This is a genomic window from Caballeronia zhejiangensis, assembly GCF_000698575.1.
GTDB classification, from domain to species: Bacteria; Pseudomonadota; Gammaproteobacteria; order Burkholderiales; family Burkholderiaceae; genus Caballeronia; species Caballeronia zhejiangensis.
Genome location: NZ_JFHD01000007.1, coordinates 1 through 229282 on the forward strand (window position 1 = coordinate 1; position 229282 = coordinate 229282).

The window sequence follows — 229282 nt, forward strand, 5'->3', positions numbered from 1 at the left end:
CGACGCCTCGTCCGCGACCACCGGCAGGCGCTCCAGTTCATGCACGGCGAGACGCGTCGCGGCAAGGCGGCACGGCTCGCCCGGCAGCGCGAACGCCGGCGCGCCGTGCTCCATGCGCTGCAAGGCATCGCCGATGCTGACGCCCGACTGCGCCACCGGCGACGCCCCGATCAACGTCCCGAGCGACGCCCGGTCCAGCATGCCGACGAGCACGCCTTCGCGCACCACCGGATACGCCCGATGCACCTGTTGCGGCCCGAAATGCTTCGCGAGCACGTCGGAAAGCGGCGTGGCGGCGTCGATCGTCAGCACGTCGCGCGTCATGACTTCATCGACGTGATGGCGCTCCAGCGGATCCACGCCGTATTCGCGATAGATGTGATAACCGCGCCGCGCGATCTTCTCGGTCATGATCGAGCGCTTCATGACGACGGTCGCGAAGCCGTGCGCGACGAGCGTCGCGGCGAGCAGCGGCAGGAGCGCGTTCGCATCGTGCGTGAGGCCGAAGGCGAAGACGATCGCGGTGAGCGGCGCGCCCAGCGTCGCGCCGAGCGTCGCGGCCATGCACACGAGCGGCCAGAGCGCGGTGTCGTGGCCGGGCAGGATCGCGCCGAGCGCGGTGCCGAGGCCCGCGCCGAGCATCAATAGCGGCGCGAGCACGCCGCCCGAGGTGCCCGAAGCCAGCGCGACGACCCAGATGATCGCCTTCACGGCGAGAATCGACAGCGCCACCTGAATCGCGATGTGCTGATGCAGCAGATCGCCGATCACGTCGTAGCCCACGCCGAGCGCGCGCGGCTCGAGATATCCGCCGATACCGACGATCACCGCGCCGAGCGCCGGCCACCACATCCAGTGAATCGGCAGCTTGTGGAACAGGTCTTCGAGCTTGTAGAGCGCAGCCGACAGCCCCGACGCCAGCGCGCCCGACAACAGCCCGGCCACGAGGCACGAAAGCAGCGAAATCATGTGCGGCGGCGGCGTTTGGAGCGGAAAGAGCGCGCCCGTACCGAACACCGCCGCGCGCGCGAAGCCCGCGACCGCGCAAGCGAGCGCGACCGGCAGAAAGCTGCGCGGCCGCCATTCGAACAGCAGCAGTTCGACCGCGAGCAGCACCGCCGCGACCGGCGTGCCGAACACGGCCGTCATGCCCGCCGCCGCGCCCGCGACCAGGAGCGTCTTGCGCTCCGCGGCGGTCACGTCGATGCATTGCGCGATCAGCGAGCCGAGCGCGCCGCCCGTCATGATGATCGGGCCTTCCGCGCCGAACGGCCCGCCGCTGCCGATCACGATCCCCGACGACAGCGGCTTCAGGATCGCCACCTTCGGCGACATGCGGCTCTTGCCGAACAGGATCGCCTCGATCGCCTCCGGAATGCCGTGTCCGCGAATCTTGTCCGAGCCGAAGCGCGCCATCATGCCGACGATCAGTCCGCCGATCACCGGAATGCCGATCACCCACGGCCCGAGCGTATTGAGCGCGGGCGAGTTGTCCTCGAGCGAAAGCGCGCCGAAGAAAAACAGGTTCGTGAACAGATGGATGAGCGCAAGGAGTACGACGGCCGCGAGCGTGGCGATGCCGCCGATGACGGCGGCGAGTCCGCATATCTTCAGCAGCCGGTCGTTGACCGAAAAGTCACGTTTGTGATGGTCCATGAAGGCGCTCCAGGAATTCAGAAATCGATCTGCGGCACGCGGAACGCGCCATCGAGAGACTTGATCTCCGCGCGATGCAGCGCGGCGAGGCGCGTGAGCACTTCTTCGCCGCGCGCTTCGAGATGCACCCGCACCTGACGGCGATCCTCTTCGCTCTGCGCGCGTCGCACGAGCCCGGCCGCCTCGCAGCGCGTGACGAGCGCCACCACGCCGTGATGATGCGATTGCAGCCGCTCCGCGAGTTCGCCGACCGTTGCCCATTCGCGCCCCGGATAGCCCTTGATGTGCAGGAGCAGCAGATATTGCAGCGGCGTGATGCCTTCGTTCTGCGCGGCCTGCTCGGAGAAGCGCTCGAAGCGCCGCATCTGATAGCGGAATTCGGACAGTTGCTCGAAGTCCGGCTTGTCGAGTTTGCGCGGAGTGTTCATCGGATTTCAGTGGACGCGCTCAGGCGGTCTTGCGCTCGCCCGCGAACGATTGTCGATAGAGGCCGGAGATCAGATCGGCTTCGGTGATCATGCCCGCGAGCTGATCGTGCGCGCCGACCACCGGAATGTGGTGATGCCCCAAGTGCGCGAACATCGGCACCAGATCGGCGATGGCGGTGCTCGTCTTCACGGTGCAGACGTCGGTTGTCATCAGCGAGGCGACGAGCGGCGGCGTCGTCGACGGGCCGCGCATCAGCCGCTCGATCGCCTGCTGCGCGCGTTGCCCGATGCCGTCGCGGCGCACCGGCGCCAGGTCCGCGCGCGTGACGATGCCGCACACGCGGCGCGTCGCGTCGATTACCGGCAGCGCCTTCACCTGATGCCTGTCGATGAGCGCGAGCGCCGCCTGCGCGCTCGTCTCGGGCGTCACGGAGACGATCGCGCGCGACATGATGTCGGCGCACGTGAACTCCGTGAACCGGCGCGCGTAGGCCTGCAACTGCGCTTCGCGAAGCAGCGCTTCGAGATCGTCCGGATCGACGTCGAGCAATTCGCTGCGGCGCGACAGCACGGCCTGCAGGTCGGCGCGCGTGAACGAGTCGGCGCCGGGCGGCGCGACCGCGGGTTTCGGCGCGGCGTGGCCGTGCGGATAGCGATGCCCGGTGAGCGCGTGAAATGCGATCGCCGACACGAGCAGCGCCGCCGACTGGATCGCCACCGGCGCGAACACGAAGCCATAGCCGAGCGCGTGAATCGACGGCCCGCCGAGCACGGCGGTCAGCGCGACCGCGCCCGAAGGCGGATGCACGCAGCGCAGCGCGAACATCGCGCAGATCGCGAGACAGATGGCGAGCGCGGCAGCGTCGACGGGATCGTGAACGAACATCGCGCAGCTGACGCCGACCGTCGCCGACACGATGTTCCCGCCGATGATCGACCACGGCTGCGCGAGCGGACTCGCGGGCACGGCGAAGAGCAGCACGGCGGACGCGCCCATCGGCGCGATGAGATACGGAATCGCGGATGCATCGCCGATCAGCAGATGCGCCAGCCCGCCCGTCAGCGCAATGCCGATCAGCGCGCCGAGCCCCGCGCGCAATCGCTCGGTCCAGCGCAGCGTGACCGGAGCGGGAAGAAAGCCTTGGAGCCAGCGAAGCAATGCGATACGCGTCACTTTTCAGCGTTCCGGGAAGAGTCAGTGGAAGGTCACACTGGCTGGCCGGATCGAGGGCGCGAAAAGCAAGCGTGCGACAATCGTAAAATTGTATCGCAATATGATACAAAATGTCGCGCGCTTCGATTCGTCCCAGGATTCGTCGCACTTTTGATCCGGTTGAACGGGCGTGCGCGGCCGCCATGTCCTCCTGTACGATGAGTTTTCCCTTGCGCGGCGCGGACACTTCGACATGGCACGTCGCAACATTTCCCGGATGGCGTGCTACATCGCGTTCGCGTGCGCGTGGCCGTGCGCGGCGGTCGCGGCGGACGAAGACCCGTCGACGATCGTCAGCGACGTTCATGAGTTCGTCGTCGCGAGCGACGGCTCGCTCACCGAAGACGACATCACCGTGCTGCGCGCGAACACGTCGGCGGGCGTCGACGAAATCGCGCAGCGCTACGTCTGGTATGACAAGAGCGTGTCGAAGGTGGAGATCGTCGAGGCCTATTCGATCGATGCGAGCGGCGCGCGCCACGACGTCTCGCCGGATCAGATCCGCGACGTTCAGGAGCCGCGCTCGGCGGGCGCGCCGACGTTTCAGGACGCGAAACTGCGCGCGGTGATCTTTCCGGCGATGGGCATCCGCTCGACCGTGCATCTGCGTTTTCGCAAGAGCCAGGCGGCGGCGGTCATTCCCGGGCAATTCAACTATTACGTCGATCCGGGGCAGCGGCCCGTCGTGCAGCAGACGCTCGTCTTCGATCTGCCCGCCGACAAGCCGCTTTATGCCGATGCGCGCGGCTATGTCGCCGAGCCGCCCGTCACGGCGAACGGGCGCACGCGTTACGCGTTCACGTACCGGCACGATCGTTTCGCGCGCATCGAAAGCGGCTCCGTGGGCTATGCGCAATACGGCGATCGGCTGATGGTCACGACCTTTCCCGATTACGCGAGCTTCGCGAAGGCCTACCGCGACGCCGCCGCCGATCCGGGCGCGACCGATCCCGCAATCCGCGCGCTCGCGCAATCGCTCACGCAAAACGCCGCCGACGACCGCGCCAAAGCCAAAACGCTCTACGACTGGGTGCGTCACCATATCCGCTACGTCGCGATGTTCATCGGGCAGAGTCCGGCCGTGCCGCATCGCGTGACGGACGTGCTCGCGAATCGCTACGGCGATTGCAAGGATCACGTCGCGCTCTACGGCGCGCTGCTCGATGCCGTCGGCATTCGCAACGAGCCCGCGCTCATCGGGCTCGGTTCGGTCTATACGCTGCCGTCGGTGCCCGGTTACGGATCGGGCGCGATCAACCACATCGTCACCTGGCTGCCGGATCTGAACGTGTTCGCGGACAGCACGGCGGCGAGCGTCGAATTCGGCTTTCTGCCGCTCGCCGACATGGACCGGCCCGCGCTGCTCGTGAATACCGGCGCGCTGGCCCGCACGCCCGCGACGCAGCCGCTCGCGCGCACGGCACGGCTGCAGATCGAGGTCGCGGACAAGGGCGAGGCGAATTTCGCCTACTGGGTCGAGGACGCGGGATGGAGCGCGGAAATCGAGCGGATCAACCTGCGTCTCGCGAATGCGCAACGGCGCGACCAGATCGCGGCGGACCGGCTCCGTTACACGAATCTGCGCGGCGCGGGGGCGTTGACGACGAGCGACGTCGATGCAACCGGCGGCCCGTTCGCGACGACGCTGCGCGGCACGCTCGACGACATCGTCTGGCCGACGGGCACGACGGCATTGCCCGCGCTGTCGAGCCTGTCGGGCGGCATCGCGACGGCGGTGCGCAACTGGCTCGCCGAGCGCACGCGCACGCAGCCGTATCTGTGCATCGGCGGCACGTTCGACGAAACCGCGCAGATCACGCTGCCGAAGACGACGCACGTCGCCGAAGTGCCCGACGATCTCGATCTGACAAGCGATGTTTTTCGTTATCGCGCGCGCTATGTGTTCGATCCGTCGACCAACGTGATCCAGATATCGCGCACGCTCGACGCCCGCTTCGGCAGGCAAGTCTGCACGCCCGACGATTTTCGGGCGGCGCTGCCGCTGCTCAAGAAAATCGAGCGGGACACGCAGGCGCAGATCATCCTGAAAGCGCTGGGCGGATGAACCTCACTCCATGTCCCGCGCGACGCGAAAGCCGTTCTGCGATTGCCGCACGCTCGAGCTGTACTTGAAGCGCGTCGCCGACTGCATGTAGGCCGCGCCTTCGCGCCACGAGCCGCCGCGAATCACGCGCACGCTGCACGACGGATCGTCCCAGGCGCGGCCATCGGCGGGCGCGTTCTTGTAGGAACTGTGCCAGCAGTCGGCGACCCATTCCCAGACGCTGCCGTTCATGTCGTAGAGGCCGTACGGGTTCGCGGCGAACGATCCGACCGGCGTCGGCGCTTCGGGCTTGTACGGATCGCCGCAATCCTTGCAGTCGGCGGTGCCTTTTTTCATCTGATCGCCCCACCAGTACGTCGATTGCGTGCCGCCGCGCGCGGCGTATTCCCATTCCGCTTCCGTCGGCAAGCGATACGGCTTGCCGCCCACCTTGCTCAGCCATTTGACGTAGACCTGCGCGTCGTCCCAGCTCACGTTGCGCATCGGCGCGTTGCCGGGCGGCGTCGATTCGCCTTCGGGCGCGACGCGCGTGCATGCGCCCGCATCGGCGCAGGCGTTCCATTGCTCGACGGTGACTTCGTATTTGCCGATGGCGAACGCACGCCCGACCGACACGCGATGCGGCGGCTTCTCGGCGGGATCGTCGTTGTTGCTGCCCATCGTGAAGCTGCCCGCGGCGATCGGGATCAGCACAGGGCACGCCGGGCAATCCTTGATCTCGCCGCCGCTCGCCGTCTTGGCGGCCGGTTTGGTGGTCACGGCGGCGGGCGGCGCGGCAGGCGCTGCCGCCGTGCTCGGGCGCGGTTTTTCAGGCGCGGCAGCGGTAGCCGGCGCGGACGGCGCGGGCGTCGGCTTCGGCGCGGGTGCGGGTGCGGCCGGTGCGGCGGTCGCGGCAGGTGGCGCGGAAGCGGCGGGCTTTGCATTTCCGGCTGCGCGCAAACGCTCGATGCGCGCCTTCGCGAGCGCCGCGAATCGGCCGTTCGGATAAGCCTTCAAATAGGCTTCGTAATCGCTCGGATAGGTGCTGTCCTTGATCGAATCCCAGAACGTCAGTTCGTACTGCTCGTTGCTGTCTTTCGGCAGAATGCCGCGCGTGCGGACGATGCTGGCGGATTCGGCAGGCACGATGGCGGTCGCGTCCGCTATACGCATGTTCGACGTCGTATCGGCGATGGCGAAGCCGTCATCGAGCGTGGACGCGATCCACGGCCGCTGCGCGCCATGCGATGCCCGCGCGACATCCGATGCCGCCGCAGCGAACGCCGCCGGCGTCACCGATGACCGCGCGCCCAACGCGTGCAGCAACGCCGCGGTATAGCGCCCGTTGCGCGCGTCTTCGGATGCGGCATCGCCCGTCGCAGCCGCATACGCGACGAGCGTGCGCGGCGGCAGCGTCCACGTCCGCGCGCGCGTTGTCTCGAAGGGATCGGTGAGACACATGTCGAGCACGACGATGTTCGCCGCGTCCGGCCGCGCCCGCGTGATGCGCTCGACGATGTCCCGCGCGGAAATCGCATCGCGCACGAGCGTCGCGGGGCGTTGCTCGCGCGCGTCGAGCGGCACGAGCAACGCATCGCCGCCCGCCTGCAATCCGTGGCCGGCGAAATAGACGAGCGCCGTATCGTCGGGGCCGAGGCGCGCGGCGAACGCATCGAGTGCCTGGCGCATCGCGGCTTCGTCGAGATTCGTGCGGCGCGTGACGTCGAAACCGAGCGCGCTCAGCGCGATGCTCATGTCGTCGGCATCGCGCGATGCGCTCGCGAGCGGCTGATCGAGATAGTCGGCATTGCCGATCACGAGCGCGAGATGACGGGGCGCGTGTGCGATCGTCGAGATCGGGGAAGAGGGCGGCGCTGTGACCGATGCCGCGTTCGCTGATACGAGCGTCTGGCCGATCGTCAGGACAACGCTCGCGATAAGAAGAGTTCGCCACATGTTCACACCCTGTCCGTCCGGCTTTGAGTGGAGGGCATCGCACTGCATTCGCGTGCGATGCCAACGCTTCGGGTACGGCATCAACAACGATAGCACGCGCTCAGACGCCGCTTAATCCCCTGAAAGGAGGTATCCGTCATGAGGTTAATCAGGCCCCCCGCGTGACCGTATCTTTTTTAAACGTTACGTCCTAATCTAAAAACCAGCGACGCAGCATCAGGTAATCCGCATCGCGCTCGAGCACGAGCGTTCGTCCGTGCCCGGAGCGATTTCCCTGGCCCATCCGCGAGGCCTTTCAACGAGAGAGGCGTGCATAACATGCTGAGAAGAACCGTGCTTGGCGCGCTGGCTTCCCTGGCCGCATTGGCCGCCGATTCGTCGTTTTCCGCCGCGCGTGCCCGCACGCCCGCGCCGCCGAACGCCGAGGCGTACATCATCTGGCCGCCGGACGGGGCCGTGATCACGGGCGGCAAGCTATGGGTGCGCATGGGCTTGCGCAACATGGGCGTATGTCCGAAGGGCGTCGATCTGCCGAACGTGGGGCATCACCATCTGCTCGTCGATACCGATCTGCCGCCGCTCGATCAGGAGATCCCGTCCGATCGCAATCACCTGCATTACGGCGCGGGCGAAACCGATGCTCGCCTCGAATTGCCGCCGGGCAAGCACACCTTGCAGTTGCTGATGGGCGACTACAACCACGTTCCGCACGACCCGCCGGTGTATTCGAAGAAGATCACGATCATCGTGAAATGAGCTGTGCACTTGCCGAGGGCACATGACATGAACAAACGATCCGCTGATGCGCTCGCGCTGCCGCGTTCGCTCCTCGTCGCCGCCACGCTCGCGACGGCGTTCGCCGCGCCTCATGCACTCGCCGGGACGACGCCCGCGCCGGCCAACGCGTATGCGTACATCGGCTTTCCGAACGATGGCCAGACCGTGCCCGCGGGCAAGCCGTTCCGCGTCTGGTTCGGGCTGCGTTTCATGGGCGTCGCGCCGCGCGGCGTGAAGTTTCCGAACACGGGGCATCATCATTTGCTGATCGATGTGGACCTGCCGCCGATGGATCAGGAGATTCCATCGGATCGCAATCATCTGCACTACGGCGCCGGCGAGACCGAAACGATGATCGAACTGCCGCCGGGCAAGCACACGCTTCAGCTTTTGATGGGCGATGACAAGCACATACCGCATAACCCGCCCGTCTATTCCCGAAAGATCACGATCTACGTCAAGTAAGTCCGGGCGCCGCGTGATGCATCGAGCGGCGCCTTTCCCGATTGCTTTCATCCAACTCGTATCCGCGTGCGTATCGCGGAGGGGATCGTTCGTCCCCTGCAAATCGCACGGGTGTTGCCGGGCAACAGACAGTGAAGATCGGAAGTGTCGGGCGGGCAGCATCATCGGCTTAGAAGGACAGATGCAGCGTAAATCGGCGCAGCCCATATGCAGCGCGGCGCGCAGAGAAAAACGCATGACGCATGACGCGATTGGCACAGCCTGTGCATTGAATGGCGGCGAGCAGACAAGTTGCTCCGAGCCACCACCGAATGCGCGACGCGCACCCAAGGAGAGCGGAAATGAAGACGCTGACCATCAAGGACCTTCCCGTCACCGAAGATCTCGACACGCGTGCAATGTCGGCGGTGCGCGGCGGCTCCGCGGTCCTGTTTCCCGGCTTCATCTCGATGAACGGCACGACGCTCTCGATGCCGTTCAATCCGCAGCAGATCATCAATCAGACGCAGACGACGTTCAATCAGAACGGCAGCAACATCGCCTTCGCCGAAGCGCTGAAGTCGCAGTCGACAGTCACGCCGACGCAGAGCGCGAAGAACATCGCCAACGTGAACTTCGGCATCGCGGGCGATCTCGCATAAGCGAAACGTCGCGAGGAATGAACCGCATATCGGTGCGGTAAGCATCGAGGTAGTCGCAGCAAAGGCGGGGCGCGGGGAGCTTCGCCGTAACACCGCCCTCAGCATCGGGCGTAGTGGTTCGCGCGCGGGTCGCATCCGTCGCCGGACCGCGTCACGACGACGCGCGACGTGCCTCAAGAGCACGCGCGCGCAACGTGACTTAACCCGTATGGAGTCGCGGCGCGCCGTGTGATTTACTTGAATGACCGGACGGCCGGCGCCGTGCTTCTCACCCATGAAACTGACCGTCGGTGCGCGTTCACCGGGAGCGAGATCGTGCGAGCCTTGTTGCCATCGTTAGGGCTGGTTGCAGCCGCGCTGCTTTCGGGCTGCATCGACGTGACGCCGCCGACGTATCAGCGGCCCGACACGCCCGAGAAAACCGCCTTCACGAAGACCGACGCAGCGAAGGTCGCCGCATCCGACACGATCCGGCCCGACTGGTGGAAGCAGTTCAACGACCCGTATCTCGACTCGCTGGTTGAAAAGGCCATCAGCGGCAACTTCGACATCAAGGTGCTGGCCGCGCGCATCCAGGTGGCGGGCGCGCAGATCGGCGAGGCGCGCGCGGGCGCGTTGCCGTCGATGGATCTCGGCGCGGGCGCGAGCTTCGAGAAGACGACCGGCCAGCAGTTCTCGAAGCAGTACAACCTGGCGACGCAGGTGAGCTGGGACATCGATATCTGGGGCTCGGTGGAGAAGGGCGTGCAGGCGCAGAAAGCCGAATTCCGCGCGACCGAGGCCGACTGGCGCGCCGGTTATCTCGAACTCGTCGCACTCGTCTCGACGACGTACTTCCAGATTCTCCAGTTCGACGATCAGATCGATCAGCAGAAGCAGACCATCGCGACCAACCAGCAGATCCTGACGATCTTCGAAGGCATGCAGAAGAACGGCCTCGTGCCGAAGACGCAGGTGCTCACGCAGCGCGCCGAACTCAACCGGCTGACGCGCGAGTTGCTGGAGTTGCGCCGCTCGCGCGATCTCGCGAACAACGCGCTCTCGACGCTGATGGGCGTGCCGGCAGGCGAGTTCCGGATGCCCGACGGCAAGCTGCAAAAGCGCGTGCAGATTCCGCCGGTGCCGGAGGGATTGCCATCGCAGTTGCTCGCGCGTCGCCCCGATCTGATCGCGGCCGAATATCGCGTGCTCGAAGCGTATGACCTCGTCGGCCAGGCGAAGCTCGCGCAACTGCCGACCATCAACCTGACCGGACGCGCGGGCACTGCAAGCTTTCAACTGACCGATCTCCTGAAGATCTTCACGCTGAGTTTCGTGCCGAGCATCAATATCCCGATTCTCGATCCGTCCGTGCGCGCTCACGTCAAGACGACCGAGGCGCAGACGACGGTGGCCGAACAGCAATATCGCAGCACGGTGATGAACGCGTTCGAAGAAGTGGAGAACGCGCTGGTCAATCTCGATTCGCATACGAAGCAGCGCGTCGAGCTGCAACAGGAAGTGGATCAGTTGACGATCGTCGCCGCGCAGATCGACGCGCAACTGAAAGAGGGCGTGATCTCGCAGCTTCAGGTGTTCGAGACGGAGCGCACGCTGCTCGCGGCGCAACTCGCGCTGCTCGCGAACCATCAGCAAATTCTGTCGGACACGGTGACGCTTTATAAGGCGCTCGGCGGCGGCTGGCCGACCGTCGATGTGCAAAGCGCAAGCAAGGACGGATTGAAGTGAAGCACTCCATGAATAATGTGCACCAAATTAATAATATGAATTGCTAACGATCGTGCCGGATCGCTCATGGATGGCGTGATGCAGCGGTGCAGCACGATTGACTACGACGATGCGTGACTTAAACTCTCAACAGCCGCCGGCTGCAAATGACTTCGATTACGGCGCGGTCCAACTTGTCCATGCGCCCGACGTTGCCGGGCAATCCTCTGGCGCGTCGGCGGCAGCGGCTGGACGTACCTCGTGACATGGACATGGCTCAAGGCTTTTCCGTGGCGGATCCGCAGCCGAGCGTGGGCGAGGCGTTCGACGTCGTCCTGAAGCCCGCGCCGCATGGCGAGCTTGCGCGCGAGCTGGCGGAGAGACTCACGGAGATCCGTATCGACGAAAATCTCTTCGCTATCGGCCGCGCCGAAGCGCCGTTCGATACGAGTCCGCCCGAAGCCGTGGCGCAGCTCTCGCGCCGTCATGCGCGCATCTTCATCGAGCACGGGTTCGTCTATATCGCCGATCTCGCCAGCAAGAACGGCACGGCCGTAAATGGCACGCCCGTGCGCGAGACGCCCGCGCGCGTGCGAAGCGGCGATGTCATTTCGTTCGGCAGCAAGCTGTCGTATCGCGTGCAGTTCGCGCCGCGCGCGCGGCGTCTGAATGCGCCGAAACCAATCGGCCTCACGCTCACGCCGCAGCGCGACGATCTCGGTCTTCAGCCGATCGAACTCGCGCAGTTTCCGTTTCTCGTCAGCAAGACCGACGACACGTTTTCGCGTTATCGCGATGAGTATCCGCATCAGGTCAATTACGTGTCACGGCGCCACGCGCATGTGTTCATCAAGGGCGGCGCGCCGTTCGTCGAGGACCTCGGCAGCACCAATGGCACGTTCGTGAACGGCGAGCGGCTCGGCGCGTCGGCGGTCGAACTGAAGAACGGCGATACCGTCGCGTTCGGCGGAACGCACTTCGCGTACGTGGTGCATCTGCACGGCGACGAAAGCGAATCGACGCTCACGGAAATTGTCGCGCAGGTCGCCGCGCCATCGCACGACGACGAATCCGACAGCGACAAGACGACCTTCGTCGGCTCGGCGCATTCGTTTCTCGACATCTTCTGCGTCGATCAGGCCGCGGCGCGCGAGGATGAAGTCAACGAAGAGGCGCAGCCGACACCCGCCGAGGAAAAGCGCCCGGACGCGCGCGCCGCGAAGCGCAGCAAGTTCGGGCTCTTCGTGTCGGAGTTGCGCCGTGTGCTCGCGAACGACGATGCGCGCGCCGCGCGCCGCACGCGCATCATCGTGGCGTGCGTGCTGACGGCGCTCGTTGCAGTCGGCGCCGCGCTTTTCTATAGCGGTTCGAACGAGCGTGAGGCCAAATCGCTGATGGAGCACGGCGAGTACGCCGAGGCCGCGGCCGTCACGAACGATTATCTGAAGACGCATCCGAAGGACGCGCCGTTCACGTCGATGAACACCGAGGCCGTGCTCAAGTCGAACGTGCCGCGCTGGCTTGCTGCACTGAAAAAGGGCGATTTCGCGAACGCAGACGCGATCATCGCGCAGATGCGTTCGCTCAGCGAGCACAACGCAGACGTGCATTCGCTTATCGACGAACTCGAATGGATCGGCAAGCTGGAAAGCTTTGTGATGAGCCGTGGCGGCGCCGAAGCGCCGATCCGCATGTACGGCGACGAGCCGCGCATCGGCGCAATCCTGAAGCATTGGGAAGCGGACGCGGCGGGACATCAGCGCGATCTGGACCGCATCGCGGGCTATGTGCCCGAGTTCCGCGATCCGTATGCGCTCGCGCTGAGTCATCTGCGCAAGCTGCAAAGCGACGATTCGGTGTATCTCGCGGCCATCGAGAGGCTCGATGCCAGCATCGCGAAGAATCTCGGCCAGGACGATCCCGATGCGATCGGCGCGGCGTTGAAGGAATATGCGGACAAGTATCCGCGGCTCGCGGGTCTCGATCGCGTGCGCGCCGATCTCGATGCCTACGCGGGCTTGCGACGCAGCATCAACGGTGCGAGCCTCGCGCCGCTCGCGGGTTCGGTCAGCAAGGCCCATTTCTCGACGCCGCCGTTCCAGGAAAAATTTCGGCAGATGACCGCGAGCCAGTTGCCGCCGCCCGACGTGCTCGCGCAATACACGAGCGTCGCGGATGCATGGAATCGCGGACAGAGCGCGCAGGCGATCGACGCGCTGCAAAAGCTGCCTCAAGGCTCGTGGACGCAGACCGTGCAGAAGGAACTCGCGCACAAGAAAGCCGTGGCCGCGCAGTTCGCCGAGCTGCAAAAGGCGCGCGGCTCGAAGGGCTACGAAGACGCGCTGCTGTCGTTCTACGAGACGCTCGATCTCGAGAGCGACGCGTTCTACGCGAAAGCTGTCGCGCCTGAATTCACCGCGTTGAAGGACAGGGCGACGGCCCGCGCGCAAGCGTTGATGACGCAGGCGCAAACGTCGTGGCAGCAGTATCGGACGAACGGCGGCATCGGCGGATCGCAGCGGCTCGAATCGGGCGTCTCGGATGTGTTCCGGACGCAGGCACGGCTGCTGTCCGACGCGGAAGACGCGGCCACGCGCGGCATGCGTATTTTCCGGCAGGTTAAGGCGGACAGCGCGACGGCGAAGTGGACCGCGCTCGCCAATGAGATCAGCACCGAAGCGGATCTGCAACGGCGTTCGCTGCAGGATCTGCGGATGGTGCTCGAACCGGGGCTTCTCAATACCAAGCTGAGTCTGATCGGCGGAGGCACGAGCAGTGAAGAGAGACGCACACCTTAAGCCGCTGTCGGAGGCGCTAGGCGAACACGGCGCCGAAGGCATCGCGATTCTCACGGCGGAGCCCGCGCGGCTCACGCAGGGCCTTGTCTTCGCGATGGTGGCGCTCGTCGCGTCGGCGCTCGTGTGGTCGTTCGTCGGCCATGCGGACGTGATGGTGACGGCGCAAGGCACGCTCGCGCCGGAATCGGAAGTGCGGCGTTTCTATGCGCCGATCGACGGCGAGCTCGCCGATCTCTATATCGCCGAAGGGCAGCCCGTGCGCAAGGACGATGTCGTCGCGCGCCTGAATGCGCGCGGTGCGATCGAAGCGGCGACCAATGCGCTCGAAGCGCAGCTCAAGCTCGACGATGCCGAGCGCGAATGGAAGCAGTTCCCCGAAAAGAAGCTGCTGATGGAGCGCAAGATCGCCGCGCTCAAGGATCAGATGGATGTGGAAGAGCATCAACATCAGCAGCGCGTGGCCGAAGGCACGAGCAAGCTCGCGGAAGGTCAGAAGGCGCAGTTGCAGGAAGCGCGCAGCACGCTCGAAAACGCGCGCCGCGCCCGCGATGCCGCGAAGGTCGAACTCGACCGCTTTCAGCGTCTGCTCGCGTTGCCGGGCGGCGGCGGCATTGCGGAAGCGCAGGTCGATCAGAAACGCAATGCCTATCTCGAAGCGGACGGCGCGTATCGCGTCGAGCAATCGCGGCTCGCGGAACTCGACTTCCGTCTGAGTCACGATTTCACGCAGGCCAAGCGTCAACTGGAAACGAGCGGTCAGGAAGCGACGAGCCTGCGTCTGCAATACGAAGCCGCGATGCGCGAAGTCGCGAGCACCGAAGACAAGTTGCGTTTGCAACTACAGACCGCGCGCCTCGTCGCGGATGCGGCCGCGCGCATCAAGTTCGAGAACATCGACAAGGACAATTTCCTGTTGATTCTCGCGCCGGTGTCCGGCGTGGTGACGGACGTGACATCGACGCAGCCCGGCGACAAGATACAGGCGAACACGCCGCTCGGCGGCATCGCGCCGGCCAATGCGAAGCCGGTGCTCAAGATCGAGATCGCCGAGCACGACCGCGCGTTTCTGCGCGAAGGGCAGCGGGTGAAGCTCAAGTTCAATGCGTTTCCTTATCAGCGCTATGGCGTGATCGAGGGCACGCTCGCGTTCATTTCGCCCGCGACCAAGCCGAGCCCGACGAGCAAGCAACCCGTCTACGAAGGACGCGTGACGCTCGATCGCGATTCCTATCAGATCGCGGACACGAAGTATCCGCTGCGTTACGGCATGACGGCGACCGCTGAGATCGTCGTGCGCGAGCGGCGCCTCATCGATCTCGGGCTGGATCCGTTCCGCAATGTAGCGGGATAAATATGGGGGGTTACACGGGCGCCGCAACGCGAACATGATGCGCAATTCAACATGGAACCGAACGGAGAACGATATGACGGCGATTGTGCGTATCGACGACGAAGTGGTCGACGTCGGCGAATTCATCAGGTTATTGAAGTTGAATGGTCAGTTCGACAGTCTCATCGAGCAGCTCGTGCGCGACAAGCTCACGGTGCGCGCGGCGAAGAAGTCGGGTATCGCCGTGAGCGACGATGAAATCCAGAATCGCGCCGATCAGTTTCGGCGCATTCGCGGTCTGCATCGCGCGGCGGACATGAACAATTATCTCGATGCGCTGCATGTGAGCCTCGACGAGTTCGAGGTCTTCATCACCGACACGCTGTATCAGGAAAAGATGCTCGACAAGGTAGGCACGGCGCGCGAGATCGAAGAGTACTTCCAGCTCAACTCGCCGAAGTTCGACAGCATCGAAGTCAGTCATATCCTGCTCGACACCGAAGGCAGCGCGAAGGAAATGATCTCGTATCTGAACGACGATCCCGACAGCTTCGCCGACATGGCGCGCGAGCACTCGCTCGCCGACACGCGCGACGCGGGCGGCGTGATCGGCCGCGTGATGCGCGGACAGATGAAACCGGACGTCGAAGCGAAAGTCTTCAACGCGGAGGTCGGCGATCTGCTCGGGCCGTTCGTATCGGCGGACGGCGCATCGTATGAGATTTTCGCGGTGACGGCGAAGTATCCGGCGAAGCTCGACGAGGACGTGTCCGCGGAAATTCGCCGCCTGCTGCGCGAAGACTGGATGATGGCGCGTGCGCAGGAACACGTCATCGAAGCACGCTGATCGACCGGAACGCGACACGACATGGACGCTCCATCGAGCCTTGATTCGCCTGCCGACTTTCTTTCGTCGGTGGAGATTCTTTCGCCCTTCACGCGCGAGGAAATCGAGCAATTCGCGGCGCAAGCGGAGTCGCGGCGCTTCGGTTTCGGCGAGACCGTGTGCAACGCGGGCGATGCGGCCGATGGACTCTATATCGTGAAAGCGGGGTCCGTGCGTATCTTCACCGAAGAGCACGGCAAGGAAATCAGCATGGGGGTGAAGAAGGAGCGCGAGACCTTCGCGGATATCGCGATGCTGCGCGACTATCGCCATGAGTCGTCGGTGCGCTCCTCCGGCAAGACCGAGCTGCTGTTCATCCCGCGCACGGCGATCGACCCCGTCATCGCGAAGAATCCCGCCGCGCTCGCCTTCGTCACGAGCTATGTCGCCATTAACTCGGCGGGCGGCTTCGTCGCAAAGCTCTTCGATCTGCGCGGCAAGCTCGACAAGGCCGAACTCGAAGAATGCGTGCGCAGCGTCGGCGTGAAGCGTGTCGCGGAAGGCAAGGAGATTCTCAAGCAGGAGTCGCGCGACGACCGGCGTCTCTATGTCGTGCGGCAAGGCGAAGTGCGGATCGTGCGCGAAGAGGGCGGCGAGCGGCATGTGCTCGCGACGCTCGGTCCCGGCGAGATCTTCGGCGAGAAGGCCTGCGTGATGCGCCAGGAGCAGATGGCCTCCGCCATCGCGAGCACCGATACGCGCCTGCTCGTGATTCCCGAGAAGACCGTGCACTTCATCATCGAGCGAAACGTGAAGCTGCGCGAAGTGCTCGAAGAGCGCATCCGCTTCACCGAGCGCGAATTGCAGCGGCAGAAGAAGATTACCGAGCGCCGCAAGTTGCCCGCAATGCTCGATCTGCACACGAAGCCCGAACTAGGCGAGCGCGTCATCAAGCGCTTCGCGTGGATCGAGCAGGCGGAGGAGATGGATTGCGGCGCGGCCTGTCTCGCGATGATCTGCCGTCACTACGGCATCAACATGACGCTCGGCAAGCTGCGCGAACTGGCCAACGTCACGACATCCGGCGCGACGCTGGATTCACTCGCACGCGCCGGCGAATCGCTCGGCTTCACGACGCGCGGCGTGCAGTGCACGTTCGAATCGTTGCGCGGCTTCGAGATGCCGTTCATCGCGCATTGGGAGGGATACCACTACATCATCGTCTATGGCGTGTCGAGCGAGAACGTATGGGTCGCGGACCCGGCGATCGGCTTCAGGAAGATGACTGTCGGCGAGTTCGAGCGCGGCTGGAGCGGGACGTGTCTGCTTTTCACGCCGGGGCAGGATCTCACGCAAAAGGCCGTGTCGCGTTCGCCGTGGCTGCGTTTCGTCGGCTATCTGAAGCCGTACAAGAAGATCCTGCTGCATCTCTTTCTCGCGACCTTCGTCATTCAAGTGCTGGGCGTGATACCGCCGCTCATCATCCAGAACATTCTCGATGGCGTGATCGTGCATCAGAACGTGAACCTGCTTCATGTGCTGATCGCAGGGCTCATCATCGCGAGCCTGTTCACGCAGCTCATGACGACGATACGCGCGTATCTCGCGAACTTCATGGTCCGCAACATGGACTTCGCGATGATGTCGCAGTTCTTCAGGCACACGTTCTCGCTGCCGTTCGGCTTCTTCGCGAAGCGCAAGACCGGCGATGTGTTCGCGCGCTTCCAGGAGAATCACACGATTCGCGCGTTTCTCACCGAATCGACGGTATCGACCGTGCTGAACCTGCTGATGATCTTCATCTACTTCACGATCATGTTCCTCTACAACGTGAAGCTCACGTTGCTGCTGATCGCGTTCGTCATCCCGATGATGGTGCTCACGGTCGTCGCGACGCCGCGCATCAAGCAGAACGCGCGCGAAACGTTCTCAGCGGGAACGGATGCGCGTTCGTATCTGATGGAAGCACTCGGCGGCGTCGAAACGGTGAAGGGCATGGGTATCGAGCGCGCGGTGCGTCTCAAGTGGGAAAAGAAGTATGCGAAGTCGCTCGAAGTGCAATACAAGTCGCAGCGCTTCAATATCGTGGTGGGCTTGTGCAGCCAGTTGCTCAATGCGGCGACGACCATCGGCGTGTTATGGGTCGGCGCGAATCTCGTGCTTGCGCGCGAACTGACCATCGGGCAACTGATCGCGTTCAATGCCTACATGGGCAGCGTGCTCGCGCCGCTGATGGGTCTCATCAACTTGTGGAGCCTGCTGAACGATGCGGGCGTCGCGATGGAGCGGCTCGGCGACGTGCTCGATATCGAGCCGGAGCAGAAGCCCGAAGACATGCAGCAGCGCGTCATGCTGCCCGACCTGCAGGGCGATATCAGTTTCAACGGCGTGTACTTCCGTTATGGCGAAGGCGATGCGCCCTACGTGCTGGAGAACATCAGCTTCGATATCAAGCCGGGCGAGCTGATTGCGATCGTCGGGCGCAGCGGCTCCGGTAAAACGACGCTCGCGAAACTGCTCGTCGGTTTCTATGCGCCGAGCGAAGGCAAGATGACCGTCGATGGCTACGATATCAACGTCGTCGATAAAGGGTTCTTTCGCGCGCAGATCGGCTATGTGATGCAGAGCAACCTGCTGTTTTCGGGGACGATCGCGGAGAACATCGCGAGCGGCGATGAAGCGCCGGACAGAAGGCGTATCGAAGAAGTCGCGAAGATGGCCGACGCGCACGCGTTCATCGCGAAGATGCCGCTCGGTTATGAGCAGGTGGTCGGCGAGCGCGGCGTAGGGTTGTCGGGCGGACAGATTCAGCGCTTATGCATCGCGCGGGCGCTGTATCACGATCCACGTCTGCTCGTATTCGACGAAGCGACGTCCGCGCTCGATACGCAATCTGAAAGCAATATTCTCGGCAACATGCAGGAGATTTTGAAAGGGCGCACGGCGGTCATCATCGCGCACCGCCTTTCGACGATCATGCGCGCCGACAAGATTCTCGTGCTATACGAAGGCGGCATCGTCGAACAGGGCAAGCATGACGAACTCGTCGCGAGAAAGGGCATGTACTACCAACTCGTGCAAAAGCAACTGAGCGCAGCATGAAAATACTCGACCAACCGGAAAGCGATACCAGCGCGCCCGCGTCATCGGCGATTTCGTATGCGGGGCTCATCGAGAAGATCGAGATCTTGCGCTCGACGCTTCGATGGACCTCGCGGCTCGAGCGTCCCGAGATCGAAAAGCTGTTGCGGCAGGCGAGCACCCTGCGCGACGAAGTCATGCAACTGTCGCACAAGGAGCGCTTCGTGCAGGCGGCGGCCGCCGAACCGAAGCGCGATCTTCCGCCGGGCGCGCGGCGGCAGGCGCTGATCGAACGCAGCTTCGTATTCGAAGGCACGTTCGGCGATAACCCGAAGTTGCTGGAAGCGCTGGAAATCGCGGAAAAAGCCGCGCCGACGGACTTGCCGGTATTGATCGATGGCGAAAGCGGCACCGGCAAGGAATTGATGGCGAAGGTCATTCACGCGAACGGATCGCGTGCCGACAAGCCGTATATCTCGGTGAACTGCGGCGCGATTCCGGACAATCTGCTGGAGTCCGAACTATTCGGGCATCGCAAGGGCGCGTTCACCGGAGCGAGCAATGATCGCAAGGGAAAATTCGAAAGCGCACACACGGGCACGATCTTTCTCGATGAGATCGGCGAACTGCCTTTGCAGGGGCAGGTGAAGCTGTTGCGCGTACTGGAAGCGCATGAAATTCAGCGCGTGGGTTCGGACGAGCCCATCGCGGTGGATACGCGCATCGTCGCGGCAACCAATCGCAACTTGCGCAAGTTCTGCGACGAGGGGCGTTTTCGCGAGGATCTGTTTTATCGGCTGAGCGTCATTCATCTGACGCTGCCTGCTTTGCGTGAACGGCGCGATGAAATTCCGCTGCTGCTCGCGTATTTCGGCGACGAAGCGGCCGCGACATTGAAGCGCCGGCCGGTGAAGTTGTCGCCGCGGCTACGGGATTTTCTGCGCAACTATGACTATCCGGGGAACATCCGCGAGTTGCGGAACGTGGTGTACCGCCTCGCGTGTCTTGCGGGCGATATGGCCGACATCGATCATCTGCCGGTCGATATACGGCCGAAGTCATCGCTCTCGCTCGCAATGGGCGGGCCGGCGGCGAGCGGAAACGGCATCGCGACGGCGAGCTCGCTCGCGGAAGCGAAGCGCGTCGCCAGCGACGAAGCGGAGCGCGCGTTTCTCGAACGAGGCTTGCAGGAAACCGGCGGAACGGTGGCCGAGCTTGCGAGACGGTACGAGATGAACCGCTCGCATCTGCAGATGCTTTTGAAAAAGCACGGGCTGCATTCGAAGGAGTTTCGAGCGGCGGCGCAGAAGAACAAGGAGGCGGGCGGTTGAGCCGCCTTTAAATCGACGGATTCACCTGCGTCTTATCCGTCGCCATCAAATCGACCGCATGCGCGACGACCACTGAAATATTGTCGCGCCCGCCCCGCGCGAGCGCGATTTCCAGCAGCCTTTGCGCGGCGACATCGCAATTGCCCGGCGCGAGCTCGCTCATCATTTCGGCTTCGCTGACTTCGTTCGATAAACCGTCGCTGCATAGCAGGAACGTATCGCCGTCGTTCAGGGCGAGCGTGTTCTCGTCGAGTTCGAGCACATCGAGCGCGCCGACCGCGCGCGTGATCAGATGCTGCGCCGGATGATGCAGCGCTTCTTCCGCCGTGAGTTGCCCGCGCGCCTTCAGTTCCTCGACGTGGCTGTGATCGCGCGTGAGCTGCACGAGCCGTCCCTGGCGCAGCAGATAGATGCGGCTGTCGCCGGCCCATACATAACCGCACGCGCCATCGCGCGCAGCGAGCACGACGACCGTGCTGCCGATGCGCGACACCTGGCGCCGCGCCGCTTCCGCACGCAGCTTGTCGTTCACGTCGAGAAGACGCGCGCGGGCATCGGCGATGGTGCCCGCAAGATTGTTCGCCGGCGATACCTTCGCGAGGCTCTCGATCACCATCCGGCTCGCCAGATCGCCGACCGCGTGGCCGCCCATGCCATCGGCGACGGCCCACAGTCCGCGCTCGGGCGCATCGAGCAGCGCGTCTTCGTTGATCTGCCGGACGCAGCCGGTGTCGGTGCGGGCGGCGGATGTCCATCGAAACTCGGTGGTGAAGGTCACGGCAACCTCCGGAATGCTGGGTGACGCGGCGTCGGGCGGGCCTTGCGGACGATCCCGCTCATTGTGTACCAACGCGCGTCCGAAGCGAATCTTGATCTGCACCGCTTTAGCCCGCGCGATTCCCCGCGACCGAATTCGGGCTGACGGTAAGGGTCGCGCCGTTGCCCGTATTGCTGACCGCGACGTTCTGAAACTGATTGACCATCTGGCCGACCGTGATGTTCGTCACGTTATTGGTGATGTTGTTCGTGACCGCGTAGATGTTGTTGGTCACATCGACCAGCGTAATCGCGCCGGCTGCGGCCCCGCCGCCCGATGAACGCTCCACGAAAGGCGTGATCCAGCCGAACACCCACGGCGCACCGCCTCCGCCGCTGATGGCCGACATCGCCGCGTGATCCAGCACGCGGTCGTATTCGAGATCGCTGACGGTCAAGGCGCACATGTCGTTTCTCCGGGATGGCCTGTGAGCAGGACGCACGGATCAATGCAAGGCCCATGCCGACGCACGCCAAATGGCGGAGATTGCGTCCGAATCGCCGATGGGGCGGCGTTCTGGCGGCATCGGCGCAAACGAAATGGCAGGGTGCCGAATCGCATCCGTTGGATCGTCGCCAACAAGCGATGTTGGCGTCGCGCCGCATAACCAACACACGCGGCGCGCGTCCGATCGGCCCGCACGACGCGAATTCTGGTGCAGCAGGTCCAACAAACACGCAAGAAAACTGTTGGCCCATGAAAAACACAACGCCGTCGAAACACGCTCGCGATTCCGCAATAACCACACGTAATCAATGGCTTATCGAAACTGGCAAGGAAGATGCAAAAGGCTAGGCAACCCGGCGCCGAACAAACACCTGGCGCCAGCAAAGAAAAATCGGAGCCAGCCATGTCAACCAACCAGCAAATCGGACTGATCGAACAGCAAGCCGCCGCGAACGGCTTCTCGCTCGACGACGAACCCGCGCTCGGCACCGAACTCGTCACGCGCCGTTCCGGCTATGAACATCACGGCATCTACGCCGGCAACGGCATGGTTATCCACTATGCCGGTTTCGCGAAGTCGCTGCATCGCGGCCCGGTCGAGGAAGTCCCGGTCGAGCAGTTCGCCGCCGGTCATGAAGTCACGATCCGCCAGAACCCGGCCGCGAAGTTCGTCGGCATGGAAGCGGTGCGCCGCGCCCGCAGCCGCCTCGGCGAAGACAACTATCACCTGCTCACCAACAACTGCGAGCACTTCGTTACGTGGTGCCTCGACGGCCGCGCCCGCAGCCGTCAGGTGCAAGCGTGCTTCATCGATCCCCACGCGGCCGTCAGAGCCGTGGCGGGACTCTTCCGCGCCTATGTCGCCGCCGAACGCCGCCGCCGCATGAATGTGGCGCTCGCAGCCTGAACCTCACGTTTTGCCGATCGATTCCGAGGAGACCATCATGCAAACCACCGAAAACTCGCTGCACTGGGCCGTCGACAAATGGCTCGCCCCGACTGCCGCGCATCCGGCACGCGTCGTGCGTCTGTGCCGTTCGCATGTCACCGGCGCGCGCTACGTCTGCATCGAGGCCCAGCATCCGGGCGGCCCGCTCGCGATCATCTTCTTCCGCCATGACGACGGCACCTGGAACGTGTTTCCGCCGCAAGCGAAGCGTCCGTCGATGAGCGCGGCGCGCCTCGCCGCCTGAAGGCGCGTACGATCGGCCGGGACGCGTCGGGCGGCCCCGGCTTTGACACGGCAATCCCGCTGCCGCTACTCTAGGCGCATCGTCGCGGCCATTTGGATGAAGCCGCCGGTCGCACGGAAGCAGCAGGTCGTGGTAGTTTTGCGTCCGTGAACCAGATCGTACATTTTCGAGGTATTGCCGATGACCCAGCCCGACTCCTCTTCCTCCGCCCGCGCGACGCCCGATTCGAACCTCGGCGACAATCCGCTCGGCATCGCGGGGCTGGAGTTCGTCGAGTTTTCCAGCCCCGATCCTGCAGGGCTCGCCCGACTGTTCGAGACGCTCGGCTTCGTGCCCGTCGCGCAGCACATCAGCAAGGCGGTGACGCTCTTTCGCCAGCGCAGCATGAATTTTCTGTTGAACGCGGAGCCGGATTCGTTCGCGTCGCGCTTTGCCGAGTCGCATGGCGTCGGCATCGCGGCGATCGGCATTCGCGTGCTCGATGCGCAGGTCGCCCACGAGCGCGCGCTCGAATACGGCGCGTGGGATTTCGAGGGCGAAAAAATCGGCCCGAACGAGCTTGCGATTCCGGCGATTCAAGGCATCGGCGATTCCCATATCTATTTCGTCGATCACTGGCCGGGCAAGAACAGCGGCGAGACGTCGATCTACGACATCGACTTTCGTCCGATTCCCGGAGCACGCGCGGATCTCAACGGCACCGGCCTGCTCGAAGTCGACCACTTCACGCAGACGGTCGGCGCAGGCCGCATTCAGGAATGGCTCGATTTCTATCGGGAAGTGCTGCACTTCTCGGAGATTCATCAGGTGCATCCGGACTGGCACGTCTCGCAGGATTCCGCCGTCACGCTTTCGCCGTGCGGCGCGATCCGCATTCCGGTGTACGAGGAAGGCACCTATCGCACGGATCTGATGCAGCAATATCTGCCCGATCACGAAGGCGAGGGCGTGCAGCATATCGCGCTGGCATCGGCGGATATTTTCGCTTCCGTCGATGCATTGATGGCGCGCGGCGTGCGCTTCCTGCAGCCGCCGCCGCGCTATTACGACGAGATCGACGAGCGTCTGCCGGGCCACGGTCTCGACATCGGAAAGCTGCGCACGCGCGGCATTCTCGTCGACGGCGAGATTCTCGGAGACGGCACGCCGCAGCTTTTTCTGCAGACGTTCGTCGAGCGCAAGCCCGGCGACATGTTCTTCGAGATCGTCGAGCGGCGCGGGCATCACGGATTCGGCGAGGGCAATCTCGCCGCGATCGCGAAGGCGCGCGGCTGACGCGACTCATTGCACGACGACCGTCCCCGTCATGTGCGGATGCAGCGAACAGAAGTACTTGTACGTGCCCGGTTTGTCGAACACATGCGAGAAGCTGTCGCCGCTGTCGAGCGGATCGGACTTGAAGCTCTTTCCCTCGTCGGCGACGGTATGCAGCATGTCGTCGTGATTCACCCACGTCACCTTCGTACCGACGGGCACGGTAATCGTCGCCTGATTGAACGCGAAGTTGTCGATGGAAACGGTCGGCGCGTTCGCCAGCGCGACCTGTTGCGCGGGTTCTGCCGCGCACGCCGACGGAATCGCCACGCCGATGACGCCTTTCACGACCAGCGCAAGCGCGGCCTGGCGCAGCAGCTTGCCGGCGAGCGGGCGGAGATTGTCGGGCGAAACGTAGTGCGCAATCGTCGATGCGATCATGACTGCACCCCCGCGAGCGACGTATCGGTGACGGCAAGTTGCCCGCGTCCCGCGATATGCGTGACTTCGCGCAGGCCGAGCATCGTGCGCAATTGTTCGGATGGCACTTTCATCGGCCCCGGACCGGACGGTGCGCCCGGCGCGGGCTGCGGAAACGCCGTCGACATCGCCGAATAAAAGCGCATCTCTCCCTCCACTTTCTGCGCCACCTGATGGACGTGGCCGTTCAGCACCGTTACCGAGCCGAAGCGTTTCAAGAGCGCGAGCGCCTGCGCGCTGTCGTCGGTGCCCCATCCCCATTGCGGATACAACGCCCACAGCGGAATGTGCGCGAACACGACGATCGGCGTGCTGCTCGATTTGCCCTGCAGATCCGCCTTGAGCCACGCGAGCTGCGCATCGCCGAGAAAGCCGAGGCCGCCGCCCTTCAGGTCGATCACGTTGGTCAGGCCGATGAAATGCACGCCGCCCTGATCGAAGCTGTACCAGTGACGCGTGCTGCCTTTGCCGTATTGCCCGGAAAAGCGGTCGAAAAACGCGTTGCCTTCTTCGACCAGCACGTCGTGCTCGCCGGGCACGTAATGCACGTCCATGCCCGACTTGCCGATGATCTGCGTCGCCGTGTCGAATTGCGCAGGCTTCGACAGATGCGTGATGTCGCCCGTGTGGATCATGAACGCGGGGCGTCTTTCCATCGCGCTCACGCGGTTGATGGCTTCTTCGAGCGTGCTCGTCGGCTCCGTGTTCGGATCCTTGTTGAAGCCGATGTGACTGTCGCTGATCTGCACGAAGCTGAACGAGCCGGTCTGCTCGGCCGCTTCCACCGACGAGATCAGGCGCGAAACGGGCACGCCGCCGCTCACCGTCCAGATGACGCCGGCGCCCGCCCAGGCCATGCACGAAAGTGCGGTGCGGCGGCGCTTGCCGTGCTCGTCGAGTTCGTCGCGTTGCTGCGCGGGCGGCAGTGCGTTCGGGTCGGGTTTCATGATGGTTCCTTTGATGATGACGGCCGCGGTTCTTGTCGTTCGAATCGGTGAAGTCGGGCCCACGGCGGCTCGGTGCATGGGCGCGAAGCCGGCGATGCCCGTTGCGGCGGGCAGGATCGCGTTGGCATCCGTCCATCGAACCAGCGAATGCGGCGGGATATTCCCGCTATATTTTTTTGAGTCGCCGTTGCAAACGGGAATAAAGCGCCCGCGTGAGGAGTAACGGATGGGAAGGCGCGGAAAAGCGATGCCGCCGCGCCCGAACGAAGTTTTCCGAACGTGATTGTGGAAAGGAGACCCGCGCGATGTGGCCAGGCAGGTCGAAAGAAGACAGGTCCGGGCGCCGCGGCCAGGCGGACGCCGAGGCGGTCCACGCGCGCTTCGAAGCGACGGTGATGCCGCATCTGGACGCCGCGTACAACCTCGCGCGCTGGCTGTCGGGAAGCGCGAACGATGCCGACGATGTCGTGCAGGAAGCCTATCTGCGCGCGTTCCGTTTCTTCGGCGGATTCGAAGGCGGCGAGGAGGCGAACGCGCGTGCGTGGCTGCTCGCGATCGTGCGCAATACGTGGTTCACGGAGTGGCGGCGGCGCGTGCAACTCGCCGACGCGACGCCCTACGACGAGGAACTGGGCGGCGACGAAGCCTTGCCGGGATGGTCGGAGGAAGGCGCGGCCGATCCCGAAACGCTCGCCGTGCGCCGCGACGAAATTCATCTGGTGCATCGCGCGCTGGAGGCGCTGCCGATCGCCTTTCGCGAGGTGCTGGTGTTACGCGAACTCGAAGACATGAGCTACAAGGAAGTCGCATCCGTGACCGGCGTGCCGATCGGCACGGTGATGTCACGGCTCGCGCGCGGCCGCAAGATGCTGGCGGGGGCGGTGCGCGCGGCCCAGGGCGGGCAGGACAAGCCGAGCGTGCGCCTCGTGCGCCGCGCGGGACCGGGTCACGCAGAGGAGTCGGGAAATGGAAAATAACGACATTGCCTCGCTCGATGCGAGGCTTACCGATGGTTCGCTGTATCAGCGCGCGCCGGTGCATCTGCGCACGCAAGTGCTGGCGCGCGTGCGGGCTCAGGCCGAGGAAGAGGCGTGCAGGCGCGAGCCGGCGCGTCCGGCGAAACGCGGCTCGCGCAATCCGTTTGCCGCGCCGTGGCCGTTCTTCGGCGGCGCATTCGCGGGCGCGACGCTCTCGGCGCTCGTGCTCGGCACGATGCTGTGGTTCCAGGCGCTGCCGCTCGTCTCGTCCGTATCGACGGGCTCGCCCATCGCGCAGGAGATCGTGTCGAGCCATGTGCGCGCGCTGATCTCGGATCGTCCGATCGACGTGTTGTCCAGCGACAAGCACACGGTGAAGCCGTGGTTCAACGGCCGGATCGACTATGCGCCGCCGGTGATCGATCCCGCGGGTCCGGGCTTCGCGCTCGTCGGCGGACGGCTGGATTACATCGATCATCGGCCGGTGGCGGTCGTCGTGTATCGCTACCTGAAGCATCCGATCGACGTGTACGTATTTCCCGAGCGCAAGGGCGAAGCGAAGACGGAGCCGGTCGTCACGCAATCCGACGATGGTTACGCGCTCGCGCGCTGGAATCACGATGGCATGACGTTCTGGGCCGTCACCGATGCATCGGGCGCGGTGCTGCGTCAGTTCGCGCACGCGATCGAAACCGGTGCGCCGCGATAACAAGTGCATCGCGCAAACGCTGTCATCGCTGCGATAGCCTGAAGAGTGCGCAAGGTTACGCGCGGTCATCCTCCGGGATGCCGCGCGTTTTTTTCTTTGGCGTTACGCGTATACCCGCTGTTTTCTCCGTTTCGAAAGCCATGAAAACGCTTTGGGATGCTGTCTAAATTCGCATCTTTTCCGGGTTATGCCGGGCTTTGCACAGTTGCGATGCATTGGGTGTGGCCTAACGCTCGTGCTCTTCGGGTATGTCCGAATATGGTCATATCCTTACATTTTTCTAAACTCGCTCACAGTCTATGTAATCGATAACGCGGAATGCGTTTAAAAGGCATTGCGAAGTTCGCCGCGTTGCATGGGACTTTCAAATAACGAATCAGGCGACGGAGACACACATGAAGATGAAGCTCATTGCGAGCACGCTCGCGTTCGGCGTTTTCTCGTTGGCGCACGCGGCCGACCCGATCAAGATCGGCGTCGATGGTCCGTTCACGGGCGGTTCGTCTTCCATGGGTGTCAGCATGCGCGATGGCGTGCGTCTTGCCACCGCCGAGATCAACAAATCTGGCGGCGTGCTTGGGCGTCAGATCGTGCTGGTCGAGCGCGATGACGAAGCGAAGAACGAGCGCGGCGTGCAGATCGCGCAGGAGCTCATCAACAAGGAGAAGGTTGTCGCGGTTGTCGGCTATATCAACACGGGCGTAGCGCTCGCATCGCAGCGCTTCTTTCAGGAAGCGAAGATTCCGGTGTTCAACAATGTCGCGACCGGCACGGTGGTGACGAAGCAATTCGACGATCAGCCCGATAACTACGTGTTCCGCAACGCTGCCGCCGATCGCATTCAGGCACCGATGATCGTCGAGGAAGCGGTGACGAAGCGTGGCTTCAAGAAGGTCGCGATTCTCGCCGATTCGACCAACTACGGCCAGCTCGGCCGCGAGGATCTGGAAAAGGCGCTTGCCGCGAAAGGCGTGAAGCCCGTCGCCGTGGAGAAGTTCAACATCAAGGACGTCGACATGACGGCCCAGTTGCTGAAGGCGAAGGAGGCGGGTGCGGAAGCGGTGCTGACTTACGGCATCGGGCCCGAGCTTGCGCAGATCGCGAACGGCATGGCCAAGCTTGGATGGAAGGTGCCTTTGATCGGTAGCTGGACGCTTTCGATGGCCAATTACATCGACAATGCCGGCACTAACGGCGAAGGTGCGCGCATGCCGCAGACTTTCATTCAGGAAGCGAACACGCCGAAGCGCAAGGCCTTCATCGAGGCTTATCTGAAGGAATTCAAGCCGAAGAACGAGCGGATCGATTCGCCGGTTTCTGCTGCCCAAGGTTACGACTCGGTGTATTTGCTTGCTGCGGCCATCAAGCAGGCGGGGACGACGGATGGGCCGAAGGTCAAGGAAGCGCTCGAGAATTTGAACACTAAGGTCGAAGGTGTCGTGATGGTGTACGACAAGCCCTTTACGAAGGGCGATCACGAGGCTATTACGCCGAATGTGCCGGTTATCGGGGAGGTGAAGGGCGGGCGGGTGATCTATGCGTATGACGCCGATAAGAAAGGCGGCGGGACTCTGCGGTCCAAGCAGACCACTACTGCGTCGAATTGATTTTTTTATATCGCCGGATCCCGTATTCGTGTCGGTCTATTAGCGTTGCCCCTGTGCGGGGCGGCACCTACTTTCTTTGCTGCTGCAAAGAAAGTAGGCAAAGAAAGCAGCTTTTCAAGCCCGCGGTCACACGCAATTTGGGTAGTTCTCTCGTCCTCGATGGCACTCGCCTAAGTGTCGCCCTCAAAGGACCAATCGGGCTTGGATCGCGCACGGTCTGACGAGCTAGTTTCAGATGGCCGCTGGTTCAGCACGAAAGAGCTTCGGCACAGCGCTACGCGCTGCCGTTGGGTATGCAAGGGAAACCAAAGGGCGGCGATTGCAGTGAGATGGAGACGTTAGTAGAGAAGCACGCGCGGACCCGATTGACCGGTCGGCCGCGAAGCGGGCCGGAGCTATTTGGTGCTGAACCCGTTTGGCGTGTGGTGCGATGAGACGGACCGTGCGCGAGCCAAGCCCGATTAGGTGTTTGAGGGCACTCTTTAGGCAGCCCACGAAGGACGAGAGGACTACCCAAATTGCGTGTGACCGCGGGCGTATCAGAAGCTGCTTTCTTTGCTTACTTTCTTTGCAGCAGCAAAGAAAGTGAGTGCCGCCCCGCACAGGGGCAGTGCTAATAGACCGACGCGAGAGCGGGATCCGGCGACGACACCGAGCCGACACGAAAACGCGATCCAGCAAAACAGCATCACGCAAAAGCTATAGACCGAAGCGAAATCAGGAATCTCAAGAAGCGCAGACCTGCACAAGAAAAACCCCGACCATGATCCTCCTTCAACTCGTCTATAGCGGCATAGCACTCGGCATGATCTACGCCGTGATCGCGTTCGGCTATCAACTCACCTTCGCCACATCCGGCACGCTGAACTTCGGCCAGGGCGATGCCCTGATGCTCGGCGCGCTCGTCGGCCTCACGCTCGTATCCGCTGGCGTCAACTACTGGCTGATGATTCCGCTCGTGTGTCTCTTCGGCCTCACGCAGGGCGCGTTCGTCGAACGCATCGGCGTGCGGCCCGCCATCAAGATCAAGTCCGAGTTCGGCTGGATCATGTCGACGATCGCGCTCGGCATCATCTTCAAGAACGTCGCGGAAAACGTCTGGGGCCGCGACGATCTGCGCTTTCCTTCGCCCCTGCCCGAAGCGCCACTGAAGGTCTTCGGCGCAAACGTGCTGCCGATGGAATTGCTCGTCGTCGGCGGCGCGCTCGTGATGATGCTCGCGGTCGAGTTCTTCAACCGCAAGACGATCTTCGGCAAGGCCGTGGTCGCGACCGCGAACGATCGCGATGCAGCGTCGCTCATGGGCATCAACACCGGCCTCGTCATCACGTTTTCATATGCGCTTTCGTCGTTGACCGCTGCATTTGCAGGGGTTTTGATCGCGCCGCTGACATTGACCGGCGCGACGATGGGCGCGGTGCTCGGCCTCAAGGCGTTTGCCGTGGCGATCATCGGTGGCTTGTCGAGCGGCATGGGCATCATCGTCGGCGGGATGATCCTGGGCATCGCGGAGACGACGACCGGCTTCTATATCTCCACCGGCTACAAGGACGTGCCGGGACTCGTGCTGCTCTTGATCGTGCTCGCGGTCAAGCCCGCAGGTCTCTTCGGCAAGACGGCGATCAAGAAAGTCTGAGGCGGCGACGATGAAAGCAAAGAACTGGATCGCGGCGCTCGTCGGACTCGCCGCACTCGCAATTTTCCCGGTGGCGTCGGGCAATCCGTACTACATCCACCTCGTCGAAACCATCATGATCTACGCGATCCTGCTGTTCGGGCTCGATATCGTCGTGGGTTACACGGGGCAAGTGTCGCTCGGTCACGCGGGATTGTTCGGCGTGGGCGCATACACGGCGGGCGTGCTGTTCATCAAGCTCGGCATGCCGTTCTATCTGACCGCGCCGCTTTCGATTCTGATCACAGCCGGCTTCGGCGCGATCCTTGCATTGCCCGCGCTGCGCGTGTCCGGTCCGTATCTCGCGATGGTGACGCTCGCGTTCGGCACGATCATCCAGATTCTCATCAACGAGATGGATTTCCTCACCAACGGACCGATGGGTCTCAAGATCCCGAAGCCGATGTTCGCGGGACACAGGCTCGATGAGGTGCAGTACTACTGGCTCGTCGCGGCGCTGCTCGTCGTGTCGCTGATCGTCGTGCATCGCGTGCTGAAGTCGCATCTCGGGCGCGCATTCGAAGCGCTGCGAGACAGCCCGATCGCATCGGACTGCATGGGCGTGTCGGTGTATCGCTACAAGGTAATTGCATTCGTAATCAGTGCGGGATTCGCGGGCCTCGCGGGCTGCCTGTACTCGTATTCCGAGCAATACATTTCGCCTAACACCTATAACTTCGAACTGACCATCCTCTTCCTGCTCGCCATCATCATGGGCGGACGCAAGACGCGCACGGGCGCGATCATCGGTTCGACGGTGATCGTCATGTTACCCAAGCTGCTCGACGATATCTCCAACTTCCGCGTCGTCGCGACGGCGCTGGCGGTCGTCGTCGTCGCGGGCGCCGCGCTTGCGCTCGCGAAGAAGACCACGACGCCGCAGCGCGTTGCGGTGCCGATCGTCGGCACGGCGGGACTAGCGGTGTTTTCGTTCTGGATCGAGGCGCTCACCGACTGGCGTCTGACCATCTTCGGTCTGATGATCCTGCTCGTCGTTTATTACCTGCAGGATGGCATCGTCGGCTTCGTGCGCAAGACGCTGAACCTTGGCCGCGTGCGCGTGACGAAGGTCGATACCGATGAGCTCGCGAGCCATACGCGCCAGGACGATGCCGTCGCGGCGGTCGATACGGAAGGCGCGGATACGATCCTCGACGTGCGCGGCGTGCTGATGCAGTTCAGCGGCCTGAAGGCGTTGAACGATGTGAATCTCACTGTGAAGCGCGGCACGATCCACGGCCTCATCGGTCCCAACGGTTCCGGCAAGAGCACGATGATGAACGTGCTGACGGGCATCTATGTCCCGACTGCTGGCGCGATCGAATACGAGGGGCAATCGCTCGCGGGGCGTACGTCGTCGAAGATTGCGCTGTCGGGCATCGCTCGGACGTTTCAAAACGTGCAGCTCTTCGGCGAGATGACGGCTTTGGAGAATGTGCTCGTCGGCTTGCATCACACGTTCAGATCGAACATCGCGGATGTCGGCGTGATGAGTCCGCGATATCGGCGCGAAGAGCGCGCGGCGCGCGAGCGTGCGTTCAACATGCTTCGTTTTGTGGGCCTGGAGCATGTCGCCGGAGAGGAAGCGCGCAATCTGCCCTACGGCAAGCAGCGTCTGCTTGAAATCGCGCGTGCGTTGGCGCTCGATCCGCAATTGCTTCTGCTCGATGAACCCGCGGCCGGATTGACCGCGCCGGATATTCGCGAACTCGTCGCGATCATTCGCAAGGTGCGCAATCATGGCATCACGCTTGTGTTGATCGAGCATCATATGGATGTGGTGATGAGCGTTTGCGATACGGTTTCCGTGCTGGACTTCGGGCAGAAAATCGCCGAAGGGAAGCCTTCCGAGATTCAGGCTAATGAGAAGGTTATCGAGGCTTATTTGGGGGGGCAGGCGGCGCAGGTGGCTTAGGTTTTGTTTTCGCCGGATCCCGTTTTTTTAGTGGTCTATTAGCGTTGCCCCTGTGCGGGGCGGCACCTACTTTCTTTGCTGCTGCAAAGAAAGTAGGCAAAGAAAGCAGCTTTTCAAGCCCGCGGTCACACGCAATTTGGGTAGTTCTCTCGTCCTCGATGGCACTCGCCTAAGTGTCGCCCTCAAAGGACCAATCGGGCTTGGATCGCGCACGGTCTGACGAGCTAGTTTTAGATGGCCGCTGGTTCAGCACGAAAGAGCTTCGGCACAGCGCTACGCGCTGCCGCCGGGTCCGCAAGGGAAACCAACGTGAGGCAAGTGCAGTGAGATGGAGACGTTAGTAGAGAAGCACGCGCGGACCCGATTGACCGGTCGGCCGCGAAGCGGGCCGGAGCTATTTGGTGCTGAACCAGTTTGTTGTGTGGTGCGATGAGACAGACCGTGCGCGAGCCAAGCCCGATGGGGCCTATGAGGGCACTCTTTAGGCAGCCCACGAAGGACGAGAGGACTACCCAAATTGCGTGTGACCGCGGGCGTATCGGAAGCTGCTTTCTTTGCTTACTTTCTTTGCAGCAGCAAAGAAAGTGAGTGCCGCCCCGCACAGGGGCAGTGCTAATAGACCGACACGATCACAGGATTCCCCCAAAAGCCGAAAAAGAAAAATGCTGACGATAACAAACCTCCACGCCGGTTACGGCAAAGTCAAAGTCCTCCACGGCATCTCACTGAACGTGCCGAAGGCAAAAGTCGTCACGCTGATCGGCTCGAACGGCGCCGGCAAGACCACGACGATGCGCGCCATCTCCGGCATGATCAAGCCGACCGAAGGCGAAATCACAATGGGCGTCGGCAGCAACTCCAAGCGCATCGATTCGCTCGATTCGCACAAGATCGCGCGCCTCGGACTCGCGCATTCACCGGAAGGACGCCGCGTATTCGCGACCATGTCCGTCACCGATAACCTGCTGCTCGGCGCTTTTCCGCGTCTCACATGGTCGCGCCCGAAGGGCGATGTCAGCGCCGATCTCGAACGCGCGATCGAACTCTTTCCGCGTCTGAAAGAACGCCGCAATCAACTCGCCGGCACGCTATCGGGCGGCGAACAGCAGATGCTCGCCATGGCGCGCGCCATCATGCTCAATCCGGACCTCGTCCTGCTCGACGAACCGTCGATGGGTCTCGCGCCCATTCTCGTCGACGAAGTCTTTCGCATCATCGAGCGCCTCAAAGCGGACGGCGTCACGATGCTGCTAGTCGAACAGTTCGCAGCCGCAGCGCTCAATGTCGCGGATTACGGCTACGTGCTCGAAAACGGACGCGTCGCGACGCACGGCCCGGCAGAGCAGTTGCGCAACGATCCGTCGGTGAAGGCGGCCTACCTTGGCGCGAGTCACTGATTGCCGCACTGCGGCAGACGCAATCCGCTCTATCATGATCGGAGCGCGACCGCGCGCGTCCGACATCGTGAAAGGAGCTGCCATGATCAGCGGCAAGACCACTCTGATTGCTCACCTCGGCTACCCGACCGAAGCGTTCAAGGCGCCGATGATCTACAACCCCTGGTTCGACAAACAGGGCATCGATGCGGTCGTCGTGCCGATGGGCGTCAAACCCGACGATTACGTCGCGTTCCTGCCGCATCTGTTCAAGCTGACGAACATCCGCGGCGCGCTCGTCACCATGCCGCACAAGATCACGACCGTCGGCCTGATGGATGAAGTGAGTCCCACCGCGCGCATCGCCGGAGCCTGCAACGCAATCCTGAAGCGCGAAGACGGCAGGCTCGTCGGCGATCAGTTCGACGGCGCGGGCTTCGTGCGCGGCGTCGAGCGCAAGGGCCGCAAACTCGCGGGCACACGCGTGCTCGTGCTCGGCAGCGGCGGCGTCGGCTCGCCGATCGCGGCATCGCTCGCGGCGGCGGGCGTCGCGGAACTCGCTATCTTCGACACCAACACGGCGTCCGTCGAAGGGCTCGCCTCGCGCTTGCGCGAGCACTATCCGAACCTGATCGTCAGAACCGATACGAAAGATCCCGACGGCTTCGACGTCATCGTCAACGCGACACCGCTCGGCATGAAGGACACGGACCCGCTGCCGTTCGATATCGACCGCATCGCGCCAGGCACGTTCGTCGGCGAAGTGGTGATGAAGTCGGAATACACGCCGCTCCTGCGCGCCGCGAAAGACAAGGGCTGCGCCGTGCAGGTCGGCACGGACATGCTGTTCGAGATGATTCCGGCGTATCTGGAGTTCTTCGGCTACGGCACCGCCACTGCCGACGAGCTGCGCGCGGTCGCTCAGATCAAATACGCGTAACGAAGCCTGCGCGGACATAACCGCGCTTCGTTCCTATACTTTTATCGACACAGCAAGGCAGACGCTCATCCTCTGACAAATAGGCCGCCCGCATGCGCGGCTCGGAAAAGCAGGGAGGAATCATGGGATCGACTGCACCCGGCTTGCCGGCCGATGACAATCACGCGCCGAAGCCGCACGGCCATCCGGCATTGATGGGGCTCTCGCTCGCGGCGCTCGGCGTAGTCTACGGTGATATCGGCACGAGTCCGCTCTATACGCTCAAGACCGTGTTCGATCCCGCGGGCGGCCTGCCTTTGCAGCCGGCGAACGTGATCGGCATCGTGTCGCTGATCTTCTGGTCGCTCACCATCATCGTGTCGCTCAAGTACGTGACGCTGATCCTGCGCGCCAACAATCACGGCGAAGGCGGCATCATGGCGCTGCTCGCGCTCGCGGCATCGTCGGTGGAATCGAAGAAGCGGCTGAAGCATGTGCTGCTGCTCGTCGGCGTGATGGGCGCGGCGCTCTTTTACGGCGATGGCGTCATCACGCCCGCCATTTCCGTGCTGAGCGCAGTGGAAGGCCTCGAAGTGGCGGCGCCCGGCCTTCAGCCTTATGTCGTGCCCCTCACGCTCGTCGCGCTGGTCGCGCTGTTCGTGATGCAAAAGCACGGTACGTCGGGCATCGGCGCCGTCTTCGGGCCGGTGATGGTGCTGTGGTTCATCGTGCTGGCCGTGTCGGGGCTCATGAACATCAAGGATTCGCCGCATATCCTCGCGGCGCTCAATCCGCTCGAAGGACTCGAGTTCTGCATGCGGCATCGGTGGCTCGCATTCGTTGCGCTGGGCGCGGTCGTGCTTTCGCTCACGGGCGCCGAAGCGCTCTATGCCGACATGGGCCACTTCGGTTCGCGGCCGATCCGCCTGACATGGTTCGCGATCGTCTTCCCCGCGCTCGCGCTCAACTATCTCGGTCAGGGCGCGCTTCTTATCGCCGATCCCGCCGCGTTGCAGAATCCGTTCTACCGGCTCTTTCCATCGTGGATGCTGTATCCGATGGTCGTGCTCTCCACCATCGCGACCGTGATCGCATCGCAGGCCGTGATCTCGGGCACCTATTCGATGACCAAGCAGGCGATGCAGCTCGGCTTTCTGCCGCGCATGAGCGTCGTGTACACATCGGCGCGGGAGATCGGGCAGATCTATGTGCCGGGCATCAACTGGACGCTCCTGCTCGCAGTGGTCGCGGCCGTGCTCGGCTTCGGCTCGTCGACGGCGCTCGGCTCCGCATACGGCATCGCGGTCACGGGCACGATGCTCATCACCACGTTGCTGACGTTCTTCGTGATCCGCTATGCGTGGCGATACAACTGGGCACTATGTATCTTCGCCACCGCATTCTTCTTCGTGATCGACGCGATGTTCTTTTCGGCGAATTGCCTGAAGATTGCGGACGGCGGCTGGTTCCCGGTGGCGATCGGTCTCGTGATGTTCACGATCATGGCGACGTGGGGACGCGGTGCGCAGATGATGATTCAGGAAGCGCGCGCGCGTGCGGGCACGATGCCGCTCAAGCCGTTTCTCGCCAACCTGCTCGAACGTTCGCCGGCGCGCGTGGAAGGCACGGCGATCTTCATGTCGAACGATCCGAGCGGCGTGCCGCATTCGCTGCTGAACAACCTCATGCATAACCGCGTGCTGCACGAACACACGGTCTTTTTGACGGTCGCGACCGAGCCTGTGCCATGGGTCGACGAAGCGCGCCGCGTGTCGATCGAAACGCTCGGCAACGGCTGCTTCCAGGTGACGGTGAACTACGGTTTCAAGGACGAAGTCGATCTTCCCGCCGCGCTGGAAAAGTGCCGCGGGGCCGGGCTGAAATTCGATCGCGCGACGATCTCGTACTTCATGTCGCGCGCGACCGTCGTGCCGACGCCCGGCGCCGGCATGGCCTTATGGCGCGAACGGCTGTTCGCGATCATGTTGCACAATGTCGGCAACGTCGCGGCCTATTTGCGATTACCGGCCGATCGCGTGATCGAACTCGGCGCGCGCGTCGAGATATGACGGCGCAAGTCAGCGGATTTGCGTGCGTTCGACGCAAGCAGGCGGCGCGTATTCAAGCGAAACTCACGATAAGAAATGCGGCAGACAGGAGACGCCATGACCGCCAGCAACACGCCGACCCGCCATCCGTTTCCATCGACAGCGCGCCTCGTCGAACGCGGCAAGATCTCGTCCGCGCGCGAGGCCGTGCGGCTGATACGCTCGGGCGACACGATCGCGACGAGCGGTTTCGTCGGCATCGGCTTCGCGGAGGAAGTGGCGATCGCGCTCGAAGAACGCTTCGTCGAAGGCGACGATCCGATCGCGGACCTCACGCTCGTGTATGCGGCGGGCCAGGGCGATGGCCGCAGCAAAGGCCTCAATCATCTGGCGCGCGAAGGGCTCGTCAAGCGCGTGATCGGCGGGCACTGGGGACTCGTGCCGGGCCTTCAGAAGATGGCGATAGAGAATCGCATCGAAGCGTATAACTTGCCGCAAGGCGTGATCTCGCAGCTCTTTCGCGATATCGCCGCGCATCGGCCAGGGCAACTTTCGACGGTCGGGCTCGGCACCTTCGTCGATCCGCGCAACGGCGGCGGCAAGCTCAATGCGCGCACGACGGAAGATCTCGTGCGGCTCATGGAGATCGACGGCACGGACTATCTCTACTACAAGACCTTTCCGATCGACGTCGCCATCGTGCGCGGCACGACCGCCGATCTCAACGGCAACGTCACGATGGAAAAGGAAGCGCTGACGCTCGAAGCGTTGTCCATCGCGATGGCCGCGCGCAATTCGGGCGGCATCGTGATCGCGCAAGTCGAGCGGCTTGCGGAATCGAACACGCTCAACTCGCGCCAAGTGAAGATACCCGGCGTGATGGTCGACTGCGTCGTACTGGCAAAGCCCGACAATCACTGGCAGACCTTCGGCGAGCAATACAGCGCGGCGTTTTCGAGCGAATTGCGCGTGGCCGCGAGTTCGGTGCCGCCGATGTCGCTTACGGAACGCAAGATCATCGCGCGGCGAGCGGCGTTCGAATTGATGGCCAATAGCGTCGTGAATCTCGGCATCGGCATGCCGGAGGGCATCGCGAGCGTCGCGAACGAAGAGCAGGTGATCGATCTCTTCACGATGACGACGGAGCCGGGCGTGATCGGCGGCATTCCCGCGGGCGGCCTCAATTTCGGCGCGGCGACGAATACGCAGGCGATCATCGATCAGCCGTATCAGTTCGACTTCTACGATGGCGGCGGCCTCGACATCGCGTTCCTAGGTCTTGCGCAAGCGGACGGCGAAGGCAATCTCAACGTGAGCAAGTTCGGGCCGAAGCTCGCGGGCGCGGGCGGCTTCATCAATATCAGCCAGGCGGCGAAGAAGGTCGTGTTCGTCGGCACTTTCAATGCGGGCAAGCTCCATGTCGCGATCAACGAAGGCAAGCTCGAGATTCGCCGCGAAGGCGAATGCCGCAAGTTCGTCGATGCCGTCGAGCATCGCACGTTCAGCGGGCGTTATGCGGCGGAGCGCGGGCAGACCGTGATCTATATCACCGAGCGCTGCGTGTTCGAACTCACGGACAAGGGACTTGCGCTGACCGAGGTCGCACCGGGCGTCGATATCGAGCGAGACATCGTCGCGCAAATGGGTTTCGCGCCGATCATGGACACGCCGCCGCGTCTGATGGACGAACGCATCTTCCGCGATGCGCCAATGGGCTTGCGCAATATCCTGCTGAGGCTCGATCTCTCCGAACGCTTCAGCTACGACGCGGAGAAGAATCTCTTCTTCATCAACTTCGAAGGCCATGAAGTGAAGAGCCTGAGCGATGTCGAAGCGATTCGCCGCGAAGTCGAAAAGCAGTTAGCGGGCGTGACGACGAAGCCGCACGCGATCGTGAACTACGATAACTTTTCGATTCGCCCCGACATGCTCGACGCGTATTCGGAAATGGTCACGAAGCTCGTCGATGGACACTATGACCGCGTGACGCGCTATACGACGAGCGGCTTTCTAAGGCTGAAACTCGGCGACGCACTGAAACGTCGCGGCGTCGCGCCGTATATCTACGAAAGCCCTGAAGAAGCGCGCGAACACGAATCGAAACGCGCGTCGGAATGAAGCAAGGGCCGCGATTCGAGCGGCCCTTCGAATGTCATCCGCGAGCGGGGCGACGCGGCGCGGCTTCTCGCTGATTGCGCAGCCTGCTATGACGTATGCCGTAGCCGAAGTAAATGACGACGCCGATCGCCATCCAGACGATGAGCCGTATCCACGTATCGGCGGGCAGGCCGGACATCAGAAAGAGCGATGACAACGCGCCGAGCGGCGCGACCACATACACCGCGGGCGTCTTGAATGCGCGTTCGAGATTCGGCTGCGTGATGCGCAACACGAGCACGCCGATGCACACCACCATGAACGCGAACAGCGTGCCGATGCTCACGAGTTCACCGACGAGACCGATGGGCAACAGTCCCGCAAGAATCATCACGATGATGCCGGTGATGATGGTCGTGATATAGGGCGTGTGAAAGCGCGGGTGAATCTTCGATGCGAACGGTGGCAAGAGTCCGTCCTTCGCCATCGAATAGAAGATGCGCGGCTGCGACAGCAACAGCACGAGAATCACCGACGTCAGACCGAAAATCGCGCCCAGTTTCACGATGGGCGAAAGCCAGCGCATGCCGATCGCATCGACGCCGACTGCGATCGGGTCCGACACGTTCAGCTTGTCGTAAGACACGATGCCGGTGAGTACGTACGAAACGAGCACGTAGAGAATGGTGCAGATCGTGAGCGAACCGAGAAGGCCGATCGGCATGTCGCGTCGCGGATTGCGCGTCTCCTGCGCGACGCACGATACCGAATCGAAACCGATATAGGCAAAGAACACGACGGCCGCGCCACGCAACACGCCGCTCATGCCGAACACGCCCGACTCGCCGGTATTCGGCGGTATGAACGCGCCGGTCGGATTTTGCGCCGTGACCCAGTGGTTCGTATCGACATAGGCGATGCCCGCCGCGATGAACGCGAGCACGATCAGCACCTTGATGACGACGATGAAGCTGTTCACACGCGCCGACTCGCGTATGCCGATAACCAGAAGAATCGTGATGAGCCCGACGATCACCATCGCGGGCACGTTGAGGATCGCGCCGACATGACTCCAGCCGTGACCGGGATCGTAAGCGAAAGGCGCTTTCGCAAGCTGCTCGGGTATGTCGATGCCGATCGAATGCAGAAAGCTCACGACATAACCCGACCATCCGATCGCGACGGTCGTTGCGCCGACCGCGTATTCGAGTATCAGATCCCAGCCGATGAGCCACGCAATCAGTTCGCCCATCGTCGCATAAGCGTAGGTGTACGCGCTCCCCGATACGGGCACGGTGGAAGCCATCTCTGCATAACACAGGCCAGCGAGCGCACAAACGATTGCGCCGAGCACGAAAGAGATGATGATCGCGGGGCCGGCGTTGGTGGCGGCCGCGTGGCCCGTCAGCACGAAAATCCCCGCGCCGATGATGCAGCCGATGCCGAGCAACACGACATCGAGCGCGGTGAGCGAACGCTTCAGCGCGTGGCCGCCGTGTTCCTGAAGCACTTCCTCGCTTTCGGCCGCTTCGCTTTGCAACGCAGCAACGGACTTTCTTTGCATGACGGTCACGATCGCCTCCTTATGCGGCGGCAGCGTGGCCACGCCGGGTGGCGCGGCGAATTCTGTCGCCTGTTCGACTGCGCGATGATCCAGGTGCCTGCGGCCTTGCACTTGCACGTTCGGTCTGACGTATGTGTCTCGTGATAGCAGATTTCGCCGGCGAATTCGAGCGCGGCGCCGTGCGAAACGCGAGCAACGGACATTTACGAAATATGCTTATTCACGGCGTCGCGGGTACGGAGCAGGAAACGTGCCGCTGGCTATATCCGCCGTGGCTCGTGCGGCGCGACGCATGACCACACGACGCCAGCGGTCATCAATTGCCGATGCATCGCGCACTATAATCACATTCACGATTGCAATCCTTAACCCGGAAACCGTTCTTATGCATATGGAACGTTCACCGGCCTTTTCCTCACGTGGAGATTTGATATGGCTATACGCATTGGTGATGAAGCCCCCGATTTCACGGCAGAGACGACCGAAGGCACGATTCGCTTTCACGAGTGGATCGGCGACAAATGGGCAATCCTGTTCTCGCATCCGAAGGACTTCACGCCGGTTTGCACGACCGAGCTCGGTTATATGGCCAAGCTCAAGCCCGAGTTCGACAAGCGCAATACGAAGGTGATCGGCCTCTCGATCGACCCGGTGACGAATCACTCGCAGTGGGCGAAGGACATCGAGGAAACGCAGGGCACGGCGGTCAACTATCCGATGATCGGCGACGCGGATCTCAACGTCGCGAAGCTCTACGACATGATCCATCCGAACGCGAGCGGCGCGAATCCGCGCACGGCGAACGACAACGCGACGATCCGCGCGGTGTTCATCGTCGGTCCGGACAAGAAGGTGAAGGCCACGTTCACGTATCCGATGAGCGCGGGCCGCAACTTCGACGAAGTGCTGCGCCTGCTCGACGCGCTGCAACTGAACGCGAAGCACACGGTCGCGACGCCGGTGAACTGGAAGCCGGGCGACGACGTCATCATTCCGACGTCCGTCTCGGATGAAGACGCGAAGAAGAAGTATCCCGAAGGCTTCAAGACGCTGAAGCCCTATCTGCGCACGGTCGCGCAGCCGAAGTAAGACACGGCGCTTCCGGGCGTCTCAGGCGCCGGCCCGCGAAATGCGGACCGGCGCTTTTCATTTCGCTCAGTTATGCCCCGTGCGTCGCTCGGGCGACGTTTCGACTTCGCCGGGCCTGCGCAGCATCTTGTCCACTTCGCCCGCGTGCAGTTCCTCGACCTGGATCATCTGCCGCGCGTATTCCTCCAGCGCGACGGAACGGTCTTCGACGAGCGAGAGCAACTCGCGATATTGACCGAGCGCGACGTTTTCCGATTGCAGCGATTCGCGCAGGATCGTCGCGATGTCGAACGTGTGATTGTCGAGCAGCGGGCCTATCTCAAGCGACGGATACGCGCCGAGCGTCGTGATCCATTCGCCGGCCTGATGCGCGTGCAGCAGGGATTCATCGGCCTGTGCGCGCAGCCACGAGACGATGGGAATGCGTCCGAAGCCGAAGACGAGAAACGAATAGTGCGTGTAACGCACGACACCCGCCAGTTCGGATTCGAGAATCTTGTTCAGGACGCCGACGACCCTTTCCTTTTCGAGCTCTGCCATTCTTGCCTCCGTTTTTCAACGCCGCGCATGCACAGGCATGACTCATTGTAGTCACGCGCGCGGCGCATGCGAGGCGAAAGTGCGGCGTCCGGGCGCGCAAGATGCGCTCCCGGCGGGCCATGAAGGCGATGCGGGCGGCCTGCCCGCCGCTGCATCCGAATGGTGATTCAGAACCGGCTTCAGGCGATTTCTTCGATCCAGAGCGAGGCCGTGCGCGACAGCACTTGCGACATGGCCGCTCGCGCGCCGTCGCCGTCGGCGGTTTCGATCGCGCGCACGAGCCTGCCGTAATCGCCGAGCTGCGAATCGGGCACGCGCGGCAGCGCATGGGGCTGATTGCGCAGCGCCGCCTTCATGGTGCGGATGCCGACGCGCACGACGCTGCCCATCTGCCGTAGCACTTCATCGCCGCTTGCATCGACGATGGCGGCCTGCAGCGCCTCTTCGGCGGCGGACTGCAAGGGTTCGGACGGGCTCGCATGCAGGAGCCGCTGATAGGCCGCGTTGATGGCGATGCGCTGATGCCGGTTCGCACGCGTCGCGGCGAGCGCGGCGGCAGGCGGATCGACGAGCGCACGAAATTCCATCAGCCTGCGGATGCAGTCGGGATCGTGCAGCGCACGCATGCGCCACTCGGCGACTTCCGGGTCCATGATAAGCCATTCGCGTGCAGGCTTGATGCGCGTCCCCGTCTTGGGCCGCACGTCGAGCATGCGGCGCGAGATGAGAATGCTCAACGCCTCTCGCATGATGGTCCGGCTCACACCGTGCTTCTTCGAAAGAATGACTTGTGGCGGAAGCACGTTGTCCTGGTATTCGCCGCTCACGATGCCCGCGACGAGTTGATTCACCACGCGCTTGACGAGCGATGCTTCATATCCATGATTCATGTTTTTGTTCTCGTGATAACGCCCGCGCCTGCGGCTTCGAGCTGCTCGTCGCCGAGCGGCAAGGCCAGCGCTTGTCTAAGTTCACGGCGCCTCGGTGCGCCGCACGGTCGACCGCTCGCGTGATGCGCTTGCCCGGCACGCCGTGTATTTGGTCCCCCGGATTTGACTACTCGATGCGGCCTTGGCCGCACACCCCGCAGCGGTCGGCATTGTTTGGACAGCGTCGTCGATCCGCTGAAAGAAGCGTATTGTGCGTGGCCCGTTTTAACAATATGGTGAGCCGCGAATTCGACTGACTATGGTGCGTCCGACCACAAAATCGCGTGGACACGGGCAGATGCGCGAATCCATGCGAAGTCCGCAAGCGTTTGCGCAACATCCGTGACGTAACGGACAGTCCGCAGCCATGTGTTACCTTTTCGAGCCACAGTTCAACATCGCAACGGGAGAAGCGAAACATGAAAGTCGCCGTCATGGGTGCGGGCGCGGTCGGTTGTTATTACGGCGGCATGCTCGCGCGCGCGCGTCACGAGGTCGTGCTGATCGCGCGGCCGCAGCATGTCGAGGCGATCGAACGCGACGGCTTGCGGCTCGACACGCAGCATTTCGACGAACGGGTACACGTCGCCGCGAGCACCGATGCGAGCGCCGTGAAGGGCGCGCAACTCGTGCTCTTCTGCGTGAAGTCCACGGACACCGAAAGCGCCGCGAAGGCACTCGCGCCTTATCTCGAACACGATGCGCTGCTGCTGTCGCTGCAAAACGGCGTCGAGAATGCGGAGCGCCTGCGCGAACTGTTGCCGCAAGAGGCGGCGGCCGCTGTCGTGTACGTCGCGACGGAAATGGCGGGGCCGGGGCACGTGAAGCACAACGGACGCGGTGAACTCGTGATCGAGCCATCGACGAAGAGCGAAGGCGTTGCGCGTGCGCTCGTGGCGGCGGGCGTGCCGACCGAAATCTCCGACAACGTGCGCGGCGCGCTATGGGCGAAGCTCGTGCTGAATTGCGCCTACAACGCGCTGTCCGCGATCACGCAGTTGCCTTATGGAAAGCTCGTGCAGGGCGAGGGCATTACACGCACGATGCGCGATGTCGTCGACGAATGCCTTGCGGTCGCGAAAGCGGACAACGTGACGATTCCCGGCGATGTCGATGCCGCCGTGCGCCGTATCGCCGAGACGATGCCGAATCAGTTCTCGTCGACGGCGCAGGATCTCGCGCGCGGCAAGAAGAGCGAGATCGATCATCTGAACGGGCTGATCGTGCGGCGTGGCGAAGCGCTCGGCGTGCCGACGCCGGCGAATCGCGTGCTGCATGCGCTCGTCAAGGCAATCGAGAGCAAGGGTTCGTAGGCGCGTTTTAGACGGACGACGGTCGTTGCCGGGCACGGGCGATGCTGAGTATGAAGCACGCACAGAAATCACCGTGCGCAGGCCAACATACCGGAGGTTCACCATGAAATCGTTCGTCAAAGCCGTGGCCGTCGCCGCTGTAGTGGTGGCGCCGGCGCTTTCATTCGCGCAAACCGATTCGTCGCTTACGCGGGGTCAGGTGAAGGAAGATCTGAGGCAGGTCGAAGCAGCGGGCTACGATCCGTCGCGCTCGGACCAGACTTCGTATCCGTCGGATATCCAGCGCGCCGAGCGCCGCGCATCGGGGCAGAACAATGCCTATAACGCCGATATGAATTCCTACGGCGGCGCAACCAGCGGCCGCTCGGCTGCAGGCATGCGCGCGATGCCGCGGATGGACAACGACGGCACCAAGCCCCTTTATTTCGGTCATTGATGCTGCGAGGGGCCGGGTTCTGCGTGTTCGACGCAACGGCGTTACCATCGATTCTTCCGTTCGCTATGGTGCGTTCGTTCGCAGGAAGACACTCATGGATAAAGCCGTCAAGATTCCCGGTCCCGATCATCCGATCACGATCGAGCGCAGTCCGTCGCGCGTGCTGGTCAAAGCGGGCGGACGCGTGATCGCCGATACGACCGAAGCGCTTTCATTGCGCGAGGCATCGTATCCCGAGGTGCTATATGTGCCGCGCAAGGACGTGGACATGTCGCAACTCGAACGCACGTCGCACTCGACATACTGCCCTTACAAGGGTGAGTGCAGCTATTACAGTATCCCTTCAGGTGGACAAAAGTCGGCCAACGCGGTGTGGTCGTATGAGTCTCATGAGGCTGTTGCGTCGATAAAAGATCATCTCGCGTTCTATCGAGATCGCGTGGATTCGATCGAAACCCGCGAAGCGTAATGCTCAATCGAGAAACGATCTGGCGCGATGTTTGAGCATCGCGCTGAAGTCGTCCAGCCAGCCGATCGAAAGACGCCAGCTCTGCCAGTAAAGATCGACGTCGAAGCGCGCACCGGGCGACACTTCCACCAGGTCGCCGTTTTCGACGTGCTGCGCGACGAGCCGTTGCGGACACATTCCCCACGCCAGCCCCGACGTGCACGCGCGCACGAAGCCCTCGCCATGCGGCACGACATGCGCGGGCGGTTCGATCTCCGCGCGGCTCATGCGTTTGATGAAGCGCTTCTGCAATTCATCCTTTTCGTTGAAATTGACGCAGGGCGCGCGGCGCAACGCATCGCGCGTGAGGCCATCGGCGAAATAGCGCGCGAAGTACGCGGGCGAACATACCGCGCGATAGCGCATGCGTCCGAGCTTCATCGAACGCCAGCCGGGAACGGGCTCGGCTTGCGTGGTGATCGCGCCTTGCACATCGCCTTCGCGGATGCGTTGCGCCGTGTGATCCTGATCGTCGACGACGACATCGAGCAGCAGTTCACGTTCGATGCAAAAGTCCGCCGCGGCGTCGATGAACCATGTGCTCATGCTGTCGTCGTTCACCGCGATGCGCAATTTCGCGCGCCGCCCGCTCTGCGCGCCCGGTAAGGCTGGCATGTGCCCGCCGAGTTCGGCTTCGAGCAATTGCACGCGTTCGGTGTGGCGGCACAAGAGCGCGCCGGAAGCGGTTGCTTCGCATGGTTGGCCGCGCTTGACGAGCAGGGCGCCTCAGCGCTCTTCAAGGAGCTTCACGCGCTGCGAGACGGCCGAAGGCGTGACGTTCAGTTCGCGCGCCGCACGCTCGAAAGAACCGGTGCGCACGACGGCAAGCAGCGAATCGAGGAGAGCGTACTCGAGCATTAGCGTTCCTTAATCGGAATTAGAAAGTTTAGCTGTGTGAATGTACATCAGACGCGCAAACTAGAGCCTTCTTCCATTCCGATCAAGCGACGCGATGCAACCGAACCCGTTCAAACTCGAACGCTATTTCTCGCAGCACGAATTCACCGCGCGCCATCTGTTGTGCACTTCCGATCCCGAATCGATGTCGATCGGCGAACTGCTTGCATATGAACCGGACTCGATCGACGGTCTGCGCGATACCTGGCTCGGTTATACGGAATATCCCGGCGCACCCGCGCTGCGGCGCGAACTGGCGACGCTGTACGAGAACATCGATGCTGACGAGATCATCGTGCACACGGGCGCTCAGGAAGCGATCTATTCGTTCATGAACACGATGCTCGCGCCAGGCGATCACATGATCGTGCATATGCCGGGCTATCAGTCGCATTACACGGTGGCCGAGGCGCTGGGCGTGAGCGTTGCGCCGTGGAAGGCGCGGGAAGAAGCGGGCTGGTCGCTCGATCCGGCGGAGCTCGAAACGCTCGTCACGCCGGCCACACGCGCGCTCGTGATGTGCGTGCCGCACAATCCGACCGGTTATCTGCCGTCGCGCGACGTGTTCGATGCGATCGTCGCGTTCGCGCGCAAGCATGGACTATGGCTATTCAGCGACGAGGTGTATCGCGGGCTCGAACATGATCGCGCGGATCGTCTGCCCGCCGCATGCGATGTGTACGAGCGCGCGATTTCACTCGGTGCGCTCTCGAAGACGCACGGGCTCGCCGGCCTGCGCCTCGGCTGGATCGCGACGAAGAGCGCGCAAGTGCTCGAACGCATGAGCACGTTCAAGGACTATCTCACCATCAGCAACAGCGCGCCGAGCGAGTATCTGTCGGCGATTGCAGTGCGCCACACTGATGCGCTTATCGAACGCAATGTTTCGATGATCCGCGCGAATCTGGGCGTGCTAGACGCCTTCTTCGCGCGCCATGCGGATCGTTTCGAGTGGCATCGTCCGCGCGCGGGCACGATCGGTTTCGTGCGGTTGAAGCGCGAAGGCGCCGAGCGGTTCTGCGCAGAACTGCTCGAACGCACGGGCGTGCTCCTCTTGCCCTCGACGCTGGTCGATCACGGCGACGAGCATGTGCGCCTCGGTTTCGGCAGGCGCAACATGCCCGATGTGCTCGCGATCGTCGATGCCTATTTGGATGCGACCGTCACGAGCACCGCGTCCTGACGATAGGCGTCCGGAAACATCTGCTTCAGGTTCGCCACTTTCGGCAGATCGTTGATCGCGATATAAGGGCTTTCCGGATGCTCCGTCAGATAGTTCTGGTGATAGCCTTCGGCCGGATAGAAGCCCTTGTAGTCTTCGATCTTCGTGACGATCTTGCCGCCATACACATGCGCCTTGTCGAGCTGCGCGATATACGCATTGGCGATCTCGCGCTGCGCTGCGTTCGTCGGGAATACGGCCGAGCGATATTGCGTGCCGTGATCGGGGCCTTGATAGTTCAGTTGCGTCGGATTGTGCGCGACCGAAAAGAAGATCTGCAGCAGCTTGCCGTACGACACCTGCGCCGGGTCATACGTGATCCGCACCGATTCCGCATGACCGGTATCGCCTTCGCTCACGCGATCGTATTGCGCCGTGCCGGCCGCGCCGCCCGCATAGCCCGACAGCGCTTCCTTCACGCCGCGAACGTGCTGAAACACGCCTTGCACGCCCCAGAAGCAGCCGCCCGCGAATACGGCCGTTTCCGTATGCACGGCCGTCGCGCTTTCGTCATGCACGGGCGGCGGAATCTTCACGGCTTCCTCGCTCGAATGCGCGACGCGCTGCAGTGCGAACGCGCCCGCGAACAATACGGCCACGCTGACGGCCTTGAATGTCATGCTGTTGGTCCTGAACATGTCTGCTCCTCAAGAAGTCGCATTCAACCGAACGTGAAGGCATACGCTTCGACGCCGGGGTCGAGAAATTCGATGGTGAACGTGCGGTCGGCGACGGGGCCCGCCTGCCGCACCAACTGATAGAGGCGCTGTTCGGTCACGGTGCCGCTTCCGTCCGCCTGAATGTCGCTGCCATGCGATGCGCCCGGCGCCGCGCCATCGATGCTCACGCGAAAGCGCACCGGCTTGCCATCTTTCGACGGCCCGAGCACGAGATGCAGATCGCGCGCATGAAAGCGATACACGATGCGCCCCGTCGCGCCTTCGAGCGTCGCGTGCTCGGCGCCGACCTTCCACGCGCCCGCGAGTCCCCAGTCGTTGACGTCGAGGGCGTTGGGCGCGGCATAGTCGTGAATGCGATCCTGCGTTTCGCCGCCCGGCGACATGAACTGCTGCGCGCGTTCGTAACCGATATACGTTTCAGGCGAACGCATGTCCGCGTTGTCGGCCTGCATCATCGCGCCCTGACCGATGTCGTTATCGTCATGCTTCGCGCTCATCGCCATGGCAGGCGCGGCGCCGTGACCCGCTTCGGCAAGCAGTTGCTGAATCACCTGCTCGGAGTGCGCATAATCGCCTTCGCCGAAGTGGTGATAGCGGATATCCCCCTTGGCGTCGATGAAATAATGCGCCGGCCAGTACTGATTATTCAACGCGCGCCAGATCGCGAAGTTGTTGTCGATCGCAACGGGATAATCGATACCGAGATCGTGAACCGCCTTCTTCACGTTATCGACGTTGCGCTCGAATGCGAACTCCGGTGCATGCACGCCGATCACGACAAGCCCCTGATCGCGATACTTCTGCGCCCACGTCTTCACATACGGCAACGTGCGCAGGCAGTTGATGCACGAGTACGTCCATACATCGACGAGCACGACCTTGCCACGCAACGCTTCCTTTGTAAGCGGCGGCGAGTTGAGCCATTGCACCGCGCCATCGAGCGAAGGCAGCGTGCCTTCCACGGGCAGCGGCGCGGGGTTCGGCGACTTCGGCGGCTCGGTGCTCGCGCGCATCATCGCGGGTCCGTTGTTATCGACGTTCGCCGTGTTCGCGGACATCATCATCGCGCCCTGGTTCTTGTTCGAGAGCTTGTCGACGAGCTGTTGTTCGATGCCCGAGGTCGCGACCGTCGATACACGAGCGAGCACGCCGGTGTCCAGCCCGAGCCCGATCGCGACAACGCCGAGCAGCATCGCCCCGCCGATGCCGCGCCGCACCCATTCGCCTGCGCCGAGCGAGCGCTTCATCGCGGCGAACACGCGTCCGCCGATCAGCAAGGCAACCGCGAGCGAGGTCGCCGCGCCCGCTGCATACGCGAGCAGGAGCAGAGTCGTGCCGACGCTCGCGCCGTTGAGCGCCGCGCCCGTCAACACGAGTCCGAGGATCGGGCCTGCGCAGGGCGCCCACAGAAGACCGGTCGCGATGCCGAGCATGAACGATCCGACGAAGCTCGGCTTGCCGTCGCCGCGTTGCGCGAATGCGGTGAGACGATTGCCCGCGCTCACGAGCGGATGCATCACGCGCTCGGCGAGACTCGGCAACAGCAGTGTGAGGCCGAACACTGCGAGCAGGACGATGGCCGCCCAGCGACCGTTTTGATTGGCCTGCGTGACCCAGCCGCCACCGACGGCCGCGAGCGTCGCGACGACGGCGAAGGTCAGGCCCATGCCCGCGAGCAACGGCAAGCCGCTTTTCACGAACGGCTGATCCGCGCGCGAGAACACGAAGGGAAGCACCGGCAGGATGCACGGACTGAGAATCGTCAGCGCGCCGCCGAGATAGGCAAGAACGATGAGCAGCATGATGGTATCGGGTGGTCGAGGTTGATCGGAGTGCTGGCGCGATTCAGGCTGCGCCGGGCGTGAAGTTCATCGCGACGCCGTTCATGCAGTAGCGCAGGCCCGTGGGCTTCGGACCGTCGTCGAAGACGTGGCCCAGATGACCGCCGCAGCGCCGGCAATGCACTTCGGTACGCACGACGCCGAACGAGCCGTCGATGCGCGTCGCGACCGCATGATCGAGCGGCGCCCAGAAACTCGGCCAGCCGGTATGACTGTCGAACTTGGTGCGCGAGGAGAACACCGCCAGCTTGCAACCCGCGCAACTGAACGTGCCCGCGCGATGCTCGTCGTTGAGCGGGCTCGTATAAGGGCGTTCGGTGCCTTCGCGGCGTAATACGTCGAATTGCACCGGATCGAGTAGACGATGCCATTCATCGTCGCTATGGACGATTTCGAAGCTTTCCTGCGTCTTCGGATCGGCCGCGAGCGCGCGAAAGCGTCCGCCCAGTGCGAACGCTGCGGCGGCGGCCGCGGTGCCTGTGAGGAGAAAGCGGCGGCGGGTTTGCATGATGCGTGCCTCGTGTTCGAGTGGTGTAGCGGCATCGTATTCGCGCGCGCATCCCCGAGTCCTCACCGAAAGTTAAATTAAATGTGATACTTGGCCGCGCGCTTTTCTGCACAATGGCACAGACGCTCGTCCATTGTTCTGCGGATTGGGCGCGCGTGTTTTTCTCTGCCGATAACATTCCTCATGGATCATCCGAAACGCATTCTGATTGTCGAAGACGACATGCATATCGCCGATGTGCTGAGTCTCAACCTGCGCGACGAACGCTACGAAGTCGTGCATAGCGCCGATGGCGCCGAAGGGCTGCGCCTGCTCGAACAGGGCGGATGGGATGCGCTGATTCTGGATCTGATGCTGCCCGGCGTCGACGGCCTCGAAATCTGCCGGCGTGCGCGCGCGATGACACGCTATACGCCGATCATCATCACGAGCGCGCGTTCGAGCGAGGTGCATCGCATTCTCGGCCTCGAACTCGGCGCGGACGACTATCTTGCGAAGCCGTTCTCGGTGCTCGAACTCGTCGCGCGCGTGAAGGCGCTGCTGCGCCGCGTCGATGCGGTCGCGAAGGACTCGCGGCTGGAGACGGGGCGCATCGAAGTGGCGGGCATCGCGATCGATCCGCTCGCGCGCGAAGCATGGGTGGATGGCGCGCGCATCGAACTCACGCCGCGCGAGTTCGATCTGCTTTATCACTTCGCGCGTCATCCGGGCAAGGTGTTCTCGCGCATGGACCTGCTCAATGCGGTGTGGGGTTATCGGCATGAAGGTTATGAGCACACGGTCAATACGCATATCAATCGTTTGCGCGCGAAAGTAGAGAAAGATGCCGCCGATCCGAAGCGCATTCTCACGGTATGGGGCCACGGCTATAAGCTCGCGGCGCAATCGCCTGACGGCAAGGATGGCGCGTCGTGAAGCTCACCTTGTCGCAACGGCTCTTCGCGGTGTTCTGCGTGCTGTTGCTCGCGTGCTGCGGCGCATCGGCGTGGCTGCAGATTCGCGCGAGCGATCTGCGCGAGAAGGAAGTCATTCAGAGTCTTTCGCGCGGGCTTGCGGCGCATATCGCGCGTGACGGCGCGCTCGCCGATGCCAACGACATCGATGCGCCCGCCGTGCGCCGGCTCTTCAGTCAGTTGATGGTGGTGAACCCGAGCGTCGAAGTCTATCTGCTCGATAACACGGGGCGCGTGCGTGCCGACGATGCGCCGCCCGGACATCTCAAGCGCGATCATGTCGATCTCGCGCCGGTGCGGCAGTTCCTCGACGGCGCCGTGTTGCCGATTCTCGGTGACGATCCGCGCAGCGAGGGCAAGCGCAAAGTCTTCAGCGCAGCGCCGCTCGCCGCGCCCGGCAAGCCGCCGTTCGGCTATGTCTATGTCGTGCTGCTCGGCGAGGAGCACGATGCGCTGGCTGCGAAGGCATCGGCGAGCGCGGTGTTGCGCACCACGCTCGCGTCGATGGGCCTCGTCACATTGCTCGGGCTCGTCGCGGGCCTGGTTGCATTCGGGCTCGTTACGCGGCCGCTGCGCCGCCTCACCGAAGCAATGCGCAAGTTCGACGCGCGTGGCGCGCCAGCAGAACCGCCGGCGCTCGCGCGCATCGACACGCCCGATGCGCGGGCGAACGAACGCGACGAGATCGTCGTGCTCGAAAGCGCGTTCGCGCAGATGGCGGAACGCATCGGCGAGCAGTGGCGCGCGCTGGGTCAGCAGGATCGCGAGCGTCGCGAGATGGTCGCGAACATCTCGCACGATTTGCGCACGCCGCTGTCATCGCTGCATGGTTATCTCGAGACGCTGTCGCTCAAGTCCGACACGCTGCCGGATACCGATCGGCGTCGTTATCTGTCGATCGCGCTTGCACAGAGCGCGAAGGTGGGTCATCTCGCGCAGTCATTGTTCGAACTGGCGAAACTCGAACACGGCATGGTCGCGCCCGAAGCCGAGGCGTTCTCTCTCGCCGATCTGGTGCAGGACGTATTCGAAAAGTTTGAACTGCCCGCGCAATCGCGAGGCGTGCGCCTGAATGCCCAGATCGCGCCACGCTTGCCGAACGTAACGGCGGACCTCGGCATGATCGAGCGCGTGTTCACGAATCTGCTCGATAACGCGATCCGTCATACGCCTGCGCAAGGCGTCGTCGACGTGACACTTGCACTTGCGCGCGAACAATCTGACAGAGTGGAAGTCACGATCAGCGATACGGGTACGGGCATTCCGCCGGAAATGCGCAAGGCGCTTTTCATGCGTCCGTTCGCTTCGGGCGGCGCGCATCGCGGCGGGCTAGGGCTGCTTATCGTACAACGCATGCTGCAATTGCACGGCAGCCAGATTCGCCTGATCGATTCGAAAGACACGGGCACCACGTTTCACTTCGATCTGCCCGTCGCCTTTACGCAGACCGGCAATGGCGCGCCGCAAGTGCGCGGAGGGCGCGGTTAAAAAGAAGCCCGGCATTTCTGCCGGGCTGAATGGGATGGTCGTCGCCTGCGCCTGATCGCGCTGTTGGATTGCGCGTGCGGCGTTGCCCGGCCTGACCATCCGCGTGGACGTTTTCGTGAAAACCGAACGAAGCAAATTGCAGGGGCACTATCTTGCCCGTTTGATGACGTTTTAGTCTCTCAGACTTAAACCAATCTTAAGAAGTGTGCCGCGTGTGAAGTGCGCGTCGAGCGGCGCAGGTGAAACGGCGCGTAATCTGCGTGGCGTCTTTGCTTAAGCAAGTTATACGGTTTCTTTAGAGGCTCCTCTTCATTGCATTGCGAATTGATCGGCCGATATGGCCGCAGGCGACGATGGAAAAAAATGCCGAACGACAGCCGCGCGAAAGCGCGGAACGTTCTTTCATGTGGAATCTTTCCTTGGTTTCCTGCAATATGTTTGCTAGCATGTAATCGAGTCGCAGCCGCCGCGCATGGTTGCTGGTCAAAAGTTACGGCGCTGTGGCGTGGCAATCAATAAGACCCGCCGAGGTCAATATTAAGCGAAAGCGCACACAAGTCGCGCCGAGTCGCTCGTGTCAGAAGGTTCCCGCGAGTCCACTGCTGCATCATGCAGCGGTGCGGATTCGTGCGCAATGCTATATGTGCATTGTGAAAGGTCTAATAAGCATAGACGTTTATCGCATTTCGTGTTCTTCGCTATATGAGTTCTTTCTTTCAGCGTGGGAAATAGAAACATGCGAATTATTAAAACGTGCTCAACTGAATCTTCATAGACAGGTTTCTTCGACCTGGCCGCAGTGCATGACGCTTTCGGCGATGCGCGCAAGGCGATTTGGCGCAATGGCGAGCGTTGCGCATATCTTCTGGCGTTGCAGGTGATTTTCCAGGCAACCGCATGCCGTCTTCGAAATCCGAATGACGGTGGAATGTCACACTCATACGATCCGCGCACCTTGCGGGAGGAAACGTGGAAACGGAACTCAGTCAACGGCTTGCGAAAGTGTTATGGCGGTGTGCATCGCACGGACAAGTGCTGACCTATCAGCGCTTTCATGCGCTATGCGACAAGGGGGTGCCACTGCCGCAGCGTTATGCCGCGCTCGAATCCGCAATCAAGGCACTCGGGGATGTGCACGACATCGACTACGGCGTGCTCATGGCGCTCGACAGCGGCTTGCCCGGCGCCGAGTTTTTCCAGCGCTACCTGCGTCATCGTCACGGTGAATACGTGATGCAGATGGGTGACCCGAAATATCATCGACAGACGCTTGCACGCAAGCGCACGCTCGTCGCGCGCGAACGCGATCGCGTGTATGCACACGCCCGGATGGTCGAGGAGGAGCGGGCGAGACAGGCGGCATGATTTCGCCTCACGCTTCGACTTCTTTCGCGTCTTCGAGGCCAGCCTTCGCCAGCACCCAGTCACAGAAACATTTCACTTTTTCGACATCACGTTCGTTGGCGCGATAAGAGAGAAAGTGCGTCTCCCTTGCGAGCGGCGCGAACACACCCGCGCCCAACTCGATCAGATCGCCGCGCGCAAGCTCGCGCTCGGCGAGGCGCGTCGTTTCCAGCGCGACGCCCATGCCATCCACCGCCGCGGATATCGCGAGCGCCGCACGGTCGAACGAAGGCCGCGGCCCGCGTGGCATGTCGAGCCCATTGAGCTCGAACCAGCCGGGCCACGTCACACGGCTGAGTTGCGAGTCGATCAGCGTCATCCTCGCAATGTGCTCCGGCGCTGGCACGCCTTCCTGCAACAAGGACGGAGAACACATCGGGATGATGCGCTCCGTGCCCAGTGCGCGCGAGACGACACCGGCACGTTCGTGTGCGAAGCCATATGAAATGGCAACGTCGACTTCGCGCGCGCGTGCGAGATCGGCGGGCTCAGCGTCCGACGACAGACGTATCGTCACGTTCGGATGGGCCTGCATGAATTCGGGCAGACGCGGCCCGAGCCATTTCACGGCGAAGCTTGGCGCGCAATGAACGGCGAGCACTTGCGCGAGCGGATCGAGCGTGACTTCGGCGCATGCGGCTTCGATGACATCGAACACGCGTCCGAGACTTTCATGCAGGCGACGGCCTTCGGACGTCGTCTCCACGCGCCGGTTGCGCCGATGAAAGAGCGGCCTGCCGAAATACTGCTCGAGTTCCTTGACCTGATGACTGATCGCCGATTGCGTGAGATGAAGCTCGCTTGCGGCAAGCGTGAAGCTTTCCAGACGCGCGGCTGCTTCGAATGCGCGCAGGAGTACGAAGTTCGGAATGCGCCTCATGGAAACACCTTATGCATGAGAGCCTGTCATGGATGGATGAACAGGCATCGTTTGTCTTTCTGGTTTGAGGTGACGAACATGTGAGCGATCCAGACGCATGACATAACCAGGAGACAAAGCATGAGTTCCCACAGTCCGGTTGCGTATCTGACAGGCGATGAATCGTCGACGTATGCGAAGGTGACATGGCGTCTGCTGCCATTTCTCTTCGTGTGCTATCTGTGCGCGTATCTCGATCGCATCAACGTGAGCTTCGCGAAGTTGCAGATGCTCAACGATCTGCATTTCAGCGACGCCGTCTACGGTGCGGGCGCGGGCGTGTTTTTCGTCGGCTATCTGCTGTTCGAGGTGCCGAGCAATCTCATTCTGTTGCGCGTGGGCGCACGTCGCTGGATCGCGCGCATCATGGTGACGTGGGGCGTGATCTCTGCCGGCATGATGTTCGTCACGACGCCGACGAGCTTCTACATCATGCGCTTCATGCTCGGCGTGGCCGAAGCAGGCTTCATTCCGGCGATCCTGCTGTATCTCACGTACTGGTTTCCCGCTTCGCGCCGAAGCAAAGTAACCGCGCTCTTCATGACGGGCATTCCGATGTCCGGCGTCGTTGGCGGGCCGCTGTCCGGCTGGATCATGACGCATATGGGCGGCGCGCACGGCATCGCGGGATGGCAATGGCTCTTCCTGCTCGAAGGCCTTCCGACGGCCGTTCTGGGCGTGGTCGCGTACTTCTATCTCGACGACAAGGTCGCCGATGCAAAGTGGCTCAACGACTCGCAAAAAGCAATGCTCGAAGCCAATCTGCGCGACGAAGAGCCGGCGCATGCGCTGCATTCGGTAAAGGATGGATTGTTGCATCCGAAAGTACTGCTGCTGTCCGTGACGTACTTTTTCTTCACGATGGGGCTCTACGGCGTGAGCTTTTGGCTGCCGACGCTCGTCAAGGCGAGCGGCGTGACCGATCCGCTCGATATCGGCCTGCTCTCGGCGATTCCCTATGCAGCGGGCGCCATTGCAATGCTCGCGGTCGGCCATAGCTCGGACAAGCGTGGCGAGCGACGCTGGCATCTTGCGGGCGCGGGTTTCGTCGGCGCGCTCGGCCTTTTTATGAGCGTGATGTACGCGCACTCCACGTTCTTCGGCATGATCGGTCTCACGCTCGCGACGATGGGCGTGGTCACGACCATCTCGCAGTTCTGGGTTCTGCCGTCCGCGATTCTCAGCGGCGGCGCTGCGGCCGCGGGCCTTGCGCTTGCGAATTCCGTGGGCAGCATCTCGGGCGTCGTGAGTCCCTGGCTCATCGGCGTGATCCAGACGCAGTCGGGTTCGACGGGCAGCGGCGTGCTCGGTCTCGCGGCGAGTTGCGTGATCGGCAGCCTGCTCGTGTTCGCGGTGCCCGCCGCGCTCGTGAACAGCCGCCGTCGCAGCGACTGACTCGCGCACGCCAAGCGAAACGGCCCCTTGAAACAGGGGCTTTCGCCGTCGATGCAACTCGCAACCCGTGCGTGAGATCACGTTGCTTCCGATTCCCGTTCGCGTTGCTCGCTCAGCACGACGCCGAGCCGTTCGACGAGGTTTCTTCGCGCGTTGGCGGTATGCAGATCGGTAAGTTCGGCGGCACGGTGGCCGTTGCCTTCCGCGATGGCCGCCGCGATGGCAGCATGTTCGTCCCAGATCGATTTGCGTTGTCCCGATGCCTGCAGCACGGCGCCCATCACGCGGCGCAGATGAACCCAGTGCGTCTGCGCGGTCTCGGCGATCAACGGATTGCCCGATGCCACGTAGATCGCGTTATGAAAGGCCATGTCGGCATCGATCATCGCCTTGACATCGTCGCTCTTCGACGCGCGCCTGCCATTGGTGATGATCGCCTTGTCGATCTTCGCGCCGCGTTCGGCGGCGAGACGCGCAGCGAGCGAATCCAGCGCGCCGCGAATCTCATAGAGATGACTGATCCATGCGGGGTCGAGCGGCGTGACGAGGAGACCGCGTCCGGGCGCATCGACGACAAGACCGTCTTTCTTCAGCAGACGCAGCGCCTGCAGGACGGGTGAGCGCGAAACCGCAAGCTGTTCGGCGATCTCTTCCTGCGTGATGCGCGTGCCGGGCGCGAGCGAACCCGAACTGATGGCGTCGAGCAGAACTTTGTAGACCTCGTCGACATAGTCGGTGCGGGCCTGGAGCTTGAGAAGTTTGGCGGGCATGATTCGAGCGTAAGTTCTGGATACAGAATACGGCAAGGGTACAGCGGGCCGGCCTTACGCGTCAACGCAACGTTATCGCGTGCCTGTTTTCATTCACGTTTACCCATAGAGACAACGCCGATCCAAATCGCTAATCTTTGTATACAGAGTTCGGAGTTCGGAATGCAGAATTCAGGTCTCAGGCATCGATCGATTCAACCCCACTCGAAACAGGATTTCCCATGACCATCAAATCGGACAAGCTGGAAGGGCATCAGAGCAGCGGCGGCGCGGCCGCGACAGTCAAGAAGCTCGTGCCCTACGGCGGTTACTACGTGAACAAGGTGCCGGGCCACGATCCGGAACTGACGGAGACGGGCCCCGGGACGCCGATGGGTGAATACATGCGCGCCTTCTGGCATCCGGTCTGCATGTCGATGGAGCTGACCGACACGCCGCGCTTTCTGAAGATCCTCAACGAAGAACTGGTGGCATTCCGCGACGGCAGCGGGCGTGTGGGTCTGCTGCACGCGCATTGCGCGCATCGCGGCGCATCGCTCGAATACGGCGCGATTCAAGAGCGCGGCATCATGTGCTGTTATCACGGCATGGTGTTCGACGTGGACGGCGCGTGCCTGCATGTGCCGTTTCCGAAGGGCGAAGAGAAAGAGGCCGAAAAGTACGCGTGTTCCATTCGGCAGGGTGCGTATAAGGCAGTCGAGCGTCACGGTCTCGTGTTCGCTTACATGGGACCGCCGGAAAACGAGCCGCCGTTTCCGGAGTGGGAAGGCGACTACACCGTGATGCCCGGCGACGAACTCGTGCCCTACAGCAATTTCCAGCATTGCAACTGGTTGCAGGTTCAGGACAACGCCGCCGATAACTTTCATCCGACCGCATTGCATGCCGCGAAGAACGTGGTGAAAGGACAGTTCCAGGGCACGACGTTCGACGAAGTCGGCGCAGCGTCGATGGAAGTCGCGCCCGACATGCATTTTCAGCCGGTCCAACAAGGCCGCAGTCTCGCGTGCGCGGGCGCGCGCCGCGTGAACAAGGACCGCTTGTTCGTGCGCGTGCAGCATCAAGTGCTGCCAAATCTGAGCCTGCATGCCTATACATCGGAAGATGGTTCGAAGAAGAAGCTCTTCAGCCGCTTTCATATCATCCGATGGACGGTTCCGGTCGACGACCAAAACAGCAAGATGATCGGCTGGCGCGTCATGGGCCCCGGCATCGATACGCGCGGTATCGGCAAGAAGGAACTGGTGGGCTATGAGTCGATCGACTTCCTCGACGGCCAGGTCGCGATGCGTCGTCCCGAGCGCTTCGCCGAATACACGATCGAGGACATCGTGCCGATTCCGCCCAACCATCGCGAGCGTGCGAACTACAAGCTGGCGCAATACGCGCCCGGCGACTACGAAGCCATCATCAGCCAACGGCCAATCGCGGTGCATGCGCTCGAGAATCCGACCAAGTTCGACGCGGGCCTGTTCCTGTTCCGCAAGATGCTGCGCGACGCGTTGCGCGGTTCGAATCCGGCCGCGTCGGCGCAAAACTTCGCGGAATGGTTTCGTGAGAACGCGGGCGCGCCGAATAGCTTCTGCTCGGGCAATGTGTTCGAGATTCCCGAAGGCGAAACCGTCGAAGAAGAAGTCGTGCGCCGTCGCAAGGTGACGAGGCAGATCGTTGCGATCCTTGCGGAAAGCGAAAAGCTGAAGGGTGATGCACGTACCGCATTCGTACGCGAACGCTTCGAGGAACTCGAACTCGCGATGAAGCAATAAGCCGGCCGACGAGGGCGCACGGCGCTCTCGCGATGCGGGATCATCGATTCGAGGAAGTCGACCATGTCAACACAATCCATCTCGACCGACGCGCAGAGTCAGACCTTGAATCTGCTCGTGCGTCAGGTCCGCTTCGAAGGCCGAGGCATCAATTCATACGAACTCGTCGATCCCGACGGTGCGCCGTTGCCGCCTTTCACGGCGGGCGCGCATATCGACATTCATCTCGCGGGCGGCGTCGTGCGGCAGTATTCGATCAGCAATGCGCCACGCGAGCGGCATCGCTATGTGATCGCCGTATTGCGCGATGAACGCGGGCGCGGCGGTTCGAAGGCGCTTCACGAGCAATTGCGCGTGCAGGACATCGTGCGTGTAAGCCGGCCGCGCAATAACTTTCATCTCGTCGACGGCGCGCGCCGCGTGTTGCTGATCGCGGGCGGGATAGGCATCACACCATTGAAGGCGATGGCGCATGAACTCGACGATGCCGGTATCGAATACGAAATGCATTACTGCGCGAAAGATGCGGGCAGCGCAGCGTTCGCCGAGGAATTCGAGCTCATGCGCGCAAGCGGGCGTCTGCATTTTCATTTCGATGGCGGCGATCCATCGGCGGGCCTCGATATCGGGGACTTGCTGAATGCGCCCGGCGAAGGCGAGCACGTCTATTACTGCGGTCCAGGCGGCTTCATGCAAGCATGCGCGGATGCGGCGCGGCACTGGCCGTCCGGAACGGTGCATTTCGAGCACTTCAAGGCACCTGAGCGCAACGCTGGCGAGCAGGCCGCCAACGATGCGAACGACAGCTTCATCGTGCGTATCGCGAGCACAGGACAGGAAATCGAAGTGACGAAGGACGAGAGCATTGCCGATGCACTGGCGAGAGCGGGCGTGTTCATCGACACATCATGCTGCGCGGGCTTGTGCGGTACGTGCAAGGTGCGTTATCTCGAAGGAGACGTCGAGCACAACGACTGCATCATGAGCGAAGAAGAAAAGACCGACTATCTGACCGCGTGCGTGTCGCGTGCGACGAGCAAGGTACTCGTATTGGATCTCTGATAGAGAATCGATCTTCCAAAAAGTCATATAGGCAGGCGAGGGGACTCGTCTGCGGCCAATCTGACGTTATGCCGACGAACCTTGCATAAAGAAATGAGCGGTAGCTCACACAAGCTATGTCTTATGCGCCAATAGGTAGCTCATTCGCACCTATTCGCCGGTGCAACCCGTGTTACGAAGAGGACGCTTAATATAATCGTCTCAATACCTCGCGATCCCGTATTCGGCGGGACGTTGACGGCCAGGCATTGCAAGAACGGGACGACGAGTCATCGATCCTTGCGCGCCACCAAAGACGAGGACGAGATCGATATGAGACCGGTTGTATTCGGGAACCGATTCGGATGGCTGCACGCCGGAAGCGGCACGCGCGGCGTAGTGCTCTGCAATACCTATGGGCACGAATACGTGTGGACATATAGCGGCATGCGGCATCTCGCCGAAGCGCTGTCTGCGCGAGGCATATGGGTGCTGCGTTTCGACTATCGAGGCACGGGCGACTCGGCGGGCGCCGATCTCGCACCGGATCAATTCCATTCGTCTGTCGACGACGTCGACGCGGCCATCGAATGGCTGAAGACATCGACAGGCATAGAGCACGTCACGTTATGCGGCTTTCGCGTGGGCGCCGCGTTCGCGCTCGAGGCCGCATTGCGTCAACCGGTCGATGACCTCGTACTGCTCGCACCCGTTGCGAGTGGCCGCGTGTATATGCGCGAGTTGAGCATCGTGCGCAAGACATGGCTCGAACTGCTTGCACCGCCTTTGCGTGAGATGCAAAAGGACGACGCGCGGCTCAACGTCCTCGGCCAGGTTTATAGCGATGAATTCAAAGGCTCATTGCAGGCGATCGATCTCGTCGCGAGCGTAAGAGACGCTGCGGCGGCACCAGCGCGTCGCGCGTTGGTCATGAATATGAAGGCGGGCGGCACGGATCCATTGTGCGACGCGCTCATCGAAAAGGGCGTGGAAGCACAGGCGCGTCCGTTCGAAGATCTCACTGGCTTTCTTCAGGAAACTGCATTCAACGCATTGCCGCGCGCAGCGTTCGCCCAAGTCGTGGAATGGATCGCTGGCAAGGATTCATCAAACAGGCAAGCGCCGTCGTCGGCCGATGCCTTTGACTGGTCCGCTCTAAAGATAGACACACCCGAAGCTATCGAACGCCCAGTACGCATCGGCGACGAAAAGCTTTTCGGCATTTTGTGCGAGCCGCGCACGGGGGCCGCGCGAGGTCCGGTGTTTCTCATTGCGAATACATCGGCGAGTGCGCGCGTCGGCGACAGCCGGCTATCCGTTCGCATTGCACGCGAGCTTGCGCGGCGCGGCATCGCATCATTGCGTTTCGATGCGCGAGGCCGAGGCGACAGTCCGGCCGCGCCCGGCGCAGTGCAATCGGATACGGCGTTCGGCCGAATCTATAACCAGATCGCGACTGACGACACCGCGGCCGCCGCACGCTGGCTCGCGCGGCAGGGCTACAAGTCGATCTTTGCATTCGGCGTGTGCTCGGGCGCTTATCACGCGCTCAAGGCGGCGGTCGCCGAGAATGCGATCAACGGTGTCGTCACAGTCAATCTGCCGACGTTTAAAAGACCGGCGGACGTCGCGCCCGACGGCTTGCGTCAATCGACGCGCAATTCCATGGCGGGTTATGCATTCTCGATGCTCGATCCGCAGAAATGGAAAGCGATCCTGCGCGGCGAAAAGCAGTTGATGCGCGTATTGCGCTTCGTGCTCGGCTATATGGCGACGCGCGCGCGTTCGCGTATCGTCGATGTGTTGAGGCTCGACCGCCTGAGCAGCACGGCGCCGGAGCTCGCGACCGAACCGGGACCGATCATTCGTGCGCTCGATGCCAAAGGCGTAAAGACAGCGCTCGTCTATGGCGCGTACGATGCGGGCATGGATCTGATCGCCGCGCATTTCGGCAAGCAGGGCGCGCGACTGTCGCGCTATCCATCCGTGCGAATGGCGATCTTTTCGGACCTCGATCACGCCCTCTTCATGACGACCGGTTCGGCGCATGTGGTCGCGGTGTGCGAACGTATCGCGAAGGAAAACACATCGCCCGTTGCAGATCCGGTCTTTTCAGGCAGAGAACCCGTCGTCTTGTGATTGAAGCGAGCTTGCTTCGGCGCGTCGGTCATGCGTCAGGCGAGCTCGCCGTGACTTGAGTATCCTTCGCTATTGGAACGTGCCCATATCGGGCAGCGTCCAGTGGGGAACTCATGTCGGCGGACTTCGTCCGGCACATGCGCGCCGCGAGATCCGCTCAACACAACGCACAGGAGTCTGGCGATGTCGATTGAAAAGGTTCTATACCGTGCACATGCTCATGTCACTGGCGGGCGCGACGGCCGCGCGACCGTGCCCGAAAGCAATCTGGATCTCAAGCTGACAACCCCGAAAGAACTCGGCGGCGGTGGTGGCGATGGCACCAATCCCGAGCAACTCTTCGCCGCAGGGTATAGCGCGTGCTTTATCGGCGCGATCAAATTCGTCGCCGCTCGCGACAAGATCACGCTGCCGAAAGATGTCGCGGTGGATGGCAGCGTGGGCATCGGTCAAATCCAGAACGGTTTCGGCATCGAGGTCGAATTGAAGATCTCGCTACCGGGAATGGATCGCAGCGAGGCACAGGCGCTTGTAGACAAGGCGCATATCGTCTGTCCTTATTCGAATGCAACGCGCAATAATATCGACGTCAAATTGACGCTGGCATAAGCATGTCGAATGTTCGGGGGCCTTTCTCCTGAACGCTCGAATGCACGCGGAGGAAGCGATGCTGACATCTGGAATCGATCACGTAGGTCTCACTGTGCGCAATCTCGACGCAACGCGTGACTTTTTCGTTCAATGTCTCGGCTGGCAGATCGTCGGCGAGCGGTCCGAGTATCCCGCCGTATTCGTATCGGACGGAAAGCTGCTGGTTACGTTATGGCAGGTGAAGGATGAATCGGCGCCTATAGCATTCGATCGGCGAAAGAATATCGGGCTTCATCATCTCGCATTGCGCGCAACGGATGAAGCCGCACTCGCGACGATTCTCGAGCGCGTGTCGACATGGCCGGGAGTGGCAGTGGAATTCGCGCCGGAACTGCTAGGAGCCGGTCCAAAGCGCCACATGATGATTTACGAACCGGGCGGCATCAGGATCGAATTCGATTTCGATCCGCGTGTATAGATTGAAACTCCGGACCGCAAAGAAAACGGCGGAGTCGTGCACGAACTCCGCCGTTTGTGTGAATACAGTGTCAGGCAATCAGAAACGGCGTCCGATCTTTAACCGATGCGAGCCATGCGGGTGCGCGGCCACGACCGCTCCACGTTGCGCCGCTTTCCGGATCGCGATAGAGCGCGGGTTGAGGGCCGCGCGGTTGTCCCTTTGCTTTGCGCTTGACAGCAGCGCGCGTTTTTCCTTTAGCCTTGGTTCCCTGCGCGCTTGCTCCAACCGCAAACTTGCTACGGTCCTTTGCATTGGCGATCCAGCCCGGCGCGCGTCCGCGGCCGCTCCAGGTCGCACCGGTCTTTGGATCCCGATAGGCGACTGCGCCGGGCTTCTTCGCGGAAGCCGAACTGCCCGCCTTCTTGCGTGAACCGGAATAGCTTTCGATGTCCGAGATGGTCAATCCATGGCTCGACATCAGGTGATGAATCTTTTGCAGCGCATTCTCGGATTGTTTTGCAACGAGCGCATCCGCTTTCGCTTGAAGTGCTTCGATACGCGCCTGAATACTTTCTAGCGTTGACATGAGTTACCTCTAATAGATCGTCGATCGCACTATGCCATGCACATCCGCAATGCGCTAGAGGAGATTCGTGTAAATGCGTAGCAGTGGAAAGTCTAGAATATCGCTCCAGGACGGTAAGTGGTGAGACGCACATTGCAAATCCAGATTTCACTCCGGTTCGAATAAGAAATGGAAGTTGCTTTAGACATTTTCTTATCCGTTCGTGCGCGTCTCCATGTTGCGAAACATCAATCGTCAATTGCAGTAAGCGCTGATTCAACTTCCGCGATAGGTGCCGAAACTCCAAGGCGAACAAAGCAGCGGGACGTGATAGTGCTGCGTCGCATCGGCGAGCGTGAAGCGAACCGGCACGACGTCCGCGAATACATCGGGCGTCTTGAAGTAATCGGCGACCCAGAAGCGCAACTCGAAATTCCCCGCTCGCGCTTGCGCCGCCGGCAGGATCGGCGAGTCGGTGCGTCCGTCGCGATTGGTGCGCGTGCGCGCGAGCAGCGTGGGCGGCTCGCTGCCGATATCGAACAATTCGATCTGCATCCCGGCGGCGGGTTTGCCGAGTGCGACGTCGAGTACGTGCGTGGTAATGCCTGCGGCCATGATGTTTTCTCCTGATCTCGCGTTCGAGTACTTTCCGGCTCAACTGCCGCGGTAGTAGTTGTAGCTCCACGGTCCGAACAGCACCGGCAAATGAATGCGCTGATTGACGTCCGTGATGCGAAAGCGCAGCGGGATCTTCGAGAGAAACATCGGCTGCGGAAGATCCGCCTTGCGTGCGGCGAAGTATTCGTCCACATGCAGCAACAACTCATAAGTCCCCGCGCGATAGGTATCGCCGATCAGGAGGGGAGGCTCGCTGCGTCCGCTTGCAGCCAGCGTGATCGTCTGAAGGAACTTCGAACGCCCGTCGTCGATCGCAAACAGCTCGACGCGCATACCCGAAGCGGGCGTGCCATGCCATGTGTCCAGGCCGTGCATCGTGAGGCGTGGGCTCAGGCCATCCTGTTGCACCGGGCCGGTCGCCTGATTTGGCGCGGGTGCATCGGCGGACAGCGCCGTCTTCGCGATCAGCATGCTGCCGCCAAGTGCCACAGATTGCAGAGCAAAGCGACGGCGACTCACGTCGAATGCAGGGGATGATGTGTTCTTGTCGCGCATGTCAGGCCTCTTGTTTGTTGCCGAGCTTGCGGATGCCGACGATCACGAGCACCGCGGCCAGCACTTCGATTACGGCCACGAGGTACAGGCCGGTCGTCACCTTGCCCGTCGCGTTCTTGATGAGTCCCATCACATAGGGCGCGCCGAAGCCTGCGAGATTGGAGACGGAATTGATGAGCGCCACGCCGATTGCGGCCGCACTGCCAGCGAGATAGCGGTTGGGCAATTGCCAGAAAACGGGAATCGCGCTCATCGTGCCGATGAGCGATGCGGTCATCGCAAGCAGCGCGATCACCGGCGAGATCTTGTCGAAACCCATCAGCATCGCGAGCGCGGCCATCGATATGCCTCCGACGATTGCCGCACCGCTGAAGTGCCAGCGCACTTCATTGCTGCGATCCGAGTGCGCGCCGTTGATGATCATGCTCGCAGCACCGCACAAATAGGCGACCGCCGCGATCCAGCCGACCGCCATCGGCGTGCTGATGCCAACGTCCTTGATGACGGTGGGAATCCAGAAAGTGAGCGTCGAGTTCGCACACAGCAGGCAGAAGAAGATCGCGATCAGCAGCCACACCTTGCGGTTCTTGAAGAGCGAGCGCCAGTCGTGACCGCGTTCGCCCATCGCTGCGTTGTCGCGTTGCAGGGCATCGAGCACGACGCGCTTTTCATCATCGGAAAGCCAGCGCGCCTGCTCGGGCTTGTCGGTCATGTAGAAGTACGCGAACACACCGGCCAGCACCGACGGAATACCTTCGATGATGAAGAGCCACTGCCATCCGTGCATGCCGTGCACGCCGCCCATCGACGTCATGATCCAGCCGGCGAGAGGACCGCCGAGCACGCCCGCGATCGCAGAAGCCGACATGAACGTGCCGAAGGCGCGCGCACGCCGCTGCGACGGATACCAGTAAGTGAGGTAAAGAATGACGCCCGGATAAAACCCTGCTTCGAATGCGCCGAGCAGGAAGCGCAGGACATAAAACTGCGTGGGCGTGGTGACATGCGTTTGCAACATGCAGATGACGCCCCAGCATATCGTGATACGCATGATGGTCTTTTTCGCGCCGATCTTCTGCAGCAGCATGTTCGACGGCACTTCGAAGAGAAAGTAGCCGATGAAGAAGATGCCCGCGCCGAGACCGTATACGGCTTCGCTGAAATGCAGCGAGTCGAGCATCTGCAGCTTCGCGAAGCCGATGTTGACGCGATCCAGCCAAGCGAGCACCCACAGCACGCCGAGGAACGGCAGCAGGCGCCATGAAACCTTGCGATAGACGCTTGCTTCGGCGCTTTCGACCGCGCTCGCGAAAACCGGCATCTCCTGTTTGATGAGCGACATGGTTTCTCCTTTCCAGTCGGTTTGCGTCGCGCGGACACGGCCGTGCGCTCGGTTGGAAGCAAGTATAGAAACGGCCAAAAAATCGGGAACGGGGGACGAGCCAATAGGCCCCATAGCAACATGTATATGGGTTCGAAAGCCTTGTGCGATAGGGCTTTGCACGGTTTTTCGCCGCACTTTTCACGCCTTATGGATTACCCTAGCGCGCCTCGCATGAAGCGGTTCCCGCAGTGCCGGCTGGCAAAATAGCGGCGCAGCCACGCGAACAATAGAGACACCGAAATCATCATGAATCGCACCGACGATCCATTCGATACCTATCTGCTGCGCGTGCTGTGCACGCTGATCGGGGAACGCAGCGTGTCACGCACGGCCATTCGTATGAACCAGTCGCAGCCGGCCATCAGCTCGGCGCTCAAGCGTCTGCGCGCCATCTTCAACGATCCGCTGCTTACGCGCGAAAAGAACGCGATGGTGCCGACCGAACGCGCGATTCAGCTCGCGCAGAGCGCACAGGCCGCATTGAGTGCGCTCGATAACCTGCTCGTATCCGACGATCATTTCGATCCCGCGACAACCGAGCAAAGCTTTACCGTCGGAATGCCCGATTACCTGGCGCCCCCGTTTTTTGCGCATGTCGTGCGCGAATTCAGGCACGCTGCACCACGCGCGCGCCTCATTGCGGTACCGCTTTCGGCTTCATTCAATTACGAACAGGGGCTTTCCGAAGGCTCGCCCGATATCGTGATCGGCAACTGGCCCAATCCGCCCGAGCATCTTCATTTGTCGGTATTGCTGGAGGACGATGTCGTGTGCGTGGTCGCGCGCGATAGCGTCTATGCGCAATCAGGCAAGTTCGATGCCCAGGACTATCTGAGTGCATCGCATATCGTGCCCACGCCATATTCGCGCGATCAGCGCGGCGTCGTCGATACGGGACTCAGCACCATGCGCGTGCATCGCGATAACCGCGTGAGCTGCCCGTACTTCAATCTCGCGCCGAGCCTGATTCCGGGCACCGATCTTATTCTCACGACCGGCAGGCATTTCGCGAATTATCACGCGCAGCATCTTCCGCTCGTTGTGCTCGACGCCCCGATTGAGTTTCCATTCATGCGCTTTTATCAGTTGTGGCATCCGTCGCGGCATCGCTCGGCATCGCACGTCTGGCTGCGCGGCATGCTGACGGCGGCCGCTCAGGAATTGCGCGCGCTGCGCGACATGCATCGCGCATAGCGCTATCGTGTTCTGTTATGCGGTCAATAGGATCGGCTGTCTCGCCGCTCGCTCGCGCGGTTCCTATACTCGGCACGAATTGCCATCGACACGCCATAGGAGACGCGAGCATGTCACAGTCGATCAACCTGGAGCCGGTCAATTCGCTGGACCGCGCGGCATTCATTGGTGCATTCGCAAGCGTGTTCGAGCATTTTCCGCAAGCGGCGGAGGGCGCGTGGAGCGTGCGGCCGTTCGCATCCGCCAATGCCTTGCATGACGCGATGATGGATGTCATCCGCAATCTGGACGATAAAAGCCAGCGCGCATTTCTGAACCTGCATCCGTTGTTATCGGGCGCAAACATTCGCTCGGGAACGATGACGGCCGATTCCGATGCCGAACAAAAGAGCGCCGGGCTCGATGCCATGTCGATGGAACAGGAAGCGTCGCTCGATCGTCTCAACAGAGCTTATCTCGAGCGGCATGGCTTTCCATTCATCATCTGCGTGCGGCACTACACGCGCGAAGGCATCTTCAGCGCGCTCGAACGTCGCATTGGACGCAGCACGCAGCAGGAACTCGATGAGGCGCTCGCGCAAATCGCAGCGATCACGCGTGCGCGGCTGAATACGCGTCTTTCGGCGTTGAATTGATCAGTGTGCGCGAGCCTGAAAACGAATCAGGCTCGCGCACGCACTACCGCGCATCACATGCACGCGGCACGCGATGAAAGTTTCGATCGAAATAAATCAGGCTATCGCCGTCGTCGCGCACGCGGATCGCGGTGGTTTGCACGAACATCACCGAGTGCGATCCTACTTCCTTCGCCTCGACGATCGTGCCTTGCAGGCTGGCGAGCGCATCGCGCAACACCGGCACGCCGTTCGCGCCTTCGTCCCACACCGGTAACGAAAAGCGCTCGTCCATCGACAATTGCGTGAGACCGGCGAAGTGTCGCGCGATCTGTTCGAGATGACCCGGCAACACGTTCACGCACACATTGCGATTGTTCACGAATGCGGCATGCATGGCGCTCGACCTGTTGATGCAGACGAGCAGCGTAGGCGGCGCATCCGTGACCGAGCACACCGCGCTCGCGGTAATGCCGCAACGGCCATGCGTGCCTGTCGTCGTGATGACATTCACTGCTGCGCCCAGATGAGCCATGGCCTGGCGGAACAGCTTGCGCACCTGATCGATATCGGAAAGGTCGGGACGGGGCAGCGCGGACATGGGAGCGTCTCCTGTTCGTTTCATGTTCAGGTTGTGTATAGCAAATGGTCAATCAAGCGTACGCGCTGAACCGCACAAATAAAATCGGCACGTCCCGCCCGCTCGCCCGGCGTAGTTACCGAACGCACTAAAGCTTTTACCTATCTCGCGTCATCGAGGTAAAGAAAGGACTTTCGCGGCGAATTTCGGCTGGTTATCATTGGCGCATCAAAAAACAGACCCTGCGATGAGACAGCCGAATCCTCCGGCGCGCCTGGTCCCTGATGCGCGCATCGAAAGAGCAATCGCAATGAATTCTTCCGCTCCCATGGTCTATATCGTCGATGACGACAACGGCATGCGTACCTCGCTTGCATGGCTGCTCGATTCAGTCGGCGTGAAGTCGGAAGGGTTCGCCAATGCCGCCGATTTTCTGCGCGCATTCGATGTGAGTCGTCCCGCTTGTCTCGTGCTCGATGTACGGATGCCGGAGGCGAGCGGATTCGACGTGCAAGCCGAACTCAACCGCCGCGGTGCGACTTTGCCGATCATCTTCGTGAGCGGTCACGGCGACATTCCGATGTCCGTTCGCGCGCTTCAGCATGGCGCGATCGATTTCGTCGAGAAGCCCTATAACTCCCAGCAAATGCTCGATCGCGTGCAGCGCGCGATGAAGCTCGCGATGCAGCGTCACGCGAAAGACCAGCGGCAACGCGAGTTGCGCGAGCGCGTCGACTCGCTGACCGGGCGCGAGAAGGAGGTCTTGCGCGGCGTGATCGAGGGCAAAGCGAGCAAGCGCATCGCCGCCGATCTGCAGATCAGCGTCAAGACCGTCGACGTGCATCGCGCGAGCATCAAGGACAAGCTCGGAGCTGCGTCCATCGCGGCGCTCGTGCGCGATGTGCTCGAAGTATGGAGCCCATCCGGCGACGAGCGCGCATGATTCGAACTCGCTAACGCATGTAAAGGCCGCCGTTCACGTCCCAGCATGCACCGTTGGCGAAATACGCATCCGGTGATGCGAGCAGCACGGCCACGTCGGCGATGTAATCGGCCGAGCCGAGACGTCCCACGGGAATGCCGGCGATAACCTTGTCGAGTTTGTCGGCAGGCAGGCTCTCATGCACGATCGGAAGGTCAAGCGGACCAGGTGAGATCGCATTGACGGTCACGCCGCGCGCGGCCAGATCGCGCGCAAAAACCTTGGTCAATGTAATCGCACCGCCTTTGGCGGCCGCGTAATGCGCGCCGGTCGCCGAACCGCCGTTCTGTCCCGCCAGCGATGCGATATTGACGATGCGACCCGCGCCGCGATCCGCGAAATAGAGGCCGAATACCTGACAGCCGAAGAGCACGCTGCGCAGATTGATATCGATGACCTGATCGAACTGCTCTGCGGTAATCTCCATCACGGGCACGACTTTCGATGCACCCGCGTTGTTGACGAGCGCATCGATTCGGCCCCAGCGTTCATGCACGGCATCGCGTGCGTGTTCGAAGTCCGTCTTCGACGTCACATCCAGCCTGATGGCGAATGCGCTGCTCTGGTCCGCACTCAGCTCGCATGCGAGCGCTTGCGTTGCTTCAATTGCGATATCGGCCAGCGCAACCCTATAGCCTGCGGCATGAAAGCGGCGCGCGACCACGGCACCGAGGCCGCGCGCGGCACCCGTGATGAGCGCGATTCTCTTGGACATATTCGAGTTCCTTTTCTAATGGGCGAGAGCGGCCGCAATGTATGCGGCGACGGCGCAGAGCATTGCATCACGGTACCGACAATGCACGTCCGACACGCGCCTCGATCTTTCCATAACGCCACAGGTTGTATTCGCCGACGGGCGTCGTGCGATAGAGATTGCATACCGCGGCGGCCGTATCGAAGTCTGCTACGTCGGCCATGATGTAGAAGGTCCACGGCGCGCCATCGGATTGGCCGACGACGAGACGATCGTCGTCCATCACGCCCAGCACGCGCACGTTCTCCATCGCTTCGACAGCAGCGAGCATCTTGCCGTAGGCTTGCCATACTTCGCCGACCTTCTCGCGCGGCAAATCAAAAAAGTTCTGCGTTACGCCGCAGCAAAAGAGCACGCGCAAAGGCAGGTTTCGGTTATCGGTCATGAAGCGTTACTCCTGATGTTATGCGTTATGCGATGAATGGGGATCAAAGATAGCCGGGAATGGGCGGCACACCGACGAACACGGCACCCGCGCCGTCGTAGTTCCCTTCGCCGAGAAATGCGTGTTGCGTGACGACCATCGCGTCGCGCATCAGGCGTTGCAATGGATGCGTGCGATAGATCGCCATCGTGCCGCCTAGTCGATAGGCGCGATTCACGACATCGGCGCCCTCACGCGCAATCTGCGTTGCGCAGAGGCGTAGCAGGCTCACTTGTTCCGGCATAACTTCATTGCCCGCGAGAATCGATTGCCATACGCTGTCGGTCGATTCGTAGAAGAAGGCCCGTGCGCTGCGCAGTTGTGCTTCCGCTTTTGCAAGCTCGATCCGGTAATAGGCGCGGTCGGCGAGTTGCGGCGCGCCTGTCGTTGTCTTGCGGCCTCCGGCCATATGATTCGCGACATCGAGCGCTGCGCGCGCCAGACCGAGATTCACGACGGCGAGCACTTGCGCCGCATAAGCGATGGTCGGATAGCGATAGAGCGGTTCATCGACCGTTGATGGGCCACCTCGAACGAACGTCCAGTCTTCAGCAACGAACTGATCCGTCACGCGCAAATCGTGACTCCCGGTGCCCTGCATGCCGACGACGTTCCAGTTCTCGACGATCTCGACTTGCGCGGGGCGAAACACGGCCGTACGCGGCTTGCCTGGTGCTTCACCCGGCTTGCTGGTGCCGATGCCGACGCCGAGCCAGTCCGAGCCCTTGCAGCCGCTCGCGAACTTCCATGTGCCGCTCACGCGATAGCCGCCCGATGCTGGCTGTGCGTTCTGAACGGGGAAGAGGCCGCCCGCAAACACCTGGTCGGGACCGTCGGCGTAGATTGCAGCTTGCGTCGCAAGCGGCAACGCGGCGAGATAGAGATTCGCTGATCCAAAACTCGCGACCCATGCGGCGGAGCCGTCAGCGACAGCGATGCGCTCGATCATCTGCAGAAATTCTCCCGGCGCGCGCACGTCACCGCCGAATCGTTTTGGCGTGGCCGCACGATAGATACCTGCGCGCTTGAGTTTGTCGATGACATCGCGCGGTACGTGCGACACGCGGTCGAATTCATCGCGACGCCGGGCGATTTCGGCAATCACATCGTCGAGCGCTATCGCGTCGGGTTGACTGGACAGATCGTCGCGAAGGGCGGCTGCAATCGCGGATGCTGACATGGGGACATCTCCTTTTCGTTCGTATGGCGCATGAGATTGGGTTGAAGTGCTTTCGAGCCACACGCAGTAATGCCAGTCTAGGAATGCAAAAAGGCTGAAACAATTGGGAAGGCGAGCGTGCGATTCGGTGAAGCCTCCCGTCCGGCTAAAGAAATCTTTAGGGACGTGCGGGACGCGCCGATGCTATGGTTAGCGTTGCAACCATGTATCCCATGCGCCACGACATGAACTTCCCCACCGAAGACGATTTCCACCGCCTGCTCGATGCGCTGACGCAATGCGTGCTGCTACACGAGGCCGAAACGAAGGCCATCGTGTGGGCCAATCGCGCAGCATGCATCGCGCTGGGTTTTTCGGTGGAAGAATTGCTTCCGCTCAAGGCGCACGATATGACGCGCGACGACATCAGGTATCGTCGCGAAATTGCCGTGAATGCGATGGATCGCTCCATCACGGAAGGTCCGCAAAGTTATGAGTGGTGTTATCGCTCGCGCGCGGGCGTCGACATGCTGTCCGAGGCAATCGCGACATACGTACCGCTCACGGGACGCGAAGTTGTGATGGTGCAGTTTCGCGACATCAGCGCCGAAGATGCAATGCGGCAGAAATTGCGCCGTTATGAAACACGCTTGCGCGAATACATGCAGGATCTGGGTGAGGGCGTTGCAGTGCTGACGCCGCGCGGCAAGGTGAGTTTCATCAGCGAATCGGGACGACGCGTGCTCGGTGTCGCGAACGATGCGCCGCTCGGCGTCGCGCTCGACTATTGCACGAGAGCCGATCGCGACCGGCTCGTCACCCAGTTGCGCAGTGCGACGCGCCAACATTCGACGCCCGCGCAACGCTATGCGATCACGCGTCGTGACGGCGCGAAACGATGGCTGCGCATAACGTGCAGGCGCATCGATATCGAAGACGGCACACTGGTTCATTTCCGCGACATCAGCGATGAAGTGGCGATCGAGGAAGCCCGGCGAAGCGAAGCGCGGATGCTCGAATACGCGGGACGTTATAACGCTATGGGCGAAATGGCGACCGCGATCGCACACGAGTTGAGCCAGCCGCTCGCTGCCGTGCGCAACTTCATCGAAGGCGCGATTCAGCGGCTCGCGCAGCCAGATTCCATCGACAGCGCGATCTGGGGCCTGCGTGCAGCGGACCGGCAAGCAGAGCACGCGGCGCATATCATCAAGAGCGTGCGCGAGTTCATCGTGAAGCGGGAGCCTGCCGAAGCTCAGACCGATCTTCGCGACGTGCTCGCGGATGTCGCTTACTTCATCCAGTTGCGCGCGCGAGACGAAGGCGTGACGGTCAGGATCGAGCCATCGCACGAGCCGTTGCCGATACGTTGCGAGCGCGTGCTTATCGGTCAGGTGATCCTCAATCTGGCATTCAACGCAGTCGAAGCAATGAGCGGCATGAAACCGTCTGCCGGCACCGTCACGCTTGCCGCGATGATGAACGGAAAGACAGCCGAACTGCATGTGATCGACGACGGACCAGGCGTGCCCGATGATGCGCTCGAACGCCTGTTCGACGGCTTCTCGTCGTCGAAGGCGGGCGGCAACGGCATCGGCCTGTCGCTGTGCAAGAACATCGTGTCGCGTCACGAAGGACGGATCTGGGCGCAACGCGCGGCGGGCGGCGGACTGGAATGCTGCTTCGCGTTGCCCTTGTTGCACCATACGGATTGACACGACGTTGCGCGTTGAGTGAGCAACATGGATCACAAGCGCTCGGCATATCGAGGTGTCGGCGTTGCGCCGCTGGGCATGCTCTCATGCAGGCCCGGGCTATCGATCGTCACGCGCGCTTCACGCGTTTCGCGTTCGAGACTCGATCGGTATTGGCTGCATCCGACGAAAAGCAGCACGGCAGCAAGCCCGATCGCCACGGCATTGATGATGGCCATCGAGTGTCCAACCGCGAGCGGCGATCCGAATACCTTGTCGGTGATAAGCGCGACGAGCGTCGTGCCGAGACCCAGTCCGATGAGATTCGATACCAGCAGGAACATCGCGGATATCTGTGCGCGCATCTGGTTCGGCGCAAGTGCCTGCATGGCGGCGGCGGAAGTCGGCAACGGGAACGACGCGAAGAACATCGCCACGACGAGCCATGCGAGCGATGCGGCGAGGCTCGTCGTCTGAGTGAACGCGATCGCAGGAGCGAGCATGCATGCCGCGCCGATCCACGCTGCGCGCATCGGCGCATCGGTGTGTCCGCGACGCAGCAGCCAGTCGCTGAGCCAGCCGCCGCAGAATACGCCCGTCGTATTGGCGACGAGCATCACGATGCCGAGCATATAACCCGCTTCGACCGGCGAGAGAGCGAAACGGCGCATATAGAACGCAGGTGTCCAGCTCATCAGACAGTACAGGCCCATCGCATAGAACGAGAAGCCGACGTAGTGGCAGAAAAAGGTCTTGTGATGATTGGCGATGAAACGCAGCGCATCGCCCATCGCGACTCGCTTGACCTTGCCTGACCCGTCCTGCGCAAGTCCTTTGCGCGCGGGATCGCGTACCGTCAGCATGAAGACGAAGGCGACGAGAAGACCCGGCAATCCGACGATGAAGAACGTCAATTGCCATGCGCGTAGTTCGCCGACCAGCGGCAAGGCGAACACGCTCGCGTGCTTGAGCAATGCAATCACATAACCGCCGACAAGAAATGCAATGCCGCCGCCGATGAACGAGCCGAGCGAATAGATGCCGATTGCACGGCCCATCTTTTCCTTGGGAAAAAAATCCGCGAGCATCGAATAGGTTCCCGGCGATAGGGCGGCTTCACCCACGCCGACACTCATGCGCGAGACGAACATGTGAACGAAGCTCTGACTCAGGCCGCATGCCGCGGTCGCGACGCTCCACAGCGCAATGCCCGCAGCGATGATGCGAGGACGTGCGAAACGGTCCGCGAGGTACGCGATCGGCATGCCCATCACCGCGTAGAAAAGCGAGAACGCGAAGCCGTGCAAGAGACTGAACTGCGTATCGCTGAGATGCAGATCGCGCTTGATCGGCTCGATCATAAGCGCGAGCACCTGCCGGTCGATGAACGAGAACACATAAGCCAGCATGCAGATCACGACGACATACCACTCGTATGTATAGCGCTTGCTTTTGGGCTTCATGGTGGTTGGGAGGTGAGGTTCGGGTGTGAGGCAGTGTCGATGCGGAGGATATCGGCGTCAAATTCGCCGAAAAGGGATGCGATCATCAGTGAGGCAAATTTGAATCGACATCGGCGGCATTTATCGATAGATGCGCTTTTGACTGATTTGCCGTGTCGCGAGGTCAAAACGCAGACTTCTGATCTGCGAACCTTCTTGGGCGCACTATCAGGGTGCAATCCTTGCGAACTAGTTGTAAAAGTAATTACTGAACTTCGCGATAGCGCGTGATCGCCTACGCATGAGCGCATGTGTTTTTCAATCGTGCATTCCTAGGATTGCGCAACAGGCACTAGAGGAGAAGAATCGAAAAGCTTGACGCAAAAAAATTGAAAACCTATAAGCAGTCGCGTCGAGGCGACGCAAGCAGCAGGAGGAGGGCATGTACGCCAACTACGAAACCTTCGAGGACGCCGACCATCACGCGCATGCGCTGGCGGGGTGGGAGCAGCGCTATGACCAGGTGGGCGAGGGCGCATTCCGCAGCACGGTGAAGCAGGTTTCATTAGCGGGCGTTCAGGTCTTTCAGGAATCTGCGAACGTGCGTATCGTTCAGCGCGGGCAATTGCCGGCCGGATTCGTCACGTTCGGACTCGTGCTCGGCGGTGGCGCGCCGTTCTCGTTTCAGGGCGTGCGGGTCGACGAAAACGCGCTCGTCGTCGCGCCCGGCGACAAGGAATTTCTTCTGCATTCGCCGCCCGATATGTCGATGCTTGGCGTCGCCATCGATGCGCAATTGCTTGCTTCAGCGGCGGACGCGGCGGGCGTCGATGTGCAGGACGAAATCCTCAGCCGTCATGTGCTGAGCATTCCCGGCGCGGCCGGCGCGCGTGCGGGTAAGCGCATCATCGCGGCGGTCGAGACCGTGCTGGCGGACCGGAATCCGATTTTGTCCGATGATGGCGCGCATCGCTTCACACATACGGTCACGGAAAGCATCCTCGACCTCCTGACGTTTCATGTACCGACGCGCGAGGACCGGCTCACTTATGCGTGCCGCGCCGACGTCGTGCGGCGCGCACACGATCTCGTGCTTGCGCGTCCGGAGCAGCCGATATCGGTGCTGGATTTATGCGAAAAACTGCGCGTGAGCCGCCGCACCATTCAAAACAGCTTTCAATCCGTCACGCAGATGAACCCTGTAAGTTATCTGCGAGCCGTGCGCCTTGCTCAGGTGAGACGGCTTCTTACGACGACATCGCAAAGCGAAGTACCGGTTCGCGAGGCTGCAATGCGCTGGGGATTTTCCAACCTCGGCCACTTCGCGAGCGATTACAAAAGCCTGTTCGGCGAACTTCCCTCTCAAACGCCGCGCGCCCGCTGAACAGCGCTTCACGCATTCCTGGTTGCCGATAACAGGCCGCATTGTCGCGGCTTGATATCGGCATTCGTGCTTCGAAAATCTGCGCGAAAAGCCTCATCTCTGTCGGCTCCCTTTCGAATGCTCCATTTCGGCACGCACGCGCTGCCGGTTCCGAAGTGCTTCTTTTTATTGTCGTCTTTAGAGTCGTTTCGACGATAAACAAGGAGACGCACAGATGGAGATGAGACGGCTAGCCACCGCCATGGGGGCCTTACTGTATGGACTGCTTGCGTGTCAGCCGCACGCGGGCGCGGCCGAAAAGCCGGAAGAACTGACGGTTGCGAAGGTCCCGCCCTATAGCCCGCATCGCGTGTTCGTGACGGATGTGTCGTTTGCGAGCATGACCGATGCGCGCGTTCATGTCTTCGACGGCGACACGAAGCGCTTCCTCGGCGAGATCGATGCAGGCTTCGCTCCGGGCTTCACGATCTCCCCCGACCACAAGACGAGCTATGTCGCGACGACGTATTTCGCGCGCGGCAGCCATGGCGTACGCACCGATGTAGTCGAGATCATCGATAACACGACGCTCGAGGTGACCGATGAAATCGTGATCCCGGCCAAGCACGGTCAGACCGTGCCGACGCCTTACAGCACGATCCTCTCGGAAGACGGTAGCCGACTTTACGTGTCGAACATTACGCCGTCGACATCGGTCACGGTCATCGATACGGCCGCGAAGAAGGTTCTCGGAGAGATCGACACCGATGCTTGCGTGCTCGCGTATCCGAGCGGCAATGACCGCTTCTCGGCACTGTGCGAGAGCGGCAAGGCGCTCACCATCAAGCTCGATGCAAGCGGCAAGGAAGCGAGCCGCAAGGTCTCCGACGCGTTCATCGACGTCGATAAAGACCCGGCCTTCATCAACGCGGTGCGCGACGGCAACCAGTATCTCTTCACCACGTTCAACGGCAACGTGCGTACCGCCGATTTCTCCGGCGATGCACCGGTGTTCGGAACGTCGTGGTCCTTGCTGAACGATCAGGAACGCAAGGCAGGCTGGCGTCCGGGAGGCTTGCAGCAGACCGCGCTGAATGTGGGCACACATCGTCTTTACGTGGCCATGCACAAGGGCGCGGACGGTTCGCATAAAGAGCCGGGCACGGAGATCTGGGTCTACGACACGCAGAGCAAGAAGCGCGTAGCACGCTGGGATCTCGCGAAGCAGAAGATCGATCCGCTGCTCGCGATTCAGGTCAGCACCGATGACAAGCCGCTCTTCTACGGCCTCACGCCGACATCCGATCTCGTCGTGATGGACGCGACGACCGGCAAGCGCCAGCATGTCGAAAAGCAACTCGGCACGACGTCGACGTTGCTGCTCAACCCTTGAGGTGACGCGATGATCGATCCCGTCATTCTCATGGTGTGCATCGCAAGCGCGACGATCATCGCACTTGCGGGCACGGCGCCGAAGTGGCGCGAACCATCACGCTTTCGCGCTTCGCTCGAAGCGTTCGCCTTGCTGCCGTCGTTCGCAGTGACGCCGTTGTCGTTCGCGTTGCCTGCACTCGAAGCGGCTGGCGCGATCGGCGTCTTGTTCGCCGATACCCGCATGGTCAGCGCCATCGTGCTGGCCGCGCTTTTCGTGCTCTTCGGCGCGGCGCTCGCGATCAACGTGCTGCGCGGTCATACCGACATCGATTGTGGCTGCTCGGGCTTCGTCGCAGCAAGCTCATCGACGCGCACGCCTAAGTCGATCGGATGGTGGCACGTCGCGCGTGCTCTGATGCTCGCCGCGCTCGCGGCCGCCGCACTCATTCCCGCTACGAGCCGCGCGCTGATGTGGTTCGACTATCTGAGCGCAGGCGCCTGCACGCTTTTCGCCGTCGCCGCGTGGTTCACGCTCGACGTGCTGCTGGTCAATCTTCCCAAGCTCGATTCTCTGAGGAATTCATGATGCAAACCGCCCTGATAATTTCGGCCGCACTGTCGTGGGCCGCTTTGCTCGCGCTCGGCGCGATCTGTCTCGCACTTGTTCGCCAAGTCGGCATTCTCTATGAACGCATGATGCCCGCGGGCGCGCTCATGATCGACAAGGGACCGGCCGTCGGCGCGATCGCACCGGTGTTCGAACTCGGCGATATCGCCGGCCGCGCAGTGAAGGTCGGCGGCCTGTCGAACTCGAAGCGCAACACGCTCGTCTTCTTCCTTTCGCCGACGTGCCCCGTGTGCAAGAAGCTGCTGCCTTTGCTTCCGTCGATCCAGGCGCGCGAAGGTTCGGTCGACATCGTGCTCGCCAGCGATGGCGAATTCGAAGAGCACGCCGCGTTCTATCGCAAGTCCGGTCTTTCGCAATATCCGTATGTGCTGTCGCAGGAACTCGGCCTTTCTTATCAGATCGGCAAGCTGCCCTATGCCGTGCTGCTCGATGACGAAGGCAAGGTCCGCGCGAAAGGTCTCGTGAACACGCGTGAACATCTGGAAAGCCTGTTCGAAGCGAAGGAACTCGGTGTCGCGTCGCTGCAGGAATTCGTGCACGGCAAGCACGATGACCACGCGCATCACGGCCATCACGACCACGAAGCGCAAGTCGGGCAGCACGCCTGAAGACGCCGATAACTTTTCCATTCCTACAGGTGAGCGTCCATGAAATGGCTGGATTCATTCTTCGAACATAAGGCACGCGGCGTCGCGCAACGCAGTTCGCGGCGCAGCGCGATGGCGAAGCTCGGGAAAGTGCTGGTCGGATCGGCAATGGTGCCGCTGTTGCCGGTCGATCGCACCGCCTATGCAACGGAGCCGAAGAAGCCGGGTTCATCGGCGAGCGATGATCCGACGAGTTGCGACTACTGGAAGTATTGCGCGATCGACGGCTGGCTTTGCAGCTGCTGTGGCGGCACGTCGAGCAGTTGCCCGCCGGGCACGACGCCTTCGCCGATCACGTGGATCGGTACCTGCCGCAATCCGCACGACGGCTCGGATTACATCGTGTCGTACAACGACTGCTGCGGCAAGACGAGCTGCGGACGCTGCTTCTGCAATCGCAATGAACGCGAAAAGCCGCTTTACAAGCTATCGCTCAATAACGATATCAACTGGTGCATGGCGAACGGCAATTCGAATTACCACTGCTCGGTATCGGTCCTGTTGGGAGCGGCAACGCAATGAAGACTGCAACTGTTTTGATGGCGGCGTTGCTCGCCGGCGCAATGAGCTTTGCTTCGGGCGCTTTTGCACAGACAGTGCATTACCCGGGCGGCAAATCGACCTTCGATGGCAAATGCGCGGTCTGTCATCAGGCAGGCGGAAAAGGCATGGACGGACTTGCGCCGCCGCTCGTCGAATATCCCGGCAAATATGCGGGCTCTGCCGATGGCCGCGCGCAATTAGGGCACACCGTGCTCTATGGCATGTTCGGCCCGATCAAGGTCAAGGAGAAAAGCTATAACTTCAAGATGCCGAGCTTCGCATCGCTCTCCGATGAAGAGATCGCGGATGTGTTGAACTACGTCGTGTTCGATCTGAACGCGCAGCATGGTTCAGCGAAGCCTTTCGACGTCGCCGAAGTCAAGGCATGGCGCGCGGGCCCGCTCGATCAGACCGCCGTGCACCAGCGTCGCGAAGCAGTCGTGAAGGGCCTGGGGCTATGAAGCCGCGCGCGATGCTCGTCGCTGCGACGCTGGCCGCGCTGTCGACGACGGCGGCATCGCAGACGCAGGCGTACGACGCGGCGCGTGCGCGACAGGACTGGGTGCTCAATTGCATGGGATGCCACACCGCCGACGGCTCGGGCATTCCCGGCAAGGTGCCCGCATTGCGCAACTCGCTCGGTCATTTCGTCTCGCTTCCCGACGGCCGTCAGTTTGTGATGCGAGTACCGGGCGCTGCCAATTCCGCATTGAACGACGCAGAGCTCGCGAACGTCTTGAACTGGTTGCTCGCGACGATGAACGAGCAATCGCGGCCCGCATCGTTCAAGCCTTATACGGCGGAAGAAATTGCGGCGCATCGCAGACCCGCGCTCACCGATGTCGCGCGTATCCGCATGAAGCTCGTCAAGGAATTGCAGGAGAACGGCGTGAACGCCGTCCCGGAACATTACTAGGAGACAACCCGATGAATAACAGCCAGCATCCCGCGATGCTCGATTCCACGCGCGCATTCCTCGCATCGGCGAAAAAAATGCTCATCGATGGCGCATGGGTCGATAGCGCGAGCGGCGCGACACTCGATGTGATCGATCCCGCCGATGGAGAACTGCTCGCACGCGTGCCGAGCGCCGACGAAATCGATGTCGATCGCGCCGTGCAAGCCGCACGCCGCGCGTTCGATGACTCCGCATGGTCGCGCATGAAACCGACCGATCGCGAGCGTCTCTTGCTGCGCGTTGCCGATCTTATCGAAGCGAACGCGCGCGAGCTCGCGGAAATCGAATCGCTCGACAATGGCAAACCGGTCACGGTCGCCCACGGGCTCGATGTGTCGATGGCCGCGCAATGCTTCCGCTATATGGCCGGCTGGGCGACCAAGATCGAAGGCAGCACGCTGGAAGCATCGATTCCATATAGCCCGTCGAACGATTTCTTCGGCTATACGCGCAAGGAAGCGGTCGGCGTCGTCGGCGCAATCATTCCGTGGAATTTTCCGCTGCTGATGGCATCGTGGAAACTCGCGCCCGCGCTCGCGACTGGCTGCACCGTCGTGCTGAAGCCTGCGGAAGACACGCCGCTTTCCGCGTTGCGGCTCGCGATGCTGATCGAAGAGGCGGGCATCGAGAAGGGTGTCGTGAATGTCGTCACCGGCCTCGGCCACACGGCGGGCGCGGCGCTCGCGCGTCATCCGGGCATCGACAAGATCGCGTTCACGGGTTCCACGCCGACGGGTAAAGCTATCGGTCACGCGGCGCTCGATAACATGACGCGCATGTCGCTCGAACTCGGCGGCAAATCGCCGGTTATCGTGCTGCCGGATATCGATATCGATAAAGCGGCAGAAGGCGTCGCCAATGCGATCTTCTTCAACTCGGGACAAGTCTGCACTGCGGGCTCGCGCGTCTATGTGCACGAGAAAGTATTCGATCGCGTGATGGAGCGTGTCGCGGCGATCGCGCAATCCTTGCCGATGGGACCGGGCCTCGATGAATCGACGCAGATCGGCCCGCTGGTTTCCGCACGGCAAATGGATCGTGTGCTGAGCTATATCGAAGCGGGCCGCGATGAAGGCGCGCGTGCTATCGCGGGCGGTGCGCCCAAGGACGGCGCCGGTTTCTTCGTGAAGCCGACAGTGCTCGTCGATACCGATCATTCGATGAAGGTCGTGCGCGAAGAGATCTTCGGACCGGTGCTCGTCGCGATGCCGTTCAACGATATCGACAGCGTGGTCGCCAAGGCAAACGACACGCCTTATGGACTCGGCGCGAGCATCTGGTCGAACGATCTCTCGGCAATTCACAAGCTCGTGCCGCGCATCAAGGCGGGCACGGTATGGGTCAATTGCCACTCGCTGCTGGATAACGCGATGCCGTTCGGCGGATTCAAGCAGTCGGGTTTCGGGCGCGAGCTCGGACGCGCGGTGATCGACATGTACACAGAGACCAAGTCGGTGCTGATCAACTACGCGTGAGGACGCTTGCATGACAACTAAAACGATCGCGCGGCAACTTGTCTCGACAGCGGCGCTCGCCGTGTGCGCGAGCGCATCGGCGCAAAGCAATGTGACGCTGTATGGAACGGTGGATGCAGGGCTGACTTATACGACCAATCAGCAAGTCACCAATGCGGACGGGAGCGTCGGTTCGGGGCATAACTTCGCGTTGTCCGGCGGCAATCTCGTGCCTTCACGCTTCGGCTTGCTCGGTGTGGAAGATCTCGGCGGCGGCTTGCAAGCGAAATTCAACGTGGAGAACAGTTTCTATACGGGAACGGGAAGCCTGGTGCAGGGCGGGGCGCTATTCAACCGTCAGGCTTGGGTGGGCCTCGCGCACGAACAGTTCGGCACGTTGTCCCTCGGACGTCAATACGACTCGTATAGCGATTTCCTCGGGCCTTACGTATCGAGCAATTCGTGGGCGACGCTTTATGGTTCGCATATCGGCGACGTCGATAACCTTAACGAAGCGTTCAACTTCAACAACGCGATCAAATACACGAGCCCGGACTGGAACGGCTTTTCGGTGGGCGGCACTTATAGCCTCGGCGGCATTGCAGGCGACTTCGGGCAACGGCGCGGATATTCGTTCGCCGCGGCTTATACGCGTTTGCCCATCTCGATCAGCGCAGGTTATCTGAACCTGCACAATCCGCTCGATGCGGCTTTGGGCGGAGCAAACGGCTACATCGGCGATTTCGCGTGTTCGAATCCGTCGGCACTCTATTGTCAATTGCAGAACGCGGAAGCGTTGAAGGCGTATGGCGCGGGCGCATCTTATGCAATCGGGCCGGCGACTATCGCGCTGACTTATACGCATAGTCGTCTCGAGCATAGCCAGTACTTCGCCGATAGCGCTAATCCGCAGGGCCGCGACATCGCGTTCGATATCGGCGAAGTGAATCTGACTTATGCCGCGACGCCGTTCCTGCAACTCGGGCTTGCCTACATCTATAACAATGCGAAGCCGGACGGGGTTTCATCGACGCGTTTTCATCAAGTGAACGTCGGCGCGAACTATGCGCTGTCCAAGCGCACTGCGCTGTATGGCGTCGCGATCATGCAGAAGGCGGTCGGCGCGGGACTAGGCATCGATCCGGCGACGGGTGGACCGGCGAATTACGCGCAGATTCCCAATCTGCCGAATTCGAACAGCGATCGCCAGTTGTCCGTGACGCTCGGCATACGGCATAACTTTTAAGTATTTCCAGGGGCGTGCTTTGACCCGGCCGGAACGATTTCCCGCCGGGCTTTTTTTCTCGCGTTCAAGAGATACGCATGATTTCATGATCGTTGATTCGATCGCGACGAAAGTTATCGGCCGCTTCGAAGATCTGCTCGAATGGAAGCGCGCGAATGCTATCGTTGCTGTGGATATGCCGATCGGTCTTTCATCGAATGGCGTTCGGACGTGTGACACGCTCGCTCGAAAAATACTCGGACGTCCGCGCGCAAGCTCTGTCTTTACGCCGCCGATTCGCGCGGCTTTAGTCTCGTCGAGCTATGAAGAAGCGTGTGCGGTCAATCAGGCCGTCACCGGAAAACGAATCTCCATTCAGGCATTTCACCTTCGCAACAAGATTGCAGAAGTCGATGACATGCTGCGCACGCTCGCCGATGATGATGTGCGCGTCTTCGAAGTGCATCCCGGGTTGAGCTTCATGCATCTGCGAATGGAGCAGGGCGGTCCGGCGCACGGCCTGCGCGAAAGCAAGGCGATTGCATCGGGATTCGCATTGCGTCGCGCGTTGCTCGTGCGATGCTTCGGCGGCTCGATCGATACGGCGCTCGCGGCGCGCAAGCCCGCGCAAGCGTCGCTGGACGATGTGCTCGACGCATTCGCGGCGTTATGGACCGCGCGCCGAATCGTTTCGGCAACGACATTCCGTCTGCCCGACGACATCGAGTTCGATTCGGAAAGTCTTCCCATGGCCATTCATTGCTGATGTTGGCGGACGGTTTCGTCAAAAGAATTCGAAATACGACGGCGAGCACGGCGGTATAAAATTGAGACGTACTCGTATCGCGCTCGAATGCGCCCGCTGCCATGGAAACTCCGTCGGGCAAAGAAGCCTCCCGCAAGCGGATGACGCCACGCACGCTCAACGTGCTGACGGCGCTCATCGGACTTGCCACGCTCGCATTGGGCGTCGCCTGGTTGATCTATACGTGGATCGTCCATCTCGAAGTGCCGTACTTCGCGATTCCGCTCGTGCTGACGGTGCCGGTGATCGTCGCGGTGGCGTTCCGCAACTGCTGGGACTGACGCGCCTGGAATGAAAACGCACCGTGGCGATACGATCGCGACGGTGCGTCTGAATGTCGTTGGTAGGCTCGATTGGACTCGAACCAACGACCCCCACCATGTCAAGGTGGTGCTCTAACCAGCTGAGCTACGAGCCTACGGAAGCCGCGAATTATAGGGGAAAGTTTCGCGTTGTGGGGATTCTCAGGCGAAAATTTTTGATCGAGGATTTTTCGGACGTGAAGACCGCTCGACCGCAACTTCGCCGGTTTACATAACACAAATTATCAGCGTTTTGTTTGTAGGTCCCAAGTGAGAAACACCGCAGCCATACCGCGTGTCAGCCGCCGCGAGCCGCCGGTATCACCCGCACGGCCCGTAGCCAAACGATCATCAACTCCTTTTCAAACCCTGCCACGCTTCACCGTCCGGAAAGCGATGCCTGTCGAGCGACGCCGCTTTCATCTCGATGCTGTAGCCCGGTTTCTGCGGCGGCATGTATCGCCCATTGCGAATCACGACCGGATCGACAAAATGCTCGTGCAGATGATCGACATATTCGAGCACGCGATTCTCCAGCGACGCCGACACGCAAACATAGTCGAAGATCGAAATGTGCTGCACGTACTCACACAGCCCGACGCCGCCCGCATGCGGACACACCGGCACGCCGAACTTCGCCGCCATCAGCAGCACGACGATCACCTCGTTCAGCCCGCCAAGACGGCAACTGTCGATCTGACAGAAGTCGATCGCCTCGGCCTGCAATAGCTGCTTGAACATCACGCGGTTCTGGCAGTGCTCGCCCGTCGCGACGCCGATCAGCGGACTCAGGCGCTGGCGGATGGCCGCGTGCCCGAGCACATCGTCGGGACTCGTCGGCTCTTCGATCCACCATGGATTGAACTCCGCGAGACGTCGCATGTTGGTCACGGCTTCGTCGACGTCCCATACCTGATTGGCGTCCATCATCAGCTTCGATTTTTCGCTGATCTCTTCACGCAAGATGCGCGCGCGCCGCACGTCTTCCTCGATGTTTCCGCCGACCTTCTGCTTGAAATGCGTCCATCCTTGCGCGACGCCTTCACGCGCGAGCCGGCGGATCTTGTCGTCGTCGTAGCCAAGCCAGCCCGCCGACGTCGTATAGCCCGGATAACCTTGTTCGAGCATTTCCTTCACACGTTCGCCGCGCGTCTTTTCATGACGCTTCAGAATCGCGATAGCCTCATACGGCGTGATGGCGTCGGTCACGTAACGGAAGTCGAGGCAACGCACGAGCTCTTCCGGCGTCATGTCGACGAGCAGCTTCCACACCGGCTTGCCCTCCGACTTCGCCCACAGGTCCCATGCCGCGTTGACGACCGCCGCCGTCGCGAGATGGATCGCGCCCTTGTCCGGGCCGATCCACCGCAACTGGCTATCCGACGTGAATTCACGCCAGAACGCACCCATGTTCGCGGTGATGTCCGCGAGCTTCTTCCCTACGATTTGCGGCGCCAGCGCATTCACGGCCGCCACGCAGATCTCGTTGCCACGGCCGATCGTGAACGTCAGGCCGTGGCCCGTGTGCCCTACCGGTGAATCGGTTTCGAGCGTGACGTAGGTAGCGGAATAGTCCGGCGCCGCGTTCATCGCATCCGAGCCATCGAGCGAACGCGATGTGGGAAAGCGAATGTCCCTCACGGACAGCCTGGTGATCGTTGTCATATGAACGCCCTCCGAAAGCGTCGTCGACCAAGTCGAGTCTGCGATTTAACCGATGAAAAAGTCGCTACGTCCCAATCTTCGAACTAGGCATATGCACGCGTTGACAACGCCGTCGATGCTTTCTAGCATGCTAGCATCCATCTCGAAAATCAAGCGCCGGTGAACACGTCTCTCGATACAGTGACGACCGTCAGCACTCCCTATGATGCACTGCACAAGATCGGCAGCGGCGAACGCGGCAGCCTGACCGATGCAGTCGAGGCAGCGTTGCGGGAAGCTATCGTCACGCTGGCGCTGGAGCCTGGGATGATGATCGACAAACTGGCCGTCTGCGAGCGCATGGGCGTCTCGCGATTTCCGGTTTCCGCCGCGCTGGCCCGGCTCGAGCACGCAGGTCTTGTCGAAGTGTTGCCGCAGCGCGGCACGCGCGTGAAGCCCATCGCGCTCGAAGACATTCATCAGCATCTGTTCATTCGCAGCGCGCTCGAAGTCGAGACGGTGCGCGGCGTCGCCCGCATTCGCGAGGCCGCGACGCTCGACGCGCTCGCGCTCAATCTCGAACAGCAACGGATGATGCTGAAGACCGATCAGCGTCTCGCCTTCCATACGCTCGATCTCGCCTTCCACGAAATCCTGCTCGACGCGATCAACCTGCCGCGCGTGAAGGAGATCGTCGCCGTGTCGCGCAGCGCGCTCGATCGCGCGAGACAGCTTCTCGCGAGTCCGGAGCGCCTCGTCCATACGCTCGATGAACACGAACGCATCTTCGACGCCATTCGCAGCGGCGACGCCGACACTGCCGCGAAGGCGATGCACGATCATCTCGATCAGGTCGTCGCGGAATTGCGCCGTTCGGCGCAGGAACGGCCCGACCAGTTCGCGCCATAGCCGTTCGACGCACGTATGACAGGTCCAACGAAACCGAGCATTCATGCCACATCCATGACACCCCTCATCTCCGTCAATCAGTTGAGCAAGCGCTTTCCGGGCGTGCGCGCGCTGCATGAAGTGCGCTTCGACGTCATGCCGGGCGAGGTCCATGCGTTGATGGGCGAAAACGGCGCGGGCAAGTCCACGCTCATGAAGATTCTCGCGGGCGTGTACACGCGCGATTCCGGCGACATGTTCGTCGACGGCAAGCCGGTCGACTTCACGAGTCCACGCGAGGCGCAGGCATCGGGCATCGGCATCATTCATCAGGAACTGCAACTGATGAATCATCTGACGATCGCGCAGAACATCTTCATCGGCCGCGAGCCTCGCAAGCTCATGGGCTTGTTGCTCGACGAAGACAAGCTCAACGACGACGCCCGCGCGATTCTCGCTCGCATGCATGTGAATCTCGATCCGCGCACCGTCGTCGGCACGCTCACGGTCGCGAGCCAGCAGATGGTCGAGATCGCCAAGGCGCTGTCCTTCGAATCGCGGGTGCTCATCATGGACGAGCCGACTTCCGCGCTCAACGATGCGGAAATCGCCGAGCTGTTTCGCATCATCCGGCAATTGAAGGAGCGCGGTGTCGGCATCGTCTATATCTCGCACAAGATGGACGAGTTGAAGCAGATTTCCGATCGCGTGACCGTGATGCGCGACGGCGAATATGTCGCGACCGTGAACACGCATGAGACGAGCGTCGAGACGATCATCGGCATGATGGTCGGCAGAACGCTCACCGACCTCACGTCGTTTCTCGGCGGCGCGCATCAGGGCGAAGTGGCGCTCGAGGTGCGTCATCTGAACGCCGGGCCGCTGGTACGGGACGTCAGTTTCAAGTTGCATCGCGGTGAAATCCTCGGCTTCGCCGGCCTGATGGGCGCGGGTCGCACCGAAGTCGCGCGCGCGGTGTTCGGCGCGGACCCGGTGGAATCAGGAGAGATTTTCGTCAAAGGCGCGAAGGCCGCGATCAGAAAGCCGAGCGATGCGGTGAGGCGCGGCATCGGCTACCTGTCGGAAGACCGCAAGCGCTTCGGTCTCGCAACGGGCATGGACGTCGAATCGAACATCGTGATGTCGAACCTCGGCAAGTTTCTCGCGGGCCGCATGTTCCTGCGCCGCGCGAAGATTCGCAAGACGGCCGCGCATTTCATCAAGCTGCTCGCGATCCGCACGCCCTCGCCTACTCAGCCCGCGCGCCTGCTTTCGGGCGGCAATCAGCAGAAGATCGTCATCGCGAAGTGGCTCGAGCGCGATTGCGACGTGCTGTTCTTCGACGAGCCGACGCGCGGCATCGATGTCGGCGCGAAGAGCGAGATCTACAAGCTGTTGCGCGCGCTGGCGCAGGAAGGAAAGGCCATCGTGATGATTTCGTCGGAGCTTCCGGAAGTGCTGCGCATGAGCGATCGCATCGTCGTGATGTGCGAGGGGCGCATCACCGGAGAGCTGTCATCGGGCGAAGCGACGCAAGAGCGCATCATGCAGCTCGCGACGCGGCGCGAATCTTTGCAAGCGGCATAAGCCGGACTTTCGAACACACGAGGTCAACTCATGACACAACCCACGGATACCGCGCCGCTCACCAACGAACGACGCATTGGCGGCCTGCGCGCGCGCGTGTTTTCGCCTACTGCATTGCAGAAGCTGCTGGCGTTCGCGAGCCTCATCTTGCTGCTGGCGTTCTTCAGCTTCGCGTCGCCCGCGTTCATGCAGATGGACAACATCCTCGGCATCCTGCAGGCGACGGCGGTCAACGGCGTGCTCGCGATCGCGGCCACGTTCGTCATCATCACGGGCGGCATCGACTTGTCCGTCGGCACGTTGATGACCTTCACCGCAGTGATATGCGGCGTGTTCCTCACCTACTGGCATTTGCCGATGTGGATCGGCGTGATCGCCGCGATCGTCACCGGCGCGATATGCGGAACCATCTCGGGCACGCTGACCGCAAAGATGAAGATCCCGCCCTTCATCGCGACGCTCGGCATGATGATGCTGCTGAAGGGCTTGTCGCTCGTCGTCGCGTCCGACAAGCCGATCTACTTCACCGACACCGAAAACTTCTACATGATCTCGCAGGACTCGCTGATCGGTTATTTCCTGCCGAGCGTGCCGATTCCGAACGCGGTGCTGATCCTGTTCTTTCTCGCGATCGCGAGCGCCATCACGCTCAATCGCACCGCGCTCGGGCGCTATACGTTCGCGCTCGGCAGCAACGAGGAAGCGGTGCGTCTTTCGGGCGTGAACGTGGACCGATGGAAGATCGCCATCTACGGTCTGGGCGGCGCGATTTGCGGCATCGCCGGACTGCTTATCGCCTCGCGGCTGAATTCGGCGCAGCCCGCGCTCGGACAAGGCTACGAACTCGATGCGATCGCGGCGGTCGTCATCGGCGGCACGTCGCTATCGGGCGGCTCGGGAACGATACTCGGCACGATCATCGGCGCGTTCATCATGAGCGTGCTGACCAACGGCTTGCGCATCATGTCGGTCGCTCAGGAATGGCAGATCGTCGTGACCGGCCTCATCATCATTCTCGCGGTGTATGCGGACATTCTGCGGCGCAAGAAAGGCGGAGCGTGACAGGGAGCATCAAAGCTCGCACGGCGAGCACAAATCGATAACCTGACCTTTGGAGGAGATCCATCATGCTGAAAAGAAGAATCATCGGCGCACTGATCGGAGCGGGCGCGCTCGTCGGCGCAACGAGCGCCGCGTATGCGGACGAGCCGTATATTCCGCTGATATCGAAAGGCTTCCAGCATCAGTTCTGGCAAGCCGTGAAATCGGGCGCGGAACAGGCCGCGAAAGAGCAGAAAGCGCGCATCACGTTCGAAGGCCCCGAAACCGAAGCGATGGTCGACAAGCAAATCGACATGCTCTCCGCAGCGCTCGCGAAGAAGCCGCAGGCGATCGGCATCGCCGCGCTCGACAGCAAGGCCGCCGTTCCGCTGCTCAAGCGGGCGCAGAACCAGAAGATTCCGGTGATCGCATTCGACTCGGGCGTGGATAGCGACATTCCGCTCACCACCTGCGCCACCGACAATCTCGCCGCCGCCGCGCTCGCCGCCGACAAGATGGCCGAAGCCATCGGCAATGCGGGCGAAGTGGGCGTCATCGTTCACGATCAGACGAGCCGCACCGGCATCGACCGGCGCGACGGCTTCCTCAATCAGATGAAGTCCAAGCATCCGAACATCAAGATCGTATCGGTGCAGTATGGCGGCGGCGATCATCTGAAGTCGGCGGAGATCGCGAAGGCGATGATTCAGGCCAACCCGAACATCAAGGGCATCTTCGGCGCCAATGAAGGTTCGGCCGCGGGCGCGGCTATCGGCATCAAGGAATCGGGCAAGAAGCTCGTGCTGATTGGCTACGACTCGGGCAAGGAGCAGAAGGAAGACATCATGTCGGGCCTCATGGCGGGTGCGATCACGCAGAATCCGGTCGGCATCGGCAGGTGCGTCGTCGATTCGGCGATGAAGGCGCTCAAGGGCGAAAAGCTGCCGAAGAAGGTCGATACCGGCTTCTACTGGTACGACAAGTCCAACATGAACGATCCGAAGATCGCCGCCGTGCTGTACGACTGATCGGCAAAGGACGGGGTCGCGCCCGTCCTCTTCTCTTCATGCGATCACGTCCAGGGAACGTGCACGCGATCGAGATTCCTGTCGAGCTGATACGCCGCGCTGATGAGCGCGAGATGCGTCAGCGCCTGCGGAAAATTGCCGAGCGCCTCGCCGCTCGTCGCCACTTCCTCCGAGAAGAGCCCGAGATGATTCGCGTAGGCGAGCATCTTCTCGAACACGAGCCGGCCTTCGTCGACACGTCCGGCGCGCGCGAGCGCCTCCGCATACCAGAACGAGCACGCGGAGAAGCCGCCCTCGGTGCCGGGCAAGCCATCGAGCGTCGAGCCGCGCGTATAGCGGAAGATCAGCGGATCGACGCGCAACTCGCGGCCGATTGCATCGAGCGTGCCGATCCAGCGCGGATCTTTCGGGCCGATGAAGCGCACGAGCGGCATCATCAATGCAGAGGCGTCGAGCGTGTCGGAGCCGGGCGTCTGCACGAAACTCTCGATGTCGTCGTTCCAGAACTGTTCGTGAATGTCGCGATGGATTTCATCGCGCGTTTCGAACCAGCGCGCAAGCGCCGCGGGCAACGAGCGCTTTTCTGCAAGCCGCAGCGCGCGATCCACCGTCACCCAGCACATCAGACGCGAATGCAGCAATGCGCGCGTGCCGTTGCGAAACTCCCAGATGCCGTTGTCCGGCTCGCGCCAGTGTTCGACGACGTAATCGACTGTGCGCGTCACGTGACGCCAGCCATCGTAGGAGATGGCCGCGCCGTACTTGTTGTAGAGATAGACGGAATCGAGCAGCGCGCCGTAGACATCGAGCTGAACTTGTTCGCGCGCTCCGTTGCCGATCACGATCCGTCCCGGCACTTCGCCGACGAGACTCTTCAGCTCGCTTTCTTCGGGCGCGTCGGCGCCATCGACGGAATACATCACACGCAACTGGCCGTGCGCGCTGCAATCGCGGCTGCGCTCGGCGATCCACTTCATGAAGCGTTCCGCCTCGCCGGTGTAGCCGAGGCGCAGCAGCGCGTAGACGGAGAACGCGGCGTCGCGTATCCACGTGAAGCGATAATCCCAGCGGCGCGAACCGTCCTGCGCCTCGGGCAAGCCGAAGGTCGGCGCGGCGACGATCGCGCCGAATTCTTCCGAACTCAACATCTTCAAGGTCAACGCCGAGCGCAGCACGACTTCGCGATAGCGCCCGCGATACGTCGAACGCGACGACCATTCCTTCCAGTAATCGATGGTCTCGGTGAGGATCGAGTCGTGATTCGCGTCGATGTCGGCGAGCCCTTCGGCCTCGCCGAGCACGAAGCAGGCGCAAGCGCCTTCTTCCAAATTCAGCGTCGCGCATGCGCTCTGGCCGTCGATCGTAAGCGGCACATTCGAGCGCAGCCGCAACGACGGCGCACCGTCGTCGCGCATGAATTCGACGCCCTTCTCCACCGCATGGGCCGTGTGCTTCGCGCGCGCGTAATCGAAGCGCGGATCGCAGCGCACGTCGAGCGTCATGCGTCCGAAGACGAGCCGCACGATGCGCAGCACGCAGTTCGGCAACGCATCGGCGCGCGTCCCGTTCGATGCGACCGGCATCAGATCGAGCAGCTCGCACACGCCGTCGCCGGTCATGAAACGCGTGAGGAGCACGTTCGTTTCGGGCAGATACATCTGCTTGACGTTCGCGTTGGGCGCGCGCGGCGTGATGGCGAAAGCGCCGCCGCGATCGCCATCGAGCAGGGCGGCGAAGACCGTGGGCGAGTCGATGCGCGGGAAACACATGAAGTCGATCGCGCCGCAAAGCGACACGAGCGCCGCCGTCTTCATGTTGCCGATCATGCCGCGCCCGTCGACGGGCAGCGCGGCCGGTGGAATCTGCTCAGGATGGTGTCCCATCGCGAAGTGCTCCCGACGAGCGTGGAATGACATCGTCGGAAATCGAGCAAGTCATATTCCTGTCGAACGCGACCGCTACGATGCGTGCGACAAACGCTAGACAGTGCGAATCAGCGCGCGGCGGTCCGGTCGCCCGGTGCGGTCTCCGGATGCTTCGGCGCGTCGCCGAAAGCGGCCGCGCTCGCGGCGCCGTCTTGCGCGGCGAGCACGGAAGGCGTCGGCACGGGGGCATCCGCATGACGCGAACGGCCGAAGCTCGCGATATAGACCACAGCCGCCACGGCGACGCCCACCAGAACGGCCGCCACAGCCACGCCCGACGACTTTCGTCTCATTACTCCTCCCTTTCGGATACGATGACCCCGGCTCGCGGCCCGGTCCCGCGTCGATGGTATCAGCGCGAGGCGTGTCATCTGCGTGGGCCGCCGCGCACTGCCGCAAAAAAATCCCAAACAATCCGAGGACATTCCATGCACGCCGCTACGGCATTCAATCTGGTGCTCGTCTCCTTGATCGCCATCATCGCGCTCGAAGTGCTCGCCAAGCGCGTGCGCCTGCCGCCCGCGGCCGCACTGCTCGTCGGCGGCGTCGCGATGGCGTTCGTGCCGGGCCTGCCGCAATTCGAGCTCGACCCTGAGCTCGTGCTCGTCGTGTTCCTGCCGCCGCTCCTGATGTACGGCGCGTACTTCTTCGTGTGGGACGACTTCAAGCGGAACCTGAGCGGCATTCTGCTGCTCGCGATCGGCGCGGTCGCGTTCACGACGCTCGTCGTCGGCGTCGCGGTACATCTCGTCGTGCCGCAACTTCCCTGGGCCGCGTGCTTCGCGCTCGGCGCGGTCGTCTCGCCGCCCGACGCGGTCGCCGCCAAGGCCGTGCTGGAGCGCGTCGCGCTGCCGCGTCGGCTGATGGTGCTGCTCGAAGGCGAAAGCCTGCTCAACGACGCCGCCGGCCTCGTGCTCTTCCGCTTCGCGCTCGTGGCCGCGATGAGCGGCGTGTTCAGCGCGCCACGCGCCGTCGCGAGCTTCGCGGGGCTGGCGATCGGCGGCATCGTCGTCGGGATCGTCGCGGGCTTCATCGCGGTGAAGCTCATGCGCGCGCTCGAGGACGATTACCTCGTCATCACCACGTCGATGCTGACGTCGTGGGTCAGCTATATCGCGGGCGAGGAGCTCGGCGTATCGAGCGTCATCGCGACGGTCACGTGCGGCATGGTCGTCGGCTGGCACCAGCACGAAGTGTTCACGGCGGCGCAGCGCATGCGCGGCACGGCGTTCTGGCAGGTTGTCGTGTTCGTGCTGGAAGCGCTCGTGTTCGTGCTGATCGGACTGTCGCTGCGCGGCATCGCGGTGCGGCTCGGCGGCGTCGGCGATGCATTCTCTCTCCTCGGACCCGCGACGGCGGCGGTGATCGCGGTCGTGATCCTCTCGCGCTTTGTCTGGGTGTTCGGCGTCGAGGCGATGAAGTGGCTCGCGTGGACTGTCACCGGACGCAAGCGCGCGGACGCCGCAGGCGTTCCCGACTGGCGCGCGGCCACGGTCGTCAGTTGGGCCGGCATGCGCGGCGTGGTGACGCTTGCCGTCGCACTTTCGTTGCCCGAGACGATGCCCGGCCGCGATCTGATTGTGTTTGCCGGCTTCGCGGTGATTCTCGTCACCGTGCTCCTGCAGGGCGCAACAATCGGCCCGCTCATCGCGCTGTTGTCGCTCACGCGCGGTCACGAGCGCTCGTCACGCCATCTCAGCGAGCCGCAGGCGTGGGCGCGCATGGAGACCGCGCAACTGGCGGCGATCCAGCCACTGGTGCACGACGCCGATGGCAATGTGATCCATCCGCGACTGCTCGAGCAATACACGTATCGCGCGGGACTCACGAAGCGCTTCGAGGACATGGAGGAGTTCCCGACGGATGCCCGCCACGCGCACTACGACGTCGTGCTCGCCGCGATTGCCGCCGGGCGCACGGAGTTGCTGCTGATGCATCGCGCGGGGGAAATCCACGACGAGCTTCTGCATTCGCTGGAGCACGACCTCGATCTTCAGGAGATCATCGCGCTTCATGCGCGCGGTTGAGCAGGATCGCGCGCCCATGTTTCGTCGCACTGCATCCACGCATAGGCCGTGACGGTCGCGCGCGCGTTGTTCCTCAGGCGGATGAGCCACTCGCCCGCGGTCGCGCGGCGCACGCCGCTGCGCGTGGCGGTCGGCGCGAGCGCGACGAGGATCATGTGCCCTTCGCCGCGCGCGCCGCGCCCGAGATGCACGACGGTGCACACGGGATCGCCGCCGCGCGTAAACGTGCCGACGTTGCCGAGCCCGATCCATGCACTCGCGACGTCGTCGGGCGGCACGATCTGCACGTCGACGCCAGGCGTTCCATCACGGGTCGACAGCCAGATTTCCGCGAGACTCGGCGATTCGGAATGCGCGCGCACGCGCCAGCGCCACTCCGATTCCGCGCGCTCCGCGAGCGTCGATGCACCGCGACAGCGCGACAAGTCGACATTGCCGGACGGAAGCACGACCGAGCATGCACCGCTGTCCATCAGTTCGTCGAGCGCGCATTCGATGAGCGAACTGCCGTCCTGCTGCCACGCGACATTGCCGATATTCAGACTGACGAGCGCATGACACGCCGCACTGCCGATGTCCTGCGCGCGCTGCACGACATAGCGGACGGCGTCGAGTACTTCCGCATCGGGGCAAGGGCCGAACGCGTCGCGCATCGTGCGATAGCGTCGTTTGAGTTGCACGCCGATCATCGGCAAGGGCGCGTCGCAATCGGCTGTCGATTGCGTGCGCGACGGATCGTACATGCATGCGCCCGCCGCTTCCGCATGAAGGCGCGCGTCGCCCAGAAGCGCGTCCATCTGATGTTTGAGCAGCTCGCTTCCGTAACCGAGCCCGGCTGCGGAGTCGGCGGGATCGTTCTGATTCCAGAAGCATTGAAAGCGCGTGCGCGTTCCGTTTGCATCCTCGGAGAATCGCGGATGCGTGAACGCGATATCTTCATCGCACACGCCGACGATCGCATTGCCCAGCCCTTCGCGCATCGGTGCATGATCGGCAGGCACGCGTTCCGTACGCGCATCGACGTGCGTTGAAATCGCCAGCGCCTCCGTGAAGCGCTCGAACTTGCCCGCGAGATCGGTGTTCAGATGCGCGAAGAATTCGCGCGTCACGTGAGCCGTGCAGAAGCGCGTCGCTTCGAGCCCCGCGGGCGGATCGCGATAGAGCGCCGACATCCAGATCCAGCGTTGCCAGCCGTTACGCTCGATCGTCTGCGCGAACTGCTGCGCGGTCTCGCCGCCCTGCTTCATCTCGATGGCGATGGGAATTCGGCCGCGCGGCATGCCGCCGAGATCGCGATAGCGCGTCGCGTGCGCCCACACGATGTATGGATCGATCCGCGCGATGGGCTCGAACGCTTCGCTCACCGTGCCGATCTCCCAATGCGGGCTCATCTTCGCTCCTGTCGCCTGCATTCCGCCGACGATTGGTCGCCATGGCCGCGACGCGCGCGAATTTGTCGGTTGATTATTTCGGGACCCGAAAGAATTTAGACGTTGGCTAACGAATAACGTAGTCACTCGGACGACGAGAAGCAAGCGGAATTACGCGCGGGAACGCTCGCCTCGCGCTTGCCCTTCGCGCGCCTTGCAAGCAGGTTCAAACCTTCGACGAATCCCGCGAAGCCCATCGCCGCGTAGATGTAGCCCTTCGGCACGTGCGTGCCGAAACCCTCGGCGATCAGCGTCATCGCGATCACGAGCAGGAACGAGAGCGCGAGCGTCACGACCGTCGGATTGCGTTCGATGAAACGCGAGAGCGGTTGCGCGGCGAACAGCATTGTCGCGACGGCGAAGATGACGGCGATAAACATGATCGGCAGATGCTCGGTCATGCCGACCGCCGTAATGATGCTGTCGACGGAAAACACGAGATCGAGCAGCAGGATCTGGCCGATCGCAGCCCACGCCGTCATGCCGCCGACGCTCGACGCGACGCCGGGCACGACATCGTGCTCGCGTCCGACGTGATGACGCATCTCCGTGGTCGCCTTCCAGACGAGGAACAGGCCGCCCGCGAGCAGGATGATGTCGCGCCACGAGAACGCATGATCGAACATGGAGAACACCGGCGTGGTCAGTTGCGCGATCCACGCGACCGTGCCGAGCAGCGCGAGCCGCATGACGAGCGCGAGCATGATGCCGATGCGCTGCGTGCGCGCGCGTTGCGCCACGGGCAGCTTGTTGCTGAGAATCGAAATGAAGACGAGATTGTCGATGCCGAGCACGACTTCCATCACGATCAGCGTGACGAGCGCGGCCCAGACGGCGGGATCGGCGGCGAGCGAAAGGAGATATTCCATGAGTAACAGGGTTTTTGATTGAACGTATCGCGCCATGATCGGCTGAACTCGTACTCGAAAAAATCAGCGATAATCGAAGCCCTACTTCGGTTTTTTCGATGTATCGAAAAGGACGCACGGCACATGCTCAACTATCGTCATCTGCATTATTTCTGGGTTGTCGTGAAGGAAGGCGGATTCGCGCGCGCAGCGGAACGGCTCGACATGGCGGTTCAAACCATCAGCGCGCAAGTGCGTGAGCTGGAAAAATCGCTCGGGCATCAACTGCTCAAGCCGGAAGGCCGCGGCGTCACGATGACCGAAGCGGGACAGGTGGCCTTCGCGCGTGCGGAGGAAATCTTTCATATTGGGCAGTCGATTCAGGACGAAGTGCGCGAGGCGGCGAGCGGCGCGCTCGCGCGTCTCGCGGTCGGCCTGTCGGATGGCATTTCGAAGCTTGCTGCGCACGCGCTGCTCGCGCCAGTGCTCGGCAATCCGTCGCTGCGTCTTCTGTGTCACGAAGGCGAGACCGACGAACTGCTCGGCGAACTGGCGCTGCATCGGCTCGATCTCGTGCTCGCGAGCCACCCCGCGCCGCACAATCACAATCTGCGTCTCACGAGCGAGCGGCTGATCGCCTCGCCGGTCGACTGGTACGGGCCGGCTTCGATCGTGCGCAAGAGCGCGATCGATCGTTTCCCTGAAAGTCTCGCGTCGCTGCCCATTCTTTTGCCGACCGGCCATTCGTCGCTGCGGGCAAGGCTCGATCGATGGCTGGAGGCGCAAGGCATCGCGCCGCGCATCGTCGGCGAATTCGAGGACAGTGCGCTGATGGCCGTGTTCGGCGCGCGCGGCCTCGGGGTGTTTCCGCTCGCGGAATTCGGCGCGGGCGATGCGCCGCTGTTGCGCGGACTGCGCTGGCTCGGCCGCTCGCCGGACGTGAAAGAGGAAGTGCACGCGATCGTGTCGCGGCGCGGACGGCATCATCCGTTGACTCAGCAGGTGCTTGCGCGAGCCACGAGCTAACTTCGGTTTTTTCGAAGCTTAGGTTCCGTTCAGTCTGCTTTTTCGGATCGCGACCGGCCTTTACGCTGAATCCATGTTCAACGAGGAGGCGTCAATGAAAGTCCTGTTCAAGTCCCGCGACCCCGAAGCCATTGCGATGCACGAGCTTGCGAAAGCGCGCAGCGAATTCGTCTTTCGCCGTCTCGCGTGGCTGATCTCGAAGGCGACCGTCAGCTTGTCGGACATCAACGGGCCGCGCGGCGGCGTCGACAAGCGCTGTCAGGTGGAAGTGCAGTTGAATCGGGAAAACAAGGTCGTCGCGACGTCGATTGCGCGCGACTGGCGCGGAGCCATCGATCTGGCGCTGGGGCGCGCCGTGCGCTCGCTGGTGCGCCGGCGTCAGCACGTCAAGCCGACGCGCCGCGTGCGTGCGCGCAGCCTCGCCTGGCATTTCGCGGAGGAGCCGGCGCTGCAGGAAGCAGTCGATCCCCGCGTGCGCCTGATGAGAAAGATGGCCGGCGCGTAAGCCGCGATCACGCGGGTTTGCGGATCAGGAGCGGCGTGCGCGGCGCCGCATGTTCGATGGCTTCGAAGCCGCCTTCCGGCACCGAATCCATCGACATGAACAGCGCCCGCATCTCGGTGCTCAGGCCGTGAAAGTGACAGAGGAACGTGTTCCGGTCCGCGTAATACCAGGGCGTGTTCAGTTCGCGAAAGCTCACGAGTTCGGGCGAATCCATCTCGGGACACAGACCGTGCGCGATCAGTTGCTCCATGAACACATACTGGTCGCCCTGACTCGAAAACGTGTACTGGATGTCCTCGATCTCGCGCACTTTCGCCAGCACGGCGTCGAGCACGTTCGTATTCGCCTCGGTGTTGCGAAAGCCCATTACGCCCGAATTGAAACGCCAGCCGCAGATGTCCGCGGTCAGCACGCGTTCGCGCCCTTCGGTGAACTTCTCCAGTTTCACGCTCCGGTTCATCGCGATGATGTCCGCGTCCATCCAGAAAACCCATTCGTGCTGCGGCAGGTACTTGCTGAGAAGAAAAGGCTTGGCCCAGTTGCCGCACGCATCGCGGCCGAAATCGGCCGGCACTTCGCGATGCACGTAAAGCGTATAACCGTGCTGCTCGCAGTACGCACGCAGACTCGCTTCGCCGAAGCGCGCATAGCTCGCGATGTTGGGCGTATAGAGCATCACGACCGCGATCGGACGTCCCGGCTGATACACCGAAAGCGGCTCGTTCGAATCGCTCGACATCGGCGCTGCATCGTCGAAAAAGCGAAGATCGCCTGACGCGTGACACGCGCTCACATGCCGCGCGAACACCGCGCGCCACAGCGGCCCGTACTTGCTGTAAAGGCGCGGCGTGTAGACGATCGACACCGCGACGACTTCGCGGCCACGAATATCCGGATGCTGGCTCGCCCACATCGACGCGATCGGCACCACGCCGTTCAGGTCGTCCCAGTCGGGCACGGTCGGCAGGGCTTCGAGCAGTTCCTCTTCCGTGACGAACTTGCCGTATTCGAAGTATTTGCGGCATTGCGCGGCGAAGCCACGAATCATGCGCCGGTTCTCTTCATTGTTTCGCAGCACGAACATCTCGGTGTTAATGCCGAAATGCCCTTTCGTGACCAGGACGTCGCGGTCCGCCATGATCGGCTCGAAGTCGTGAAAGCGGAGGAACAACGCGTTTTCCGTGGCGAAAATGACGAGTTCGCCCTCTTCGGCCTCCCGCAGTACGTCGTTCAGCAACTGGTATTTGTAGAGCGTGCGCAATTCGAGCGAATCGACGCAGCCGGATATCGGCTCGAAACGATGCTTCGCGTTCGCGCGCCGGCAATATTCGATGTGATTGTCGAGCGATGATGTCGCGTTGCGATCGGAGAAACAGCTAACCAGAGTCACCATGGCGGTTCAACAGTCGGAAGACGGAAAGCGAGCAGATACGGACGACCCGCCCGGATGGAACATCCGAGCTTATCCGGCCCGTCTCGTGGATTTGTAAATTATTGCGTCAAATCAGCGGATTGCCCCTAGGAATAGGCCGATTCTCAGCATTTCTTGAGACGGGTCGACGGCGCGGTCAGCGATGCTATTGCGTGTGTTCTTGTCAATCCGCAGTAGGTGGTCGCGGCGGCGTTCGTGTGCGCGACGTCGAGTCTCGCGTCGTTCGGACATCTCGCGGGGAAACCGGCGCTCGCGTGGCTGTCGCTGAGTGCGCTCTTTGTGACGGGCACCGGCACGGGCGGCGCGATGCTCGGCGCGCCTGGTTGCCGCCGCGCATTTTTGAAGCGGTAGCCGGGCCGGTCGCGATCGCTGCGGTCAGCGTGTGCGCGCTCGTGGTGTATCGCGCGCGGCATCCGGCGACGCCGGACGGCGCCGCGGCGGCGACTTCGGGCGAGCCGCGCACGAGCGGCGCCTGAGCGACGGCATCAGCCCGACACCGCCACGCGCGGCGCGCGCATCGCGGATGCGCCGTCGAGTTCCGCCTTGCCGCATTCGAACGCGAAGTTCGCGGCGGCCTGCGCCGTCGCAAACGCGCGCATCGGCCCGATCGCGCGCCGCACGCCGCCCGGCCGCTCGATCAGAAGCGTCGCGACGAATTCTCCAGCCCGATGCTGGACGATGACCGAAAGCTCACAGCCTCGATATTCGATTGGGGTGGAGTCCATCGCTGACCTCGTTTGCCTGAATGCACTGGGAGAACTCAATCTACGCAAGGTCCGCGAAACGCGTAACCCCGCGTGTGAGTGGCTGCGAACGCATGCCGAGCGATTGTTCCGCGCAAACGTTTCACCTTGCCGTCGGTGGAAATAGGAATTAGTCAGAACTTTGCGGGAGTTTTCCTAAGTCTGTATCCTGCATCGGAACAGACCGCACGAAAGTTGCCGGAACCTTCCGAATCCGACCTCGCCGATGACAAGAACCCAGAACGAACGACATTGCAGAACGGCCCTTCGCGCGATCGCTTTCGCGCTACTCGGCATTGCGAGCAGCGCGGCTCACTCGCAGGAATTTTCGTTTCTGGCTGGCGCACTCCAGAGCAGCAGCCAGAACACGTATTCGTGGGAAGCGAATTATCGTGAAGGGCTCGGGCCTTACGCCGCCTGGAGCTTTTCCTGGCTCAATGAGGGCCATATTCCCGATCATCACCGTGACGGGCAGGCGCTGCAGTTATGGGGACGCCTGCCGCTCTGGAACGAGCGGCTGGAATTGTCGGCGGGCGCCGGGCCGTATCGCTATTTCGATACGAGCGAGGCGCAGTCGGGCGGCGAATACTCGAACACGCACGGCTGGGGCGCGATGTTCACGCTGCGCGCGGCGTATTACTTCGACAACCGCTGGATCGCGGAGATGAAGCTCAATCGCGTGCAGGCATTCGGCGGTCCCGACACGACCGCGCTGCTCTTCGGCATCGGCTATCAGCTCGACGCGCCCGAAGGACGCGGACCGCGCGCGCGCCCCGTGTCGCGCACGACCAACGTCACCAACAACGAAGTCACGGTGATGCTCGGCACGACGATCCTCAACAGTCCCGACTCGGAAACGAATCTGGCGGAGAGCATCGAATATCGGCGCGGATTGTGGCGTTACTTCGACTTCACCGCGTCGTATCTGCACGAAGGCGGCCACGTCCAGTCGCGCCGCGACGGCGTTGCCGCGCAACTCTGGGCGACGCGCGCGTTCTTGAATGACAAGCTGACGCTCGGCGTCGGCGCGGGGCCGTATCTGTCGATTACGCAGAACGACGATCTGGCGCAGAACCGCACCGGCGACGGACGCTTCTCCGGTCTCGTATCGGTGTCGGCGAGTTACCGCTTCTCGGATCGATGGCTCGCGCGCGTGACGTGGAATCGCATGGTCACGCGTTACGACCGCGATGCGGACATCATCGAAGCGGGCTTCGGCGTGCGTTTCTAGACTCGGAACTCAGAACAGCTCTTTCTGACCGGACATCAGCGCGGTGAAATCGTCGCGCAGGAAAGGCAGAATGCCGTCCGCGACCGGCTGAAGCTGCTTGCTGACGTAGTGCTCGTAGTCGATCGGCGCGTGGCGCGCTTCCACCGGTTCGGGACCGACCGCCGTCATCACATAGCTGATCCAGCCGCCGTTCTGATATTGCAGCGGGCGTCCGGCACGCGCGTTGTACTCATCGGCGATGCGCGCGGCGCGCACATGCGGCGGCACATTACGCTGATAGTCGCCGAGCGTGCGGCGCAGGCGCTTGCGATAGACGAGCAGTTCGTCCAGCTCGCCGCGCCGCGTGCGTCCGACGTAATCGCGCACGTAGTCCGCGTATGCCTCACCCTTGAATACGCGCAGGTAAAGCTCCTGCTGGAAGCGTTGCGCGAGCGGCGTCCAGTCGGTGCGCACCGTTTCGAGCCCTTTGTAGATGATTTCCTCGGTGCCGTCGGCGCGCGTCGTGAGGCCGGCGTAGCGCTTCTTGCTGCCCTCTTCCGTGCCGCGGATCGTCGGCATCAGAAAACGCGTGAAATGCGTTTCGAACTGCAATTCCAGCGCGCTGTCGAGCCCGAAGGTCTCGCGCAAATGCTCGCGCCAGTATTCGTTGACATGCGCGACGAGCGCGCGGCCGATGCGCCCCGCGTCTTCCTCGCTGCGCGCGCGCCTCAGCCAGACGAAAGTGGAATCCGTATCGCCGTAGATGACGCCGTAGCCGCGCGCTTCGATCAGCTCGCGCGTGCGATGCATGATTTCGTGACCGCGCATGGTGATCGACGACGCGAGACGCGGATCGAAAAAGCGGCAGCCGCTCGATCCGAGCACGCCGTAGAACGAATTCATGATGATCTTCAGCGCCTGCGACAGCGGCTTGTTGCGCTGACGCTTCGCCGCTTCGCGCGCTTCCCACACTTGCGCGACGATCGCGGGCAGACAGTGCGTGTCGCGTGAAAATCGCGCGCCGCGAAAGCCGGGAACCGTGGCGGTCTCGTCGGAAGCCGCCATGCCTTGCGCGAGCCCGGCCGGATCGATCAGAAACGTGCGGATGATCGACGGATACAGGCTCTTGTAATCGAGCACGAGCACGGAATCGTAGAGACCGGGACGCGAATCCATGACGAAGCCGCCGGGACTGGCTTCCTCGGGCACGTCGCCGAGATTCGGCGCGACATAGCCGAGCCGATGCATCCGCGGCATATACAGATGCGTGAACGCCGCGACCGATCCGCCGCTGCGATCCGCCTGCAAACCGGTGACGGTCGCGCGCTCCAGCAAAAACGGCAGCAGTTCGGTCTTGTCGAAAACTTTCGTGACGAGCTCGCAGTCGTTCAGGTTGTAACGCGCGAGCGCGGGCTTGTCTTCCTGAAAGCGCCGCTCGATCTCGTCCATGCGCGCGTACGGACTGTCGATGGCCTTGCCCTCGCCTAACAGCGATTGCGCGACGTACTCCAGGCTGAACGACGGAAAATTCCACGTCGCCGAACGCAGCGCCTCGATGCCGTCGATGACGAGCCTGCCCGCGATCGACACGAACCAGTGATTGCGCTTCATGCCGTGCTCGCGCCATTCGACCGTGCCGCCGTCGCGGCCGAGCGTAAGCGGCACGCCGTAGTCGTCGGCGTGCCGCTGGAGGATGCGCAAGTCGAACTGCACGACATTCCAGCCGATGATCGCGTCCGGATCGTGATGCGCGATCCACGCGTTGAAGCGGCGCAACATGTCGGCGCGGGTGTCGCAATAGTCGAGCGCGAAATCCGCTGGCTCGGCGGCGCCGGTCGGCGGTCCGAGCATGTACACCTGACGCGCGCCGCAGCCTTCGAGCGCGATCGAATAGAGATCGCCCTTCACGCTCGTTTCGATATCGAGCGACACGACGCTCAGCGACGGCCGGTAATCCGGCGCGGGCTTCAGTTCGCTGCAAATGTAACCGTCGCGCGGCGCGCCTTCGAACGACACCGGCGCCGTGATAAAGCGCTCCATCAGATAGCGCTCGTGCGGACGGATATCGGCCTCGAAGACATTGACGCCGGCGCTTCTCAGGTTCTTTTCGAGCGCGAGTAACTGACGATACTGCGGGCAGTAAAGCCCGAGCACCGGCTTTTGACGGAAGTCCTTGAGCGGCAGCTCGCGCAGATACGTGTCGCGCACGCCGGCGACGACAGGCTCCGCCTTCGCGCGATCTTCGGCGCGAATGAACGCGACGCTCGTCTGCGTCGCGATGCGGATCTTTCTCGGGCCGTCGTCGGTCGCGAGCCAGAAATCGACTTCCGTCCCTGCCGCGGTGTCGCGCCAGTGGCGAGTCAGCAGAAAACCCTGTTGTGCGGTAGCCAAGCCGTTATCTTCGAGAGCGCGTGCCATCGAAGCATTTTACTGGGCGGCAAAACAAAAAAGCCCGGCACGCCAATCGGCGCCGGGCTATGGATTCGGGAAAACGGACGAGAAGTAAAACGCGGTAGCGGCGAGCCGGACATCCACCATCCTCGCGGACAGTCCCCGGAAGGAACGCCGGCGGCCGCTACCGCCTAAGCAGCCTGTGCGACCAGGCTAGCTCGTTGCGGCTGTAACGCCGCTACTGCCGCTACGTTAGCGAGTACCGTGTGCTCCGCATGCTCCGGCACTTCGTTCTTCGACATCACTACCTCCAGCGCGGCTTCTTTGCTGGCCTGTTTCGCGGCCGCCGCTTTCTTGGTCTTCCCCGCGCGTGACGGCGGCTGGCAGGCCCCGCACACCACGTTGTTCTGCAAATCATGTTTGTGTGCGACAAACTTCCCGGTGCAGCGGCAGCAAGCCGTCATCTGCAGCATGCCCGCGTCGAAGAAGCGCACAAGAGTCCAGGCCCGCGTAAGATCGAGTACCGCCTCGGCGCCGCTATGGTTGCAGTGCTCGAGATACAGCCGATACCCCTTGGTCAACGCATCGAGATGCGAACAGCCGGCTTCGTTCTTCAGGAACGTATAGGTGTTATAGAAAAGCGATGCGTGGATATTGGCGAGCCACGTCATGTACCAGTCGGCCGAGAACGGCAGCATGCCCTTCGGCGGCGACACGCCCTTCACTTCGCGATACAGGCGGATCATGCGATCGCGCGAGAGCGTGAGTTCGCTCTCCAGCACTTGCATGCGCGCGCCGAGCTCGATCAGCGCGATGGCGCGGAACACTTCCTGGGCGTCTTCAGTGAGGCTCTTCTTCAGCATGGCTCGCTCCGTCATCACTTAAGCGAACTGTTCGGCCGGCTGGCCAGCCAGCAGGATTGCCGCGTGCGTCGGCGCGATGTCCGCGTTCTTCGCGGGCTGCACCAAGGCCGACAGCATCGTGTGATCGTTGAAGCGGAATGCGCAAAGCAGGTTATCCGACGACGCGAGCTTGACGACCTGTGCGAGCGTGAGCCCCGACAGCAGATCGGCGAGTTCCGCCGACAGACCGAGCCGGAACATGCCGATGGCGCGGTCTTCGCGCAGCAGACGCTGCGCGAGCATGATGTACGACAAATTGATTTCCCGGATCGATTCCAGCGTTTCGCGACCGTTCATGGTTGCAACTTCCAGTAAATCCCCGATTTCCCGCCGGCTTTTTGCCGATGTCTTTTTTGTGCCTCACCGGACTCGTTCTGCCCGGCTACGTACCGCGTAATCTTTGTTTCAGTGCGTTACATCTTGTAACAACCACTGTGAGACGGATTCTAAGAACTGTCTGAACCTAAAGCAAGAGTGTCTCAATAATATTTTGTTGCAAACAACACTTTAGGTCGGTAATTTTTTCGGTCTGGAGAATTTGACCGATTCTTTGATCCGGTGCGTATTTGTCTAACGTTTGCGAGGTCCGCCCGGCGCGGCTTCGTTTTTATCTTAATAATCGCCTTCCGCGCCATATAACGGGCATTTACGGGATTCCGTTGACGCCAAGACCCAGCTTTTATTCGCCATTCATCGGACGTGAAAGAGCAAAAAAATGCCGCGAAATCGGCGATTACCGATCCGCGGCAGGTTAGGTAATAGTTACTTGGTCGCAGTAACAGAGTTGTTACTGCCAGAAACATGGCCTTGTTACCGGCTTTGTAACGCCGTGGCGTTACTTTTGCGGGATGCCTTTGCGCCAGGCGCCCCAATGTGTAACAACCTCCTGTATGAATGGATTGCCCGTTCGATACAGGTTTTCGATGGCCGGCGCAAAGCCGCCCTGATCGGCGTAATTGAGCAGATTGTCCGAAGCGGCTTGCCCTTCGTACGGCCGGTCGAAGTCCGATCCGGCGCGCAGCACCGCCACGCGCGACAGATCCACCCGTTTCACGCTCGCCGCGCGCTTGAGCGCCTCGTACGTCGCGTTGTCTTCCTGTTGCGTCGTGCAATAGACACCGCGCCCGTCGGTCAGGAGGCGCGTCCACTCCCTCGCCCGCTCGCCGATATATTTGCCGGACCACCACGTATCGCCGGCGAGCGTGTCGCACTGGATCACGCGCGGCGGCTGGTTGGCCGGCGCGTAGTTGAATTTCGCGCGCGCGACTTTCGCCTGATCGCTGTCCGAGAGCGTGACGTTGCGCGAGATCGCGAAGGCCGCATCCGCAAGCGATGCATTGAGCGCGAACGCCTCCGTCCGATAGTCGAGCGGCGGTTTCTCGTACGGACTTTTCGTGTTGATGCCGAGGAAACCCGAAGGCCAGTCGGCGGGCTTCTCGCGCGCGTCGAGTTCCCATTGAATGCCGAAATCGACGAGATACTTCGCCCAGGCTGCCGAGCCGACCGTGCCCTGCTTCGGATCGATACCGGCGATGCCCGCGACGAGAAAATACGTGTGCCGCAGATTGAAGCGGTCGGAGAATGCCAGCGCCATCATCGACGCGGCCGCGTTGGTGTGACCCATGCCCGTCGTGATGACGCAGACATCGTCGCGATTGCAATTGACCTCGGGATAATCCGGCGACAGTCCCGGCACCTTGATCGCCTGCCACGGACCGAGCTTGTCGAGCCAGACCTGGCCCTCGGGGCCGAACATCGTGACGATCATCACTTTGACGTGGCGGCCGCCTTCGGGGCCGCTGTCATCGGATGGCTGGGCGAACGCGCAACCTGTCAGGGTCGCGAGGCCGGCGGCGAACAGTGACGCACAGGCGGTTTTTCTGAGCTTTATCGATCGTGACGCGCGGAGTTTTCTCATGGCGAGCGGATCCTCGTAAGGGTTCGACCTTCGAAAGAAGACCGCGCCCGGCCAGGGCGCGGTCAACCCGCACGATTATAGGAGCGCTAACCGAAAACTCAGGTGCCGCTTTGCGATGAGCGCGGCGGCGGCGCGTTCGACGCGACGTTCGCCGAACCCGCCGCCTCGCCCGTCGGATGCTGCGCGGCCTTCGACGGCTCGCCGCGCTGATCCGCGCCCGCCTCGTCCGCGTCCTGAACGCCTTCCGGGCCGCCTTCCTGATTGCCGCCGTTCACGATCACGAAGTTGCGCTGCGGATTCGCGATCTCGATGCCGCGCGCCGTGAACTCGTTGAGAATGCGCCGGTTGAACTCGCGCTGCACCGGCCAGCGCGCGCTGTCGCGGCACTGGATCTGGCCGGCGAGCGTGACGGTCGAGCCGTCGACGGCATCGACGCCCCAGAAACTGAAGTCGGAGAGAATGCCGTCGCGGAACGCTTCGTCGTCACGCAAGGCGGCGCCGATTTCCTTCAGCGTCGAAATGGCGAGATCGACGTCCTGACCGAGTGCGATCGAGACGCGCACCGCTGCATTGCCGATGCCGCGATTCGTGTTGTTCACCGTCGAGACCGAACTGAACGGCACGGTGTAGAGCGAGCCGTCGCCGCCGCGCAAGCGCACCGTGCGAATCGACAGATATTCGACCGTGCCCGACACGCCCGCGAGCGTCACCCAGTCGCCGACCTGCATCGCGTTTTCCATCAGCAGGAAGATGCCTGTGATGAGATCCTGCACGAGCTTCTGCGAGCCGAAGCCGAGCGCCACGCCGAAGATGCTCGCACTCGCGAGCAAGGGCGCGGTGTTCACGCCGAGTTCCGAAAGGCCCGTCAGCACGACGACCATCGCGATCACGATGAAAAGGCCGGTACGCATCATCGGCAGCAGCGTGCGCAGGCGCGCGGCGCGCAGACGCTCGCCGCTCGCGGTCCATTGTTCGAGCCGCCGTTCGACGACGATGTTCGCCGCTTCCCACACGAGCACGGCGAACACGGCCGCGATCACGATGGTGACGAGCGCCGACGCGAGCCGGTTGCCGACGCCGCCCGACGTGAAGAAATGCACGATATCGACGTGCCACACCTGCAGCAGCGCGACCACGGTGATGACGGAAATCAGCGCCTGCACGATACGCCGCAGCGCCGGGTAATAGCGATACGCGCGACGCCGCGCGATCGACTCGCCGGCGAGATCCTCTTCGTCGTTCTGATGGAAAACGCGGCCGAGCGCGCCGAACGCGACGATCGCGAGCACGCGCGCGCCGACCAGCACGAGCAAGGACACGCCGCCGAGATGAAACAGCGTGCGGTAGCCGTTCTGCACGTCGAGCGCCCACACGAACCACAGCGCGATCACGAAGAAGATCGCGACGCCCGCCCAGATATCGGCGAACCACGCGCCGACCAATCTCACCGAGCGGTTCGAACGCGCGCGCTGCCGGATGCGCTCCGCCACCGAATTGCGGCTCTGGAAGATCACGAATGCGATCATCAGATGCACGATCAGCAGCGTGACCTTCAGCACCGCGATGCGCGCATCGCCCGACAGGCCGATCGGTTCGCCGGCATTGGCGAGCGCGATGCCCGCGCCGGCGGTGCACACGATGCGCCGCACCCAACGATGCGTGTACGCGGCGGCGGCATCGCGCATCTGGATGAGGCGCAGTCCGGGCGCACGCGGCGCGACGAAAAAGCCGCTCACGATCACGACGGCGCGGCACGCCAGATAGACGTCGATGAGCGAGCCCGCGACGCGCGCCTCGGCCGTGTTGTCGTCGATGAGGATCGACATCAGCAACGTCACCACGCCGATGAACACGATCAGCGGAACCAGCGACAGCAAGCCGTACAGGAGCGCGCTCGGCAGGCGCTGCAACAGCGTCCAGTGACGCGCGGCGTGACGCTGGCCGCGCGCGGTGTCCGCCTTGCGCTCGGCGAGATGCATCGCGGTGGCGTCGCCGGTTTGCGCGGCGGCGTCTTCCGCGCGCTCGGCGGCGTGCTGTTCGCGCACGAGGTCGGGATCCTGCTCCTCAGCATCGGCGACGCCGCGTGCCGCGATCCGGGCGCGCGGGCGCTTCAGCAGGCGCAAGCACAAGAATTCGAGCAGCAACGCGGGAATCAGCGAGGCCAGCACGGTCCACATGACATGGCCGATGAGCGCGCGCCCCGCGTCGCTCGACGTACGGTCGCGCCACCACGAAATCACGGAGCCGAAATCGAGCAGCGCGACGGTCGAATGCCGCAGCCCCGCGCCGATCTCGACAAGCCAGTGCCCCGCCTGCCGCGACAATTGCGACGCGAGCCCATTCGCGGTCAACGAATGCGCGAGCACGCCCGATGCGCCCGATGCCGGCGCCGCGGACGATGCCGCCTGCGGCGCGCTCGCGGGCGCGGCCAGCGCGCCGGCCGCGGCGATCGCGCGCAACGTATCCGCGACTTGCGAACGGCGCGCGGGATCGTTGAGCACGGCAAGCGCATCGCGCGCCTGCTGCGGCGTCAGCGCGACCGCCGGCTGCGACGCGTGCTGCGCGGAAGCGGCTGCGGCGAACGAGGACTGGGAAAAGATCGGGAGAACGCTCGCCACGGCGACGAGCAGCACTGCAAGGAGCAATTTGCGCATGGGTCGGATGAAGATCACAGAATTTCAGGGACTCGATGCGGACGACGCGCACGCCATATGCTAGCGCGATGACGTCCGCGCGGCAGGAGCGGTCCCGGACGACCCTGAAAGCCGTAGCACGCCGCGCTCCTGGCCTGCCCTCGCCTCAGGCGGCCGTCGGCTCGCCGCGATCGCGTGCTACGTCGGGTTCGAAGAACACCCAGCGCACTTGCGGAAAGGCGCGCTGCAGATCGTCTTCGATGATGTTGATCGCATCGATCATCGCGCCGCCGCTGGCGTAATCGATCATTTCGGCCTGCACTGCCACCACGACGTGCTTGCCCCATTGCAGCGTAATGAGGCTGATGATGCGCGTGATTTCCGGGCGCGTGCGCAAGTGCGCGTCGATCGCCTTGCGTACTTCCGGGCTCGCCGATTCGCCGACGATCATCGACTTCACTTCACGCGCAACGAGAAACGCGATGATCATCAGCAGCACGCCGACGCCGATCGAGCCGGCGGCGTCGTAGGCCGGGTTGCCGGTGAGCATCGTCATGAGCACGGCGGCGAACGCGATCGCAAGGCCGAGCAGCGCCGCGACGTCCTCGCCGGCGACGACGAGCAATTCCGATTCGCGCGTTTCGCGAAACCATCGCCATAAGGTTTTGTTCGGCGCGCCCTTGCGGATTTCGCGGATCGCGCCCGCGAGCGAAAAGGCTTCGAGCACGACGGAGATGCCGAGAATCACGAGCGCGACGATCGGGTTCGACAACGGCTCGTGATGCATCAACCGATGCGCGCCCTCGTACACAGAGAACGCTCCGCCGACGAAGAACAGCAGCAGCGCGACGATGAGCGCGTAGAAATAGATTTCGCGCCCGGAGCCGAGCGGATGCAGCGCGTTCGCGGGCGCCTGCGCGCGCTTCAGGCCAAAGAGCAGCAACAGTTGGTTGCCGCAATCGGCCGTGGAATGGATGGCTTCGGCGAACATCGCGCCCGAGCCGGTGAAGGCAGCCGCCCCGAACTTGCAGACGGCGATGCCGAAATTCGCGGCGAGCGCGTAGAAAATGGCTTTCGGGGATTCTTCCTTCATGCGTTTCGAGTTTGTTTAGCTGACGTCGACGTGGCCCCGGCCGTCCACCATTTCGCCGATGATCGTCGCGTCGTGAAAGCCGTCCGCGCGGAAGATCGCGAGCACGTCGTTCACGGCATGCGGGGCGCACGACACGAGCAGGCCGCCCGAGGTCTGCGGATCGGTCAGCAAGGCGCGGGCCTCCTCACCTTCCTTGCCTTCGACGTTCAACGAGATGTGGTCGCCATACGCGCTCCAGTTGCGTCCCGACGCGCCCGTGTAGATGCCCGCGCGCACGAATTCGCGCACCTGCGGCAGCCACGGCAGATCGGCGTAACGGATGCGCGCCGTCAGTTGCGCGCCGCGCGCGAGTTCGAGCGTGTGACCGAGCAGGCCGAAACCGGTGACATCGGTGAGCGCGTGCACGCCCTCGAGCTGCGCCAGTTCCGCGCCGGGACGATTGAGCTTGGTGGTCGCGTCGATCATCGCCCTGTAGCCCGCCGCGTCGAGCTTGTCCTTCTTCAGCGCCGCCGACAGCACGCCGACGCCGAGCGGCTTGCCGAGCACGAGCACGTCGCCCGAGCGCGCGGCCGCGTTGCGCTTCACGCGCGACGGATGCACGATGCCGAGCGCCGCAAGCCCGTAGATCGGCTCGACCGAATCGATCGAATGGCCGCCCGCCACCGGAATGCCCGCTTCCGCGCACACCGCTTCGCCGCCCTTCAGCACTTGCGCGATGACTTCATGCGGCAGCACGTTGATCGGCATGCCGACGAGCGCGAGCGCGAGAATCGGCTTGCCGCCCATCGCGTAGACGTCGGAGAGCGCGTTGGTCGCGGCGATGCGGCCGAAGTCGAATGGATCGTCGACGATCGGCATGAAGAAGTCCGTCGTCGCGACGATCGCCTGCTCGTCGTTGAGCTTGTAGACGGCGGCATCGTCGGCGGTGTCGTTGCCGACCAGAAGATTCGGGAACGCGGGCAGCGGCGTCGCGCGCTTGAGCAGGTCGGCGAGCACGCCGGGCGCGATCTTGCAGCCGCAGCCGCCGCCGTGGGACAGGCTCGTGAGCCGGGGGGAAGTCGTGTCGGTCATAGTGGAAATCGGTTGAGGCGAATGTCTGCGTATTATCGCCGGATGCGCGTGAAGAGGCCGGGATAGTCGATCACGAGGCCGTCTTCGTCGACGGTGATATCCGCCGTGAAGCCCGTGTCGAGCCCTTCGTAACGATAGCGACAATCCGGCTCGATGCACGTATAAGCCTGCTCCACCGCGCTCACGCCGAGCTCGGGCACGCGCACATAAGCGACGCGAATCACGCGCCGTTCGCCGCGTTCGAGTTTCAGGCGGCGGATGGGCAGCGTGTTGGTGAAAGGCGTCGCGGTGATGTCCACGTCGATACAGCCGCGCAGCGCCTCGAGCGGCTCGCCGTTCGCATCGGTCCATGCGTGCGCGTCGCCGTTGTCGCCGTCCCTGCGATGCAGATCGAGCGATGCGCCGCCCGCGAGCTTCAGCGCGAGCCGCGTCACTTGCCAGCGCGCATCGCATTCGATGCGATACACGAGACCGAAGGCACACGCTTCGTCTTCGCCCACGACCGCGCTTTCGATCACGATGCCATCGCGCGTTTCATCGAGAACGAGATGCTCGAGCCCTGAGCCGTCTCGTTGCGACCATCGCACCGCTTTCATTGGGCACCTCGTTCGCGTGTTTATCGGCATCAAAGGATACATCGCTGCGGGCGAGGCTTTCGATCGGCATTCGACCTGCGCGAATCGCTCGACGTCACAAAACGTCACACGGTATACTTCGCGCCATTCCTGCGCAGGCGCGCGCACCGCACGTTCAGCGCCATTCACGCGATCCGTGCTCCGGCGATCCGCGCTCTGCCCGAACATCTCCGAACGCCCTTTTCATCGCCCATCGCATGAAGAACATTCTTGCTCCCGCCCTGGCCGCGCTCGCTTTGTCGGCGTCGATGTTTCAGCTCGTCCAGGCGCAGGAAACGCCGGACGTGCCCGAGGATTATTCGTATCTGACGAGGCTTCACGTACCGGATGCCGTCGCGCAATGTGTCGCCGCATTCGATCGCTGGGTGGAGAACGCGCCGAAGTACGACACGCTCATCGTGCCCGACCGCCGCGTGCTCTCCGCGAAGATCGACGACGATACTACGATCTTCAGTGTCGGCAACCCGATTCCGGTCGATCAGGTCATCGTGATGCGCGCGTTCGCGAAGGCGCGCGGCAAGGAGCAATGGACGCGCGTAGATAGCCGCTGCGGCGTGCGCGCCGGACATGTGGTCGGCGTATCGCTCACGCCGAACATGAAGCCGAAGATCGTCCGCTAAAGTCTTTCAGCGCTTGGCCGCGCGGCGCTGGTCCGTGCGCCCGCCGAGCCATTTGACGACCTGCGGCCCGAACGTGCGCGGCGCTTTCGCATGCATGCGCCCGGAGAGATCCGCCAGCCGATCCGCCGCGAGCGCTTCACGCATGCGCTTTTCGGCGTTCTTCATCACCGCGTGAACCGCGCATACGCCGCTCGTCGCCCAAGGCGGCGCGTCGTCGCCGAACACGGCGCAGCGCGCGCGAATCTCCCTGCATTCGAAGAGAGGCTTGTCGCCGTCGATTGCGTCGACGACATCGAGCACGCTGATTTCCTTCGACGGACGCGCGAGCGCGAAACCTCCGCGCGCCCCTTCCGTCGCGACGACGAGTCCCGCCTTGTGCAGCTTCGTGAAGAGCTTCGCGACGTATTCCGCAGGCACGCCCTGCAATTCCGCCAGATCGCGCACGCTCGCCTCGCGCACGCCGTGTGGCGGCTCCGCGAGATACAGCATGCAGTGCAGCGCGTACTCGACGCCCGTGCTGATGTGAGACATGTTCACTCCGACATTTCGAATCGGAGTTCAGAATAGCGCGTCCTGCATCCGCCGTACAACGGCGCACGACGGAGCTTGTAGACGCCCGTCGCGAATATTTCAGATTACACGTTTGCTTACAAACGAACACGGCTTGTCATTTTGCGAACCGCTAAATTGGTCTCCATGGATTCACACGGAGAAACCCATGAAGAAACTAGCGATCCTTGCAGCGTTGAGCGTGTTGTTGGGTAGCGCGCTATCGGGCTGCATCGTCGTGCCGGACGGCGGCGGTTATCACCATCATCACGATTACTACCGTTGATAAGCCGGTCCTGAACCACACGCCAAAGTTTGGCCGAACTGCGACCAATCGACTCGCGGTTTCACCGCCAGGCAAACGACCAAGGAGCACACATCATGAACAAGACGAAGAAAAGCCTGTTGATCGCTTCCCTTGCCGCCGCGCTGGGCATGGGTCTCGCAAACGCGGCGTCGGCGGACGTTCACCACGGTCCCACGCATCGCGTGACGGTCGGCTGGCATGGCGAGCGCTACTGGGACGGTCATCGTTACTGGCAGCGTCAGGAATGGGAACGCCATCATCACCATGTCGCGCCGCCTCCGCCGCATCGCTATCGATAAGCACGATCGCGCATGAGAAAGGCCGCAACGATCACGCATCGTTGCGGCCTTTTTATGGATTCCCGGCTCACCAGTTCTTCGGATCGCCGCCCAGCTCCTTGCAGGTGTCATAGGCGATTGCCTGCAGCTTTTCCTCGCCGATCTGCCCCGAAAGCGCATAGCCGACGCGATTCCACGCCCAATAGAACGTGGTGCGTTGTCCGTCCTTCAGCGTGCGGATCTTGCTGTCGTTGCGCCTGATCGTGGCGGTCGTCATGTAGAGCGTGAGGCGCTCGCCCGCCGCGTTCTGATACATGAACTGCGCGGCCGGACCCTCTTCGTCCGGCAACAGGCGTCCGCCGACGAGCTGAAATCCGTACTCGGCCAGCGACGGAATCGTCACCGCGCGATTCAGCCGCTTCGAGAGCCAGGTGACGAGATGATCTTGCTGCGACGCCGCCACTTCCACCGCGTGCCGCTGCTCGGGCGCGTACACGGCATACGCGATATCCGCGCGTTCCGCGAAGCGCGGCTTGTCGCCGAGCGCGGGCAGGAGCATCTGCAACAGGAATCCGCACGCGAGCCCGACGGCCATGAAGCCTGCCGCGATCAGATAACGCTCGCGCGAGCGCGGCCGCAGACGCACGATCTGCGGCTCGCTCTGATCGGCGAAGAGCGCGCGCAACGCATTGTCCTGCGCACGATACGCGGCGACGGTCGCCTCGCTCGCGGGATCGCCCGCGACGCGTTCGGCCACGGCATCGCGCTCATTGCCGGGAAGTTCGTCGTCGATAAAGGCGGACAGCGCCTGCAGATCGCGATCGGGTTTGGGCGGCCCCATACGGTCGCCGCCTTCGGATGGACGGTCTTGATTGGTCATGAGCGGCTCACCACTTTCAGCGACGAAGGCGACGCCTTGCGGCCCGATTCCTCGCCGAGCAGAACGCGCATGTGCTCCCGCGCTCTCGACAAGCGCGACATCACGGTTCCGGTCGGCACATTCAACACCACGGACGCCTCCTGATAACTCATTTCCTCGACACACACGAGCAGCATCACTTCGCGCTGCTCGACCGGCAGACAGTACAGCGCGCGCTGCACGTCGCGCAGCACGAGGCCGTCGACTTCCCCGCGCGGCGCGGCCATCTGCCGCCAGGGCGCGCTTTCGTCGTCGACGGCGATATCGCGGCGACCGCGCAACTGGTCGATATACAGATTGCGCATGATCGTGAACAGCCACGCGCGCAAATTCGTGCCCGCATGAAACGACCGGGCGCGATTGAGCGCGCGCTCGGTCGCGTCCTGCACGAGATCGTCGGCCCAGGCGCGATCGCCCGTCAGCGCGCGCGCGTAGCGGCGCAACTGCGGCAGATGCGCGAGAAGATCGCTCTCGAAGCTCAAGACCGTGCGTCCTCTTGCGTGCGGGGCGAGCCGGAGGCGTTCGCCATCAGTAGCTGCCTCCGCCGGCAGGTCCGCTCGGCGCGCCAGAAGAAGGCGGCGCACTTTGCGTACCGCTCGCGCAGCCCGCTGTGCCGAGCGCGAGCCCGAGCGCGATCAGGAGCGCCGTCACGCCGATCGATCGTTTCATGGTCGTTACCTGTTGATTGAAAGACTGGCGGACTCGCCGATTTATTCCGCGAGCCCGCATCGATGCGAAGGCGCTCAGGGCTTCACGACGTGCCAGACATCGCGGAAATTGTCCCCGTTCTTGTCGCCGGGCTTCGTGTCCTTCGCGAAGCGATAGACGCGCTTGCCGTCATAGGCCCACTGTTTGCCGCCGTCGGCGGATTCCATGGTCCATTTCCCGCTCGGCTTGTCGGAGTCGCTCGCCATCGCGGCGGGCCAGGCCTGCGCACAGCCGCCGCTGCACGCGCTCGGGCCGCCTTTCGTGTCCTTGTCGAAGGTGTAGAGCGTCATGCCGTTTTCATCGACGAACATGCCGTTCGATTCTTTCGGCGCCGCAGCATGCGCGGATGACGCGAGCGAAGCAAAAGCGGTAGCGACGGTTGCGGCAGCGACGAACATCTGGATACGCTTCTTCATTTCATCTTCCTTGTTGTAGAAGTATCCGTAGAACGTTCGGAAGCGCTGCACTATTCCGCGGACGATGAAATAAATCGATGCGGCAGCGCCGTCGCATCGCCTGTCGGCAATCCATTCAAGACCATTCGCGCGCGCTCGGCCAGTGCTTCGTTGAAATTTCGGTGCTCAGGCCCCCGCGGCGGCGGCCGTCGCGTCGCGCCAGCGGCGGGTGTCGCGCAACGGCGGCGCACCGAAAAGCCGGCTGTACTCGCGGCTGAACTGCGATGCGCTTTCATAGCCCACGCGATGCGCGGCGGTGGCGGCATCGACGATATCGAGCATCATCAGGCGGCGCGCCTCCTGAAGCCGCAGCTGCTTCTGGTATTGCAGCGGGCTCATCGCCGTCACCGCCTTGAAATGATGATGCAGCGACGACACGCTCATGTGCACGTCCCGCGCGATGTCCTCCACGCGCAGCGGCTGGTCGAAATGCTGGCGCAGCAACTGGATCGCCTTCGCGATGCGCTGCGTCTGGCTGTCCTGCAGCGCGATCTGCCGCAGACGCGCGCCGGAGCCGTTCATCAGCAGGCGATACAGGATTTCGCGCTTCACGAGCGGCGCGAGGATCGGCACGTCCTCGGGCGTGTCGACGAGCCGCAAAAGGCGCAACACGGCATCGAGCATCGAGTTGCCGAGGCGGTTCACGTAGAGGCCGCGCGAGGCGTCGGTCTGCGTCGCGGGCGGCAGGCTTTCGTCCTGGATCAGCGACGTGATTTCGTCGACATCGAGATCGAGCCGCATGCCGAGATACGGCTCGGACTCGCTCGCCACCGACACCTGCCCGCACACCGGCAGATCCACCGACGACACCAGATAGTGCATCGGATCGTAGATATAGACCTCGTCGCCGACCATGAGGCGCTTGCTGCCCTGCGCGATGAGCGCGAGCGCGGGCGTCTGGATGCCGTGCTTCGGGCCGCCCGGATTCATGATCCGATGCAGGAACAGCCCCGGCACCGGCGTCTCGACCGAGCCTTCGCAACCGATGGTGAAACGGTCGAGCAGCGCGACGAGATCGAGGCGCGCCTGATCCAGCGCGGCGTCATGACGCGTTTCTTTCGGCTGGTCATGACTTTCTTTTCCGGCGAAGCCGGGCGTGTCGTTCAGAGCCATGGTTTGCGGACCATTTTCAAGATGGGAGAAGTCTGGTTAGCTTACTCGCGCGAGCGCGTGATTGCTCGCGCGCGCCCCCAGCGTTTGCAGGAACAGGCAAGGATTGAACAGGATCAGGCTATGAACCCGCCGCGCGCCGGGACGATACTGCATTGTCGGCGCGGACCCTGTCGTGAAGGTCGTGCGATGCCGCGCCATTCCAGTCACTCGGGAGCAACCATGCGTTACAGGAAATTCGGCAACACCGGTCTTTTCGTCTCGGAGCTGTGCTTGGGCACGATGACCTTCGGCGGCGGAACGGGCGGAATCTGGGACAACATCGGTCAGTTGCAGCAGGCGGAAGCCGACAAGCTGATCGGCCGTTCGCTCGATGCGGGCATCAATTTCATCGACACCGCCGACGTCTACGCCGACGGCCGATCCGAAATCATCACCGGCCAGGCGCTGAAGAACCTCAACGTGCCGCGCGAAAACGTGGTCGTCGCGACGAAAATCCTTGGCGAGACCGGCACCAAGGGCGTGAATTCGCGCGGCGCGTCGCGCTATCACATCATCGATGGCGTGAAGGCGAGCCTGAAGCGGCTGCAGCTCGATCACGTCGATCTGTACCAGATTCACGGTTTCGATCCGGCGACGCCGATCGAGGAAACGCTGCGCGCGCTCGATAATCTCGTGCAGCATGGACACGTGCGTTACATCGGCGTTTCGAACTGGGCGGCGTGGCAGATCATGAAGGCGCTCGGTATTTCCGAGCGTCTCGGTCTTGCGCGTTTCGAGTCGCTTCAGGCGTATTACACGGTCGCTGGCCGCGATCTGGAACGCGAAATCGTGCCGCTGCTGCAAAGCGAGAACGTCGGGCTGATGGTCTGGAGTCCGCTCGCGGGCGGCCTGCTTTCGGGCAAGTTCACGCGCGAAGGCGGCAAGGAAGAAGGCAGCCGGCGCACCAAGTTCGACTTCCCGCCGGTCAATGTCGACCGCGCGTACGACTGCGTCGACGTGATGCGCCGCATCGCGGAATCCAAGGGTGTATCGGTCGCGCAGATCGCCCTTGCCTGGCTGCTGCATCAGAAGGTCGTGTCGAGCGTGATCGTCGGCGCGAAACGGATCGAGCAGCTCGACGACAACATCGCGGCGACCAACGTGCGTCTCAACGAAGACGAACTCGCCGCGCTCGATGAGGTGAGCCAGTTGCCGTCGGAATATCCCGGCTGGATGCTCACGCGCCAGGGCGAATATCGACGTAATCAGTTGAAGGAGGAAGCGGCGGAGTAAGGCCGTCCGGCGCGGGCGACCGGCCCGCGCCGGCTAGGGATTTACCCGTACTTCAGGCCATTTTGCCGCGTTTTAGGGGCTTTATCTCCGAATCAGATAGTTCTTATCCTCCCTATCGCGTTGCGGCATAAGGCCGCTCTGCCGACACTGTACGCACAACATCACCACTGCCTCACGGAGACAATCATGCGTACTCAAGTCGGCATCGTCGGCGCCGGCCCGGCCGGGCTTCTTCTCTCGCACCTGCTTCATTTGCGCGGCATCGAATCGGTCGTGCTCGAAGCGCGCAGCCAGAACGACATCGAATCGACGATTCGCGCCGGCGTGCTCGAACAAGGCACGATGGACACGCTCACTCAGGCCGGTCTCGGCGCGCGCATGCAGGCCGAAGGCGCGCTGCACCACGGTTTCGAGCTCGCGTTCGAAGGCCAGCGCCGCCGTATCGCGCTGACCGAGCTCACAGGTCACTCAATCACGGTCTACGCGCAGCACGAAGTCATCAAGGATCTGGTCGCGGCGCGGCTCGCGGCGAACGGCGAGCTGAAGTTCAACGTGTCGAATGTGTCGCTGCACGACTTTCAGGATGGCAGCGATCGCAAGCCGCGCATCAAGTATCAGCACGAAGGCCGCGACGAAGAACTCGAATGCGACTTCATCATCGGCTGCGACGGTTCGCAGGGCGTTTCGCGACAGTCGATTCCCGAAGCGGTGCGGCAGGATTATCAGCGCATCTATCCGTTTGGCTGGTTCGGCATTTTGGTCGAAGCGCCGCCCTCCTCCGATGAACTCATCTACGCGCGGCACGATCGCGGATTCGCGCTCATCAGCACGCGCTCGCCGGGCGTGCAGCGCATGTACTTCCAGTGCGATCCGAAAGATACGGTCGATGCCTGGTCCGACGACCGCATCTGGGCCGAACTGCACGCACGCGTCGATACCGCCGATGGCTGGCAGATCACCGAAGGCAAGATCTTCCAGAAGAACATCGTCGGGATGCGCAGCTTCGTGTCCACGCCGATGCAGTCGGGCAAGCTGTTCCTCGCGGGCGACGCAGCGCATATCGTGCCGCCGACAGGCGCGAAGGGCCTGAACCTCGCCGTGTCGGACGTGCGCGTACTGAACGCCGCGCTTCTCGATTTCTATCAGGAAGGCAACGGCGAGAAGCTCAGCCGCTATACGGAAACGGCATTGAAGCGCGTCTGGCGCGCCGAGCATTTCTCGTGGTGGATGACGCGCATGCTGCACAAGCTGGACGATACGTCGCCGTTCGAGCAGCGCCTGCAGGTGGCCGAACTCGAACATGTGACGACATCGCGCGCGGCCGCCACTGCCCTCGCCGAAAATTACGTGGGCAGCGTCGCGGTATAAGCGCGGACCGGTCGCACGGCGCTTGGTCGGCGCCGTGCGTCGTCGACGTTACAGAACGGCCACGACCCTGACGTCGCCTTCGACGGACGGAATGACCTGCCCGCCGACGCGCCGGAACGTGATCGTCGCGGTCTTGTCGCCGAGCCGCAGATCGCCGATTTCGAGCCAGTCGATGCCTTCGGGCAACTCCGGCCGGTCGATACGCACTTCTTCCTTGACGGCGTCGACGGTCACGCCGAGACACGCTTCCAGAATCATGAAAGGCGCGCCCGCCGCCCACGCCTGCGGCAGACACGCGACCGGATAGGCGATCGGCCGTTCGCCGCGTTGGCGCGTGAATCCGCAGAAAAGCTCCGGCAGACGCATGTCGAACGTGACGGCGGCTTCGAACAGCGACTGCAGCAGTCCCACGGCCGCGCCGCGATCGCCGTAGCGCGCGAGGCCGCGTGCGCAGAGCGCGGTGTCGTGCGGCCATACCGAGCCGTTGTGATACGACATCGGATTGAAGCGCGGCTGCCCCGCCGCAAGCGTCCGCACGCCCCAGCCCGTGTGAAAGAGCGCCGATTCGAGTTGCTTGGCGACAGCCTCGCCGCGTTCGCGTTCGACGAGATCGAACGCGAGCAGATGCCCCGCATTCGACGACAGCACGCGGCATAGCTCGCCCTTGCCATCGAGCGCAATGCCGTAAAAATCCATCTCCGGCATCCAGTACATCTCTTCGACACGCTCGCGAATGTGACGCGCACGCCGCTCGAACTCGCTTGCGTTCTCGCCTTGCCCGCGCTCGCGGGCGAGACGCGCCATCGTGGAAAACGCGGTCGATGCGTAACCCTGGACTTCGACGAGCGAGATCGGGCCGATCGGAAACTTGCCGTCTGCGTGGAAGACCGAATCCTGGCTGTCCTTCCACCCCTGATTCGCCAGACCGTGCTCGGATGCGCGCTGGTAGTCGAGCAGACCGTGCGGATTCTTGTCGCAATGGCGCGCGACCCATTGCGCTGCGAGCTGCAGCGCCGGCCAGATTTCATCGATCAGGGCGGTGTCACCGGTGCGTTCCGCGTATGCGCCCGCCAGCACGATGAAGAGCGGCGTGCTGTCGACGCCGCCGTAATAGAGCGCGAACGGCACTTCGCCGGTTGCCGCCATCTCGCTCTTGCGCGTCTCGTGCATGATCTTGCCGATTTCGGCATCACGGAAAGCGGAGTCTTCACGCGCCTGATTCGCGGCGAGGAAGCGCAGCACGCCGCGCGCGAGCGTCGGATGCAGCCAGAGCATTTGCAGCGACGTGATGATCGCGTCGCGGCCGAACGCCGTCGAGAACCACGGAATGCCAGCGTACGGATAAGGGCCGGTTTCGAGATCGGTGGTGAGCAGCCCGAGATCGGCGAGCGAACGGTCGATCCATTCGCTGAAGAGCGGATTGCTCGAACGCACGCGCGCGCTCGCGCGGCGCCGGTCGCGCATGCGGCGATGCGCCTCCACGAGCGCGTCGCGGATCGCCGGACGGCCCGATTCGGGCGCGCATTCGGCCGCTTCCGCGGCGTTGCGCTTGCTTTGCTCGCTGGCGTCCGAGAGCGCGTGCGTCACGGCCGTCACCGAGAGATACACGGAAATGGCCGTTTCGGACTGGATATGCAGCGCGTAGTCGGCGCGGGTGGGCGAAAGCACGTCCGGCGCGGGCGTGAACTGGATGCGCGCCGTGCGCTCCACCTCGTCGAGGCCGACATAGCGCAACACGACCTCGCCGTTCTCGACGACCGGCGGACGCAAAGCCCCGCGCTTGCCACGTATCGCGCCGCGAACCTCGAACATGTCGAGGAAGTCGGCCTTGAAGGAGATCGACAGCGGCACGGTGGACGGCTCCGTGCCGTAGTTCGTCAGCACGATGCTCTCGTGCAGCACATGCCCCGACAGCACGCGCTTGCGTTCGACGTGGATTACGCCTTCCGGCGTGCGTGCTCCGCCGATGGGCGGCAGCGGGCGGTTGGTCAGGTGCGCGGTAAAGACGGCGTTGTCGCTCGATACGCTGCCCGAAAGCAGCGACGGCGCGCGTCCGCCGAACGTCAGCACGAGCTCCGAAAGCACGCGCGTGTCGTTGACGAAGAGGCCGTCGTCGTCGCCGCGGATATCGCCGTTCGCATCGTAGACGGCGAACGTGTTGCCCGACTTCAGCACGAACTGGCGTTCGCTCGGTATGTTCGGGTGCTCCGTCGGGATGAACGCTTCGTCCGGCAGCTTCGATTGCGACACCTGCATCTGCTGTTGTTGCTGCTGTTGCTGCTGTTCCTGTGTGTTCATTGCACCTTCCTGAAAGTAATCTGAAGGGTTTCGTGAGGCGTTCGGGGGCGCTTACCCGCTGTCATCGACAGCCTTTCGACCCGCCCACGCCTGACGCGTTCTCCGCGCGCAATGTCATCTCGATATGTCGGACCATAAGCCTCTCGGCCTTATGTGGCAATGGCTTGGGCTAAAATTGCGCTTTTTGAGCGAACTCAGAGGTGGATTTGCGCAACAGAACAATCGACGCAGCCCGAGGGATCGGGATCGTTCTTGTTGTCCTTGGACACGCCATTGGTTTGCCAGAGTGGCTCTTCCGAGTCATTTACTCGTGTCATATGCCTCTGTTCTTTTTCCTGTCTGGATACCTTTTCAACGGCAAGAGAGGTCCGCTAGAGGTCATGCGCAGGAATTCCCGACGCCTTCTGATGCCGTACGCAGTCGCCGCCGCAATCGCGATCTTCCCGTCGATTCTATTTGGGAATACAACCAGTCTCTCCCAATTCTTCGTGCAACTCGGGGGTACGGCGTATTCCATACCTCGATCGAATCTTACTTTCTATTGCACGCCGCTCTGGTTTCTAACTTGCCTGTTCTGCACCGAAGCCATGTACGCGGCGTTGACCCGGTACGCGCGACACGTTGTGCATGTCGTGATCGCCGCATCATTGGTCGTCGGCTGCACGTTAATGGCCTTCGTGAAAGGCTTCTCACCCTGGAACATCAAGATCGCTTTTGTCGCGCTCTTTTATTTCCACCTGGGTTTCGTTGCAGCCGAATCCAAAATGCTGGACGGCAGGCGTTTTCCCGCTTGGACGCTGCCACTTTGCGCGCTCGGATGGATCATCGCTTCGCTGTGGAATCCCAAAGCAGCGAACCTCGCCGGCGAGACTATCGGTAATCCAGCGCTTTTCCTCCTCGCATCAATATGTGGGATATGGGCATTGGCCAGGTTAGCCCGGCTCACCGCGACGTCGCGCGCACTCAGTTTTCTCGGTAAAAACACGCTGCCCATATTCGCGTTCAACTATCCCCTCAATCTTTTTGCTCAGTGGCTGTTCGCGCCGACCACGCCGTGGTTCGTCTTCGCTGCTTCGGAAATGGCGTTAGCCGTCGGGTTCGTTTTCCTGCTTCGACGCATTCCGGCAATCGCGCGCGTGTTCTCGATCGAATCGGGACAACGCGCAAGCCCAACTGCGGTCTAGGCCGGCCAGGCTGGTCAGTTCGGCATAGGCTCCGCGAGCCATAGCTGAAGAGTGCTATGCTCTTAGCCCTTTTGTCCGGCCAGCGCTAAAAGGCGTCTGCCGGGAGGCGCACGGTTTCATTAGAAGGCCGGCGCAGCGTTTGGGCTCCGATCGCTGAAAGAGTACTTCGCGGACGCGCGCGAAATCGGGACGCCCTAAGCCGCGACGCCGAAAGGTTCTCACGAAATCCGACCGCTCTCGGCGCGCCTCCGTTTGCAGGAAAAAGGAAAGGATTTTGCCCGGGCAGTTTTCGGGCGTCGGTCGGCCGCGATGACCGAGTCGTACAAGGATGTCCGAAGCCAAGAGTCGCGATTCGGACAAATTTTGGATGAACGTTAAACAGCCCCGCCCAGCAAGGGTTGCGGGCGTCCGGCATGTCATTTCCGCATATCGACTTACTTTATTCTGCCTCAGGTCTCGCAGTGGGTTTCCTGGTCGGCCTGACGGGCGTCGGCGGCGGCTCCCTGATGACCCCGCTGCTCGTCCTGCTGTTCGGCATACATCCGGCGACCGCCGTCGGCACCGATCTGCTGTACGCCACCGCGACCAAGACGGCCGGCACGCTCGTGCACGGCATCAAGGGCTCGGTCGACTGGCGCATCACCGGCCGTCTCGCGGCGGGCAGCGTGCCCGCTGCGGCCATCACACTCTACTTTCTGCACGAGCACGGTGTGACAGCGCCGGGCACCGCGCGGCTCATCCAGCTGATACTCGGCACCGCGCTCCTCATCACGGCGGTTTCGCTGATCTTCCGGCCGCAACTCGCGCGCCTTGCCTACAAAAAGGGACATGGCCGCCCCGAACACCCGACGCGTACCGCCGCGTGGACCGTCTTCACCGGCGCGATTCTCGGCCTGCTGGTCTCGATCACTTCCGTGGGCGCAGGCGCAATCGGCGTGACTGTACTTCTGCTGCTGTATCCGCGTCTCGCGACGGCGCGCATCGTCGGCTCGGACGTGGCTCACGCGGTGCCGCTCACGCTGATTGCCGGCACCGGCCATTGGATGCTCGGCTCAGTCGACTGGTCCTTGCTCGCCTCGCTCCTCGTGGGCTCGATTCCCGGCATCGCCCTTGGCAGCATGCTGTCGACCAAGGCGCCGGAAGCGTTACTCCGTCACGTTCTCGCCGCGACGCTCGTTCTCGTCGGAGCAAAGCTCGTGTTCAGTTGATGTTAGTCACGGTCGTTCGCGCTTTCCAGTCGGCCAAAAGACATAGGCCGATTCGTACGATATTCCTGTTTTTTGCCTATGTCGTTCGGCCGGGTTTCCCGCGGCGGGACGATGCGGCATCATCCCCACTCAGTTGAGCCGCACGCAGAGCGGTTCAAGTCGGGGCGCCGGTAACGGGCGCGTCATCTTTCGGCGTCGATCATGCAGCGTGCGTCAACGGGCGTGGGCCGCATATTCACGAGGAGTCAGGCGATGAATGAAAACGATCATCCGCAGCACGAGCTTCCTTCCGGCAACGATACGCCAGCAGGCGACGCACCCGCCGACCCCGCGCGGCGGCGGCTGCTCGCCGCGGGCGTGGGCCTGGCGGGGCTGTCGCTCGGCGGGTGCAATCTGTTCGAAAACAAGCCGACCACCCCGAAAACTGCCGCCGATATCGCACTCGACCGCACGCTCGCCGCGAAAGTGCAGCACATCGTCGTGATTTACGCGGAAAACCGCAGCTTCACGAATCTCTACGGCAACTATCCGGGCGTGCAATATCCGCTGTCGGCGGTGCCGGCATCGCACTACACGCAACTCGATCGCGATGGCGTCACGCCCATGCCCACGCTGCCGAAAATCTGGGGCGGGCTTGTGCCGCAGGCGCAGGAAGTCGACGGCAAGCGCTACGCGATCACCGAGCAGCAGATCATCGATCTGCGCAACGCGCCCTTCCAGATCGCAGACGCGCACGGTGCGCCGCTGCCCAATTCCGTCATCACGCGCGATCTCGTGCATCGGTTCTATCAGAATCAGATGCAGATCAACGCAGGGCGCAACAACCAGTTCGCGGCGTGGGGCGATTCGGGCGGCCTCGTCATGGGGCACTACCAAAACTCACCCGAAACGCTGAAACTTTGGGGGCTCGCGCAGCAATACACGCTCTGCGACAACTTCTTCATGTCGGCGTTCGGCGGCTCCTGGCTGAACCACATCTTCCTCATTTCCGCGCAGGCGCCCTTCTATCCCGATGTCAAAGGCAGCCCGGCTGCGAAGCTGCTCGCGGTCGTCGAAGGCGACGATCCTGCCGGTTCGCGCCTGAAGCTCGCCCCGGATTCGCCCAAATCCGCGCTCGAGGGCCCGCCGAAGTACGTGCGCGACGGCGCGCTCACGGCGGACGGATACGCCGTCAACACCATGTTCCCGCCGTATCAGCCGAGCAACGTGCCGCCTCCGCAAGGCGGCGACTCGCGCTATGCGGACCGCTCGAACGCGCTGGTATTGCCGCCGCAGACGTACGCGACGATCGGCGACCGCCTGTCGGACAAGAACGTCGATTGGGCGTGGTACAGCGGCGCGTGGCAGTACGCACTGGAACATCGGGACACCGGCGCGGTGCCGGACTTCCAGTACCACCATCAGCCGTTCAATTACTTCGCCAACTTTGCGCCGGGCACGGCCGCACGGGCGCAGCATTTGCGCGACGCGGGACTTGGCGACGATCCGTCGACGAACAAGCTACTCGCGGACATCGACGCGGGCCGCCTTCCTGCCGTCACGTTCTACAAGCCCCAGGGCAATCTCAACATGCACGCGGGCTATGCGGATGTCGCTTCGGGCGATCGGCATATTTCGAACGTGATCGAGCGTCTGCGGCGCGGGCCGCAATGGGAGAACACCGTGGTGATCGTCACCGTCGACGAAAACGGCGGCTGGTGGGACCACGTCTCGCCGCCGAAGGGCGATCGCTGGGGGCCCGGTTCGCGCATCCCGGCGCTCGTGATTTCGCCGTTCGCGAAGAAGGGCTACGTCGATCACACCGTGTATGACACGAACTCGATCCTGCGCTTCATCTCGCGCGTGCACGATCTCGCGCCGCTGGACGGCGTGGCCGCGCGGGATCGCGCGTTCGCCGCAAGCGGTCAGGCGCCGCTCGGCGACCTGACAAAATCGCTCGATCTCGCGTAACGGCTAGACGCGTTCGACCCACGCTCGCGCGGAAATTTTCAGCAGATAGCCGTAGTGCAGCGCGCCGACCGGCACGACGGCGCGTGCCGGTTTCCAGGCGCCGAAGTGACGCGCGTAGATCTCGTTGAACGCTTTCCAGTGTTCGACGCCGACGAGATACACCGTCACCTCGATGCAATCCGCGAGGCTCGCACCCGCGGCTTCGAGCACGGTGCGCAGATTCGAAAGCGTCTGTTCGGCCTGCTCGTCGAACGGGAGATCGCCGGTATGCGTGCCGTCCGCGCGCATCGGCAATTGACCCGAAACGCAGACGAGATTGCCGGCGCGCGTCGCGTGGCTGTAGTGTCCGGCGGGAATCGGCAGGCCCGGAGCGTTGATGAGTTCGATCGGTGGCATCGTCGGTCGCGTTGGGTGGATGGCCTCGGATTATTGATTCCGAGTCAAGTTTCATTTGAGACTATCACCGTTTTTGCGAAAGTCGAAGCGGCTCATACTGTGTTCATCGCAGTTTGAACATTCAACGGAGCAAGAACATGAACGTTTTCATCACGGGCGCGGGCGGTTTCATCGGCGGCTCGATCGCGGCGGGACTCGCGCGGGACGGACATCGCGTGCGCGGCCTCATCCGTCGCGCGGAACAGGCCGACGAACTGAAACGCCTGAACATCGAACCGGTGATCGGCAGTCTCGACGACGCGGCCTTGCTCGCCGCCGAAGCGCACGCGGCCGATGCCGTCATCAACGCGGCGAGCAGCGATCATCGCGGCGCGGTCGAAACGCTGATCGGCGCGCTCGAAGGCACGAACAAGCCGTTTCTGCATACGAGCGGATCGAGCATCGTCGGCGACGCATCGGGCGGCGAGGCATCGGAGAAGATCTATACCGAGGACGACCTGCCGGAGCCGACGCCCGACAAGGCGCCGCGCGTAGCGATCGACAATCTCGTGCTCGACGCCGCCAAGCGTGGCGTGCGCTCGACGGTGTTCTGCAACACGCTGATCTACGGCCACGGCGCGGTGCGCGATACCGCGAGCGTGCAGTTGCCGCGTCTGGAACGACAGGCGCGCAAGAGCGGCATCGTGCGCCATGTGGGGCGTGGCCTCAACATCTGGTCGAACGTGCATATCGACGATGTCGTGACCATCTATCGGCTCGCGCTCGAAAAGTCGCCTGCGGGCACGTTCTACTTCGTCGAAAGCGGCGAGGCGCAATTCCGCGACATGACCGTCGCGATGGCGAAGGCGCTCGATCTGCGCGGGCCGGAAGACTGGCCGCTCGAAGAAGCGATCAAGGAATGGGGCTACGAGATGGCCTCGTACGGCCTCGGCTCGAACAGCCGCGTGCGCAGCAAGCGCACCCGCGAGATTCTGGGCTGGCAGCCGTCGCGCACGTCGGTGGTCGAATGGATCGAAACGGAATTGACTGCTTGAGTGAAGTTCGCGCGGCAAATTGGCTTGACCAATTTGCCGCGGCTACCGCTTCACGCAATTACTGCAGTGCGGCCGCGAACTTTTCGATTTCCGCTTCCGGCATGCCCGATTTCGTCGCCGAATCGCGGATTTGCTGCCACGTCGTCGGATCGATTGCGATGCCGTTCGCGCCGCGGTCCGCACGACGCGCCTCTTCCGGCTCGCCCGGCGCGTAGATCGCATCGACGCCTTCCGCGCGCGGCGACGCCTTCATCCATTCGAGGAACGCTTCGGCCTCTGCTTGCGCGGCGGGCGCATCGAACGCGTTCGGATCGACGATCACCGAAGTCATGCAGTTGATGATCGCACTCGATTTCTCCAGCGTCTCTTCGTGCGTCGTGTAGCCGCCCGAGAGCGCGCCGCCGAAGATCTCGCACAGCGCGGCCAGGCCCGAACCCTTGTGCAGGCCGAACGCGGTGAGGGAGCCGAACGGCTCCTCGTGCATCACCTTCGGCTCGATCGTCGGCTTGCCCTCATGATCGAGCAACATGCCCGGCGCGACCTTTACGCCCTTGTTGTAGGCGACGCGCGTCTTGCCGTACGCGATGCCCGCCGTCGCGAAATCGAGCACGAGCGGGCTCTTGCCGTCGCGCGGATAGGCTGCGCAGAACGGATTGGTGCCGAAGCGCCGGTCGATGCCGCCGAAGGGCGCGACGAGCGGATCGCCCGCCACGTTCACGAAGTGGAACGATACGAGTCCGGCCTTCGCGCACTGTTCCGCCCAGTGGCCGATACGCCCGATGTGGTGCGCGTTGCGCAAGCCGACCGCGCATACGCCGAGCTTCTTCGCGCGCTCGATGCCGTGCTCCATCGCCTCGTAGGCGACGACCTGACCGAAGCCCTTGCGGCCGTCGACGGTCAGCACCGCGCCCGCATCGCGCACGATTTCGGCGTGCGTGTTGAGCTGCAACTGACCTTCGGAGAGCGACGCGACATAGCGCGGGATCATGCCGACGCCGTGGGAATCGTGGCCCGAAAGGTTCGACATCACGAGGTGATCCGCGACCAGTTCCGCCTCGCGCGGCGCGCTGCCGGCCGACTCCCAGATGGCGCGGACGTACGCGTGCAGCGTGTCGGCGGCGATGCGCCGTTCAGTGGCGGATGGGGTGGACGTGGGGGATGCATTCATTGCGACACTCGTCTCCATAGTTGATGGCTCGCGCTCTGCTTTTCGAGATGCGCGCGGATTATCACTTTACAGACGATCAACTGGCCTTACCACTTTGTTTTTACGAAATCGCTGAAATCGGCCGAAAAAAAGCCCGGACGAACCGGGCTTTCTCCAGACAGAAGTTCGGCCGCCCGGCCTCAGGGCGCTGCCGCGATGACCTCGGCCACCGACGCCGTCAGCTTCTTCGCGTACGGCACGTGCAGGAATTCGTTCGGACCGTGCGCGTTCGATTTCGGACCGAGCACGCCGCACACCATGAATTGCGAGCGCGGGAAGCCTTCCTTGAGCGTATTCATCAGCGGAATCGTGCCGCCCTGCCCGATGTATGCGACATCCGCGCCGAAGTGCCGTTTCGACGCCTCATTCAGCGACGAGCGCAGCCACGGCGCGAGATCCGGCGCATTCCAGCCCGTCGCCGCGCCCGCTTCGGGCTTGAACGTCACCTTGGCGTTGTACGGCGGATCCATTTCGAGCAGCCGCTGCAGGCGGACGATCGCACTGGCAGCGTCGACGAGCGGCGGCAAGCGCAGCGACAGCTTGAACGCCGTGCGCGGCGCAAGCACGTTGCCGGCATCGGCCAGCGGCGGCAGGCCCGACGCGCCCGTCACCGTGAGCGACGGCCGCCAGGTCGAATTGAGCAGTGCCTCGCGCGGATCGGTCGTCGTGGGCAGAACGCTGCCGCCATCGGCGCCGCACGCCCACGGCAGCTTCTTCCAGACATCGTCGCCGAGAATGCGCGCGGTCATTTCGGCTTCGCGCCGGCGCAGCATCGGAATCGGACAATGAAAACTTTCCGGCAGCAGATTGCCGGTGCTCGAATCTTCGAGGCGCTCGAACAGTTGCCGCAAGATTCGAAATGCCGACGGCGCGATGCCGCCATAGCCGCCCGAGTGGATGCCCTCGTCCAGCACCTGCACTTCGAGATCGCCGGCGACGAGGCCGCGCAGGGACGTCGTGAGCCAGAGCTGATCGTAATTGCCCGCGCCCGAATCGAGACAGATCACGAGGCCGACATCGCCGAGCCGGTCGCGCAAGGCATCGATATACGGCAAAAGATCGTAGCTGCCCGATTCCTCGCACGTCTCGATGATACCCACGCAACGCGGACGCTCGACGCCCTGCGCATCCAGCGCCGCCAGCGCGGTGATGCTCGCGTAGGTCGCGTAGCCGTCGTCGGCGCCGCCGCGGCCGTACAGTTTGTCGTCTTCGAGCTTGGGCGTCCACGGACCGAGATCGCTGCGCCAGCCTTCGAATTCCGGCTGCTTGTCCAAATGGCCATACAGCACGACTGTTTCGGTGCTGCCCGAGCGCGTGGCGGGGGCTTCGAAGAAAATCACCGGCGTGCGCTCCGGCAAGCGGACGATTTCGACCTTCAGGCCTTTGACCGGCTGCGTCCTGATCCAGTCGACGGCGTCCGTGACCACGCGTTCGATGAAGCCGTGACGCGCCCAGTCGCTGTCGAACATCGGGCTTTTCGCGGGCACGGCGATGTAGTCCGTCAGCGCGGGCACGATTTCGTCATTCCATTTGCGATCCACGAAATCCCGCAGCGCGACGGAATCGAGCCGTACTGCTTCGTCGTGATGCGTGCTGTCGCCGATAGTCATGACCGTGTTTCCCTTCGAGGCAAACTTCCATCATAGACGGGATTTGCCCGCGGTTCGACCGCCGCCGAGCCGCGCGCGCACGTTTTCCGCGACTTTTTTCAACGTTTCGGCGCGCCCGGCCCTCCGTCGCGCGTTCCCGAAACGACGACGCGCGTCACCGCCGGATCGGAGTCGATCGACTGTTCGGTGAAGGGAAAGCGCGCCCAGCGTTTCGCCGCGAACGCGCGCGTCGCGTCGCCCGAATGGGGCGATGCCGGATCGTCCGATTCGGAGTGCGACAGCATCGTGTCGGCTTCGACGCCGTTTTCGCCGAAGGTGACGACTTGCACGTAGCTGTCGCCCTGGCCGCTTGAGTCCATCGGATAGCCCTTGGGATCGAGCGGACGCCGCGCGCAGACGATCGTGAAATAGCCCGCTTCGTCGCAGCCGCCGTAAAGCGGCACGCGCGCGCCGTTGCGCGTCGTGTAGAGGATGTCGCCGCGCCGCGAATCGAGCGCGAAGCCGTTCAGCTTCAGCGCGAGCGCCGCGCCGCCCAGCGCCTGACGCAAGTCCTGCACGACGGCAGGATTGTCGATGTTGAAGCCGCCCGGCGTCGCGAGCGGCTTGTTCGGATCGAAGCCGGATTCGTACAGGCGCTCGGGCGCGATCTGCATCGCGCGCTGCCAGAACTCGTCCCACAGGTTCGCGCCGCGCGCGTCGATATCCGCCGTGCCGTTCCACTTGCGCAACACCTCGCAGGCTTCGTGCAGCGGCCCGCCCGCTTCATTCACCGTGCACACGGCGTCGAGCAGCGGCCGGCGGAACAGCCGCTCGGACATCGAGTGCGTCTCGAGCACCGCCGATTCGAGCGCCTCGCGCGTCACGCCGCCGCGTTCGCGCTGCAGACGCGCCGCGAGCAGATGGCCGTAGCGCGTGCGCAGCGATTGTTCGACGCGCGCCGCGCCCGCAATACGCGGATAGCCAGACATCGGCGCATTCGCATTGGTGAGCCAGTAGCTGTCGTTGAAGTTGCCGACGTAGTCGCCGCGCACGGCGCTCGGCAGTTGCTCCAGCGGCAACGCGCCCGGCTGCGCGCTCGTCGCATCGACGCGCCACGCGCACGCGCTTTTCGAGCCGTCGAGGAACGGCACGCCCGGCGCGCGGGCCGCGAACGCGCGTCCGGCGGGCGGCGTGCACGATTGCGCGAGCGCGTCAGGCACGTTCGGGATCGGGCCGATGTCCGCGAACCAGACGCGCACGTCGTCGCGACCGATCGCGAACGTGTTGACCCACGGCATGCCGGCGTAGCGCTTCTGGATCGCCATGAAATCGGCGAGCGAGCGCGCCTGATTCCACGCGAAGAAGTTCTGAAAGGCGCGCGTGTTGTCGGCGTTCACGTCCGCGATCGCGAAGGCGGTTTGCGCGGTCCAGCCGAGGCCTTGCGCCATCGCGGACAGATCGACGACCGGCCCGAAGCGCGTCTTGTACAGCGTGCGCGACACGGACTCATACGTGCCGTCGGCGCGGCGCGCGCGCACGGTGAGCGGCACGGGCGTCATCGCTTCGCTCTGGCCATCGACGAGATAGCGCGTCGGATCGGCGGGATCGAGCGTCAACTGAAAGATGCCGAAACGCCGCGCGCTCGACACCGTATGCGTCCACGCGATGTTTTCGTTGAAGCCGAGGACGATCAGCGGCACGCCGAGAAAGGACACGCCCGCGACGTTCGTCTGGCCGGGAATCGTCAGTTGCGCCTGATAGAAACGGTCCGGGCCGCGCCAGAACCAGTGCGGATTGCCGAACAGGATGCTGCGCCGGTCGCGCGTGATCTGCGCGCCGAACGCGAGCGCATTGCTACCGATGCCCGGATTTTCGCCGATCGGAAACCGCAGCGAATCGAGCGCGGTACGCGCGGCGTCGGCGTCGGCGTTGTCGCCGCGCGGGGCCGCCGCGCCCGGTTTCGGCGGATGCGCCAACGCGATCGGCGTCACGAAACGCGCCGAGCCGCCCGCGAGATTCGCCGCGATCAGACGCAGGTAGATATCGTCGGCGCTGATCTTGTCGACCCACGGCTTGCCCCGGCACGCCGCATGTGCCTCGGGAAAGTTGCCGGCGTTGAGGTCGTCGAGATAGCGGTCGTAGCCGTTCGCGAAGCCGTCGATGAGATCGCGCAATTCGGGCGATTGCGCCGCACGGTAACGCTCGACGGCCGCCTGATCGCCGACCAGACGAAAGAAGAAATCGGCGTCGATGTTGCGCGGCTGACCGAACGTCGCCGCCGACGTCGGGCGTGCATCCGCGCCGAAATACGCCGAGCGCTCGCCGCGATACGTGACGAAGCCATCGGCGAGCGTGCAGAGATTGTCCTGCGCCTGCGCGTAGCCGAAACCGAAGCCGAGGCTGCCCCAATCGGCCGCTCGGATATGCGGAATGCCGTCCTGCGTGCGGCGGATTTCGGCGTGCCAGGCTGTTTGAGCGCCGGACTCCGGCTGCTGGCCGGGCGCCGCGCAGCCGCCAAGCAAAGCGCTCGCGAGCGCAGCGGAGATCGCAAGGCTGACGATCTGATTCATCGCGTGAGTTCCTCGATCCGATCGACGTGATGACGGGGCGCAATCGCCGCCCCGCGCGCAGTATCGCATTGCGCATGACGCGCGCCGCAGCCAAAGTCTAGCCGCCCGCGTCCGCTCAGCGAAGCCGATGCACAATGAAGCGATGAACGATCCATCCCACCCCGCCGACGATCCTCGCCCGACGCCGCCCGAGCGTCCGCTGCCGGAAGACTGCTGCCGCAGCGGCTGCAATCAGTGCGTGTTCGAGTTGTACAGGGAAGCGCTCGAGCGCTATGAGGCCGACGTGCGCGCGTGGGAAGCGCGGCATGCGCAGGCTTCCCGTTCGTGAGTGACTCCGGCCGATTCGAGCAGGCAACCGGGCGCGGCGCTATGCTTGTGACCCCTGTCGTTGTCGAATTCAAACCTCAAGGAGCGCAACCCATGTCCCTCACGATGTATCGCGCATCGATTCCGGTCTTCATTCGCGGACTCGAAGTCTGCGCGGATCTGCTGAAGAAAGGCGCCGCCTTCGCCGATGAAAAAGGCCTCGCTCACGCCGATGTGATCAACGCGCGCCTCGCGCCCGACATGCTGCCGCTCGCCGCGCAGATCCAGCGCGCGAGCGACACGGCGAAGCTCTCGGCGGCGCGTCTCGCGGGCATCGAGGCGCCGCGCTTCGAGGACAACGAGGACAGCTTTCCGGCGCTGCAGGCGCGCATCGAGAAGACGATCGCGTTCCTGAAGAGCATCGACAAGGCTTCGCTCGCCGGCTGCGAAACGCGCACCGTCACGCTGAAATTCCCGGATTTCTCGCCTTCGTTCTCAGGCGACGATTATCTGTTCGGCTTCGGCTTGCCGAACTTCTATTTCCACGTCGTCACGACCCACGACATCCTGCGCCATCTCGGCGCGCCGATCGGCAAGCGGGATTATCTCGGCCCGCTCAAGTAAGCCGGTCGCGGCGCTGCGTTATTGCTGCCGCGCCGCGATCTGCTTGCGCCAGCCCGCGAGAATCCGCCGCGCCAGCACATCGTAGTCGCCGCCGAAGTGATGATCGCCCGGCAGCTTCACCACTTCGATGCCCGTCTTCGTCAGCGCGGGACACAGTGTGTCTTCTTCGTTCGCGCCGTAGATGCACTGCACCATCGATGGCGGCAGTTTGTCGAATTCCGGCCGCACCTTCAGCGCCTTGTCGCTCGCCTTCATGCCGAGCCAGCCCGTCACGCGAATCTGGAAGTCGGCGTCGGGCGCGAAGCCCATCAGCGAGATATACGACACCTGCGCGCGGACTGCGTCCGGCAGACGGTTGTACGCGAACGGCATCACGTCCGCGCCGAACGAATAGCCGACGAGCGCGACATGGCTCGTATGCCAGCGCGCGTTGTACGTGCGGATGATTCGCGCCAAATCGTCGGCGGTTTGCTGCGGCGACTTCTCGCTCCAGAAGTAACGCAGCGAGTCGACGCCGATCACCGACACGCCATCGCGTTGCAGCGCCAGCGCCATCGTTTTGTCGAGATCGCGCCAGCCGCCGTCGCCGGAAATCACGATCGCCAGCAAGTCGGTCGGTTGCGCGGCGCGCAGTTCGATCAGCGGGAGATCGGAGACATCGTTCTCGGTCGGACGCCCGGCTTTTTTCAGACGCGGCGCCGTCATCGCGACGAGCGCGTCGGCCTTCGAGCGGTTCGCTTCCAGCACGGCCGTGTATTCGAAGAAGCCCGGCAAACCCTTTGCGTGGATGATGGTCGCATCCGGCGCGCACGGATTGAAACGCGGGTCGAGCATCGGGTCGGCCGCAAGCGAGACCGCGCCCGCGACGGTGTTGTCCGGCGCCTGCTTCAGCGCGCTTTCCGCGACCATCGCGCCCTGCCCGCTGCCGACGAGAATCGGCGAAAAATATCGATTCGACTGAACGGTGCGTTCGAGCTGATGGCTCATGTTTTCCGCATCGCCGACGAGGTTGTGGCAGGACTTCTCGGTCTTGTCGGCGGCGAGGCGCGCGGCATAGCGCGGCGTGTCGACGCCGATGACCATCGCGCCCTTGGCGGCGAGCGCATCGGCGGCCTGCTGATCGGCCGGCGTCCAGCCGCTCTTCTCGGAAAACAGCACGACGAAGCCGGTCATGTCGCCCGCAGGCTTCGTGAGTTGGACCTGACCGTAACGTCCGCCGGAGATCGACTCGGCGGCATGCGCCATACCCGTCACGGACACACCACAGACGGCGGCCACCACGAGCGCCGCCGCTTTCTTGCAAAGGAATTTCATGAACGCCAGCCGCCCGCGAGGAGCGAAAGATCCGCCAAAGTGAAAAATACGCCGACCGAGCCGGACGCCGCCAGATAGCGCGGCTCCCAGCGCGGCTGGAACTTGCTTTTGAATCCGCGCAGACCGCGGAAGTTGTAGAAACGGCCGCCGAAGCGCCACACCAGTCCGGCCATCCGATGCCACGGCGATGCGAGCGGCGTCGGCTCCATGCCCGACAGCGGCGCAATGCCGAGCGACAGCGACTTGAAACCCGCTTCCTTCAGATGCAGCGCGAGCTTGGTGAAGAGATATTCCATCGCGTAGGGCGACGCGGCCGAAACATGGCGCATCACGCCGACGGTCGCTTCGGTGTTCATGTCGGTCGTCATGAAAGTGACGAACGCGACCGGCTCGCCCTGCTGGCGCACGAGCAGCACCGACTGCGCCGCGAGGTATTCCTCGTTGAACGCCGCGACCGAGAAGCTCTTCTCGCGCGCCGAGCGGCTGCCGAGCCAGTCGTCGGAGATGGCGCGCAACATCGGCATGCTTGCTCCGATGCGCTCCGGTCCGATGACTTCCGTGTCCAGACCGTCGCGCTCGCCCCGTTTGATCGCATAGCGCAAATGCGAGCGATGCGAGCCCTTCAGATCGAAGTCGGACAGAGCGAGATGCGCTTCCTCGCCGAGCTTCATCAGCGTGAGGCCGGCGTCGAGATAGAGCGGCAGCGCATCGGCGCGCACCTGATAGAACGCCGCGCGGCCGTTGTGCGCGTGCGCGAGCTCGACGAACTTGCGGATCAGTTCGGCCCACTCGCGGCGCGGACCGACCGGATCGTGCAGCGCGGCCCACGTGCGGCCGTGTTTCGCGTACATCAGAAAGGCTTCGCGCGACTCGGAGAAGAGGAAGCTCTTGTCACCCATCATCGCGAGGCCGGCGTCGCTGCGTTCCTGCGCGCGCAGGATGCGTGCGGCATCGGCGAGATCCTGCGGCGCGGGCTTCACGAAGCGGCCCGCCGCCGGGCGCAGCAGTTGCCACACCGCGAACGCGGACGCGAACAGCGCCGCCGCGAGCGTCGCGCGCAGCGCACGCGGGGCGCGCTCGTCGAATGCGAACTGCCACCAGAGATCGCGGCTATAAGGCACGTCGCGGAAGGCGAAGAACATGATCCACACGGCGAGCGCCATCACGACGCCGATCGAAATGAGCCACGTCGCGGTGAAACGCTCGGCGAAGAGCGATGAACGGCGATTGAAGCGCTCGCGCGTCAGGACGAGCAGCACGACGAGAAACGCGAGCACGCCCACTTCGACGAACGCGAGACCTTTCGCGAGCGACAGCGCGAGGTTGGCCACCGCGAGAATCAGCGCGAGCCACCAGGCGGCGTCGAGGCGGCGCATGAGACCGCGCGCGACGAACAGCAGCAGCACGCCGAGCACCGAGCCGAGCAGTTGCGAGCTTTCCAGCACCCAAAGCGGCACGATGGTCTGCAACAGCGCGATACGCATCTTGAACGCGGGCGTCGCGCCCGAGATGACGAGCATCGAGCCTGCCGCGAACGTGACGATCGACAGGAACAACGGCGCAAGCTGCGAAACGTGATGCGGGCTCAGAAAATTGAAGCGGCCTTTCAGCGCGCGGCCTTCGAAGGCGGCCATGACGCCGGCCGACAGGATCAGCGGCAAGCCGAAGTAGATCGCGCGATACGCGAGCAGCGCGGCGACGACGTCCGGCGTCTGTGCGCTGCCGCCGAGCGCGAAGACCATCGCCGCCTCGAACACGCCGACGCCGCCCGGCGTATGGCCGATCATGCCGAGCAGCATCGCCGCCGAGAAGACCGTCATGAATTCGCCGAAGCCGACCTGGGGATTCGGCAGGAGCGCCCAGAGCGCGAGTCCGGCGCCGAACACGTCGACGACGGCGAGCGCGGCCTGCGCGACGAAATCGCGGCGCGCCGGCACGGTGAACGACAGCCACTTCCAGCGCGAGTGCAAAGTGCGCGGCTCGCGGCCGCAGACGATGACCATCGCGGCGAAAACGGCGAGCAGCGCCGCGGAGGTCGCGCGCAACGCGGCCGGCGGCAGGTGCATCATGCCGGAGAGCGTCTCCGCGCCGAACACCATGCCGGCGGCGGCCATGAACGCGAGGGACAGCGCGAGCGTGATGCTCGTGAAAATCGTCAGACGGCCGACTTGCGCGGGCGTGACATCGGCCGCGCCGTACACGCGGCAACGCACGGCGCCGCCCGTCAGCGCGCCGAAACCGGTCACGTTGCCGAGCGCCGAACCGACCGTCGCGCCGACCCACAACAAAGACCGCGGCACCGCGACGCCGATGTGACGCAGCCCCACGGCGTCACGCCCGACGAGCGCGGCGAAGCTGAGCGCGGTGGCGAACAGCGCGGCGAACCACGCTTGCGCCGTCATCATGCGCAGCGAGTGCATGACCGACTTGTAATCGACCGAGCGCGAAAGATGCTGGAAGACGACGAGCAGCAGCACGCAGATGACGACCGTGAGCACGGGGGCGGCGAGCCGCTGAAGATCGACGCCGCCGGACAAACGTCCGATCGGGGAAATGGCGCGAAGCCGGGCGAGCAACTTTGTGCGAGACATGCGTTCTATGAAACTGGCTCACGCTGCGTTTCGTCAGCGAATCGACGACGGCAACGGTACGTCAAGGTTATCGGGGTCCACGCATTGCCGGGACTTCGCGCGGACGGAGAGCGCCATTTCGGCTCCCGCCGCCCGCGCTCGCGCCATACAAAAGGCTTCAACGTGTGAAACGCCTATATAACGGCCATGGTTGACCCGACTTGACCAATATTGGGAAAACTACGGATCGAAAGCTTGCTTTCAGATCTGGCGCGGAGTTCCGGACAGCGCGACCGGCACGAACGAGCGGTCGCCCATGCTTTACGGTTTGTCAGGGAAACGGTTAGGATCGACGGCCGTGAAGCTTGTCGGGCATCGAATAGACGCGGGTCGGTAGCTTAAGCGGATACTACAGAAAAAGGCATCGGAATCATGAGAAAAACCACATCGATCTTGTTCGCCGCCATCGGCGCGTGCGCCCTGAGCGCCTGCGTTTCGACCGACGACGCCCTGCTCAAGACCGTCCCGTTCGGGTCGGGCACGTCGCAGTACAAGCCGTACGAGTTCATCCGCTGCGTGAAGGAAAAATGGACGCCGATCGCGCCGCGCGTGCGCGAATATTCGCCGAGCTCCGACACGCTGGCCGTCTCCGTGCCCAGCGGCGGCCTGACGAGCCAGTCGCTGGTGCTCGTCATCGCGCAGGCGTCGGCGAACGGCACGGGCTACACGATCTACGGCGACATCGCGGCGGCCGGCCGCTACGTCACCGCGACGCACACCTGCGATTAACCCCGGTTTCCGCGCTTCAGGAGGGCTTGCCGTTGCGCATGTCGACGCCGGCGAGATGCGTCCCGACGACACGCCCGATCAGATAACCATCCGACGCGCACGCGTTGACGCGCTCCTTTCCTTCCCACTGGATCTTGTATTGATCGTCCTGGGAATGAACGGCCGATGCGTCGAACTTGCGCTTCGCCTTGCCGCCGTTGCGCACGTCTTCGCTGACGAGCCGGTTCCATGTCAGCGCATAGCCGTAGCGCACGCCGTCTGCGAACGCGTTGTCGTCGCAGACTTGCGATGGCGGCGTCGTCTTGAGCATCAGGTGATAGCCGTTCGCGGTGCCGACCATGATGCGCCTTTCCCCCGGCGGCGCCGGCGCGACGGGCGCCTTGACCGCCGCCTGAGCCGCTTGCGCGGCCGATGCCGCCGATGCCGCCGCGGCCGCGTCCGTGTCGTTCTGCTGCGGAAGCGGCGCACATGCGCCAAGAAGCAGCGCCGCTGTCACCGTGAATGCCGTGCCGGCGCCTTGCATTTTCGTGAACGTCATCCTGCGAATCACCTACGCTGACCCCATCTCAAATTTAGTCCGGGCTCTACCTTACCATCCCCGGGATGATTCATCGGACCGATGAAAAAAAGACGACGCGGACGCCCTTTCGGTGCGCCCGCGTCGAGGAAGAGAAACTGGCGGCTCAGGACGCCGACGACGTATTGCTCATCGGCATTTCGATCCCGCGCCGCGCCATTTCGACGATTAGAAACGTTCGCCGCGTCACGTGAAAGCGCGCGAGCAGATCGCTCGAATATTCCTTCGCGGTGTTTTCGCTGATGTTCATCTTTCGCGCGATCGCCTTGTTCGACAGCCCTTGCAGCAGATAGCGCAGCGTCTCGGTGAGGCGCGGCGGCAGTTCGAGCGATTCGATCGTCACGCCCGCGTGCGGCGAGACCGGCTTCGGGCTGTGACCGCCCTTGCCCAGCACCGTATTCGGCAAATACACGCGCCCGTTCAGAATCGTTTTCAGCGCCTCGCGAAACACGCCCGCGCCCTGCTCACTGCCCTTCGAGATGAATCCGCACGCGCCGTTCTTGATGCATTCGAGCACCGTGTCGCGGTCATCCTGCGCCGACAGCATGATCGTCTGGACCTCGCGTTCTTCTTCGCGGATCCAGTTGAGCAGATCCATGCCGGTCGCCTGGCCGCGCAAGTGGTAGTCGAGAAACATCAGATCGTAGGTATTGGCGGAAAGCTTGGCTTTCGCCTGCTCGACTCCATCGGCTTCGTCGATTTCGAGCAAAGGCTCGTTCGCCAGGATCAGGCTTTTCATCGCGCTCCTGGTGAGCCCTTCGTCCTCTACTAGCAACACAGTTTTGAAATAGCCATTTTCCATTGCGACGCTCCGAGAACGGTTCCGATATTACGCGCGCCTTGCCCGACTTCCACCCTCCTTTCGCAGGGATACATTCGGCAGTCTCCCAAAATCTCCCGCGTTCCCCTCCCGCGCCGGGTTTGGCGACCGCCACGTTCGGCCGAAACTGAACGCAGTCGAATCACCACGTAACCCAAAACGAGAATGGAGGATGAGATGTCAAGCCGTCTGGCCGCCAGCGAAAGCGAATTCGCATTGTGGCGCATCAAGCGGGCGCGTACCGGAGACGCATCGCGCCGTGTGCTGATCGCCCACAAGGACAAGTCGATCGGCGATTCGCTCGCCGTGCAACTTCGGCTCAAAGGCTTGCAGGTCATCCTTTCGCAGGATCTGAAATCGGTGCGCGCGCTGGTCAATAGCTGGCATCCGCACGCGCTGCTTCTCGACACGAGCCTTGACAACGAATCCGGCTACGTCTTTCTGCGCACGTTGAGTACGGACGGCGATGTCACCGGCCGCCTGCTCGTCGCGATGAGCAACGTGTGGCCCGCCGATCCGGTGCAGACGCTCAAGGACGCCGGTTTCGACGCCCATTGCCGCCGGCCTTGCGCGACGTGGCGCATCGTCGATCTCGTCGAATCGTTCTTTTCGATGCCGCTCACGCGCTGAGTCGATGGAGGTGCGCCATGAACACGGATATTTGCATCGTCGGGGGCGTGCTGCCCGCGAACGCATCGCGCTGCCGCGCGGTCCGCGAGCGCGCCTGTGTCGAAGCGCGCGTCAGGCGGCGGCGCCGTCGTGCCGGGCCGGGTTCGCGCCGGCTGCCATCGAGAGCGACGCCTGTATTTCACTACCTGGCTCGATGACGGCGATGCCCGTCCCGCGCAAGCCCTGCGCCGCGAGATTGAAGCCGTCGCTCACGTGCGACACCGGTTCGACGCACAGATAACCCGCCCCGGCCGGACAATGCACGACGACGTGACCGAGCGCGTCGTCGGCGATCAATCCGAGCGTGCGGCCGTCGGCGTAATGCAGCGTCGCACGGCCGTCCCAGCCGCTCAGATAGCGCGTGTACCCTTCCGTCTCGCGTTGGTGGAGAAGCGCGGGACGTTCGTCCGTCGGCTCGATCGCGATTTCGGCTTCGTGACGCCAATGCGTCGTCGTATGGAGTTCGGCTTCCAGCGCGACGAAATACGGATGAAAACCGAGGCCGACCGGCATCGGGCTCGACGACCGGTTCGCGACACGCATCGACAGCCGCGCGCCATCCGCATTGGCCTCGATCAGTTGCACGGCCTCGAACGCCCACGGCCAGCCGTGCTCGCCCTCGCCGTGCGTGTAACGCATCACGACGCAATCCGCCTCGTGCAACTCGACGCTCCACGCCGCGTACTGGCCGAATCCATGCAATGCGTGCGTCATGCCTGGAAACGTCGCCAGTTCGACGACGGAACCGTCCGGCGCGGGAAAACGCGCATCGCGCACGCGATTCGAAAACGGCGCGAGCGGATAGCTGCCGCCCTTGGGCCACGCATCGCAAGACCAGCTCGCGACTGTCACCGGCGCGAGCCAGTCATGCAATCCGCGCGCATCCCGCGTGGCGAAGCGCGTGATGCGCCCGCCCGCCATCGGCGCAATTTCGAGCACATGCGGCCCGCTCGCGATACTCAGGCGCGGTTCCGCGTTCAGCTCTCCAACTGCACGAAATTTCGTCACTGCTTCTGTTCCTTCACGCGCGACACGAGCTGCGTCGGGCTCACGAACTGCAACGCGATCAGCACCCAGATCATCGTGATGGCCATGTAGATCATCGCCATCGCGTCGATGGACTGCGGCGCGCGCACGCCCGTCGAGAACACCGCGTAGTACAGCGCGACGACGAGCGTCTGCGTCGTCGGACCGGCGGTGAAGAACGTCAGCTCGAACATGCCGATGGTCCGCACCAGCACCAGCAAGCCGGCAGCCAGCATGCCCGGCACGAGCAGCGGCAGCAGCACGTAGCGGAAATACTTCGCCGTGTTCGCGCCGAAGATGCGCGCGGCCGATTCCAGATTCGGATCGATCTGCTCGATGAACGGTGTCATCACGAGAATGACGAACGGCAGCGCAGGCACCAGGTTCGCGAGGATCACGCCGGTCAGCGTGCCCGCGAGATGGAACTTGTACATGACCGTCGCCATCGGGATGCCGTAGGTCACGGGCGGCACCATCAGCGGCAGCAGGAAGACGAGCATCGCGAAACGCTTGCCGGGAAATTGCACGCGGGCGAGCGCATACGCGGCGGGCACGCCGAGCGCGATCGACAGCAGCACGACCGCGCCGACCACTTCGAGCGTCACGAGCAGCACGCTCGAAAGCTGGAAGTCGCTCCACGCCTGCGCGTACCAGTGCAGCGTGAAGCCTTGCGGCAGCAGCGTGCCGAACCAGCGCGTCGCCACCGAATTCACGGCGACCGTCGCGATCAGCAGCAGCACGTTGACGAGGAAGAAGGCCATCGTCGTCCAGACGAAGAACTTCCATAGCCTGGCGCGCAGGCTCGCTTGCTGTTTCATCTGTTTGCCCGTGCTTCGAGTCGGGGCGCCGGCCTGCCAGCCGGACGCCGCGCGGTTATCGGTCGTCATTATCCCTTGCCTCCCGTCACCGGACCCGTATAGAAGAAGCGGCGCGCGCCGAGCATGCCGCCGACCACGAGCAACTGCACGAAGCCCATCACGATCGCGATGGTCGATGCGAGCGCGTAGTCGTAGTTTTCGAACGCAGCCTCCGATGCGGCGATCGAGATCACGCGCGTCGGGCCGGCCGGCGCGCCGAGCAGCACCGCCGACGGAAACACCGAGAACGCCTGCACGAACGAGAGACACGCGGTCATCGTGAGGCCGGGCAACAGCAAGGGCAGATAGATCTGACGGAACTGCTGCCACGGATTCGCGCCGAGCGTGGCCGCCGCGCGCGCGAGCGTCGGATCGATGCCGGTCACGTACGAAAGCGTCAGCAGAAACGCGAACGGAAATCCCGACACGATCAGCGAAATCAGCACGCCCCAGTAGTTGTGCGTGAGACGCACTTCATCGCCGTAGAGATGCAGCGCCTGCAACGCCTGCGGGAACCAGCCGTTCGGACTGAAGTACGTGAGCATGCCGTCGGCGATCAGCACGGTGCCGAGCGTCACCGGCACGACGAGCAGCGTCGTCGCGAACTTCTGCCACGGCGACGTGCGGCGCAGCGCGAACGCGACGGGCACCGATACGCCGACGTTGATGATCGTCGCGGGCACGGCGAGCTTGAGCGTGACGATGATCGTCGGCCACATCGACGAATCGGTGAAGAACGTGACGTAGTTCGCCCACATGCCGCCGCCGTTCATCGGATTGAACGACAGCATCAGCCCATAGGCGAACGGATAGATGAACAGCGCGAGAATGAAGATGAGCGCGGGCGCTACGAGCCAGCCCTTCGGATCGCGCTGCGCGGGAAGCGCGATCATTTTTCTTCTCCGTACACGAGCGTCTTCGAAGGCGCGACGCGCAGCGTGATGCGCTCGCCTTCGCTGCATTCGCCCGCGATGCGCGCCCAGAGCTTGCCGAACGCCGTATCGATGATGATGAGCGAATCGCGTCCGCCGTACTCGACGACTTCGACGTGCGCGTCGAACGCGTTTTCCGTGCCGGGCGCGACGCGCTCCATGTCTTCCGGACGCAGCGCGACCGCAACGCGCTTGCTGTCGAAGCCTTCCATCGGCGTGCCGAGCAGCCTGACGCCGTTCGCGTTCACCGCGACGCAATCGCCCTGCGTGCCTTCGAGCGTCGCCTGCACGACATTGCGAAAGCCCATGAACCGCGCGACGTGCAGGTTCTTCGGACGCGAATAGACTTCCTTCGGCGACGCGACCTGCTGCACGACGCCCTCTTTCATCACGACGATGCGATCGGCCATCGAGAGCGCTTCGTCCTGATCGTGCGTGACGTAGATCGTCGCGCGCTCCAGCTTGCCGTGGATGCGGCGAATCTCGGCGCGCATTTCGATGCGCAACTTGGTGTCGAGGTTAGAGAGCGGCTCGTCCATCAAAACGAGCGGCGGTTCGATGACGATCGCGCGCGCGATCGCCACGCGCTGTTGCTGGCCGCCGGAAAGCTGACCGGGCAGCTTGGCGTCGTGGCCGATCAGTTGCACGAGTTGCAACGCGGCTTTCGCCCGCTTCGTCGCTTCGGCCTTGGATACCCCGCGCATCTTCAATCCGAAACCGACGTTGTCCAGCACCGACATGTGCGGAAAGAGCGCGTAGTTCTGAAAGACCATGCCGAAGCCGCGCTTTTCGGGCGGCAGCACGTCGATACGTTTGTCGTCGAGCCAGATGCCGCCGCCGGTCAACGGCTGCAATCCGGCGATGCAGTTCAGCGCGGTCGACTTGCCGCAGCCCGACGGTCCGAGCAGCGCGATGAACTCGCCGCGCTGGATGTTCAGATCGAGTCCCTTCAACGCCGCGAGTTGCTGACCTTCGGCGTTGGTGAAGCTGCGCGAGACCGAGTCGAGGCGCAACTGCTCAAAAGTGTGCTTCATGACATTTCCTGCGCTTTTTTGTACAAGCGGCGACGCTCCTCGCGAGGAACGTCGCCGTCTCATCACACCGATACGTCGACTTACTTCGTCTTCGCCGCGCCGATTTCGCGGTCCCATTTTTGGAACGCGGCGACCATCGCCTGCGCGTTCAGCGGCAGTACGTGCGGACGGTCGGCGAGGAGCTTCGCGTATTCCGGACGGCCGAACTTCTGGATGACTTCCTGGCTCTTCGCGGGCGCCATCGAGAGCGGCACGTCCTTCACCGCCGGGCCAGGATAGAAATAGCCATCGTCATATGTCAGCGCCTGCTGCGCCGGCTCGAGCATGAAGTTCATCAGCTTGTAGAGCACGTCGAGCTTTTCCTTCGGCACGCCTTTCGGAATCACCATGTAATGGGCGTCGTTGACCCACGTCATGTTGTCGAATGCGCCGACCTTGAATTCCGCCGGCACGATGCCGAGCGCGCGCGGATTGATGTCCCAGCCCGTCACGGTGACGGTCATGTCGCGCGTGCCTTCACCCAGCTCCTTCATCACGGCCGACGTGCCGCCCGGGTAGTACGGAATGCAGTCGTTCAGTTGCTTGAGGAACGCCCAGGTCTTGTCCCAGCCGTTGATCGGGTCCATCGGGTCCTTGTCGCCGAGCACGTACGGCAGGCCCATCAGGAAGGTGCGGCCCGGACCGGAGTTGGCCGGACGCGCGTAGATCAGCTTGTTCGGATGCGCCTTGCACCACGCGAGCAGTTGATCCGGCGTCTTGGGGACATCGGTGACTTTGGCCGGGTTGTATTCGAGCAGCGGACCCGCTGGCATGTACGTCACTTCCAGACCGTAGCCCTGCGCGATGTCCTGCATCTTGCGCGGACCGGGCGCGTACTTGTCGAGCACGCCGGGGAATGCCTTGGCGTTGTCGGGCAGAAGCTTCTCCCACAGACCTTGCTGAATGCCGGCCGCGAGCGCGTCGGTGCCCGTCACGACGAGGTCGATGTCCGAGCGCCCCGCCGCCTGCATCGCCTTGATCTTGCCCGGCAGTTGCGGCGCCGGCGCATTCGTGAACGTGATGCTGGACACGAGGTCCGGATACTTGGCCTTGAACGCCTCGAAGCCCTTTTGCGTCAGTTGCAGATTGCCTGCAACGTCGACGATGTTGATCGACACGGGATCGGCCGCGTGGGCCGCGCTCGTGCCGAAAGCCGCGCTCACGGCGACGCAAATCGCCGCCAGTTTCACTGACAGTCCTGCCTTGAAAGCCATGTTGTCTCCTCACTTCTCTCGCAACCGCTGGTCGGGAAGAGGTCCGGTCGGATCGTCGATGTTGTCGATTGTGTTGATCGCCGGCCTGTTTGTACTTCGTTCTGATTCTTGCGTGTCTATCGTGCGCGTGCGTCCTCGTTGCGGCTTGGATGCTGAAAAATAGCTAACGAGGTTATAGGATGTCAAGCAAATCGCAACCCGCCGATGCTGTTACCGAAACAGCCGAACCGCCTTTTTTCCTCTGCCGATAGCGCTTTGCAAGCCGACTCGGGATATACCCCGAGCGCTTGTTACCTCCCGCTTTAACCTGTATTTAACTGGGGTTTCCTGCACGTTTCCCGGAGACGCGGAGGGTTTCATCGAATGCGAGCAGCGCGCGCGCTTCACGTTCGATGGCCGGCAAGGCAGCTTCAGGCGACGCGCTCAGCAACGGCAGTATCGGGCCCATGTCGGCGATGCCCGATAAGGTCACGGCGTCGTGCAGAACGCGGATCAGCGAGACTTCGTCGCGAAGGGTTTCGAGCGGCATAAAGTGCTCGTGGATGGAATCGGCCCCGGTGCCGCCTGCTTTTGCGGCGCGCAGCAGCGCCATCACTGCGTGCGGCGCGATGCATCCCGAGCCGGTCGTCCATGACGCGAGACCGAAGTCGCGCGTGTGAACCAGCGCGGGGCGCTCGCCCATGCCCGACACGACCTTCGACGCCGGCACGCTTTCGAGCAAGCGCCGCAGATAGCCGTCGTCCGCTGGATTGGCCCGCTGAATCGCGTATTTCACCGCGAGCAGCGTGCCGTCATCGACGAGGCCGGCAAGCCCGTCCACGTCGATGTAACTCTCGCTCTTGATATAGAGCGTGAACGGCATGCCGGCCACATCGGCAAGACGTCTGAGGCCGTGCGCGACGCCCTCCGGCGTGGTGAAACCCGCGAGCGGCAGGATCATCGCGGTGCGGTAGCCCGTCTGCGCGAGGATGCGCGCCTGATCGAGCATCTTCCCGTAGTCAGGGCCGATGGCCGGAATGACGCGAGTCCGCGGACCAGCCGACTCGGCCAGCATGTCAAGCAACTCCCGGAACTCGCTGACGGCGACGTGGTACAGATTCGCGTTGCCGCCGTAAAGCAGCGTGGAGACGCCGCCGGCCTCGATATGAGCGATCAGCCTGCGGTTGGCTTTGGGATCGAGCGAATAATCCGGGCGACGCGCCAGGGGCGGCACCGCCATGACGGATGCGGAAAACTCGCTGACGACGATGGGATCGGTATTCATGACGCCTCGCTGAATCGACGGAAAAGGTCCGCAGAAGGTAGCAAGGCGGGTTAAAGTTGTCAAACAACTTTGCCGGGAGGGAGCCGGTTTATCGCAAGTTGGCTAAGGTTGTGTGACAACTGTCGGGTCGAAATTATTCACCGAACATGCGCTCGACCGCGTTCTCGAGGTGCGCCTTCATCGCTTGCCCGGCTCGGGCGGAATCGCGCGCGCGGATCGCTTCAAGGATTTCGCGATGCTCTCTCTGAACGAGACGCTGGCGTTCGAGCGTCTTCACGTACGACAGGTTGCGTGACAGGTTCATGCTGACTTCGACCTGTTCTTCGATGAACGACAGCACGGTGATGAAGAACTGATTTTTAGACGCTCGCGCGACCGCGAGATGAAACGCGAAATCGTCTTTCGCGCCGATGCCCTCCTGCGTTTCGACGACGCGTTCGAGCTGGTCCCACGCGTCCTGAATCGCGCGGATGTCTTGCTCCTCGGCCTTGACGGCGGCCAGTTCCGCCGCGCCCGACTCCGTCACCACGCGAAATTCGTAGCAGCGACGAATGTCGGATAGCGTTTCCAGCGGAGCGAAGCGGCGCACGTCGGGATCGGGGCGGCGACCCACGATCGTTCCCGATCCGCGCCGCGTCACGATGATGCCGTCTGCGCGCAACCGCGCGAGCGCCTCGCGCACGGTCGGACGCGAGGTGGCGAATCGTTCCGCGAGCGCGTGTTCGGTGAGGAGCCGGTCGCCCTCCTTGAACTCGCCTTCGATGATGCTGTTGAGGATGTCGCTATAAATCCGGTCGGCGAGGCCGGATGACTTACGCTCGTTCATGTTCGCGCGTGACGTGCTTGTCAGGGTGGAGACCGATTGTAAGGCAGATTTTGTCAGGCAGATTTTCGCGCGAGGCACCGCAAGCCGCCTGTCCCATGCTCAGTATTTCACCGCACGCGAAGTGCGAGCCGTGAATGACATTTCGGCATGCGAAGCGATATTGCGCAGCGTAAACAAAAACGCGCCCGCGGTCTCCCGCAAGCGCGCTTCGGCCATCGCCATCGAAATTCAGATCGACAACAGCTTCCTCGCTTCCTTCGCCGTCGCCACCGGCCGACCGTACTCCGCGCATAACGACGCCACCCGGCTCACGAGTTGCGCATTGCTCTTCGCGAGCGTGTCCTTGTCCCAGCGCACGTTGTCTTCGAGTCCCGTTCGGCAATGTCCGCCCAATTGCAACGTCCAATGATTCACTTCGAGCTGATGGCGCCCGATGCCCGCAGCCGTCCACGTGGCATCCGGCAGATTCTTCTTCAACTGCTCGACCTCGAACTCGAGAATCTCGCGTCGCGCGGGCAATGCGTTCTTCACGCCGAGCACGAACTGAACGTGTACAGGCGATTTCAACAAACCCTGATTCACGAGATCGACGGTGCTATAGAGCATCGCCAGATCGAAGATCTCGATCTCGGGCTTCACGTTGTGATCGAGCATCGTCTGCGCGAGCGAGCGCACGAAATCGGGCGGATTTTCGTAGACGATCGTCGGAAAGTTGACCGATCCCGTCGCGAGCGACGCCATGTCAGGCTTCAAGTCCAGCATCGCGCCGCGCTGCTCGAACGAACGCCCGCGCCCGCCCGTCGAGAACTGGATGATGATGTCAGGGCAATGCTTGCGGATGCCTTCCTGCAATTCCGCGAACCTGTGCCGGTCCGAGCTCGATCGTTCATCCTCGTCGCGCACATGCAGATGCACGAGCGTCGCGCCCGCCTCATACGCCTCGTGCGTGCTTTCGATCTGCTCGGCAATCGTGATCGGCACGGCGGGATTGTCTTTCTTGCGCGGCACCGAGCCGGTGATCGCAACCGATATGACGCAAGGTTCTTTCGTAGGGGATTGGGTCACGCTTCGCTCCTTGACGGCGCCATGCTTGAAACAACTTCGCGGAGATCGAATATGGCGCTCAAATTTGAACTAACTAGTACATTTGTGATGTTGAGGCATTCTCCGTGCCGCTGCAAGCCACGCAAACCCTAAGCTCTCGACGCGCGTTCGTACGACGAATCGGGCCGCTTGCCCCGCTACTGTCGCTGCGCATACTCGGCGAGCATTTTTCCGACCTGCTCGTCCGTGATCGCCGGCTTGATGTCGAACATGAACAAATCGGCCCATTCGTGCGCCCATTGCGCGAGCGGCTCGACGTTGTCGCATTCGCACACGGCGATACCCCAGATCGAACCGATCGCATGCCAGCGGCCCAGCAGATGAATGCCGTCGGGCGGCGCGCCGCGAGTTTGCAGGAATCGCTCGGCCGCGAGTCGTTCGGCCTCGGGTTGCGCAGTCCAGTTGACGATGAATAGCATGGCTCGATCCTCCTGTTGGAACGCCATGAAACGGCGCGACGCGCCGGGCTCGCCGCCGCATCGGCAGTTGCGCCGATGCGGTTCATCCAGTATAGGAGGCGGCCGTGGATCGCATTGATCAATGCATGACGACGACGGGCGTCGCGAGCACCGGCTGCGCGTAAGTCACTCTGACGGCAGGCGCAACTCCATACGGCGTCACGATGACGGCAGGCTGCGGCGGCGGAGGCGGCGGCGCGGCGACCACCACCGGCGCGAACGCCGGCTCGACGACGATCGTGCGCGCGGGCACGTAGTAATACGGCGGCCTCGGCGGCGGCGCGTAGTAGTACACGGGACGCGGCGGCGGCGCGTAAACGACGGCGGGCGCGACGTAGGAAACCTGCACGCTCGTTCCAGCCGATGCGGTCTTCGCGCAGGTCAGGCTGATGGCGGCAACGGCGGAAACGCTGAGCAAACGGCAATTCATGTTGAAGTCCTCATGCATCGTGAGACGTTGAATACGGCAGCAACAAAGAAATGCAACTGCCGGCGATGAGAACGATAGCGAAGCCCTGCCCGATGCGTGAGTCGTAACTTATGTCGCGGGATGTCGGCGCGAATGCGCGGCATCGAACGCGAAATACGGCGACATGATTCGTAGCATCCCCAAGATTGCGTTCGCGGCGCGGCTCAATAGAATGGCATCACCGTCGACGTTCATCCGTAGCGAATCAGGGGAGAGAGCCATGCGAAAGATTCTTGTCATCCTTGCGGCATGCGCGGCGTGCGCCACGTCGGGCGCGGCGTTCGCGCAGACCGCTACGCAGCCGATGGGCGCGAGCCCGCGCCTCGAACACGTGCTCGGCCAGTTGCAGACGCGCTTTTCGAGCGCCAACACCACGCACGACGGCAAGCTCACGCGCGAGCAGGCATCCACGGGCATGCCGATGGTCGCCAAGCACTTCGACGAAATCGACACGCAGAAGAACGGCTACGTCACGCTGCCGCAAATCGAAGCCTTCATGCACGAGCACGCCGCGCAACGCTGACCCGGAGCCTCCATGGAAACCCTGCCGAAGATCATCGTGCTTGACGACGAAGCCGAGTTGCGCAACATGCTGCAGCGATTTCTGAGTTCGCAGGGTTTCGAGGTACGCGTCGTCGAAAATGGCAAGCGGCTCGACCGCTATTTGCAGCGCGAGCCTTACGACCTGCTGGTGCTCGACTGGATGATGGAGCCCGAAGACGGCCTCTCGGTCTGCAAGCGCCTGCGCGCCGAAGGCCAGACGCTGCCGATCCTGATGCTCACCGCGAAAGGCGATCCGGTCGACAAGGTCGTCGGCCTCGAAACCGGCGCCGACGATTACCTTGCCAAGCCCTTTCTGCCGCAGGAACTCGTCGCTCGCGTGCGTGCGTTGCTGCGCCGCCAGAAGATTGCGGCGGGCGACCCGACGCATACGCAGCAGCGCATCCGTTTCGGCGATTTCCGCCTCGATCTCGCGAAGCAAAAGCTGTATCGCGGCGGCGAGCCGTTCGAGATTCATTCCGCGCAGATGCAGTTGCTCACGGCGCTCGGCTCGTCGCCGAACCGCGCGGTCAGCCGCGACAACCTCATCGCCCGCACGCGCGGCCGCGATCACGACGCGCTCGATCGCAGCATCGACGTGCAGGTGTTGCGGCTGCGTCAGATCGTCGAGGAAGATCCGGGCAAGCCTCGGTTCATCAAGACCGTGTGGGGCGTCGGCTACATGCTGCTCGCGGAAATCGAATCGTGAAGTGGGCGCCGCGCTCGCTCTTCGCGCGCAACATCCTGCTGCTGGTCGCGCTCGTCGCGGTGAGCCAGGTGTGCGCGATCGCCGTGCTGCTCCATTTCATCCAGACGCCGCGCATCGAGCGCGCGGCGGCGACCTTCGCGAGCTATATCGTCACGCTCGATACGCTCCTGAAAACTTCGCCGCCCGAAGCCGCGCAAGGCGTTGCCGTGAACCTCGACCTTCGCGCCGAACTGCCCGCCGGCGCGCGCGACATGGCGCCGGGATCGCGCTTGCGCTTCTATCAAACGTATCAGCGCCGGACGTTCATCGAGAGCCTGCGCGCGCATCTGCCCGCCGACATGCTCGTGCGCTGGCAAGGCGCAGAAGCGTCCGACGACGGTCAGCAGCGCTTGTGGATCCGCGCGCATCTGGCGGGCGAGCCGCGCTGGCTGGCGCTGCCGGTGCCCGAAGCCGCGCACGACGACGGCCTCGCGACCGCCCTTTTCCTTTCGCTCGGACTCGGCGCGCTCGCGTTCGCGACGGCGTACTTGATCCAGCGCCATCTGAACCGTCCGCTCGCGCATCTCGCCGATGCCGCTCGGCTCGTGTCCGCGGGCGGCGAGCCGGGCGTCCTGCCGACCGACGGTCCGACGGAAATCGCCCAGGTCAGCGGCGCCTTCAATCGCATGACGGCCGCGCTGAAGGAAGCCGACGCCACGCGCGCGCTGATGCTCGCGGGCATCTCGCACGACATTCGCACGCCGATGACCAAGCTGCGCCTCGCCATGGCGATGTCCGCCGTGCCATCGACGGACGCGGCTTTCGCGGCATCGGCGGAAGGCTATCTCGACACCATCGATACGATTCTTCAGCAGTTCATGGACTACGCGGGCAGCGGCGCGAAGGAAACGCCCGTCGTCGGCGATCTCAACGCGCTGATCGCCAATCTGGCCGCCGATTTCGCCGGACTGGGGCACGAGTTCGCGCTCGATCTCGGCGAGATCGAACCGTTCCCGTTCAGGCCGATCAGCATGATGCGGATGCTCATGAACCTGATGCAGAACGCAGTGCTCTACGGCGTAGTCGGCCTGGAAGTGCGGACGTGGACAGATCGCGAGGCGAACACGGCCTGCGTCGTGATCGCGGATCGCGGAAAAGGCCTCGGCGGTCAGGATCCGGAAGCGCTGAAGCAGCCGTTCAAGCGCGGCGGCGGCGAAGGCCAGCCGAAGGGCACGGGCCTCGGACTTGCAATCGTCGAGCGCATCGCGCGGCTGCACGGCGGAACGCTCGAACTGCGCGCGCGCGACGGCGGCGGCGCGGAGTCGCGCATCGTTCTGCCGCTCTCGAGCTAGCGTTATTCGGGATCGGCGATCGCCTGTTTGTCATCGCCCGCGTTCGCCGTCTGCGCCTGATCCTCTGCGACCGTGGATTCGCGTGCGAGCGGCGCGATTGCGTGCAAGGGCACCATCGGCTGCGTGCGCGCATTCACACCGGCGGGACTGGGCTCGTTGTCGTGGATCAATGCGCGAATGCGCGGATAAATCTGCTGCTCCCAGCGCTTGCCGTTGAACACGCCGTAGTGGCCGACGCCCGTCTGAACATGATGCGCCTTCAGATACGGCCGCAGCTTGTCGCACAGATCCTGCGCCGCGAGCGTTTGGCCGACGGCGCAGATATCGTCGCGCTCGCCCTCGACGGTGAAAAGCGCGGTGCGCCGGATCGCCGACGGATCGACCTTGCGGCCGCGCACTTCGAGCTGCTTCAGCGGCAGTGCGTGCCGCTGAAACACGGTGTCGACGGTTTCCAGATAGAACTCCGCGGTGAGGTCCATCGTCGCGAAGTATTCCTCGTAGAAAACGCGGATCGCATCGGCCTTCGCGACGTCGCCCTTCGCGCGTTGATGATGCATCTCCTCGAACGATTCGATGTGACGCGCGAGATTCATCGACATGAACGCGCCCAGCTGTACGAAGCCCGGATAAACGCGCCGCATCGCGCCCGCGAAACCGAACGGCACCATGCTGATGAGATTGCGCTCGAACCAGTCGATCGGCTTGCTTTTCGCGAGTTCGTTCACGCGCGTCGGGTTCACGCGCGTATCGATGGGACCGGCCATCAGCGTCATGCTCGCCGGCTCGGCGGGATGCCGGTCCTCGGCCATCAGCGCAACCGCCGAGAGCGCCGCGACGGTCGGCTGGCAGACGGCGAGCAGATGCGCGCCCGGCCCGATCGTCTCGATGAAATCGATGATGTGCTGCACGTATTCGTCGAAGCCGAAGCGGCCGTGCATCAGCGAGACGTCGCGCGGATTGCGCCAGTCGGTGATATAGACGTCGTGATCGGCGAGCATCGTCTGCACGGTGCCGCGCAAGAGGGTCGCGAAGTGGCCCGACATCGGCGCGATAACGAGCACGCGCGGCTGCACGATGGACGCATCGTCCTTGCAAAAATGCAGCAGATCGCAGAACGGCGTCGATGCCGCGACTTCTTCCACGACGCGCATCGTTTTGCCTTCGGCTTGCACCGGCGCGATATCGAATGGCGGCCGCGCGTGCGTCAGGCCCGTGAGCGCGACCTGTTCGCAGAGCGCCGCCATACCGCGGGCCTGCGGCGTCTCGCCGATATCCTTCCAGACACGCAGCGCGCCTTCGACGAGCGTGGCGGCGTGGCGGATCGGCAGCATCGAATCGGACCAGGCCTGATAGCCCGCATAGGTGAACGGATTCATGGCGACGAAAGGAGGCAATAGCCATGCCAATCGATGGCTACATGGGCCTTCATATGTCACGCGATTGGCATAGGCTTTGCACAGATGCCATTCACGAGCGCGTTTTGCCGCGCTTCGGTGCTTGGGCGCACCGCGCTCGATCCGTCTTGGTGCACGACGCGCGAGGAACGACTCATGGCGAACGCCACGCTCACCATTAGCAGCAAGAACTATTCGTCCTGGTCGCTGCGCGGCTGGCTGCTCACGAAGTTCAGCGGACTGCCGTTCGAGGAAGTCGTGATGCCCGCCGACGATCCCGGCGCGCGCGCCGAACTGCTTTTGCTGTCGCCATCGATACTCGTGCCGTGTCTCTTTCACGATGGCATCAAGGTCTGGGACACGCTCGCCATCGCGGAATATCTGAATGAAGTATGCCCCGATGCCGGCCTGTTGCCGAAGGAGCGCGCCGAACGCGCGCATTGCCGCGCGATTTGCGGCGAGATGCACTCGGGTTTTGCCGCACTGCGCTCCGCCCTGCCGATGAACCTGAAGGCGCACTTTCCGGGCTTCAAGGTATGGGCGCGCGCGCAGACCGACATCGAGCGGATCGTGACGATCTGGCATGAATGTCTCGCGCAGTATGGTGGTCCGTATCTGTTCGGCGAACGGACGTGCGCGGACGCGATGTTCGCGCCGGTCGTCACGCGCTTCGTGACCTACGATGTCAAGCTCGACGCCGATATCGTCGCGTACGGCGAGCGCATTCTCGCGATGCCGGAGATGCGCCGCTGGATCGCCGATGCGCAACAGGAAGCCGAGGAAATCGACGAACTCGATATCGAGTTCTGAAACGGTCGCGCGAGTCAGGCCGATTTTCTTTTCCTCCATTCGTGAACCATACTGGTCTTGAAGGAGGAAGTCGCAATGGAACCTTCAATCGATGCAGGCGCTTCGACCCGGCGCGCGCCGACGTTGCACGTCCGCTTTTCGGACACCGACGCGATCCCGTTTCCGACGCGCACCGTCGAGCGTGGCGATGCGTTGTATTGCGCGGGGGAGCCGTTGCGCAGCCTGTATACGGTGCAAAGCGGTTGCTTCAAGACCGTTGCGACATTCCCCAGCAGCGACGATGACAGCGCGCCGCACACGCAGGTCACGGGCTTTCACTTCGAAAACGAAACGCTCGGTCTCGACGGCATATGCACGAACCGGCACGAAAGCGACGCCGTCGCGCTCGAAGCGAGCGTCGTGCGGATCATGCCGGTCGGCATTCTCGAACCGCTGTGTCGCGAATACGCGGGGATGCAGCACGAACTGCTCGCGATCATGAGCGCGGAGATCGTGCGCGCATCGCGTCTCGCGCTGATGCTCGGCACCATGCCCGCGCGCGAACGCGTCGCGGCGTTCCTGCTCGATTTCGCCGAACGCCTCGACGCGGGCGCAACGTCATCCGGCGGACATCCGGTCGATCTTCTCTTGCCGATGACGCGCGCGGATATCGGCAGCTATCTCGGGCTCGAACTCGAAACCGTGAGCCGCACGCTCTCGAAGCTGCAGCGCGAAGGCGCGATCGGGCTCAACGGGCGTCAGGTCCGCATCGTCGATCGCGCGATGCTCGAACATCACTGATTCACGCGCGGACCGTCAGCACCGCCGCGCCCGTCAGCTTGCCGTCGCGCAGATCGGCGAGTGCGCGGTTCGCTTCGTCGAGCGGATAAGGTGTCGTGTGCAGATCCAAATGAAACTGCGCGGCGATCCCCATGAACGCGCGGCCGTCCTCGCGCGTGAGATTCGCCACCGACATGACGCGCCGCTCGCCCCAGAGCAGCGCATACGGAAACGAAGGAATGTCGCTCATGTGGATGCCGCCGCACACCACGGCGCCGCCCTTCGCGACCGCCTTGAGCGCCGCGGGCACGAGCGCGCCGGCGGGCGCGAAGATCAGCGCGGCGTCGAGTTCATCGGGCGGCGTCTCGTCGCTGCCGCCCGCCCAATGCGCCTTCAGGGCGAGCGCGAGACGTTGCGCCGCGATATCGCCCGGACGCGTGAACGCATAGACCGCGCGCCCCTGATGCTTCGCCACCTGCGCGACGATATGCGCGGCCGCCCCGAAGCCATAGATGCCGATGCGCTGCGCGTCGCCGGCCACCGCGAGCGTGCGATAGCCGATCAGTCCCGCGCAAAGCAGCGGCGCGGCTTCCACGTCCGAATACCGTTGCGGCAGATGCAGGCAGTAGCGCGCATCGGCGACGACGCGTTGCGCGTAACCGCCGTCGATCGTATAGCCGGTGAAACCCGGCGCATCGCAGAGATTCTCGCGGCCGGCGATGCAGTAGCGGCAACGGCCGCAGGTATGGCCCAGCCACGGCACGCCCACGCGATCGCCGGGCGCGAAGTTCGTCACGCCCGCGCCGAGCCGCGCGACCGTTCCCACGATCTCGTGGCCCGGTATCACGGGCCGCTTCGGATGCGCGAGCTCGCCATCGACTACATGGAGATCGGTGCGGCACACGCCGCACGCATGGACGTCGATGAGCAGTTCACCTGCGCGCGGCACCGGATCGGGCAGATCGCGCAACTGCAGGAAAGGACCGTTGCCGTCGAAGACCATTGCGCGCATGAATTCATCTCCATCGATATTGCAGCGCAGCGTGTTGTCCGTCGCAGCAGCAAACGAACGGCACGCACGCGCGATGCGCTGGGGCGCGCGAAGCCGCCTTGGTGCACCGATGCACGCTCGACGGGCATTCTGGTTACACCACATCACGCGATGATGCGGCGCACGCATCGCGCATCGGTTGCTCGCGCGTGCGGCGATTTGCCTCCGATGACTGTCGCTGAACGGTCAGATTGTCGTACTAAACTTGACTCATGCAGTCACGAAGCGAACATGTGTCGGCGACACATTTCGGCATCGGACTTGCTTGTTTGGTTCGGACATCATCGCTGTTGCGGCGCGGCAAGTTCGCGATCCGAAGCGTGCCATACGAACGCATCGGCGATGGAACCCATTACATGCGGCGCGATTAAACTTATCTGCGGCGTCCAGTTCGAACCTCTCATCGCGGTCTGAGAAGATCGCGTCGCAACGCCTCAACAATACGCGCGGCGCAAGCCGCCATTCAACCGAGGACGCTCATGGCCGGCGAAAGCGCCGAGCGTCTTCGTCCATCGAATTTGCTTCATGGAGGATGACATGCGTATCACGGTCAAGCTGGATGGCTTCGAAGGCGCTCAATCGGCGGCCTACGCCATCCTGTGGCTCGACAAGGAAACCCGCCGATGGTCGCGCGAGGGTCATCAGTCCGTCGATGTGCCGGACTGGGGCGGCTTGCGCACAGGTTCGAACGGCACGATGATTTGCGGCCAGCAAGTGGGCGATCCCATCTGCGTTCTGGAGCGCCTCGATGTCGACGCGCCGGATGGCCCATGCGAGGGTCTCGCGGGACGCGTCCTCTGGTATGCCGACGGCGCGGGCATGAAGAGCACCGGACGCTGGCACGTCCAGTGCATCGATCGCGAGCAGATCAAGGCGGAGCACGGCGTATTCGCCGACGAGGAGAGAATCTGATCGGCACGCGCTCAATCGTCAGGGCTCGTCGCTCGGGAACGGTGTCAGCATCACGACGAACGACGCAGCCCCGATGAGTATCGCGAGCACGCCGTAGTACATCACCGACGTCTCGTCGAAGAGCAGGCCGCGCAGCGCCGCATTGATGCCGCCCAGCGTCACGAACACCGCGCCCAAAGCCGCCACGATGCGCCCTTCACCCCTGATCATGATGTTCTCCCGACCGTCGGGCGCACCGATACCGCGCCGCGATAATTCAATGGTCGCTTGCTCGGCGCGGCACGAATTGACCTGCATCAACCTCAACCGAACGCCGCGCGCGCTCGGGAGGCGACCGCTCGTTCTGGTGTTTTCCCTTGCCCCATTTCCACGGCTTATATTGGTAGTATCAGGTGCTGGCTGCGCGTTGGCATGGCTTCGCGCACACGGCGCATGCTGCCCGGGCCATCCTCGCCTTTGCCCGCAAGAATGGCTCGCATTCGACCGACAAAACCCTGGGGAGGCACGATGAACCAAAATTTCAGCGATCCGTTCAGCCAGTTTGCAGCCATGTTCCAGCAGTACCAGCTTCCTGGGTTTGACGTCACCGCGATCATGGAATCGCGCCGCAAGGACGTCGAAGCGCTCGCGGCGACCAATCGCGTCGCGTTCGGCGGCATGGAGGCGCTGCGCGACAAACAACTCGAAATCCTGCGCCGGACCTTGAGCGATCTCGAAGGCATCGCAAAACAATTCGCCACGACCTCGACGCAACCGCCGTTCAACGCCAACGAAGTCGTGCAACGCGCGCTGCACAACGCGCTCGCGGACATGCAGGACATCGCGCGCACGACCCAGCAGACTCAGGCCGAAGCCTATGCGCTCGTCAGCAAACGCATGGAAGACGCCCTGAACGAACTCAAAGCTTCTATCGAGAAGCCCAAGACCTAGCCTCGCGCGGTCCTGACGAGGCCCGGCCTCCGGCAACGACGAGCCGCGCGTGCGGCGAGCGGAGGTGCGTCATGCAATTCGACGAATTCGCAGCGTTCGAGAAGGACGGCTGGGAGCATGTGGTCCCGTCGTACGAGGACTATTTTGGAAGGCTGACCGTTCAGGCGCATCCCGCGCTGCTCGATGCGCTTTCGGTCGCGCCGGGCATCCGCATGCTCGATGTCGCCGCCGGGCCGGGCAATCTCGCCGCGGCGGCGATCGAGCGTGGCGCGACTGCGGCGGCCGTCGATTTTTCCGCGTCGATGATCGCGCACGCGCGGCAGTTTCATCCCGAGATCGAGTTTCATCTCGCGGGCGCGGAGCAGTTGCCGTTCGGCGACGAAAGCTTCGACGCCGTCGGCATCAACTTCGGCATGCTGCATTTTCCCGAGCCCGAGCGCGCGCTCGACGAAGCGGCGCGCGTGCTCCGCCAGGGCGGACGCATTGCGTTCACCGCGTGGGCTGCACCCGAACGCGCGGTCGGCTTCGGCATGGTGCTCGACGCGGTCCGGCTGCATGGGACGCTCGATGTCGGACTGCCGCCCTCGCCGCCCTTCTTTCGCTTCAGCGATCCCGACGAATGTGTGCGCGTGCTCACCGAAGCCGGCTTTGCGGACGCGCGCGCCGTCGAAGTCGAGCAAACGTGGCATCTCGTGCTGCCCGAAACGCCGCTCGACGCCTTGATGCACGGCGGCGTGCGAATGGCGGCGCTGCTGCGCGCGCAATCGAAAAGCGCGCTTGCCGCAATCGCGCAGGAAGTGCACGCCCGCGTGACGGCGTACGCGCGGCACGGCGAGCTGCTCGTGCCGATGCCCTGTGTGCTGGCGTCCGCCACGAAACCCTGAGCCGGCGCTACTTTTTGGCTTGCGTCGTGATCTGGAAGATATCGACGGCGACGCGCTCGCGGCCGTATTTGCCCGCGAGCGCCGAGAGCCGCTTGTCGACGGCGCGCAGATATTCGGACTTCGCTTCGCTGTCGGGGCGCGGCGAGTCGAAGAGCGGCGCGGGCGTGACTGTCAGCACGATCATCTCCGAACCGAACGGCTTGCCGACGACCCAATCGCCCATTGTGCCGATGGTCGCCGTGTAGTTCGCGGGCGCCTGGTTGTCGCGCGAGCGCGCGTTCGGCAACAGATGCACGACGCTGCCATCGAGCATGAAATAGTCGACGTTGACGTAGGACTCGAACGCGGGCGTCATCAGATCGACGATGAGCGGGTCGCCTTCGGTAAGGCTCGTCGCGCGCGAGCGCGTGTGCACCGATGCCGGTCGCCCCGACTGGCGGTTGGCCGTCCAGAACGGGCCGTACACCTTGAGCAGATCGCATTTGTCGTCGGCGACCGGCTGCACGCCGAAGTTCGTCGTCTTCACGCCTGGCACGCGGCCGAGCGCTTCCTTCAGTCGCGCGAGACCGTATTTCTGCGATACGAAGCCCTGCACGTCGACGGTCTGATCGTGCACCGACGCCACCAGCGCCGAGCACGGCACGCTCCCGAGCACGGGCGTGACGGCGGCCATCGTGAGTTCGGGAACGGGCGTCGCGGGCACGGCGGGCGTGACCGCCACCGCCGCCGAAGCGGGGGGCGCGCCGGGCGAATGCGGTGTCACCGTGCCCGCGGCGCTGCCTTCTGCCGGCGCGGGCGGCGCTTCGTGCGCAACTTCCTCGCCGCCCCTCGACTGATCGTAGAAGTAATATCCCGCGCCCGCCGCCAGCAGGGCCACGAGCGCCGCCGCGCCGATCGCAAACTTCGGCACGCCGCCTTTTTTTCCCTTGCGGCCCGCGGGCGACGCGGCATTTTCGTCGGCGATATCTTCGAGAAATTGCGTGACGCTCGGCGTCCTCGCTTCGCGTTCGAATGCGAGCGCGGCCTTCAGCGCTTTCCACTGCTTGTTGCCGAGATGCTCGGGACGCTGCGGCTTCATGCCCGCGCTTCTCGCCTGCAACGCGGGCACGCGATCGAACGGATGCTTGCCCGTCAGCAATTCGTAGGTGATGCAGCCGAGCGCGTAAATGTCGTCGCGCGGATCGGGCTCGCGATGCTCCAGCATCTCCGGGCTCGCGTACGCGGGCGTGAGCGCGCCGAGGCTGCCGGGATCGAACACGGTCGCCTCGGTTTCCTCCTCGGGCCGCTGGATCACGCGCGAAATGCCGAAGTCGATCACCTTCACTTCCGACGTGTCCGTGAGAAACACGTTGGCCGGTTTGAAATCGCAGTGCACGAAGCCGCGTTCGTGCGCGTAGGCGAGCGCGTTGGCCATGCCCTTGAAGATCGGAAAGACCTCGGAGAACGGCATGCCCTTGAAGTTCGGGTTCCGAAGCAGACGCGAGAGGGGCTGGCCAGACAGATATTCCATCGTCAGATAGACGACCTGACCGTCGCGGTCGAAGTCGTACACGGTGACGATATTCCGATGCGCGAGCTGCTGCGCCTTGCGCGCCTCGCGCTGCAACGCGATCAGCGATTTCGGATTGCCGCGGAACTGGAGATTGAGCACCTTGATCGCGACATACGGGCGCCGGTCCGACGCTTCGAGCTTGCGCAGATCGAGCGCCTTGTACACGGTCCCCATTCCGCCGATGCCGAGACATTCTTCCAGCACGAAACGGCTGTTGAGCGTGTCGCCGACGCCTTTCATCTGCTGATCGTGATCGACCATCACTTGCGTCGCCTGACTCCCGGTGCCGCCGCTCGGATCGCGCGAAGGCGGCGGCGCGAAACCCGGCGACGTTTGCAGACGCGTCTCGTCGCGGCTCGCGGGCCCGGTGGGAGAATCGGCTTCGGGACGCATGCGCGCCGCATGCTCGATGCGGCGGCGGATGGCCGCATAGATGTCGGGGGGCAACGGCCGCGCCGCGTGCTCCTCGTCGAGGATCTCCATGAGCCGCCTTGCCGGAGTCTGTTCGGTCGCCAGTGCGCCGTCCACTCCCGCAAAGAACTCGTCGCGCGACCCGCCGTCGCCCCGATAAGTACGAATCGCTTGCGCAAAACTTGTCATCTGTGCGACGCGACGCGGCTCCAATCGATCGACAACTACTTGTCGTAACAAAACCCCGGTGATCGTTCGATACTAGCCTTCACATGGAGCTTTCGCAAATGGCGTTTTCGATCATGAGCGGCATCGCGCACATGTCGTTCGGAGACCGACACATCGATGACGAGTGTTGGCGTCACGCCATCGAAATACGCTTGGCACGAACTCGCCGCGTGGCGAAAAGGACAAAAAAATCAACGCACTGGACAGTTCACGCAGCTCGCACGCGGCGTTGGCACGCGATTCGCATTGATCTTCACGAACGTCTTTGCGGCAGAAGGCACGCGCCTTGTGCCGCCATTGGCGTTCACGCGCGATCGGTGTTGCGGATCACGGAGTCGCTCCGGCACATCGAAGACGATTGTCTATACTCGATTGCGACTCCCCACTCTGGAGGAAGCATCCATGGCCGTCATCAGAATCAGGGATCTCGCCGACAGCGTCGAACTCGACAGGCAGGCGATGCATACGATCGTCGGCGGCGCGCGCGATGGCGTGCGTCCATTGTTTCGCATCCGGCCGGCATCGGCGACGAATCGCGTCGTCGATTATCCGGGCGTGCCGGTGAAGGACGTGCCCGCTACGCAGGCCGGTCCGTTCACCACGAGATTCGTCTCGAAGAAATAACGTCGATAGCGGCGAGGGATCGCGTCCTTCGCCGCTTCAATGGCGCGTCGGCATGCTCGCGCCCGTCACTCCGCTGCCGATGGAACTGCCGAGCGAACGCGCCGTGCGCTTGACGAGCGCGAGACGCATGCGCTCGCGCCCTTCTCCATCGAAATCGCCGAAATAGCGCGTCTTGCCCGCGACCACCGCGCCGACCGGCACGCCGTCGAGATACAGCACGCGATTGGCCGCGAGCGCCGGCACCTTTTCTCCCGGCAGCAAGGTGCCGACGAGATTGAGCGGATCGACCGCCGACAGCGCCACGAACACGCCGTCCTTCGGCCGCTTGCGCATGTCGCGCAGCAGCGGCACGGCTTCGGGCAGCGCGAATTGCTCGCCCGCGAGCCCGGCGACGAAGCGCCCGCCGCGAATCTCGCCGCGCGCTTCCAGCCGGTGATAGACGCGCAGCAGATCGCGCCACGGCGGCAGCCATTGCGCCTCGCGCTCCAGAAGACGCCAGAACACGACACCGTAGCGCCGCAAAAGCGTCAGCGCGATGTGTTCGAGATCGCCGTCTTCGCGCGCGTCGTCCGGTTTCGCGCGGCGCAGGAGCGCCCAGCGGCCCGCGTCGTCCATTCCGCCGATGAAGAGGCCACCGCGCCTCGGACGCCGCGCGAACGCGTTGCGCTTCGCCGCCGGAGCGAGCAGCGCGCGCAGGCCCGCGAAACTGTCGGCATTGACGAGTCCGAGCGCGACCAGTTCGCCGAGCGCGTCTTCGAGTTCGGTGCGCAGAAGGCGCACGTCGGAGAGCAGTTCGTCGAAGAACATCGCGCCGTGCGCTTTGAGCGCGTCGAACACGCGTTCGGCGCGCGATGACAGTTGCGGCGCTTCGTCGGGACGCATGAGCGCGTTCCATGCATCGAGGTGACGGCGCGGCAGCAGCACGATCGGCGTGCCGCGCACCGGACCGCCCGATGCGCGCGAGCGTCCTGCCGGACGCGTCCACACGAGCTTGCCCGCGCGGCACAGATCGTCGAGCCACATGCCCGAATAATCGGCGATGCGCGCCGGCAGTATTTCTTCCTCCCACGCGACGGCGGGCGCCTCGAAACCTTCGAGCTGTTCGAGCACGGCGCCGAGCGCGTCGCGGCCCTCGCCGCGCGAATCGGGCGCGACGCGCTGCCATTCGAGCAGAAAGCGCATGAAATCCTGCCGCTCGACCGGCTCGATCTCGCGACGCAGCCGCCGCACCGTATAGCGATGAATCCGCGCGAGCAAATGCCGCTCGCACCACTCTTCGACCTGCGCGCCCGGCGCGAACCGTCCGCGCATCACGTAGCCCTGCGCTTCGAGCCGCGTCAGGGCGAGCGCGATCGCCGACGCGGGCAGCGCGAGCGGACGGGCGATCTCCGGCACCGTCAGCGGCCCGAATCCCGACAGACGCGCGCGCACGATTTCGACGAGCGCGTCGTCGGTTGTCCACGCATCGTCGAAACCGGGCGGCGGCTGCAGCGACGGATGCATCGGCGCATGCTCGTAGACGGCGCGCACACACGCGAGACGTTCGACGGGCGTCCACAGCGCGTCGTGCTCCGCGATCTGCAGACGCGTCGCTCGGCCGGAGCGCGCGAGCGCATCCAGCCACGCGATCCATTGCGGGTCGCGTTGCGCTTCGGATTCGGCGATGCAGGCGAGCGTCGAAAGCGCCTCGTGCATTTCATCGGCGCTCGTGACTTCGGGCCAGGCTTCGTCGCGCACGCTCGCGATGGCGTCGGGATCGAGCGCGCCGAGATCGTCCGCCGATTGCGGATCGCTCCATCGGCGCGCGAGCACGGCCTGCGTGCGGCGTTCCTCGAGCGGCGCATCGTCGAGAAACGCATACGGCCGCGCCGACAGAATCTCGGCCGCGAGCGGCGACGGCGCGGGCAATTCGCGCGTGACGAGCCGCACATCGCCTGCTTCGATGCGCCGCAGGAGCGCGAGCCACGCGTCGGCATCCATCGCGTCGTGGAGGCAATCGTCGATCGTCTGCTCGACGAGCGGATGCGTCGGCACGTCGCGCTCGCCCGCGATGTTTTCCGCGCACGCGACCTGATCCGGGAACACCGCCGCGAGCAGATCCTCGCTTTTCATGCGCTGCAACTGCGGCGCGACCTTGCGCCCGCCGGTATAGCGCGGCAGCGCAAGCGAGTTGGTCGCGTTCCAGCGCCAGCGCACGCCAAAGAGCGGCGCGTCGAGCAGCGCCTGGATCAGCACGTGCTCCGCAGTCGCCGATTTCAGATAGCGCCAGACGTCATCGAGCGCAAAGCTGTGGCTGCCCGTCAGCGACAGCACGATCGCGTCCTCGGTCGCGGCCGCCTGCAGCTCGAAGTTGAACGTGCGGCAGAAGCGCTTTCTCAGCGCGAGTCCCCACGCACGATTCACGCGGCTGCCGAACGGCGCGTGGATGACGAGCTGCGTGCCGCCGGATTCGTCGAAGAAGCGCTCCATGACGAGCGTGTCCTGCGTCGGCAGCACGGTCAGCGCGGCGCGCGAACGCGCCAGATAATCGACGATCTGCCGCGCGGCTTCGATGTCGATGCCACTTTCTTGTGCAAGCCGCGCGACCGTCGCTTCGACGCCGCTATCGAGCCATGCGTCGACATCGGCGCGCAGACGCGAAATCGCATGAGAAAGCTCGTCGCTGCGGCCCGGCGCTTCGCCGAGCCAAAACGGGATGTTCGGCGGCTGGCCGTTCGCGTTTTCGACGCGCACGCGCCCGCCTTCCACGCGCACGATCCGGTACGACGTATTGCCGAGCTGAAAGATGTCGCCCGCGAGACTCTCGACGGCGAAATCCTCGTTCACCGTGCCGATCTGCAAGCCTTGCGGTTCGAGGATCACGGCGAAATCGGCGTTGTCCGGTATCGCGCCGCCCGAGGTCACGGCCGTCAGCTTGCCGCCGCGACGGCCGCGCAGCGTGCGCGAGACCGCATCGCGATGCACGTACGCCGCCCGCACGCCCTGCCGTCCGGTATAGCCTTCCGCGAGCGTGCGCAGCACGGCCTCGTAATGCGCGCGATCGAGCGTCGCGTACGGATACGCGCGCGTGATGCGCTCGAACAGTGCGTCCTCGCCCCACTCGCGGCACGCGACTTCGGCGGTGATCTGCTGCGCGAGCACGTCGAGCGGCGCGTGCGGGATCGTCAGGGCATCGAGTTCGCCGCGCCGCACGCAATCGAGGAGCGCCGCGCATTCGATCAGATCGTCGCGCGAGGTCGGGAAAAGCCGTCCTTTCGGCACGCCGCCGACGTGATGCCCGGAGCGCCCGACACGCTGCAAGAATGCGCCGATCGAGCCGGGCGAGCCGATCTGGCAGACGAGATCGACATCGCCGATATCGATGCCCAGTTCCAACGACGCCGTCGCGATCAGCACGCGCAGTTCGCCGCGCTTCAGACGCTGCTCCGCGTCCAGCCGATGCTCGCGCGCAAGACTGCCGTGATGTGCGGCGACGGCTTCCTTGCCGAGGCGCTCGGTCAGATGCCGTGCCGCGCGCTCGGCCATGCGCCGCGTGTTGACGAAGACGAGCGTCGTCCGATGCAGCCCGGCAAGCTCCGCGAGACGGTCGTAGACGCGCTCCCACATGTCGTTGGACATGATCGCTTCGAGCGGCATCGGCGGGAGGTCGAGCGCGAGATCGCGCGCTCGAACATGTCCGACATCGACGATCTCGCAGGGCTGGTTATCACCGACGAGAAACTTCGCGACGAGTTCGATCGGCTTTTGCGTCGCCGACAAGCCGACGCGCACGGGCCGCTGCCCGCCCGCTTCCTCGCACAGCGCGTCGAGGCGCGCGAGCGACAGGCTCAGGTGCGAACCGCGCTTGCTGCCCGCGACCGCATGAATCTCATCGACGATCACCGTGCGCGTGGTCGAAAGCATCGCGCGGCCGGAATCGGACGACAGCAGCACGTAGAGCGATTCCGGCGTCGTAACGAGGATATGCGGCGGGCGCTTCCTGACGGCGTTGCGCTCTTGCTGCGTCGTGTCGCCGGTACGGACGGCCGCGCGAATCTCGGGCGCCGCCACGCCGGATTCGCGCAAGGTCTGCGCGATGCCCGCGAGCGGCTCCTCCAGATTGACGTGGATGTCGTTCGACAGCGCCTTCAGCGGCGACACGTATACGACGCGCGTCTCGTCCGGCAGCGTCCCGCCGCGCGCGACGCCGTCACGCACCAGTTCGTCGATGGCGGCGAGAAACGCGGTAAGCGTCTTGCCGGAGCCGGTCGGCGCGGCGACGAGCGTCGAGCGGCGCGCGTGGACGAGCGGCCACGCGCGCGCCTGCGCCGCGGTCGGCGCGGGAAAGCGGGCGCCGAACCACGCGGCGACGGCGGGATGAAAGCCGTGCAGCGCGTCGGCGATGGAAGCGGATTTTCGGATCATTCGGACATTCTATGGGCGCTTGAGAAACGGCGTATTACTGGCGCTTTTCGGACAGTTCCCATGCGACCCGGAACGCTTTACAGCGATGCTAGGCGGTTCGCCCAAGCAATCCGTTCAAACGCTTTCCGCCTCTCATGATCGTCCTAAGCCTTCTGTCCGACCACGCGCCCGGCGCGCTCGCCAACCATCGCCACTACGCACGGGAATTCGGCTATCGCCACATCGAGATCGACTTGTCCGATTTGTCGGGAAGCAACAAGCACCTGCAATGGGTCTACAAGTACGAAGCGTTGCTGCGTCATTTGAGCCGCGCCGCGCCGAACGAAATCCTCATGCTGCTGAGCGAGAACGCCGCGATACTGCGGCCCGTCGCATTGCCCGATCTCATGGCCGGGCGCGACTGGCTCCTGACTTGCGCCGAAGGCCATATCCCGCAGACGGATATCCTCATCTTCCGCAATACGGAACCGGTGCGCCGCAAGCTCGCGGATCTCGTCGGCCGCTGCCGGCTCGGCGTCGCGTTGCCGGAAAACGAAGGCGAAATGCTGCATGACTTCACGATTTGCCCGCAACAGTTCCGCGTCGGCGACGTGTACGTTGTGCTTCCGGCCGCGGTCAATCTCGAATGCGTCTGGGCGACGTGGAACAGCTTCTCCACCTGCTTTCGCGACGAGAAACATCATCGGCGGCTTCGTGCGGCAGCGTTTGAACACATCAACGAATGCAGGACGCGCGCAACGCCGTTTCTCTCGCTCGCCAATCCGGGCGTGCATGAAACCGAAACGCAAAGCGTCTATCAACCGAACCACGCGATCGCGATCGTCATGCTCTATACGCCGAATATCGCGCAGTACGGGCGCATCGCCGAGGCCAACATCAGGCAATATTGCAAACGCCACGGTTACACGCTTTACGTGCATCGCGATGTTCCGCCGCGATTGAACGACGGAAAGACGTCGGCGAACTGGCACAAGGCCGCGTTGCTGCACGCGTACTTGCCGCATCATCAATGGGTGTTCTGGCTCGATGCCGATGTGCTCATCAACGACATGAACCGCCGTCTCGAACCGCTCACGCGCGAACGCGACACCGTGTTGGCACGCGATATCGGAACGTGGGCGTTCAACTCCGGCATCATGGGCTTTCAGCGCAATCAGCAGAACTACGACGCTCTCGCGCGTGTGATCGAAAGGTGCCGGAACCTGGACGACAGATCCCACATCTATGCGAACCAGGGCGATCAGTATTACTTCATCGATGTCTTCCACTCGCTGCCGGACTTCGATGCGACGCGCATTTACGATTTCATCGAACTGAACACGCCCTGGGTCTATCGCCGCCCGGACAGCTTCATGGTTCATTACATCGGCATGTGGGAAGATAACCGCGCGCTTATCATGGACTACGACCTCCGCCACGCCGCGATGGAATGACGCGCTCGCCACCATCGTTGCCGCGCCGCCGGTAAGATGTACCGGACGGCGCCGCGCGTGCCCTGCAACCAAACCGCCACAATCACAGCCGATCATTAACCAGCGCGCAGGATTCGATCTGCGCAAGCCGCACGCACGACGCTCGACCAATCCTCTCACTCATCAGGAGAACCAATTGAACGACGACGTCACTCGCACGACCGCCCTCGAGACGCCTCTCGATCCCGATCTTCTCGCGAAGATCGACGCCTACTGGCGGGCCTGCAATTATCTTTCGGTCGGCATGATTTACCTGCGGGCGAATCCGCTGCTGCGCGAGCCGCTCGAGCGCGAACACATCAAGCGGCGTCTGCTCGGACACTGGGGCTCCGATCCCGGCCAGTCGTTCGTCTGGGTGCATCTGAACCGGCTCATCAAGCGCGATGATCTGAACGTCCTGTTCGTCTCCGGTCCCGGCCATGGCGCGCCCGCGACGCTCGCGAACTCGTGGCTCGAAGGCCATTACTCGGAGATTTACCCCGATCGCAGTTTCGACGAGCGCGGCATGCTCAAGCTCTTTCGCGCGTTTTCGTCGCCGGGCGGCATCGGCTCGCATTGCACGCCGGAAACGCCGGGATCGATTCACGAAGGCGGCGAGCTCGGTTACAGCCTGTCGCATTCGTTCGGCGCGGCGTTCGACAATCCCGATCTGATCGTCGCGGCGGTCGTGGGCGACGGCGAAGCGGAAACCGGCCCGCTCGCCACATCGTGGCATTCGAACAAGTTTCTCAATCCCGCGACCGACGGCGCCGTGCTGCCGATTCTCCACCTGAACGGCTACAAGATCGCCAATCCGACGATCCTCGCGCGCATTCCGCACGACGAGCTCGAAGACCTGTTCAGGGGCTACGGCTACGCGCCGCATTTCGTCGAAGGCGACGATCCGGAAACGATGCATCAGCGCATGGCCGCGACCTTGGAACGCTGCATCGCCGATATCCGCGCGATTCAGGCGAACGCGCGCGCCAATCCTGAGAACGTGACGCGCCCGCGCTGGCCGATGATCGTGTTGCGCACGCCCAAAGGCTGGACCGGACCGAAGGAAGTCGACGGCCGGAAGGTCGAGGATTACTGGCGCTCGCATCAGGTGCCGATCGCGGATGCCGTAAGCAATCCCCGCAGTCTCGCGCAACTGGAAGCGTGGCTGCGCAGCTACAAGCCCGAGGAACTGTTCGATGAAGACGGCCGTCTGATCGAACCGCTGCGCGCGCTCGCGCCCGAAGGCACGCGCCGCATCAGCGCGAATCCGCACGCGAACGGCGGCGCGCTGCGGCAATCGCTCGACATGCCCGATATCCGCGACTACGCGTTCGAGTTCAAACGCGCCGCAAGCGTCTACACGTCGCCGACGGCCGTGCTCGCCACGTTCCTGCGCGAAGTGATCCGCCGCAACATGACGAGCTTCCGTCTCTTTGGCCCGGACGAGACCGCGAGCAACAAGCTCGACGGCGTGTACGAAGTATCGGGCAAGCGCTGGATCGCACAGACGCTGCCCGAAGACGAAGACGGCGGCGCGCTGTCCGTCGACGGACGCGTCATGGAGATGCTGTCGGAGCACACGCTCGAAGGCTGGTTCGAAGGTTACGTGCTCACCGGGCGTCAGGGTCTTTTCGCGACCTACGAAGCGTTCGTGCACGTCATCGATTCGATGTTCAACCAACACGCGAAGTGGCTCGAAAAAGCAAAAACCGAAGTCGGCTGGCGCGCGCCGGTGCCGTCGATCAACCTGCTCATCACGTCGCTCGTGTGGCGGCAGGATCACAACGGCTTCACGCATCAGGATCCCGGCTTTCTCGATGTCGTCACGAACAAGAGCCCGAACGTCGTGCGTATCTATCTGCCGCCCGATGCGAACTGCCTGTTGAGCGTCGCGGATCACTGTCTGCGCACGCACGACTACGTGAATGTGATCGTCGCGGACAAGCAGCCGCATCTGCAATATCTGAACATGCAGGACGCCATCGTGCATTGCGCGAAGGGCATCGGCATCTGGGACTGGGCGTCGACGGATCAGGGCGCGGAGCCGGATGTCGTGATCGCGTGCGCGGGCGATATCGCGACGATGGAAGCGCTCGCCGCCGTCGAAATCCTGAAGGCGCATTGCACCGATCTGAAGATCCGCTTCGTCAACGTCGTCGATCTCTTCAGGCTGCTGCCGGACACCGAGCATCCGCACGGCTTGTCGCATCGCGATTTCGATTCGATCTTCACGCGCGACAAACCCGTGATCTTCAACTTCCACTCGTACGCGTCGCTCGTGCACAAGCTCACGTACAACCGCACGAATCACGCGAACATGCACGTTCACGGCTATCGCGAGCGCGGCAACATCAACACGCCGTTCGAACTCGCGATCATCAACGGCGTGGATCGCTATACGCTCGCGATCGACGTGATCGACCGCGTGCCGCGCATCGCGGGCAGCAGCGCGCATACGAAGGAATGGCTCAAGAACCAGATCATCGAGAGCGTGCGGTACGCGCATGAGGAAGGCATCGATCGCGACGAGATCCGCGAGTGGACGTGGAAGGATTGATGCGAGACTGAATGCGGCATGCAAGATGCCATCTGGCCTGATGAATGCAAAACGCCAGATGCAAAATGCAAAAAGCGCCCGGGGACAGGACATGCAGTCCGCCGGGCGCTTTCCCGTTCGCAGAAGCCTTGGCGTCAGGCTTTGCGCTCCGAATGATCCTTCTGCCTGAGCGTCTGCGGCAAGCCGAAGAGCAGCAACAGCGCGCACAGCACGCTCATCGCGCCGATCGCATACAGCGCGGGCGTCGTGCTGCCCATCGTGTCGCGGATGCGGCCGACCATCACCGGGCTCACGATGCCGCCCAGTTGCCCCAGCGTGTTGATCAGCGCAATCCCGCCCGCCGCGCCCGCGCCGGTCAAGAGCTTCGGCGGCAGCGCCCAGAACGCCGGAATCGAGGCGATCACACCCGCGCCCATCACGCCGAGCGCGGCGATGAGCAGCGTCGTCTGCTTGTCGAAGATGCCCGCCGCGAAGAAGCCGGCAGCCGCCATCACGAGCAGCGTCGCGACGAACTTGCGGCGCTCGCCCGACCGGTCCGACATGCGGCCGACCACGACCATGCAGATCGCGCCGCAGATATATGGGACGGCCGTGAGCAAGCCGATGATCGTCGGATTCTGCGTGCCCGCCGCCCGGATCAGATGCGGCGCCCAGAAGTTGAGACCGTACGACGCGATCTGAATCAGGAAGTAGATCAGGCCGAGCATCAGGAAGCCGGGCGTCCTGATCGCGCCGAACAGCGAATGGCCGGTGTCGGTATGCTGACTTTGCGTCGAGATCTGGCTCTTCAGATACGTCTTCTCGTCGCTCGTGAGCCACGCGGCGTCATCGACGCGATCTTTCAGCACCTTCAGCACGAGAATGCCGAGCAGCACGCACGGCAGGCCGCCGAGCAGGAACAGCCAGTGCCATCCCGCGATGCCCGCGACGCCATTCAGATGCCCGAGCACGAGCCCCGACAGCGGCGCACCGAAAAGCCCCGAGAAGGCCGACGCGAGAAACAGCATCGACGTGATGCGCCCGCGATAGCTCGCCGGAAACCACAGCGTCAGGTAATACAGCACGCCCGGCGCGAAGCCCGCTTCCATCGCGCCGATGATGAAGCGCAGTCCGTAGAACTGCCATTCCGTCTGCACGAAGACCATGAGCGCGGTCGCGATGCCCCACGAAATCATGATGCGCGCGATCCAGCGGCGCGCGCCGACCTTGTAGAGCAGCATGTTGCTCGGCACTTCGAAGAGCACATAGCCGATCACGAAAAGACTCGCGCCGAGACCGTATGCGGTGTCCGACAGGCCGAGCGAACTCTGCATCTGAAACTTCGCGAAGCTGATATTGATGCGGTCGAAAAACGCGAAGAAATAGCACAGCATGATGAGCGGCATGAGCCGCAATGCCACCTTGCGGATGATGTGCGAGGTGTTGCCGACAATGTGCGGCTCATCGGCCGCGTGGACGCTTAGATCGCTCATGTTTTGTCTCCAGTGTTGTTTTGGTCTTTTGAATTAGATCGCTTGCACGTAATCGGGCGCCGGATGCAGATCGCAATTGCGTCCCGCCTTCGCGACTTGTCCCGACACTTCGTGTCCGACGAGCGCGGGCAACGTGCGCGACAGCGCAATCAGCCTTGGCAGATCGATGCCCGTCGGAATGCTCATCTCATCGCACATGTTCACGAGGTCTTCGGTGCAGATGTTTCCCGAAGCGCCCGGCGCGAACGGACAGCCGCCGAGACCGCCGAGCGCGGCGTCGAAACGGCGCGCGCCGGTGTCGTAGGCAGCGAGGACGTTGGCGAGGCCGAGGCCGCGCGTATTGTGAAAGTGCAGCGTCAGATCGGCGGCGGGGACGTGTTCGAGCACGCGTGCGACCAGCCGCGCGACCTGACGCGGATTCGCCATGCCGGTGGTATCCGCGAGCGTGATGCCGTCGATGCCCATTTCGCGATACGTCCGCGCGATCGACACGACGCGCTCTTCGTCGATGCGCCCCTCGAACGGGCAGCCGAACGCGGTCGCGACGGTCGCGTTCAGCGAAGCCTTGCCGGAGGCGAGCCGAACGACATTGCCGAAACCGGCCAGCGACGACTCGCAACTCATACGCATGTTCGCGCGATTGTGCGTCTCGCTCGCGGACATCACGAGGTTCAGTTCATCGGCGCCCGCGGCGAGCGCGCGCTCGGCGCCCTTCACGTTCGGCACGAGCGCGACGTAGATCACGCCTCGCCCGCGCCGGATGCCGTTGAAGACCGCGTCGCCATCGCGCAGCGCGGGAATCGCTTTCGGCGACACGAACGAGCCCGCCTCGATGCGGGAGAAGCCGCACGCCGACAATGCGTCGATCAGCGCGATCTTGTCTTCGGTCTCGACCCACTGCTTTTCGATCTGCAGACCGTCGCGCGGCGCGACCTCCTGCACGACCAACGGTTCTTTGTATTCGTAATTCATTGCACCGCTCCTTCGGCACGCAACCGTTCCACTTCATCCGCGGCGAAGCCGAGCGATTCGAGCACCGATTGCGTATGCTCGCCGAGCGCCGGGCCTTGCCAGTGCACTTCGCCCGGCGTATCGGAGAGCTTCGGCACGATGCCCGGCATCTTCACCGATGCGCCGCCCGGCAGTTCTGCCTTCAGCAGCATGTCGCGCGCTTGGTAATGCGCGTCGTTGACGATGTCCGCGACGGAGTAGATGCGACCCGACGGCACTTCCTCGCGTTCGAGCGTCGCCAGGACATCGTCCATCGAGTGATGCGAGGTCCACGCGGTGATCGCTTCGTCGAGCATTGCGCTGTGACGCACGCGGCCGTCGTTGCGGGCAAGCGCGGGATCGTCCGCGAGATCGGGACGGCCGATCACGTTCATGAGCCGCCTGTAGATCGGGTCGCTGTTGCCCGCGATCACCACGAAGCCGCCATCCTCCGTGCGATACGTGTTCGACGGCGCAATGCCCGGCAGCGCCCCGCCGCTGCGCTCGCGCACATGGCCGAGCAGATCGTATTCGGGTACGAGGCTTTCCATCAGATTGAACACGCTTTCGACGAGCGAGACATCGACCACCTGGCCGTCGCCCTTGCCGGTCTTCACGCGCAGCACCGACATCAGCGCGCCGATCACGCCGTGCAGCGAAGCGAGCGAATCGCCGAGACTCACGCCGACGCGCGCCGGCAGCCCTTCTGCGTCGCCCGTCGTGTAACGGATGCCGCCCATCGCCTCGCCGATCGCGCCGAAGCCGGGCCGGTCGCGGTACGGACCCGTCTGGCCGTAGCCGGAGATGCGGACCATCGTGAGCTTCGGGTTTATTGCATGCAAAACGTCCCAGCCGAGACCGAGTTTTTCGAGCGAGCCGGGCCGCATGTTTTCGATGACGATGTCGGCATCGGCGGCGAGACGCTTGATCACGTCCGCGCCTTCGGGCGACTTGAGATTCACGCACACCGACTTCTTGTTGCGCGATTGCAGATACCACCAGAGCGAAGTGCCCTCGTGCAGCTTGCGCCATTTGCGCAGGGGATCGCCGGTATTCGGCGCTTCGATCTTGATGACTTCCGCGCCGAATTCGGCCAGCATGCGCGCCGCGAACGGCGCGGCGATCAGCGTGCCGATTTCGATGACGCGAATGCCCTGGAGAGGTCCGCTCATGCTGCTGTCTCCTGATGATGTGCTTTTCGATGGAGACAAGCTTATTGGCGAACGCTCGGGGACGTCCAACCGCATTTCGGCAAGCATCGTTCGTCAAACGCGAACGCTCGCCGGTTTTTTGAATGCTAAATGCCTGCTTCGACGGTCCGCAGATGATCGAACAGCAGCCGGCTCACGGGCGATAGCGCATCCGAATCGCGCACGACGATCACGAGGCTGCGCGCTGCCCAGTCGTCGTCGAGCGCGACGGCCGCGAGTCCGAGCTGACGACCCATCGCTTCGAACACCTGCATCGGCAGCACGCCGACGCCCATGCCCGCCTGCACCATGCGGCACACGGCGTCGAAACCGGGAACGTGGATGCGCAACCGCAGTGCGCGCCCCGCCTGACGCGCCGCGAGATGCGTGCGCTGGTTGATGGAACTCGCCGAATGCAGCCCGATGTGATCGAAGTCGAGCGTCTGCGCGAATGCGATGCTCGCGCGCTTCGCCAGCGGATGATCGCCGGGCATGACGAGCGCGAGCCGGTCGTGCCGGTAATGCGCGGTTTCGAGGCCGCGCGTGTCGGCGTCGCCGGAACAGATGCCCAGGTCGACGAGACTGTCCGCGACGCCTTCCACGATGCCGCCGCTCGGGCGCTCCTCGAGATCGATCTTGATCTGCTCGTGCACGGACGAAAACGCGCGCAAGTCTTCCGGCAGGAATTCGACGATCGCCGAGAGATTCGCCATCATCCGCACGTAGCCGCGGACGCCGCTCGCATGTTCGGCGAGTTCGATGCCGATGTTCTCGACATCGCGCAGCACGCGCCGCGCGTGATGAAGCAGCGTTTCGCCCGCCGGCGTCAGCGCCATGCCGCGCGCCTTGCGTTCGAACAGCGCGGCGCCGACGGCCTGCTCCAGTTCGAGCAGACGCTTGCTCGCCGCCGACACCGCGATCGCCTCGCGTTCCGCCGCGCGCGTGAGCGTGCCTTCCTCGAACACCGCGAGAAAGAGTTGCAGCGTCGTGAGATCGAGACGCCGAAGGAGATTGCGGGTAGCCATCAGCGCGCGTATTTGAAGGTGCCTTGCGCGCTCGCGATCATCACGCGATCGTCGACCCACGCTTCGCCGCGTGCAAAATAGACGGAGCGTCCCTGACGTTCGAGAAAGCCTTTTGCGACGACCTTGTCGCCGATGCCGCGATCGAGATAGTTCACGGTCAGCGAAAGAGTGAAGCCGTGCACAGGCGCGGCGCCGGTCGGAAAGAGACCGGCGTAGCCGCAAGCGGCGTCGAGCAGCGTGGCGATCGCGCCGCCTTGCAGGATGCGCTGCCGGTTCAGATGCCCGGCGTGTATCGGCATCGTGAATTCGGCGTAGCCCGCGCGCCATTCCGTGAGCGTCGCGCCGAGCGCTTCGAGAAACGGATTGTCCAGATCCAGGTTCGCCACCTTTGCTCCTGATTGCCTGCGTTGCGGCGATTGTGCCATCGGCGGCCAGGCGCTGCCGGGCGGCACGAACCTGTTTTCCGGACATCCAGAATGGAAAAACCCGCACGCGGCGGGTTCGATTTACGCAGTTCCGATTTACAAACTCACCGGACCGCGTTCCGTTTGGCAACGCACACAAAAATTCGCTATATGCGTTTCATGAAGGTGCGTCATGAATCGCATGGCGCATCTTTGTGCGCGTAAATATGCGTCGTGACAAAGCGTCTCACGAACGCAACACACTGCATTAAAGGGCGTCAGTTATATCCGCGAATGACGCAGGAGTTTTTTTCGTCATCGGTCTTGCCGAAACGTCCGCAAATCTCTGCGATATATTCGGGTTCGGCCGATACCTGACTCGAACGATGCGACACCGGAACGCTCGTGTCGTGCGGCAGCTCGCCGTCGTCGATCCAGGCGTAGAAATGCGCGCTCGTATTGGCTTCCATGTTTTGTCTCCTATCTATGAAGCGCGAAAAAAGCGTTTTGACAGATTCAGAATGCACTCATCGAAAGCGGCTGGCCCTAGTGGATTTCATTAATGGACGAAGCCCGCCAGCCTGACGATGATGATAAGAATGCCCGTTCGCAACGCAAATCCGAACCGGTTCCAATCCGCCTGTCTGTTTCGTAGCGAAAAAAATGCCCGGTGCATGACCGGGCAGACTTGAATCATCGATTATGGAAAGCGGCGTTGGCAGTCTTCTATCAGTTATACGACATTCTTTTCGACGATCGGCCGGCCTTCCAGCACGCGAGTCCAGTCGAGCGGCGATAAATCGAGCGTTTCGTAACGCCCGCGCAAAATCAGTTCGCTGACGCCGCGCCCTGTTGCCGGGCCTTGTTGCAGGCCGTGTCCGCTGAACCCGTTCGCGAAGATGCAATTATCGACATCCGGATGATGGCCGATGATCGCGTTCTGATCGAGCACGTTGTATTCGTAATAGCCGGACCAGCAACGCTCGACGCGCAGCGCCTCGAACGCCGGCACGCGATGCGCGAGCGTCGGCCAGATCACGTCGTCGAAGAGCGCGTGATCGACTTCGTCGAGCGGCAGGTCGTCGGGATCGTTGTCCGCCGAGGGCGACGTGCCGCAAATATACGTGCGCCCTTCAGGACGGAAATAGACGCCCGTGGGATCGATCAGCAACGGCGCGCGCTCGAGCGTCGCCGGCGACGACACATTGAAGATGCTGCGCCGACGCGCGAACACCGGAATGTCGATGCCGAGCATCGCCGCGACCGGACGCGACCACGCGCCCGCCGCGTTCACGACGACATCGCATGGATACGTTTCGCCGTTGGCCGCGCGCACGGCGTTCGCACGCCGGCCTTCGCGTTCGATGCCGACGACTTCCGTGGTCACGTAACGCGCGCCGAGCGCCTGCGCCTTGCGACGCAGCGCCTGCACGAGACCGTAGCCGTCGAACCAGCCTTCGCCGCTCTCGCCGAACGCGCCCGCCGCGAGATCGTCCGTGTTGAGCCACGGAAAACGCGCGCGCAGTTGCGCGGCGTCGAGCAGGCTGATGTCCGCGCCGAGCGCTCGCTGCAACGCGTGGTTTTGGCGCAGCGTCGACGCGCCCGCCGCCGTCGCCAGAAAGAGATAACCGCCTTCGTGCAGATCGATCGACGGACGCTCGCCGTTCACTTCGAGCCGCTCGCCGATCGAACGCAGGAAGTCGATGCCGAAGAGCGACATGCGTACCGAAAGCGGCGTCGAGAACTGCTGCCGGATCGAGGCCGCCGACAGCGCCGACGACGAACGCGCGTAAGTCGGGTCGCGCTCGATCACGGTGACTTGCACGGTCGGGTCCGATGCGCGCAGAAAGTACGCGACCGAGCTGCCGATCACGCCGCCACCTACGATGACAACGCTCGAACTCACGTTGGCCTCAGCTCAGATTGAAGTCGATGCCCTGCGCGAGCGGCAATTCCGACGAGTAGTTGATCGTGTTGGTCGCGCGGCGCATGTAGGCTTTCCAAGCATCCGAGCCCGATTCGCGGCCGCCGCCGGTTTCCTTCTCGCCGCCGAATGCACCGCCGATCTCCGCGCCGCTCGGCCCGATGTTCACGTTCGCGATGCCGCAGTCGCTGCCCGATGCGGACAGAAAGCGCTCGGCCTCGCGCAGATCGGTGGTGAACGCGCACGACGACAATCCGTGCGCGGCGGCGTTGTTCGCGGCGATGGCTTCGTCGAAATCCGTGTAGCGCATCACGTAGAGAATCGGCGCGAAGGTCTCCTTCAGCACGACCTCCGTCTGCGACGGCATTTCGACCAGCGCCGGGCGCACGTAGTAGCCGTTTTCGTGGCCCTTCACGGTCACGCGCTCGCCGCCCGTCACCTTGCCGCCTTCGCCCTTCGCCTGTTCGAGCGCGTCCTGCATGCGCGCGAACGCCTGCACGTCGATGAGCGGGCCCATCAGCACGCCCTGCTCCAACGGATTGCCGACGGGCACTTTGGCGTAGAGATCTTTCAGACGCGCGACGGTTTCGTCGTAGATGCTTTCGTGCACGAAAAGACGCCGCAGCGACGTACAGCGCTGCCCTGCCGTGCCGACCGCCGAGAACAGGATGCCGCGCAGCGCGAGATCGCGATTGGCCGTCTGCGACACGATGCCCGCGTTGTTGCCGCCGAGTTCGAGGATCGAGCGGCCGAAGCGTTCCGCGACCGCGACGCCGACCTTGCGGCCCATTTCCGTGCTGCCCGTCGCGCTGACGATGTCCGAGCGCTTGTCCGCGACGAGCGCCGCGCCGACCTCGCGCCCGCCGATGACGACCGACGCGAGGCCCGCAGGCGCCGCGCCGAATTCATCGATGGCATCGCGCAGGATGCGGTCGACGGCGAGCGCGGTGAGCGGCGTTTTCTCCGATGGCTTCCACACGACCGCGTTGCCGCACACGAGGGCGAGCGCCGCGTTCCACGACCACACCGCGACCGGGAAATTGAACGCCGAGATGATCGTGCACACGCCGAACGGATGCCACGTCTCCGCCATGCGATGACCCGGCCGCTCCGACGCGATCGTCAGGCCGTACAACTGGCGCGAGAGACCGACGGCGAAATCGCAGATGTCGATCATTTCCTGAACTTCGCCCAAGCCTTCCTGGAGAATCTTGCCCGCTTCGAGCGACACGAGCCTACCTAGCGCCTCCTTCTTCTCGCGCAGCCGATTGCCGAGCAGGCGCACGAGTTCGCCGCGGCGCGGCGCGGGCACGTTGCGCCACGAGGCGAACGCGGTGCGGGCGGCGGCGAGCGCGGCGTCGACGTCGGCGGTGGTGTTCTGCTTCACGCGGCCGATGACTTCGCCCGTGATCGGGGAAGTGACGGCGATATCGCCATCGGTGACGAGGCTCGCGATGCCGAGGTCGGAAAGAATCGATTGTGCATTCACGATGAAAGTCCTTGCGAAGCGGGTTCGTTCGTCGGAGCAAAAGTTTCTGATAAGAAACTTTCGGAAGTCAGGAGACTATACGCGCTGCCGATGGCGCTCACAACAGCCGTCAATATTAGGGTTGTCACCAGATGCGGGCCGTTCGCCGCCGTTTTGCGCGATGTTATTATCGGAAACAAAGCGCTCCCACACGTTCCCATGTCCAGCCCCGGCACCAAGAATTCGCCCGAACAATCCGCGTCCGATCTCGGTGCCCGCGTGAAACGCGCGCGGCTCGCGCACGACCTGACGCTCGAAACCGCAAGCCGCATGTGCGGCGTGTCGCGGTCGGCGCTGTCGAAAATCGAGAACGGGCTGATGTCGCCGACCTTCGACGTGCTTCAGAAAATCGTGCGCGGCCTGCAGATCGATCTCGCCGAACTCTTCGGCACCGCGCCCGCGCCGAATGCGAGCGGCCGGCGCGCGCTCACGCGCCGCAACGAAGGACAGCGCCACGCGTATCGCGGCTATCAGATGGAATTGCTCGCCACCGAACTCGCGCACAAGGCGATGCTGCCGTTTCGCATCCGCATTTCGGCGCACACGCTCGATGCGTTCGACGACTGGGGCCGTCACGAAGGCGAGGAGTTTCTTTACGTGATCAGCGGCAGCGTGTGCCTCTATTCCGAACTCTACGCACCGACGCATCTGCATGCCGGCGACAGCATCTACTTCGACAGCCGCACCGGCCACGCGGCGATTTCGACGAGCGACGAAGACGCCGAAGTGCTGTGGATGGCCACAGGCGGCGTGCCGGCGCCCTCATCCGCGCGCGATGCCGTGGACGCCGGCTGACGCGTTCATCGCAGAAAAGACGCATCGGCATTTCGTTCGGGCCGACGGTGAAGGTGCAGACCTCGTGGATATCGGCGGGATTCGTCGCGAGTTGCGCGGTGAAGTTCGCCGTCAGCATCGACACGACCAGACGCATTTCCACCGCCGCCAGACAGTGGCAAATTCGGACACGATCGGATCGAGTGGAGGAGGCATTTCAAATTCTCGTTTCATGATGAAAACGATGATAATGCGGGCGTTTTCCCCGCGTCACCTCGTCCATTCGGGCTAATCCAGCATCAGCCTGCACTGACAGCGTTCCCCTCCACCTTCGCCGCCGACCGCTTGAAATAGGGCGAACTCAACGTCGCCGCGCCCATGTCCGACGCCGCTTCCAGCAGCGCGGGCGCGAGCTCCTTCAGACGCGCCTCCGGCAAACGGCTCGTCGGCCCGGCGAGGCTCACGACGCCCACGACGACGCCCGTCACCGGATGATGAATCGGCGCGGCCATCGACGTCATGCCGGCCTCGTACGTCTCGCTCGCGATGCCGTAGCCGCGTTTGCGCGCCGCCTGCAGATCGGCGAGAAACTGCTGGATCGTCTTCGGCGCCTTCGGTCCGCCCGAGCCGGGCTTGCCGAGCCCGCCCTGCTTCGACACGAGTTCGAGCGCCTCCTCATCGGAAAGCGACGACAGCCACGCCTGTCCGCTCGCCGTGCAATGCAAGGGCGGCTGGCTGCCCATGTCCGGGTCGTAGCGCAGCCCCGACTTCGCGCCCTGCGCCTTGCCGACGAACGTAATGTGATCGTCCTCGACGACGCCCAGCCGCGCCAGTTCGCCGGATTGCGCCGCGAGCCGGTCGAGCACGGGCTGCGACACGTCGAGTACGCCGCCCGTCGACAGATAGATGAGCGCGAGCGACACGAGCTTGAGCGCGAGCATGTATTCGCCATGATCCTCGTCCTGCCGCACGTACCCTTCGTCGATCAGCATCGCGAGCAGGCGATGCGTGCCGCTGCGAGGAATATTGAGCGTGTCGGCGATGGCGGCGAGTTGCATCCGCCCGCCGTTTTTCGCCAGCAATTCGATGATCGACAACGCCCGCTCCAGATTTCCCGCCATCTTTCAGTCTCTCGAAGTTCCGATGATTCGGAATGAGAACATGATTCCACCTCGGAATTCAACCGGCGTATGTTTCCTCCAGCCATGCAATCGTCGCCTCGCGCAGACGTTTCGCACGCGTGAGCGCGCTCGCCGATTTCGCCCATTCGTTCATCGGCACTTCGAGCGAGAGCGGAAGATCGTCGGGCAACGCGCGCAGAATGCCCGCGAGATCGAGGCCGCCCTCGCCCGGAATCATCCGCTCGGCGCGCGCCTGATACAGCAACGTTTCGAGATCGCTCGGGCGCTCGGCGGGCGCGTCGCAGAACTGCACGTAACCGAACCATTCGCGCGGCAATTCGCGCAGCGTTCGCGTCGACGATCCCGTGCGGTCGAAATGGATCGGATCGACGATGAGGCCCGTATTCGCGCGCTGCGCCGCTTTCACAATGCGCGCGCCCTGCACGATGTCTTTCGCGTCGGTCCAGGGCATCGGTTCGAGCGACGGCGACAGGCCATACGGCTTCGCGAGATCGCACAGCGCGGCGAGCCGCTCGGCCGTGCGGGCCTCGTCGGGATCGTTGCCCGCGACGAGCACGTAGCGCGCGCCCAGCTCGGCGGCGGTTGCGAGCATCGGTTCGTAATCGGCGACGTTCGTGTCGGGCTTGAGGCGCAGGATTTCGGCATCCAGCACGCCGATGCCGGTATCGCGCAAAGCCGCGAGCGTCTCGCGTTTCAGCGGTGTCGCGCCGACGATCTCGTGGCGCACTTCCGTATCGGTCGCGGGCACGAGGCGCAGGCCGACGAAGTCGTAGCCCGCCTGCGCGGCGCACTCGACCATCTGCGGCGGCGTCAGTTCGAGGATCGTCAGCGCGGACAGAGATAGCTTGCGTCGTGACATCGACAATCTCCGGTTAGCGCAGCGGCGAGAACGGCGCGGGCACGTAGATGGTCGATTCCATCGTCGTCAGATGCGCCGGTCCGCCCTTCGGCGGCCAGATGCCGTCCTTCACGGCTTCCGCGCGAATCCGCGAGCGCTCGTCCACGCTCTTGTACGGCCAGATGTTGAGAAAGCGCGGCACGGTGCCGTCGAGCGCGTACATCGCGCCGATGAGCGGCGAGCGTTTCGTGCGCTCGGGCACGGCGTTCTGCCATGCGTCGATCGTGTGTTGCAGGCTCGCGAGCTTCGTGCCGTAGACGCGCATCTCGTAGATGCCGCCGTGCACGGCCGGCTCGATCAGCGGCAGGAAGGGAAAGAGCGCGTAGCTGTTCACTTCGACATCGGTGATGAACTCGCCGCAGCCGAACGGATTGCCTTCGAGCAGCAAGCGCCGGCGTTCCCCGATCAGCGCCGCTTCGGATTCGAATCCGCGCAGCACCATGACCTTGCCGAGCGCGCCGATATCCGAATACCAGCAGCCGAGCAGCTTCGAGCCGGGCGCATCGCCGCTTGCCTTGATGTTTTCGAAGACCTGCGCGTTCGCGCCGATCTTCACCGTCAACGTGACCGTGTCGTACAGAGTCATTGCAGAGTCCTTGCCTGATGGAAGTTGGAGAGATTCGTGATGCTGTCCTCGCGCGCCGGTTCGGCCAGTTCGAGGCCCGCGAGATAGCCGAAGGTCATCGCTGGGCCGAGCGTGATGCCGCCTGCGGGATAGTGGCCGCCCATCATGCTCGCGGCGTCGTTGCCGACCGCGTAGAGGCCGGGAATCGGCGCGCGCATGTCGTCGAGAACACGCGAGCGCGCATCCGTCGATAAACCCGCGAACGTGCCGAGGCTGCCCGGCACGATCTTCACCGCGTGAAAAGGCCCATCGACGATCGGCGCGAGACACGGATTCAGCTTGTGCGATGCATCGCCCTGAACGCGGTTATACGGCGTCGAGCCCTTGTGGAACTGCGGATCGAAGCCGTCTTTCGCGTAGCCGTTGTACGTGGCGACCGTATCGGCGAGGCCGCGCACATCGATGCCGCATTGCTGCGCCAGCGCTTCGAGCGTCGGCGCGGACTTGAGATATCCCGAGCGTTCGTAAGGCCGCAGCGGAAACGGAAACGGCTTCGCGAAACCGAGGCCGTATCGGCGCTGAAACCGGTGATCGCAGACGAGCCACGCGCACGTCTCTTCGCCCGGCGACGTCGTGCCGATGAGCGCGGAGATGAAGTCGTAATACGACGACGCCTCGTTCGTGAAGCGCCTGCCCGCGCGCGTGACGGCGATCAGACCCGGCTTCGCGCGCTCGATCAGATGCGGAAACGCGACTTCGCGTCCCGTGGATTTCGGCACGAGCGACACCGGCGCCCACGCGGCGGGCGCTTCGAGCGACGCGTCGAAATGCGCGCCCGCCGCTTCGCCCAGGCGAATGCCATCGCCGGTATTGCTCTTGGGCGCGGCGGACCAGTGCGGCATCACGGGAAACGTTTCGGTCTGCCGCTTCGCGTCGTGCGGATAACCGCCGCACGCGAGCACGACGCCGCGCCGCGCGCGCACGTCGTGCATGACGCCATCGATCTCGACGCGCGCGCCCGTCACGCGATTCGCCTCGCGCGTCAGCGATACCGCCTTCGCCCGCGTGCGCAGATCGACGCCGCGATCCGCCGCCGACTTGAGCAGCCGCGCGACGAGCGCATTGCCGTTCACCAGATGCATCGAGCGCCGATAACGCAGCATGTGCCACGCAAACGCGGCGAAACGCTTCGCGACGTGCCACGCCGACTTCGCGCTGCGCGTCGCGTTCAGGAAGTGCGCGAGGTCTTGTCCCGACGCGATCGCCATGCCCTTGATCGTTACTTCGGCGAGCGGCGGACGCAGCTTGTCGATGAGCGGGCCGAGCTCGCGTCCGTCGAACGGCATCGCGCAGACCGAGCGGCCGCCCGTCGCCGCGCCTTGCGTCGTGTGGAAATCGGGGATGCGGTTGCCGTCGATGAAACGCATCGACGTATTGCGCTCGAAGAATTCGATCATGCGCGGACCGTGCTCGATGAGCGCATCGGCTTTCGCGGCATCGAAATGCGCGCCGAGTTCGCTCTTCAGATACGTGCGCGGCGCGCTTTCATCCTCGACGATGCCCGCGCGCGTCGCGAGCGGATTGCGCGGAATCCAAATCCAGCCGCCCGACCACGCGGTCGTGCCGCCGAACACGTCTTCCTTCTCGCAGACGAGCACGGACAGGCCGCGCGTGGCCGCCGTGACCGCGGTCGACAAGCCGCCCGCGCCGGAGCCGAGCACGAGGACGTCGCATTCGAGAATCGGTTCGAGCTTCATTTGGCGTGCGCGTGCATTGAAAGATCGACCGGAAGATCGAGCGCTTCGTCCTGCTTCGGTTGCTTCGCGCGCGACGTCGCGTGGCGCGCCGCGAGATAGCCGAACGCGAGACCGGGTCCGAGCGTGATGCCGGGGCCGGGATACACGCCGCCCATCACCGATTGCGCATCGTTGCCGCAGGCATAGAGGCCGACGATCGGCCGGTCGTCGCGGTCGAGCACGCGCGCGTCGGTATCGATAACGAGGCCGGTCGCCGCGCCGATATCGCCCGGATAGAGCCGCACCGCATAGAACGGCGCCTGGCCGATCGGACCGAGGCACTTGTTCGGGCCGGTCCAGTTGGCGTCGCCGTTGGCGTTCTGATAATCGGTCGTGCCGCGCTGGAAATCCGCGTCGACGCCGGTTTGCGCGTAGCGATTCATGCGCGCGACGCTATCGGCGAGACCGGCCTTGTCGATATCGAGCTTGTCCGCCAGTTCGTCGAGCGTCTTGCCTTCGACGAGATAGCCATCGGCGAGAAACGGCGCGAGTCCCTTGCCGCCCGGACGCACCATGCCAAGGCCGTACTTGCGCAATCCTTCGGAGTCCGTGACGAGATAGGCGGGCACGGCGGGCGTCGTCTTGTTCGCCGTCTGCATCGCAATCCCGAACAGGTGATACGACGTGTTTTCGTTGAGAAACCGCTTGCCGGACTTGTCGACGGTCATCATGCCGGGCTTGCCGCGATCCATGATGAAGTGCGGAAACACGGCGGTCGTACCGTCGGCGCGCTTGCGCACGGAGACCGGCGCCCAGAACGCGTTCGACAGCGCGCCAACGCCGAAGCGCGCGCCCGCCGCGAGCGCGAGATCCTGCGCGTTCCCGCTGTGGCCGGGCGCGCCGGGACACCACGCCGCATCGGCGCCCGGCAGCATCTCGGCGCGCCGCATCGGATGACGATTGAATCCGCCGCTCGCGAGAATCACGCCGCCCTTCACGTTGACGCGCCGACGCTCGTTGATCTGGCTCAGCGTCACGGCTTCGATGCCATTCGCGCCCGCGTGCAAAGCCTCCACCTTCGTGCTCGTCAGCACGGTCACGCCGCGCTGAAGCAGCGAGTAAAGCAGACGCCCGATCAGCGCGTTGCCCATCACGAGACGCGTGCCGCGCGGCGAGCTCATGCGGTCGCGTGCATGACGCGCGAGCAGTTTCGCCGCGTGCCTGAACGATGCCAACGACTTCGTCATGTTCAAAAGATGCCCGACGTCGTCGCGGTCGACCATCATGCCGCCGAGCACGGTGAATTCGGGAATCGGCGGACGAATCAGCGAGAACGCGCGGCCGAGCTTGCGGCCGTCGAACGGCAGCGGCTCCAGCGCGCGGCCTCGCAACGTCGAGCCTTCGATTTCCGACAGATAGTCCGGATGGAACGGCCGCGCGCGATATTTGACATCGGAGTTCGCTTCGATGTGCGCGACGGCCTTCGGGCCGGCGTCGAGGAACGCGCGGCGCATCGCGGCGCTGCTGCGCTCGCCGACCGCGCGGTTCAGAAAGCCTTCGGCATTCGCGGACGAATCGTCGCGATTGACGCTCGCCGCGTGCTTCGACGCGGGAATCCACGTCGTGCCTGCCGAGTACGCGGTCGTTCCGCCGACGTATTCGGTGCTCTCGACGAGCAGCACCCGCGCGCCATCGATCGCCGCGACCAGCGCCGCCGACATGCCCGCGCCGCCCGCGCCGACCACGATTACATCGAAGGTCTCGTTCTGTTCCAGTTTGTCCAGTGTCTCCGCCATGTGCACGCTTCCTGTAGAACTCTCTTTGATATTGGAATACTATTCCAGAAACGCGACGTAAGCCAAGTTCTTTTTGAGACGATGGAGAAACGGTATGCGAGTGCTGGTTACAGGCGGAAGCGGCTTTCTGGCAGCGTGGGTCATGCGGCGGCTGCTCGCGCGCGGCATGGATGTGCGCGCATTCGATGTCCGCGAGGACGCGCGCCTTCTGTACGCGCTCGCGCCCGAACGCGCCGGTGACGTGCAATGGCGGATCGGGGATATCGGCGAGGCGCGCGATGTGGCGAACGCGCTCGACGGCTGCGATGCCGTCGTACATCTCGCGGGCGTGCTTACGCCCGCGTGCGCCGCCGATCCTGTGCGCGGCGCGCGCATCGATCTGATCGGCACGCTGAACGTGTTCGATGCGGCCATCGCGTGCGGTTTGCGCTCGGTGCTTTACGCGAGCAGCGCGGGCGTCTTCGGCCCCGACGATGGCGCGACGCCCTTTCCGCTGACGCACTACGGCGCGTTCAAACTCGCGTGCGAAGGCTCGGCGCGGGCGTACTGGCACGATCATGGAATCGCGAGCATCGGATTCCGGCCGCTCGTCGTGTACGGCGCCGGACGCGAGACCGGTTCGAGCGCGGGTCCGAGTCTCGCGTGCCGTGCGGCCGCGCGCGGCGAGCCGTACACGATTCCCTTCACGGGCGCGACCGGCCTCGTCTACGCCGATGACGTCGCCGCCGCCTACGAACTCGCGCTCGTGACCGCGTTCGACGGCGCGCACGCGTTCACGCTCGCAGGCGACATCACGCCGATGCAAAGCGTGGTCTCGACGCTCGAGCGCATCGCGCCCGGCGCGCGCATCGACGCAGCAGGCGCGCCGTTGCCCATCGCGACATCCTTTCCCGACGATCCCGCGCTCGCCCGATCGCTGCCCGGCCTTCCGAAAACGCCGCTGATCGACGGATTGCGGCAAACCGTGGCGTTCTATCGATAGACGAAGCGGGTCTTGGCACCGCCTGTTCCTTGGGGCACGATCGCCTCTTCAGGAACACGGTGCCAGCATGCAAAAAACGACACTGCTCAAAGGCATCCTGCCGATCAGCCGCGCCGCCGCGTGGCGCGACGCGCTCGCGGGCATCTCGCTCGCATCGATGGACATTCCGCAAGTGCTCGGCTATGCGCGCATCGCCGGCATGCCCGCGGTGACGGGCCTCTACACCGCGTTCCTGCCGCTCATCGCGTTTGCGCTGTTCGGGGCGTCGCGGCATCTGGTCGTCGCGGCCGATTCGGCGACCGCGACGATCTTCGCGAGCAAGGTTTCGTCGATGGCCGCGATGGGCAGCCCGCAATACGTCGCGCTGGCGGGCATGGTCGCGTTGCAGACGGCCGCGCTGCTCCTCGTCGCGCGGCTTTTCAAACTCGGCTTTCTCGCCGATTTCCTGTCGCGCACGGTGCTCACCGGTTTTCTCGCGGGCGTCGGCGTACAGGTGTCGATCGCGATGCTCGGCGATCTCTTCGGCATGACGGTGCCGTATCCGTCCTCGCGCAGTCTCGCCCAGCTTGCTTACGTGCTCGGTCATCTCGTGCACGCGCACGGACCGACGCTCGTGCTCGCGCTCGCCGTGGTCGTCGCGATTCTCGGCTGCAAGCGTTTCGCGCCGCGCCTGCCGATGCCGCTCATCGCGGTAATCGGCAGCATCGCCGCGAGCAAGGCGTTCGATTTCGCCGCGCACGGCATCTCGGTGCTCGGTCCGGTCGATGGCGGCCTGCCCGCGATCCGTTTTCCCGACATCACCTGGCAGCAATCGCTCGACCTCGTGCCGGTCGCGCTGTCGTGCTTCGTGATGATCATCGCGCAGAGCGCCGCCGCGGCGCGGGTCTTCGCGCAGCAGTATCGCGAGGACGTCGATACCAACAGCGACATCCTCGGTCTGGCCGCGGCGAACGCGGCGGCGGCCGTGAGCGGCACGTTCGTCGTCAACGGCAGTCCGACGCAGACCGCGATGGCCGACCGCGCCGGCACGCGCAGCCAGTTCGGACAGCTCGTGTTCGCGGCAGTCGTCGCCGTCGTGCTGCTCTTCTTGAGCGGCTTTCTGCGCTATCTGCCGCATTGCGTGCTGGCGGGCATCGTGTTCACGATCGCGATCGGGCTCATCAACGTGCAAAGCCTGAAGGACATTCGCGCGGAAAGCCCCGGCGAGTTCGCGCTCGCGCTCATCACGGCGGCTGCGGTGGTCATGGTGGGCGTCGAGCACGGCATTCTGCTCGCGGTGGCGTTATCGCTGCTGCGGCACGTGCGCCACAGCTATCATCCGCACACGATGGTGCTCACGCCCGTCGCGCCCGGCAAACCGTGGCAGTACGAGCCGACGAGGCCCGCCGCGATGACCGCGCCGCACCTGATCGTCTATCGCTTCGGCGCAGATCTGTTCTATGCGAACGATCACTTCTTCGCGTCCGAAGTGACGAATCTCGTCGATACGGCGCCGGACGAGTTGCGCCATTTTGTCGTCGATGCCGGCGCGATCACGGACCTCGATTATTCGGCGGCCCGCACCATCGGCGAACTGGTCGAAACGCTGCGCGCACGCGGCGTCGTCGTGATATTCGGACGCGTGAACCGCTTCCTGCGCAGCGACATGGACCGGCACGGACTGACGCCCGCGCTCGGCGCATCGAACGTGTACGACACACTTCACGAAGCGCTGGCAGCGGCTGGCGCAAGTCCGGGCGCGCACGAGCCGAACGTTCTCTGAATGCGCGTTGGCAGCCGTCTGTCTGCCGGCGTTTTTTGGTGGTCGCGACTCGGGAAGACCGTTAGTTGCCTTCCTTCAAGTAGCAATTTTGTTGAATAGCATTCCATTTTCAACTAGCATTCAGCGAGTGCGGTCACACTATTTTCCGATCACGGATCAGGAGGCAATCGAGGCATGGCGCAGGACACTTCTTTTTCCGCATCGCTCGATGCGGGCTTGAGCGGCGCGACGCGCGTCTATTTCATCGTCGGCGATCCGATCGCGCAGGTACGCTCGCCTTCCGGCGTAACAGCGGCGCTGCGTGCGGCGGGACGCGATGCAATCGTGATTCCGGCGCACGTCGCGCCCGAAGATCTCGGCGCGTTTTTCGCGGGCATCGCGCCGCTGCGCAATTGCGACGGCGTGATCGTCACCGTCCCGCACAAGTTCAGCGCGACCGAATACTGCCGTTCGCTGACCGATGAAGGCGCGTTCCTCGGCGCGGTCAACATGCTGAAGCGCAATGCCGACGGCACCTGGCACGGCGGCGCGTCGGACGGCATCGGCATGGTGGCGGCGTTGAGAGATGCGGGCTGCGACCCGAAGGGCAAACGCGCGCTGCTGATCGGTGCGGGCGGCGCGGGTTCGGCGATCGGCCACGCGCTCGTCGATGCGGGCGTGGCCTCGCTCGCGATCCGCGATTTCGACGCCGCGCGCACCGGCGCCCTCGCCTCGCGCCTCGCTGCGCTGGGGCGCGGCGCGGTGAGCGTCGCCGACGATTCGGCTGCCGAAACCTACGATCTCATCGTGAATGCGTCGCCGGCGGGCATGCGTCCGGGCGACCCGCTGCCGATCGACGTCTCGCGCCTGCCACCGACGACCTTCGTCGGCGATGTCGTGACGAAGCCGCCGGTCACGCCTTTCATCGAGGCCGCCCGCGCGCGAGGCTGCACGACCGTCACCGGCACGCAGATGTTCGGGCGCGTGTGCGATGCGATCGTCGCGTATCTATTGAAGGGGTGAATCGCGGGACCGTTTGCCGTGCGAGGAATCGGAGCAATCTGGTTCAATCGCGAAACACGATCAGTCAACATTCCCGCCGCGCATTCGCGTCCCTCGCGAAGCGCGCCGGCTTGCAAGCTCCGGAACGAATCGTCGACGAACGCCGCCCCTTCGAAGGCGGCGTATTTCTGCGCCACGTTCCCGCCACGCCGGCGCTAGCGGCCGATTCCACAAGACTCGTGCGCTCGCATCGAGGGCAATGGAAGGAAGAGGCTGGAATGAACTCGGATCGAAAAACAATTCAACGCGTTGCGCGAGCTGGCTTCGCGGCCATCGCATATGCCGTTCTCGCGGCGTGCGCATCGGGACCGGGCGCATCGGCGCCGCTGCCGGCTGACGGCACGCTCGCGACCGGCCGCATAGTTGGCAAACAGTATTTGACGACTGTGTCGACGAACACGGCTTCTTCTTCCGGACCGACCGTCGGCGTGGGCGGCGGCGGCATCGGCGGCAATGGATGGAACGGCGTGGGCGGCGGCGCAGGCCTGAGCTTCGACCTGACGAACCTGTTCCAGAAGGCCCCGGAACAGACCGCGAAAATCTACCGCTACAGCGTGCAGATGAAGGACGGCTCGAAGCGCGACATCGACAGCCCGCTCGATCTCAACGAGGGTGCCTGCGTGACGACGATCGACTCGAGCCAGCCCGGCTACCCGAGACTGACGGGCGCGGACGCCTGCTGATCTTCCGGCGCCGCTCGTCCGATGAGCCGCCCCGACACCGCCGCAGCGACGCGCCTGATAACCGGGGCCCAATCGCCCGGTTCGCGCTGACGAATGAGCCGCACCGAGTCGTACCACGGCTGCGTCTCGTCTTCACCCCAACACCAATGCGACGCGCGATCGATCATCGCCAGCACCGGCTTGCCGAGCGCGCCGGCGAGATGCAGCGGCGAACTGTCGATGGTCACGAGCACATCCAGCGCGCTGACGAACGCGGCGGAATCATGAAACTGCTCGCGATAGTCGGGCACGCCGGCGATACGCGCGCCCGCCGAACGCATTGCGGCAATATCGTCTTCGCGGCCCGGCGCAACGGGATGGAACGTGACGTTCGGCAGGCTCCAGAGCGGCGCGAGCGCTTCGACGGGAATGCTGCGCTGGGCGTCGCGACGATGCGTCGGGCTGCCCGCCCACACGAGACCGACGCGCAACGCATGGGTGCCGTCCGATGCGAGTTCGCGCCGCCACGCGTCGATGCGCTCAGGCGCGGCGTGAAGATACGCGCGGCCATCGACGTGATGCGGCAGCAGACCGATCCAGACAGGCAGGCTCATCATGCCGACGGTGTAATCGACCGTGCCGAAGTCGTGCGCTTCGATCTGCACGCAGTCCGGCACGAACCGCCGCACCAGCGGATACAGCGCCGAACGCACCGCCAATAGCGTCGCGCCGCCGTTTCTTCGCACGCCCTCCGCGAATTGCGGAAAGTACCGCACGAATTGAATGTCGTCGCCCAGGCCGAGTTCGCTGTAAACCACGACGCGCTTGCCGTCGAGCGGCTGCCCGCGCCAGCCCGGCGCGAGCCGCTCCATGCGCGCGACGACGCCGTTGTCGCCCTGTTCCGATGTGCGGCGATCGAAGCGCATCCAGCCGCTGCGCCACGCGCCGCGCCGCAATTCGAGGTCGGCGAGATCGACGGCGAGCCAGGCCGCATCGGGCGTCTGCGAGAGCGCCAGACGGTACATCGCTTCCGCTTCGCCGTAGCGCGACTGCTCGTTGAGGTACATGGCGATTGCGCCGGTCACGTGACCATTGTCCGGATGATGCCGCGCGGCTTCGCGCATGATCGCTTCCGCCGATACGCTGTCGTGACGCAGCCAATAGCAATGACTCAGTTGCCAGCGAAGCTCGTAGTCTCTCGGGAATCGTTCCAGTGCTTCGACGCAGAAACGTTCGAGCGCGAGCCAGTCGCCCGAGCGGCGAATGTCGAGCGCGACGGCCAGCGCGTGGGCCGCATCGGACAAAGAGAGCGGAGGTGCGAATGAATCGGAGTACATGAATGACTGCAATAGAACGGTGTTTGAAACGCGTGCTGAGTTTATATGAATCAAGGTTCATAGGAATACCGTAAAGCACGAGATAAATCCGAAAATAGCAATGCCGGATCGTTTAATCTGCATATCGAACTATCTTCAGGTCATGCTGAAATGCAGTGATTCGAATCGGCGATTGTGTGCGGCGCGGCGCTTTGCCATACTGAGTTCATTCGCCCTGTCTCCTCAAGCGTCCGCACTCGACTAACGAGCCCACAAGCGGACGCTCTCGCCGCCTCCCCGGGCGGCGTTTTTTTGCACGCGGCCTATTACCTCTGGCGTAATTGTCCGGCTCACTTTCTCCTGCGACGATGCACTCACACTGTTCATCGACGAGGAGACGGAAATGCCTGCAAAGCACTCACGCCCAGGTTTTATCGCGACCGCAGACGGCGTCGAATTGTTCTATCGCGACTGGCATCCGCAAGGCACGCCGGGCAACGGCAGGACGATCGTCTTCGTTCCGAGCTATTCGCTGCCAGGCGACATGTGGGCCTATCAAATGCTGTCGCTCGCGCGACAGGGCTTTCGCTGCGTCACCTACGACCGGCGCGGCCACGGACGATCGAGCGATCCGGGCGGCGGCTACGACTACGACACGCTTGCGGACGATCTCGCCGCACTCATCGATGCGCTCGATCTGTCGGACGTGACGCTCGTCGGCTATTCGATGGGCGGCGCCGAAGCCGTGCGCTATCTGACGCGTCACGGCAGCACGCGCGTTGCGCGCCTCGCGTTGATCGCTTCGACCTTGCCGATGCTCGCGAAGACGCCGGACAATCCCGACGGCATCGACCGCGACTACAACGATGCCTTCCTGCACGACTTGACGACGGACTATCCGCAATGGCTGGCCGACAACGCGCGTCCCTTCGCCGGGCCGGGCGCGTCGCAGGCCATGATCGACTGGATTCGGGAAATGGCATTGCGCACGTCGCATCAGGCGCTTTTCGCGTGCAACGAAACCGTCAATCGCGGCGATTTCCGCAACGAGTTGCGCGACATCGACGTCCCGACGCTCATCGTGCAAGGCGATCGCGACGAATCGAATCCGCTCGAACTGACTTCGCAGCGCACGGCGCGCCTGATTCCGAACGCGCGGCTCGTCGTCTATGAAGGCGCGCCGCACGGCATCTTTCTGAGCGACGCGGCGCGGCTGACGGCGGATATCGGCGCTTTTGCGTCGGCGTAGCGATTGGCGCTCTGTTCCGGCGGCTTAATAACAAGTTCGGCGTTTGTCGGATAAGCGCTGAGTCCTGACGCGTTTGAAAACACTCATAACAATAGACTCTGGAAGAATCCCGGCACACCATAGCACTGCGAATCGACATTCCACCGCGCGGCTCTGCAATCGCCGCGCAATCCGCCCCACGTCCACCGGAGTCCATCGCAATGATCTTCCACGCCTCCATTCCCGCCCACGATCCGAAACACGTCGCGCAAGTGCTCGCCGAACTGTGGGATGGCTTCGCCGCGCCCTTCTCGCCCTTTCCCGGCGCGTGGATGGCGGTCGCCGGCGACGATCGCGGCAGCATCATCGAGGTCTATCCGAGCGATCAGGTCATCACGCCGGGCGGCGGTCACGAGGAAAGCGTCAGCTATGGCGCGGACACGGTGAAGCGCCCGCAGTACAGCGCGTTCCACATGGCCATCGCGACGAAGCTGAACGCAGAGGAAGTCATCGCGATCGGCGAACGCGAAGGCTGGCGTGCGGTGCGCTGCACGCGCGGCGACAACTTCTTCCACGTCGTCGAATTCTGGATCGAGAACTCGACGATGCTCGAATTCCTCACACCCGACATGCAGGCCGAATATCTCGCCTTCGCGACGCCGGAAAACTTCAAGGCGATGGCCGCGGCTGCGGCCTGACGCTCACTTGCCGCGCCGCAGCCCGAAAAACAGCGCGGCGCCGCTCGCGAAGAGCAGCAACGAAAGCAGATGCACGGCGAGATCCATGCTGCCCGTCGAGGTGCGGATCTGGCCGATCACCCACGGACTCACGATCCCGCTCGTGATGCCGATACTGCTGATGAAAGCGATGCCCGCCGCCGCGCTCTTGCCCGGCAGATGGCTGGCGGGCACGGCCCAGAAGATCGGCAGCGCGGCGAAAATCAGCGTCGCGGCGAGCGAGAGAATCGCGAGCATCAGCGGGAAGCTCGGAAAATGCAGCGTGAGGGCCGCGAGCGCGACGCCGCCGCCGATCGTGCAGCACGCGAAGTGCTTGCGCCGCTCGGCGACGCGATCCGAATGGCGCGCGATCAGAATCAGACCCACCGCGCCGATCGCGTTCAGCACGACGGTGTAGAGGCTGACCGACATGACATCGGTGATGCCGAAGTCGCGGATCATCAGCGGCATCCAGAAGCTCAGCGTCAGCGACGCGCACGTCAGCGAGAAATAGATGAACGCGAAGAGATAGACGCGCGGATTGCGCAGCGCGTCGAGCATGCCGCTGTTATCGTGCTTCTCGTGATGGCCGGTCGCGCAGAGTGCCGTGAGCCGATCCTGCTCCGTTTGCGTGAGCCATTGCGCATCGCGCGGCGTGTCCACCAGCAGGCGCAACGCGATAAGACCGAGCAGCACCGCGGGCGCGCCCTCGATCGCGAACATCCACTGCCAGCCGTGCAGGCCCATCACGCCGGCCATGTCGCGCATGATCCAGCCGGACACGAGTCCGCCGAACACGCCCGCGACGGCCACGCCCGCGAAGAACACCGACATCACGCCCGCCCGCCGTTTCGGCGGAAACCAGTACGTCAGATAAAGCACGATGCCCGGAAAGAAACCCGCTTCGAACACGCCGAGCAGAAAGCGCAGCAGATAGAAATGGCCGGGCGTCGATACGAACATCATTCCGACCGACGCCGCGCCCCACAGCAGCATGATCCGCGTGAACGTGCGGCGCGCGCCGAACTTCGCGAGCAGCAGATTGCTCGGCACTTCGAAAAGCACGTAGCCGACATAAAACACGGCGGCGCCGAGGCCGTACATTGCATCGGAGAAGCCGAGATCGTGCTTCATCTGCAATTGCGCGAAGCCGATGTTGATGCGGTCCAGAAACGACACGACGTAGCACAGGAACAGAAACGGAATGATGCGCCACGCGATTTTGCGGAACAGCGCGTCGTCCGATTGGGCGTGCGCATCCGCGACGGCGCTGGGCTCAAGCGCCGCCGTGCTGATCGACTTCGACATGTCTCGCTCCAGATGGGCGTAATGAGGCCGGCGTCTTGCGCGCGCCTTTTGCCTTGAGAGAGGGAGAAGCGGCGCGTCAGTGCGCGCCGCAAGAAACGGCGGTCAGTCCTGCAATGCGGCCCACATTTCCTGGTCGCGCTGGGCCGTCCAGATACGCGGATGCTTGATGCCGCTCGCTTCGTCGTAAGCGCGCGAGACGTCGAACGGCAGGCAGTGCTCGTAGATGAAGACGTGACCGAATTTCGGATCCATCGCCTTGCGCGTCAGCGCCATCGATCCCTTCAGGTCGAGTTTCTCGGCGACGGCCTCGCGGCCCGCCTGCAAGAGCGTCGTGACGAAGTCCTTCGTGTAATCGAGGCCCTTGTCGACTTCCGCCGGCGAGAGCAGCGCCGGGCCGCGTCCCGGCACGAGTTTGTCGGCCTTCAGCGCGCGCAGCGCTTCGAGCGTCGCGGGCCATTCTTCGAGTTGGGCATCGCCGCAGTAACAGGCGGCGTCGTACTCGACGAGATCGCCCGAAAACAGCACTTTCTGCGACGGCAGCCAGACGACCGTATCGCCCTTCGTGTGACCCGCGCCGAGATGCGCGATCTTCACTTCGAGCTTGCCGAGATACAGCGTGATTTCCTTCTCGAAGACGAGCGTCGGCCACGTCAGGCCCGGCACCGTCTCGACACCGGCGAAAAGGCGCGGAAAGCGCTCGATCTCCGATTTCATGTCCTGCTCGCCGCGCTCGACGATCATTTCATACGTGCCGCGGCTCGCGATGACCTGCTGCGCGCCTTCCGCGAAATACGCCGACGCGCCGAGCACGCGCACCGCGTGATAGTGCGACAGCACGATGTACTTGATCGGCTTGTCGGTGACGCTGCGGATTTTCGCGATGAGATCCTGCGCCATCGCGGGCGTGGCGGTCGTATCGACGATGAGCACGCCGTCGTCGCCGATGATCACGCCCGAGTTGGGATCGCCTTCCGCCGTGTACGCGTATGCGTTCTCGGAGAGTTGCGTGAACGTGATCTTCTTCTCTTCCAGATCGGCCTGCGATGCGAATGCTTTTGCCATGGTCGTGTCTCGCTTCCATTCTCGTGGGGATGGGTGGATGATCGGCGTGATGCCGTTGTTTGTCAACAGCAAGCATACTTGCTATTTGCAAATTACGGGTAAGTACCGAATCGCTTCATCGGATGATTCCTGCTCGGCTAACATCTGCGGTTCGTTCATCCTTTATAGATCGCGGAGTGCTTTTGGCTCGTTCCGAAATCGGCGAAGAAAAGAAACAGCGCGGCATCCAGAGCGTCGAAGTCGGCGCGCGTCTGCTCGATGCGCTCGCCGCGCGCCGCGAGCCGCTTGCGTTGAGCGCGCTGGCCGAAGCGGCCGAACTGTCGACCGCGCAGGCCCACACGTACCTCGTGAGCTTGACGCGGCTCGGTCTCGTCAAGCGCGACGCGCTCACCGGCAATTACGAGCCGGGGCCGCTCTCGCTCAGGCTCGGCCTGTTGAATCTCGAGCATCAGCCGGCGTATCGGGCCGCCGCGCCGCGCGTGTCGGCGCTGGCGCTCGCGACAGGCATGAGCGTCGCGGTGAGCGTCGCCGGGCCGCAAGGGCCGACGATCGTGCGTTACGAGCGCGGCGGCTATCCGCTGCATGTGAATCTGCACGTGGGCACGGTGATGTCGCTCTCGGCGACGTCCACGGGCCGCGTGTTCCGCGCGTTCGACGACGACACCCGCGTCGCCGCGATGCTCGCGCATCAGGACGAAGCCGATGCGCCGGAGATGGCCGCGTGCATCGAAGCGATTCGCGCGCGCGGCATCGAACGCAGCGTCGATGCGCCGAGTCCCGGCGTGAGCAGCATGAGCGTGCCGGTGTTCGACGGCGCGCATCGGATGCAGCTCGCACTGACGGCGATCGGACCGACCGGCCTCGCCGACGTCGCGTGGGACGGCCCGCTCGCGCACGCGCTGAAGGATGCCGCGCGCGACATTTCCGGACTGCTTTCATGACGATCTTCGACGAGGACACGAAGCCGCAGCGCGGCATCAACGCGCTCGACGCGACCGGCGATCTGCTGCGCGCGCTGGTCGCCGCCGGCGAGCCGCTCACGCTGCGCGACCTCGCGGCCGCGGCCGGCATGCCGCCCGCGAAGGCGTTCGCGCATCTGGTGAGTCTGGTGAAGGTCGGCCTGCTCGCGCGCGACGACGCCGGGCTATTCCACGCCGGCCCGCTGAGCCGCGAGCTCGGGCTGATCGCGCTGCAGCGCCTTTCGCCGATCCGCGATGCCGAAGCCGAGATCGTCGCGCTCGCCGCGAGCACGTCGATGACGGTCGCCGCCGCCGCGCTCGGACCGCTCGGCCCGACCGTGATCCGGCTGGAGGAATCGGCGCGGCCGCAGCATGTGAGCTTGCGCGTCGGCACGGTGATGTCGCTCGTCAACACCGCCATCGGGCGGGTGTACGCCGCGCACCTTCCCGCCGACATGCTCGCGAGCCTGATGACGCAGGACGCCATCCGCCTCGCGGGCGCGCAAGCGGCTGCGGGAAGCGACGCCGCGTATCGCGCACGGCTCGACGACATCCGCAAACGCGGCCTCGATACCGCGCTCGGCGCGCCGGTGCCCGGCATCCATACGCTGGCCGCGCCCGTGTTCGATCACACCGGCAGCGTGTGCCTCGTGATCGCGTTGATCGGTTCGTCGGGGGGCTTCGACAGCGCCGCGGACGGCCCGCTCGCCCGCGCGCTGCTTTCCGCGACGCGGCGCCTTTCGTGGCGTTTCGGTCTGATGGACGCGAGCTAGCCGCCCTTGACCATCTCCGTGCCGGTCACGCGGATCGCGGGGAAACGGTCGGTCGGCTTCGCGATCTCGTCCTGCGATGCGACGATCTCCAGTTCGTAACGCCCGGCATCGTACGTTGCCTTGACGACGGCATTGACCGCCGCGAGCGTGTGCTCGAGCGCGGTGCGCAGCGAGTCGCCCTGCAAGGTGCGCGCGACGAAGACCGCGCTCGTCAGATCGCCGACGCCCACCGGCTGGCGCGCGAACGGATACAGCGGGCGCTGCGCGAACCACGCCTCGCCGGGCGTGACGGCGAGCATATTGAAGGTGTCGGCGCGGCTGTTGCGATCGAGCAGATGCTTCACCAGCACGATGCGCGGCCCGCGCGCGATCACTTCGCGGCATGCGTCGACGGCTTCCTCGACCGTCTCGATCGGACGCCCGACGAGCTTTTCCAGCTCGACGTGATTGGGCATGATCGCATCGGCGATTCCGGGCATCGTCGTAACGAGGAAATCCTCGATGCCGGCCGCGACCGTGCAGCCGCCCGTCTGACCCATGACCGGATCGCAAAAATAAAGCGCGCGCGGATTCACCGCCTTCACCATCTTCACGATTTCGACGACCGCGCGGCCCTGCTCCGGCGCGCCGAGATAACCGGAGAGCACCGCGTTGCAGCGCCCGAGCACACCGATCGCGCCGATGCCTTCGATGACGTTCTGCAATTCGTCGGCATCGAAGGCGCTGCCTGTCCAGCGGCCGTACTGCGTGTGATTGGAAAACTGCACGGTGTTGAGCGGCCAGACGTTCACGCCGAGTCGCCGCATGGGAAAAACCGCCGCGCTGTTGCCCGCATGGCCGAACACCACATGCGATTGAATGCTCAGGACGTTGTTCATGTTCTGCTTTCCCGATTGATCGTGTCCGGTCGGATGAAACGTCGAAACGCTCGTCGCGCGCCAGCGCCGTGCAGCGCAACGCAACGCAACGCAACGCGACGATGGTTTCGGAAGCACGCCCGCGGACGCCGTGCGCGGGCAGTGCAACCTTCATATTGTGCCGTGCCTCGACGCACTGCGGCATGGCGTGCCCGTTATAAATTGCGCGGACGCGTTTTGTCGAGCGATGCGATCGACAGGAAGTCCAAAGGTCGCGCGTCTGCAACACCGCAGCACGCTCGTGCGCGTTCGGCACACGCATTGCTCGATGCGGACGGCGAAACGGTCCGCATCGCCCGGCGAAAAAAACGGGCGACTTCAGCACACGAATTCGAATGCGCGCCGGATAATGCTCCATCGACAGATACCAACAAAAGCATACGAGGACGCACACACGGCAAGACATCGAACATCAATAGTCGCAGGTCAAATCAGGAGGCTGACATGGAGATGCTGGCTAAGAATCGCACCGATTTGCAGAAGTCGACCCTCGCAATCGTCCTCGCCGGCGGGCGCGGCACCCGGCTCGGTCCGCTCACCGACAAGCGCGTGAAGCCGGCCGTCCACTTCGGCGGCAAGTACCGCATCATCGACTTCGCGCTGTCCAACTGCCTCAATTCCGGCATCCGCCGCATCGCGGTCGTCACGCAATACAAGGCGCATTCGCTCATCCGCCATCTGCAGCGCGGCTGGGGTTTCCTGCGCGGCGAGTTCAACGAGTTCATCGATATCTGGCCGGCGCAGCAGCGCGTGGATTCGAGCTGGTATCGCGGCACCGCCGACGCGGTCTATCAGAACCTCGATATCGTCCGCTCGATCGGGCCGGAGTTCGTCATCGTGCTGGCGGGCGATCACATCTACAAGATGGATTACACGCGCATGGTGCTCGACCATGTGGAAAGCGGCGCGGACTGCACGGTCGGCTGCATCGAGGTGCCGCGCATGGATGCGGTCGCGTTCGGCGTGATGCACGTCGATGAAAACCGCCGCGTCACCGATTTCCTGGAAAAGCCCGCCGATCCGCCCGCGATGCCCGGCAAGCCCGACATCGCGCTCGCGAGCATGGGCATCTACGTGTTCAGCGCGAAGTATTTGTATGACCTGCTGCAGGAAAACATCGAGACGTCGAACACGGATCACGATTTCGGCAAGGACATCATTCCGCGCGTCGTGACGACCGGCAAGGCGATCGCGCATCCGTTCAGCATGTCGTGCGTGACGTCGAGCAGCGATCCGGAAGCGCCCGCGTACTGGCGCGATGTCGGCACCGTCGATGCGTACTGGTCCGCGAATCTCGATCTCGCATCGACGATTCCGGAGCTCGATTTGTACGACCGCAAATGGCCGATCTGGACGAATCAGGAGCAGTTGCCGCCCGGCAAGTTCGTACGCGACCTGAACGGGCAGCAAGGCGCGATCACCAATCTGCTCGTGTGCGGCGGCTGCGTGATCTCGGGATCGCAGGTGTCGAAGTCGGTGTTTTCGTCGGCGGTGCGGGTCCACTCGTTCTGTAACATCAATGAGGCAGTCTTGTTGCCGCAAGTGACCATCGGGCCGAGTTGCCGTTTGCAGAAGGTCGTGATCGACCGCGGCTGCACGGTGCCCGAAGGTCTCGTGGTCGGCGAGGATCCGGACGACGATGCCGCGCGTTTCTTCCGCACGGAGTCCGGCGTCACGCTCATCACACGCGACGCGCTGGCGCGGCTCGGACAGCGTTAGACGCCGCGCGCCGGCCAATAAAAACCAATCGACGGGAGTGCCGATGACCGTATGCGTGCTGCATGCCGCAGCAGAAATGTTTCCGCTGTTGAAAACCGGCGGCCTCGCCGATGTGGTCGGCGCGTTGCCGCCCGCGCAATCGCAACTGGGCACGAACGCGCGCGTCGTGCTGCCGGGCTTTCCCGCCGTGCTCGCGGGTCTCGACGATCTTCAGCCCGTGGCCGATCTCGGCAGCGCGTTCGGCGCGGGCAATATCCGCCTCGAGCGCGGCGTGCTGCAGCCGCACGGCATCGTCGTGTATGTGGTGCGCGCCGATCAGTTCTACGATCGTCCGGGCAATCCGTATATGGATGCGACGAATCGTCCCTATGCCGATAACGATCGCCGCTTCGCGCTGCTCGGCTGGGCGGCGGCGCGCATCGCGACGGGCGTGGACCCGGCATGGAAGCCGCATATCGTCCACGCTCACGACTGGCATGCGGGACTTGCGCCGGCGTATCTGCGCGCGTTCGAGCGCGGCGGCGCGGCGCGGGTCGGCACTGTGATGACGGTGCACAACCTGGCGTATCAAGGCACGTTTCCGGCTTCGGAATTCGGCGCGCTGCAATTGCCCGGCGATTTCTACGCGGTGGAAGGCGTCGAATTCTACGGCCACGTCTCGTTTCTCAAGGCGGGGCTTTATTTCGCCGATCGCATCACTACCGTCAGCCCGACCTACGCGCGCGAAATCCAGACGCAGGCGCAAGGCGCCGGACTGCACGGTCTCCTGCAGACGCGCACGCACGACATCACCGGGATTCTGAACGGCGTCGATTATTCGATCTGGAGCCCGACCGCCGATGAATCCATCGCGTCGAAATACACGCAGGCGAAGATCGGCGGCAAGTCGAAATGCAAGACGGCGCTGCAGGAGCGCATGGGTCTCGCGAAGGACGACGACGCCCTGCTCTTCGGCGTCGTCAGCCGTCTGACGGAGCAGAAAGGACTCGACCTGCTGCTTTCGGCCGTGCCCGATATCGTCCAGCGCGGCGGCCAGCTCGTCGTGCTCGGCACCGGCGACCCGGCGCTCGAAACCGGCATGAAGAACGCGGCGGCGGCGCATCCGGGCGCGGTCGCGGTCGAACTCGGCTTCGACGAGACGCTTTCGCATTCGATCATCGCGGGCAGCGACGTCGTGATGGTGCCGTCGCGCTTCGAGCCGTGCGGGCTCACGCAGCTCTACGCGCTCGCGTACGGCTCGCTGCCGCTCGTGCATCGCGTGGGCGGGCTCGCGGATACCGTCGTCGATTCATCGCTCGAAAATCTCGCCGAGGATCTCGCGACCGGCTTCGTCTTCGATACTTTCGATCGCGCGGGCATCGTCGGCGCGATCCGGCGCGCGTTCGCGCTCAAGGCGCGTCGCACGGAGTGGAAGGCCGTCGTCAAGCGCGCGATGGGCCGGAGCTTCGGCTGGGAAGACGCCGCGCTCAAGTACGCGGAGGTTTATCGGGATTTGACGGGCGGCTGAGCCGTCCAGACGACGTCGCCATCCACCGCGTAGAGCGCGCAGCCGCGATGCTTGCGACTGCAATGCGCGATCGCCGATGCGATCGGGTCCGGCCCGAGTGCCGCGATCGACCACGCGCCATCCGGCGCGATCACGAAAGCGCGCGGACGCGGCAACTTCAGAAACGCGTCGTAGCCCTTGCGACCGGCGGCGTCGATGAACGGCACGGCGCTCGCATCGGCAAGCGCGGCGAAACCGGTCGCGGGCGGGCCCGAGCGCGTCCAGACCACCTGATCGTCGTACGCATAGAGACGGCAATCGGCCGTGAGCGCCGCACAGTCGCGCAGGGCCTGCGTCAACGGATCGAAGCCGCCGTGCGCCGCCGCGCCGCCGTTCGGTCCGATTGCAAACGCGCGCGGAATCGGCTTCGAGAGGAACTTCCGATACAGCGCGCGCATGCCCTCGCTGCCGAGATACGGCACCGCGGCGATGTCGTCGACGGCGGCGTATCCGCTCGAGGGCGGCGTCGCCATCGGCATGTTCTCCGGGTAAATCGACGCGAACGGCATGCCGATTTTCTTCAGGAACGCATCGAGTTTCGGCGTCCACACGCGCAAGCCTTCCCATGAACCCAGCAGCTTGTGGGAATCGGTCATGAAGGCGCCGTAGTTCGCAAGTTCGGCGTTCGCGCCCGCCGACGTGTAGCGCGCGAACATTTCCCGCCAGGTGCCGGCCGGAAAGAACGAATCGTTCTCGCCGTACAGCCACAGCGACGGAACGTGCGCACGCGCGCCGAGCGCCGCGCTGTCGCGGATGAGCGCAGCGTCGTCCGACGCGCATACGTCGACGCGCACGCCGCCGTAGAAGTTCACGACGCCCTTCACTTCCGGCGCGTTTCGCGCCCCGAACGCGAGGCTGTACCAACCGCCCGCGCTCTCTCCTGCGACAACGACGCGCGAACCGTCGACGTCAGGCTGCTGACGCATGTACGCGATGACCTTGCCGATATCGTCCGCCGCCTTGTTCGCGAGCCCCGCCAGATCGCACCCGTGCGCGCGCAGTTCGCCCGTCGATCCCGCGTAGCCGCGCATCATCGGCAGCGCAACCGCGTAGCCGCGCGACATGAAGTAGTTCGCCAGATAGGTGAGATGAAAGCGTGGCATCGTCGCCTTCGTTTTCTTGCCGTAACCGCCATGATTGATGACGGCGAGCGGAAACGGTCCCGCGCCCTCCGGCATCGCGATCGTCACCTGCAATTGCGCGGTATCGCCGCGCTCGCCGACCGGCACTTGCACGACGCGTTCGCCGGGCAATGCGGGAACCGGCGCACGCAACGCGTCGTAGGCGCTGGTTGCATGACTGTCCGATAGATGGAATGCCATCAGAAAGACGAAAAATAGCTGCAGTCGAAACATGGTTCCCGCGCGCGTAGCCTAAAGGCCGCATTATCGGCGTTTCCTGTTCGCGAACTTGCGCCGGCGGGCGCGCAATTTGCGTAAGGCACAAATTAATACAAATGCAGGAGCGCATATGCATAAACCCCTCGCAGGCCAGATTGCGCTCGTGACGGGCGCGAGTTCGGGCATCGGCACGGGCGTCGCGACCGCGCTCGCCGATGCGGGCGCGCACGTCGCCATCAACTATCACTCGCACGCGGAACCCGCCGAAAAGCTCGCCGCCGCGATCACGGCGAAAGGCGGCAAAGCGTTCGCGGTCGGCGCGGACGTCTCCGACGAAACCCAGATCGACGCGATGTTCGATGCCGTCGTGAAGCGCTACGGCACGGTCGATATCGTCGTCGCGAATTCGGGCTTGCAGAAGGACGCGAAGTTCACCGCGCTCACGCTCGACGACTGGAAGACGGTCATCGAAACGAATCTCACCGGCCAGTTCCTCACCGCGCAGCGCGCCGTGCGCGAATTCGAGCGGCGCGGCATGCGCGACGTGTCGAAGGCGCTCGGGAAGATCATCTGCATGAGTTCCGTGCACGAGGTCATTCCGTGGGCGGGACACGTGAACTACGCTGCGTCCAAGGGCGGCATTCAGATGATGATGAAAACGATCGCGCAGGAAGTCGCGCCGCAGCGCATTCGCGTGAACGGCATCGCGCCCGGCGCAATCCGCACCCCGATCAACAAGGACGCTTGGGATACGCAGGACAAGCTCGACAAGTTGCTGACGCTGATTCCGTATGGGCGCGTCGGCGAGGTCGAGGATATCGGGCGCGCGGCGGTGTGGCTTGCGTCTGACGATAGCGATTACGTCGTCGGCACGACGCTTTTCGTCGATGGCGGCATGACGCTCTATCCGGGATTCGCGGATAACGGCTGATGGCGGACAACGGAATGAACCCAATCAAGGTGGACGTCGCCGTGATCGGCGCGGGCACGGCCGGCATGGCCGCGTTTCGCGCGGCGCGGCTCGCGGGCGCGAACGCGGTGCTGATCGAGGGCGGCGAACCGGGCACGACCTGCGCGCGCGTCGGCTGCATGCCGTCGAAGCTGCTGCTCGCGGCGGCCAACGGCTTGCACGACGCGCATTCGCTCGCCGCGCGCGGCATCGAAGGCACGCACGCGCTCGAAGCCGATCGCGCGCGCGTGCTCGATTACGTGCGGCGCGAACGCGATCACTTCGTCAAGGGCGTACTCGACGAAATCAAAGCGCTGCCGGATGGCATGCTGCTGCGCGGCAAGGCGCGCTTCGAAGCGCCGACGCGATTGCGGATGGGCGACGACACGCGCGTCGAGGCCAAAAGCGTCGTCATCGCGACGGGCGCCGCGCCGAGCGTGCCCGACGAGCTGAAGGTGTTCGGCGACAAACTCATCACGAGCGACGATCTCTTCGAACTGCGCACGTTGCCGAAGCGCATCGCCGTGTTCGGCGCGGGACCGATCGCGCTCGAGTTGGGGCAAGCGCTCGCGCGGCTCGGCATCGAAATTTTCATGTTCGGCAAAGGCGGCAGCGCGGGAGCGATTATGGACAAACCGGTGCGCGATGCGCTTATCGCCGCGCTCGCCGACGAGTTCTATTTCGATCCCGACGCGAAAATCGACGGCATGTCGCTAGAGGGCGGCCAGCCGACGCTGCGCTTCACGTCGCCGGACGGCGTGGCGCGCGTCGAACGCTTCGATCTCGTGCTCGCCGCGACCGGACGCGCGCCGAATCTGAAGCCGCTCGCGCTGGAAAACGCGGGCATCGAACTGAACGAAAAAGGCGCGCCGCTTTTCGACGAAACAACGATGCAATGCGGCGACAGCGCGATTTTCATCGCGGGCGATTGCGACGGCGCACGCCCGTGGCTCCACGACGCCGCCGACGAAGGCAAGCTCGCCGGCGACAACGCCGCGCGCTTTCCGGACGTGCAGCGGATCGAGCGCAAGGTGCCGTTCTCGATCGTGTTCTGCGAGCCGCAGGTGGCGATCGTCGGCGCATCGTATGACGATCTCGACAAGCCGATGACGGTCACAGGAGAAGCATCGTTCGAGAATCAGGGACGAAGCCGCGTCATGCGTCAGAATCGCGGCCTGCTGCACGTCTATGCCGACGCGAAAACCGGCAAGCTGCGCGGCGCGCAAGGCTGCGGCCCGGCGATGGAGCATCTCGGGCATCTGCTGGCGTGGGCGCTGCAACTGGAATTGACGCTCGATGAAGCGCTCAAACTGCCTTTCTATCATCCGGTCGTGGAAGAAGGCTTGCGCACCGCGCTAAAAGATGCAGATAGAAAATGCTACGAGGAAAGATCGGAAACACCGCCGGCATTACCAAGCGCCGCGGGTTGCTGATCCAAAAAAAACGAACGCCGGTTGCAAGCAACCGGCGTTTATCGTCGGAAAGAGCAAGGATCAGCTTCCGCTCAAACCATATTGCAGTGCGAGATCGAACCCGAGCACGACGAGCGAACAGAAAAGCCCCAAGGACAAATTCGCCAGTCTATGTCCGACGTCCTTGTGCTTCGTCAGCACGGCGCCCGCGAGGAACGCGATTTCCACGATGACCTGCATGCAAAACACGGCAATCATCAACGCGAACTCGTAACCCATCGAGTTGAAGTTCAGAAAGTTAAAGCCGTTCACCGCCACCCAAGACCCCACTCGCCAAGCTTCGTATGCCAATAGCAGCAACGGGAAGAAATAGCTGGCTACATAAGTCGGCACCGTGGCGTGCCGCAGTTCCATATTTAAGTGACGTGTTACTTGCATCGCGTACTCCTCATCTGATTGCCCGAAAACGACGGGCGTTCTACCTGCACCGTGGCGCAAACCGGAGCGTTCTGATCGAACGGCAGACGGGCGTCGTGCTTTCAGAATAGGACAATTTTTTGGAAAGCGAATCATCGTATTCCCGATGATCGTATCCAATAAGGCTTTACGCGCTTCGTTGTGCAGTGCAACTGAATAAAGCAGTTATTTCCCGGCCCTAAATTCGGCACGCGCATACGTGCCGATTTCCTAAAGTGTTCGAGCCGTATCAAACGCCAGAGTTCTTCGCGTACAACTTGATAATGCCCGAAAAATCGAGCCCGCCGAATCCTTGCTGGCTCATCGACTGATACAACTGTTGTGCCAGCGCACCCATGAATACCGGCTGCTTCGCGGCGCGCGCTGCATCGACGGCAAGTCCGAGATCCTTGAGCATTAAATCAGCGCCAAAACCGCCCGAATAACCGCGCGACGCCGGCGCGGTTTCGACGATGCCCGGATAGGGATTACACGTATCCGAGCTCCAGCAACGCCCAGTCGATGTATTGACGATACTCGCGAGTTTCGTCGGATCGATGCCGAGCGTTTCGCCGAGTTTCATCGCTTCGGCGACGCCGATCATGGAAATCCCTAGCAGCAAGTTATTGCAGATCTTCGCGATCTGGCCCGTGCCGGTTTCGCCGCATCGCACCATGTTCTTGCCCATGCCGGATAAGACGGGACGCAATGTTTCGAAGAGCGTTTCATCCGCGCCGACCATGAACGTCAGCGTGCCCGCCTGCGCGCCGACGACGCCGCCGGAAACGGGGGCATCGGCGAACGGGTTGCCCTGGTTCGCCGCCGCCTCGCCGATGAGCTTCGCGGTCGCCGGATCGATCGTGCTGCTGTCGACGAGCGGCACGCCTTTCCCAACGCCCGCGAGCACGCCGTCATCGCCCAGATAGACCGTCTTCACATGCTGCGCGGCGGGCAGCATCGTGATGACGACTTCCGCGCCTTGCGCCGCCGCGCGCGGCGATGCGGCGAGCGTCGCGCCCGCCGCCTTCGCCGCATCGAGCGCGGCGGAGACGAGATCGAACGCCGTCACCGCGTGGCCGGCCTTCAGGAGATTGGCGGCCATCGGACCGCCCATGTGACCCAAACCAATGAATCCGATTCGCATGGACATCTCCCTTTAGCGAAGCGCGATGGTCGTGTTGACGCCGTCGTTCACGGTGGCGTCGTCGAACCAGCGCGCGGTGACGGTTTTCGTCTGCGTGTAGAACTGCACGACCTGCTTGCCGTACGGGCCGAGGTCGCCGAGCTTCGAGCCGCGCGAGCCAGTGAAGCTGAACGCGGGCACCGGCACCGGAATCGGAATGTTGATGCCGACCTGACCGATATCGATCTCGCTCTGGAACTTGCGCGCCGCCGCGCCGCTTTGCGTGAAGAGACCGACGCCGTTGCCCATCGGATTGCGATTGACGAGCGCGATGGCGTCGTCGAGCGTATCGGCTTGCAGCACGCACAGCACCGGGCCGAAGATTTCCGTCTTGTAGATCGACATGTCGGTATCGACGTTCGTGAAGATCGTCGGTCCGATGAAGTTGCCCTTCTCGTAGCCCTTCACGTCGATATCGCGGCCATCGAGCGCGAGCGTCGCGCCCTCTTCCACGCCCTTGCTGATGAGCCCGAGAATGCGCTCCTTTGCCGCTTTCGACACGACCGGGCCGACGTCCGTATTCGGCTCTGTGCCGCCGTTGACCTTGAGCGTCCTGGCTTTCTCGACGAGTTCCGGCACCCAGTCCTTCGACGCCCCGACGAACACGGCCACCGACGTCGCCATGCAACGCTGACCCGCCGCGCCGAAGCCCGCGCCCGCGAGCGCGTTGAGCGTCTGCTCCTTGTTGGCGTCGGGCAGGACGACGGCGTGATTCTTCGCGCCCATCATCGACTGCACGCGCTTGCCGTGCTGGCTCGCGAGGTTGTAGACGTGCGTGCCGACGGCCGTCGACCCGACGAACGAAATCGCCTTGATATCGCGATGCGTGCAGATCGCATCGACGACTTCCTTGCCGCCATGCACGACGTTCAGCACGCCCGCCGGCACGCCCGCTTCGAGCGCGAGTTCGACGAGTTCCATCGTCGAGAGCGGATCCTGTTCGGACGGCTTCAGTACGAACGTGTTACCGCAGACGATCGCCATCGGGAACATCCACAGCGGGATCATGGCGGGGAAATTGAACGGCGTGATGCCGGCGCACACGCCGAGCGGCTGCCGTAGCGTGTACGTGTCGACGCCGCCCGCGACGTTTTCGGAGAATTCGCCCTGCTGCAGCGTCGAAATCGAACACGCGTGCTCGACCACTTCGAGACCGCGAAAGATGTCGCCTTCGGCATCGGCGAGCGTCTTGCCCTGCTCCGCCGTCAGCGTCCGCGCGATGCGCTTCTGGTTCTGGCGCACGAGGTCCTGAAACTTGAGCATCAGACGCATGCGCGTGCCGAGCGGCGTCGTGCGCCACGTCTGAAACGCCTTGTGCGCGGCGGCAACGGCGGCGTTGACTTCATCGACCGTCGCAAACGGCACGCGACCGACGACTTCCTGCGTCGCAGGATTGACGATGTCGCGCCACTCCGTCGTCTTCGAATCGACGAACTGGCCGTCGATCAGCAGTTTGGCCGTACGGACGGACGCACTCTGCGCCGGATGTTCAGCAGCGATATTCACGAGTCACTCCTTTTGGATGAGTTGTCACGAAGGGGAACGAAGACGCGCGGACGGAGCGCCGGTGCGGCGCCGAAGGGAAAAGGCATGTCGTCTCCGTTTATAAGAAATCGGCGCGCAGTGCAGCACGCTCGTTTCCTTGAGTATAGTTATGCAAAAGTCCATCATGGCACTAGAAAAACACCCGATCGATATGCAAAAAAACGCCATGCCAAACGTTATTCCAAGCGCCAAGCTCGATATCGGGCGCCTCAACTGGGACGACCTGCGCTTCTTCCTGGAAGTCGCGCGCACGCAGCGCGCGAGCGGCGCGGCGAAGCGTCTGGGCGTCGATTACACGACGGTCGCGCGGCGCGTTCGCGCGCTGGAGGACGCGCTCGGCACGCTTCTGTTCGACAAATCGCGCAGCGGCGGATTCATTCTGACGGCCGAAGGCCAGCGCCTGCTCGGTTACGTCGATTCGATCGAGACGACGGTGCAGTCCGCGACCGAGCAGATCGCCAATACGGGGCACGCGCTGTCCGGACACGTTCGCGTCGGTTCGACGGAAGGCTTCGGCTGCTTCTTTCTCGCGCCGCAACTCGCGCGCTTTCAGGACGCGCATCCGAACATCTCCATCGATCTGCTGCCGGTACCGCATTTCGTGAGTCTGTCGAAGCGCGAGGCGGATATCGCCGTCACGCTCGAACGACCCGAGCAGGGCCAATACGTTTATACGAAGCTGTGCGATTACCGGCTCAAGCTCTACGCGACCGCCGACTATCTCGACGCGCACGAACCGATCCGCACGAGCGACGATCTGCGTCATCATCGTTTCGCAAGCTATATCGACGATCTCGCGTTCAGCTACGAATTGCTGTATCTCGAACGCGCGGTGCCGGGCGCGGTGTCGCGCTGGCGCAGTACGAGCGCGATTGCGCAGTACTTCGCCGCGCTGCAGGGCCGCGCGCTCGCGATCCTGCCGTGCTTCATGACCGCGCCCGATCCGCGCTTCGTGCCGGTCTTGCCCGACCATATCGTCGTGACGCGCGCCTTCTATCTGTCCTGCCGCGAGGATTTGCGCAAGCTGAAGCGCATCACGGCTGTATGGGACTACCTGCGCGCGGCGGCCGAAGCGAACCGCGGCTTCCTGATGGGAGACGGCGCGCAGATGGCCTGGGTCGATGTCAAGTGATCCTGACCGGCGACACGCTTTTTGACAGCGATTCGAGACCGAACGTGGTATGCGTGACGCCACCGCGAACATCACAAAATTTGACTCGATAAATTCGTGGAATTTTGCTTCGATGTCCTGCCGAAACGTCACTCGCCCACGCGAGCTCGGGCATAATCGCCGGCCAGTTTCATTGCATTGCCGTGGAGAGCGCGGCGCACTCCATTCCCGTGATTTCCTCTAGTTTCTTTCCCGCTGCCCCGACGGGCCGCGCCGTGCGCTAATGGCTTTCGTCATCTGGTCACGGCGGTCCATGTCCCGCCAGCGCATCCGTTTCGTCGAGGCCCGCACGGCGCGCGCCATCGCGGTCATCGGCGCCATTACGCTTCTCGTGGCCGCGCTTGCGCTCGGCATCGCGATCGGCACCATGTTCGCGCGCAGCCATCTCGGCGAGGAGCAGACGCTGATGTCGCGCCGCTCGTACGAGATCGAAGAGCTCGGCCGCATCAATGCCGCGCTGATCGAGCTGACGCCGCGCGTCGAAGGCCTGTCCGCGCAAGTCAGCGAGCTGCACGAATTCGACACGCATCTGAAGGCCGCGCACGGCGCGGGCGGCACGTCCGGCGTGCATGACGTGCCGCCGCTGCCCGACAGCGAAGAGCCAGCCACGTCGCTCGACGGCGCGGGCGGCCCCGCCTTGCCGCCGCGCCTGTGCGATATCGGCCGCGCGGCGGCGGGCGCGCCGCGGCAGCGTTTGAAGAGCGCGCATCGGATCATCGATTGCCTGAACGACGAAGTCTCGCAATTGCAGACGCAAACGCTCGCCCACTACGCCGCGTACATGGCCTTTCCCGGCCGCAATCCGGCACCCGGCCTGCGCAGCGGCTCGCCTTACGGCAACCGTCTGGACCCGTTCACGGGGCGTCTGAGCTTTCATCCCGGCATCGACTTCGCCGGACCGGCGGGCACGCCGATTCTCGCCAGCGCGGGCGGACGCGTCATCGCGGCGGGCGAGCGCAACGGCTACGGCATTTCGGTCGACATCCGCCACAGCGACGGCATGGTGACGCGCTATGGACACGCGTCGCGCATCTTCGTGAAAACCGGCGAATTCGTGATGCCGGGACAGGTGATCGCGGAAGTCGGCTCGACCGGCCGCTCGACGGGGCCGCATCTGCATTTCGAAGTGATCGTCGACGGCGCTCAGATCAATCCTTCTCCCTATCTCGCGCTCTTCAGGCGTTTGTCGCATGCGCAAAGTTGATTCGAAGCGGCTGTCGCTGCAACTCTCCCGCCAGTCCTATTCGCTGACGCCGAGGCGCGGCGCGGGCATCTGGCTCGGACTGATCGCGGCCGTGTGTGCGATCGCGGCGCTCGCCGCCGCAGGCTTCGCACTCAAACGCTCGCATGAAGACGTGCGCAAGCTCGACGCGCTCTGCGCGCCACCCGTCTCCGAGCAAAAGCTGCGCGAGCAGCTCGCGCATGCTCAGCTCGCGCTCGAACAGGAGATGGCGAGCCGTACCTCGCTGGAAGACCGCGTAAAGGACAGCGCGGCCGAAATCCAGCGTCTGCAGACCGATCTCGCTTTCCTCAGGAAGCAGCAAAAACCCAATTGAGCGGCACGCGTCAGCGCGGGCTTCGTGCAGCAACCCTTTACCGCATCGCAAGGACTCGACATGTTTTCATCGAAGAAGGATTCCAACGGCATCAAGATGGCCAAGCTCGCGACGCTCGTCGCGCATAACGTGCATATCTCGGGCGATCTCGAGTTCAGCGAAGGCCTGCGCATGGACGGCCAGGTCACGGGCAACGTGGCCGGCCGTCCGGGCGAAGAAACGCTGCTCGTCGTGAGCGATCAGGGCGCGATTCGCGGCAACGTGAGCGCTTATAACGTCATCATCAACGGCTGCGTGACGGGCGATGTCACCGTCGCGCATTTCGTCGAACTTCAGTCGAACGCGCGCGTGCTGGGCAACATTTACTATCAGCAGTTGCGCATGGATATCGGCGCGACGGTCGAAGGCAAGCTCACCAAGTTCGATTCGCAGACGGCGCACGTCCCGAGTCTGCCGGCGCCGCCCGAATACAACATCGACCTCGTCTCGAACTGACGGCAGACAACGAGCGCCGGAGAATCCGCGCGTGCTGGCAGCCGGGCGCGTGTCCGGCTAAGATTCGATGGATCAAGGCCACGCGCTCGCGCCCCTGGCGAAATCACGCGACTTCGAGCGTCCATCGACACGTGGCCGGTTATATCCAGATAACGATAAAGGGCGTCCCATGCTGGTCAATTGCGCGGCTTATCAGAATGGCCGAAAGCTCGCGGACGTCGAGATCGACGATATCAACGCCTATCGCGATCTGCCCGACTCTTTCATTTGGGTTGCATTGAAAGAGCCTGGTCCTGGCGAACTCGCGCACATGACGCAGCAGTTCGGCTTGCACGAGCTGGCGGTCGAAGACGCGCAGCACGGTCATCAGCGGCCGAAGATCGAGGAATACGGCGACTCGCTGTTCGCGGTCTTTCATACGGTCGAATTCGACGAAGAAGGCGAAGTGCTCGTCGGCGAAATGAACGTGTTCGTCGGCACGAACTACGTGCTTTCGGTCCGCAACCGCACGACGCAAGGTTTTCAGGAGGTGCGCAAGCGCTGCGAGCGCGAGCCGCATCTGCTCAAGCACGGCCCCGCGTTCGTGATGTACGCGCTGCTCGATGCGGTCGTCGATCGATACTTTCCCGTGCTCGAGACGCTCGGCGCGGAAGTCGACGAAGTGGAAGAGCGCATCTTCGAGCAAAAAGGCTCGGTGGAATCGCGCGAGATCATCGAGGATCTGTACTCGCTCAAGCGGCGCATGACGATCCTGCAGCATCACACCGCGCCGCTGCTCGAAGCCGTCAGCAAGCTGTATGGCGGGCGCTCGCCCGGCGTGTGCTCCGGCATGCAGGAATATTTCCGCGACGTGTACGATCACCTGCTGCGCATCGTGAAGACCATCGAAGGACGGCGCGAAATGATCGTCACGGCGATCCAGGTGAATCTCGGTCTGATCGCGCTCGCGGAAAGCGAAGTGACCAAGCGCCTCGGCTCGTTCGCCGCGCTCTTCGCCGTGCCGACGATGATCGCCGGCATCTACGGCATGAACTTCAAGTCGATTCCCGAGCTCGACTGGGTCTACGGCTACCCGACGTGTCTCGCGGTCATGCTGGTGGTCGATGTCGTGCTCTACTGGCGCTTCAAGAAGGCCGGCTGGCTGTAGCAAGAATGTTCCTTTTCGGAACCTTCGGGCGAAATTCGTTGTCTAATCAAGCGATTTGCGAGAGAATGTCATCTGGCCTTGCAAAATCGGCCTATCGACCGCACATGACGTAAGCGCACGGCAGAAGCGCTCACTTCCGCAGCACACGTTGCTTTTCCGTTTCAACCGCACATCGGCTCTGCTGTTGCCGATGTCGCCGTCCCGGTCATGCCGGCCACGGCGCGCCGCATCCGCGGTTCGCCCTGTCGTCCGGCCTATGCCGTCAAGCTCACGACGAGCCTGAGATAGAGACGCAGCGCGCCCCGCATGCACGTTTATCGTGCATGGACGCGCCAGGCCACGCTTTGCATCGCCACTTACGATTCGTAGCGACGACGCTTTCGGGCAGCGGCGCAGAACGGTTCGTTGGCGTCGAATGCGCGTTTTTCGCGCGATGCGCGGCAGCACCCACTACAACTCATTACAGGAGCCCCCATATGGCGAAAGAAGAACTCATCGAACTCGACGGTATCGTTGACGAAGTGCTTCCCGACAGCCGCTATCGCGTGACGCTGGACAACGGCGTCGTCGTGGGCGCTTACGCCTCGGGCCGCATGCGCAAGAATCACATCCGTATTCTGGCCGGCGACCGCGTAACGCTGGAACTGTCGGTGTACGACCTGACGAAGGGCCGCATCAACTTCCGTCACAAGGACGAGCGTGCCGGTGGCGGCGCCCCGCGCGCACCGATGCGCCGTCGTTGATTTCCCTGCATCATCCGTAACGAGCGTGAGCCTGATCCGCAGCGCGCGCTTTTGAACCAAACACGCGGATCATTCTGAACTTCGACGCGGCCGCTCATCCGTCAAGGCTGCGCAGCGCGTCGATGTCCCTTCTTCCTTCAGCCGCGCGCCGCCAAGAGCGCGTCGATGCCGACCGCGAAGCCGTCCTCGTCGTTGCTCTTCGAGACCAGGCTCGCGCGACGCTGCACGCTGTCGGATGCCTGCCCCATCGCGATCGATACGCCCGCGATCTCGAACATCGCCACATCGTTGCCCATGTCGCCGAGCACGGCCACGCGTTCGAGCGGCACGTTCGCGAGTTGCGCCAGTTCGCGTACCGCAGTGCCCTTGTTCGCTTCCAGGCTCGTGATATCGAGGTAATAGGTCTGCGAGCGCGCGGCGTGTCCGCGGCCTTCCAGTTGCTTTTGCACGCTGCTTTCGACGCGCGCGAGCAGCGCCGTATCGGCGGTCGAGCCGACGATCTTGTCGACCTCGCCGAGATCGACATCGTCGAAACGCGTGACGAGCACGCCTTCGTAGCCGACCGTGCGCGTTTCGAGCGGCACGTAGGTGCCTTCTTGATTCGTCAGATACCAGGCGTCGTCGATGAACACCCACGCGTCGACGTTCGCCGACGCGAGCGCTTCGAGCGATGTCTGCACGACATCGCGCGGCAGCTTGTGCGACGACAGCAAATCCCACGTGCCCGGCCTGACGAGACTGCCGCCGTTGTACGACGCGTAAGGCATGTCGACGTCGAGCGCCTCAACGATATGCCTCATGCCCTTGCCCGGCCGGCTGCTCGCCACGGTAAAGCGCACGCCCGCTTCCTTCAGGCGACGCACGGCGTCAATCGCCGGTTGGCCCAATGCCTTGTCGGTATAGAGCAGCGTGCCGTCGCAATCGGTGACGACGAGTTCCGCTTTGGCGAGCGCGGCGAACGCCGCATCGGCGTCGCCGTTCACGCTGTGAAGTCCGTATTTGCTGTTGGCGTTCATCAGTGCGCCCCTTCACGCTGATTGAAATGCGGCAACTGGCGCGTCTCGCGCACCGAGCGCGGATGCCACAGCCGCGCGCCGCCTTCGATGCCCGCCGCATTCGACACGACCGCGACGTTATCCGGCAGCTTGAACTTGATATGCGCCGCGTTGCCGCCGCCGATCCACAGCCTGTCGTAGTTCGTCAGCGTCGCCAGGATGCCGATGATCTTCTCCACGCGCCGGCTCCAGCGCTTCTTGCCCGCCTTCTCGCGCGCCGCGTTGCCGATGTACTCGTCGTAAGTCTTGTCCTTCGCGACCGGATGATGCGCGAGCTCCAGATGCGGCATCAGTTCGCCGTCGCGAAAGAGCGCGGTGCCCGCGCCCGTACCGAGCGTCAGCACCATTTCGATGCCGCGCCCTTCGATCGCCGCGAGCCCTTGCATCTCGGCGTCGTTGATCATGCGCGCGGGCACGTTGCCGAGGCGCTCGGCGATCAGTTGCGCGAGCGGCACGCCGCGCCAGGCGGGCGTGCCGAGATTCGGCGCGGTCAGCACGACGTTATCGCGCACGACGCCCGGAAAGCCGATGGAAATGTGCGTCGGCGGCTCGGCGACGATCGGCGCGATCAGTTCGATGAGCGTCTCCACGACCACGTCGGGCTTCGCCGGATGCGGCGTCGCCACGCGCACGCGGTCGCTCTTCATCTCACCGTCCGCCGAGATGATGGCCGCCTTCAACCCGGTCCCGCCGATATCGATCGCGAGAATGCGTTCCGCCTTGATCGCGAGTTTGTCCGCCGTGACGTGGGTCTTCTGCTTGGCTCTTGATTCTGTGCTCACGCTCGTTGTCCTTTTGAGTTTGCGTTGCGATGAGATGAGTTCAGTTCTTCTTGTGCGCGTCGGTCAGCGGTCGCCACGCGCGGCCGTCGTCGGCAAGCAGCTTGTCCGCTTCGGCCGGCCCCGCGCTGCCCGCCGCGTAACCGCGCACGGGCAGCGGACTGTCCGGATGCAGCACGCGATCCACCGCCGCCCAAGCCGTCTCGATGCTGTCCGCGCGCTGAAAGAGCGTCGCGTCGCCGAGCATGCAGTCGTAGAGCAGCGTCTCATAGCCGACGTTCGCGCGCTCCGCGAAGAAGTCGGCATAGTCGAACCTCGAACGCACCTTGCCGATCTGCATTACCGGTCCCGGCACTTTCACGTTGAAATCGAAGCTCGTGCCGTGCGCCGGATCGATGCGCAGCGTGAACACATTCGGCGTCAGCGCATCGACGGGCGTATCGCGAAACAGCAAAAACGGCACCGCCTTCAGTTGCACCGCGATCTCCGTGCGACGCTCGGTGAGCCGCTTGCCCGTGCGCAGATAAAACGGCACGCCGGCCCAGCGCCAGTTCTCCACGTACACGCGCGCCGCCGCGTAGGTTTCGGTCCGGCTATCTTTGGCCACGCCCGGTTCTTCCTTGTAGCCCGGCCCGGCGGGTCCGGCTTCGTACTGGCCGAGCACGACGTCGTCGGCGGTGAGCGGACGGATCGCATCGAAGACTTCGGCTTTTCTGTCGCGCACGGATTCGGCATCGAAGGAATTCGGCGGCTCCATCGCGACCATGCCGAGCAACTGGAACAGATGGTTCGGCAGCATGTCGCGAAACGCGCCCGTCTGCTCGTAGAACTTGCCGCGCCCTTCCACGCCGATCGTCTCCGCCGCCGTGATCTGCACGTTGTCGATGTACTCGCGCCGCCAGATCGGTTCGAACATCGCGTTGGCGAAGCGCACGGCGAGAATGCTCTGCACCGTGTCCTTGCCGAGAAAATGGTCGATGCGGTACACCTGCGACTCGTCCGCATACTTGAGGATGCAGCGGTTCAGTTCCTGCGCCGACGCCAGATCGCTGCCGAACGGCTTCTCGATGACAAGCCGTCTGAAATTGCCGTCCTTCTCTTCGAGCATGCCCGCCGCGCCGAGATGCTCGATGATCGGCTGAAAGAACCGCGCGCCCACCGCGAGATAGAACACGACGTTGTCCGACTTCGCCTGCGCGAGCCGCGCCTTGAGCCGGGCAAAGGTTTCGTCCTCTTCGAATTCACCGGGGAAATATTCGAGCCGCCCGACGACCCAGTTCCACGCGTCCTCGTTCAACTGCGACGTGTGAAACGTCGCGGCCTTGTCGGCGGCGAACGTGCGCAGCGATTGCGTGAGCTCGTCGCGCCATTCGGACGTCTCGCGCTCGCCGTGATTCACGCCGATGATCTCCATGCCGTCGTCGAGCAGCTTGTCGGCGGACAGGTTGTAGAGCGACGGCATCAGCAAGCGCTTGGTGAGATCGCCGCCCGCCCCGAAAATCACGAGCGTGCATGGCGGCGCGGGATGCTTGCCGGCGCACGTCGCGCTGGCCGGGTTGTTTTCCTTCGATTGATTCGCTTCGTTCGATTCTTTCGGCATGGCGTATCGCCCCTTGTCAGTTGCGCTTGAACCTGGAAAGACCTGCATCGATGCGGCACAGTTCATTCGAACGACGCGTTGCAAGCTCGCGCGACGAATAACGTATGCATTTTGTAATTTTTAACCTTTCGTGTCGTAAAATATGCGCGCCTGACGACAGCACTCGCGGACATTGCGACATCGAAGCTTGACGAAGCCTGAACTCCATATGAACGCACACGACACTTCCATCGACCTCGCCGCCTACTTCGAGCGCATCGGGTACGCGGAATCCGTGCGGCCCGCGCCGACGCTCGACACACTGCGCGCGCTGCATCTGCTGCATCCTCAGGCCATTCCCTTCGAAAATCTCGACGTGCTGATCGGCCGCCCGATCCGGCTCGATCTCGAATCGATCCAGCGCAAGCTCGTCGCCGGACGGCGCGGCGGCTACTGCTACGAGCACAACCTGCTGTTTCGCAGCGTACTTCAGACGCTCGGTTTTCGCGTGCGCAGCTTCGCAGGACGCGTCCTGTGGGGCCGCGAGCTGTCTGACATGCCTGCGCGCACGCATATGCTGCTGCTCGTCGATCTCGACGAAGGCGCGTTCCTCGCCGACGTCGGCTTCGGCGGCATGACGCTTTCCGCGCCGCTCGCGCTCCAGACGGGCCTCGAACAGATCACGCCGCACGGCGCTTTCCGCCTCGAAGGGGCCGGCGAAGCGCCCGGCTACGTCCTGCAGGCGCTCGTGAACGGCGCGTGGACGAACGTCTATCGCTTCGACCTCGATCCGCAGTATGACGCCGACTACGAGATGGCCAATCATTTCGTGTCGATGTATCCGCAGTCGATCTTCCTGCACAACCTGCTCGCCGCGCGTCTCGCGCCGGGCAAGCGCCTCGCCCTTTTCAACCGGCGTTTTTCGATCCACGACGAACGCGAAGGCAGCGATCATCGCGAACTCGACGGCACGGCCAGTCTGCGCCGCGTGCTCGAAGGCGAACTCGGCATTCGTCTGCCGGATGGCGCCGAACTCGACGCCGCCCTCGCCCGTCTGCCCAACCAAGCTTAATCAGAAGACCACGATGTTCAAGAAGAAGACGCGCGGCGGCAGCGATTTCCAGACGCATCACCGCAGCGCGGTGCTCGCAAACCGGCTGCCGGCCTGGCGCTCGCGGCTCGTCGTCATCGGGGTGACGGCGGCGTTTTTGACGCTAGCCGGACGCGCGCTGTGGGTCCAGGTCATCGACCACAAGTTCTATATCGGCGAAGGCCAGAAGCGCTATCAGCGCACGCTGGCGCTCTCGGCGACGCGCGGACGCATCGTCGATCGCAATGGCGCGATGCTCGCCGTCAGCCTCGCGACCTACGAAGTCTGGGCGACGCCCAAGCTCTTCGACGGCGATCACGGTGGCGAGATCGCGCGCCTGCTCGACATGCCGCCGAAGGATCTGCAGCGCCGCATCGACGGGACTCGCGCGTTCGTCCTGCTCAAACGTCAGGTGGAAGCGGAAACCGCCGAGCGCATCGCGACGATCGGGCGCGCGGGCATTACGCTCGTGCCGGACACCAAGCGCTTCTATCCCGAAGGCGAATCGGCGGCGCACGTCGTCGGCTTCACGAATAACGAGGATCACGGGCAGGAAGGCGTCGAGCTGGCCGCCGACGCGCGTCTGACGGGCGCGGCCGGCCAGCGCGAAGTGATCCGCGACCGGCTCGGGCGCGTGGTCTCGCAGATCGGCGAGCCGGCCATGCCGCAGAACGGCGAAACCATTCAGTTGACGATCGACCGGCGCATCCAGCAACTCGCGCATTCGCAACTCAAGGCGGCGATCGCGAAGCACAAGGCGCGCGCGGGCAGCGTCGTCGTGCTGGATGCGAAGAACGGCGAAGTGCTCGCGCTCGCCAACTATCCGAGTTTCGATCCGAACGATCGCTCGCGCCTCACCGGCGAGCAGTTGCGCAACCGCGCGCTCACGGACACCTTCGAGCCCGGCTCGACGATCAAGCCGCTCGTCGCCGCGCTATCGATCGATCTCGGCCGCGTGCGGCCCGAAACGCGCATCGACACATCGCCGGGCACGTTCAAGCTCGGCCCGAACGTGATTCACGACACGTCGAATCACGGCGTCATCACCGTGTCCGAGGCGGTGCAGATGTCGAGCAACGTCGCGCTCACGAAGCTCGCGCTGCAGATTCCCGCGCAGACGATCTGGGACAAGTACCGCGAATACGGCATCGGCCGCGCGCCCGAGCTGACGTTTCCGGGCGCCGCGACCGGCCGCCTGCGCGCGCCCGAGCGCTGGAAGCCGATCGAACAGGCGACGATGGCGTATGGCTACGGTTTATCGCTGTCGCTCGTGCAGATCGCGCAGATCTACACGGCGTACGCCGGCGACGGACGCTTTTATCCCGCCACGCTGATTCACGGCGAAACGCGCCGCGACGCCGTGCAGGTGACGAAGCCCGCGACCGCGAAGGCCGTGCGCAACATGCTCGAAAACGCGACCGGCGACCACGGCACGGGCCGCGCGGCGGCGGTGGAAGGCTATCGCGTCGGCGGCAAGACGGGCACGGCGCGCAAGCAGGTCGGACGCTCGTATGCGGCGAACAAGTACCGCGCGTCGTTCGTCGGCATCGCGCCGATGAGCGATCCGCGCGTGATCGTCGCCGTGATGATCGACGAGCCCACGGGGGGCACCTATTACGGCGGAACGGTCGCGGGGCCGGTGTTCTCGGGCATCGTCGGCGCGACGCTGCCGCTGCTCGGCGTGCCGCCCGACGCATGAAGCGCGGCGCACGCGGGCGCGGGCCTTGCTGCAGCGTGACCGGACTGTCAAGGGCTTGTGCTCTAATGTCGTGTTCGGCACCAGAAGATCAAACGGGAAAGACCATGAAAAAACTCGCCGCGGCGCTCGCGTTGCCTGTGCTTTTCGCCGCCTGCGCCCAGTTTCATAACGAAGATGCAGGACAACCCGAAGTCGAGAAATCGTCGACGGAAAACAAGGTGAACGGCATCGTGCAGTGCATCGCCGCCGAAGCGAAAAAGCACGACGCCCAATACAAGCAGACGTCCATCCCGCAAGGCGTGATGCTCGAATTCGGCGATTCCAACGTCATCAAGGTCCGCTACGACAACGGCGAGACCACGTACCGGTACTATCCGGGGCAGCGTCATCCGTCGAACATGTGGATCGAAGGCGCGGGCAAGAAATGCGCGCCGGCGGACGCCACCGCTCACGACGAACCTCAGAAATAAGCAGACAGGACCATGCGCTCGACCAAAGCCATCAGCGCCGTCGAACGGCTCAAGACGCGCAGCGGCAACGCGAATTACGCGGCCATCTCGATGCCGGGCGGCTACTTCTATCTCGCCGAGCGCGCGCCCGAAGGCACGAAGAAAATCTCCGAGCCGATGCCGATGGACGACTTCGTCGCGTTCGTCAACGCCCGCGATCCGGCCAAGCCGCGCAAGGCCAGCAAGCTCGATCTCGCGATGGAAGAACAGATTGGCCGCAGCGGCAAACGCACGGCAAAAACGCCGTCCGCGAACGACGAATGATCGGCCTGCGTCGCCCTTGCGCGACGCAACATCGAAATCCCCGCGTTGCTCTCACACCAATGTGCGATGACAGACGGAGCCATCAGGTCCGCGTTGCGTACATTTTTGTTAACGATCGAAATCGCCGAGACAGGCAACGATCGGTCATCCGAAGAAAAGAGCAAGGGCCACCCGCTTAGCCACAAAAATATGCGCGGGTGAACGGGGTGCCTCAACGGCGCGCGTGTCCGATGTCGGGACAAGCCGTCGTATGGCCGAGAGGAAGACCAAATAATGAAGAAGAAAAACGAGACCAAGGGCAGTCTCTTGCCCTCGGCGTTGGCTGACGTCGAGCTTCAGCACATCGAGCGCGCACTCGCGCAACTTCGCACGATGCACAAGCAGTCTTCCGGCACGCTCAACGTCGAATACTGGCGGGAGCGGCTCGCCGCCGTGGTCAAGGGTTACGCGCTCGTGCCGGCGCAGAAGCAACGCATCGAAGCGTTGCGCGTCGCGCTCGACACAGTCGACAGCGGTCCGCGCGACGGCTCCGGCAGCCGTAAAAGATCGACCAACAGGCTTTGGGCGAAAGCGGCCTAAGAACCGCTTTCGCCGCTCGCGCTGCGGCGCGAATCCCTCGTTCGCGCCCGCGTCTCGCGACGAAGCGGGCGTGCAACGGTCCTTTGAACTTCCGACGATTCACGGCACGCGCGTTTCAACGCGCCGCTTTGCCGCGTCAGGCACCGTTCATGCTCGAAAGCTAGTCTTTCGATCATGCCGGGAATCGCCATGTCCACTTTCTTTCACGACCGCGCGGGCGCATCGCGCCGGCCCTCGCCGATGCTCGCGAACGCGATCGTCGCCAGTCTCATCGCGACGTTCAGCACGGTCGGCGTCGCGCAGATCACGAACGGCGGCGGGTCGGAGCGACAGGAAAGCCGTCAGTCGGATTCGAGCTCGCGCGCGAATCCATCGGGCTCGCCGCTGGTCGAATCGCAGAAACCGCAATCGAAGGATGCCGCGCAGGGCCGCGCCGCGACCGCCGACAAGAAGCACAAGGCCGAGGGCAGCACCGGCTTCAACAACGGCCTTTACGGCACGGGCGCGGGCAACAACAAATGATGCGCGCTTAGTCGCGATGCCGCTGCGGCGCGCTCGTGATCTCTGGCGCGATCGCCGCGTGATTGACGATCGCGACGAGCGACACGCCGCCAATCACATTGCCGATGAACGTCGGCACGAGGAACACGAAGAAGTAGTCGGAGATGTCCGCCGCGCCGATCATCACCGCGTAGGCCGCTTCGACCGATCCGGCGATGACGTGCGTGAGCTTGCTCACAGCGACGGTGTAGGTCACGAGCAGGATCGTGAGGAGCCGCCCCGAGCGCGCGCTCGGCAGCAGCCATACCATCAGCGCGATCAACCAGCCGGAAAACACGCCGCGAACGACGGTCACGCCGAAATCCGCGGAAAGCGGCGTCATCGCGACCTTGGCGAGCGCCTCGCTCACTTCCGGCGAAAAGACGCCGCGAATCTGCAGGATCGCGGCGAAGATCGTCGTGCCGACCAGGTTGAAGAAAAGCACGATCGCCCAAAGGCGCAGCGCCTTGAACAACGTCGACAAATCGCGCCGCGTAAGGACCGGCAGCACCGCCGTCAGCGTGCTTTCGGTGAAGAGCTGCTGACGTCCGAGGATCACGAAGACGAAGCCGATCGTGTAGCCGAAGCTCGATACGAGTCCCGTCCAGCGGGCCTCCGGCAGCGCGCTTTCGAGAATCGACTGGACGAGAAAGGAGAATCCCATCGACAGGCCGGCGGCGAGCGCCGACCACATCAGCGCCGCGAAGGTGCGCTCCATCGCGACTTCGCCTTCCTCGCGCACGATCTCGTGGATGACGAGCGGATGCGGTGCGGAATGCTCGGCGGCTTGCTCCTGCTCGGCGCTGTCGAGATGCGGCGAGTCGGCCCCCGCTTGCGGGTCGTTCATGTTCTTTCTCCCTGAACGCCGCTCGATGCGAAATGTGGATGAGCGGCTGGCGCATCCACGAAGCAGGAAGAATGCCCGTTGATTATCTGGCGACCCCGCCGTCGAGCGATTCGTAACCGCGCCACTTGTAGATGAGCGCGGAGACGATCCAGCACGCCGCGAACAGCGCGACGATGCCGTAGCCGAGCATCCCGAAGTGCTTGGAGAGCGACGCTGCCACGTCCCACAGTCCGCCCTTCAGCCGCAGCCGGTCCGCGATCAGCCCGAGCGCCTCGATGCCGCCGATCAGCACGGCAATCAGCACCGAGACGAGCGTCACGGTGAGGTTGTAGTAGAGCTTGCGGATCGGCTTCATGAAGGCCCAGCCGTAGGCGCCGGTCATCAGCAGGCTGTCGGCGGTGTCGATGAGCGACATGCCCGCCGTGAACAGCATCGGGAACACGAGAATCGACCACACCGGCATGCCGCGCGCCGCTTCGGCCGCCGCGATGCCCATCAACCCGATTTCGGTCGCCGTGTCGAAGCCGAGGCCGAACAGAAAGCCGAGCGGATACATGTGCCAGCTCTTGCCGATCAGCCTGAAAAGCGGACGGGCGATGCGCGCAAGCGGACCGCCGCCGACCGTGAGCATGTCTATGTCGTCGTCGCGGCAGGTTTCGCCGCGCCGCACGCGACGGAACGCGCGCCATACGCCGCGCAGCACGAACAGGTTCATCGCCGCGATCGCGAACAAAAAGAGCGACGACACCGACGTGCCGATGATTCCGCCGATCTCGCGGTACTCGGCGAACCGGCCGTGCACGGCCATCGCCGTCGCGGCGATGAGCGCGGTGGCGGCGATGACGATCGTCGAATGTCCGAGCGAAAAGAAGAAGCCGGCGAAGTGCGGCCGCTTGCCTTCGTGCATCAGCTTGCGCGTGACGTTGTCGATGGCGGCGATATGGTCGGCATCGACCGCATGGCGCAGCCCGAGCGAATACGCGAGCAACGACGTGCCGAGCAGCAGCGGATAGTGACGGAACGCGACCAACGCCCAGAGCCATGCGAGCACGTTGAACGCGATCAGCCCGCCGATGAGCCGCGCGGATTTGCGCGGCAGGTTGCGATGCGCCTGATGCGGCGCGGAAGCGGGCTCGATCGGTTCGGACATATGCGCGCGCTTGCGAGGATGAAGGGACAAAGCATAACGTGCGCCGATGCATGGTCAAAAATCGGATGCATATTGCGTCGAATGCGAAATCCTTAGCCGGATTCCTTGGTTGGGAGGCGTGCGACGCGCCGCTACCATGGCCCTTCGCCATTTTCGACGTCCGCCATGCCCCGCTATCTCGACGACGCCCAACGCCAGGAACTCCAACGCCAGCGCGAAACCTGGCGCTGGCGCAGCGAATGGCCGACGTGGGCGGTCGCCGTCGCGATCTACGGCGGATGGTTCGGCGTCGCGCTCAACGCGCGCGCGATCGGGCTGGTTCCGGCCGTCGCGCTGCTCGCGGTGCTGTCGTGCTGGTATATGTCCCTGCAGCACGAGCTGATGCACGGTCATCCGACGCGCTGGCCGCTCGTCAACATGCTTATCGGCATCGCCCCGCTCGCGGTATGGTTTCCGTATGAGGTGTATCGCGAGTCGCATCTGCGGCATCACGACGACGCGCATCTGACCGAGCCGGGACGCGATCCCGAGAGCTATTACGTGACGCCCGAACAGTGGGCGAGCGCGGGTCCCGTCCTGCGCGCCGCGCTCGCCGCGCGCAATACCTTCGCGGGCCGGATGCTCGTCGGGCCGTGGTTCTCGATCGCGGCATCGTGGCGCGAGGCGGCGCAGGCCGTCGTCGAGCGGCACTGGAAAATCGTCGCGAGCTGGATCGTGCATCTCGCGTCGCTCGTGCTGCTCGCGAGCTGGCTCGACACGCGATGCGGCATTCCGTGGCGCGCCTTCGTGTTCGGTGTCGGCTATGCGTCGCTCGCGCTGGCGTCGATTCGCTCGTTTCAGGAGCATCGCGCGGCGGAGAGCCATAGCGAACGCACGGTCGTCAACGAGGCTGCGTGGCCGTGGCGACTGCTCTTTCTCAACAATAACTTTCACGCCGTGCATCACGATCTGCCGGGCGTGCCGTGGTTCGCGCTCGGGCGGATCTATGCGCGGCGGCGCGATGCCTATCGCGCGAGCAACGGCGGTTTCGTCGTGCGCGGATACGGCGAATGGGCGAGCCGTCACGCGTTCGCGCAGGCTGCTGAACCGGTGCATCCGCTCGCCGCGCCGGACGCATCTGCCGATCGACGCCGCGACGCGCGCCGCGAACCCGCGCGTCTCGCGAGCTGACGCCTCCCACGGTACGATTCGCGTCATGCACTGGATCGCCGCCCTGCCGATGTACAACGTCGCGCCCGCGCTCGCCGCGGATTGGCGCACGCTGCTCGAACGTGTCCGCGAGCAGCTCGCGGACTGGCTACGCGCACGCGGCGATACGCTCGAGATCGTCGATCCCGGTGCGGATCTCACCGCGTTCTGGCTGCGCGACGACGTGTTGTTGTCGCAAACCTGCGGCTATCCGCTCGTGCATGCGCTCGCGAATCGCGTGCAAGTCGTAGGCGCGCCCGATTTCAACGCGCCCGGCTGCGAAACCGGCGCTTATCGCAGCGTGATCGTCATCGGGGCGCGTGTCGGCGCGCAATCGGTCGAAGACTGCCGAAACCTGCACGCAGCCTACAACGACGACGATTCCAACAGCGGCATGAACCTTTTCCGACACGCCGTCGCTCCTTACGCGAACGACGGGCGCTTTTTCGCGTCGGTGACGAAAACCGGCGCGCATCTCGCGTCGCTCGCCGCAATCGCCGAAGCGCGCGCTGACATCGCCGCGATCGACTGCGTCACGTTCGCGTTTGCGCAGGCGCATCTGCCCGAATTGACGGCGGGCGTGCGCGTGCTCGACGTGACCGCCAGCGCGAGCGCGCTGCCGTTCATCGCGTCGCTGCGCGTGCCGCCGGATTCCATCGACGCAATCCTCGACGCCCTCGCCGATGCACTCGCGGACGACCCCGCGCTCGCCGCACGGCTGAGGCTCAAAGGCATCGTCAGACGCACACAGACGGACTACGCGGCCATTCTCGACTACGAGCGCGAGGCCATCGAGCGCGGCTATCCTCGCCTCGCCTGACACTTCGCCCCACGGTGCATTCCGGCAGATTCCGCGGACTTTCGGCACAATCGGTCTTTTCAGCGCGTGAAACCAGCGCGATGCCGGATGCATCGCGATCCGTCACGCTTTCGGAAAGCCGCAATGATCCCCTTCTCGCTACTCGACCTTTCCCCGGTTCCGCTCGGCTCGACGCCGGCCGACGCCTTCGCCCATTCGCTCGATCTCGCCCAGCACGCCGAGCGCTGGGGTTATCTGCGCTACTGGCTCGCCGAGCACCACAACATGACGGGCATCGCCAGCGCGGCGACCGCCGTCGTGATCGGCCATATCGCGGCGGGCACGAAGACGATTCGCGTCGGCTCGGGCGGCATCATGCTGCCGAATCACGCGCCGCTCGTGATCGCCGAGCAGTTCGGCACGCTGGCTTCGCTGTTTCCGGGACGCATCGATCTCGGACTCGGACGCGCACCCGGCACCGACCAGACCACGGCGCGAGCGCTGCGCCGCGACCTGCACGGCAGCGCCGAATCGTTTCCCGATGACGTCGTCGAATTGCAGCGCTACTTCGCCGATCCGGTCGAAGGCCAGCGCGTGCGCGCGGTGCCCGGCGCCGGCCTGAACGTGCCGATCTGGCTGCTCGGCTCGTCGCTGTTCTCGGCGCAACTCGCGGCCGCGCTCGGGCTGCCGTTCGCGTTCGCGTCGCATTTCGCGCCGGATTATCTGCTGACCGCGCTCGAGGTCTATCGCAAGCAATTCCGCCCTTCCGCGACGCTGCAAAAGCCCTACGCGATGGTCGGCGTGAACGTGTTCGCCGCCGATACCGCCGATGAAGCACGCTTTCACTTCACGTCGCTGCAGCAGCAGTTCATCAATCTGCGGCGCGGCACGCCCGGACAATTGCCGCCGCCGGTCGAGTCGATCGCGTGGAGCGACGCCGAGCGCGCGGGCGTCGAGCATTCGCTCGCGTGTTCGGTCGTCGGCGCGCCCGCCGATGTCGAAGCCGGGCTGCGCTCGGTCATCGATCAGACGCAGGCCGACGAGCTGATCGTCACCGCGCAGATCTTCGATCACAAGGCGCGTCTGCGCTCGTTCGAGCTCACGAGCCAGGCGCGCGACGCGATCGGCGCGAGCGCCTGAACCATCGGCCTGAGCAGAGAAAATTAGGGGTCGCAAGGCTTCGACGGGTCTCCCGCTTTACGCGCGCGCTTTTGACAGGCAATAATGAGATACCGGAGGACGGCGCGGGCCGCGCCATCCTTCGCGTCCGCTTCACTTGCCAAGTTGAAACTCCGCATGGCGCGCCCGATATTCGTGCATGCCGGTGTTCGGCGCGGCGACACAACAACAACGACGTCGCAAGACGGGAGGAAGAATGTCGATGCCGAGAAGCGCCGCCACTGGCGCCATGACGCTCCTGACGGAATACGACGATGCCAGCGGACAGGAAGTGCGTTCGCTGCGCCTCGAACCGGCAGCGGACGGCAAAGCCGTACTGCTGATTGAAATCGACGAGCGCAAACCCGGCATTCACCGCGAAGTGCGTTATGAAATTACGCCCGCGGAGCTGATTGCCGCCATTCGCGCGCACGGTGCCGAATTACCTGGGGAACAACACAGTCGTTAAAACGTTTTAATAGTTGCCATCGGCAGCATACAATAGAGTTAGCGAGGTTTCGGCCGCCATGCGGAATTGGCGGAGCGGCTTCGCCATCGGTTCGTGGCTCCCCACGTGACGTTCCGCGCGCTTCCCGTTCGCGCGTCCGTCACGGCGATGCTCGGGCGGGCGAACGTTCGCATTGGTGGCAATGCACACATTAAAGGCAGAGTCATCGCGCGAATTAATAGGCGTGCGGTAATACACTAATTGACGCGTGCCATGCGCTGCGTCACGCTTCATAAAACACATATATTCAAGTCATCGAACCGCCCCGGTCCGCGCGGGGTTTCGGTTCGTCCTCTGAAAATCAAAAAGCTGAATCAGGAAAGCCGTGGACGAAAGAAAGCGAGACAGCATCATTGCGTATTTGCGCAGCCGAATGGCTGAGTTCGGCATTTCGGAAAGAGCGTTGGCCGAAGCATTGGCCGAAGCGCCGGCGGAGAATCCGCCGCCGCCCTCCTTCACCAAGACCAACGGAACTCATGGCGCACCCAAGGCAAAGCGGCCGATGCCGCAATTGCCCCTGATACCGCATTCGTCGGATGCCGGGGCGCCGATATTCCGAAACGCGAGCGGCGATACGTGGGACGGCATCGGCGATATGCCCGAGTGGCTCAAGCGTGCGGTGCACGCCGGGCAGGACATCGAGTTTTATCGCGTTTGAGCGTCGTCGGCACATTGCCGAGGCAGGCCGCGCCTCGCTGGCGGCGGTTCGCGCGCGTCCTTTGAAACGCAGACCCGGTACATTGCGCCCAGCGCGCTCGCCGGTCGCGTTTTCGCTGCTCATAGGCAGCGTTCATAGGCAATTCACAGGGATTTATCAAGCCCAAAAAATTTTCGCCGATGGTTGCCCATCGAGCCTGAAAACGTTTATTGATACTTCTCTGTAAGTCGGCTCCTATTCGAGCCACGCATCGGCCTGACGTCAAGCACGCCCGATCAAGTCCCGCCGTCTCCATTCGACCAGGGGGCACGCATGAACGCATACGGACGCCGCAACGTTGCACCCGCCGCTCGCCGGCATCGACCGACACAGGAACGCGCGCGAGGCACCGGCTCGGGTTCGCACAGTGGCGCCTGACGTCCCGGTCAACCGAAGTAATCCTAACGATCGAGCGGCGCGCGCCATGCTCTCCCGTCCCGACACACTGCCGAGCGTCGTGCGGCGCATGACGGCCGGACGCATGCTGCTCGGTGGCGCGTCGGTCGAGGCGGTGGCCGAGGCGCTGCATCTTTCCTT

General features: G+C 63.4%; 209 protein-coding genes, 1 tRNA gene and 2 pseudogenes (1 of these 212 cut by a window edge). 114 read left to right on the forward strand and 98 right to left on the reverse strand.

Annotation, left to right across the window (positions count from 1 at the left end):
* The 3 genes from BG60_RS11930 to BG60_RS11940 form a co-directional block, all read right to left on the reverse strand.
* On the reverse strand, positions 1-1656 hold a 1656-nt coding region (locus BG60_RS11930; protein ID WP_034471752.1), incomplete at its 3' end, for a chloride channel protein.
* Positions 1657-1673: 17 nt separating this feature from the next.
* Positions 1674-2084: a MarR family winged helix-turn-helix transcriptional regulator gene (locus BG60_RS11935; protein WP_008353238.1), complete on the reverse strand. Its 411-nt coding sequence runs from the start codon at positions 2082-2084 to the stop codon at positions 1674-1676.
* A 19-nt stretch (positions 2085-2103) separates the two neighbouring features.
* Entirely contained in the window at positions 2104-3258 is a 1155-nt protein-coding gene (locus BG60_RS11940; protein ID WP_008353239.1) for an HPP family protein, read from the reverse strand.
* Positions 3259-3514: 256 nt separating this feature from the next.
* Here BG60_RS11940 and BG60_RS11945 point away from each other — a divergent pair, with 256 nt between their 5' ends.
* On the forward strand, positions 3515-5362 hold the full coding sequence (locus BG60_RS11945) for a DUF3857 domain-containing transglutaminase family protein (RefSeq protein WP_008353240.1): 1848 nt from the start codon (positions 3515-3517) through the stop codon (positions 5360-5362).
* A 3-nt stretch (positions 5363-5365) separates the two neighbouring features.
* Here the strand turns inward: BG60_RS11945 and BG60_RS11950 are convergent, their stop codons facing one another.
* Positions 5366-7297, reverse strand: a complete 1932-nt coding sequence (locus BG60_RS11950; RefSeq protein WP_008353241.1) for an SUMF1/EgtB/PvdO family nonheme iron enzyme — start codon at positions 7295-7297, stop codon at positions 5366-5368.
* A gap of 318 nt (positions 7298-7615) precedes the next feature.
* Between BG60_RS11950 and BG60_RS11955 the strand changes: the two genes are divergently transcribed.
* The 9 genes from BG60_RS11955 to BG60_RS11995 all read left to right on the forward strand — a co-directional run bounded on the left by BG60_RS11955 (position 7616) and on the right by BG60_RS11995 (position 20253).
* Positions 7616-8053, forward strand: a complete 438-nt coding sequence (locus tag BG60_RS11955; RefSeq protein WP_033537047.1) for a DUF4399 domain-containing protein — start codon at positions 7616-7618, stop codon at positions 8051-8053.
* A gap of 27 nt (positions 8054-8080) precedes the next feature.
* A complete protein-coding gene (locus tag BG60_RS11960; RefSeq protein ID WP_008353243.1) occupies positions 8081-8539 on the forward strand; it encodes a DUF4399 domain-containing protein in 459 nt (152 codons plus the stop codon).
* A gap of 341 nt (positions 8540-8880) precedes the next feature.
* Positions 8881-9180 carry a hypothetical protein gene (locus tag BG60_RS11965; RefSeq protein ID WP_008353246.1) on the forward strand — a complete coding sequence of 100 codons (300 nt, stop codon included), beginning with the start codon at positions 8881-8883 and terminating at the stop codon, positions 9178-9180.
* Between the two features lie 315 nt (positions 9181-9495).
* The gene (locus tag BG60_RS11970; RefSeq protein WP_239294402.1) at positions 9496-10908 is read left to right on the forward strand and encodes an efflux transporter outer membrane subunit; all 1413 of its coding nucleotides are present in this window, start codon (positions 9496-9498) and stop codon (positions 10906-10908) included.
* Positions 10909-11159: 251 nt separating this feature from the next.
* On the forward strand, positions 11160-13685 hold the full coding sequence (locus BG60_RS11975; RefSeq protein WP_033537065.1) for an FHA domain-containing protein: 2526 nt from the start codon (positions 11160-11162) through the stop codon (positions 13683-13685).
* Positions 13663-15036 carry a beta-barrel domain-containing protein gene (locus tag BG60_RS11980; protein ID WP_008353252.1) on the forward strand — a complete coding sequence of 458 codons (1374 nt, stop codon included), beginning with the start codon at positions 13663-13665 and terminating at the stop codon, positions 15034-15036. The genes BG60_RS11975 and BG60_RS11980 overlap by 23 nt, the downstream gene beginning before the upstream one ends.
* A 73-nt stretch (positions 15037-15109) precedes the next feature.
* Positions 15110-15862 (forward strand): peptidylprolyl isomerase, encoded by a 753-nt coding sequence (locus BG60_RS11985; protein ID WP_008353254.1) that lies wholly within the window; start codon positions 15110-15112, stop codon positions 15860-15862.
* A 21-nt stretch (positions 15863-15883) separates the two neighbouring features.
* Positions 15884-18943, forward strand: coding sequence for a peptidase domain-containing ABC transporter (locus BG60_RS11990; protein WP_008353255.1), 3060 nt, complete (start codon positions 15884-15886; stop codon positions 18941-18943).
* Positions 18940-20253 (forward strand): sigma-54 interaction domain-containing protein, encoded by a 1314-nt coding sequence (locus tag BG60_RS11995; RefSeq protein ID WP_008353257.1) that lies wholly within the window; start codon positions 18940-18942, stop codon positions 20251-20253. The genes BG60_RS11990 and BG60_RS11995 overlap by 4 nt, the downstream gene beginning before the upstream one ends.
* 7 nt (positions 20254-20260) lie before the next feature.
* Here BG60_RS11995 and BG60_RS12000 read toward each other — a convergent pair whose 3' ends face one another.
* Both BG60_RS12000 and BG60_RS12005 read right to left on the reverse strand, forming a co-directional pair.
* On the reverse strand, positions 20261-21031 hold the full coding sequence (locus BG60_RS12000) for a PP2C family protein-serine/threonine phosphatase (RefSeq protein WP_008353259.1): 771 nt from the start codon (positions 21029-21031) through the stop codon (positions 20261-20263).
* A gap of 106 nt (positions 21032-21137) precedes the next feature.
* On the reverse strand, positions 21138-21476 hold the full coding sequence (locus tag BG60_RS12005; RefSeq protein ID WP_008353260.1) for a hypothetical protein: 339 nt from the start codon (positions 21474-21476) through the stop codon (positions 21138-21140).
* Between the two features lie 444 nt (positions 21477-21920).
* Here BG60_RS12005 and BG60_RS12010 point away from each other — a divergent pair, with 444 nt between their 5' ends.
* The 3 genes from BG60_RS12010 (at position 21921) to BG60_RS12020 (ending at position 23985) form a co-directional block, all read left to right on the forward strand.
* Positions 21921-22424: a lecithin retinol acyltransferase family protein gene (locus BG60_RS12010; RefSeq protein WP_008353261.1), complete on the forward strand. Its 504-nt coding sequence runs from the start codon at positions 21921-21923 to the stop codon at positions 22422-22424.
* A 37-nt stretch (positions 22425-22461) separates the two neighbouring features.
* Positions 22462-22710, forward strand: coding sequence for a hypothetical protein (locus BG60_RS12015; protein WP_033537064.1), 249 nt, complete (start codon positions 22462-22464; stop codon positions 22708-22710).
* 180 nt (positions 22711-22890) lie between these two features.
* Positions 22891-23985 (forward strand): 4-hydroxyphenylpyruvate dioxygenase family protein, encoded by a 1095-nt coding sequence (locus BG60_RS12020; RefSeq protein ID WP_008353263.1) that lies wholly within the window; start codon positions 22891-22893, stop codon positions 23983-23985.
* A gap of 6 nt (positions 23986-23991) precedes the next feature.
* On the opposite strand, the gene BG60_RS12025 is transcribed toward BG60_RS12020, so the two are convergent.
* Positions 23992-24405: a cupredoxin domain-containing protein gene (locus tag BG60_RS12025; RefSeq protein ID WP_008353264.1), complete on the reverse strand. Its 414-nt coding sequence runs from the start codon at positions 24403-24405 to the stop codon at positions 23992-23994.
* Positions 24402-25391, reverse strand: a complete 990-nt coding sequence (locus BG60_RS12030; RefSeq protein ID WP_008353265.1) for a metallophosphoesterase family protein — start codon at positions 25389-25391, stop codon at positions 24402-24404. Before BG60_RS12030 ends, BG60_RS12025 begins: the two co-directional genes overlap by 4 nt.
* 305 nt (positions 25392-25696) lie before the next feature.
* Between BG60_RS12030 and BG60_RS12040 the strand changes: the two genes are divergently transcribed.
* From BG60_RS12040 to BG60_RS12080, 9 genes are all read left to right on the forward strand, one after another.
* The gene (locus BG60_RS12040; protein ID WP_008353267.1) at positions 25697-26368 is read left to right on the forward strand and encodes an RNA polymerase sigma factor; all 672 of its coding nucleotides are present in this window, start codon (positions 25697-25699) and stop codon (positions 26366-26368) included.
* Positions 26358-27077, forward strand: a complete 720-nt coding sequence (locus tag BG60_RS12045) for an anti-sigma factor family protein (RefSeq protein WP_008353269.1) — start codon at positions 26358-26360, stop codon at positions 27075-27077. Before BG60_RS12040 ends, BG60_RS12045 begins: the two co-directional genes overlap by 11 nt.
* A gap of 395 nt (positions 27078-27472) precedes the next feature.
* On the forward strand, positions 27473-28684 hold the full coding sequence (locus tag BG60_RS12050) for an ABC transporter substrate-binding protein (RefSeq protein ID WP_008353271.1): 1212 nt from the start codon (positions 27473-27475) through the stop codon (positions 28682-28684).
* Positions 28685-29447: 763 nt separating this feature from the next.
* Positions 29448-30320 carry a branched-chain amino acid ABC transporter permease gene (locus BG60_RS12055; protein WP_008353273.1) on the forward strand — a complete coding sequence of 291 codons (873 nt, stop codon included), beginning with the start codon at positions 29448-29450 and terminating at the stop codon, positions 30318-30320.
* 10 nt (positions 30321-30330) lie between these two features.
* Positions 30331-32274: a branched-chain amino acid ABC transporter ATP-binding protein/permease gene (locus BG60_RS12060; protein WP_008353274.1), complete on the forward strand. Its 1944-nt coding sequence runs from the start codon at positions 30331-30333 to the stop codon at positions 32272-32274.
* A 662-nt stretch (positions 32275-32936) separates the two neighbouring features.
* On the forward strand, positions 32937-33671 hold the full coding sequence (locus BG60_RS12065; RefSeq protein WP_008353276.1) for an ABC transporter ATP-binding protein: 735 nt from the start codon (positions 32937-32939) through the stop codon (positions 33669-33671).
* An 82-nt stretch (positions 33672-33753) separates the two neighbouring features.
* The gene (locus tag BG60_RS12070) at positions 33754-34590 is read left to right on the forward strand and encodes a shikimate dehydrogenase family protein (protein WP_008353278.1); all 837 of its coding nucleotides are present in this window, start codon (positions 33754-33756) and stop codon (positions 34588-34590) included.
* A 122-nt stretch (positions 34591-34712) separates the two neighbouring features.
* Positions 34713-36638, forward strand: coding sequence for a potassium transporter Kup (locus BG60_RS12075; protein WP_008353280.1), 1926 nt, complete (start codon positions 34713-34715; stop codon positions 36636-36638).
* 96 nt (positions 36639-36734) lie between these two features.
* Positions 36735-38735 carry an acyl CoA:acetate/3-ketoacid CoA transferase gene (locus BG60_RS12080; protein WP_008353281.1) on the forward strand — a complete coding sequence of 667 codons (2001 nt, stop codon included), beginning with the start codon at positions 36735-36737 and terminating at the stop codon, positions 38733-38735.
* Positions 38736-38769: 34 nt separating this feature from the next.
* Here BG60_RS12080 and BG60_RS12085 read toward each other — a convergent pair whose 3' ends face one another.
* Entirely contained in the window at positions 38770-40278 is a 1509-nt protein-coding gene (locus BG60_RS12085; protein ID WP_033535977.1) for an amino acid permease, read from the reverse strand.
* Between the two features lie 432 nt (positions 40279-40710).
* On the opposite strand from BG60_RS12085, the gene BG60_RS12090 reads away from it, so the two are divergent.
* Positions 40711-41367 (forward strand): peroxiredoxin, encoded by a 657-nt coding sequence (locus tag BG60_RS12090; RefSeq protein WP_008353285.1) that lies wholly within the window; start codon positions 40711-40713, stop codon positions 41365-41367.
* A gap of 66 nt (positions 41368-41433) precedes the next feature.
* Here BG60_RS12090 and BG60_RS12095 read toward each other — a convergent pair whose 3' ends face one another.
* Positions 41434-41907 carry a ferritin-like domain-containing protein gene (locus tag BG60_RS12095; protein ID WP_008353286.1) on the reverse strand — a complete coding sequence of 158 codons (474 nt, stop codon included), beginning with the start codon at positions 41905-41907 and terminating at the stop codon, positions 41434-41436.
* Between the two features lie 37 nt (positions 41908-41944).
* Here BG60_RS12095 and BG60_RS39935 point away from each other — a divergent pair, with 37 nt between their 5' ends.
* Entirely contained in the window at positions 41945-42073 is a 129-nt protein-coding gene (locus BG60_RS39935; protein WP_268811586.1) for a hypothetical protein, read from the forward strand.
* Between the two features lie 13 nt (positions 42074-42086).
* Here the strand turns inward: BG60_RS39935 and BG60_RS12100 are convergent, their stop codons facing one another.
* Positions 42087-42797 (reverse strand): FadR/GntR family transcriptional regulator, encoded by a 711-nt coding sequence (locus tag BG60_RS12100; RefSeq protein WP_008353287.1) that lies wholly within the window; start codon positions 42795-42797, stop codon positions 42087-42089.
* 458 nt (positions 42798-43255) lie between these two features.
* Between BG60_RS12100 and BG60_RS12105 the strand changes: the two genes are divergently transcribed.
* From BG60_RS12105 to BG60_RS12115, 3 genes are all read left to right on the forward strand, one after another.
* A complete protein-coding gene (locus tag BG60_RS12105) occupies positions 43256-44149 on the forward strand; it encodes a ketopantoate reductase family protein (RefSeq protein ID WP_008353288.1) in 894 nt (297 codons plus the stop codon).
* Positions 44150-44252: 103 nt separating this feature from the next.
* The gene (locus tag BG60_RS12110; protein ID WP_008353289.1) at positions 44253-44585 is read left to right on the forward strand and encodes a DUF4148 domain-containing protein; all 333 of its coding nucleotides are present in this window, start codon (positions 44253-44255) and stop codon (positions 44583-44585) included.
* Positions 44586-44679: 94 nt separating this feature from the next.
* On the forward strand, positions 44680-45054 hold the full coding sequence (locus BG60_RS12115) for a DUF427 domain-containing protein (protein WP_034471756.1): 375 nt from the start codon (positions 44680-44682) through the stop codon (positions 45052-45054).
* Positions 45055-45057: 3 nt separating this feature from the next.
* On the opposite strand, the pseudogene BG60_RS12120 reads toward BG60_RS12115, so the two are convergent.
* Positions 45058-45951, reverse strand: a pseudogene (locus tag BG60_RS12120) (LysR family transcriptional regulator ArgP).
* Positions 45952-46045: 94 nt separating this feature from the next.
* Here BG60_RS12120 and BG60_RS12125 point away from each other — a divergent pair.
* A complete protein-coding gene (locus BG60_RS12125; protein WP_008353292.1) occupies positions 46046-47173 on the forward strand; it encodes an aminotransferase class I/II-fold pyridoxal phosphate-dependent enzyme in 1128 nt (375 codons plus the stop codon).
* On the opposite strand, the gene msrA is transcribed toward BG60_RS12125, so the two are convergent.
* Genes msrA through msrB form a run of 3 tightly spaced genes read right to left on the reverse strand, consistent with a single transcriptional unit; the run spans position 47137 to position 50241 of the window.
* Positions 47137-47832, reverse strand: coding sequence for a peptide-methionine (S)-S-oxide reductase MsrA (gene msrA / locus BG60_RS12130; protein WP_008353293.1), 696 nt, complete (start codon positions 47830-47832; stop codon positions 47137-47139). The genes BG60_RS12125 and msrA overlap by 37 nt on opposite strands.
* A gap of 41 nt (positions 47833-47873) precedes the next feature.
* The gene (locus BG60_RS12135; RefSeq protein WP_034471762.1) at positions 47874-49694 is read right to left on the reverse strand and encodes a cytochrome c biogenesis protein DipZ; all 1821 of its coding nucleotides are present in this window, start codon (positions 49692-49694) and stop codon (positions 47874-47876) included.
* Between the two features lie 43 nt (positions 49695-49737).
* Positions 49738-50241, reverse strand: a complete 504-nt coding sequence (gene msrB, locus BG60_RS12140) for a peptide-methionine (R)-S-oxide reductase MsrB (RefSeq protein WP_008353296.1) — start codon at positions 50239-50241, stop codon at positions 49738-49740.
* A gap of 183 nt (positions 50242-50424) precedes the next feature.
* On the opposite strand from msrB, the gene BG60_RS12145 reads away from it, so the two are divergent.
* The 3 genes from BG60_RS12145 to BG60_RS12155 all read left to right on the forward strand — a co-directional run bounded on the left by BG60_RS12145 (position 50425) and on the right by BG60_RS12155 (position 54047).
* A complete protein-coding gene (locus BG60_RS12145; protein ID WP_008353297.1) occupies positions 50425-51156 on the forward strand; it encodes a response regulator transcription factor in 732 nt (243 codons plus the stop codon).
* Positions 51153-52682, forward strand: coding sequence for a sensor histidine kinase (locus tag BG60_RS12150; protein ID WP_008353298.1), 1530 nt, complete (start codon positions 51153-51155; stop codon positions 52680-52682). The genes BG60_RS12145 and BG60_RS12150 overlap by 4 nt, the downstream gene beginning before the upstream one ends.
* A 1032-nt stretch (positions 52683-53714) precedes the next feature.
* A complete protein-coding gene (locus BG60_RS12155) occupies positions 53715-54047 on the forward strand; it encodes a hypothetical protein (protein ID WP_008353299.1) in 333 nt (110 codons plus the stop codon).
* Between the two features lie 7 nt (positions 54048-54054).
* Here the strand turns inward: BG60_RS12155 and BG60_RS12160 are convergent, their stop codons facing one another.
* Positions 54055-54966, reverse strand: coding sequence for a LysR substrate-binding domain-containing protein (locus BG60_RS12160; protein WP_008353300.1), 912 nt, complete (start codon positions 54964-54966; stop codon positions 54055-54057).
* 120 nt (positions 54967-55086) lie between these two features.
* Here BG60_RS12160 and BG60_RS12165 point away from each other — a divergent pair, with 120 nt between their 5' ends.
* Positions 55087-56400 (forward strand): MFS transporter, encoded by a 1314-nt coding sequence (locus BG60_RS12165; RefSeq protein ID WP_033536145.1) that lies wholly within the window; start codon positions 55087-55089, stop codon positions 56398-56400.
* Between the two features lie 77 nt (positions 56401-56477).
* Here BG60_RS12165 and BG60_RS12170 read toward each other — a convergent pair whose 3' ends face one another.
* A complete protein-coding gene (locus BG60_RS12170; protein ID WP_008353303.1) occupies positions 56478-57170 on the reverse strand; it encodes a GntR family transcriptional regulator in 693 nt (230 codons plus the stop codon).
* Positions 57171-57391: 221 nt separating this feature from the next.
* Between BG60_RS12170 and BG60_RS12175 the strand changes: the two genes are divergently transcribed.
* The 5 genes from BG60_RS12175 to BG60_RS12195 all read left to right on the forward strand — a co-directional run bounded on the left by BG60_RS12175 (position 57392) and on the right by BG60_RS12195 (position 63185).
* Positions 57392-58936 carry a Rieske 2Fe-2S domain-containing protein gene (locus BG60_RS12175; protein WP_008353305.1) on the forward strand — a complete coding sequence of 515 codons (1545 nt, stop codon included), beginning with the start codon at positions 57392-57394 and terminating at the stop codon, positions 58934-58936.
* A gap of 63 nt (positions 58937-58999) precedes the next feature.
* A complete protein-coding gene (locus tag BG60_RS12180; RefSeq protein WP_034471765.1) occupies positions 59000-59998 on the forward strand; it encodes a PDR/VanB family oxidoreductase in 999 nt (332 codons plus the stop codon).
* 312 nt (positions 59999-60310) lie between these two features.
* The gene (locus BG60_RS12185) at positions 60311-62116 is read left to right on the forward strand and encodes an alpha/beta fold hydrolase (RefSeq protein WP_034471797.1); all 1806 of its coding nucleotides are present in this window, start codon (positions 60311-60313) and stop codon (positions 62114-62116) included.
* 183 nt (positions 62117-62299) lie between these two features.
* On the forward strand, positions 62300-62725 hold the full coding sequence (locus BG60_RS12190) for an organic hydroperoxide resistance protein (RefSeq protein ID WP_034471767.1): 426 nt from the start codon (positions 62300-62302) through the stop codon (positions 62723-62725).
* A 58-nt stretch (positions 62726-62783) separates the two neighbouring features.
* Entirely contained in the window at positions 62784-63185 is a 402-nt protein-coding gene (locus BG60_RS12195) for a VOC family protein (RefSeq protein ID WP_033536174.1), read from the forward strand.
* A gap of 70 nt (positions 63186-63255) precedes the next feature.
* Here BG60_RS12195 and BG60_RS12200 read toward each other — a convergent pair whose 3' ends face one another.
* From BG60_RS12200 to BG60_RS12215, 4 genes are all read right to left on the reverse strand, one after another.
* Positions 63256-63630 (reverse strand): H-NS family nucleoid-associated regulatory protein, encoded by a 375-nt coding sequence (locus tag BG60_RS12200; RefSeq protein ID WP_420912051.1) that lies wholly within the window; start codon positions 63628-63630, stop codon positions 63256-63258.
* A 378-nt stretch (positions 63631-64008) separates the two neighbouring features.
* A complete protein-coding gene (uraH, locus tag BG60_RS12205; protein WP_008353315.1) occupies positions 64009-64347 on the reverse strand; it encodes a hydroxyisourate hydrolase in 339 nt (112 codons plus the stop codon).
* A 39-nt stretch (positions 64348-64386) separates the two neighbouring features.
* Entirely contained in the window at positions 64387-64905 is a 519-nt protein-coding gene (locus tag BG60_RS12210) for a hydroxyisourate hydrolase (protein ID WP_008353316.1), read from the reverse strand.
* Between the two features lies 1 nt (position 64906).
* Positions 64907-66247, reverse strand: coding sequence for an MFS transporter (locus BG60_RS12215; RefSeq protein WP_008353317.1), 1341 nt, complete (start codon positions 66245-66247; stop codon positions 64907-64909).
* A gap of 288 nt (positions 66248-66535) precedes the next feature.
* On the opposite strand from BG60_RS12215, the gene BG60_RS12220 reads away from it, so the two are divergent.
* Both BG60_RS12220 and uraD read left to right on the forward strand, forming a co-directional pair.
* On the forward strand, positions 66536-67483 hold the full coding sequence (locus tag BG60_RS12220; RefSeq protein WP_008353318.1) for a LysR family transcriptional regulator: 948 nt from the start codon (positions 66536-66538) through the stop codon (positions 67481-67483).
* A gap of 110 nt (positions 67484-67593) precedes the next feature.
* The gene (gene uraD, locus BG60_RS12225; protein ID WP_008353319.1) at positions 67594-68118 is read left to right on the forward strand and encodes a 2-oxo-4-hydroxy-4-carboxy-5-ureidoimidazoline decarboxylase; all 525 of its coding nucleotides are present in this window, start codon (positions 67594-67596) and stop codon (positions 68116-68118) included.
* Between the two features lie 43 nt (positions 68119-68161).
* Here the strand turns inward: uraD and hpaC are convergent, their stop codons facing one another.
* Positions 68162-68698, reverse strand: a complete 537-nt coding sequence (hpaC, locus tag BG60_RS12230) for a 4-hydroxyphenylacetate 3-monooxygenase, reductase component (RefSeq protein ID WP_008353320.1) — start codon at positions 68696-68698, stop codon at positions 68162-68164.
* A 289-nt stretch (positions 68699-68987) separates the two neighbouring features.
* Between hpaC and BG60_RS12235 the strand changes: the two genes are divergently transcribed.
* Complete coding sequence (locus BG60_RS12235) at positions 68988-69620, forward strand: response regulator transcription factor (RefSeq protein ID WP_008353321.1); 633 nt, start codon at positions 68988-68990, stop codon at positions 69618-69620.
* A 10-nt stretch (positions 69621-69630) separates the two neighbouring features.
* Here BG60_RS12235 and BG60_RS12240 read toward each other — a convergent pair whose 3' ends face one another.
* From BG60_RS12240 to BG60_RS12250, 3 genes are all read right to left on the reverse strand, one after another.
* Positions 69631-70374 carry an SDR family NAD(P)-dependent oxidoreductase gene (locus BG60_RS12240; RefSeq protein WP_008353322.1) on the reverse strand — a complete coding sequence of 248 codons (744 nt, stop codon included), beginning with the start codon at positions 70372-70374 and terminating at the stop codon, positions 69631-69633.
* A 67-nt stretch (positions 70375-70441) separates the two neighbouring features.
* Complete coding sequence (locus tag BG60_RS12245; RefSeq protein WP_008353324.1) at positions 70442-70798, reverse strand: hypothetical protein; 357 nt, start codon at positions 70796-70798, stop codon at positions 70442-70444.
* Between the two features lie 43 nt (positions 70799-70841).
* Positions 70842-72017 (reverse strand): acyl-CoA dehydrogenase family protein, encoded by a 1176-nt coding sequence (locus tag BG60_RS12250; RefSeq protein WP_034471769.1) that lies wholly within the window; start codon positions 72015-72017, stop codon positions 70842-70844.
* A gap of 224 nt (positions 72018-72241) precedes the next feature.
* Between BG60_RS12250 and BG60_RS12255 the strand changes: the two genes are divergently transcribed.
* The gene (locus tag BG60_RS12255) at positions 72242-73711 is read left to right on the forward strand and encodes a sensor histidine kinase (protein ID WP_033536173.1); all 1470 of its coding nucleotides are present in this window, start codon (positions 72242-72244) and stop codon (positions 73709-73711) included.
* A gap of 32 nt (positions 73712-73743) precedes the next feature.
* Here the strand turns inward: BG60_RS12255 and BG60_RS12260 are convergent, their stop codons facing one another.
* The gene (locus tag BG60_RS12260) at positions 73744-75153 is read right to left on the reverse strand and encodes a spinster family MFS transporter (RefSeq protein ID WP_008353330.1); all 1410 of its coding nucleotides are present in this window, start codon (positions 75151-75153) and stop codon (positions 73744-73746) included.
* Between the two features lie 421 nt (positions 75154-75574).
* Between BG60_RS12260 and BG60_RS12265 the strand changes: the two genes are divergently transcribed.
* From BG60_RS12265 to BG60_RS12315, 11 genes are all read left to right on the forward strand, one after another.
* A complete protein-coding gene (locus BG60_RS12265; RefSeq protein WP_008353332.1) occupies positions 75575-76516 on the forward strand; it encodes a helix-turn-helix domain-containing protein in 942 nt (313 codons plus the stop codon).
* 241 nt (positions 76517-76757) lie between these two features.
* On the forward strand, positions 76758-77888 hold the full coding sequence (locus tag BG60_RS12270) for an amine dehydrogenase large subunit (protein WP_008353334.1): 1131 nt from the start codon (positions 76758-76760) through the stop codon (positions 77886-77888).
* Positions 77889-77897: 9 nt separating this feature from the next.
* Entirely contained in the window at positions 77898-78455 is a 558-nt protein-coding gene (locus tag BG60_RS12275; protein WP_008353336.1) for a MauE/DoxX family redox-associated membrane protein, read from the forward strand.
* On the forward strand, positions 78452-79105 hold the full coding sequence (gene mauD, locus BG60_RS12280) for a methylamine dehydrogenase accessory protein MauD (RefSeq protein ID WP_033536143.1): 654 nt from the start codon (positions 78452-78454) through the stop codon (positions 79103-79105). Before BG60_RS12275 ends, mauD begins: the two co-directional genes overlap by 4 nt.
* A gap of 39 nt (positions 79106-79144) precedes the next feature.
* The gene (locus BG60_RS12285) at positions 79145-79666 is read left to right on the forward strand and encodes a methylamine dehydrogenase light chain (RefSeq protein WP_008353338.1); all 522 of its coding nucleotides are present in this window, start codon (positions 79145-79147) and stop codon (positions 79664-79666) included.
* Complete coding sequence (locus BG60_RS12290) at positions 79663-80148, forward strand: c-type cytochrome (protein ID WP_033536142.1); 486 nt, start codon at positions 79663-79665, stop codon at positions 80146-80148. Before BG60_RS12285 ends, BG60_RS12290 begins: the two co-directional genes overlap by 4 nt.
* Positions 80145-80603: a c-type cytochrome gene (locus BG60_RS12295; protein ID WP_008353340.1), complete on the forward strand. Its 459-nt coding sequence runs from the start codon at positions 80145-80147 to the stop codon at positions 80601-80603. Before BG60_RS12290 ends, BG60_RS12295 begins: the two co-directional genes overlap by 4 nt.
* 11 nt (positions 80604-80614) lie before the next feature.
* Positions 80615-82120 (forward strand): aldehyde dehydrogenase family protein, encoded by a 1506-nt coding sequence (locus BG60_RS12300; protein ID WP_008353341.1) that lies wholly within the window; start codon positions 80615-80617, stop codon positions 82118-82120.
* A gap of 10 nt (positions 82121-82130) precedes the next feature.
* Complete coding sequence (locus BG60_RS12305; RefSeq protein WP_008353342.1) at positions 82131-83345, forward strand: porin; 1215 nt, start codon at positions 82131-82133, stop codon at positions 83343-83345.
* A gap of 85 nt (positions 83346-83430) precedes the next feature.
* The gene (locus tag BG60_RS12310) at positions 83431-84090 is read left to right on the forward strand and encodes a DUF429 domain-containing protein (protein ID WP_034471771.1); all 660 of its coding nucleotides are present in this window, start codon (positions 83431-83433) and stop codon (positions 84088-84090) included.
* Between the two features lie 101 nt (positions 84091-84191).
* Complete coding sequence (locus BG60_RS12315; RefSeq protein ID WP_033536141.1) at positions 84192-84410, forward strand: hypothetical protein; 219 nt, start codon at positions 84192-84194, stop codon at positions 84408-84410.
* Positions 84411-84470: 60 nt separating this feature from the next.
* Here BG60_RS12315 and BG60_RS12320 read toward each other — a convergent pair.
* Positions 84471-84547 (reverse strand) — tRNA-Val (locus BG60_RS12320).
* 235 nt (positions 84548-84782) lie between these two features.
* Entirely contained in the window at positions 84783-86096 is a 1314-nt protein-coding gene (locus BG60_RS12325; protein WP_008353348.1) for an L-fuconate dehydratase, read from the reverse strand.
* Positions 86097-86255: 159 nt separating this feature from the next.
* Here BG60_RS12325 and BG60_RS12330 point away from each other — a divergent pair, with 159 nt between their 5' ends.
* From BG60_RS12330 to BG60_RS12345, 4 genes are all read left to right on the forward strand, one after another.
* Positions 86256-86984: a GntR family transcriptional regulator gene (locus BG60_RS12330; protein ID WP_008353349.1), complete on the forward strand. Its 729-nt coding sequence runs from the start codon at positions 86256-86258 to the stop codon at positions 86982-86984.
* Between the two features lie 54 nt (positions 86985-87038).
* Positions 87039-88550, forward strand: a complete 1512-nt coding sequence (locus tag BG60_RS12335; protein WP_008353351.1) for a sugar ABC transporter ATP-binding protein — start codon at positions 87039-87041, stop codon at positions 88548-88550.
* Between the two features lie 30 nt (positions 88551-88580).
* Positions 88581-89612, forward strand: coding sequence for an ABC transporter permease (locus BG60_RS12340; RefSeq protein ID WP_008353353.1), 1032 nt, complete (start codon positions 88581-88583; stop codon positions 89610-89612).
* A gap of 65 nt (positions 89613-89677) precedes the next feature.
* A complete protein-coding gene (locus tag BG60_RS12345; RefSeq protein ID WP_008353355.1) occupies positions 89678-90619 on the forward strand; it encodes an ABC transporter substrate-binding protein in 942 nt (313 codons plus the stop codon).
* Between the two features lie 44 nt (positions 90620-90663).
* Here BG60_RS12345 and BG60_RS12350 read toward each other — a convergent pair whose 3' ends face one another.
* Both BG60_RS12350 and BG60_RS12355 read right to left on the reverse strand, forming a co-directional pair.
* Positions 90664-92502, reverse strand: a complete 1839-nt coding sequence (locus tag BG60_RS12350; protein ID WP_008353356.1) for a glycoside hydrolase family 15 protein — start codon at positions 92500-92502, stop codon at positions 90664-90666.
* Positions 92503-92612: 110 nt separating this feature from the next.
* A complete protein-coding gene (locus tag BG60_RS12355; protein ID WP_008353357.1) occupies positions 92613-92837 on the reverse strand; it encodes a hypothetical protein in 225 nt (74 codons plus the stop codon).
* A 135-nt stretch (positions 92838-92972) separates the two neighbouring features.
* Between BG60_RS12355 and BG60_RS12360 the strand changes: the two genes are divergently transcribed.
* Positions 92973-94571, forward strand: coding sequence for a Na+/H+ antiporter (locus BG60_RS12360; protein ID WP_008353358.1), 1599 nt, complete (start codon positions 92973-92975; stop codon positions 94569-94571).
* Here the strand turns inward: BG60_RS12360 and BG60_RS12365 are convergent.
* Complete coding sequence (locus BG60_RS12365) at positions 94556-95962, reverse strand: S8/S53 family peptidase (RefSeq protein ID WP_008353359.1); 1407 nt, start codon at positions 95960-95962, stop codon at positions 94556-94558. The genes BG60_RS12360 and BG60_RS12365 overlap by 16 nt on opposite strands.
* 122 nt (positions 95963-96084) lie before the next feature.
* Positions 96085-96870 (reverse strand): TerC family protein, encoded by a 786-nt coding sequence (locus BG60_RS12370; RefSeq protein WP_008353360.1) that lies wholly within the window; start codon positions 96868-96870, stop codon positions 96085-96087.
* 123 nt (positions 96871-96993) lie between these two features.
* On the opposite strand from BG60_RS12370, the gene BG60_RS12375 reads away from it, so the two are divergent.
* Positions 96994-97875, forward strand: a complete 882-nt coding sequence (locus BG60_RS12375) for a LysR family transcriptional regulator (RefSeq protein ID WP_008353361.1) — start codon at positions 96994-96996, stop codon at positions 97873-97875.
* Between the two features lie 94 nt (positions 97876-97969).
* A complete protein-coding gene (locus tag BG60_RS12380; protein WP_008353363.1) occupies positions 97970-98380 on the forward strand; it encodes an HPF/RaiA family ribosome-associated protein in 411 nt (136 codons plus the stop codon).
* Positions 98381-98387: 7 nt separating this feature from the next.
* Here the strand turns inward: BG60_RS12380 and BG60_RS12385 are convergent, their stop codons facing one another.
* Positions 98388-99773: a glycosyltransferase family protein gene (locus BG60_RS12385; RefSeq protein WP_008353366.1), complete on the reverse strand. Its 1386-nt coding sequence runs from the start codon at positions 99771-99773 to the stop codon at positions 98388-98390.
* Between the two features lie 234 nt (positions 99774-100007).
* On the opposite strand from BG60_RS12385, the gene BG60_RS38695 reads away from it, so the two are divergent.
* Complete coding sequence (locus BG60_RS38695) at positions 100008-100163, forward strand: hypothetical protein (RefSeq protein WP_160172886.1); 156 nt, start codon at positions 100008-100010, stop codon at positions 100161-100163.
* A gap of 134 nt (positions 100164-100297) precedes the next feature.
* On the opposite strand, the gene BG60_RS12390 is transcribed toward BG60_RS38695, so the two are convergent.
* On the reverse strand, positions 100298-100537 hold the full coding sequence (locus BG60_RS12390) for a hypothetical protein (RefSeq protein WP_008353367.1): 240 nt from the start codon (positions 100535-100537) through the stop codon (positions 100298-100300).
* Between the two features lie 244 nt (positions 100538-100781).
* Between BG60_RS12390 and BG60_RS12395 the strand changes: the two genes are divergently transcribed.
* On the forward strand, positions 100782-101786 hold the full coding sequence (locus BG60_RS12395) for a hypothetical protein (RefSeq protein WP_008353368.1): 1005 nt from the start codon (positions 100782-100784) through the stop codon (positions 101784-101786).
* Positions 101787-101795: 9 nt separating this feature from the next.
* On the opposite strand, the gene BG60_RS12400 is transcribed toward BG60_RS12395, so the two are convergent.
* The 8 genes from BG60_RS12400 to BG60_RS12435 all read right to left on the reverse strand — a co-directional run bounded on the left by BG60_RS12400 (position 101796) and on the right by BG60_RS12435 (position 112369).
* Complete coding sequence (locus tag BG60_RS12400; RefSeq protein WP_174447721.1) at positions 101796-104183, reverse strand: DNA polymerase II; 2388 nt, start codon at positions 104181-104183, stop codon at positions 101796-101798.
* A 164-nt stretch (positions 104184-104347) separates the two neighbouring features.
* Positions 104348-105019: a flagellar transcriptional regulator FlhC gene (gene flhC, locus BG60_RS12405; RefSeq protein ID WP_008353370.1), complete on the reverse strand. Its 672-nt coding sequence runs from the start codon at positions 105017-105019 to the stop codon at positions 104348-104350.
* 18 nt (positions 105020-105037) lie between these two features.
* A complete protein-coding gene (flhD, locus tag BG60_RS12410) occupies positions 105038-105355 on the reverse strand; it encodes a flagellar transcriptional regulator FlhD (RefSeq protein WP_008353371.1) in 318 nt (105 codons plus the stop codon).
* A 538-nt stretch (positions 105356-105893) separates the two neighbouring features.
* A complete protein-coding gene (locus BG60_RS12415) occupies positions 105894-106976 on the reverse strand; it encodes a purine-nucleoside phosphorylase (RefSeq protein ID WP_033536139.1) in 1083 nt (360 codons plus the stop codon).
* A 98-nt stretch (positions 106977-107074) separates the two neighbouring features.
* On the reverse strand, positions 107075-109630 hold the full coding sequence (locus BG60_RS12420) for a mechanosensitive ion channel domain-containing protein (protein ID WP_033536138.1): 2556 nt from the start codon (positions 109628-109630) through the stop codon (positions 107075-107077).
* A gap of 145 nt (positions 109631-109775) precedes the next feature.
* A complete protein-coding gene (locus BG60_RS12425; protein WP_008353375.1) occupies positions 109776-110702 on the reverse strand; it encodes a cation diffusion facilitator family transporter in 927 nt (308 codons plus the stop codon).
* A 15-nt stretch (positions 110703-110717) separates the two neighbouring features.
* On the reverse strand, positions 110718-111773 hold the full coding sequence (gene selD, locus BG60_RS12430) for a selenide, water dikinase SelD (RefSeq protein WP_008353377.1): 1056 nt from the start codon (positions 111771-111773) through the stop codon (positions 110718-110720).
* Between the two features lie 32 nt (positions 111774-111805).
* Positions 111806-112369 (reverse strand): putative glycolipid-binding domain-containing protein, encoded by a 564-nt coding sequence (locus BG60_RS12435; protein ID WP_033536168.1) that lies wholly within the window; start codon positions 112367-112369, stop codon positions 111806-111808.
* Positions 112370-112605: 236 nt separating this feature from the next.
* Here BG60_RS12435 and BG60_RS12440 point away from each other — a divergent pair, with 236 nt between their 5' ends.
* Entirely contained in the window at positions 112606-113028 is a 423-nt protein-coding gene (locus BG60_RS12440; protein ID WP_008353380.1) for a BspC domain-containing protein, read from the forward strand.
* A gap of 6 nt (positions 113029-113034) precedes the next feature.
* Here the strand turns inward: BG60_RS12440 and BG60_RS12445 are convergent, their stop codons facing one another.
* Positions 113035-113559 (reverse strand): RrF2 family transcriptional regulator, encoded by a 525-nt coding sequence (locus BG60_RS12445; RefSeq protein ID WP_008353382.1) that lies wholly within the window; start codon positions 113557-113559, stop codon positions 113035-113037.
* 399 nt (positions 113560-113958) lie between these two features.
* Here BG60_RS12445 and BG60_RS12455 point away from each other — a divergent pair, with 399 nt between their 5' ends.
* Positions 113959-114183 (forward strand): hypothetical protein, encoded by a 225-nt coding sequence (locus BG60_RS12455; protein WP_008353384.1) that lies wholly within the window; start codon positions 113959-113961, stop codon positions 114181-114183.
* A 67-nt stretch (positions 114184-114250) separates the two neighbouring features.
* On the opposite strand, the gene BG60_RS12460 is transcribed toward BG60_RS12455, so the two are convergent.
* The 5 genes from BG60_RS12460 to BG60_RS12475 all read right to left on the reverse strand — a co-directional run bounded on the left by BG60_RS12460 (position 114251) and on the right by BG60_RS12475 (position 117357).
* Entirely contained in the window at positions 114251-115042 is a 792-nt protein-coding gene (locus BG60_RS12460) for an anti-sigma factor family protein (protein WP_081851847.1), read from the reverse strand.
* Entirely contained in the window at positions 115039-115563 is a 525-nt protein-coding gene (locus BG60_RS12465; RefSeq protein ID WP_008353386.1) for an RNA polymerase sigma factor, read from the reverse strand. Before BG60_RS12465 ends, BG60_RS12460 begins: the two co-directional genes overlap by 4 nt.
* A gap of 46 nt (positions 115564-115609) precedes the next feature.
* Positions 115610-115750 (reverse strand): hypothetical protein, encoded by a 141-nt coding sequence (locus tag BG60_RS38700; protein WP_160172887.1) that lies wholly within the window; start codon positions 115748-115750, stop codon positions 115610-115612.
* Between the two features lie 74 nt (positions 115751-115824).
* On the reverse strand, positions 115825-116205 hold the full coding sequence (locus BG60_RS12470; RefSeq protein WP_033536167.1) for a COG4315 family predicted lipoprotein: 381 nt from the start codon (positions 116203-116205) through the stop codon (positions 115825-115827).
* A 165-nt stretch (positions 116206-116370) separates the two neighbouring features.
* Entirely contained in the window at positions 116371-117357 is a 987-nt protein-coding gene (locus tag BG60_RS12475) for an AraC family transcriptional regulator (RefSeq protein ID WP_008353388.1), read from the reverse strand.
* A 219-nt stretch (positions 117358-117576) separates the two neighbouring features.
* Between BG60_RS12475 and BG60_RS12480 the strand changes: the two genes are divergently transcribed.
* Entirely contained in the window at positions 117577-118629 is a 1053-nt protein-coding gene (locus BG60_RS12480) for an aldo/keto reductase (RefSeq protein WP_008353389.1), read from the forward strand.
* A gap of 186 nt (positions 118630-118815) precedes the next feature.
* Positions 118816-119997: a 4-hydroxybenzoate 3-monooxygenase gene (locus tag BG60_RS12485; RefSeq protein ID WP_008353390.1), complete on the forward strand. Its 1182-nt coding sequence runs from the start codon at positions 118816-118818 to the stop codon at positions 119995-119997.
* A 48-nt stretch (positions 119998-120045) separates the two neighbouring features.
* Here BG60_RS12485 and BG60_RS12490 read toward each other — a convergent pair whose 3' ends face one another.
* A complete protein-coding gene (locus BG60_RS12490; RefSeq protein WP_235366214.1) occupies positions 120046-122253 on the reverse strand; it encodes an amylo-alpha-1,6-glucosidase in 2208 nt (735 codons plus the stop codon).
* 242 nt (positions 122254-122495) lie between these two features.
* Between BG60_RS12490 and BG60_RS12495 the strand changes: the two genes are divergently transcribed.
* From BG60_RS12495 to BG60_RS12505, 3 genes are all read left to right on the forward strand, one after another.
* On the forward strand, positions 122496-123479 hold the full coding sequence (locus BG60_RS12495) for an acyltransferase family protein (RefSeq protein WP_008353393.1): 984 nt from the start codon (positions 122496-122498) through the stop codon (positions 123477-123479).
* Between the two features lie 413 nt (positions 123480-123892).
* On the forward strand, positions 123893-124687 hold the full coding sequence (locus BG60_RS12500; protein WP_008353395.1) for a sulfite exporter TauE/SafE family protein: 795 nt from the start codon (positions 123893-123895) through the stop codon (positions 124685-124687).
* 252 nt (positions 124688-124939) lie between these two features.
* Positions 124940-126637, forward strand: a complete 1698-nt coding sequence (locus BG60_RS12505) for an acid phosphatase (protein WP_008353396.1) — start codon at positions 124940-124942, stop codon at positions 126635-126637.
* A gap of 3 nt (positions 126638-126640) precedes the next feature.
* Here the strand turns inward: BG60_RS12505 and BG60_RS12510 are convergent, their stop codons facing one another.
* A complete protein-coding gene (locus tag BG60_RS12510; RefSeq protein ID WP_051996498.1) occupies positions 126641-127033 on the reverse strand; it encodes a RidA family protein in 393 nt (130 codons plus the stop codon).
* Between the two features lie 137 nt (positions 127034-127170).
* Between BG60_RS12510 and BG60_RS12515 the strand changes: the two genes are divergently transcribed.
* Positions 127171-128067 (forward strand): NAD-dependent epimerase/dehydratase family protein, encoded by an 897-nt coding sequence (locus BG60_RS12515; protein WP_008353399.1) that lies wholly within the window; start codon positions 127171-127173, stop codon positions 128065-128067.
* A 58-nt stretch (positions 128068-128125) separates the two neighbouring features.
* Here the strand turns inward: BG60_RS12515 and BG60_RS12520 are convergent, their stop codons facing one another.
* From BG60_RS12520 to BG60_RS12530, 3 genes are all read right to left on the reverse strand, one after another.
* Positions 128126-129235 (reverse strand): malate/lactate/ureidoglycolate dehydrogenase, encoded by a 1110-nt coding sequence (locus tag BG60_RS12520; protein ID WP_008353401.1) that lies wholly within the window; start codon positions 129233-129235, stop codon positions 128126-128128.
* Between the two features lie 179 nt (positions 129236-129414).
* Positions 129415-130884 carry a M20 family metallopeptidase gene (locus BG60_RS12525; protein WP_034471776.1) on the reverse strand — a complete coding sequence of 490 codons (1470 nt, stop codon included), beginning with the start codon at positions 130882-130884 and terminating at the stop codon, positions 129415-129417.
* A 98-nt stretch (positions 130885-130982) separates the two neighbouring features.
* Positions 130983-133433 (reverse strand): penicillin acylase family protein, encoded by a 2451-nt coding sequence (locus BG60_RS12530; RefSeq protein WP_008353405.1) that lies wholly within the window; start codon positions 133431-133433, stop codon positions 130983-130985.
* Positions 133434-133575: 142 nt separating this feature from the next.
* Here BG60_RS12530 and BG60_RS12535 point away from each other — a divergent pair, with 142 nt between their 5' ends.
* Together BG60_RS12535 and BG60_RS12540 are read left to right on the forward strand one after the other, a co-directional pair.
* Positions 133576-133761: an oxidoreductase-like domain-containing protein gene (locus tag BG60_RS12535; protein ID WP_235366212.1), complete on the forward strand. Its 186-nt coding sequence runs from the start codon at positions 133576-133578 to the stop codon at positions 133759-133761.
* A gap of 92 nt (positions 133762-133853) precedes the next feature.
* A complete protein-coding gene (locus BG60_RS12540; RefSeq protein WP_008353409.1) occupies positions 133854-134363 on the forward strand; it encodes a DUF1993 domain-containing protein in 510 nt (169 codons plus the stop codon).
* Between the two features lie 18 nt (positions 134364-134381).
* On the opposite strand, the gene BG60_RS12545 is transcribed toward BG60_RS12540, so the two are convergent.
* Both BG60_RS12545 and mprF read right to left on the reverse strand, forming a co-directional pair.
* Complete coding sequence (locus BG60_RS12545) at positions 134382-135677, reverse strand: virulence factor family protein (RefSeq protein ID WP_008353411.1); 1296 nt, start codon at positions 135675-135677, stop codon at positions 134382-134384.
* Positions 135674-138268 (reverse strand): bifunctional lysylphosphatidylglycerol flippase/synthetase MprF, encoded by a 2595-nt coding sequence (gene mprF / locus BG60_RS12550; RefSeq protein WP_034471778.1) that lies wholly within the window; start codon positions 138266-138268, stop codon positions 135674-135676. Before mprF ends, BG60_RS12545 begins: the two co-directional genes overlap by 4 nt.
* 411 nt (positions 138269-138679) lie before the next feature.
* On the opposite strand from mprF, the gene BG60_RS12555 reads away from it, so the two are divergent.
* Positions 138680-139036 (forward strand): hypothetical protein, encoded by a 357-nt coding sequence (locus BG60_RS12555; protein WP_008353413.1) that lies wholly within the window; start codon positions 138680-138682, stop codon positions 139034-139036.
* 16 nt (positions 139037-139052) lie between these two features.
* On the opposite strand, the gene BG60_RS12560 is transcribed toward BG60_RS12555, so the two are convergent.
* Both BG60_RS12560 and BG60_RS12565 read right to left on the reverse strand, forming a co-directional pair.
* The gene (locus BG60_RS12560) at positions 139053-139574 is read right to left on the reverse strand and encodes a hypothetical protein (protein ID WP_008353414.1); all 522 of its coding nucleotides are present in this window, start codon (positions 139572-139574) and stop codon (positions 139053-139055) included.
* Positions 139575-139719: 145 nt separating this feature from the next.
* A complete protein-coding gene (locus BG60_RS12565; RefSeq protein ID WP_033536135.1) occupies positions 139720-140415 on the reverse strand; it encodes a response regulator transcription factor in 696 nt (231 codons plus the stop codon).
* 195 nt (positions 140416-140610) lie between these two features.
* Between BG60_RS12565 and BG60_RS12570 the strand changes: the two genes are divergently transcribed.
* The gene (locus tag BG60_RS12570; protein ID WP_008353416.1) at positions 140611-141063 is read left to right on the forward strand and encodes a response regulator; all 453 of its coding nucleotides are present in this window, start codon (positions 140611-140613) and stop codon (positions 141061-141063) included.
* 111 nt (positions 141064-141174) lie between these two features.
* Here BG60_RS12570 and BG60_RS12575 read toward each other — a convergent pair whose 3' ends face one another.
* The 10 genes from BG60_RS12575 to BG60_RS12620 form a co-directional block, all read right to left on the reverse strand.
* Entirely contained in the window at positions 141175-142110 is a 936-nt protein-coding gene (locus BG60_RS12575) for an aldose epimerase family protein (protein ID WP_034471780.1), read from the reverse strand.
* Positions 142107-143015, reverse strand: a complete 909-nt coding sequence (locus BG60_RS12580; protein WP_033536134.1) for an ABC transporter permease — start codon at positions 143013-143015, stop codon at positions 142107-142109. The genes BG60_RS12575 and BG60_RS12580 overlap by 4 nt, the downstream gene beginning before the upstream one ends.
* Positions 143015-143878 carry an ABC transporter permease gene (locus BG60_RS12585; protein WP_008353421.1) on the reverse strand — a complete coding sequence of 288 codons (864 nt, stop codon included), beginning with the start codon at positions 143876-143878 and terminating at the stop codon, positions 143015-143017. The genes BG60_RS12580 and BG60_RS12585 overlap by 1 nt, the downstream gene beginning before the upstream one ends.
* Positions 143875-144951, reverse strand: coding sequence for an ABC transporter ATP-binding protein (locus BG60_RS12590; protein WP_008353423.1), 1077 nt, complete (start codon positions 144949-144951; stop codon positions 143875-143877). Before BG60_RS12590 ends, BG60_RS12585 begins: the two co-directional genes overlap by 4 nt.
* An 80-nt stretch (positions 144952-145031) precedes the next feature.
* Positions 145032-146204, reverse strand: coding sequence for an ABC transporter substrate-binding protein (locus tag BG60_RS12595; protein ID WP_008353424.1), 1173 nt, complete (start codon positions 146202-146204; stop codon positions 145032-145034).
* Between the two features lie 313 nt (positions 146205-146517).
* Positions 146518-147468: a dihydrodipicolinate synthase family protein gene (locus BG60_RS12600; protein WP_008353426.1), complete on the reverse strand. Its 951-nt coding sequence runs from the start codon at positions 147466-147468 to the stop codon at positions 146518-146520.
* A gap of 133 nt (positions 147469-147601) precedes the next feature.
* Positions 147602-148294 (reverse strand): FadR/GntR family transcriptional regulator, encoded by a 693-nt coding sequence (locus tag BG60_RS12605; protein ID WP_008353427.1) that lies wholly within the window; start codon positions 148292-148294, stop codon positions 147602-147604.
* Positions 148295-148522: 228 nt separating this feature from the next.
* Complete coding sequence (locus BG60_RS12610) at positions 148523-149359, reverse strand: 3-oxoadipate:acetyl-CoA acetyltransferase (protein WP_008353428.1); 837 nt, start codon at positions 149357-149359, stop codon at positions 148523-148525.
* Between the two features lie 176 nt (positions 149360-149535).
* On the reverse strand, positions 149536-149817 hold the full coding sequence (locus tag BG60_RS12615) for a DUF3303 domain-containing protein (protein WP_008353429.1): 282 nt from the start codon (positions 149815-149817) through the stop codon (positions 149536-149538).
* 118 nt (positions 149818-149935) lie between these two features.
* Positions 149936-150286, reverse strand: coding sequence for a hypothetical protein (locus tag BG60_RS12620; protein ID WP_144403665.1), 351 nt, complete (start codon positions 150284-150286; stop codon positions 149936-149938).
* A gap of 259 nt (positions 150287-150545) precedes the next feature.
* Here BG60_RS12620 and BG60_RS12625 point away from each other — a divergent pair, with 259 nt between their 5' ends.
* From BG60_RS12625 to BG60_RS12635, 3 genes are read left to right on the forward strand one after another with little or no spacing between them, the layout of a single operon-like run.
* Positions 150546-150848 (forward strand): EF-hand domain-containing protein, encoded by a 303-nt coding sequence (locus BG60_RS12625; RefSeq protein ID WP_008353431.1) that lies wholly within the window; start codon positions 150546-150548, stop codon positions 150846-150848.
* Positions 150849-150860: 12 nt separating this feature from the next.
* The gene (locus BG60_RS12630; RefSeq protein WP_008353432.1) at positions 150861-151574 is read left to right on the forward strand and encodes a response regulator; all 714 of its coding nucleotides are present in this window, start codon (positions 150861-150863) and stop codon (positions 151572-151574) included.
* Complete coding sequence (locus BG60_RS12635; protein WP_008353433.1) at positions 151571-152905, forward strand: ATP-binding protein; 1335 nt, start codon at positions 151571-151573, stop codon at positions 152903-152905. The genes BG60_RS12630 and BG60_RS12635 overlap by 4 nt, the downstream gene beginning before the upstream one ends.
* A 2-nt stretch (positions 152906-152907) precedes the next feature.
* Here BG60_RS12635 and BG60_RS12640 read toward each other — a convergent pair whose 3' ends face one another.
* The gene (locus tag BG60_RS12640; protein ID WP_008353435.1) at positions 152908-154281 is read right to left on the reverse strand and encodes a polyhydroxyalkanoate depolymerase; all 1374 of its coding nucleotides are present in this window, start codon (positions 154279-154281) and stop codon (positions 152908-152910) included.
* Between the two features lie 174 nt (positions 154282-154455).
* Here BG60_RS12640 and BG60_RS12645 point away from each other — a divergent pair, with 174 nt between their 5' ends.
* Together BG60_RS12645 and BG60_RS12650 are read left to right on the forward strand one after the other, a co-directional pair.
* Positions 154456-155109 (forward strand): glutathione S-transferase family protein, encoded by a 654-nt coding sequence (locus BG60_RS12645; RefSeq protein ID WP_008353437.1) that lies wholly within the window; start codon positions 154456-154458, stop codon positions 155107-155109.
* Between the two features lie 75 nt (positions 155110-155184).
* Positions 155185-155889: a Crp/Fnr family transcriptional regulator gene (locus BG60_RS12650; RefSeq protein WP_008353439.1), complete on the forward strand. Its 705-nt coding sequence runs from the start codon at positions 155185-155187 to the stop codon at positions 155887-155889.
* Between the two features lies 1 nt (position 155890).
* On the opposite strand, the gene BG60_RS12655 is transcribed toward BG60_RS12650, so the two are convergent.
* Entirely contained in the window at positions 155891-156880 is a 990-nt protein-coding gene (locus tag BG60_RS12655; RefSeq protein WP_008353440.1) for a zinc-dependent alcohol dehydrogenase family protein, read from the reverse strand.
* A 576-nt stretch (positions 156881-157456) separates the two neighbouring features.
* On the opposite strand from BG60_RS12655, the gene BG60_RS12660 reads away from it, so the two are divergent.
* Complete coding sequence (locus tag BG60_RS12660; RefSeq protein WP_033536165.1) at positions 157457-157831, forward strand: DUF3564 family protein; 375 nt, start codon at positions 157457-157459, stop codon at positions 157829-157831.
* Positions 157832-157849: 18 nt separating this feature from the next.
* Here the strand turns inward: BG60_RS12660 and BG60_RS12665 are convergent, their stop codons facing one another.
* Positions 157850-158041, reverse strand: coding sequence for a DUF2964 family protein (locus BG60_RS12665; protein WP_033536164.1), 192 nt, complete (start codon positions 158039-158041; stop codon positions 157850-157852).
* Between the two features lie 297 nt (positions 158042-158338).
* On the opposite strand from BG60_RS12665, the gene phaP reads away from it, so the two are divergent.
* The gene (phaP, locus tag BG60_RS12670) at positions 158339-158761 is read left to right on the forward strand and encodes a phasin family protein (RefSeq protein WP_008353443.1); all 423 of its coding nucleotides are present in this window, start codon (positions 158339-158341) and stop codon (positions 158759-158761) included.
* A gap of 71 nt (positions 158762-158832) precedes the next feature.
* A complete protein-coding gene (locus BG60_RS12675; RefSeq protein ID WP_008353444.1) occupies positions 158833-159645 on the forward strand; it encodes a class I SAM-dependent methyltransferase in 813 nt (270 codons plus the stop codon).
* A gap of 7 nt (positions 159646-159652) precedes the next feature.
* Here the strand turns inward: BG60_RS12675 and BG60_RS12680 are convergent, their stop codons facing one another.
* A complete protein-coding gene (locus BG60_RS12680; RefSeq protein WP_033536133.1) occupies positions 159653-161797 on the reverse strand; it encodes a serine/threonine-protein kinase in 2145 nt (714 codons plus the stop codon).
* 441 nt (positions 161798-162238) lie between these two features.
* On the opposite strand from BG60_RS12680, the gene BG60_RS12690 reads away from it, so the two are divergent.
* On the forward strand, positions 162239-162460 hold the full coding sequence (locus BG60_RS12690) for a hypothetical protein (protein WP_008353446.1): 222 nt from the start codon (positions 162239-162241) through the stop codon (positions 162458-162460).
* Positions 162461-162496: 36 nt separating this feature from the next.
* On the opposite strand, the gene BG60_RS12695 is transcribed toward BG60_RS12690, so the two are convergent.
* Complete coding sequence (locus BG60_RS12695; protein WP_008353447.1) at positions 162497-166864, reverse strand: DEAD/DEAH box helicase; 4368 nt, start codon at positions 166862-166864, stop codon at positions 162497-162499.
* 134 nt (positions 166865-166998) lie between these two features.
* On the opposite strand from BG60_RS12695, the gene BG60_RS12700 reads away from it, so the two are divergent.
* Complete coding sequence (locus tag BG60_RS12700; protein WP_008353448.1) at positions 166999-168297, forward strand: glycosyltransferase family protein; 1299 nt, start codon at positions 166999-167001, stop codon at positions 168295-168297.
* 175 nt (positions 168298-168472) lie between these two features.
* Positions 168473-170872 carry a phosphoketolase family protein gene (locus BG60_RS12705; protein WP_034471782.1) on the forward strand — a complete coding sequence of 800 codons (2400 nt, stop codon included), beginning with the start codon at positions 168473-168475 and terminating at the stop codon, positions 170870-170872.
* 134 nt (positions 170873-171006) lie between these two features.
* Here BG60_RS12705 and BG60_RS12710 read toward each other — a convergent pair whose 3' ends face one another.
* The 8 genes from BG60_RS12710 to amaB form a co-directional block, all read right to left on the reverse strand.
* Positions 171007-172344, reverse strand: a complete 1338-nt coding sequence (locus tag BG60_RS12710) for an MFS transporter (RefSeq protein WP_008353451.1) — start codon at positions 172342-172344, stop codon at positions 171007-171009.
* A 33-nt stretch (positions 172345-172377) separates the two neighbouring features.
* Positions 172378-173316 (reverse strand): hydroxymethylglutaryl-CoA lyase, encoded by a 939-nt coding sequence (locus tag BG60_RS12715; RefSeq protein ID WP_008353452.1) that lies wholly within the window; start codon positions 173314-173316, stop codon positions 172378-172380.
* Positions 173313-174506 carry a CaiB/BaiF CoA transferase family protein gene (locus BG60_RS12720; RefSeq protein WP_008353453.1) on the reverse strand — a complete coding sequence of 398 codons (1194 nt, stop codon included), beginning with the start codon at positions 174504-174506 and terminating at the stop codon, positions 173313-173315. Before BG60_RS12720 ends, BG60_RS12715 begins: the two co-directional genes overlap by 4 nt.
* Before the next feature lie 125 nt (positions 174507-174631).
* The gene (locus BG60_RS12725) at positions 174632-175549 is read right to left on the reverse strand and encodes a LysR family transcriptional regulator (protein ID WP_008353454.1); all 918 of its coding nucleotides are present in this window, start codon (positions 175547-175549) and stop codon (positions 174632-174634) included.
* Complete coding sequence (locus BG60_RS12730) at positions 175549-175935, reverse strand: PaaI family thioesterase (protein WP_008353455.1); 387 nt, start codon at positions 175933-175935, stop codon at positions 175549-175551. Before BG60_RS12730 ends, BG60_RS12725 begins: the two co-directional genes overlap by 1 nt.
* Positions 175936-176231: 296 nt before the next feature.
* Positions 176232-176423 (reverse strand): hypothetical protein, encoded by a 192-nt coding sequence (locus BG60_RS12735; RefSeq protein WP_008353456.1) that lies wholly within the window; start codon positions 176421-176423, stop codon positions 176232-176234.
* Positions 176424-176686: 263 nt separating this feature from the next.
* A complete protein-coding gene (locus BG60_RS12740; protein ID WP_033536132.1) occupies positions 176687-177859 on the reverse strand; it encodes an NAD(P)/FAD-dependent oxidoreductase in 1173 nt (390 codons plus the stop codon).
* Positions 177860-177866: 7 nt separating this feature from the next.
* Positions 177867-179366 carry an L-piperidine-6-carboxylate dehydrogenase gene (gene amaB / locus BG60_RS12745; protein ID WP_033536131.1) on the reverse strand — a complete coding sequence of 500 codons (1500 nt, stop codon included), beginning with the start codon at positions 179364-179366 and terminating at the stop codon, positions 177867-177869.
* A gap of 198 nt (positions 179367-179564) precedes the next feature.
* On the opposite strand from amaB, the gene BG60_RS12750 reads away from it, so the two are divergent.
* Entirely contained in the window at positions 179565-180200 is a 636-nt protein-coding gene (locus BG60_RS12750) for a helix-turn-helix domain-containing protein (protein ID WP_008353462.1), read from the forward strand.
* Between the two features lie 278 nt (positions 180201-180478).
* Here BG60_RS12750 and BG60_RS12755 read toward each other — a convergent pair whose 3' ends face one another.
* The 5 genes from BG60_RS12755 to BG60_RS12775 are packed head-to-tail and all read right to left on the reverse strand — an operon-like array spanning position 180479 to position 186316.
* Complete coding sequence (locus tag BG60_RS12755) at positions 180479-181300, reverse strand: IclR family transcriptional regulator (RefSeq protein WP_008353464.1); 822 nt, start codon at positions 181298-181300, stop codon at positions 180479-180481.
* 58 nt (positions 181301-181358) lie between these two features.
* Positions 181359-182180, reverse strand: coding sequence for a sugar phosphate isomerase/epimerase family protein (locus BG60_RS12760; protein ID WP_008353465.1), 822 nt, complete (start codon positions 182178-182180; stop codon positions 181359-181361).
* A 13-nt stretch (positions 182181-182193) separates the two neighbouring features.
* On the reverse strand, positions 182194-182805 hold the full coding sequence (locus tag BG60_RS12765; protein WP_008353467.1) for an NIPSNAP family protein: 612 nt from the start codon (positions 182803-182805) through the stop codon (positions 182194-182196).
* Positions 182802-184541 carry an FAD-dependent oxidoreductase gene (locus tag BG60_RS12770; protein WP_034471783.1) on the reverse strand — a complete coding sequence of 580 codons (1740 nt, stop codon included), beginning with the start codon at positions 184539-184541 and terminating at the stop codon, positions 182802-182804. The genes BG60_RS12765 and BG60_RS12770 overlap by 4 nt, the downstream gene beginning before the upstream one ends.
* A complete protein-coding gene (locus tag BG60_RS12775) occupies positions 184538-186316 on the reverse strand; it encodes an FAD-dependent oxidoreductase (protein ID WP_008353469.1) in 1779 nt (592 codons plus the stop codon). Before BG60_RS12775 ends, BG60_RS12770 begins: the two co-directional genes overlap by 4 nt.
* 94 nt (positions 186317-186410) lie before the next feature.
* Between BG60_RS12775 and BG60_RS12780 the strand changes: the two genes are divergently transcribed.
* From BG60_RS12780 to BG60_RS12795, 4 genes are all read left to right on the forward strand, one after another.
* On the forward strand, positions 186411-187298 hold the full coding sequence (locus BG60_RS12780; RefSeq protein ID WP_008353470.1) for an NAD-dependent epimerase/dehydratase family protein: 888 nt from the start codon (positions 186411-186413) through the stop codon (positions 187296-187298).
* A 67-nt stretch (positions 187299-187365) separates the two neighbouring features.
* Positions 187366-189060 (forward strand): SulP family inorganic anion transporter, encoded by a 1695-nt coding sequence (locus BG60_RS12785; RefSeq protein ID WP_008353471.1) that lies wholly within the window; start codon positions 187366-187368, stop codon positions 189058-189060.
* 174 nt (positions 189061-189234) lie between these two features.
* On the forward strand, positions 189235-190062 hold the full coding sequence (locus BG60_RS12790) for a shikimate dehydrogenase family protein (RefSeq protein ID WP_008353472.1): 828 nt from the start codon (positions 189235-189237) through the stop codon (positions 190060-190062).
* A gap of 257 nt (positions 190063-190319) precedes the next feature.
* Positions 190320-190784, forward strand: a complete 465-nt coding sequence (locus tag BG60_RS12795) for a hypothetical protein (RefSeq protein ID WP_008353474.1) — start codon at positions 190320-190322, stop codon at positions 190782-190784.
* On the opposite strand, the gene BG60_RS12800 is transcribed toward BG60_RS12795, so the two are convergent.
* Positions 190751-192100 (reverse strand): hypothetical protein, encoded by a 1350-nt coding sequence (locus BG60_RS12800; protein WP_008353476.1) that lies wholly within the window; start codon positions 192098-192100, stop codon positions 190751-190753. The genes BG60_RS12795 and BG60_RS12800 overlap by 34 nt on opposite strands.
* Positions 192101-192482: 382 nt before the next feature.
* On the opposite strand from BG60_RS12800, the gene BG60_RS12805 reads away from it, so the two are divergent.
* The gene (locus BG60_RS12805) at positions 192483-193328 is read left to right on the forward strand and encodes an alpha/beta fold hydrolase (protein WP_008353478.1); all 846 of its coding nucleotides are present in this window, start codon (positions 192483-192485) and stop codon (positions 193326-193328) included.
* A gap of 200 nt (positions 193329-193528) precedes the next feature.
* Positions 193529-194005 (forward strand): hypothetical protein, encoded by a 477-nt coding sequence (locus BG60_RS12810; protein WP_008353479.1) that lies wholly within the window; start codon positions 193529-193531, stop codon positions 194003-194005.
* A gap of 3 nt (positions 194006-194008) precedes the next feature.
* Here BG60_RS12810 and BG60_RS12815 read toward each other — a convergent pair whose 3' ends face one another.
* Positions 194009-195331: an MFS transporter gene (locus BG60_RS12815; protein ID WP_051996503.1), complete on the reverse strand. Its 1323-nt coding sequence runs from the start codon at positions 195329-195331 to the stop codon at positions 194009-194011.
* A 102-nt stretch (positions 195332-195433) separates the two neighbouring features.
* Positions 195434-196393 (reverse strand): MBL fold metallo-hydrolase, encoded by a 960-nt coding sequence (locus tag BG60_RS12820; RefSeq protein WP_008353481.1) that lies wholly within the window; start codon positions 196391-196393, stop codon positions 195434-195436.
* A gap of 122 nt (positions 196394-196515) precedes the next feature.
* On the opposite strand from BG60_RS12820, the pseudogene BG60_RS39525 reads away from it, so the two are divergent.
* A pseudogene (locus BG60_RS39525) lies at positions 196516-198125 on the forward strand (IclR family transcriptional regulator).
* Here the strand turns inward: BG60_RS39525 and pdxY are convergent.
* Positions 198122-199003 carry a pyridoxal kinase PdxY gene (pdxY, locus tag BG60_RS12835; RefSeq protein WP_033536161.1) on the reverse strand — a complete coding sequence of 294 codons (882 nt, stop codon included), beginning with the start codon at positions 199001-199003 and terminating at the stop codon, positions 198122-198124. The pseudogene BG60_RS39525 and the gene pdxY overlap by 4 nt on opposite strands.
* A 483-nt stretch (positions 199004-199486) precedes the next feature.
* Between pdxY and glgC the strand changes: the two genes are divergently transcribed.
* Both glgC and glgA read left to right on the forward strand, forming a co-directional pair.
* Complete coding sequence (gene glgC, locus BG60_RS12840; protein WP_008353483.1) at positions 199487-200761, forward strand: glucose-1-phosphate adenylyltransferase; 1275 nt, start codon at positions 199487-199489, stop codon at positions 200759-200761.
* A 43-nt stretch (positions 200762-200804) separates the two neighbouring features.
* On the forward strand, positions 200805-202268 hold the full coding sequence (gene glgA, locus BG60_RS12845; protein WP_008353485.1) for a glycogen synthase GlgA: 1464 nt from the start codon (positions 200805-200807) through the stop codon (positions 202266-202268).
* Here the strand turns inward: glgA and BG60_RS12850 are convergent.
* The gene (locus BG60_RS12850) at positions 202244-203662 is read right to left on the reverse strand and encodes a dienelactone hydrolase family protein (protein WP_034471785.1); all 1419 of its coding nucleotides are present in this window, start codon (positions 203660-203662) and stop codon (positions 202244-202246) included. The genes glgA and BG60_RS12850 overlap by 25 nt on opposite strands.
* Before the next feature lie 115 nt (positions 203663-203777).
* Between BG60_RS12850 and BG60_RS12855 the strand changes: the two genes are divergently transcribed.
* Positions 203778-204578: an SDR family oxidoreductase gene (locus tag BG60_RS12855; protein WP_008353489.1), complete on the forward strand. Its 801-nt coding sequence runs from the start codon at positions 203778-203780 to the stop codon at positions 204576-204578.
* 14 nt (positions 204579-204592) lie between these two features.
* On the forward strand, positions 204593-206029 hold the full coding sequence (locus BG60_RS12860; RefSeq protein WP_034471807.1) for a dihydrolipoyl dehydrogenase: 1437 nt from the start codon (positions 204593-204595) through the stop codon (positions 206027-206029).
* Positions 206030-206089: 60 nt separating this feature from the next.
* On the opposite strand, the gene BG60_RS12865 is transcribed toward BG60_RS12860, so the two are convergent.
* From BG60_RS12865 to BG60_RS12875, 3 genes are all read right to left on the reverse strand, one after another.
* Positions 206090-206446 (reverse strand): hypothetical protein, encoded by a 357-nt coding sequence (locus BG60_RS12865; RefSeq protein WP_033536128.1) that lies wholly within the window; start codon positions 206444-206446, stop codon positions 206090-206092.
* Between the two features lie 268 nt (positions 206447-206714).
* The gene (mmsB, locus tag BG60_RS12870) at positions 206715-207608 is read right to left on the reverse strand and encodes a 3-hydroxyisobutyrate dehydrogenase (protein ID WP_008353493.1); all 894 of its coding nucleotides are present in this window, start codon (positions 207606-207608) and stop codon (positions 206715-206717) included.
* Positions 207609-207620: 12 nt separating this feature from the next.
* Entirely contained in the window at positions 207621-209153 is a 1533-nt protein-coding gene (locus BG60_RS12875) for a CoA-acylating methylmalonate-semialdehyde dehydrogenase (RefSeq protein WP_008353494.1), read from the reverse strand.
* Positions 209154-209343: 190 nt separating this feature from the next.
* Between BG60_RS12875 and BG60_RS12880 the strand changes: the two genes are divergently transcribed.
* From BG60_RS12880 to infA, 6 genes are all read left to right on the forward strand, one after another.
* Positions 209344-210324, forward strand: coding sequence for a LysR family transcriptional regulator (locus BG60_RS12880; RefSeq protein ID WP_008353495.1), 981 nt, complete (start codon positions 209344-209346; stop codon positions 210322-210324).
* A 292-nt stretch (positions 210325-210616) separates the two neighbouring features.
* Positions 210617-211567 (forward strand): M23 family metallopeptidase, encoded by a 951-nt coding sequence (locus tag BG60_RS12885; protein WP_008353496.1) that lies wholly within the window; start codon positions 210617-210619, stop codon positions 211565-211567.
* Positions 211554-211919, forward strand: a complete 366-nt coding sequence (locus tag BG60_RS12890; RefSeq protein WP_008353497.1) for a hypothetical protein — start codon at positions 211554-211556, stop codon at positions 211917-211919. Before BG60_RS12885 ends, BG60_RS12890 begins: the two co-directional genes overlap by 14 nt.
* Positions 211920-211979: 60 nt before the next feature.
* Positions 211980-212414 carry a bactofilin family protein gene (locus BG60_RS12895; protein ID WP_008353498.1) on the forward strand — a complete coding sequence of 145 codons (435 nt, stop codon included), beginning with the start codon at positions 211980-211982 and terminating at the stop codon, positions 212412-212414.
* Positions 212415-212583: 169 nt separating this feature from the next.
* Positions 212584-213561 (forward strand): magnesium/cobalt transporter CorA, encoded by a 978-nt coding sequence (corA, locus tag BG60_RS12900; RefSeq protein WP_008353501.1) that lies wholly within the window; start codon positions 212584-212586, stop codon positions 213559-213561.
* A 476-nt stretch (positions 213562-214037) separates the two neighbouring features.
* Positions 214038-214304 (forward strand): translation initiation factor IF-1, encoded by a 267-nt coding sequence (gene infA / locus BG60_RS12905; protein ID WP_006999277.1) that lies wholly within the window; start codon positions 214038-214040, stop codon positions 214302-214304.
* A 137-nt stretch (positions 214305-214441) separates the two neighbouring features.
* On the opposite strand, the gene BG60_RS12910 is transcribed toward infA, so the two are convergent.
* Genes BG60_RS12910 through zwf form a run of 3 tightly spaced genes read right to left on the reverse strand, consistent with a single transcriptional unit; the run spans position 214442 to position 217738 of the window.
* The gene (locus tag BG60_RS12910) at positions 214442-215320 is read right to left on the reverse strand and encodes a Cof-type HAD-IIB family hydrolase (protein WP_008353504.1); all 879 of its coding nucleotides are present in this window, start codon (positions 215318-215320) and stop codon (positions 214442-214444) included.
* Entirely contained in the window at positions 215320-216141 is an 822-nt protein-coding gene (locus tag BG60_RS12915; RefSeq protein ID WP_008353505.1) for an ROK family protein, read from the reverse strand. Before BG60_RS12915 ends, BG60_RS12910 begins: the two co-directional genes overlap by 1 nt.
* 40 nt (positions 216142-216181) lie before the next feature.
* Complete coding sequence (gene zwf, locus BG60_RS12920) at positions 216182-217738, reverse strand: glucose-6-phosphate dehydrogenase (RefSeq protein ID WP_008353506.1); 1557 nt, start codon at positions 217736-217738, stop codon at positions 216182-216184.
* 208 nt (positions 217739-217946) lie between these two features.
* On the opposite strand from zwf, the gene BG60_RS12925 reads away from it, so the two are divergent.
* The 6 genes from BG60_RS12925 (at position 217947) to BG60_RS12950 (ending at position 222380) form a co-directional block, all read left to right on the forward strand.
* Positions 217947-218789, forward strand: coding sequence for an arylamine N-acetyltransferase family protein (locus tag BG60_RS12925; protein ID WP_008353507.1), 843 nt, complete (start codon positions 217947-217949; stop codon positions 218787-218789).
* A gap of 13 nt (positions 218790-218802) precedes the next feature.
* Positions 218803-220506, forward strand: coding sequence for a peptidoglycan D,D-transpeptidase FtsI family protein (locus BG60_RS12930; RefSeq protein ID WP_008353508.1), 1704 nt, complete (start codon positions 218803-218805; stop codon positions 220504-220506).
* A 104-nt stretch (positions 220507-220610) separates the two neighbouring features.
* Positions 220611-220976, forward strand: a complete 366-nt coding sequence (locus tag BG60_RS12935) for a hypothetical protein (protein ID WP_008353509.1) — start codon at positions 220611-220613, stop codon at positions 220974-220976.
* 12 nt (positions 220977-220988) lie between these two features.
* A complete protein-coding gene (locus BG60_RS12940; RefSeq protein ID WP_034471787.1) occupies positions 220989-221279 on the forward strand; it encodes a hypothetical protein in 291 nt (96 codons plus the stop codon).
* A 273-nt stretch (positions 221280-221552) separates the two neighbouring features.
* Complete coding sequence (locus tag BG60_RS12945; RefSeq protein ID WP_008353512.1) at positions 221553-221858, forward strand: hypothetical protein; 306 nt, start codon at positions 221553-221555, stop codon at positions 221856-221858.
* Between the two features lie 189 nt (positions 221859-222047).
* On the forward strand, positions 222048-222380 hold the full coding sequence (locus tag BG60_RS12950) for a hypothetical protein (RefSeq protein WP_008353516.1): 333 nt from the start codon (positions 222048-222050) through the stop codon (positions 222378-222380).
* Positions 222381-222387: 7 nt separating this feature from the next.
* Here the strand turns inward: BG60_RS12950 and BG60_RS12955 are convergent, their stop codons facing one another.
* Both BG60_RS12955 and BG60_RS12960 read right to left on the reverse strand, forming a co-directional pair.
* Positions 222388-223245 (reverse strand): formate/nitrite transporter family protein, encoded by an 858-nt coding sequence (locus BG60_RS12955; RefSeq protein ID WP_008353518.1) that lies wholly within the window; start codon positions 223243-223245, stop codon positions 222388-222390.
* A gap of 82 nt (positions 223246-223327) precedes the next feature.
* Complete coding sequence (locus BG60_RS12960; RefSeq protein WP_034471789.1) at positions 223328-224395, reverse strand: HoxN/HupN/NixA family nickel/cobalt transporter; 1068 nt, start codon at positions 224393-224395, stop codon at positions 223328-223330.
* A 165-nt stretch (positions 224396-224560) separates the two neighbouring features.
* Here BG60_RS12960 and BG60_RS12965 point away from each other — a divergent pair, with 165 nt between their 5' ends.
* The 6 genes from BG60_RS12965 to BG60_RS12990 all read left to right on the forward strand — a co-directional run.
* Positions 224561-225565, forward strand: a complete 1005-nt coding sequence (locus tag BG60_RS12965) for a fatty acid desaturase (RefSeq protein WP_034471792.1) — start codon at positions 224561-224563, stop codon at positions 225563-225565.
* A 25-nt stretch (positions 225566-225590) separates the two neighbouring features.
* Entirely contained in the window at positions 225591-226403 is an 813-nt protein-coding gene (locus BG60_RS12970) for a phosphate/phosphite/phosphonate ABC transporter substrate-binding protein (RefSeq protein ID WP_008353521.1), read from the forward strand.
* 123 nt (positions 226404-226526) lie between these two features.
* Entirely contained in the window at positions 226527-227522 is a 996-nt protein-coding gene (locus tag BG60_RS12975; RefSeq protein ID WP_008353522.1) for an LLM class flavin-dependent oxidoreductase, read from the forward strand.
* Positions 227523-227763: 241 nt separating this feature from the next.
* Positions 227764-228009, forward strand: coding sequence for a hypothetical protein (locus tag BG60_RS12980; RefSeq protein WP_008353523.1), 246 nt, complete (start codon positions 227764-227766; stop codon positions 228007-228009).
* A 364-nt stretch (positions 228010-228373) separates the two neighbouring features.
* On the forward strand, positions 228374-228706 hold the full coding sequence (locus tag BG60_RS12985; protein WP_008353524.1) for an H-NS family nucleoid-associated regulatory protein: 333 nt from the start codon (positions 228374-228376) through the stop codon (positions 228704-228706).
* Positions 228707-229169: 463 nt separating this feature from the next.
* Positions 229170-229282, forward strand: partial view of a helix-turn-helix domain-containing protein gene (locus BG60_RS12990; RefSeq protein ID WP_008353526.1) — the 5' end (the start) only. It continues 292 nt past the right edge of the window; only the first 113 of its 405 coding nucleotides appear in the window; its start codon is at positions 229170-229172; its stop codon lies off the right edge, out of view.

What these genes read in the sequence shown, in the direction of transcription:
- BG60_RS11935 (WP_008353238.1), bottom strand. Translation starts at nt 2,084, where the DNA reads ATGAACACTCCGCGCAAACTCGACAAGCCGGACTTCGAGCAACTGTCC.
- BG60_RS11945 (WP_008353240.1), top strand. Translation starts at nt 3,515, where the DNA reads ATGGCGTGCTACATCGCGTTCGCGTGCGCGTGGCCGTGCGCGGCGGTC.
- BG60_RS11950 (WP_008353241.1), bottom strand. Translation starts at nt 7,297, where the DNA reads ATGTGGCGAACTCTTCTTATCGCGAGCGTTGTCCTGACGATCGGCCAG.
- BG60_RS11955 (WP_033537047.1), top strand. Translation starts at nt 7,616, where the DNA reads ATGCTGAGAAGAACCGTGCTTGGCGCGCTGGCTTCCCTGGCCGCATTG.
- BG60_RS11960 (WP_008353243.1), top strand. Translation starts at nt 8,081, where the DNA reads ATGAACAAACGATCCGCTGATGCGCTCGCGCTGCCGCGTTCGCTCCTC.
- BG60_RS11965 (WP_008353246.1), top strand. Translation starts at nt 8,881, where the DNA reads ATGAAGACGCTGACCATCAAGGACCTTCCCGTCACCGAAGATCTCGAC.
- BG60_RS11975 (WP_033537065.1), top strand. Translation starts at nt 11,160, where the DNA reads ATGGCTCAAGGCTTTTCCGTGGCGGATCCGCAGCCGAGCGTGGGCGAG.
- BG60_RS11985 (WP_008353254.1), top strand. Translation starts at nt 15,110, where the DNA reads ATGACGGCGATTGTGCGTATCGACGACGAAGTGGTCGACGTCGGCGAA.
- BG60_RS11990 (WP_008353255.1), top strand. Translation starts at nt 15,884, where the DNA reads ATGGACGCTCCATCGAGCCTTGATTCGCCTGCCGACTTTCTTTCGTCG.
- BG60_RS11995 (WP_008353257.1), top strand. Translation starts at nt 18,940, where the DNA reads ATGAAAATACTCGACCAACCGGAAAGCGATACCAGCGCGCCCGCGTCA.
- BG60_RS12005 (WP_008353260.1), bottom strand. Translation starts at nt 21,476, where the DNA reads ATGTGCGCCTTGACCGTCAGCGATCTCGAATACGACCGCGTGCTGGAT.
- BG60_RS12010 (WP_008353261.1), top strand. Translation starts at nt 21,921, where the DNA reads ATGTCAACCAACCAGCAAATCGGACTGATCGAACAGCAAGCCGCCGCG.
- BG60_RS12015 (WP_033537064.1), top strand. Translation starts at nt 22,462, where the DNA reads ATGCAAACCACCGAAAACTCGCTGCACTGGGCCGTCGACAAATGGCTC.
- BG60_RS12020 (WP_008353263.1), top strand. Translation starts at nt 22,891, where the DNA reads ATGACCCAGCCCGACTCCTCTTCCTCCGCCCGCGCGACGCCCGATTCG.
- BG60_RS12025 (WP_008353264.1), bottom strand. Translation starts at nt 24,405, where the DNA reads ATGATCGCATCGACGATTGCGCACTACGTTTCGCCCGACAATCTCCGC.
- BG60_RS12030 (WP_008353265.1), bottom strand. Translation starts at nt 25,391, where the DNA reads ATGAAACCCGACCCGAACGCACTGCCGCCCGCGCAGCAACGCGACGAA.
- BG60_RS12040 (WP_008353267.1), top strand. Translation starts at nt 25,697, where the DNA reads ATGTGGCCAGGCAGGTCGAAAGAAGACAGGTCCGGGCGCCGCGGCCAG.
- BG60_RS12045 (WP_008353269.1), top strand. Translation starts at nt 26,358, where the DNA reads ATGGAAAATAACGACATTGCCTCGCTCGATGCGAGGCTTACCGATGGT.
- BG60_RS12050 (WP_008353271.1), top strand. Translation starts at nt 27,473, where the DNA reads ATGAAGATGAAGCTCATTGCGAGCACGCTCGCGTTCGGCGTTTTCTCG.
- BG60_RS12055 (WP_008353273.1), top strand. Translation starts at nt 29,448, where the DNA reads ATGATCCTCCTTCAACTCGTCTATAGCGGCATAGCACTCGGCATGATC.
- BG60_RS12060 (WP_008353274.1), top strand. Translation starts at nt 30,331, where the DNA reads ATGAAAGCAAAGAACTGGATCGCGGCGCTCGTCGGACTCGCCGCACTC.
- BG60_RS12065 (WP_008353276.1), top strand. Translation starts at nt 32,937, where the DNA reads ATGCTGACGATAACAAACCTCCACGCCGGTTACGGCAAAGTCAAAGTC.
- BG60_RS12070 (WP_008353278.1), top strand. Translation starts at nt 33,754, where the DNA reads ATGATCAGCGGCAAGACCACTCTGATTGCTCACCTCGGCTACCCGACC.
- BG60_RS12075 (WP_008353280.1), top strand. Translation starts at nt 34,713, where the DNA reads ATGGGATCGACTGCACCCGGCTTGCCGGCCGATGACAATCACGCGCCG.
- BG60_RS12080 (WP_008353281.1), top strand. Translation starts at nt 36,735, where the DNA reads ATGACCGCCAGCAACACGCCGACCCGCCATCCGTTTCCATCGACAGCG.
- BG60_RS12085 (WP_033535977.1), bottom strand. Translation starts at nt 40,278, where the DNA reads ATGCAAAGAAAGTCCGTTGCTGCGTTGCAAAGCGAAGCGGCCGAAAGC.
- BG60_RS12090 (WP_008353285.1), top strand. Translation starts at nt 40,711, where the DNA reads ATGGCTATACGCATTGGTGATGAAGCCCCCGATTTCACGGCAGAGACG.
- BG60_RS12095 (WP_008353286.1), bottom strand. Translation starts at nt 41,907, where the DNA reads ATGGCAGAGCTCGAAAAGGAAAGGGTCGTCGGCGTCCTGAACAAGATT.
- BG60_RS39935 (WP_268811586.1), top strand. Translation starts at nt 41,945, where the DNA reads ATGACTCATTGTAGTCACGCGCGCGGCGCATGCGAGGCGAAAGTGCGG.
- BG60_RS12100 (WP_008353287.1), bottom strand. Translation starts at nt 42,797, where the DNA reads ATGAATCATGGATATGAAGCATCGCTCGTCAAGCGCGTGGTGAATCAA.
- BG60_RS12105 (WP_008353288.1), top strand. Translation starts at nt 43,256, where the DNA reads ATGAAAGTCGCCGTCATGGGTGCGGGCGCGGTCGGTTGTTATTACGGC.
- BG60_RS12110 (WP_008353289.1), top strand. Translation starts at nt 44,253, where the DNA reads ATGAAATCGTTCGTCAAAGCCGTGGCCGTCGCCGCTGTAGTGGTGGCG.
- BG60_RS12115 (WP_034471756.1), top strand. Translation starts at nt 44,680, where the DNA reads ATGGATAAAGCCGTCAAGATTCCCGGTCCCGATCATCCGATCACGATC.
- BG60_RS12125 (WP_008353292.1), top strand. Translation starts at nt 46,046, where the DNA reads ATGCAACCGAACCCGTTCAAACTCGAACGCTATTTCTCGCAGCACGAA.
- msrA (WP_008353293.1), bottom strand. Translation starts at nt 47,832, where the DNA reads ATGACATTCAAGGCCGTCAGCGTGGCCGTATTGTTCGCGGGCGCGTTC.
- BG60_RS12135 (WP_034471762.1), bottom strand. Translation starts at nt 49,694, where the DNA reads ATGCTGCTCATCGTTCTTGCCTATCTCGGCGGCGCGCTGACGATTCTC.
- msrB (WP_008353296.1), bottom strand. Translation starts at nt 50,241, where the DNA reads ATGCAAACCCGCCGCCGCTTTCTCCTCACAGGCACCGCGGCCGCCGCC.
- BG60_RS12145 (WP_008353297.1), top strand. Translation starts at nt 50,425, where the DNA reads ATGGATCATCCGAAACGCATTCTGATTGTCGAAGACGACATGCATATC.
- BG60_RS12160 (WP_008353300.1), bottom strand. Translation starts at nt 54,966, where the DNA reads ATGAGGCGCATTCCGAACTTCGTACTCCTGCGCGCATTCGAAGCAGCC.
- BG60_RS12165 (WP_033536145.1), top strand. Translation starts at nt 55,087, where the DNA reads ATGAGTTCCCACAGTCCGGTTGCGTATCTGACAGGCGATGAATCGTCG.
- BG60_RS12170 (WP_008353303.1), bottom strand. Translation starts at nt 57,170, where the DNA reads ATGCCCGCCAAACTTCTCAAGCTCCAGGCCCGCACCGACTATGTCGAC.
- BG60_RS12175 (WP_008353305.1), top strand. Translation starts at nt 57,392, where the DNA reads ATGACCATCAAATCGGACAAGCTGGAAGGGCATCAGAGCAGCGGCGGC.
- BG60_RS12180 (WP_034471765.1), top strand. Translation starts at nt 59,000, where the DNA reads ATGTCAACACAATCCATCTCGACCGACGCGCAGAGTCAGACCTTGAAT.
- BG60_RS12185 (WP_034471797.1), top strand. Translation starts at nt 60,311, where the DNA reads ATGAGACCGGTTGTATTCGGGAACCGATTCGGATGGCTGCACGCCGGA.
- BG60_RS12190 (WP_034471767.1), top strand. Translation starts at nt 62,300, where the DNA reads ATGTCGATTGAAAAGGTTCTATACCGTGCACATGCTCATGTCACTGGC.
- BG60_RS12195 (WP_033536174.1), top strand. Translation starts at nt 62,784, where the DNA reads ATGCTGACATCTGGAATCGATCACGTAGGTCTCACTGTGCGCAATCTC.
- uraH (WP_008353315.1), bottom strand. Translation starts at nt 64,347, where the DNA reads ATGGCCGCAGGCATTACCACGCACGTACTCGACGTCGCACTCGGCAAA.
- BG60_RS12210 (WP_008353316.1), bottom strand. Translation starts at nt 64,905, where the DNA reads ATGCGCGACAAGAACACATCATCCCCTGCATTCGACGTGAGTCGCCGT.
- BG60_RS12215 (WP_008353317.1), bottom strand. Translation starts at nt 66,247, where the DNA reads ATGTCGCTCATCAAACAGGAGATGCCGGTTTTCGCGAGCGCGGTCGAA.
- BG60_RS12220 (WP_008353318.1), top strand. Translation starts at nt 66,536, where the DNA reads ATGAATCGCACCGACGATCCATTCGATACCTATCTGCTGCGCGTGCTG.
- uraD (WP_008353319.1), top strand. Translation starts at nt 67,594, where the DNA reads ATGTCACAGTCGATCAACCTGGAGCCGGTCAATTCGCTGGACCGCGCG.
- hpaC (WP_008353320.1), bottom strand. Translation starts at nt 68,698, where the DNA reads ATGTCCGCGCTGCCCCGTCCCGACCTTTCCGATATCGATCAGGTGCGC.
- BG60_RS12235 (WP_008353321.1), top strand. Translation starts at nt 68,988, where the DNA reads ATGAATTCTTCCGCTCCCATGGTCTATATCGTCGATGACGACAACGGC.
- BG60_RS12240 (WP_008353322.1), bottom strand. Translation starts at nt 70,374, where the DNA reads ATGTCCAAGAGAATCGCGCTCATCACGGGTGCCGCGCGCGGCCTCGGT.
- BG60_RS12245 (WP_008353324.1), bottom strand. Translation starts at nt 70,798, where the DNA reads ATGACCGATAACCGAAACCTGCCTTTGCGCGTGCTCTTTTGCTGCGGC.
- BG60_RS12250 (WP_034471769.1), bottom strand. Translation starts at nt 72,017, where the DNA reads ATGTCAGCATCCGCGATTGCAGCCGCCCTTCGCGACGATCTGTCCAGT.
- BG60_RS12255 (WP_033536173.1), top strand. Translation starts at nt 72,242, where the DNA reads ATGAACTTCCCCACCGAAGACGATTTCCACCGCCTGCTCGATGCGCTG.
- BG60_RS12260 (WP_008353330.1), bottom strand. Translation starts at nt 75,153, where the DNA reads ATGAAGCCCAAAAGCAAGCGCTATACATACGAGTGGTATGTCGTCGTG.
- BG60_RS12265 (WP_008353332.1), top strand. Translation starts at nt 75,575, where the DNA reads ATGTACGCCAACTACGAAACCTTCGAGGACGCCGACCATCACGCGCAT.
- BG60_RS12270 (WP_008353334.1), top strand. Translation starts at nt 76,758, where the DNA reads ATGGGGGCCTTACTGTATGGACTGCTTGCGTGTCAGCCGCACGCGGGC.
- BG60_RS12275 (WP_008353336.1), top strand. Translation starts at nt 77,898, where the DNA reads ATGATCGATCCCGTCATTCTCATGGTGTGCATCGCAAGCGCGACGATC.
- mauD (WP_033536143.1), top strand. Translation starts at nt 78,452, where the DNA reads ATGATGCAAACCGCCCTGATAATTTCGGCCGCACTGTCGTGGGCCGCT.
- BG60_RS12285 (WP_008353338.1), top strand. Translation starts at nt 79,145, where the DNA reads ATGAAATGGCTGGATTCATTCTTCGAACATAAGGCACGCGGCGTCGCG.
- BG60_RS12290 (WP_033536142.1), top strand. Translation starts at nt 79,663, where the DNA reads ATGAAGACTGCAACTGTTTTGATGGCGGCGTTGCTCGCCGGCGCAATG.
- BG60_RS12295 (WP_008353340.1), top strand. Translation starts at nt 80,145, where the DNA reads ATGAAGCCGCGCGCGATGCTCGTCGCTGCGACGCTGGCCGCGCTGTCG.
- BG60_RS12300 (WP_008353341.1), top strand. Translation starts at nt 80,615, where the DNA reads ATGAATAACAGCCAGCATCCCGCGATGCTCGATTCCACGCGCGCATTC.
- BG60_RS12305 (WP_008353342.1), top strand. Translation starts at nt 82,131, where the DNA reads ATGACAACTAAAACGATCGCGCGGCAACTTGTCTCGACAGCGGCGCTC.
- BG60_RS12310 (WP_034471771.1), top strand. Translation starts at nt 83,431, where the DNA reads ATGATCGTTGATTCGATCGCGACGAAAGTTATCGGCCGCTTCGAAGAT.
- BG60_RS12315 (WP_033536141.1), top strand. Translation starts at nt 84,192, where the DNA reads ATGGAAACTCCGTCGGGCAAAGAAGCCTCCCGCAAGCGGATGACGCCA.
- BG60_RS12325 (WP_008353348.1), bottom strand. Translation starts at nt 86,096, where the DNA reads ATGACAACGATCACCAGGCTGTCCGTGAGGGACATTCGCTTTCCCACA.
- BG60_RS12335 (WP_008353351.1), top strand. Translation starts at nt 87,039, where the DNA reads ATGACACCCCTCATCTCCGTCAATCAGTTGAGCAAGCGCTTTCCGGGC.
- BG60_RS12340 (WP_008353353.1), top strand. Translation starts at nt 88,581, where the DNA reads ATGACACAACCCACGGATACCGCGCCGCTCACCAACGAACGACGCATT.
- BG60_RS12345 (WP_008353355.1), top strand. Translation starts at nt 89,678, where the DNA reads ATGCTGAAAAGAAGAATCATCGGCGCACTGATCGGAGCGGGCGCGCTC.
- BG60_RS12350 (WP_008353356.1), bottom strand. Translation starts at nt 92,502, where the DNA reads ATGGGACACCATCCTGAGCAGATTCCACCGGCCGCGCTGCCCGTCGAC.
- BG60_RS12355 (WP_008353357.1), bottom strand. Translation starts at nt 92,837, where the DNA reads ATGAGACGAAAGTCGTCGGGCGTGGCTGTGGCGGCCGTTCTGGTGGGC.
- BG60_RS12360 (WP_008353358.1), top strand. Translation starts at nt 92,973, where the DNA reads ATGCACGCCGCTACGGCATTCAATCTGGTGCTCGTCTCCTTGATCGCC.
- BG60_RS12365 (WP_008353359.1), bottom strand. Translation starts at nt 95,962, where the DNA reads ATGAGCCCGCATTGGGAGATCGGCACGGTGAGCGAAGCGTTCGAGCCC.
- BG60_RS12370 (WP_008353360.1), bottom strand. Translation starts at nt 96,870, where the DNA reads ATGGAATATCTCCTTTCGCTCGCCGCCGATCCCGCCGTCTGGGCCGCG.
- BG60_RS12375 (WP_008353361.1), top strand. Translation starts at nt 96,994, where the DNA reads ATGCTCAACTATCGTCATCTGCATTATTTCTGGGTTGTCGTGAAGGAA.
- BG60_RS12380 (WP_008353363.1), top strand. Translation starts at nt 97,970, where the DNA reads ATGAAAGTCCTGTTCAAGTCCCGCGACCCCGAAGCCATTGCGATGCAC.
- BG60_RS12385 (WP_008353366.1), bottom strand. Translation starts at nt 99,773, where the DNA reads ATGGTGACTCTGGTTAGCTGTTTCTCCGATCGCAACGCGACATCATCG.
- BG60_RS12390 (WP_008353367.1), bottom strand. Translation starts at nt 100,537, where the DNA reads ATGGACTCCACCCCAATCGAATATCGAGGCTGTGAGCTTTCGGTCATC.
- BG60_RS12395 (WP_008353368.1), top strand. Translation starts at nt 100,782, where the DNA reads ATGACAAGAACCCAGAACGAACGACATTGCAGAACGGCCCTTCGCGCG.
- BG60_RS12400 (WP_174447721.1), bottom strand. Translation starts at nt 104,183, where the DNA reads ATGGCACGCGCTCTCGAAGATAACGGCTTGGCTACCGCACAACAGGGT.
- flhC (WP_008353370.1), bottom strand. Translation starts at nt 105,019, where the DNA reads ATGCTGAAGAAGAGCCTCACTGAAGACGCCCAGGAAGTGTTCCGCGCC.
- flhD (WP_008353371.1), bottom strand. Translation starts at nt 105,355, where the DNA reads ATGAACGGTCGCGAAACGCTGGAATCGATCCGGGAAATCAATTTGTCG.
- BG60_RS12415 (WP_033536139.1), bottom strand. Translation starts at nt 106,976, where the DNA reads ATGAGAAAACTCCGCGCGTCACGATCGATAAAGCTCAGAAAAACCGCC.
- BG60_RS12420 (WP_033536138.1), bottom strand. Translation starts at nt 109,630, where the DNA reads ATGCGCAAATTGCTCCTTGCAGTGCTGCTCGTCGCCGTGGCGAGCGTT.
- BG60_RS12425 (WP_008353375.1), bottom strand. Translation starts at nt 110,702, where the DNA reads ATGAAGGAAGAATCCCCGAAAGCCATTTTCTACGCGCTCGCCGCGAAT.
- selD (WP_008353377.1), bottom strand. Translation starts at nt 111,773, where the DNA reads ATGACCGACACGACTTCCCCCCGGCTCACGAGCCTGTCCCACGGCGGC.
- BG60_RS12435 (WP_033536168.1), bottom strand. Translation starts at nt 112,369, where the DNA reads ATGAAAGCGGTGCGATGGTCGCAACGAGACGGCTCAGGGCTCGAGCAT.
- BG60_RS12440 (WP_008353380.1), top strand. Translation starts at nt 112,606, where the DNA reads ATGAAGAACATTCTTGCTCCCGCCCTGGCCGCGCTCGCTTTGTCGGCG.
- BG60_RS12445 (WP_008353382.1), bottom strand. Translation starts at nt 113,559, where the DNA reads ATGTCTCACATCAGCACGGGCGTCGAGTACGCGCTGCACTGCATGCTG.
- BG60_RS12455 (WP_008353384.1), top strand. Translation starts at nt 113,959, where the DNA reads ATGAACAAGACGAAGAAAAGCCTGTTGATCGCTTCCCTTGCCGCCGCG.
- BG60_RS12460 (WP_081851847.1), bottom strand. Translation starts at nt 115,042, where the DNA reads ATGACCAATCAAGACCGTCCATCCGAAGGCGGCGACCGTATGGGGCCG.
- BG60_RS38700 (WP_160172887.1), bottom strand. Translation starts at nt 115,750, where the DNA reads ATGAAACGATCGATCGGCGTGACGGCGCTCCTGATCGCGCTCGGGCTC.
- BG60_RS12470 (WP_033536167.1), bottom strand. Translation starts at nt 116,205, where the DNA reads ATGAAGAAGCGTATCCAGATGTTCGTCGCTGCCGCAACCGTCGCTACC.
- BG60_RS12475 (WP_008353388.1), bottom strand. Translation starts at nt 117,357, where the DNA reads ATGGCTCTGAACGACACGCCCGGCTTCGCCGGAAAAGAAAGTCATGAC.
- BG60_RS12480 (WP_008353389.1), top strand. Translation starts at nt 117,577, where the DNA reads ATGCGTTACAGGAAATTCGGCAACACCGGTCTTTTCGTCTCGGAGCTG.
- BG60_RS12485 (WP_008353390.1), top strand. Translation starts at nt 118,816, where the DNA reads ATGCGTACTCAAGTCGGCATCGTCGGCGCCGGCCCGGCCGGGCTTCTT.
- BG60_RS12490 (WP_235366214.1), bottom strand. Translation starts at nt 122,253, where the DNA reads ATGCAGGTGTCGCAATCGAAGCTGCCGGACGAAGCGTTCATCCCGACG.
- BG60_RS12500 (WP_008353395.1), top strand. Translation starts at nt 123,893, where the DNA reads ATGTCATTTCCGCATATCGACTTACTTTATTCTGCCTCAGGTCTCGCA.
- BG60_RS12505 (WP_008353396.1), top strand. Translation starts at nt 124,940, where the DNA reads ATGAATGAAAACGATCATCCGCAGCACGAGCTTCCTTCCGGCAACGAT.
- BG60_RS12510 (WP_051996498.1), bottom strand. Translation starts at nt 127,033, where the DNA reads ATGCCACCGATCGAACTCATCAACGCTCCGGGCCTGCCGATTCCCGCC.
- BG60_RS12515 (WP_008353399.1), top strand. Translation starts at nt 127,171, where the DNA reads ATGAACGTTTTCATCACGGGCGCGGGCGGTTTCATCGGCGGCTCGATC.
- BG60_RS12520 (WP_008353401.1), bottom strand. Translation starts at nt 129,235, where the DNA reads ATGAATGCATCCCCCACGTCCACCCCATCCGCCACTGAACGGCGCATC.
- BG60_RS12525 (WP_034471776.1), bottom strand. Translation starts at nt 130,884, where the DNA reads ATGACTATCGGCGACAGCACGCATCACGACGAAGCAGTACGGCTCGAT.
- BG60_RS12530 (WP_008353405.1), bottom strand. Translation starts at nt 133,433, where the DNA reads ATGAATCAGATCGTCAGCCTTGCGATCTCCGCTGCGCTCGCGAGCGCT.
- BG60_RS12535 (WP_235366212.1), top strand. Translation starts at nt 133,576, where the DNA reads ATGAACGATCCATCCCACCCCGCCGACGATCCTCGCCCGACGCCGCCC.
- BG60_RS12540 (WP_008353409.1), top strand. Translation starts at nt 133,854, where the DNA reads ATGTCCCTCACGATGTATCGCGCATCGATTCCGGTCTTCATTCGCGGA.
- BG60_RS12545 (WP_008353411.1), bottom strand. Translation starts at nt 135,677, where the DNA reads ATGAAATTCCTTTGCAAGAAAGCGGCGGCGCTCGTGGTGGCCGCCGTC.
- mprF (WP_034471778.1), bottom strand. Translation starts at nt 138,268, where the DNA reads ATGTCTCGCACAAAGTTGCTCGCCCGGCTTCGCGCCATTTCCCCGATC.
- BG60_RS12555 (WP_008353413.1), top strand. Translation starts at nt 138,680, where the DNA reads ATGAGAAAAACCACATCGATCTTGTTCGCCGCCATCGGCGCGTGCGCC.
- BG60_RS12560 (WP_008353414.1), bottom strand. Translation starts at nt 139,574, where the DNA reads ATGACGTTCACGAAAATGCAAGGCGCCGGCACGGCATTCACGGTGACA.
- BG60_RS12565 (WP_033536135.1), bottom strand. Translation starts at nt 140,415, where the DNA reads ATGGAAAATGGCTATTTCAAAACTGTGTTGCTAGTAGAGGACGAAGGG.
- BG60_RS12570 (WP_008353416.1), top strand. Translation starts at nt 140,611, where the DNA reads ATGTCAAGCCGTCTGGCCGCCAGCGAAAGCGAATTCGCATTGTGGCGC.
- BG60_RS12580 (WP_033536134.1), bottom strand. Translation starts at nt 143,015, where the DNA reads ATGACGACCGATAACCGCGCGGCGTCCGGCTGGCAGGCCGGCGCCCCG.
- BG60_RS12585 (WP_008353421.1), bottom strand. Translation starts at nt 143,878, where the DNA reads ATGATCGCGCTTCCCGCGCAGCGCGATCCGAAGGGCTGGCTCGTAGCG.
- BG60_RS12590 (WP_008353423.1), bottom strand. Translation starts at nt 144,951, where the DNA reads ATGAAGCACACTTTTGAGCAGTTGCGCCTCGACTCGGTCTCGCGCAGC.
- BG60_RS12595 (WP_008353424.1), bottom strand. Translation starts at nt 146,204, where the DNA reads ATGGCTTTCAAGGCAGGACTGTCAGTGAAACTGGCGGCGATTTGCGTC.
- BG60_RS12600 (WP_008353426.1), bottom strand. Translation starts at nt 147,468, where the DNA reads ATGAATACCGATCCCATCGTCGTCAGCGAGTTTTCCGCATCCGTCATG.
- BG60_RS12605 (WP_008353427.1), bottom strand. Translation starts at nt 148,294, where the DNA reads ATGAACGAGCGTAAGTCATCCGGCCTCGCCGACCGGATTTATAGCGAC.
- BG60_RS12615 (WP_008353429.1), bottom strand. Translation starts at nt 149,817, where the DNA reads ATGCTATTCATCGTCAACTGGACTGCGCAACCCGAGGCCGAACGACTC.
- BG60_RS12620 (WP_144403665.1), bottom strand. Translation starts at nt 150,286, where the DNA reads ATGAATTGCCGTTTGCTCAGCGTTTCCGCCGTTGCCGCCATCAGCCTG.
- BG60_RS12625 (WP_008353431.1), top strand. Translation starts at nt 150,546, where the DNA reads ATGCGAAAGATTCTTGTCATCCTTGCGGCATGCGCGGCGTGCGCCACG.
- BG60_RS12630 (WP_008353432.1), top strand. Translation starts at nt 150,861, where the DNA reads ATGGAAACCCTGCCGAAGATCATCGTGCTTGACGACGAAGCCGAGTTG.
- BG60_RS12640 (WP_008353435.1), bottom strand. Translation starts at nt 154,281, where the DNA reads ATGAATCCGTTCACCTATGCGGGCTATCAGGCCTGGTCCGATTCGATG.
- BG60_RS12645 (WP_008353437.1), top strand. Translation starts at nt 154,456, where the DNA reads ATGGCGAACGCCACGCTCACCATTAGCAGCAAGAACTATTCGTCCTGG.
- BG60_RS12650 (WP_008353439.1), top strand. Translation starts at nt 155,185, where the DNA reads ATGGAACCTTCAATCGATGCAGGCGCTTCGACCCGGCGCGCGCCGACG.
- BG60_RS12655 (WP_008353440.1), bottom strand. Translation starts at nt 156,880, where the DNA reads ATGCGCGCAATGGTCTTCGACGGCAACGGTCCTTTCCTGCAGTTGCGC.
- BG60_RS12660 (WP_033536165.1), top strand. Translation starts at nt 157,457, where the DNA reads ATGCGTATCACGGTCAAGCTGGATGGCTTCGAAGGCGCTCAATCGGCG.
- BG60_RS12665 (WP_033536164.1), bottom strand. Translation starts at nt 158,041, where the DNA reads ATGATCAGGGGTGAAGGGCGCATCGTGGCGGCTTTGGGCGCGGTGTTC.
- phaP (WP_008353443.1), top strand. Translation starts at nt 158,339, where the DNA reads ATGAACCAAAATTTCAGCGATCCGTTCAGCCAGTTTGCAGCCATGTTC.
- BG60_RS12675 (WP_008353444.1), top strand. Translation starts at nt 158,833, where the DNA reads ATGCAATTCGACGAATTCGCAGCGTTCGAGAAGGACGGCTGGGAGCAT.
- BG60_RS12680 (WP_033536133.1), bottom strand. Translation starts at nt 161,797, where the DNA reads ATGACAAGTTTTGCGCAAGCGATTCGTACTTATCGGGGCGACGGCGGG.
- BG60_RS12690 (WP_008353446.1), top strand. Translation starts at nt 162,239, where the DNA reads ATGGCCGTCATCAGAATCAGGGATCTCGCCGACAGCGTCGAACTCGAC.
- BG60_RS12695 (WP_008353447.1), bottom strand. Translation starts at nt 166,864, where the DNA reads ATGATCCGAAAATCCGCTTCCATCGCCGACGCGCTGCACGGCTTTCAT.
- BG60_RS12700 (WP_008353448.1), top strand. Translation starts at nt 166,999, where the DNA reads ATGATCGTCCTAAGCCTTCTGTCCGACCACGCGCCCGGCGCGCTCGCC.
- BG60_RS12710 (WP_008353451.1), bottom strand. Translation starts at nt 172,344, where the DNA reads ATGAGCGATCTAAGCGTCCACGCGGCCGATGAGCCGCACATTGTCGGC.
- BG60_RS12715 (WP_008353452.1), bottom strand. Translation starts at nt 173,316, where the DNA reads ATGAATTACGAATACAAAGAACCGTTGGTCGTGCAGGAGGTCGCGCCG.
- BG60_RS12720 (WP_008353453.1), bottom strand. Translation starts at nt 174,506, where the DNA reads ATGAGCGGACCTCTCCAGGGCATTCGCGTCATCGAAATCGGCACGCTG.
- BG60_RS12725 (WP_008353454.1), bottom strand. Translation starts at nt 175,549, where the DNA reads ATGGCTACCCGCAATCTCCTTCGGCGTCTCGATCTCACGACGCTGCAA.
- BG60_RS12735 (WP_008353456.1), bottom strand. Translation starts at nt 176,423, where the DNA reads ATGGAAGCCAATACGAGCGCGCATTTCTACGCCTGGATCGACGACGGC.
- BG60_RS12750 (WP_008353462.1), top strand. Translation starts at nt 179,565, where the DNA reads ATGTCCAGCCCCGGCACCAAGAATTCGCCCGAACAATCCGCGTCCGAT.
- BG60_RS12755 (WP_008353464.1), bottom strand. Translation starts at nt 181,300, where the DNA reads ATGGCGGGAAATCTGGAGCGGGCGTTGTCGATCATCGAATTGCTGGCG.
- BG60_RS12760 (WP_008353465.1), bottom strand. Translation starts at nt 182,180, where the DNA reads ATGTCACGACGCAAGCTATCTCTGTCCGCGCTGACGATCCTCGAACTG.
- BG60_RS12765 (WP_008353467.1), bottom strand. Translation starts at nt 182,805, where the DNA reads ATGACTCTGTACGACACGGTCACGTTGACGGTGAAGATCGGCGCGAAC.
- BG60_RS12770 (WP_034471783.1), bottom strand. Translation starts at nt 184,541, where the DNA reads ATGAAGCTCGAACCGATTCTCGAATGCGACGTCCTCGTGCTCGGCTCC.
- BG60_RS12775 (WP_008353469.1), bottom strand. Translation starts at nt 186,316, where the DNA reads ATGGCGGAGACACTGGACAAACTGGAACAGAACGAGACCTTCGATGTA.
- BG60_RS12780 (WP_008353470.1), top strand. Translation starts at nt 186,411, where the DNA reads ATGCGAGTGCTGGTTACAGGCGGAAGCGGCTTTCTGGCAGCGTGGGTC.
- BG60_RS12785 (WP_008353471.1), top strand. Translation starts at nt 187,366, where the DNA reads ATGCAAAAAACGACACTGCTCAAAGGCATCCTGCCGATCAGCCGCGCC.
- BG60_RS12790 (WP_008353472.1), top strand. Translation starts at nt 189,235, where the DNA reads ATGGCGCAGGACACTTCTTTTTCCGCATCGCTCGATGCGGGCTTGAGC.
- BG60_RS12795 (WP_008353474.1), top strand. Translation starts at nt 190,320, where the DNA reads ATGAACTCGGATCGAAAAACAATTCAACGCGTTGCGCGAGCTGGCTTC.
- BG60_RS12800 (WP_008353476.1), bottom strand. Translation starts at nt 192,100, where the DNA reads ATGTACTCCGATTCATTCGCACCTCCGCTCTCTTTGTCCGATGCGGCC.
- BG60_RS12805 (WP_008353478.1), top strand. Translation starts at nt 192,483, where the DNA reads ATGCCTGCAAAGCACTCACGCCCAGGTTTTATCGCGACCGCAGACGGC.
- BG60_RS12810 (WP_008353479.1), top strand. Translation starts at nt 193,529, where the DNA reads ATGATCTTCCACGCCTCCATTCCCGCCCACGATCCGAAACACGTCGCG.
- BG60_RS12815 (WP_051996503.1), bottom strand. Translation starts at nt 195,331, where the DNA reads ATGTCGAAGTCGATCAGCACGGCGGCGCTTGAGCCCAGCGCCGTCGCG.
- BG60_RS12820 (WP_008353481.1), bottom strand. Translation starts at nt 196,393, where the DNA reads ATGGCAAAAGCATTCGCATCGCAGGCCGATCTGGAAGAGAAGAAGATC.
- pdxY (WP_033536161.1), bottom strand. Translation starts at nt 199,003, where the DNA reads ATGAACAACGTCCTGAGCATTCAATCGCATGTGGTGTTCGGCCATGCG.
- glgC (WP_008353483.1), top strand. Translation starts at nt 199,487, where the DNA reads ATGGAGATGCTGGCTAAGAATCGCACCGATTTGCAGAAGTCGACCCTC.
- glgA (WP_008353485.1), top strand. Translation starts at nt 200,805, where the DNA reads ATGACCGTATGCGTGCTGCATGCCGCAGCAGAAATGTTTCCGCTGTTG.
- BG60_RS12850 (WP_034471785.1), bottom strand. Translation starts at nt 203,662, where the DNA reads ATGTTTCGACTGCAGCTATTTTTCGTCTTTCTGATGGCATTCCATCTA.
- BG60_RS12855 (WP_008353489.1), top strand. Translation starts at nt 203,778, where the DNA reads ATGCATAAACCCCTCGCAGGCCAGATTGCGCTCGTGACGGGCGCGAGT.
- BG60_RS12860 (WP_034471807.1), top strand. Translation starts at nt 204,593, where the DNA reads ATGAACCCAATCAAGGTGGACGTCGCCGTGATCGGCGCGGGCACGGCC.
- BG60_RS12865 (WP_033536128.1), bottom strand. Translation starts at nt 206,446, where the DNA reads ATGCAAGTAACACGTCACTTAAATATGGAACTGCGGCACGCCACGGTG.
- mmsB (WP_008353493.1), bottom strand. Translation starts at nt 207,608, where the DNA reads ATGCGAATCGGATTCATTGGTTTGGGTCACATGGGCGGTCCGATGGCC.
- BG60_RS12880 (WP_008353495.1), top strand. Translation starts at nt 209,344, where the DNA reads ATGCAAAAAAACGCCATGCCAAACGTTATTCCAAGCGCCAAGCTCGAT.
- BG60_RS12885 (WP_008353496.1), top strand. Translation starts at nt 210,617, where the DNA reads ATGTCCCGCCAGCGCATCCGTTTCGTCGAGGCCCGCACGGCGCGCGCC.
- BG60_RS12890 (WP_008353497.1), top strand. Translation starts at nt 211,554, where the DNA reads ATGCGCAAAGTTGATTCGAAGCGGCTGTCGCTGCAACTCTCCCGCCAG.
- BG60_RS12895 (WP_008353498.1), top strand. Translation starts at nt 211,980, where the DNA reads ATGTTTTCATCGAAGAAGGATTCCAACGGCATCAAGATGGCCAAGCTC.
- corA (WP_008353501.1), top strand. Translation starts at nt 212,584, where the DNA reads ATGCTGGTCAATTGCGCGGCTTATCAGAATGGCCGAAAGCTCGCGGAC.
- infA (WP_006999277.1), top strand. Translation starts at nt 214,038, where the DNA reads ATGGCGAAAGAAGAACTCATCGAACTCGACGGTATCGTTGACGAAGTG.
- BG60_RS12910 (WP_008353504.1), bottom strand. Translation starts at nt 215,320, where the DNA reads ATGAACGCCAACAGCAAATACGGACTTCACAGCGTGAACGGCGACGCC.
- zwf (WP_008353506.1), bottom strand. Translation starts at nt 217,738, where the DNA reads ATGCCGAAAGAATCGAACGAAGCGAATCAATCGAAGGAAAACAACCCG.
- BG60_RS12925 (WP_008353507.1), top strand. Translation starts at nt 217,947, where the DNA reads ATGAACGCACACGACACTTCCATCGACCTCGCCGCCTACTTCGAGCGC.
- BG60_RS12930 (WP_008353508.1), top strand. Translation starts at nt 218,803, where the DNA reads ATGTTCAAGAAGAAGACGCGCGGCGGCAGCGATTTCCAGACGCATCAC.
- BG60_RS12935 (WP_008353509.1), top strand. Translation starts at nt 220,611, where the DNA reads ATGAAAAAACTCGCCGCGGCGCTCGCGTTGCCTGTGCTTTTCGCCGCC.
- BG60_RS12940 (WP_034471787.1), top strand. Translation starts at nt 220,989, where the DNA reads ATGCGCTCGACCAAAGCCATCAGCGCCGTCGAACGGCTCAAGACGCGC.
- BG60_RS12945 (WP_008353512.1), top strand. Translation starts at nt 221,553, where the DNA reads ATGAAGAAGAAAAACGAGACCAAGGGCAGTCTCTTGCCCTCGGCGTTG.
- BG60_RS12950 (WP_008353516.1), top strand. Translation starts at nt 222,048, where the DNA reads ATGTCCACTTTCTTTCACGACCGCGCGGGCGCATCGCGCCGGCCCTCG.
- BG60_RS12955 (WP_008353518.1), bottom strand. Translation starts at nt 223,245, where the DNA reads ATGAACGACCCGCAAGCGGGGGCCGACTCGCCGCATCTCGACAGCGCC.
- BG60_RS12960 (WP_034471789.1), bottom strand. Translation starts at nt 224,395, where the DNA reads ATGTCCGAACCGATCGAGCCCGCTTCCGCGCCGCATCAGGCGCATCGC.
- BG60_RS12965 (WP_034471792.1), top strand. Translation starts at nt 224,561, where the DNA reads ATGCCCCGCTATCTCGACGACGCCCAACGCCAGGAACTCCAACGCCAG.
- BG60_RS12970 (WP_008353521.1), top strand. Translation starts at nt 225,591, where the DNA reads ATGCACTGGATCGCCGCCCTGCCGATGTACAACGTCGCGCCCGCGCTC.
- BG60_RS12975 (WP_008353522.1), top strand. Translation starts at nt 226,527, where the DNA reads ATGATCCCCTTCTCGCTACTCGACCTTTCCCCGGTTCCGCTCGGCTCG.
- BG60_RS12980 (WP_008353523.1), top strand. Translation starts at nt 227,764, where the DNA reads ATGCCGAGAAGCGCCGCCACTGGCGCCATGACGCTCCTGACGGAATAC.